Annotated in this window: 212 protein-coding genes, 1 tRNA gene, 2 pseudogenes and 1 riboswitch (1 of these 216 running past the window's edge); of the genes and pseudogenes, 110 read left to right on the top strand and 105 right to left on the bottom strand. The window is 66.1% G+C overall.

From position 1 onward, the window contains the following. On the bottom strand, positions 1–512 hold the 5' end (the start) of the coding sequence (locus DD559_RS19005; protein WP_240610412.1) for an AmpG family muropeptide MFS transporter. It extends 769 nt beyond the left edge of the window; only the first 512 of its 1,281 coding nucleotides appear in the window; its start codon is at positions 510–512; its stop codon lies off the left edge, out of view. A 517-nt stretch (positions 513–1,029) separates the two neighbouring features. Between DD559_RS19005 and DD559_RS19000 the strand changes: the two genes are divergently transcribed. After that, complete coding sequence (locus DD559_RS19000; RefSeq protein ID WP_116470559.1) at positions 1,030–2,223, top strand: aromatic ring-hydroxylating oxygenase subunit alpha; 1,194 nt, start codon at positions 1,030–1,032, stop codon at positions 2,221–2,223. 27 nt (positions 2,224–2,250) lie between these two features. Next, complete coding sequence (locus tag DD559_RS20325) at positions 2,251–2,382, top strand: hypothetical protein (protein ID WP_276308192.1); 132 nt, start codon at positions 2,251–2,253, stop codon at positions 2,380–2,382. Here the strand turns inward: DD559_RS20325 and DD559_RS18995 are convergent. Then, complete coding sequence (locus DD559_RS18995; protein WP_116470558.1) at positions 2,379–2,816, bottom strand: response regulator; 438 nt, start codon at positions 2,814–2,816, stop codon at positions 2,379–2,381. The genes DD559_RS20325 and DD559_RS18995 overlap by 4 nt on opposite strands. A 107-nt stretch (positions 2,817–2,923) precedes the next feature. On the opposite strand from DD559_RS18995, the gene DD559_RS18990 reads away from it, so the two are divergent. Then, positions 2,924–4,504, top strand: a complete 1,581-nt coding sequence (locus tag DD559_RS18990; RefSeq protein ID WP_116470557.1) for a pseudouridine synthase — start codon at positions 2,924–2,926, stop codon at positions 4,502–4,504. Next, positions 4,504–5,043: a 16S rRNA (guanine(966)-N(2))-methyltransferase RsmD gene (gene rsmD / locus DD559_RS18985; RefSeq protein WP_116470556.1), complete on the top strand. Its 540-nt coding sequence runs from the start codon at positions 4,504–4,506 to the stop codon at positions 5,041–5,043. Before DD559_RS18990 ends, rsmD begins: the two co-directional genes overlap by 1 nt. A 4-nt stretch (positions 5,044–5,047) precedes the next feature. Here rsmD and DD559_RS18980 read toward each other — a convergent pair whose 3' ends face one another. Then, positions 5,048–6,310: an MFS transporter gene (locus tag DD559_RS18980; protein ID WP_116470555.1), complete on the bottom strand. Its 1,263-nt coding sequence runs from the start codon at positions 6,308–6,310 to the stop codon at positions 5,048–5,050. 128 nt (positions 6,311–6,438) lie between these two features. On the opposite strand from DD559_RS18980, the gene DD559_RS19920 reads away from it, so the two are divergent. After that, positions 6,439–6,612: a hypothetical protein gene (locus DD559_RS19920; protein ID WP_165831150.1), complete on the top strand. Its 174-nt coding sequence runs from the start codon at positions 6,439–6,441 to the stop codon at positions 6,610–6,612. A gap of 35 nt (positions 6,613–6,647) precedes the next feature. Here the strand turns inward: DD559_RS19920 and DD559_RS18975 are convergent, their stop codons facing one another. Further along, complete coding sequence (locus DD559_RS18975) at positions 6,648–8,288, bottom strand: inorganic phosphate transporter (RefSeq protein WP_165831149.1); 1,641 nt, start codon at positions 8,286–8,288, stop codon at positions 6,648–6,650. A 62-nt stretch (positions 8,289–8,350) separates the two neighbouring features. Further along, positions 8,351–8,539: a hypothetical protein gene (locus DD559_RS19690; RefSeq protein WP_133243862.1), complete on the bottom strand. Its 189-nt coding sequence runs from the start codon at positions 8,537–8,539 to the stop codon at positions 8,351–8,353. Positions 8,540–8,671: 132 nt separating this feature from the next. Here DD559_RS19690 and DD559_RS18970 point away from each other — a divergent pair, with 132 nt between their 5' ends. Further along, entirely contained in the window at positions 8,672–10,981 is a 2,310-nt protein-coding gene (locus tag DD559_RS18970; RefSeq protein WP_116470553.1) for an ATP-dependent helicase, read from the top strand. Positions 10,982–11,030: 49 nt separating this feature from the next. Here the strand turns inward: DD559_RS18970 and DD559_RS18965 are convergent, their stop codons facing one another. Further along, positions 11,031–11,372 (bottom strand): WYL domain-containing protein, encoded by a 342-nt coding sequence (locus DD559_RS18965; protein ID WP_116470552.1) that lies wholly within the window; start codon positions 11,370–11,372, stop codon positions 11,031–11,033. A 174-nt stretch (positions 11,373–11,546) separates the two neighbouring features. Between DD559_RS18965 and DD559_RS18960 the strand changes: the two genes are divergently transcribed. The 5 genes from DD559_RS18960 to cysK all read left to right on the top strand — a co-directional run bounded on the left by DD559_RS18960 (position 11,547) and on the right by cysK (position 16,428). After that, complete coding sequence (locus DD559_RS18960) at positions 11,547–12,077, top strand: glycine zipper 2TM domain-containing protein (RefSeq protein ID WP_116470551.1); 531 nt, start codon at positions 11,547–11,549, stop codon at positions 12,075–12,077. Between the two features lie 237 nt (positions 12,078–12,314). Next, the gene (locus tag DD559_RS18955; RefSeq protein WP_116470550.1) at positions 12,315–12,509 is read left to right on the top strand and encodes an HP1242/YdcH family protein; all 195 of its coding nucleotides are present in this window, start codon (positions 12,315–12,317) and stop codon (positions 12,507–12,509) included. Positions 12,510–12,728: 219 nt separating this feature from the next. Further along, entirely contained in the window at positions 12,729–14,123 is a 1,395-nt protein-coding gene (locus DD559_RS18950; RefSeq protein ID WP_116470549.1) for an MFS transporter, read from the top strand. Positions 14,124–14,188: 65 nt separating this feature from the next. Beyond that, on the top strand, positions 14,189–15,511 hold the full coding sequence (locus DD559_RS18945; RefSeq protein WP_116470548.1) for an MFS transporter: 1,323 nt from the start codon (positions 14,189–14,191) through the stop codon (positions 15,509–15,511). After that, a complete protein-coding gene (gene cysK, locus DD559_RS18940; protein ID WP_116470547.1) occupies positions 15,508–16,428 on the top strand; it encodes a cysteine synthase A in 921 nt (306 codons plus the stop codon). Before DD559_RS18945 ends, cysK begins: the two co-directional genes overlap by 4 nt. Before the next feature lie 68 nt (positions 16,429–16,496). Here cysK and DD559_RS18935 read toward each other — a convergent pair whose 3' ends face one another. Next, positions 16,497–17,132 carry an OmpA family protein gene (locus tag DD559_RS18935; protein ID WP_116470546.1) on the bottom strand — a complete coding sequence of 212 codons (636 nt, stop codon included), beginning with the start codon at positions 17,130–17,132 and terminating at the stop codon, positions 16,497–16,499. Then, positions 17,129–18,946, bottom strand: coding sequence for a cation:proton antiporter (locus tag DD559_RS18930; protein ID WP_116470545.1), 1,818 nt, complete (start codon positions 18,944–18,946; stop codon positions 17,129–17,131). The genes DD559_RS18935 and DD559_RS18930 overlap by 4 nt, the downstream gene beginning before the upstream one ends. A gap of 238 nt (positions 18,947–19,184) precedes the next feature. Here DD559_RS18930 and DD559_RS18925 point away from each other — a divergent pair, with 238 nt between their 5' ends. Next, complete coding sequence (locus DD559_RS18925; protein WP_240610346.1) at positions 19,185–20,447, top strand: cell wall hydrolase; 1,263 nt, start codon at positions 19,185–19,187, stop codon at positions 20,445–20,447. On the opposite strand, the gene DD559_RS18920 is transcribed toward DD559_RS18925, so the two are convergent. The 5 genes from DD559_RS18920 to hisI form a co-directional block, all read right to left on the bottom strand. Further along, positions 20,444–22,246 carry an acyl-CoA dehydrogenase C-terminal domain-containing protein gene (locus DD559_RS18920; RefSeq protein WP_116470544.1) on the bottom strand — a complete coding sequence of 601 codons (1,803 nt, stop codon included), beginning with the start codon at positions 22,244–22,246 and terminating at the stop codon, positions 20,444–20,446. The genes DD559_RS18925 and DD559_RS18920 overlap by 4 nt on opposite strands. Before the next feature lie 26 nt (positions 22,247–22,272). Further along, positions 22,273–22,701 carry a MerR family transcriptional regulator gene (locus tag DD559_RS18915; RefSeq protein WP_116470543.1) on the bottom strand — a complete coding sequence of 143 codons (429 nt, stop codon included), beginning with the start codon at positions 22,699–22,701 and terminating at the stop codon, positions 22,273–22,275. 45 nt (positions 22,702–22,746) lie between these two features. Continuing rightward, the gene (locus DD559_RS18910; protein ID WP_116470542.1) at positions 22,747–23,112 is read right to left on the bottom strand and encodes a hypothetical protein; all 366 of its coding nucleotides are present in this window, start codon (positions 23,110–23,112) and stop codon (positions 22,747–22,749) included. A gap of 67 nt (positions 23,113–23,179) precedes the next feature. Continuing rightward, positions 23,180–23,677: a hypothetical protein gene (locus DD559_RS18905; RefSeq protein WP_116470541.1), complete on the bottom strand. Its 498-nt coding sequence runs from the start codon at positions 23,675–23,677 to the stop codon at positions 23,180–23,182. Beyond that, on the bottom strand, positions 23,674–24,036 hold the full coding sequence (gene hisI / locus DD559_RS18900; protein WP_116470540.1) for a phosphoribosyl-AMP cyclohydrolase: 363 nt from the start codon (positions 24,034–24,036) through the stop codon (positions 23,674–23,676). Before hisI ends, DD559_RS18905 begins: the two co-directional genes overlap by 4 nt. 100 nt (positions 24,037–24,136) lie before the next feature. Here hisI and DD559_RS18895 point away from each other — a divergent pair, with 100 nt between their 5' ends. Next, positions 24,137–25,255 (top strand): lysozyme inhibitor LprI family protein, encoded by a 1,119-nt coding sequence (locus DD559_RS18895; protein ID WP_133243861.1) that lies wholly within the window; start codon positions 24,137–24,139, stop codon positions 25,253–25,255. A gap of 5 nt (positions 25,256–25,260) precedes the next feature. On the opposite strand, the gene DD559_RS20425 is transcribed toward DD559_RS18895, so the two are convergent. The 6 genes from DD559_RS20425 to DD559_RS18865 all read right to left on the bottom strand — a co-directional run bounded on the left by DD559_RS20425 (position 25,261) and on the right by DD559_RS18865 (position 31,857). Further along, on the bottom strand, positions 25,261–25,644 hold the full coding sequence (locus DD559_RS20425; RefSeq protein ID WP_368389690.1) for a DUF7218 family protein: 384 nt from the start codon (positions 25,642–25,644) through the stop codon (positions 25,261–25,263). 37 nt (positions 25,645–25,681) lie between these two features. Beyond that, positions 25,682–26,890: a D-mannonate dehydratase ManD gene (gene manD / locus DD559_RS18885; protein ID WP_116470538.1), complete on the bottom strand. Its 1,209-nt coding sequence runs from the start codon at positions 26,888–26,890 to the stop codon at positions 25,682–25,684. A 124-nt stretch (positions 26,891–27,014) separates the two neighbouring features. Beyond that, on the bottom strand, positions 27,015–28,589 hold the full coding sequence (locus DD559_RS18880) for a GH39 family glycosyl hydrolase (RefSeq protein ID WP_116470537.1): 1,575 nt from the start codon (positions 28,587–28,589) through the stop codon (positions 27,015–27,017). A gap of 130 nt (positions 28,590–28,719) precedes the next feature. Then, the gene (locus DD559_RS18875) at positions 28,720–29,520 is read right to left on the bottom strand and encodes an SDR family NAD(P)-dependent oxidoreductase (protein WP_116470536.1); all 801 of its coding nucleotides are present in this window, start codon (positions 29,518–29,520) and stop codon (positions 28,720–28,722) included. Then, complete coding sequence (locus DD559_RS18870) at positions 29,517–30,533, bottom strand: phosphotransferase family protein (protein WP_240610344.1); 1,017 nt, start codon at positions 30,531–30,533, stop codon at positions 29,517–29,519. The genes DD559_RS18875 and DD559_RS18870 overlap by 4 nt, the downstream gene beginning before the upstream one ends. A gap of 40 nt (positions 30,534–30,573) precedes the next feature. Beyond that, a complete protein-coding gene (locus DD559_RS18865; protein WP_116470534.1) occupies positions 30,574–31,857 on the bottom strand; it encodes an acyl-CoA dehydrogenase family protein in 1,284 nt (427 codons plus the stop codon). Positions 31,858–31,998: 141 nt separating this feature from the next. Between DD559_RS18865 and DD559_RS18860 the strand changes: the two genes are divergently transcribed. Continuing rightward, complete coding sequence (locus DD559_RS18860) at positions 31,999–33,234, top strand: TetR/AcrR family transcriptional regulator (RefSeq protein ID WP_116470533.1); 1,236 nt, start codon at positions 31,999–32,001, stop codon at positions 33,232–33,234. 115 nt (positions 33,235–33,349) lie between these two features. Here the strand turns inward: DD559_RS18860 and DD559_RS18855 are convergent, their stop codons facing one another. Then, positions 33,350–36,064 carry a TonB-dependent receptor gene (locus DD559_RS18855; RefSeq protein ID WP_116470532.1) on the bottom strand — a complete coding sequence of 905 codons (2,715 nt, stop codon included), beginning with the start codon at positions 36,062–36,064 and terminating at the stop codon, positions 33,350–33,352. Positions 36,065–36,404: 340 nt separating this feature from the next. Here DD559_RS18855 and DD559_RS18850 point away from each other — a divergent pair, with 340 nt between their 5' ends. The 4 genes from DD559_RS18850 (at position 36,405) to DD559_RS18835 (ending at position 40,532) form a co-directional block, all read left to right on the top strand. Further along, the gene (locus tag DD559_RS18850; protein WP_116471029.1) at positions 36,405–37,616 is read left to right on the top strand and encodes an MFS transporter; all 1,212 of its coding nucleotides are present in this window, start codon (positions 36,405–36,407) and stop codon (positions 37,614–37,616) included. Positions 37,617–37,770: 154 nt separating this feature from the next. Then, a complete protein-coding gene (locus DD559_RS18845) occupies positions 37,771–38,217 on the top strand; it encodes an EF-hand domain-containing protein (protein ID WP_116470531.1) in 447 nt (148 codons plus the stop codon). A 216-nt stretch (positions 38,218–38,433) separates the two neighbouring features. Beyond that, positions 38,434–39,156 carry a response regulator gene (locus DD559_RS18840; RefSeq protein ID WP_116470530.1) on the top strand — a complete coding sequence of 241 codons (723 nt, stop codon included), beginning with the start codon at positions 38,434–38,436 and terminating at the stop codon, positions 39,154–39,156. Continuing rightward, entirely contained in the window at positions 39,153–40,532 is a 1,380-nt protein-coding gene (locus DD559_RS18835; RefSeq protein WP_116470529.1) for a sensor histidine kinase, read from the top strand. Before DD559_RS18840 ends, DD559_RS18835 begins: the two co-directional genes overlap by 4 nt. Before the next feature lie 101 nt (positions 40,533–40,633). On the opposite strand, the gene ndk is transcribed toward DD559_RS18835, so the two are convergent. Both ndk and DD559_RS18825 read right to left on the bottom strand, forming a co-directional pair. Then, positions 40,634–41,056, bottom strand: a complete 423-nt coding sequence (gene ndk / locus DD559_RS18830; protein ID WP_010544574.1) for a nucleoside-diphosphate kinase — start codon at positions 41,054–41,056, stop codon at positions 40,634–40,636. A 74-nt stretch (positions 41,057–41,130) separates the two neighbouring features. Further along, a complete protein-coding gene (locus DD559_RS18825; RefSeq protein ID WP_116470528.1) occupies positions 41,131–41,571 on the bottom strand; it encodes a DNA polymerase III subunit chi in 441 nt (146 codons plus the stop codon). A 119-nt stretch (positions 41,572–41,690) separates the two neighbouring features. On the opposite strand from DD559_RS18825, the gene DD559_RS18820 reads away from it, so the two are divergent. The 4 genes from DD559_RS18820 to rsmA all read left to right on the top strand — a co-directional run bounded on the left by DD559_RS18820 (position 41,691) and on the right by rsmA (position 47,253). Then, positions 41,691–43,961 carry an LPS-assembly protein LptD gene (locus DD559_RS18820; RefSeq protein ID WP_438270413.1) on the top strand — a complete coding sequence of 757 codons (2,271 nt, stop codon included), beginning with the start codon at positions 41,691–41,693 and terminating at the stop codon, positions 43,959–43,961. Positions 43,962–44,085: 124 nt separating this feature from the next. After that, complete coding sequence (locus DD559_RS18815) at positions 44,086–45,417, top strand: peptidylprolyl isomerase (RefSeq protein WP_116470527.1); 1,332 nt, start codon at positions 44,086–44,088, stop codon at positions 45,415–45,417. 1 nt (position 45,418) lies between these two features. Further along, positions 45,419–46,432, top strand: coding sequence for a 4-hydroxythreonine-4-phosphate dehydrogenase PdxA (gene pdxA, locus DD559_RS18810; protein ID WP_116470526.1), 1,014 nt, complete (start codon positions 45,419–45,421; stop codon positions 46,430–46,432). Then, on the top strand, positions 46,429–47,253 hold the full coding sequence (gene rsmA / locus DD559_RS18805) for a 16S rRNA (adenine(1518)-N(6)/adenine(1519)-N(6))-dimethyltransferase RsmA (RefSeq protein ID WP_116470525.1): 825 nt from the start codon (positions 46,429–46,431) through the stop codon (positions 47,251–47,253). The genes pdxA and rsmA overlap by 4 nt, the downstream gene beginning before the upstream one ends. Positions 47,254–47,259: 6 nt before the next feature. Here the strand turns inward: rsmA and DD559_RS18800 are convergent, their stop codons facing one another. Beyond that, on the bottom strand, positions 47,260–47,781 hold the full coding sequence (locus DD559_RS18800; protein WP_116470524.1) for a tetratricopeptide repeat protein: 522 nt from the start codon (positions 47,779–47,781) through the stop codon (positions 47,260–47,262). A gap of 29 nt (positions 47,782–47,810) precedes the next feature. Further along, positions 47,811–48,998 (bottom strand): RsmB/NOP family class I SAM-dependent RNA methyltransferase, encoded by a 1,188-nt coding sequence (locus DD559_RS18795; protein WP_116470523.1) that lies wholly within the window; start codon positions 48,996–48,998, stop codon positions 47,811–47,813. Positions 48,999–49,344: 346 nt separating this feature from the next. On the opposite strand from DD559_RS18795, the gene DD559_RS18790 reads away from it, so the two are divergent. Next, on the top strand, positions 49,345–50,877 hold the full coding sequence (locus DD559_RS18790; protein ID WP_240610341.1) for a GGDEF domain-containing protein: 1,533 nt from the start codon (positions 49,345–49,347) through the stop codon (positions 50,875–50,877). 21 nt (positions 50,878–50,898) lie between these two features. Here DD559_RS18790 and guaB read toward each other — a convergent pair whose 3' ends face one another. The 3 genes from guaB to DD559_RS18775 all read right to left on the bottom strand — a co-directional run bounded on the left by guaB (position 50,899) and on the right by DD559_RS18775 (position 53,700). Next, complete coding sequence (gene guaB, locus DD559_RS18785) at positions 50,899–52,356, bottom strand: IMP dehydrogenase (RefSeq protein WP_116470521.1); 1,458 nt, start codon at positions 52,354–52,356, stop codon at positions 50,899–50,901. A gap of 76 nt (positions 52,357–52,432) precedes the next feature. Further along, positions 52,433–52,822 (bottom strand): hypothetical protein, encoded by a 390-nt coding sequence (locus tag DD559_RS18780; RefSeq protein ID WP_240610340.1) that lies wholly within the window; start codon positions 52,820–52,822, stop codon positions 52,433–52,435. Positions 52,823–52,881: 59 nt separating this feature from the next. After that, positions 52,882–53,700, bottom strand: coding sequence for an HpcH/HpaI aldolase/citrate lyase family protein (locus DD559_RS18775; RefSeq protein ID WP_116470519.1), 819 nt, complete (start codon positions 53,698–53,700; stop codon positions 52,882–52,884). Positions 53,701–53,751: 51 nt separating this feature from the next. On the opposite strand from DD559_RS18775, the gene DD559_RS18770 reads away from it, so the two are divergent. From DD559_RS18770 to DD559_RS18760, 3 genes are read left to right on the top strand one after another with little or no spacing between them, the layout of a single operon-like run. Then, positions 53,752–54,735: an SPFH domain-containing protein gene (locus DD559_RS18770; protein ID WP_116470518.1), complete on the top strand. Its 984-nt coding sequence runs from the start codon at positions 53,752–53,754 to the stop codon at positions 54,733–54,735. A gap of 8 nt (positions 54,736–54,743) precedes the next feature. After that, positions 54,744–55,202, top strand: coding sequence for an NfeD family protein (locus tag DD559_RS18765; protein ID WP_116470517.1), 459 nt, complete (start codon positions 54,744–54,746; stop codon positions 55,200–55,202). Positions 55,203–55,224: 22 nt separating this feature from the next. Continuing rightward, positions 55,225–57,045, top strand: coding sequence for a DUF885 domain-containing protein (locus tag DD559_RS18760; protein ID WP_116470516.1), 1,821 nt, complete (start codon positions 55,225–55,227; stop codon positions 57,043–57,045). A gap of 9 nt (positions 57,046–57,054) precedes the next feature. Here the strand turns inward: DD559_RS18760 and DD559_RS18755 are convergent, their stop codons facing one another. Beyond that, positions 57,055–57,510: a hypothetical protein gene (locus DD559_RS18755; protein ID WP_240610339.1), complete on the bottom strand. Its 456-nt coding sequence runs from the start codon at positions 57,508–57,510 to the stop codon at positions 57,055–57,057. Then, positions 57,507–59,114, bottom strand: a complete 1,608-nt coding sequence (locus tag DD559_RS18750) for a phosphoenolpyruvate carboxykinase (RefSeq protein ID WP_116470514.1) — start codon at positions 59,112–59,114, stop codon at positions 57,507–57,509. Before DD559_RS18750 ends, DD559_RS18755 begins: the two co-directional genes overlap by 4 nt. A 199-nt stretch (positions 59,115–59,313) precedes the next feature. Between DD559_RS18750 and DD559_RS18745 the strand changes: the two genes are divergently transcribed. From DD559_RS18745 to DD559_RS18715, 7 genes are all read left to right on the top strand, one after another. Further along, on the top strand, positions 59,314–60,024 hold the full coding sequence (locus tag DD559_RS18745; protein ID WP_116470513.1) for a response regulator transcription factor: 711 nt from the start codon (positions 59,314–59,316) through the stop codon (positions 60,022–60,024). After that, positions 59,993–61,570, top strand: a complete 1,578-nt coding sequence (locus DD559_RS18740) for a sensor histidine kinase (protein WP_116470512.1) — start codon at positions 59,993–59,995, stop codon at positions 61,568–61,570. The genes DD559_RS18745 and DD559_RS18740 overlap by 32 nt, the downstream gene beginning before the upstream one ends. A 49-nt stretch (positions 61,571–61,619) precedes the next feature. Continuing rightward, positions 61,620–62,564: an RNase adapter RapZ gene (gene rapZ / locus DD559_RS18735; RefSeq protein WP_116470511.1), complete on the top strand. Its 945-nt coding sequence runs from the start codon at positions 61,620–61,622 to the stop codon at positions 62,562–62,564. Further along, positions 62,561–62,968, top strand: coding sequence for a PTS sugar transporter subunit IIA (locus DD559_RS18730; RefSeq protein WP_116470510.1), 408 nt, complete (start codon positions 62,561–62,563; stop codon positions 62,966–62,968). Before rapZ ends, DD559_RS18730 begins: the two co-directional genes overlap by 4 nt. After that, positions 62,965–63,237, top strand: a complete 273-nt coding sequence (locus DD559_RS18725; protein WP_116470509.1) for an HPr family phosphocarrier protein — start codon at positions 62,965–62,967, stop codon at positions 63,235–63,237. Before DD559_RS18730 ends, DD559_RS18725 begins: the two co-directional genes overlap by 4 nt. 158 nt (positions 63,238–63,395) lie before the next feature. Next, entirely contained in the window at positions 63,396–64,199 is an 804-nt protein-coding gene (locus tag DD559_RS18720; RefSeq protein ID WP_116470508.1) for a TrmH family RNA methyltransferase, read from the top strand. Further along, positions 64,192–64,626, top strand: coding sequence for an META domain-containing protein (locus DD559_RS18715; protein WP_240610337.1), 435 nt, complete (start codon positions 64,192–64,194; stop codon positions 64,624–64,626). The genes DD559_RS18720 and DD559_RS18715 overlap by 8 nt, the downstream gene beginning before the upstream one ends. 184 nt (positions 64,627–64,810) lie before the next feature. Here the strand turns inward: DD559_RS18715 and DD559_RS18710 are convergent, their stop codons facing one another. Beyond that, positions 64,811–65,698, bottom strand: coding sequence for a LysR family transcriptional regulator (locus DD559_RS18710; RefSeq protein WP_116470506.1), 888 nt, complete (start codon positions 65,696–65,698; stop codon positions 64,811–64,813). Positions 65,699–65,792: 94 nt separating this feature from the next. Here DD559_RS18710 and DD559_RS18705 point away from each other — a divergent pair, with 94 nt between their 5' ends. Then, positions 65,793–66,743, top strand: coding sequence for an NAD-dependent epimerase/dehydratase family protein (locus DD559_RS18705; RefSeq protein ID WP_116470505.1), 951 nt, complete (start codon positions 65,793–65,795; stop codon positions 66,741–66,743). A gap of 311 nt (positions 66,744–67,054) precedes the next feature. Here DD559_RS18705 and DD559_RS18700 read toward each other — a convergent pair whose 3' ends face one another. The 4 genes from DD559_RS18700 to recR all read right to left on the bottom strand — a co-directional run bounded on the left by DD559_RS18700 (position 67,055) and on the right by recR (position 70,773). Next, positions 67,055–67,804: an AAA family ATPase gene (locus tag DD559_RS18700; protein ID WP_116470504.1), complete on the bottom strand. Its 750-nt coding sequence runs from the start codon at positions 67,802–67,804 to the stop codon at positions 67,055–67,057. Between the two features lie 6 nt (positions 67,805–67,810). After that, positions 67,811–69,214 (bottom strand): DNA recombination protein RmuC, encoded by a 1,404-nt coding sequence (locus DD559_RS18695; protein ID WP_438270426.1) that lies wholly within the window; start codon positions 69,212–69,214, stop codon positions 67,811–67,813. Positions 69,215–69,620: 406 nt separating this feature from the next. Next, positions 69,621–70,145 (bottom strand): peptide deformylase, encoded by a 525-nt coding sequence (def, locus tag DD559_RS18690; RefSeq protein WP_116470502.1) that lies wholly within the window; start codon positions 70,143–70,145, stop codon positions 69,621–69,623. Positions 70,146–70,176: 31 nt separating this feature from the next. After that, positions 70,177–70,773, bottom strand: coding sequence for a recombination mediator RecR (gene recR / locus DD559_RS18685; protein WP_064312102.1), 597 nt, complete (start codon positions 70,771–70,773; stop codon positions 70,177–70,179). Between the two features lie 52 nt (positions 70,774–70,825). Between recR and fmt the strand changes: the two genes are divergently transcribed. Both fmt and truA read left to right on the top strand, forming a co-directional pair. After that, a complete protein-coding gene (gene fmt, locus DD559_RS18680) occupies positions 70,826–71,728 on the top strand; it encodes a methionyl-tRNA formyltransferase (RefSeq protein WP_116470501.1) in 903 nt (300 codons plus the stop codon). Continuing rightward, positions 71,725–72,468, top strand: a complete 744-nt coding sequence (gene truA / locus DD559_RS18675) for a tRNA pseudouridine(38-40) synthase TruA (RefSeq protein WP_116470500.1) — start codon at positions 71,725–71,727, stop codon at positions 72,466–72,468. Before fmt ends, truA begins: the two co-directional genes overlap by 4 nt. Positions 72,469–72,504: 36 nt before the next feature. Here the strand turns inward: truA and DD559_RS18670 are convergent, their stop codons facing one another. The 18 genes from DD559_RS18670 to DD559_RS18585 form a co-directional block, all read right to left on the bottom strand. After that, positions 72,505–72,876: a YdbL family probable chaperone protein gene (locus DD559_RS18670; protein ID WP_240610411.1), complete on the bottom strand. Its 372-nt coding sequence runs from the start codon at positions 72,874–72,876 to the stop codon at positions 72,505–72,507. A 5-nt stretch (positions 72,877–72,881) separates the two neighbouring features. Continuing rightward, positions 72,882–73,076: a YnbE family lipoprotein gene (locus tag DD559_RS18665; RefSeq protein WP_116470498.1), complete on the bottom strand. Its 195-nt coding sequence runs from the start codon at positions 73,074–73,076 to the stop codon at positions 72,882–72,884. Between the two features lie 25 nt (positions 73,077–73,101). Continuing rightward, a complete protein-coding gene (locus DD559_RS18660) occupies positions 73,102–76,254 on the bottom strand; it encodes an intermembrane phospholipid transport YdbH family protein (RefSeq protein WP_116470497.1) in 3,153 nt (1,050 codons plus the stop codon). A 100-nt stretch (positions 76,255–76,354) separates the two neighbouring features. Next, entirely contained in the window at positions 76,355–77,998 is a 1,644-nt protein-coding gene (locus tag DD559_RS18655; protein WP_116470496.1) for a cation:proton antiporter domain-containing protein, read from the bottom strand. Between the two features lie 299 nt (positions 77,999–78,297). Next, positions 78,298–78,717, bottom strand: coding sequence for a hypothetical protein (locus DD559_RS19685; protein WP_133243860.1), 420 nt, complete (start codon positions 78,715–78,717; stop codon positions 78,298–78,300). 104 nt (positions 78,718–78,821) lie between these two features. Then, entirely contained in the window at positions 78,822–79,412 is a 591-nt protein-coding gene (gene kdpC, locus DD559_RS18645) for a potassium-transporting ATPase subunit KdpC (protein ID WP_116470494.1), read from the bottom strand. A 10-nt stretch (positions 79,413–79,422) separates the two neighbouring features. Next, positions 79,423–81,450 carry a potassium-transporting ATPase subunit KdpB gene (gene kdpB, locus DD559_RS18640; RefSeq protein WP_240610335.1) on the bottom strand — a complete coding sequence of 676 codons (2,028 nt, stop codon included), beginning with the start codon at positions 81,448–81,450 and terminating at the stop codon, positions 79,423–79,425. An 11-nt stretch (positions 81,451–81,461) separates the two neighbouring features. Further along, positions 81,462–83,162, bottom strand: coding sequence for a potassium-transporting ATPase subunit KdpA (gene kdpA / locus DD559_RS18635; RefSeq protein WP_116470492.1), 1,701 nt, complete (start codon positions 83,160–83,162; stop codon positions 81,462–81,464). A gap of 13 nt (positions 83,163–83,175) precedes the next feature. Continuing rightward, positions 83,176–83,265 carry a potassium-transporting ATPase subunit F gene (locus tag DD559_RS18630; protein WP_116470491.1) on the bottom strand — a complete coding sequence of 30 codons (90 nt, stop codon included), beginning with the start codon at positions 83,263–83,265 and terminating at the stop codon, positions 83,176–83,178. A 92-nt stretch (positions 83,266–83,357) separates the two neighbouring features. Next, positions 83,358–83,630 (bottom strand): hypothetical protein, encoded by a 273-nt coding sequence (locus DD559_RS18625; protein ID WP_116470490.1) that lies wholly within the window; start codon positions 83,628–83,630, stop codon positions 83,358–83,360. 184 nt (positions 83,631–83,814) lie between these two features. Continuing rightward, complete coding sequence (locus DD559_RS18620; protein WP_240610334.1) at positions 83,815–86,247, bottom strand: TonB-dependent receptor; 2,433 nt, start codon at positions 86,245–86,247, stop codon at positions 83,815–83,817. A 196-nt stretch (positions 86,248–86,443) separates the two neighbouring features. Next, entirely contained in the window at positions 86,444–87,376 is a 933-nt protein-coding gene (locus tag DD559_RS18615) for a Vgb family protein (RefSeq protein ID WP_116470488.1), read from the bottom strand. Between the two features lie 4 nt (positions 87,377–87,380). Beyond that, positions 87,381–88,265: a sterol desaturase family protein gene (locus tag DD559_RS18610; protein ID WP_116470487.1), complete on the bottom strand. Its 885-nt coding sequence runs from the start codon at positions 88,263–88,265 to the stop codon at positions 87,381–87,383. Positions 88,266–88,439: 174 nt separating this feature from the next. Continuing rightward, the gene (locus tag DD559_RS18605; RefSeq protein WP_116470486.1) at positions 88,440–88,772 is read right to left on the bottom strand and encodes a UrcA family protein; all 333 of its coding nucleotides are present in this window, start codon (positions 88,770–88,772) and stop codon (positions 88,440–88,442) included. A gap of 207 nt (positions 88,773–88,979) precedes the next feature. Continuing rightward, entirely contained in the window at positions 88,980–89,354 is a 375-nt protein-coding gene (locus tag DD559_RS18600) for a hypothetical protein (protein ID WP_116470485.1), read from the bottom strand. 60 nt (positions 89,355–89,414) lie between these two features. Then, entirely contained in the window at positions 89,415–90,959 is a 1,545-nt protein-coding gene (locus DD559_RS18595; RefSeq protein WP_116470484.1) for a tetratricopeptide repeat-containing sulfotransferase family protein, read from the bottom strand. Beyond that, positions 90,956–91,873: a response regulator transcription factor gene (locus DD559_RS18590; RefSeq protein WP_116470483.1), complete on the bottom strand. Its 918-nt coding sequence runs from the start codon at positions 91,871–91,873 to the stop codon at positions 90,956–90,958. Before DD559_RS18590 ends, DD559_RS18595 begins: the two co-directional genes overlap by 4 nt. Next, on the bottom strand, positions 91,863–93,425 hold the full coding sequence (locus tag DD559_RS18585; RefSeq protein ID WP_116470482.1) for an ATP-binding response regulator: 1,563 nt from the start codon (positions 93,423–93,425) through the stop codon (positions 91,863–91,865). The genes DD559_RS18590 and DD559_RS18585 overlap by 11 nt, the downstream gene beginning before the upstream one ends. Before the next feature lie 223 nt (positions 93,426–93,648). Here DD559_RS18585 and DD559_RS18580 point away from each other — a divergent pair, with 223 nt between their 5' ends. From DD559_RS18580 to DD559_RS18525, 12 genes are all read left to right on the top strand, one after another. Beyond that, positions 93,649–94,728: a putative urea ABC transporter substrate-binding protein gene (locus DD559_RS18580; RefSeq protein ID WP_116470481.1), complete on the top strand. Its 1,080-nt coding sequence runs from the start codon at positions 93,649–93,651 to the stop codon at positions 94,726–94,728. A gap of 13 nt (positions 94,729–94,741) precedes the next feature. Continuing rightward, on the top strand, positions 94,742–95,557 hold the full coding sequence (locus DD559_RS18575; protein ID WP_116470480.1) for an ABC transporter permease: 816 nt from the start codon (positions 94,742–94,744) through the stop codon (positions 95,555–95,557). Continuing rightward, positions 95,554–96,360, top strand: coding sequence for an ATP-binding cassette domain-containing protein (locus tag DD559_RS18570; protein WP_116470479.1), 807 nt, complete (start codon positions 95,554–95,556; stop codon positions 96,358–96,360). Before DD559_RS18575 ends, DD559_RS18570 begins: the two co-directional genes overlap by 4 nt. Positions 96,361–96,392: 32 nt before the next feature. Continuing rightward, complete coding sequence (locus DD559_RS18565) at positions 96,393–96,836, top strand: CopG family ribbon-helix-helix protein (protein WP_206364592.1); 444 nt, start codon at positions 96,393–96,395, stop codon at positions 96,834–96,836. Beyond that, positions 96,833–97,651 (top strand): urea amidolyase associated protein UAAP1, encoded by an 819-nt coding sequence (locus tag DD559_RS18560; protein ID WP_116470478.1) that lies wholly within the window; start codon positions 96,833–96,835, stop codon positions 97,649–97,651. The genes DD559_RS18565 and DD559_RS18560 overlap by 4 nt, the downstream gene beginning before the upstream one ends. Further along, entirely contained in the window at positions 97,651–98,286 is a 636-nt protein-coding gene (locus DD559_RS18555; RefSeq protein WP_116470477.1) for an urea amidolyase associated protein UAAP2, read from the top strand. The genes DD559_RS18560 and DD559_RS18555 overlap by 1 nt, the downstream gene beginning before the upstream one ends. Next, positions 98,283–101,882: an urea carboxylase gene (uca, locus tag DD559_RS18550; protein ID WP_116470476.1), complete on the top strand. Its 3,600-nt coding sequence runs from the start codon at positions 98,283–98,285 to the stop codon at positions 101,880–101,882. The genes DD559_RS18555 and uca overlap by 4 nt, the downstream gene beginning before the upstream one ends. Next, complete coding sequence (atzF, locus tag DD559_RS18545; RefSeq protein ID WP_116470475.1) at positions 101,879–103,633, top strand: allophanate hydrolase; 1,755 nt, start codon at positions 101,879–101,881, stop codon at positions 103,631–103,633. The genes uca and atzF overlap by 4 nt, the downstream gene beginning before the upstream one ends. A gap of 184 nt (positions 103,634–103,817) precedes the next feature. After that, positions 103,818–104,783: a sterol desaturase family protein gene (locus tag DD559_RS18540; protein ID WP_116471027.1), complete on the top strand. Its 966-nt coding sequence runs from the start codon at positions 103,818–103,820 to the stop codon at positions 104,781–104,783. Between the two features lie 31 nt (positions 104,784–104,814). Continuing rightward, positions 104,815–105,300, top strand: coding sequence for a hypothetical protein (locus DD559_RS18535; protein ID WP_116470474.1), 486 nt, complete (start codon positions 104,815–104,817; stop codon positions 105,298–105,300). A 203-nt stretch (positions 105,301–105,503) separates the two neighbouring features. Continuing rightward, positions 105,504–106,967: an amidophosphoribosyltransferase gene (gene purF / locus DD559_RS18530; protein WP_116470473.1), complete on the top strand. Its 1,464-nt coding sequence runs from the start codon at positions 105,504–105,506 to the stop codon at positions 106,965–106,967. Between the two features lie 34 nt (positions 106,968–107,001). Beyond that, on the top strand, positions 107,002–107,712 hold the full coding sequence (locus tag DD559_RS18525) for an SDR family NAD(P)-dependent oxidoreductase (RefSeq protein ID WP_116470472.1): 711 nt from the start codon (positions 107,002–107,004) through the stop codon (positions 107,710–107,712). A 6-nt stretch (positions 107,713–107,718) separates the two neighbouring features. On the opposite strand, the gene DD559_RS18520 is transcribed toward DD559_RS18525, so the two are convergent. Genes DD559_RS18520 through DD559_RS18505 form a run of 4 tightly spaced genes read right to left on the bottom strand, consistent with a single transcriptional unit; the run spans position 107,719 to position 113,283 of the window. Beyond that, the gene (locus DD559_RS18520; RefSeq protein WP_116470471.1) at positions 107,719–109,170 is read right to left on the bottom strand and encodes a Ppx/GppA family phosphatase; all 1,452 of its coding nucleotides are present in this window, start codon (positions 109,168–109,170) and stop codon (positions 107,719–107,721) included. A 50-nt stretch (positions 109,171–109,220) separates the two neighbouring features. After that, positions 109,221–111,407 (bottom strand): RNA degradosome polyphosphate kinase, encoded by a 2,187-nt coding sequence (locus tag DD559_RS18515; RefSeq protein WP_240610333.1) that lies wholly within the window; start codon positions 111,405–111,407, stop codon positions 109,221–109,223. Then, positions 111,404–112,018: a P-loop NTPase family protein gene (locus DD559_RS18510; protein WP_116470470.1), complete on the bottom strand. Its 615-nt coding sequence runs from the start codon at positions 112,016–112,018 to the stop codon at positions 111,404–111,406. The genes DD559_RS18515 and DD559_RS18510 overlap by 4 nt, the downstream gene beginning before the upstream one ends. Next, positions 112,015–113,283 (bottom strand): heavy-metal-associated domain-containing protein, encoded by a 1,269-nt coding sequence (locus DD559_RS18505; protein WP_165831148.1) that lies wholly within the window; start codon positions 113,281–113,283, stop codon positions 112,015–112,017. The genes DD559_RS18510 and DD559_RS18505 overlap by 4 nt, the downstream gene beginning before the upstream one ends. 63 nt (positions 113,284–113,346) lie before the next feature. On the opposite strand from DD559_RS18505, the gene purM reads away from it, so the two are divergent. The 14 genes from purM (at position 113,347) to DD559_RS18435 (ending at position 125,495) form a co-directional block, all read left to right on the top strand. Then, positions 113,347–114,453: a phosphoribosylformylglycinamidine cyclo-ligase gene (purM, locus tag DD559_RS18500; protein ID WP_116470469.1), complete on the top strand. Its 1,107-nt coding sequence runs from the start codon at positions 113,347–113,349 to the stop codon at positions 114,451–114,453. After that, on the top strand, positions 114,446–115,042 hold the full coding sequence (gene purN / locus DD559_RS18495; protein WP_116470468.1) for a phosphoribosylglycinamide formyltransferase: 597 nt from the start codon (positions 114,446–114,448) through the stop codon (positions 115,040–115,042). The genes purM and purN overlap by 8 nt, the downstream gene beginning before the upstream one ends. 67 nt (positions 115,043–115,109) lie before the next feature. Further along, positions 115,110–115,307, top strand: a complete 198-nt coding sequence (locus DD559_RS18490) for a hypothetical protein (RefSeq protein WP_116470467.1) — start codon at positions 115,110–115,112, stop codon at positions 115,305–115,307. A gap of 40 nt (positions 115,308–115,347) precedes the next feature. Continuing rightward, positions 115,348–116,040 (top strand): endonuclease/exonuclease/phosphatase family protein, encoded by a 693-nt coding sequence (locus tag DD559_RS18485; RefSeq protein WP_116470466.1) that lies wholly within the window; start codon positions 115,348–115,350, stop codon positions 116,038–116,040. After that, on the top strand, positions 116,040–118,316 hold the full coding sequence (locus tag DD559_RS18480) for a patatin-like protein (RefSeq protein ID WP_116470465.1): 2,277 nt from the start codon (positions 116,040–116,042) through the stop codon (positions 118,314–118,316). The genes DD559_RS18485 and DD559_RS18480 overlap by 1 nt, the downstream gene beginning before the upstream one ends. Positions 118,317–118,379: 63 nt before the next feature. Beyond that, positions 118,380–118,700, top strand: coding sequence for a LapA family protein (locus DD559_RS18475; protein ID WP_116470464.1), 321 nt, complete (start codon positions 118,380–118,382; stop codon positions 118,698–118,700). Continuing rightward, entirely contained in the window at positions 118,697–119,371 is a 675-nt protein-coding gene (gene pyrF, locus DD559_RS18470) for an orotidine-5'-phosphate decarboxylase (protein WP_116470463.1), read from the top strand. Before DD559_RS18475 ends, pyrF begins: the two co-directional genes overlap by 4 nt. Positions 119,372–119,422: 51 nt before the next feature. Continuing rightward, positions 119,423–119,929, top strand: coding sequence for a GNAT family N-acetyltransferase (locus DD559_RS18465; RefSeq protein ID WP_116470462.1), 507 nt, complete (start codon positions 119,423–119,425; stop codon positions 119,927–119,929). 16 nt (positions 119,930–119,945) lie between these two features. Next, entirely contained in the window at positions 119,946–120,584 is a 639-nt protein-coding gene (locus tag DD559_RS18460) for a phosphoribosylanthranilate isomerase (protein WP_116470461.1), read from the top strand. Beyond that, the gene (trpB, locus tag DD559_RS18455; protein ID WP_116470460.1) at positions 120,581–121,810 is read left to right on the top strand and encodes a tryptophan synthase subunit beta; all 1,230 of its coding nucleotides are present in this window, start codon (positions 120,581–120,583) and stop codon (positions 121,808–121,810) included. The genes DD559_RS18460 and trpB overlap by 4 nt, the downstream gene beginning before the upstream one ends. After that, entirely contained in the window at positions 121,807–122,619 is an 813-nt protein-coding gene (gene trpA / locus DD559_RS18450; RefSeq protein WP_116470459.1) for a tryptophan synthase subunit alpha, read from the top strand. The genes trpB and trpA overlap by 4 nt, the downstream gene beginning before the upstream one ends. Further along, on the top strand, positions 122,616–123,476 hold the full coding sequence (gene accD / locus DD559_RS18445; protein ID WP_116470458.1) for an acetyl-CoA carboxylase, carboxyltransferase subunit beta: 861 nt from the start codon (positions 122,616–122,618) through the stop codon (positions 123,474–123,476). The genes trpA and accD overlap by 4 nt, the downstream gene beginning before the upstream one ends. A 193-nt stretch (positions 123,477–123,669) precedes the next feature. Then, positions 123,670–124,986: a bifunctional folylpolyglutamate synthase/dihydrofolate synthase gene (locus tag DD559_RS18440; RefSeq protein ID WP_116470457.1), complete on the top strand. Its 1,317-nt coding sequence runs from the start codon at positions 123,670–123,672 to the stop codon at positions 124,984–124,986. A gap of 77 nt (positions 124,987–125,063) precedes the next feature. Beyond that, positions 125,064–125,495, top strand: coding sequence for a DUF6628 family protein (locus DD559_RS18435; RefSeq protein WP_116470456.1), 432 nt, complete (start codon positions 125,064–125,066; stop codon positions 125,493–125,495). Here DD559_RS18435 and DD559_RS18430 read toward each other — a convergent pair. Genes DD559_RS18430 through DD559_RS18420 form a run of 3 tightly spaced genes read right to left on the bottom strand, consistent with a single transcriptional unit; the run spans position 125,492 to position 128,507 of the window. Next, complete coding sequence (locus tag DD559_RS18430) at positions 125,492–126,742, bottom strand: adenosylmethionine--8-amino-7-oxononanoate transaminase (RefSeq protein WP_116470455.1); 1,251 nt, start codon at positions 126,740–126,742, stop codon at positions 125,492–125,494. The two genes, DD559_RS18435 and DD559_RS18430, sit on opposite strands and share 4 nt — an antisense overlap. Then, a complete protein-coding gene (gene bioD, locus DD559_RS18425; RefSeq protein WP_116470454.1) occupies positions 126,742–127,368 on the bottom strand; it encodes a dethiobiotin synthase in 627 nt (208 codons plus the stop codon). Before bioD ends, DD559_RS18430 begins: the two co-directional genes overlap by 1 nt. After that, entirely contained in the window at positions 127,365–128,507 is a 1,143-nt protein-coding gene (locus DD559_RS18420) for an 8-amino-7-oxononanoate synthase (RefSeq protein WP_116470453.1), read from the bottom strand. The genes bioD and DD559_RS18420 overlap by 4 nt, the downstream gene beginning before the upstream one ends. 331 nt (positions 128,508–128,838) lie before the next feature. Between DD559_RS18420 and DD559_RS18415 the strand changes: the two genes are divergently transcribed. Further along, complete coding sequence (locus tag DD559_RS18415) at positions 128,839–130,209, top strand: class II 3-deoxy-7-phosphoheptulonate synthase (RefSeq protein ID WP_206364590.1); 1,371 nt, start codon at positions 128,839–128,841, stop codon at positions 130,207–130,209. 22 nt (positions 130,210–130,231) lie between these two features. Here DD559_RS18415 and DD559_RS18410 read toward each other — a convergent pair whose 3' ends face one another. Together DD559_RS18410 and DD559_RS18405 are read right to left on the bottom strand one after the other, a co-directional pair. Further along, a complete protein-coding gene (locus DD559_RS18410; RefSeq protein WP_240610332.1) occupies positions 130,232–130,879 on the bottom strand; it encodes a PilZ domain-containing protein in 648 nt (215 codons plus the stop codon). 96 nt (positions 130,880–130,975) lie between these two features. Beyond that, entirely contained in the window at positions 130,976–131,455 is a 480-nt protein-coding gene (locus DD559_RS18405; protein WP_116470450.1) for a DUF488 domain-containing protein, read from the bottom strand. Between the two features lie 179 nt (positions 131,456–131,634). Between DD559_RS18405 and DD559_RS18400 the strand changes: the two genes are divergently transcribed. Genes DD559_RS18400 through trmFO form a run of 3 tightly spaced genes read left to right on the top strand, consistent with a single transcriptional unit; the run spans position 131,635 to position 134,537 of the window. After that, complete coding sequence (locus tag DD559_RS18400) at positions 131,635–132,120, top strand: GbsR/MarR family transcriptional regulator (RefSeq protein ID WP_116471025.1); 486 nt, start codon at positions 131,635–131,637, stop codon at positions 132,118–132,120. Continuing rightward, the gene (locus DD559_RS18395; RefSeq protein ID WP_240610331.1) at positions 132,089–133,168 is read left to right on the top strand and encodes an SRPBCC family protein; all 1,080 of its coding nucleotides are present in this window, start codon (positions 132,089–132,091) and stop codon (positions 133,166–133,168) included. Before DD559_RS18400 ends, DD559_RS18395 begins: the two co-directional genes overlap by 32 nt. 52 nt (positions 133,169–133,220) lie before the next feature. Further along, the gene (gene trmFO, locus DD559_RS18390; RefSeq protein ID WP_116470448.1) at positions 133,221–134,537 is read left to right on the top strand and encodes a methylenetetrahydrofolate--tRNA-(uracil(54)-C(5))-methyltransferase (FADH(2)-oxidizing) TrmFO; all 1,317 of its coding nucleotides are present in this window, start codon (positions 133,221–133,223) and stop codon (positions 134,535–134,537) included. A 10-nt stretch (positions 134,538–134,547) separates the two neighbouring features. On the opposite strand, the gene DD559_RS18385 is transcribed toward trmFO, so the two are convergent. From DD559_RS18385 to eno, 6 genes are all read right to left on the bottom strand, one after another. After that, complete coding sequence (locus DD559_RS18385) at positions 134,548–135,045, bottom strand: EF-hand domain-containing protein (RefSeq protein ID WP_116470447.1); 498 nt, start codon at positions 135,043–135,045, stop codon at positions 134,548–134,550. Between the two features lie 57 nt (positions 135,046–135,102). Beyond that, positions 135,103–135,780 (bottom strand): squalene/phytoene synthase family protein, encoded by a 678-nt coding sequence (locus DD559_RS18380; RefSeq protein WP_116470446.1) that lies wholly within the window; start codon positions 135,778–135,780, stop codon positions 135,103–135,105. Between the two features lie 111 nt (positions 135,781–135,891). Next, on the bottom strand, positions 135,892–137,277 hold the full coding sequence (locus DD559_RS18375; protein WP_116470445.1) for a pyruvate dehydrogenase complex E1 component subunit beta: 1,386 nt from the start codon (positions 137,275–137,277) through the stop codon (positions 135,892–135,894). Between the two features lies 1 nt (position 137,278). Next, the gene (gene pdhA, locus DD559_RS18370) at positions 137,279–138,328 is read right to left on the bottom strand and encodes a pyruvate dehydrogenase (acetyl-transferring) E1 component subunit alpha (protein ID WP_019367919.1); all 1,050 of its coding nucleotides are present in this window, start codon (positions 138,326–138,328) and stop codon (positions 137,279–137,281) included. A 146-nt stretch (positions 138,329–138,474) separates the two neighbouring features. Then, entirely contained in the window at positions 138,475–138,795 is a 321-nt protein-coding gene (locus tag DD559_RS18365; RefSeq protein WP_116470444.1) for an FtsB family cell division protein, read from the bottom strand. A 57-nt stretch (positions 138,796–138,852) separates the two neighbouring features. Next, positions 138,853–140,133 (bottom strand): phosphopyruvate hydratase, encoded by a 1,281-nt coding sequence (eno, locus tag DD559_RS18360; RefSeq protein WP_116470443.1) that lies wholly within the window; start codon positions 140,131–140,133, stop codon positions 138,853–138,855. Between the two features lie 113 nt (positions 140,134–140,246). Between eno and DD559_RS18355 the strand changes: the two genes are divergently transcribed. The 6 genes from DD559_RS18355 to DD559_RS18330 all read left to right on the top strand — a co-directional run bounded on the left by DD559_RS18355 (position 140,247) and on the right by DD559_RS18330 (position 143,366). Next, complete coding sequence (locus DD559_RS18355) at positions 140,247–140,816, top strand: hypothetical protein (protein ID WP_116470442.1); 570 nt, start codon at positions 140,247–140,249, stop codon at positions 140,814–140,816. An 18-nt stretch (positions 140,817–140,834) separates the two neighbouring features. Further along, positions 140,835–141,176 carry a phage holin family protein gene (locus tag DD559_RS18350; protein ID WP_116470441.1) on the top strand — a complete coding sequence of 114 codons (342 nt, stop codon included), beginning with the start codon at positions 140,835–140,837 and terminating at the stop codon, positions 141,174–141,176. Beyond that, the gene (locus DD559_RS18345; protein WP_116470440.1) at positions 141,173–141,502 is read left to right on the top strand and encodes a DUF3618 domain-containing protein; all 330 of its coding nucleotides are present in this window, start codon (positions 141,173–141,175) and stop codon (positions 141,500–141,502) included. Before DD559_RS18350 ends, DD559_RS18345 begins: the two co-directional genes overlap by 4 nt. Before the next feature lie 4 nt (positions 141,503–141,506). Beyond that, on the top strand, positions 141,507–141,812 hold the full coding sequence (locus DD559_RS18340) for a hypothetical protein (protein WP_116470439.1): 306 nt from the start codon (positions 141,507–141,509) through the stop codon (positions 141,810–141,812). A 75-nt stretch (positions 141,813–141,887) separates the two neighbouring features. After that, positions 141,888–142,115 carry a DUF4170 domain-containing protein gene (locus DD559_RS18335; RefSeq protein ID WP_116470438.1) on the top strand — a complete coding sequence of 76 codons (228 nt, stop codon included), beginning with the start codon at positions 141,888–141,890 and terminating at the stop codon, positions 142,113–142,115. Between the two features lie 240 nt (positions 142,116–142,355). After that, positions 142,356–143,366: a glycoside hydrolase family 43 protein gene (locus DD559_RS18330; RefSeq protein WP_116470437.1), complete on the top strand. Its 1,011-nt coding sequence runs from the start codon at positions 142,356–142,358 to the stop codon at positions 143,364–143,366. Between the two features lie 612 nt (positions 143,367–143,978). Here the strand turns inward: DD559_RS18330 and DD559_RS18320 are convergent. The 8 genes from DD559_RS18320 to fabD form a co-directional block, all read right to left on the bottom strand. After that, positions 143,979–145,556 carry a S10 family peptidase gene (locus DD559_RS18320; RefSeq protein WP_116470436.1) on the bottom strand — a complete coding sequence of 526 codons (1,578 nt, stop codon included), beginning with the start codon at positions 145,554–145,556 and terminating at the stop codon, positions 143,979–143,981. Between the two features lie 78 nt (positions 145,557–145,634). Further along, complete coding sequence (gene mltG, locus DD559_RS18315; RefSeq protein ID WP_116470435.1) at positions 145,635–146,651, bottom strand: endolytic transglycosylase MltG; 1,017 nt, start codon at positions 146,649–146,651, stop codon at positions 145,635–145,637. Positions 146,652–146,655: 4 nt separating this feature from the next. Then, positions 146,656–147,915, bottom strand: coding sequence for a beta-ketoacyl-ACP synthase II (gene fabF, locus DD559_RS18310; RefSeq protein ID WP_116470434.1), 1,260 nt, complete (start codon positions 147,913–147,915; stop codon positions 146,656–146,658). Between the two features lie 136 nt (positions 147,916–148,051). After that, a complete protein-coding gene (locus DD559_RS18305; RefSeq protein ID WP_010543822.1) occupies positions 148,052–148,300 on the bottom strand; it encodes an acyl carrier protein in 249 nt (82 codons plus the stop codon). Positions 148,301–148,400: 100 nt separating this feature from the next. Further along, on the bottom strand, positions 148,401–148,829 hold the full coding sequence (locus DD559_RS18300; RefSeq protein ID WP_240610330.1) for a hypothetical protein: 429 nt from the start codon (positions 148,827–148,829) through the stop codon (positions 148,401–148,403). Between the two features lie 139 nt (positions 148,830–148,968). Next, positions 148,969–149,709 (bottom strand): 3-oxoacyl-[acyl-carrier-protein] reductase, encoded by a 741-nt coding sequence (gene fabG / locus DD559_RS18295; protein ID WP_116471024.1) that lies wholly within the window; start codon positions 149,707–149,709, stop codon positions 148,969–148,971. Between the two features lie 14 nt (positions 149,710–149,723). Beyond that, positions 149,724–150,152 carry a GxxExxY protein gene (locus DD559_RS18290; RefSeq protein ID WP_116470432.1) on the bottom strand — a complete coding sequence of 143 codons (429 nt, stop codon included), beginning with the start codon at positions 150,150–150,152 and terminating at the stop codon, positions 149,724–149,726. A 53-nt stretch (positions 150,153–150,205) separates the two neighbouring features. Then, on the bottom strand, positions 150,206–151,141 hold the full coding sequence (fabD, locus tag DD559_RS18285) for an ACP S-malonyltransferase (protein WP_116470431.1): 936 nt from the start codon (positions 151,139–151,141) through the stop codon (positions 150,206–150,208). A gap of 234 nt (positions 151,142–151,375) precedes the next feature. Between fabD and rpsF the strand changes: the two genes are divergently transcribed. The 4 genes from rpsF (at position 151,376) to DD559_RS18265 (ending at position 154,682) form a co-directional block, all read left to right on the top strand. Continuing rightward, a complete protein-coding gene (gene rpsF / locus DD559_RS18280; protein ID WP_010543817.1) occupies positions 151,376–151,750 on the top strand; it encodes a 30S ribosomal protein S6 in 375 nt (124 codons plus the stop codon). 13 nt (positions 151,751–151,763) lie between these two features. Further along, a complete protein-coding gene (gene rpsR / locus DD559_RS18275) occupies positions 151,764–151,988 on the top strand; it encodes a 30S ribosomal protein S18 (protein ID WP_010543816.1) in 225 nt (74 codons plus the stop codon). A gap of 11 nt (positions 151,989–151,999) precedes the next feature. Then, the gene (gene rplI / locus DD559_RS18270) at positions 152,000–152,590 is read left to right on the top strand and encodes a 50S ribosomal protein L9 (RefSeq protein ID WP_116470430.1); all 591 of its coding nucleotides are present in this window, start codon (positions 152,000–152,002) and stop codon (positions 152,588–152,590) included. A 193-nt stretch (positions 152,591–152,783) separates the two neighbouring features. Beyond that, the gene (locus DD559_RS18265; RefSeq protein ID WP_116470429.1) at positions 152,784–154,682 is read left to right on the top strand and encodes a potassium transporter Kup; all 1,899 of its coding nucleotides are present in this window, start codon (positions 152,784–152,786) and stop codon (positions 154,680–154,682) included. A 57-nt stretch (positions 154,683–154,739) separates the two neighbouring features. Here DD559_RS18265 and DD559_RS18260 read toward each other — a convergent pair whose 3' ends face one another. The 4 genes from DD559_RS18260 to DD559_RS18245 form a co-directional block, all read right to left on the bottom strand. Then, positions 154,740–156,251: a SulP family inorganic anion transporter gene (locus DD559_RS18260; RefSeq protein ID WP_116470428.1), complete on the bottom strand. Its 1,512-nt coding sequence runs from the start codon at positions 156,249–156,251 to the stop codon at positions 154,740–154,742. Then, positions 156,248–156,940, bottom strand: coding sequence for a carbonic anhydrase (locus DD559_RS18255; RefSeq protein ID WP_116471023.1), 693 nt, complete (start codon positions 156,938–156,940; stop codon positions 156,248–156,250). The genes DD559_RS18260 and DD559_RS18255 overlap by 4 nt, the downstream gene beginning before the upstream one ends. 102 nt (positions 156,941–157,042) lie before the next feature. Then, positions 157,043–158,368, bottom strand: coding sequence for an ATP-binding protein (locus DD559_RS18250; protein ID WP_165831147.1), 1,326 nt, complete (start codon positions 158,366–158,368; stop codon positions 157,043–157,045). Further along, positions 158,365–159,075 (bottom strand): response regulator, encoded by a 711-nt coding sequence (locus DD559_RS18245; protein ID WP_116471021.1) that lies wholly within the window; start codon positions 159,073–159,075, stop codon positions 158,365–158,367. The genes DD559_RS18250 and DD559_RS18245 overlap by 4 nt, the downstream gene beginning before the upstream one ends. Positions 159,076–159,259: 184 nt before the next feature. On the opposite strand from DD559_RS18245, the gene DD559_RS19680 reads away from it, so the two are divergent. The 9 genes from DD559_RS19680 (at position 159,260) to pncB (ending at position 167,644) form a co-directional block, all read left to right on the top strand. Beyond that, positions 159,260–159,730: a hypothetical protein gene (locus DD559_RS19680; RefSeq protein WP_133243859.1), complete on the top strand. Its 471-nt coding sequence runs from the start codon at positions 159,260–159,262 to the stop codon at positions 159,728–159,730. A 64-nt stretch (positions 159,731–159,794) separates the two neighbouring features. After that, positions 159,795–159,986, top strand: a riboswitch (cobalamin riboswitch). Between the two features lie 114 nt (positions 159,987–160,100). Then, complete coding sequence (gene cobT / locus DD559_RS18235) at positions 160,101–161,147, top strand: nicotinate-nucleotide--dimethylbenzimidazole phosphoribosyltransferase (protein ID WP_116470426.1); 1,047 nt, start codon at positions 160,101–160,103, stop codon at positions 161,145–161,147. Next, positions 161,144–161,710 carry a histidine phosphatase family protein gene (locus DD559_RS18230; RefSeq protein WP_116470425.1) on the top strand — a complete coding sequence of 189 codons (567 nt, stop codon included), beginning with the start codon at positions 161,144–161,146 and terminating at the stop codon, positions 161,708–161,710. The genes cobT and DD559_RS18230 overlap by 4 nt, the downstream gene beginning before the upstream one ends. Then, positions 161,707–162,429: an adenosylcobinamide-GDP ribazoletransferase gene (locus DD559_RS18225; RefSeq protein ID WP_116470424.1), complete on the top strand. Its 723-nt coding sequence runs from the start codon at positions 161,707–161,709 to the stop codon at positions 162,427–162,429. The genes DD559_RS18230 and DD559_RS18225 overlap by 4 nt, the downstream gene beginning before the upstream one ends. Continuing rightward, positions 162,426–163,406: an aminotransferase class I/II-fold pyridoxal phosphate-dependent enzyme gene (locus DD559_RS18220; protein ID WP_116470423.1), complete on the top strand. Its 981-nt coding sequence runs from the start codon at positions 162,426–162,428 to the stop codon at positions 163,404–163,406. Before DD559_RS18225 ends, DD559_RS18220 begins: the two co-directional genes overlap by 4 nt. Further along, positions 163,399–164,331 (top strand): adenosylcobinamide-phosphate synthase CbiB, encoded by a 933-nt coding sequence (cbiB, locus tag DD559_RS18215; RefSeq protein ID WP_116470422.1) that lies wholly within the window; start codon positions 163,399–163,401, stop codon positions 164,329–164,331. Before DD559_RS18220 ends, cbiB begins: the two co-directional genes overlap by 8 nt. Beyond that, positions 164,319–165,776, top strand: a complete 1,458-nt coding sequence (locus tag DD559_RS18210; protein WP_116470421.1) for a cobyric acid synthase — start codon at positions 164,319–164,321, stop codon at positions 165,774–165,776. Before cbiB ends, DD559_RS18210 begins: the two co-directional genes overlap by 13 nt. Further along, positions 165,773–166,279 carry a bifunctional adenosylcobinamide kinase/adenosylcobinamide-phosphate guanylyltransferase gene (gene cobU / locus DD559_RS18205; protein WP_116470420.1) on the top strand — a complete coding sequence of 169 codons (507 nt, stop codon included), beginning with the start codon at positions 165,773–165,775 and terminating at the stop codon, positions 166,277–166,279. Before DD559_RS18210 ends, cobU begins: the two co-directional genes overlap by 4 nt. Before the next feature lie 60 nt (positions 166,280–166,339). Further along, positions 166,340–167,644, top strand: coding sequence for a nicotinate phosphoribosyltransferase (gene pncB / locus DD559_RS18200; RefSeq protein WP_116470419.1), 1,305 nt, complete (start codon positions 166,340–166,342; stop codon positions 167,642–167,644). Between the two features lie 2 nt (positions 167,645–167,646). Here the strand turns inward: pncB and DD559_RS18195 are convergent, their stop codons facing one another. The 3 genes from DD559_RS18195 to DD559_RS18185 all read right to left on the bottom strand — a co-directional run bounded on the left by DD559_RS18195 (position 167,647) and on the right by DD559_RS18185 (position 171,206). Further along, positions 167,647–168,684, bottom strand: a complete 1,038-nt coding sequence (locus DD559_RS18195; RefSeq protein ID WP_240610329.1) for a DUF2332 domain-containing protein — start codon at positions 168,682–168,684, stop codon at positions 167,647–167,649. A gap of 104 nt (positions 168,685–168,788) precedes the next feature. Then, positions 168,789–170,639, bottom strand: coding sequence for a HAMP domain-containing methyl-accepting chemotaxis protein (locus tag DD559_RS18190; protein ID WP_116470417.1), 1,851 nt, complete (start codon positions 170,637–170,639; stop codon positions 168,789–168,791). Positions 170,640–170,978: 339 nt separating this feature from the next. After that, entirely contained in the window at positions 170,979–171,206 is a 228-nt protein-coding gene (locus tag DD559_RS18185) for a hypothetical protein (protein WP_116471020.1), read from the bottom strand. A gap of 100 nt (positions 171,207–171,306) precedes the next feature. Here DD559_RS18185 and DD559_RS18180 point away from each other — a divergent pair, with 100 nt between their 5' ends. Then, positions 171,307–172,461, top strand: coding sequence for an aminotransferase (locus DD559_RS18180; RefSeq protein WP_116470416.1), 1,155 nt, complete (start codon positions 171,307–171,309; stop codon positions 172,459–172,461). Between the two features lie 4 nt (positions 172,462–172,465). Here DD559_RS18180 and mtnA read toward each other — a convergent pair whose 3' ends face one another. Genes mtnA through DD559_RS18160 form a run of 4 tightly spaced genes read right to left on the bottom strand, consistent with a single transcriptional unit; the run spans position 172,466 to position 175,340 of the window. Then, positions 172,466–173,512: an S-methyl-5-thioribose-1-phosphate isomerase gene (mtnA, locus tag DD559_RS18175; protein ID WP_116470415.1), complete on the bottom strand. Its 1,047-nt coding sequence runs from the start codon at positions 173,510–173,512 to the stop codon at positions 172,466–172,468. Beyond that, positions 173,509–174,141: an acireductone synthase gene (mtnC, locus tag DD559_RS18170; RefSeq protein WP_116470414.1), complete on the bottom strand. Its 633-nt coding sequence runs from the start codon at positions 174,139–174,141 to the stop codon at positions 173,509–173,511. The genes mtnA and mtnC overlap by 4 nt, the downstream gene beginning before the upstream one ends. Before the next feature lie 24 nt (positions 174,142–174,165). Continuing rightward, the gene (locus tag DD559_RS18165) at positions 174,166–174,714 is read right to left on the bottom strand and encodes a 1,2-dihydroxy-3-keto-5-methylthiopentene dioxygenase (protein WP_116471019.1); all 549 of its coding nucleotides are present in this window, start codon (positions 174,712–174,714) and stop codon (positions 174,166–174,168) included. Then, a complete protein-coding gene (locus tag DD559_RS18160) occupies positions 174,711–175,340 on the bottom strand; it encodes a methylthioribulose 1-phosphate dehydratase (RefSeq protein ID WP_116470413.1) in 630 nt (209 codons plus the stop codon). The genes DD559_RS18165 and DD559_RS18160 overlap by 4 nt, the downstream gene beginning before the upstream one ends. Before the next feature lie 273 nt (positions 175,341–175,613). On the opposite strand from DD559_RS18160, the gene DD559_RS18155 reads away from it, so the two are divergent. Together DD559_RS18155 and DD559_RS18150 are read left to right on the top strand one after the other, a co-directional pair. Further along, positions 175,614–176,336 carry a murein L,D-transpeptidase catalytic domain family protein gene (locus tag DD559_RS18155; protein ID WP_206364539.1) on the top strand — a complete coding sequence of 241 codons (723 nt, stop codon included), beginning with the start codon at positions 175,614–175,616 and terminating at the stop codon, positions 176,334–176,336. A 56-nt stretch (positions 176,337–176,392) separates the two neighbouring features. Continuing rightward, the gene (locus DD559_RS18150; RefSeq protein WP_116470412.1) at positions 176,393–178,444 is read left to right on the top strand and encodes an NAD(+) synthase; all 2,052 of its coding nucleotides are present in this window, start codon (positions 176,393–176,395) and stop codon (positions 178,442–178,444) included. A gap of 6 nt (positions 178,445–178,450) precedes the next feature. Here the strand turns inward: DD559_RS18150 and DD559_RS18145 are convergent, their stop codons facing one another. The 3 genes from DD559_RS18145 to fdhD all read right to left on the bottom strand — a co-directional run bounded on the left by DD559_RS18145 (position 178,451) and on the right by fdhD (position 181,396). Further along, positions 178,451–180,049 (bottom strand): ATP-binding protein, encoded by a 1,599-nt coding sequence (locus DD559_RS18145; protein WP_116470411.1) that lies wholly within the window; start codon positions 180,047–180,049, stop codon positions 178,451–178,453. 70 nt (positions 180,050–180,119) lie between these two features. Beyond that, positions 180,120–180,650: a molybdenum cofactor guanylyltransferase gene (gene mobA / locus DD559_RS18140; RefSeq protein ID WP_116470410.1), complete on the bottom strand. Its 531-nt coding sequence runs from the start codon at positions 180,648–180,650 to the stop codon at positions 180,120–180,122. Next, a complete protein-coding gene (gene fdhD / locus DD559_RS18135; protein ID WP_116470409.1) occupies positions 180,647–181,396 on the bottom strand; it encodes a formate dehydrogenase accessory sulfurtransferase FdhD in 750 nt (249 codons plus the stop codon). Before fdhD ends, mobA begins: the two co-directional genes overlap by 4 nt. A gap of 64 nt (positions 181,397–181,460) precedes the next feature. Here fdhD and DD559_RS18130 point away from each other — a divergent pair, with 64 nt between their 5' ends. Together DD559_RS18130 and DD559_RS18125 are read left to right on the top strand one after the other, a co-directional pair. Beyond that, complete coding sequence (locus DD559_RS18130) at positions 181,461–183,722, top strand: FdhF/YdeP family oxidoreductase (RefSeq protein WP_116470408.1); 2,262 nt, start codon at positions 181,461–181,463, stop codon at positions 183,720–183,722. Positions 183,723–183,820: 98 nt separating this feature from the next. Then, on the top strand, positions 183,821–186,043 hold the full coding sequence (locus DD559_RS18125) for a beta-glucosidase family protein (RefSeq protein WP_116470407.1): 2,223 nt from the start codon (positions 183,821–183,823) through the stop codon (positions 186,041–186,043). Positions 186,044–186,119: 76 nt separating this feature from the next. On the opposite strand, the gene DD559_RS18120 is transcribed toward DD559_RS18125, so the two are convergent. The 3 genes from DD559_RS18120 to DD559_RS18110 form a co-directional block, all read right to left on the bottom strand. Continuing rightward, the gene (locus tag DD559_RS18120; RefSeq protein ID WP_116470406.1) at positions 186,120–187,145 is read right to left on the bottom strand and encodes an oxidoreductase; all 1,026 of its coding nucleotides are present in this window, start codon (positions 187,143–187,145) and stop codon (positions 186,120–186,122) included. A gap of 429 nt (positions 187,146–187,574) precedes the next feature. Continuing rightward, positions 187,575–188,306 carry a GDSL-type esterase/lipase family protein gene (locus DD559_RS18115; RefSeq protein ID WP_116470405.1) on the bottom strand — a complete coding sequence of 244 codons (732 nt, stop codon included), beginning with the start codon at positions 188,304–188,306 and terminating at the stop codon, positions 187,575–187,577. Between the two features lie 44 nt (positions 188,307–188,350). After that, positions 188,351–189,679 carry a sugar MFS transporter gene (locus DD559_RS18110; RefSeq protein WP_116470404.1) on the bottom strand — a complete coding sequence of 443 codons (1,329 nt, stop codon included), beginning with the start codon at positions 189,677–189,679 and terminating at the stop codon, positions 188,351–188,353. A 208-nt stretch (positions 189,680–189,887) separates the two neighbouring features. Between DD559_RS18110 and DD559_RS18105 the strand changes: the two genes are divergently transcribed. Continuing rightward, positions 189,888–191,420, top strand: a complete 1,533-nt coding sequence (locus tag DD559_RS18105) for a L,D-transpeptidase family protein (protein WP_240610328.1) — start codon at positions 189,888–189,890, stop codon at positions 191,418–191,420. A gap of 23 nt (positions 191,421–191,443) precedes the next feature. Continuing rightward, a complete protein-coding gene (locus tag DD559_RS18100) occupies positions 191,444–191,761 on the top strand; it encodes a hypothetical protein (protein WP_116470403.1) in 318 nt (105 codons plus the stop codon). 23 nt (positions 191,762–191,784) lie between these two features. Here the strand turns inward: DD559_RS18100 and DD559_RS18095 are convergent, their stop codons facing one another. Continuing rightward, on the bottom strand, positions 191,785–192,171 hold the full coding sequence (locus DD559_RS18095; protein ID WP_116470402.1) for a hypothetical protein: 387 nt from the start codon (positions 192,169–192,171) through the stop codon (positions 191,785–191,787). A 322-nt stretch (positions 192,172–192,493) separates the two neighbouring features. Here DD559_RS18095 and DD559_RS18090 point away from each other — a divergent pair, with 322 nt between their 5' ends. The 3 genes and pseudogenes from DD559_RS18090 (at position 192,494) to DD559_RS18080 (ending at position 195,677) form a co-directional block, all read left to right on the top strand. Then, entirely contained in the window at positions 192,494–193,987 is a 1,494-nt protein-coding gene (locus DD559_RS18090; RefSeq protein ID WP_165831146.1) for a DUF885 family protein, read from the top strand. Then, positions 193,870–195,309: pseudogene (locus tag DD559_RS18085) on the top strand (MFS transporter); the annotation flags it as partial. The gene DD559_RS18090 and the pseudogene DD559_RS18085, both read left to right, overlap by 118 nt. A gap of 80 nt (positions 195,310–195,389) precedes the next feature. Continuing rightward, positions 195,390–195,677 (top strand): hypothetical protein, encoded by a 288-nt coding sequence (locus DD559_RS18080; RefSeq protein ID WP_116470400.1) that lies wholly within the window; start codon positions 195,390–195,392, stop codon positions 195,675–195,677. Between the two features lie 37 nt (positions 195,678–195,714). On the opposite strand, the gene DD559_RS18075 is transcribed toward DD559_RS18080, so the two are convergent. Genes DD559_RS18075 through DD559_RS18055 form a run of 5 tightly spaced genes read right to left on the bottom strand, consistent with a single transcriptional unit; the run spans position 195,715 to position 201,122 of the window. Continuing rightward, positions 195,715–197,100, bottom strand: a complete 1,386-nt coding sequence (locus tag DD559_RS18075; protein WP_116470399.1) for a sensor histidine kinase — start codon at positions 197,098–197,100, stop codon at positions 195,715–195,717. Then, entirely contained in the window at positions 197,090–198,163 is a 1,074-nt protein-coding gene (locus DD559_RS18070) for a DUF2336 domain-containing protein (protein WP_116470398.1), read from the bottom strand. Before DD559_RS18070 ends, DD559_RS18075 begins: the two co-directional genes overlap by 11 nt. A 35-nt stretch (positions 198,164–198,198) precedes the next feature. Next, entirely contained in the window at positions 198,199–199,392 is a 1,194-nt protein-coding gene (locus DD559_RS18065; protein ID WP_116470397.1) for a hypothetical protein, read from the bottom strand. Positions 199,393–199,404: 12 nt separating this feature from the next. Continuing rightward, positions 199,405–200,601, bottom strand: coding sequence for an exo-beta-N-acetylmuramidase NamZ family protein (locus tag DD559_RS18060; RefSeq protein ID WP_116470396.1), 1,197 nt, complete (start codon positions 200,599–200,601; stop codon positions 199,405–199,407). A 5-nt stretch (positions 200,602–200,606) separates the two neighbouring features. Next, on the bottom strand, positions 200,607–201,122 hold the full coding sequence (locus tag DD559_RS18055; protein ID WP_133243858.1) for a DOMON-like domain-containing protein: 516 nt from the start codon (positions 201,120–201,122) through the stop codon (positions 200,607–200,609). A 130-nt stretch (positions 201,123–201,252) separates the two neighbouring features. Here DD559_RS18055 and DD559_RS18050 point away from each other — a divergent pair, with 130 nt between their 5' ends. From DD559_RS18050 to DD559_RS18040, 3 genes are all read left to right on the top strand, one after another. Then, positions 201,253–201,969 carry an MgtC/SapB family protein gene (locus DD559_RS18050; protein ID WP_116470394.1) on the top strand — a complete coding sequence of 239 codons (717 nt, stop codon included), beginning with the start codon at positions 201,253–201,255 and terminating at the stop codon, positions 201,967–201,969. 49 nt (positions 201,970–202,018) lie between these two features. After that, on the top strand, positions 202,019–203,245 hold the full coding sequence (gene tyrS, locus DD559_RS18045) for a tyrosine--tRNA ligase (protein WP_116470393.1): 1,227 nt from the start codon (positions 202,019–202,021) through the stop codon (positions 203,243–203,245). A gap of 104 nt (positions 203,246–203,349) precedes the next feature. Further along, complete coding sequence (locus DD559_RS18040) at positions 203,350–203,661, top strand: PilZ domain-containing protein (protein WP_240610327.1); 312 nt, start codon at positions 203,350–203,352, stop codon at positions 203,659–203,661. On the opposite strand, the gene recG is transcribed toward DD559_RS18040, so the two are convergent. After that, positions 203,658–205,721: an ATP-dependent DNA helicase RecG gene (recG, locus tag DD559_RS18035; protein ID WP_116470391.1), complete on the bottom strand. Its 2,064-nt coding sequence runs from the start codon at positions 205,719–205,721 to the stop codon at positions 203,658–203,660. The genes DD559_RS18040 and recG overlap by 4 nt on opposite strands. A 41-nt stretch (positions 205,722–205,762) precedes the next feature. Next, positions 205,763–206,005: a hypothetical protein gene (locus DD559_RS18030; RefSeq protein ID WP_116470390.1), complete on the bottom strand. Its 243-nt coding sequence runs from the start codon at positions 206,003–206,005 to the stop codon at positions 205,763–205,765. A 185-nt stretch (positions 206,006–206,190) separates the two neighbouring features. Here DD559_RS18030 and DD559_RS18025 point away from each other — a divergent pair, with 185 nt between their 5' ends. Next, entirely contained in the window at positions 206,191–206,457 is a 267-nt protein-coding gene (locus DD559_RS18025; RefSeq protein ID WP_116470389.1) for an FAD assembly factor SdhE, read from the top strand. Between the two features lie 84 nt (positions 206,458–206,541). Further along, entirely contained in the window at positions 206,542–210,015 is a 3,474-nt protein-coding gene (gene mfd / locus DD559_RS18020; RefSeq protein WP_116470388.1) for a transcription-repair coupling factor, read from the top strand. 7 nt (positions 210,016–210,022) lie between these two features. On the opposite strand, the gene DD559_RS18015 is transcribed toward mfd, so the two are convergent. After that, positions 210,023–210,433, bottom strand: a complete 411-nt coding sequence (locus DD559_RS18015; RefSeq protein WP_116470387.1) for a YybH family protein — start codon at positions 210,431–210,433, stop codon at positions 210,023–210,025. A gap of 192 nt (positions 210,434–210,625) precedes the next feature. Here DD559_RS18015 and DD559_RS18010 point away from each other — a divergent pair, with 192 nt between their 5' ends. Next, the gene (locus DD559_RS18010; protein ID WP_116470386.1) at positions 210,626–212,092 is read left to right on the top strand and encodes a globin-coupled sensor protein; all 1,467 of its coding nucleotides are present in this window, start codon (positions 210,626–210,628) and stop codon (positions 212,090–212,092) included. Positions 212,093–212,101: 9 nt separating this feature from the next. Here DD559_RS18010 and DD559_RS18005 read toward each other — a convergent pair whose 3' ends face one another. After that, the gene (locus DD559_RS18005) at positions 212,102–214,087 is read right to left on the bottom strand and encodes a putative bifunctional diguanylate cyclase/phosphodiesterase (RefSeq protein WP_116470385.1); all 1,986 of its coding nucleotides are present in this window, start codon (positions 214,085–214,087) and stop codon (positions 212,102–212,104) included. A gap of 78 nt (positions 214,088–214,165) precedes the next feature. Here DD559_RS18005 and moaA point away from each other — a divergent pair, with 78 nt between their 5' ends. The 9 genes from moaA to DD559_RS17960 all read left to right on the top strand — a co-directional run bounded on the left by moaA (position 214,166) and on the right by DD559_RS17960 (position 222,181). Continuing rightward, positions 214,166–215,182 (top strand): GTP 3',8-cyclase MoaA, encoded by a 1,017-nt coding sequence (gene moaA / locus DD559_RS18000; protein WP_116470384.1) that lies wholly within the window; start codon positions 214,166–214,168, stop codon positions 215,180–215,182. After that, complete coding sequence (locus tag DD559_RS17995; RefSeq protein WP_116470383.1) at positions 215,179–215,955, top strand: NAD kinase; 777 nt, start codon at positions 215,179–215,181, stop codon at positions 215,953–215,955. The genes moaA and DD559_RS17995 overlap by 4 nt, the downstream gene beginning before the upstream one ends. Positions 215,956–216,038: 83 nt before the next feature. Continuing rightward, positions 216,039–216,113: transfer RNA gene (locus tag DD559_RS17990), tRNA-Asn, on the top strand. Positions 216,114–216,262: 149 nt separating this feature from the next. Then, the gene (locus DD559_RS17985) at positions 216,263–217,552 is read left to right on the top strand and encodes a tyrosine-type recombinase/integrase (RefSeq protein WP_116470382.1); all 1,290 of its coding nucleotides are present in this window, start codon (positions 216,263–216,265) and stop codon (positions 217,550–217,552) included. Between the two features lie 16 nt (positions 217,553–217,568). Further along, positions 217,569–218,417, top strand: a complete 849-nt coding sequence (locus tag DD559_RS17980) for a helix-turn-helix domain-containing protein (protein WP_116470381.1) — start codon at positions 217,569–217,571, stop codon at positions 218,415–218,417. Positions 218,418–219,010: 593 nt separating this feature from the next. Next, positions 219,011–219,436 (top strand): SRPBCC domain-containing protein, encoded by a 426-nt coding sequence (locus DD559_RS17975; protein WP_116470380.1) that lies wholly within the window; start codon positions 219,011–219,013, stop codon positions 219,434–219,436. Positions 219,437–219,906: 470 nt separating this feature from the next. After that, positions 219,907–220,812 carry a ComEC/Rec2 family competence protein gene (locus tag DD559_RS17970; protein ID WP_116470379.1) on the top strand — a complete coding sequence of 302 codons (906 nt, stop codon included), beginning with the start codon at positions 219,907–219,909 and terminating at the stop codon, positions 220,810–220,812. Positions 220,813–220,816: 4 nt separating this feature from the next. Then, complete coding sequence (locus DD559_RS17965; protein ID WP_116470378.1) at positions 220,817–221,482, top strand: hypothetical protein; 666 nt, start codon at positions 220,817–220,819, stop codon at positions 221,480–221,482. Positions 221,483–221,521: 39 nt separating this feature from the next. Then, positions 221,522–222,181 (top strand): hypothetical protein, encoded by a 660-nt coding sequence (locus tag DD559_RS17960; protein WP_116470377.1) that lies wholly within the window; start codon positions 221,522–221,524, stop codon positions 222,179–222,181. An 857-nt stretch (positions 222,182–223,038) separates the two neighbouring features. Here DD559_RS17960 and DD559_RS17955 read toward each other — a convergent pair. The 3 genes and pseudogenes from DD559_RS17955 to DD559_RS17945 form a co-directional block, all read right to left on the bottom strand. Next, positions 223,039–223,884 carry a DNA adenine methylase gene (locus DD559_RS17955; protein ID WP_116470376.1) on the bottom strand — a complete coding sequence of 282 codons (846 nt, stop codon included), beginning with the start codon at positions 223,882–223,884 and terminating at the stop codon, positions 223,039–223,041. Positions 223,885–224,027: 143 nt separating this feature from the next. Next, on the bottom strand, positions 224,028–224,936 hold the full coding sequence (locus DD559_RS17950; RefSeq protein ID WP_116470375.1) for a phage portal protein: 909 nt from the start codon (positions 224,934–224,936) through the stop codon (positions 224,028–224,030). Between the two features lie 193 nt (positions 224,937–225,129). Then, a pseudogene (locus tag DD559_RS17945) lies at positions 225,130–226,878 on the bottom strand (terminase large subunit domain-containing protein); the annotation flags it as partial. Positions 226,879–227,071 lie beyond the last annotated feature (193 nt).

Below are 227,071 nucleotides of genomic sequence, written 5' to 3'. Positions count from 1 at the left end.
CCGGCCACCACCAGCGCGATCGCGCCCGCCGCGACCGATCCGATCCGCCAGCCATATTGCGACATGCCAGATCCATAGCCCAGCTCGTGCGGCTGCAGCACTTCGATGCGATAGCCGTCGATCACGATGTCGTAGGTGGCGCCCGCCGCGCCCATCAGCACCGCCGCCGTCACCGTCGGCCAGATATTGGCCGGATCGGGCACCACCAGCGCAAGGTTGAGCGTGGCCGCGATCACCAGGGCGCCCGCGACGATCAGCCAGGAAACGCGCTGGCCCAGCCGCCCGAGCAGCGGGATGGGCACACCGTCGACGATCCAGGCCCAGAGGAACTTGAAGTTATAGACCAGGATGGCGAGCGTGAACGCAGTGACCGTGGACTTGTCGATCCCGGTCTGCGCCAGCCGCGTCGTCAGCGTCGCGCCGATCATCGCGAAGGGGAAACCGGAAGAGATGCCGAGCGCGAAGGACGCGAGCGGCCCCTTGGCGAAATAGGGCCGCACCCCATCCGGCAACTCGCTGCGCCAGTCCGCCGGCGCGGCCTTCCGGGCGAGAAGGAACGCCGCGAGCAGTGCCGCCAGCGCCGCCACGCCTCCCCAGTCGAGCGCCAACCGGGCTCCCGCCAGGGTCTTGGGCGGCGAGAGCACGGGAAACAGGGCCGCCAGTATCAACACGGCCGCACCGACCGCACTGCCCGCCATCACCAGGCTGGCACCGGCCCGGCCGCGCCACGCCACGCTCAGCACCAGCGCCAGCGCCAGGGCGAGGAGGCCCAGGAGGAACGTCATCGACGGCGGCAGCAGTGCCGCGCCGTCGCTCCAGCCGATGGCGAATCCGTAGCCGGGCATCGGCAGCGCTTCGCCCGCCGCCGGCACGATCCGCGCCCATGGGGCCACCAGCAGCGCCAGCGCCGCGGCGAGCATCAGCTGGGCGAGAAGGATCAGCGGCGCGGTGGCGCCAGGGCGTGCTTTTGGTGCTTGTTCGTCGGTCATTCGGGGAGGAAACTAGCCGAAAATTCGGGAGAGGATAGCCATGAACGCACCAACCGAAGGGCAACGCGCGCTGGCCGCCACGCTTGCACGCGGCGGCGATGTCGGAACCGGGCCGATCAGCCATGTCCCGGCATCCCGCTATACCTGCCCGGAACGCTTCGCCGCCGAGCAAGCGGCGATCTTCCGCCGCGCCCCGCTGGTGCTCGCGCCCTCCGCACTGCTGCCGGATCCGGGATCGGCCGTCCCGCACGACGGCTTCGGCAAGCCCCTGCTGCTTACCCGCGACGCTCAGGGCACCGCCCGCGTCTTCCTGAACGTCTGCCGGCATCGCGGCACGCGGCTGGTCGAGGGGTGCGACGTCGTGAAGGCGCCGCGGCTCATCTGCCCGTATCACGCGTGGAGCTACCGGCTCGACGGGCGCCTCGCCGGCGTGCCCCGCCCGGAATCCTTTCCGGGACTCGACAAGGCCGACTACGCCCTGCGGCCGTTGCCGACGCACGAGGCCGGCGGCCTGATCTGGTTCGCCTTCGACCAATCGGCGGACTTCACCCATGCGGACGCGCTGGCGCAGGACTTCGCCGCGTTCGATCTTGCCGGCCAGCATTGCTTCCGCCGGCGCACGCACGACGTTCCGGCGAACTGGAAGCTGGTCATGGACGCGTTTCTGGAAAGCTACCACATCCAGCGCCTCCACGCCGGCACCATCGCCCCCTTCTTTCACGACGGCGTATCGGCGGCAGACCGGATCGGCCCGCACCAGCGCTCGGCCGTAGGCCGCGCTGCGAGCATCGCCGAGCTCGCCGCCGGCGACTGGCCGACATTGCGCGGGGCGATCACCTATACCTATCAGATGTTTCCCGGAGCGGTGCTGGCGGTGAGCCCGGATTACATCAACCTGATGATCTTGATGCCCCAGGCCGTCGATCGCGTACTGGTCGAGGATTTCATGCTGATCCCCGCGCCCCCCGCCACCGCGAAGGCGCGCGATCATTGGGAACGCAGCTGGCAGTTGCTCGACGGCGGCGTCTTCGCGTCAGAGGATTTCCGTGCCTGCGCACTGGGCCAGCAGGGCCTCGCCGCCGGCGCAATCGAGGAGATCACCCTGGGCGGGCTCGAACAGGGCGTACGCCAGTTCCATGATACGGTGGAAGCGTGGCTCGCCCGCGCCGACACGCCGGAAAAATCCGCCGCATTCCCGTTCCGGCAGGCTGCCGTTCAGAATTCGGCGCTATAGTCAGCGTATCCAGAAAAGGAGTTGCCCATGCCCCGTTCCACCACCCGCAGCATCGCCCGCCCCCAGCCGGCATCGCCTTCGGAAACGGTCGCACGGCTGGCGGTGCTCGCCTCGGTCTTCGCCTGGGCGGCCGTCGTGGTGGAACTCTTTCTCCACTAATCGCCGGGCGCCAGGAACAGGCTGAAGCTGTGCGGCAGCCGCTTCGGCGCCGCACGCCCGGCGAGCACCGCGTCGATCGCGTCGATCGCCACCAGCAGATCGCGCTGGGGATAGGGCTTCGCGAGGCAGCCGGCGGCAAGCGCCCGCGCCTCTGCCGGGCAATTGCCGGTAACGAACAGCACCGGCACACCGCGCGCCTGTGCCGCCTTTGCCACCTCAACCCCGCTGCCGTCGGAAAGGCGGATATCCGCAAGCACCAGATCGATCAACGACTCGTTCTCCACGATGCGACTCGCCTGCGCTACCGAATCCACCGTCGCCACGATGGTGAAGCCCGACTCGCGGAGGAAATGCTCGGTGTCAAAAGCCACCAACGGCTCGTCCTCGACGACCAGAAGGTGCTCGATCCGCCGTTTCTTTCTCCCGAACAACATTCGTTCCGGCCCCAAATCAAAGTCTTGCCCGATCGCCTAACGCGCAAGTTCCGATCGCGCACCGTATAAATTTTTGCTCGGCGAAGCATAATCGCTATATCGCCGCGGTGTCTGTATCCATTCCCCCGAAAACGGCGGGCGCTCCTCAGCGGATCGCCAAGCTCCTCGCCCGCGCCGGCATCGCCTCGCGCCGCGAAATCGAACGCATGATTGCCGAGGGCCGCGTCGCCCTGAACGGCACGGTTCTCGATACCCCTGCAACTCTGCTCGGCTCGCTGCACGGCGTAACCGTCGACGGCGAACCGGTGGCCGCAGCAACTCCGGCGCGGCTGTTTCGCTACCATAAGGCGGCCGGCCTGTTGACCGCCGAACGCGATTTCACCGGCCGCCCGACCATCTATGATCGGCTGCCCGAAGGCCTGCCGCGCGTGATCCCTGTCGGCCGACTCGACCTCAATACCGAAGGGCTGCTGCTGCTAACCACGGACGGCGAGCTGAAGCGCGAACTGGAACTGCCTTCCACCGGCGTGGAGCGCAGCTATCGCGCCCGTGCCTATGGCCAGGTGAGCCAGGAACAGCTTGAGGACCTGATGCTGGGCATCGAGATCGAAGGCGTCCGCTATGGCCCGATCAACGCCAATATCGAACGGCGGACCGGCGCGAACCTCTGGATCGAGATGACGCTGACGGAAGGCAAGAACCGCGAAGTCCGTCGCGTTCTCGAATATCTGGGGCTTCAGGTAAGCCGCCTGATCCGCACCCGTTACGGCCCCTTCTATCTCGGCGACCTGCCCAGCGGCGACGTCGATGAGATCCGCCATAACGATCTGGTGACGTTCCGCACCGTCTTGTCCAAGCCCGGCGGCGGCAAGGCCGCCTCCAACCTGCAATTCTCCGTCCGCCAGCGGGTGATCGAACCCGTCGAAAAGGCCAGCAAGGTGGAGCCCGAAGGCCGCCGCAGGATCGCGAAGCCCGCAGCCGCGCCGGCAGCCAAGGGGCCGGTGTTCACCGCACGCGCCACGCCGGAAGCCAAGCCGAAGCCGGGCACACGCACCACCGGCCAGCTTTCCGCGCGCGCGGGCGCCAGCGATCGTGTCGCCAATCCCGCACGCGCCGGGCGCGCCAAGGCGTTCCGCGAAACGCGCGCGCCGCGCGAAGCCGATCGCGCGGAACGCCCATGGGCGTCCCGTGCCGGCCGGGACACCGGCACCGCGGACGACCGTCCGCGCGGCGGTCGCTCGCAGCGCGATGGCGGAGGCGACTCGCCGCGCGGACGCCGGCCATACGAGGGTGAAGAGCGTCCCCGCAGCTTTCGTTCGCAGCGCGGCGGCGATGTCGATGGCCGGCGCGAAGGCGGATCGGGGCGGCCCGGCACGGATCGTGCCGAACGCCCCCGCGCCGCAGTATCGCAGCGCTATGGCGAGCGTGAGAGCCCGCGCGGTCCGCGCGCGGCGCGTCCAGGATTTGAAGGCACCGAACGCCCTCGCGGCGGCCCGCGTCCGCCACGCCCCGGCTTCGAGGGCGCCGAACGCCCCCGTGGCGGCCCCCGCCCTGCCCGGCCCGGATTTGAAGGTGGCGAAAGGCCCAGGGGCGGTCCGCGCCCGGCACGACCCGGTGGCAGCGATAACCCACGCGGGCCCCGGCCCGGCGGCGGCAAGCCTTCCCGTCCGCCACGGGGGCGCGGCTGATGCGGATCATTGCCGGGGAATGGCGCGGCCGCCCGCTGCTGGCGCCCAAGGGAGACACCACCCGACCCACCGCCGACCGCACCCGCGAGGCATTGTTCTCGATGCTTGCCTCGCGCCTGGGCAGTTTCGAGGCGCTGGCGGTGGGCGATTTCTTCGCCGGATCGGGTACGCTCGGGCTGGAGGCGCTGTCCCGGGGTGCCGCCAGCTGCGTCTTCGTCGAACAGGATCGCGCCGCATTGGCCGTGCTGAAGGCGAATATCGCGAAGCTGGGGGCAAAGGGGGCGGATGTGCGCCCGGGATCGGTGCTGGCGCTCGGGCCGGCGCGTGCGCCGCTGGACCTCATCATGATGGATCCGCCCTATGGCACCAGCGCAGGCGCGGTCGCGCTCGACAAGCTCTCCCGGCTCGGCTGGACCGGGCCGGGCAGCTGGGTGAGCATCGAAACCGCCTATAACGAGGACGTATCCGTTGCGGGTTTCGTCGTCGATGTCGAACGGGTGCATGGCAAGGCGAAGCTAACCCTGCTCCGCCCAGCCTGAACCGTCAGCGACGCCGCGTGAGCATCAGCCCGATCAGGCTGAGGCCCGCGGCGCCCGCGAGATACCAGCCGACCATGCCGATGCCGCCGCGCTGGACCAGCGTCTCCGCGATCAGCGGCGTCAATCCGCCGCCCAGGATGCCGCCCAGATTGAACGTCACCGATACGCCGGTATAGCGCACCTGTGCCGGGAACAGGCTCGGCAGCCAGCCGCCCAGCGGACCATAGACGAAACCCATCACGAACAGCCCCGCCGCCAGCCACGCGAACACCGCGCCAAGCGACCCCGGTACCAGCAGCACCGGCATCGCCAGCCCCAGCGGCACCATCGCCAAGCAGCCAAGCGCCAGCGCCAGGCCTGCGCCCCGCTTGTCTGCCAGCCAGCCCGCTGCACCGATGCCCAGGGCCATGAACAGGATGGCGCCGAGCTCCGCCCCCAGAAACGCTTCGCGAGCATAGCCGAGCGCCTTGGTGCCGAAGCCGATGGCGAACAGCGTGGCGACATAAAACAGCGCGAAGCAGGCGATGGTGCCCAGCGTGCCCGCCAGCGTCGGCGCCAGGTGCGAACGCACCAGCACGCCCAGCGGCACCTGCGGCGGCGGCGCGTGTTCCGTCGCTTCCACAAAGGCCGGGGTCTCGGCGATGCTCAGGCGCACCCACAGGCCGAGTGCGACCAGTCCCGCGCTGGCCAGGAATGGCAGGCGCCATCCCCAATCGCGAAAAGCCGCATCGTCCAGAAAGGCGCCGAGCAGCAGGAACAGGCCATTGGCGGCGATGAAGCCGACGGGCGCGCCCAGCGGCGGAAAGCTGCCATAGCGATAGGCCCAGCCCTTGGGCGCATATTCCACGGCCAGCAGGCTCGCCCCGCCCCATTCGCCGCCCAGGCCCAGCCCTTGGCCGAATCGCAACAGGCACAGCAGCAGCGGCGCCACCCAGCCGATCATCGCATGGCTGGGGAGACAACCGATCAGCACGGTCGAAATCCCCATCAGCATCAGCGATGCGACGAGCGTGGATTTGCGCCCCAGCCGATCGCCGTAATGCCCGAATACCAGCCCGCCCAGCGGCCGCGCGAAGAACGCCACGCTGAAGCTGGCATAAGCAGCCACCTGTTGCAGCCAGGGCTCCTGCGCCGGGAAGAATAATGGACCGAAAACCAGGGCCGTAGCCGTGGCGTAGATGTAGAAATCATAAAACTCGACCGACGTACCCACCAGGCTCGCAAACAGGATGCGGCGGTGGGACGCGGGCGCTGCGGCATGGGCCATCTGGCAATCCTCCCCGGCGCCTCCCTCGGGCCAGTCGGCGCGTCGGTCAAGCGTCGTTCAGCGGGCGGAAAGTTTCGGCACGATATCGATATGCCCGTACTCGCTGCACCGGATTTGGGAGACGGGATATGCGCGAATCGCCCTTGAAGCGTCTGTTCTACGCCACATTCTTCGCACTGCTCGCGGGCGGGCTCGTGGCCTGTTACAACCCTGTGGAGCATGTGAAGGCGGATCTGCGCGCCGATAGCAGCGGCGTCGAAAGCGGCCTGCACCTGGCCGTCCACGATCTGCTGCGCGGCTGAAGGCGGTGGGGCGGGGCAGCACCCCGCCCGCCCGATCACTGCAGGCCGAAGGTACGAACGGCCATCAGCATCAGCCAATACAGCCCGCCCGAAAGCACCATCGCGGCCGGCAGCGTCAGCAGCCAGGCCAGGGCAAGATTGCGGATCGTCCGCGCCTGAAGCCCGGAACCGCTCGCGACCGAAGCGCCGGCGACACCGGACGACAGGATATGGGTCGTGGAAACCGGAAGCCCGAAGCCATCGGCGGCCAGGATAGTCCCGGCGGCGACGAGTTCGGCCGACGCGCCCATGCCGTAGGTCATATGCTGCTTACCGATCTTTTCACCCACGGTGACGACGATCCGCTTCCAGCCGATCATGGTGCCCAGCCCCAATGCCAGCGCGACGACGATCTTCACCCATAGCGGGATGAAGCGCGTGCCGGCCTCCAGGCTCTTCTGATACGCCTTCAGGGCGGAGAGCTCGGCCGGCCGGAAGGCGGTTTCCTTCTTGATCGCCAGCTTCGTAGTATCCAGCACCAGATACATGTCGTTGCGCACGTTCGAGGTCGCTTCGGCGGGTACCGCCCGCAGCGAGCCATAGCTCGCGACGCGATTGGTGAGGTGCCGTGAGAGCGTTTCGAGCGCGGCATAGACACGGGGGCCCTCCGCGCTGCGTTGCTGCAGTGCCTGGGTCAGCGTCACGCGCGCCTCCGAAGGCGCCAGCTGGATGCCGCCGCTGCGTGTATCGAAGGCGGCGGTTGCGATGTTCGCGGTCTGCACGAACGCGGGAGTCGAGTTCGCCGGAAGCGTCCGGTTCAGCGCATAGGCAGTGGGCGCGCAGCCGATCAGGATCAGCATGATCAGCCCCATGCCCTTCTGCCCGTCGTTCGACCCGTGGCTGTAGGAAACGGCAGTACAGGTGAAGATCAGCAGCGCACGAATGCCCTTGGGCGGCGGCGTGCTGTCATCGGGAGCGCGATACAGCTTCGGGTTGCGTACCAGGATACGCAGGGCGATCAGCAGCAGCAGCGCGGCGGTGAAGCCGATCAGTGGCGCCATCCACAGGCCGGTCAGCACCTTCTGCGCCTGGCTCCAGTCGACGCCGGCAGTGCCGCCGCGCGATCCCGCGGAAATGATCTGGTTGGCCAGACCGACGCCAAGGACCGATCCGATCAGCGTATGGCTGGAGGAATTCGGCAGACCGACATACCAGGTGCCGAGGTTCCAGAGTACTGCGGCTAGGAGCAGCGCGAAGATCATCGCGAAGCCGGGCGCCGATCCCACGTTCAGAATCAGGTCCACCGGCAGCAGCGTGATGATCGAATAGGCCACCGCGCCGCTGGAAGCCATCACGCCCAGGAAATTGAAGAATCCCGACCAGACGACCGCAAGGTGCGCCGGCATCGAATTGGTATAGATCACCGTGGCGACGGCATTCGCCGTGTCGTGGAAGCCGTTCACGAACTCGAAGCCCAGCGCGATCACCAGCGCGAGCGCGAGGAACAGGAACGCGCCCAGGGCAAGTTCCTCGCCCACGCCGCGGGTGTCGGTCAGCACGCTCCAGCCGGCAAAGGCCAGGCCGCCGATCACGATCGCTGCGAAGAGCAGCTTGGCGAGCGGATGCGTCTGATAGTCGAATCGGGGACTTCGCGGCGTTTCGGCCTGCGGAGCCTGTTCCATTGCTAGCGTCGCCATGATGCGCGTGCCTTGAAGCTAGCGTATGACAGGATCATGACAGGCGCGGCGCCCCCGCGGGTTCAGCGCACGCATTCCGTCCGAACGATGCGCACCACCTTGCCGCTGGAATCGCGCTGCTCCTCGCGATTGTTCACGCACACGTCCTGCCCCCTCTCGCCCCACCAGCCGACCAGCCCCACGACGATTGCGATCACCAGCACGATCGCGAGCCGAATCTTCAGTCGTCGAGACAGATTTCGAACGTTCATAGATTACTCGCTGTTACCCCCAGCCCCACACGCCCGGACAGACCATGGCGGCGCCGCGCAAGCAACCCCTGGCCAGCCCGCCGGATCGGCAGGCGCTTGCCCCCGCGCCTTGCGTTCCCTAGTTGTTCACGAATGTCGCTTCCGATCGAAATGCAGGATGCGCCCTATCTTCAGGGCCTGAACGAACCGCAGCGCAAGGCCGTGCTGACTACGGAAGGGCCGGTGCTGGTGCTGGCCGGCGCCGGCACCGGCAAGACGGCAGCGCTGACGGCGCGGCTCGCGCATCTGCTTTGGACGCGCCGCGCCTATCCGTCCGAGATCCTGGCGGTCACCTTCACCAATCGCGCCGCGCGCGAGATGAAGGAGCGGGTCGGCCGGCTGGTAGGCGACGCGGTGGAGGGGATGCCCTGGCTGGGCACCTTCCACGCCATCGGCGCGAAGATGCTGCGGCGTCATGCCGAACTGGCGGGGCTGCAAAGCAACTTCACCATCCTCGATACCGACGATCAATTGCGCCTGTTGAAGCAGCTGATCGTCGCGAACGAACTGGACGAGAAGCGGTGGCCGGCACGGCAGTTGGCCGGGCTGATCGACGGCTGGAAGAATCGCGGCCTTGCCCCCGCTGATCTCGATGCGGGGGAATCGGAAACCTATGCCAATGGCCGCGGGCAATCGCTCTATGCCCAGTACCAGGAGCGGCTGCGGCTGCTGAACGCTTGCGATTTCGGCGATCTTCTCCTCCACATGCTCACCATTCTTAAGAGAAATCGTGAGGTTCTGGAGCAGTATCAGAAGCGCTTTCGCTACATCATGGTGGACGAGTATCAGGATACCAACGCCGTCCAGTATCTGTGGCTGCGCCTGCTCGCCCAGGAGCGCAAGAACATCTGCTGCGTCGGCGACGACGACCAGTCGATCTACAGCTGGCGCGGCGCGCAGGTTGAAAATATCCTTAAGTTCGAGAAGGACTTCCCCGGCGCTTCGGTCATCAAGCTGGAACAGAATTATCGTTCCACGCCGCATATCCTGGGCGCCGCATCCGGCGTGATCGCCAACAATGGCGGGCGGCTGGGCAAGACGCTGTGGACCGATATCGACGTCGGTGAGAAGGTGAAGGTCCTGGGCGTATGGGACGGGCCGGAAGAAGCCCGGCGCGTCGGCGAGGAGATCGAGGGACTGCAGCGCGGCGGCCTGAGCCTCGACGCCACCGCCATCCTGGTCCGCGCCCAGCACCAGACCCGCGAATTCGAAGACCGGTTCATCGCGATCGGCCTGCCATATCGCATCATCGGCGGCTTCCGCTTCTACGAGCGGCAGGAAATCCGCGACGCGCTCGCCTATCTCCGCGTCGTCGCACAGCCGGCGGACGATCTGGCGTTCGAACGGATCGTCAACGTGCCGAAACGCGGCCTGGGCGACAAGGCGCTGTCCAAGGTCCATCAGTTCGCCCGCGCGCAAGGACTGCCGCTTGCGGTTGCCGCCGCGCGCATCCTGGATACCGACGAACTCACACCGCAGGCCCGGCGCGCGCTCGGCAATCTGATCGGCGACATGGCGCGCTGGCGCAGCATGGGCAACGATCTGCAACACCCCGATCTCACCCGCATCATCCTGGACGAGAGCGGCTATACCGCGATGTGGCAGGCCGATCGCACCGCCGAGGCAGCCGGACGGCTGGAAAATCTGAACGAACTCGTCCGGGCGATGGAGGAGTATGAAAACCTCTCGGCCTTCCTGGAACATGTCAGCCTGGTGATGGACAACGAGGCGAGCGCCGAGGAGCCCAAGGTCACGATCATGACGATCCATGCCGCCAAGGGCCTGGAGTTCGACACGGTCTTCCTGGCCGGATGGGAGGAAGGCATCTTTCCGTCCCAGCGCGCGCTCGACGAAGGCGGCCTGGCCAGCCTGGAGGAAGAGCGCCGCCTCGCCTATGTCGCGATCACACGGGCGCGCCGCCGGGCGACCATCCTCCATGCGGCCAATCGCCGGATCTACGGGCAGTGGACGTCCAGCCTGCCCAGCCGCTTCGTCGCCGAACTCCCCCCCGAGCATGTCGATTCGGAAAACACGATGACCGGCGGGGAAAGCCTGTGGCGCGCGAATTGGAGCGAGCGCGCCGATCCTTTCGCAGATGCCTCGCGCGGGACCGGGCGCGGACCGGGGTGGCAACGCGCCGCCGGTGTCGACCTGAAGAATCCGGGCGGAACCTTCCCCTCCCGCGGGTTCACTCGAGAGCAGCCGCGCGTTCTGGAAAGCCGAGCATCTGCAGTTAGTTTTGCTGCAAAACCGAGAACCGACCTGAAGATCGGGATGCGTGTTTTCCACCAGAAATTCGGCTATGGGAGCATCGCCGAGATCGAAGGAAACAAGCTCGAGATCGATTTCGAACAGGCCGGCCGCAAGCGCGTGATGGACAGCTTCGTCAGCCCCGGCGACTAGCAGGGACTTAAGAGTGAACCATAAGAACGCACGATGACATATTGGTCGATCACGCTTGTGGCTCAACCATCATCAGGGTGACACCCGCGTATTTTTCCAGCTCCGCGTCAAACAGCGGGCTGATCTCGAACGCACGGTCCAGCACCGAGACTTCACGGAGTCCGTCAACCTTGAACGTCGCGATCTTCGGCTCGCGCGGCAGCATCCCTTCGCGCGAGACGATCAGCGCATCGGCGTACAGCGACTCGTTGCGGGTATAGAGGATGTGCGGGCCCACGATCATGCGCGTGCGATTATACGTCACCTGCAGACAGCGCAGGCGAACAATACCTTCCAGCACGAACGGGGTGTTGTTGACAGGGGCTTCAGACACGGTTTCAGGAACGCTCATGGTACAAATATGATACCAATGCTGCATAGCAGCAACAATAATCCGCATTCACCATGACAGCCCTCTCCCCCGTTCGTTTCGGTCCAGCTTCGTTCAGCCGCCCTTCACGCGCAAGCTTCGAAGAAGCAGCCCTACCCGGCTTAGCACCGGTATCGCTGATGAAGGAGATTTGAAATGAAGCATTTCGTGGCGCTTGCCGCTGTGATGGCTGCCGGGCTGTCGTTCGCGGCGCCGGCGTCGGCGCAAAGCGATCCCCGCTACTCCTCGCCCGATCAGGAGCGCGCCCGGTTCGAAGCCGCACGGGATCGTTTCGACCGCGAGTATCGTATCTTCCAGCAGGCCGCCGATCGCTATGCCCAGTATAGCGACTGGCTCGCCCATGCTCCGCCACCGCCGCGCATCGATATTCGCGACGAAGGCGACTACGAGCCCTCGCGTTATTATCGCCCCGGAAGCAGCGAGCGGGTGCTGAGCGCCGATGACCGCGTCTATCGCGGACAGGACGGCCGCTATTACTGCAAGCGGCCCGACGGCACGACCGGCCTGATCGTCGGCGCGGCTGCCGGCGGCCTGTTCGGCAACGTGATCTCCAGCCGCCATTCGGGTACGGTCGGCACGCTGCTGGGCGCGATCGCCGGCGGCGCGATCGGCAACTCGATCGATCGCAACAACCAAATGAACAATCAGGACGTGCGCTGCCGTTGAGCACGCCTTGTGGGGTCTCGTGCGATCTTTCACGAGGCCCCCTTGTCCTGGATCAAGGCATGCTTATGTTGAACTTGCGGGACCGGGCCCCTCTGGCGGCGGCTTCTCCAGAAGCCCCGTGATGTCGGACCGCATCGAGCGTGCTCGGTGCAGGATCGGCGGTGTCTTCCCCTCCCTCGCACCCCCCTCCCATCGGGCCGCTCGATCGATGCAGATCCATCGATTGGAGCCAAGAAGATGACGATTGTAGAACGCCTGATCGCCACCCACCGGATGCTCGAACGCGAGATCCGCCGCGAACTGCGAAGTGTCCTGCCGGACCGCTTCCGACTGGCGCAGCTGAAAAAGCACAAGCTCGCGGTGAAGGACCGCCTCCACCTCTACATGCCGGCGCCCGCCGCCCAGCTCGCCCTGGTGCCTGGCAGCCGCTGACGCCCATGGCCGGGTCCGGCCGCACGCCGGACCCGCTCCGCTCAATGCCAGAAGATCAACAGCAGGATGATGATCGGCAGCGGAATCCCCAATAGCCACAACAAGATGCCTTTACCCATTCCAACCTCCTGAACGTTTCCTTTCGGCTTCCCCTAACCCATGGGTTGCCGCCCGAGTTCCGGGCTGGGAACCGGGCGCGTGTTGGTGCACTAAGGCGCGATGCAAGCCGAAGGTCTTCCCATGCCGCGGCGCCTGACCGCCATCGCCGCAGTGTCTTTCGGCACCGCACTGGTGGTGATCGATGGCGCCATCGCCACTGTCGCCCTGCCCACGATCGCGCACGATCTGCACGTTGATTCCGCCGCCGCCGTCGCGGTGGTGACGGTGTATCAGCTGGTGCTGGTGATGCTGCTCCTGCCTTTTTCGGGGCTGGGCAACCGGATCGGCATGAAGCGCCTCTACCAATTGGGCCAGATCGTTTTCACCGTCGCCACGATCCTCTGCTTCTTTGCCAAAAGCCTGCCCTTCCTGCTGATCGTCCGCGCCGCGCAGGCGGCAGGCGCAGCGGCGGCGCTCAGCGTTTCCTCGGCGCTGGTGCGACAGATCTATCCCCCGAAGCAGCTGGGGCGCGGCCTCGGCGTCAACTCCGTGGTCGTTTCGGTATCGGCGGCGATCGCGCCGACGCTGGGCGGCCTTGTGCTCGCAGTCGGGCCTTGGCCCTGGGTATTCGCCTCTGCCGTGCCGTTCGCGATCGCGAGCCTTGTGCTCGGCCGCTCGCTGCCGGATGCGCCCCGCTCCAAGGCGCCGTTCGACGTGCTGGGCGCGGTGTTGTGCGCCGCGATGTTCGGCCTGGTGATCGGCGGGCTTGAAAGCGCGGTGCATGGCGATAGCCCGGAAGTGTCTGCTGCGGTGGTCATCGCGGGCATCGCGATCGGCGTGATCTTCGTGCGGCGCGAACAGGGCGAGGCCGAGCCGATCCTGCCGGTCGACCTGCTCGCGCGGCCGGTGCTCGCGCTGTCGACCATCGGCGCGTTCACCGCCTTCATCGCCACGATGACGCTGCTGCTCTCGCTGCCCTTCCGGCTCGAGCACGGCTATGGCTTCGCGCCGTCCGAAGTAGGCGCCGTGATCGCGCCCTGGCCGCTGACGACGATGTTCGTCGCCCCGCTCGCCGGCACCCTATCCGACAAATATCCGGCCGGTGCGCTGGGCGGGATCGGCATGGGCGTAGCGATTGCCGGCCTCGCCGCCCTCGCCTTCCTGCCACATGACCCGAGCTATTTCGATATCGCCTGGCGGATGTCGCTCACCGGCGCCGGGTTCGGCATGTTCCTGTCGCCCAATGCGCGGCTGATCATCGGCTCGGCGCCGGTCGAGCGCGCGGCGGCGGCGGGCGGCCTGATCTCGACGACGCGGATGGTGGGACAGACCACCGGCGCGACGCTGGTCGCGGCGCTGCTGGCGATGGGCGTCGGTGCCGGCATGGCCCCGGCCCTGGTCGCCGCCGGCCTTGCGCTCGTCGCCGGGCTATGCAGCCTTGCCCGGCTGCGCCCTTCGGTCCGCAATCCCGCGAAGACAGAGACGGATCAGGCCCAGCCGGCACAGTTAGGGTAAAGCTTTAGCGCCCACAAACCAAGCAAGCATTGCGCCGCAAGCGGCTGCGCGCCAAGAGCGGGCGCATGACTCCACATCCGTTCACCATCGGCAATTTCCGCGCTTACTTCATTGCGCGCCTCGCAGCCACGCTGGGGCAGATGGCGATGGTGATCGTGATCGGTTGGCAGGTCTATGACATTGCCCGCCGCACGATGAGCATCAAGGAAGCCGCCTTTCAGCTCGGCATGATCGGCGTCGCACAGTTCCTGCCGCTGCTGTTCCTGTCGCTGTTCGCCGGTTGGGTGGCAGACCGGATCGACCGGCGCTGGATCGCCCGTGCGGCAGTCGCGCTGGAGGCGTTCTGCGCCCTCGCCCTCGCCTGGCTGACCTGGCGGCACACCGTCACCCTGCCCGCGCTGTTCGGCATCGCCGCGCTGCTCGGCGTGGCGCGCGCGTTCGTGAGTCCGGCGTTGGGTGCGCTGGCGCCGAACCTCGTCCCCAAGGCGGTGCTGCCCACCGCGATCGCGCTCAGTTCGCTCGCCTGGCAGACCGGTACCGTGATCGGCCCGGCGATGGGCGGTTACCTCTACGCCGCCGCGTCCTGGCTGGCCTATGCCGTTTCGGGCGGGCTGTTCCTGGTGTCGCTGCTGATGCTGTTCCTGATCGGCCCGGTACCCACCGCCGCGCGCAAGTTCACCGGCAGCCCTTGGGCGCAGATGGTCGACGGCCTGCACTATGTCCGCCGCAACCGGCTGGTGCTCGGCGCGATCTCGCTCGACCTGTTCGCGGTGCTGCTCGGCGGCGCGACGGCGATGCTGCCGGTCTATGCGCGTGACATATTGCAGGTGGGATCGGAGGGGCTCGGGCACCTTCGTGCCGCCCCGGCGTTGGGTGCGGTGGTGACGGCTTTGTTCTTCTCGTGGCGTCCGCTCAGGACCAATGTGGGCGTGAAGATGCTGGTCGCGGTCGCGTTGTTCGGCCTGGCGACGGTGGTGTTCGGCGCGGCGGCCCCGCTGCTGGTACCGGTGCTCGGCCCCAAGGCGGTGGGGACCGACCTTTCCCCCGCGGTGCTGATCTCGCTTGCCGCCTTGTTCGTGCTGGGCGCGGCCGACATGGTGTCGGTCTATGTCCGCCAGTCGCTGATCCAGCTCTACACGCCGGACGAGATGCGCGGCCGGGTCGGTGCCGTCTCTACCCTGTTCATTTCCGGCTCCAACGAGCTGGGCGAGGCCGAAAGCGGCTTCCTCGCCGCGCTGATCGGACCCGTCGCCGCGGTGATCGGCGGCGGCATCGGCGCGATCCTTGTCACGGCCCTGTGGGCGAAGCTATTCCCTGAGCTCAAGCGGGCTCGAACCTTCGATCCCCCGGCCACCCTCGAAGTTCCTGCCAAGGAGATGACGACATGAAGGCCAACACGATCCTCGAGACGATCGGCAACACGCCGCACGTTCGTATCCAGAAGCTGTTCCCCGGCGCCGAGGTGTGGATCAAGTCCGAGCGCTCCAACCCCGGCGGCTCGATCAAGGACCGCATCGCGCTGGCGATGATCGAGGCCGCCGAAAAGGACGGCAGCCTCCAGCCCGGCGGCACGATCGTCGAGCCGACCAGCGGCAATACCGGCGTCGGCTTGGCGATGGTCGCGGCGGTGAAGGGCTATAAGCTGATCCTGGTGATGCCGGAGAGCATGTCGCTCGAACGCCGCCGACTGATGCTCGCCTATGGCGCCAGCTTCGACCTCACCCCGCGCGAAAAGGGCATGAAGGGCGCGATCGAACGCGCGATCGAAATCGTCGAGAACACGCCGGGCGCGTGGATGCCGCAGCAGTTCGAAAATGCTGCGAACGTTGACGTGCATGTGCGTACCACTGCGCAGGAAATCCTCAACGACTTCCGCGACACGCCGATCGACGTGATCATCACCGGCGTCGGCACCGGCGGGCACATCACCGGCGTCGCAGAAGCGCTGAAAAAGGAATGGCCGAACCTGAAGGTCTTCGCGGTCGAGCCGGAACTGTCGCCGGTCATCTCGGGCGGCCAGCCGGGCCCGCACCCGATCCAGGGCATCGGCGCGGGCTTCGTGCCGAAGAACCTGCACACCGAGGCAATTGACGGGGTTATCAAGGTCGACGCCGCCGTCGCCAAGGACATGGCGCGGCGATCGGCGCGCGAAGAGGGGATGCTGGTAGGCATCTCCTCGGGCGCGACGCTGGCGGGCATCCTCCAGAAGCTGCCCGACCTGCCCGAAGGCGTCCGTGTGCTCGGCTTCAACTACGACACCGGCGAGCGCTATCTGAGCGTGCCGGACTTCCTGCCGGAGAGCTGATCGGAGGTCGAGGGCGCTGCCCCTCCACCGTCATCCCGGCGAAAGCCGGGATGACAGCGTGTTACGACCTACTCCTGGGTCTTAGCATCAACGACGGAAGCCTTGGCGGTTCCATCGTCCGGCGCGACCGCCGGCGGTTGCGCGACTGCGGGAAGCGCCACCTGCACCTCGACGCGCCGGTTCTTTGCCCGCGCATCGGGGTCGTCGCTGCCGTCCGCTTTGGCGTTCGGCACCAGCGCGCGGGCTTCCCCGAACGCGATCACGGTCATCCGCTCGGCGGGCACGCCCTTCGACAACAGATACTCGCGCACCGCCTCCGCGCGCTTGCGCGACGCAACCAGGTTGTCGCGGTCGCTGCCGCGCGTGTCGCTATGCCCGCCGATCGTGATCGCACCGCCCGCGGCCGTCGTTGGATCGGCTAGCAGCGCATCGATCAGCTTGCGGCCGGCATCGTCCAGCTTCAGCCCGGACGTGCCGAAGGGCACCACGAGGTCCAGCGGCTTCAGCACGGGCTTTTCGGGCTCGTCGGACACCACTTCGGGCCGCAGGATCGACTTGGGTACTTCCGCCACACTGTCGTTCGCGGCCGCGTCTTCGGCAAGAACGCTCTTATTCTCTGCCGCCGCATTGTCACCCGCGGGCACGCGGGCATCGCATCCCGCCAGCGCAATCGCGGCGAGTGCCAGCATCGCCCATCTGCTCATGCAACCTCCTCCTGAAGCCGTCGCGCCGCCGGCATGGGGGGCACGTATGAGATGATCGTGTCGCCGGGTTGCGGCGTCGGCCGGCTGGCGTGCGAGAAGAAGCGGAGCAGCCCGCCCTTGCGCACCAGCAGCAGCATGTCCGCCGCATCCGGCAGATCGGCCTTGGCGGCGTCGAAATCGAACTGCTCGGTCAAGCGCGTCTTGCGAAAGCTCCAGCCTTCGCGCTCACGCTCGACGATCTCGTCGACGCCATGGCCATTGGTGAACAGCGCGCGGCCGCGCAGGGATTCGGGCAGCGCCCGCGCATCTTCGCCATGCCCGCCACTGCCGAGCTGATAGACATTGTCTCGCCCGATCTCGGGAGCGAATTCGTTGCAGACCAGCGCGTTATACGCCTCGTTGTCGCTGGTCGCGGCAAGCACCTGGAACTGCGAGAGATCGAGCCGATCCTCGGTCGCCTCCGCCAGGATTTCGCCATGATAGGTCGGAATGCCCGCCGAGCGGGCGGCACGCAGCCGTTGCCAGCTGGTGTCACAGATCGTCACCGGCACATCGAGCTGGCGCAGTTGATCGGCCAGGGCCAAACTCCATGGCGTGCCGCCGACGATCAACAGCCCGCGCTCGGTTGCACCCGTCACCTTCAGCAACTTGGCGACCGGGCCGATCGAGAAGCCGTGCGCGACGATCGTCGCAACCACGACGGCGAAGGAGAGCGTCACCAGGATCGCGCCGTCGCTGTAGCCGAGCTTGTCGAGCCGCAGCGCGAACAGCCCCGAAATCGCCACGGCGACGATACCGCGCGGCGCGATCCAGGCGACGAGCAACCGCTCGTTCCACGGTACCTTGGTGAAGGCGAGGCTCAGCAGCACCGTGATCGGCCGCACGAGGAACAGCAACGCGGCGAGGAAGGCGAGGAAGCGCCATTCGAAATGCCGCAACACCTCGAAATCGAGCGAGGCAGAGAGCAGCACGAACACGCCGGAGATGAGGAGGACGGTGACGTTCTCCTTGAACGGATGAATGTCCCGCAGCGAATCGAGGCGCATATTGGCCAGCGCCACGCCCATCACCGTCACGGTGATCAGCCCGGTTTCCTGCTGGATCAGGTTCGATCCCACGAACACGCCGATCACCGCGACGAGCAGCACCGGCGCCTTCAGATACTCGGGCACATGACCGCGCGGGAAGGCCCAGCCGATCGCCTTTGCCGCGCCCCAGCCGATCAGCCCGGCGACGACGCTGGCGGCAAGCAGCGAGCCCAGCACGCTGAGCAGCGTGCCGCCATCGCCCACCCGGCGGAGATATTCATAGGTGATCAGTCCGCACAATGCGCCGATCGGATCGTTGACGATCGCTTCCCATTTGAGGATCGCGCGTGGGCGCTGCGCGACATTGCTCTGGCGCAGCAGCGGCAGCACCACCGTAGGCCCGGTGACGACAAGGATGCCCGCGAACAGCGTGGCCACCGGCCATACCAGTCCGGCAGCGTAATAGAGCGCCAGCGTCCCCAGCCCCCAGCCGATCGGCACCCCCAGCAACACCAGCCGGGTGACGGCACCGTCCGTCCGCCGCAACTCGCGAAAATTGAGGCTGAGGCCGCCTTCGAACAGGATCAGCGCGACCGCGATCGAGACGATCGGCTCGAGCAGCTCGCCGAACACCGCGTGCGGCTCGATCAGACCTGCCACGGGCCCCGCCAGCACCCCGGCAACGAGCATCAGCGCGATGGCGGGCCAGCCGGTACGCCAGGCGATCCACTGCGCACCGATGCCGAGCGCACCGATCAACGCGATGACAAGCGCGGGTTGATGCATTCGGGGAAACTACCTCGTCGGTGCAGAGTTAAAAGGTGCGGCACTGCAATACGGTCACGGCACCGTATCGGTTCCGTTTCAACCGTGGTCCCGGCCGCTGTTTCCACGACGCATGCTTTCGGATACAGGCGGCCTCCCTCGATCGAGAACGCCACAACCGCCTGTGACGCCCAATATTTCCTCCCCATCCGTTCCCGCCTGGCTTCGCCTGCTTATCGGCATCATCGCGCTTGCTGCATTGGCGATACCGACCCTGCTGGTGATCAACGCGCCCAGGCAGCTGCCCCGACGGCCCCACCGCGTCCCGCCGGTTGCGCTTGCCAACCGCGTCGTCCCCAAGGAGGAGCTGCCGCCGGTCGAGCCCGTCGCGATCGCCGATCTGTCGCCCGAGGATGCGCGGGCATTCAACGCTTCTATCCCCTTCTCCACCGATCCGAACCCGGCGGCGCGGCCGTTCCACCTTTCAGGCAGCGTCGAAAGCCAGCAACGCGCGATCGATTGCCTCGCCGCGGCTGAAGTCTATGAGGCGGGTGACGATGCGGTGGGCGAACGGGCGGTGGCCCAGGTGGTACTGAACCGCATCCGCCATCCCGCCTTCCCAAAAACGGTGTGCGGGGTTGTGTTTCAGGGATCGGAGCGCAGCACGGGCTGCCAGTTCACCTTCAGCTGCGACGGCGCGCTGCAGCGCTGGTCGCCGACGCCCGCCGCCTGGGCCCGCGCCCGCGCGATCGCGACGATGGCGCTGCACGGCGCGGTGTTCCGCCCCGTCGGCCACGCGACCCATTACCATACCGATTGGGTGGTGCCCTATTGGAGCGCGAGCCTCGACAAGATCGTCGCGCTGCATAGCCATTTGTTCTTCCGCTGGGCCGGATGGTGGGGCACCCCGCCCGCTTTCAACCGCAGCTACATCGCCGAAGAGCCGCAGATCGCCCTGCTCGGCAAACTCTCCCCCACCCATCAGGGCGCGACGGCCGCGGAAACCGCCCCGTTGGGCGATCCGGGCGCGACCGGGCTCTTGTTCGACGTGCAGAAGGTGGCCGCATCGCTTCCGGAAAGCGCGCTGCCGGCGTCCGTCGCCGGCGACCAGAACGTCTTCCTGGTGACGCTGCCGGACGACATGCTGCCCGATCTCTACCCGGCCATCGCGCTGCGGACCTGTGGGGACCGGCCCTATTGCAAGTTCATGGCGTGGAGCGATCCCGCGCGAAAACCTGCCCGCCTGCCCCCCACCGGCGAGCAGGCGGCGGCGATGTCGTTCAGCTATCTCCGCGACGAGCGGGTGCAATATGTGAAGGCGCTGTGGAACTGCGAACAGTTCCGTCGGCCCAACCCTGCCCAATGCATGCGCCGCCAGGCTGCGCCGGCGCCGCCTCCCGCGCTGCCGCCCAGCCCGGACGTGTCGCCGCTCGACGGCGTCCGCCGCAAGCCAGCCGCACAGAACAAGGCCGGCGCCGCGGCTCCCGCGACGCCGGCCCCTTCAACCGCAAGCAGCGATTAGGCCGCCCGGAACATCTCCGGGTCGAGCGCCATCACGCTCTCGCTGCCCGCCTCGATCTTGCGGCGCAGGCCGCTGGCATCGGGAAGGAACCGCTCGGCATAGAAGCGCGCGGTGACCAGCTTGGCCTCGAGGAACGCGACATCCTCGGCGCCCTGCGCCAGCGCCTCGCTCGCCGCCTTGACCATGCGCAGCCACATCAGGCCGAGCGCGACCAGCCCGGTCAGCTGCATATAGGGATAGGCGCCCGCGCCGACCTCGTTCGGGTTCTTGAACCCGTTCTGCGCGAGCCACATGGTGGCGCCCTGCAGATGGCCCAGCGCCTTTTCGAGGGCTTCCGCGAAGCCTGCGAGCTTTTCATTGCCCTTGGCCGCCGCGATTTCCTCGCCGACGACGCGGAAGAAGGCCTGCACGGCACGACCGCCGTTCAGCGCCAGCTTGCGGCCGACCAGATCCATCGCCTGTACGCCGTTGGTGCCTTCGTAGATCATCGCGATGCGGGCATCGCGGACATACTGTTCCATGCCCCATTCGGCGATATAGCCATGGCCGCCATAGACCTGCTGGCAATCGGTCGCGACCTTGTAGCCGATATCGGTGCCGACGCCCTTGATCACCGGGGTCAGCAGCCCGATCAGGTCGCCGGCGAGCTGGCGCTCCTCCTCGGTCGGCGCGGCATGTTCCATGTCGACCTGGAGCGCGCCCCACAGGCACAGCGCGCGCAGACCCTCGATCTGGGCCTTGGCCTCCATCAGCATGCGGCGGACATCCGGGTGGACGAACAGCGTGTCGGCCTTTTCATTGGGCTCCTGCGGCCCGGTCAGCGCGCGGCCCTGGCGGCGGTCGCCGGCGTACTGGACCGCGTTCTGCATCGCGACTTCGGCGATGCCGAGGCCCTGCAGGCCGACACCCAGCCGCGCGGCGTTCATCATGATGAACATCGCGGCCAGGCCCTTCATCTCCTCGCCGACCAGCCAGCCCTTCGCGCCGTCATAGTTCATCACGCAGGTCGAGTTGCCGTGGATGCCCATCTTGTGCTCGATCGAGCCGCAGGTCACGGCGTTGCGTTCGCCCAGCGAGCCGTCGTCGTTCACCAGGAACTTGGGCACCACGAACAGCGAGATGCCCTTGGTGCTGTCCGGCGCGCCCGGCGTCTTGGCCAGCACCAGATGGATGATGTTGCTGGTCAGGTCGTGCTCGCCCGACGAAATGAAGATCTTGGTGCCGGTGATGCTGTAGGATCCGTCGGCATTCGGCTCGGCCTTGGTCTTGATCAGGCCCAGATCGGTGCCGCACTGTGGCTCCGTCAGGTTCATCGTGCCGCCCCATTCGCCCGAGACCATCTTCGGCACATACTTGGCCTTCTGCGCCTCCGAGCCCTTGACCAGCAGTGCCGAGATCGCACCATGCGCCAGCCCCGAATACATCGCGAAGGCCATGTTGGCGGAGATCATATATTCCTGGAACGCCGTCGCCACGATGTGCGGCATGCCCTGGCCGCCGAATTCGGGCGGCGCGCTCAGCGTGCACCAGCCGCTCTCGACGAACTGGGCATAGGCTTCCTTGAAGCCGTCGGGCGTGGTCACGCTGCCATCGGGGTGGCGGGTGCAGCCCTGCTGGTCGCCGCTATGGTTGATCGGGAAGAGGACCTCGGCGACGAACTTGCCGCCTTCCTCCAGCACCGCATCGACCACGTCGGGGGTCGCCGCCTGGAAGTGCGGCAGGTTGGTGTAGCGATCGAGCCCGATGACCCGATCGAGAACGAAGCGCGTGTCGCGCACGGGGGGCGTAAACTGCGGCATTTCAGGTTCCTCGGTGCTCGTTGTTCTTAGTGCTCGTTGTCTTTGCTTTTGATCAGGTCGACGAACTGGGCGAGTTCGGCGATGTGCGCATCGATATCGCGCTTCTGCGCTTCCAGATGGGCGATGCGGTCCATGCAGCGCTCCAGCGTCACCTGGCGCTGCACGCGCCGGCCGTCGCCCAGATCGTAGAGATCGATCATCTCCTTGATCTCGCCCAGGCTGAAGCCGACGCGCTTGCCGCGCAGGATCCAGGCGAGCCGGGCGCGATCGCGGTGCGTGTAGATGCGCTGGGTGCCCCGCCGCTCCGGCGAAATCAGCCCTTCATCCTCATAGAAACGCAGCGCGCGCGGCGTGACGCCGAACTCGGCGCACAGGTCCGAAATGGAAAAGGCGTCGCGGTCCGGACGCGGTTCGATCGGCGCCAAGGCCTCGATCGGAAAGGCAGCAGCGGTCATGCCTCCTTTCTAGTTTACCTTTACGTGAACGTCAAGCACGCAGCGCTATTTCTTCGGGCGCGAAACACCGTTCGAGCGGGCACGGACAATGTCCTCGTGCAGCAGGAGCGCGCGGGTATCGAGCTCGGCGGCTTCCGACTCGCTGAGGCCATCCCGCCCGATCCGATCGGCAAGCGCGGTGTTGCCTCCGCCCGCACGCCGAAGCTGCCTGGCCTCGCCCCGGGTCAGCTGGCCGCTGCGCTCGCCGGCGCGGATCTCGCTACGCGCGCTCCGCGGCTGCGGGGCGATCTGGATACCGCGCGCAGCGGCGCTGCCACCGGCACTGGCGGGCACGGGGCCACCCCAGATCTGGGCGGATGCTGGCGCGAGTGGAAGCAGGCAAAGGGTGCTGGCAAGGAGCAGAATACGCATCGGCACTCTCCAAAAGGGCAGACTCTAGCTGCCGCCATCGGGAGGATATCACATGCAGGCGGCCGGTCTACTCGCCGCAGAGGGGGCGGCCGTCGGCGTCGCGCATCGCCTGTGCCTCGGCCACCGACTCGCCCAGCCGCACGAACTGCGCCCCCGCAAGCGCGGCCCGGCCGGTGCATAGCAGCGCACATGCCTTGGGCAACGCACCCGGGAGGGCGAGATGATCGCCGTCATAGCGCGCGGTGAAACGGCAGGCGCCATCTCCGCCGAGCACCAGGTCAAGCCCGTCGCCGGTGCGCCGCGCAGCGCCGATCGCGCGGCAGCCATTGCCCGCGCCATACTCGATGACGATGCCGATCCGGCGCCCCGCGCCGTCCGGCACGATGCACAGTCGATCGGGCCCTCGCGCATAACTGCCGACGATGCTCATGTCCTTGGGATCGCGCACCAGCCCGCGCTGGATTGCCGCCGTTTCGAGATCCAGGGACGCGTTCGACGGCGGCGCACTGGCGGGCCCGCCACAGGCCGCAAGCCCCAGCAGCAGCGCCAGCCCTCCCAGCCTCATGCGTCGCGCACCAGCGCTCCGTTCTCGATGCGACGATAGAAGCAGCTCGGCGCGCCGGTGTGGCAGGCGGGGCCATGCGGCTCGACGCGCAGCCAGAGCGCATCCTGGTCGCAATCGATCCGCGCTTCGACGACTTGGAGGAAATGGCACGAGGTCTCGCCCTTGGTCCACAACCGACCGCGACTGCGCGACCAGAAGGTCGCCTTGCCGGTCTCCAGCGTCACCGCCAGCGCCTCGGCATTCATATGGGCGAGCATCAGCACCTCGCCGGTGGTGGCGTGGGTGGCGACGGCGGTGATCAGGCCGTTGGCATCGTATTTCGGGTCGAGCGCGGCGCCCGTTTCGCGAATGTCGGTCACGGCGGTTGCTCTAGCGGGGTTCGACGGGATCGTCATCCCTCGCATCCCGATACGGAGCGTAATAAGGGTTCGTGCATCCTGCGCACGAAGGGAAACCACCTTGATCCTATCTGTCCTGGCCCCGCTTGCACTGATGGCAGCCCCGACGCAGGCGGAAAGCGGCCCCAGCTTCGCCTGCTCGACCGCGAACACGCCGATCGAGAAAACGATCTGCGCCGATCCGAACCTTAGCGCGCTCGATCGCGAAATGGCGCAGCTGTTCGGGATTGCGAAGCAAAGCGCGTTCGGGGCCGGCCCCTCCAACCAGCTCGCGGTCCAGCGCACCGCGCTACAGGGAATGCGGGATTGTGCGGCGGCCCCCCGCCCGTCCCTGCCAGCCGCGGCCTGCCTTGCCCAGCGCTATGCGGTTCGCAACCAGGAACTGGCAATCGCTGCCTTGATCAGCGCCCCGAACACCGCGCTTCCGATCCTGCGCCGCGGGGACCCCGCCTTCGCTCCCATTCTCGAGGCCGTCCAGCTCTGGTCCGAGGCGCCGTTGCATGCGAACTGGGCCGCACCGGAACGAGCGCGCAGCCGGAACCGCATCGCAACGCTGCTGCAACCGTATTTGACCGCGCTTCAGACGGAGGAACACCAATCGTTCGGCAATGCCATTCTGCAAACCACCGGGCAAGACGGGATCACGATCCGGGCGATCGGCGACGTGTTCCGATCCGACCAGCATTTCGCCGCCTTCCTCAATGTCCTCGGCCCCTATCTCGACGAGCCCAAGCTTGCCGATATGCCGCGGATGCTTCCCTGCGCGGCGATCGTCCGCCATCCGAAGCTGCTGAATGCCACCGGCCCGGTATTCGGTTCGACGATGGACAATTTCGTTATCGGAAATGATTGCGGCGACAGCCTGCCGCCGCTGCCCGCCCTGGAGGCGCTCAGGACGAAGCTGTTTCGCAGCTGGCCCGAATGCGACGGCACGATCCGCTACGCCATCTATCGCGGGTTCAACCGCGACATCGACCAGGCAAGGCTGGGGTTCGCACCCCACGTAACATCGAAGACGCTTCCCACACGAAAAGGCGTCAGCCGGGCCGAGACCAGCGCCGTGGCGCGCGACCTTGCCACCTATTACGTCACCCATCTGCACCGCGCGCCGGCTGCGGCCACCGCCATGGCGCACGACGCGCTAACGCAGATTTTGGAGGACGCCCATAGCTGCAACTGAAGGGATCAATGCGCGCGAATGGCCTTCACCAGCGCGGCCTTGTCCATCTGCGAACGCCCTTCGATGCCGATTTTCCTGGCCGTATCGTATAATTCGGCCTTGGTACGATCTTCCAGCCTTCCACCCGCGGGATCCAGGCGCCCGTTCGCCTGGGCATTGGCGATACGCGCCGCCTTCTGTTTGGAGGCCCCTTCGCCACGCAGCGTCTCGTACAGGGCATCGTTCTTGATGTGCGAACCGTGATCCTTCGCCACACGCATTCTCCCAAGGCCAGCAAGGAAAACCGGCGAGGCCCGGAAACGCTCCCTGCCTCCGGGAGACAGGGTGGTGGCGGCAAACGGAAAAGGGCCGGCGAAACCGCCGACCCCAACCCTTCCGCCGCGAAGCATGTGCGCTCCGGAGCCGATGCCCGGAGCGAACCATGCATCACCAGTTCCACATCGTCCCGTCTTCGAGGCGGGCAACCGGCAGATAGGCCGGCTTGTACGGATATTTCGCCGCCAGTTCCTCGTCGATGTCGACGCCGTGGCCCGGCGCCTCGCCGCAGAACAGATAGCCCTTGTCGAAGTGGTAATCGTGCGGGAACACTTCGTCGGTCGCCTCGGAATGGCGCATATACTCCTGAATGCCGAAATTGGGCACCCAGGTATCGAAATGCAGTGCGCATCCCATCGTGACCGGCGACAGATCGGTCGCGCCGTGGCAGCCGGTGCGGACCTGATACAGGCTGGCGAGATCGGCAAGACGACGCAGATGCGTCAGGCCGCCGGCACCGACCACGGTCGCGCGGATATAGTCGATCAGCTGGTTCTGGATCAGATCCTTGGCGTCCCAGATCGTGTTGAAGATCTCACCGACGGCGAGCGGCGTAACGGTGTGCTGACGGATCAGCTTGAACGCTTCCTGGTTCTCCGCCGGCGTCACATCTTCCAGCCAGAACAGCTGGTACGGCTCCAGCATCTTGCCGAGGTTCGCGGCTTCCTGCGGCGTATAGCGATGGTGGCCGTCGTGCAGCAGATGGTGATCGAAGCCATAGGTTTCCCGCAGCTTCTCGAACAGCTTGGGCACATAGTTCAGCGCCTTGCGCGTGTCCCAGCCAGTGACCGAGGGCAAAGCCGCATCGGCGGGCTCGTAATAGAGCTTGCCGCGGCCGACGCCATAGGCGTCCTTGATGCCGGGCACGCCGGTCTGCGCGCGGATCGCCTTGTAGCCCATGTCGATATACTGGCCGACGGCGTCGACGGTTTCGGCAATGTCGCTGCCATTGGCATGACCATAGACCATGACGCCGTCGCGGCTGCGGCCACCAAGCAGCTGATAGACCGGCATCCCGGCCATCTTGCCCTTGATATCCCACAGCGCCATGTCGACTGCCGCGATCGCGCGCATCGTCACCGGGCCGCGCCGCCAATAGGCGCCGCGATACAGATACTGCCAGATATCCTCGATCCGGCGCGGGTCCATGCCGATCAGGCACGGGATGACATGGTCTTCGAGGTAGGAGACCACCGCCAGTTCGCGGCCGTTCAGCGTCCCGTCGCCGATGCCATAGACACCCTGATCCGTCTGAATCTTGAGCGTGACGAAATTACGGCCCGGGCAGGTCACGATGACCTTAGCCGAAACGATCTTCATGGAATAACCCCTGCTAAGCGCAAACCGACAAAAGGCCTGACCAATTTAGCCCATAATGTCAATACCACCGACATTGGCCAGACCCGAGCCGCGATCAAATTATCCGACGGCCCCTAATCATTCCTCAACGCGCGGGCTCAAGCGTTACGAGCGCCAGGTCGTTGGTCGCAAGCGGCAGGCGATAGGCGAAGCTGCCCCGCGTGCCCACACGCACGACCTTGTCGATTTCGGGCAGGTCGCGCGTCAGCCCCTGCAACTGGCGCAGTTGCGCCGCGGTCAACGTCTTCGGCATCCCAAGGTCGATATAGGCGGAATAGGCGTCGTTGTTTCGATAGCCGGTGCGATGTACCCGCAGGCGATAGCGCCCCGGCTTCAGGCCCGAGACGGTGAGCGCGGCTGGCGCCTCCGGCTTGGACGGCAGGATACGCGTATAGAAGGGCCGGTTGCTAACCGCCTGCGCGGGCTGATGCCAATCCCAGACCAGCGCCACCACGCGCGCACCGTCCCGCGCCGCCATGCTGTGCGAGTCGCCCGTTGCGAGCGTCTCGCCCCGCAGCGCGTTGAGATATTTGTAGGCGAACCAGGCCGGCTTCCGGATGCCTTCGCGGTTCATCAACCCGAAGCCACCATGGAAAGGCGCGGGCGGCGGCCCCGATTCCTCGAACAGATCGCTGTACGTCCAGTAGCTCATCGCCTGAACGGCACCCTGCACGGCCTTCAGTTTGGTGAGGATGTAGGCCGCGCTGACATAGCTGTCGTGCACGGCGTCGCGCGGCGTATAGCTCGTACTCCATTCGGTGAAGTAGAGCGGCAGCCTGGGAAAGGGCGAGGCAGCGATTTCGCGGCGCACCTTCAGCACATCGCCGATGATCGCGTCCTGGCTCGGGGAAAGCTTGGTGTCCTTCTCGCCCTTCTCATCGAGGAAGCCGCCATCGACACCGTAGGTATGCGTCGTCACGAAATCGATCGGCACCTGGGCCCCCGCCACATGGGCGAGGAACGCCGGAACCCAGGCCGCGCCGGCAGTGGACGGACCGCCGACCCGCAGCGCCGGATCAACGGCCTTCAGCGTCCGCGCCGTGACATCGTAGAGTTCGAAATAGGCCTTCTGGTCCGCCCCTTCCCAGAAGCCCTCCAGATTCGGCTCGTTCCAAACCTCGAACGGCCAGGTTCGGACCTCCGCCACGCCATAGCGCTGGATCAGGTGGCGCGCGAAGGCATCGACCAGATCGCGCCACGGCCCCAGCTTCGGGTGCGACGTGTTGCCCTTCCAGTAAAAGATGCTGTTATCGGAGGTCTTGAGCGCTTCGGGCGTGAAGCCAAGTTCGACGAACGGCTTGATCTTCTTCGCCAGCAGATCGTCATACAGCCGGTCGATGCCGGTCCAGTCATAGGCGATCGTGCCATCCGGCTGCTGCCGCACCGTCTTCAGCACATCGTGAAAGATCCCGTGGAAACGGATCATCCGAAAGCCGAGTTCGGGAACCGCCGTGGCGAGTTGCCCCTGACTGTCCGCGCGAGCCAGTGTGCCGGGAAAGTCCGAGCCGACCGACAAATCGAAGAAGCGGTCCACCGGGCCCTGCGGCTTGGCCACGTCCAGCCGGAGGATCCGTGCCGGGGCCGCGGGCTGCGCGATTGCCGGCATCGCCGCGCCCGCCGCTGCCAAGGCGAGTGCGATCCCCGCATATCCGTTGCGCATTCCAATCCCCTCCGTGCTTCCGCCTCGCGACGGCGTTGTTCGTTAGCGCTACCATGGTAGCGCCGTTCGCACGGCCAAAACAAGCCTGCAGCGATCCGGTCGCGTTCGCGACGAGGCCGGGGCTTTGCCCTCAGAATGCCGCTCTGCCGAACGCCTGCCGCGTCACCGGGTGGCTGGAAGAGAGGCCACCATCCACAGCGATGGCCTGACCGTTGATATAGGATGCCGCGTCCGACGCCAGGAACAGGGCGACCGACGCAATCTCCTCGGGTGCGCCGGCACGCCGCAGCGGGTTGAGCCGGCCAAGCTGGTCTTCCTTGCCACGCTCCCGGGCATAATCGAACGCGCGCTCGGTCATGCCGGTCTCGATCAGGCCGGGACAGATCGCATTGACGCGTACGCCGGAGCCGGAAAGCTGCTGCGCCGCCGTCTGCACCAGGCTGATGACGCCCGCCTTGGACGACGAATATGGCGTTCCCCCCGCCCCGGAACGTATCCCGGCCACACTTGCGGTACACAAGATCGCCCCGGCGCCCCGCTCTACGATGCGCGGTGCCGCATGCTTGATCGCCAACGCCGGACCGATGAGATTCACCCGCAGCACCTCCGCCCAAAGCGCTGCGCTTGCGTCCAGAACGCCGGCCGTACCGCCCGCAATCCCGGCATTGGCATAAAAGATGTCGAGACCGCCAAAGCGATGGCAGGCCGCCGCGACGAGATGCTCCACGTCCGCTTCATCGCCAGCATCCATTTCGATCGCGAGCGCCTGTCCCAGGCCGGATACCGCATCGTGCACCCGCGCGGACCGATCCGCGGCGACGACCATCGCCCCTGCCGCAGCAAACGCCCGGACCGTCGCCCGGCCGATGCCCGACGCAGCACCCGTCACCACGGCTACCTTGCCGGAGAAATCGAAGGATTGGCGCGTCATGCCCCCGCCCTTTGCGCAAAATTCCAGGCGGCCGCGGCCAGGCCCGGCAGCCGTTCCACCGTGGCTGCGGCCTGCGCGCTGGAGGCATTGCCATCCCGCATCCGCTTCTTGATGCCCTGGACGATGCCCGCCAACCGGAAGAAGTTATAGGCAAAGTACCAATCAAGATCGGGCACGCCGGCGCGGCCGGTAGCCGCGCAATATCGCGCCACCATCGCCTCCATGGTCGGGATGCCAGTTTCGACCCCCGCCAGCCCCTGCACGCCCGATCGCGCATCCGGTGGCGTTACCCAGTTCATCAGGAAGTAGGAGAAATCGGCCAGCGGATCGCCCAGTGTCGAAAGCTCCCAATCCAGCACCGCCAATATCTCCGGACGATCGGGTGCGAAGAGAACATTGTCGATGCGATAGTCGCCATGGACGATGCTGATTCCGGTCTGCTCCGGCACGGTGCGCGGTAGAAAGGCGATCAGCGCCTCGATCTCCGGCAGATCGTCGGTCTGGCTTGCCCGGTATTGCCGCGTCCAGCGTTCGACCTGCCGCGCGAAATAATTGCCGGTCTTGCCATAGTCCCCCAGCCCCACGGCTGCAGGATCGATGCGATGGAGTCGCGCCAATGTGTCCACCAGCGCTTCGTACAAAGCCGTCCGCTCGCCCGCGGCCATGCCGGGCAGCGCGCCATCCCACAGGGTCCGCCCCTCCACCATTTCCATCAGGTAGAAGGGAGCGCCGATCACCTGGACGTCCTCGCACAGCGCATAGGGCCGCGCGACGGGGAAGCCGGATGGATACAAGGCGGAGAGCAGTCGATATTCGCGGTCGACCGCGTGCGCCGAGGCCAGGATCGGCCCGAAAGGCTTGCGCCGAAGCACATAGGCGCCCGTTGCCGCATCGACGCGGTAGGTGGGATTGCTCTGCCCGCCGGGAAATTTGACGACGTGGATCGGCCCGGCAAAGCCCGGCACATGGCCCACGCACCAGGCCAGCAGGCGGGTTTCGTCGAGATCGCTCACCGCGCGCCTGCCGCCTGGACAAAGCCCCTGCCCGCCCCGTTCACCGGCTGACCCCGAGGTCACCCGATGACGGGCTTTCCGCCCGCAGCGCGGCATATCTGCCGAATTCCGCCCGAGCGATCGCACGGGCATGGACCTCATCCGGCCCGTCTGCCAGCCGAAGCGTGCGGATGCTGCCCCAATGATGGGCCAGGTCGAAATCGTCGCTCACCCCGGCGCCGCCATGCGCCTGGATCGCATCGTCCAGAATCTGCAGGGCCATGGCCGGCGCCTGCACCTTGATCATCGCGATTTCCTGCTGTGCAGCCTTGTTGCCGGCCCGGTCCATCATGTCGGCGGCCTTCAGGCACAGCAGCCGGGTCATTTCGATATCGATCCGCGCGCGGGCGACTCGCTGCTCCCAAATCGAGTGATCGGCGATGCGCTTGCCGAACGCCACACGCCCCACAAGCCGCTTCGCCATCGCCGCAATCGCCGCCTCGGCAACGCCGATCGTACGCATGCAATGATGGATGCGCCCGGGGCCAAGACGCCCCTGCGCGATCTCGAATCCCCGGCCTTCGCCGAGCAGGAGATTCTCCACCGGCACCCGCACATCGCGGAGCGAGACTTCGCCATGGCCATGCGGTGCATGATCATACCCGAACACCGAAAGCATCCGCTCGATCGTGACGCCCGGCGTATCGAGCGGCACCAGGATCATGCTCTGCTGGGCATGTTTCGCAGCCCCGAAATCGGTCTTGCCCATGACGATCGCGATCTTGCACCGCGGATCACCCGTGCCCGACGACCACCATTTCCGTCCGTTGATGACGTAATGGTCGCCATCCCGTTCGATCCGCGTTTCGATATTGGTCGCATCGGAGGATGCGACCGCCGGCTCCGTCATCAGGAACGCCGAGCGGATCTCGCCGCGCATCAGCGGCGCCAGCCAGGCATCTTTCTGCGCGCGCGTACCATAACGGTGCAGCACTTCCATGTTGCCGGTATCCGGCGCCGAACAGTTGAACACCTCCGATGCCCAGTCCATTCGGCCCATCTCTTCCGCGCACAGGGCATATTCGAGGTTGGTCAGCTGCTCCCCTTCGAAGCGGAAACTTTCGTCGACATGCGACTGCCCCGAATGCGGCGGCATGAACAGGTTCCACAGTCCCTGCGCCTTGGCGGCAGCCTTCACCTCCTCCAGTACGGGATTGACCGCCCAGCGATCTCCGGCCGCAGCCGCCGCCCGATAGGCCGGGTCGCGCGGCCGGATCTCCGCATCTACAAAGGCCCGCACCCGATCGCGGTATTCGGCCTGCCGCGCGCTCAGCGTGAAGTCCATCGCATCGCTCTCCCGTGGTTCTTTGCCCCAGGCTTATAGCGTACCGGATATTCGGTAAAGGGCTGGCCAGCGGCAAAATTGCCCTACGCAACCTTCAAAAAACCATTTTAGCGGCGGACGGAAACAGCTAAGCTAACCACCATGGACTCCCCCACCAAGATCGAACCCGGCAGCACCAAGCGTTTCCAGGCCAAGCGCGACGCCATCCTGGCCGCAGCCGCAGCCGCGATCAACGAACAAAGCGCGAAAGGGATGACCTTCGCCGATGTCGCCCGCCGGGTGGGGCTCAACACCACGTCGGTCACCTATTATTTCAAGCGCAAGGAAGACCTGGCCGCCGCCGCCTTCGAGCAGACACTCGCCTGGCTGGACGAAATCCTCGATCGGGCCCTGGCGGAGTCCACGCCGGAAGCGCGCGTCGCCAGGTTTCTCGCGATCAACATGGAGCGGCTGGAGAAAATCAGCCGCGGCGAGGAGCAGGCCGTCGCCATCCTCTCCGACCTGCGGGCAATGGAAGAGCCGATCAAGGGCAAGCTACTTACCGGATGGCGCAACGTTTTCCGCAAGACCCGCAGCCTGTGGGGCAATGACGGCAACCGCGCGCAGACGGACCTGCGCGGCGCCCGCGCGCATGTCCTGCTCGAAAACAGCTTCTGGCTGAACGCGTGGATGTCCCGCTACGAGCTCGACGAATATCCCCGTGTCGAGGCGCGACTGATGGACGTGTTTCGCCATGGCATTGCTGCCCCCGGCCAGCGCTGGCAACCGCGCCTGTTCGAGCTGGTCCATGAAGAACCCGAGCCCGGCCGCGAAGCGTTTCTGCTCGCGGCCACACGACTGATCAACGAACTGGGCTATCGCGGGGCGTCGGTGCAGCGGATCGCCTCCGAACTCAACGTGACAAAAGGCAGCTTCTACCACCATCTTGATGCGAAAGACGATCTCGTCACCGCATGCTACAAACGCAGCTTCGATATCCTCGTCGAAGCCCAGCGGCTCGCAGAGCGCGCCCAGGGCAGCTATTGGGACCGACTGGAGAGCACGATCGCCACCTTGCTCGATTACCAGTTCTCCGAACGCGGCCCGTTGCTGCGCACGACGGCACTCTCCGGTCTTCCGGTCAATGTACGCGCGATCATGCTCGATCGATCGAACCGCATCGCACGACGTTTTGCCGGCATGTTGTCCGATGGCATTGCCGAAGGATCGATCCGTCCGATCGACCCGCTGGTCGCAAGTCAGGCATTGATGGCGCTGCAAAACGCTGCCTTCGACATGCGGAAATGGGCAGGAACGATGCCGCGCGAACGCGCCGTCGCCTATTATGCCTCCACCCTCGCCTTCGGCCTGTTCGACGATCGGGTGCTGCACCGCTGAGATTGCTTCCGGACATCGACGTTCCAGGCGCTCACGCGCACCGGCGCTCGCGCCCCGAAAAAAAGGGACCGGCGCATATCGCGCCGGCCCCATGCTTTCCTCCCCAGGAAAGGCTTCAGAAACGGGTTCGAACTGTCAGGCCATAGGTGCGCGGCTCGGCGAGATAGGCCGAGAAGAGCTGTCGCCCGCCCGGATATTGCGGATCGACAAAGGGAGCGCCGGTCGCGCCTTCCTGGAAGGGCGAGTTGAACACCACCTGCGCGAAGTTCTGGTTGAACAGGTTCTGCGCCCAAAGCTCGATCGCCCAGCGCTCCTCCTTGCCCCGAATGCCGATACGGCCGTTCACGACATTGAAGCCGTCCTGGATCTTCTGCGGGAACAGGTCCGATCCGGTGTTGAAGTCCCCGGTCAGGCGCGTGTCGAAATAGACAAGCCCGCTCAGGCCCGAACTGCCCAGTGGCGGCGTCCAGGCGACCGACGCGGTGGCAACCACTTCGGGCGCGTTGGAGAGATTGCGTCCCGGCAACAAGCGCAACGCCTGGTCCAGCGGCGCCCCCTTGTCCGTGCCGACCAGCTGGTCGCGATAATGGGTATCGGCATAGGTGAGCCCCATGCCGATATGCACGTCGCGCACCGGCACCAGCGTCGCTTCCAGTTCGACACCCTGCGAAACCACGCCATAGCTGACATTGCTGGCCGCGCAGCTGCCGGTCGTTCCGGCTGCAGCGTTGAAATTGGGCGCCGTGTTGAATTTGTTCTGGTCACGATCGCCACCCCCCAGGCCGGTGGTACAACCGTTGATGTTCTGCACGAGGAATACCGTGCCGTTGAAGGTATTGAGCTGGAAATTCTTGAACTGCTGGCGGAACAGCGATGCATTCAGGCTGAACTTCCGCGTCGAGTATTTCAGGCCGATTTCGAAGGCGTCGTTCGTCTCCGGCGCGAACTGCAGGTTGCCGACCACCGCCTGCGCCCCACCGAGCGACGCGAAGGTTGCGATCGGCAGCTTCAAGGCCGAGCGATCAAGGTTGAAGCCACCCGCCTTATAGCCCCGCGAATAGCTGCCATAGACCAGCAGATCATCGGTGGGCTTGTAGGAAAGGATCGCGGTGCCGGTGAACTGATCCTCCTTTCGGGTATCGCGGATCGACACGCCGTTGATCTCTGAAGTGGAATTGCCCTGGCAGGAGAGACCGACGATCGCGTCGACAACGCCGGTCAGCGACGCGATCGAGCGCAGGGGCAGCAGCGACGCCTGGTTGGCAACGCACGCCGTGTTGTCGTTCCCGAAACTCGCATTGAAGCGCTTGCGTTCATTGGTGTAGCGCAGACCCACGGTGAGATCCAACGCCTTGGCGACATGGATGATATTGTGGGTGAACAGCGCCCAATTGCGGCTGTTCTGCTTGTAGAAGTCGCGTGTAGTGCCGCGATCGTTGATCCCGTCCAGCCGGTCGAACGCCGCATAGATCAGCGGCGAGGCAGCCCCGAAGGCCGCTGGACGCGCGGCAAGGCAACCGGCGGAGCCTGGGGAATAGAGCGCCGCCAAGGCGCTGCCGGACACGATCCGGCACGTTGCGAAGCGGCCATATTGCGTCCCGAACCGCAGATTATCGACGACCGTGAGGTCCTCATCGGCGAAATAGCCGCCGATCAGCCAGTCCAGCTTGTTGTCGAACGCATTGCCGTTCAGCCGCAGTTCCTGGCTCCAGGTTTCGAACGCGCGTGAGGAATCCGCGTTGGGCGAGCGATACAGGATGTCGATCGCGCTGTAATCGGTGTCCGCACCCTGGCTGGCGAAATAGTTACGATAGCCGGTGATCGACGTGAGCGTCGCGCCGCCCAGCGTCCAATCCACCTGCACCGAGCCACCCCAATCCTCGGTAATGCCGCCATAGCTCCGCCCCTTGGAGATATAGACGTTGCGGCTATAGGGATTGCTGAACGCAGCCATCGGCTGGCCGAGATCGCGCAGCACCCGGACGATGTTGTTTGCCGTGGGGCTGTTCAGATCACCGATAAACGGATTGTTCGAATAATCCATATAGGCGGCGGCGCAGCATTGTTCGTTGCGCCGTGTATAGTCTCCGATCACCCGGACGCGCAGATCGCTCGACGGTTCGAACAATAGCTGGCCGCGCAGGAAATAGCGATCGCGGTTGTTGATATCGCGGTTGTTGGTGACATCGCGATAAAAGCCGTCGCGCTTCATATAGACGCCGTCGAGCCGCCCGGACACGACGGTGCTGAGCGGCACGTTGACGAAGCCTTGGGCACGAACGGTCTCGTAATTGCCGTAGGTCACCTCCCCACCCGCGGAGAAGGTCGGCTCCGGCATCTTGGAGACGATGTTGATCAAGCCCGCCGAGGCATTGCGGCCGAACAGCGTACCCTGCGGCCCGCGCAGCACTTCGATCCGCTCGATCTCGCCAAGTTCGTTGAGGCCGATCCCCGAACGCGAGCGATAGACCCCGTCGATGAAGACCGCGACCGAGCTTTCGAGACCGGGATTGTCGCCGACCGTACCAATACCGCGGATACGGGCCGAACCGTTCGCCTCGCTGCCCGTGGACGAAACGAGCAACGACGGTGCGACCTGGTTCAGTGCCCGGATATCGTTGGCGCCCGTTCGTTGCAGCACTTCGGAACTGACCGCGGAAACCGCGATCGGCACATCGGCGAGCGCCTGCGCGCGCCCCTGCGCCGTCACGATGATTTCGTTGGATTCATTCTGGGAAGGTTGATCCGTTGTGTCCTGGGCCTGGGCCGGAACTGCAAGCGCGATCACAAGCGCCGGCACCGCACAGGCCGACATGAGGCGTAGCCGCATAGACATCTCTCCACCTTGGCTGGAGCCTCTGTCGCGCTCCATACCGTACCTTCGAATACACGCCCTCGCTCTATCTGCGTCAAGAAAAACTAAAGTTTCAAATTGCTACTGGAATAGGTATGTGACATCCAAAGCACACCCGAATCGAACCAAATTGGCAAGTAGCGGCAAGAAGCGGGCCGATAGCGGCTGAGGAATTGCCGGTGCCGTAGCGTCAATCGCGTTCGAAGACGGCGTTCCCCACGCCGCGTTTCACTGCCCCGTTTCTATGGCAATCGGCGCGCTGGCGCTTCTCCGCGCGCACCGCTACGATGCATGGCAACTATGCCGGGGGGCCTGCATGTCATTCCACCATCGCGCCGTTCCGATTGTTCTGGCGGCCGTACTGATCGATTCGATCGGCTTCGGGATTATCCTGCCGGTACTGCCCCGGCTGATCGTCACCCTGTCGCATGTCGGACTGGAGGAAGCGGCGCGGATCGGCGGCTGGATGCTGTTCGCCTTCGCGGTGGCGCAGTTCTTCGCCGGCCCCGTCCTCGGCACGCTGGGGGATGCGATCGGGCGGCGGCCGGTGCTGCTGTGTTCGATGGCCGCGTTCGCGGTCGACTATCTGCTGATGGCCGCGGCGCCGACGATCGTATGGCTGTTTCTCGGGCGCCTGATCGCGGGAGCTGCCGGCGCCGTCTATGGACCGGCGAATGCGGTGTTGGCGGATGTGACCCCGCCGGACAAACGCGGCGCCACGTTCGGCATGATGGGCGCGGCGTTCGGAATTGGCTTCATCGTCGGGCCCGCACTTGGCGGCCTGCTCGCCACCTTCGGTCCCCGCGCGCCGTTCATCGCCGCCGCGGCATTGGCCGGGATCAACGCGATCTGGATCCTGGCACTGCTGCCGGAGACGATGCGATCGGAGCAACGACGCCCCTTTCGCCTGCGCGACGCGCACATATTCGCCGCGTTCCGGCCACTGTTCGCAGCCGGCAACGCCAAGCCGCTGCTGCTGGCAGCCTTTCTGTGGCAGCTCGCGCACATGGTCTATCCAGCGACCTGGGCATTTTTCGGCGAGATCGCGCTTGGCTGGAACGAACAGACGATCGGCTGGTCGCTTGCCATATCCGGCCTGTGCATGGCGCTGGTGCAAACCTTCGTAACCGGCCGGGTGATCGCCGCCTGGGGGGAAGAACGCGCCGTGATGGTGGGAATGCTGGCGGGCGGACTGACCTTCCTGGGCTATATTTTCGCGCGCGAGACCTGGATGGTGTTCCTGCTCATCCCGCTCGGCGCCTTCCAGGCCCTCGCCTTCCCCAGCATGAATGCGCTGCTCTCGCGGATGACGGACCCGTCGCGCCAGGGCGCATTGCAGGGCGGCGTGGCTGCACTGAACAGCGTCGCGCTGATCATGGGGCCGCTGATCCTGACCCAGGCGCTGGCCTTTGGCGCGCAGCACGGGTTCCGCGCAGGCAATTTCGTGATCGCCTGGGCGCTTGCCTTCGCGGCGCTCTCCCTGATCGAGTGGCGGGTGATTCCGCGGATCGCCAAGGCGGCAGCCTGATCGGGCAGCGACACGCTCCTCGCGGAGCGGCGACAAATTGCGACATTTTCGGGCGCACATGACAAACCTGCGCGACATGCCGGCGGCAGAAGGTGGGGCGTGCCGGGGGGATGCCCCCGCTCCCGGCACGCCCCACTCGTGGAGGATTTTCCCCATGTTGAAACATCTCGCCATCGCCGCGCTCGGGGCATCGCTCCTGACCGGCCCCGCGCAGGCCCGCCAGAGCGAACCGCAGGAAGGTCCGCCCCGCGGCCCTCGCCCCGACCTGCTGGGCATGGCCGACACGAACAAGGACGGCATCGTAACCCGCGACGAAGTGCTCGCCAACGCCGCCGCCCGGTTCAAGGCCATGGATACCAACCAGGACGGCAAGGTGACGCCGGAGGAACGCGCCGCCTTCCAATCCACGATGGGCATCCGGATGGGCGGCCGGATGCCGCGAGCCCGCAACGACCTGACTCTCGCCGAAGAGCAGGCGCGCGCCGGCCGCATGTTCGATCGGATCGACACCAATCACGACGGCAGGATCGATGCTGCCGAACGCGATGCCGCCGCCGATCGAATGCGATCGATGCGCCGCTTCGGCGGTCGACGGGGCTAACTGCCCCCAGCCAACGGCGCCGACGCGCCGACACCCCCTCCAGCCAGCGGCAACTGACGCCGGCCGGGCAAGCCGGGCGGGAGCGCCAAGGGTTTCGTCCTCCTGTCCCCGTCAGGAGGGAAGCGCGCTCCCCCTGTCGCTTCACTGCGATGCCTGCGGATCTCCTCCCTCCCGCCCGGCTCTTTTCCCCGCCACCGAAAGCGTTAGTCTGCTGCCATGTCCGAGGTTCCCCACCTGCTGCTCGTCGACGACGAACGCTCGATCCGCGAACCGCTGGCGCAATATCTGACGCGCCAGGGATTTCGCGTCACGCAGGCCGGCGATGCCGAAAGCGCGCGCGCGCGCCTGAACGCCTATGCGATCGACCTTGTCGTGCTGGATATCATGATGCCGGGCGAGGACGGGCTGAGCCTGTGCCGCCACATTCGCGAGACCAGCGAGACGCCGGTGATCCTGCTCACCGCGCGCAGCGAGGAGACCGATCGGATCGTCGGCCTCGAAATGGGCGCCGACGATTATGTGGTGAAGCCGTTCAGCCCGCGCGAGCTCTCCGCACGCATCAAGGTGGTGCTGCGGCGCTGGTCGGCAGCCGGCGGCGCCCGGCAACACGCCCCGGAAAGCGGCTCCTTCGCCTTTGCCGGCTGGGTACTCCGTACCGGCGAACGGACGCTGGTGGACCGCGAAGGGGTATCCGTGCCGCTTTCAACCGGTGAATACAACCTGCTGCTGGCATTGGTGACGCGGCCGCGCCAGGTGCTGACCCGCGACCAGCTGCTCGACCTGACCCAGGGACGCGAGGCGGCGGCGTTCGATCGCGCGATCGACAATCAGGTCAGCCGACTGCGCAAGAAGATCGAACCCGATCCGAAGAATCCATCGATCATCAAGACCGTCTGGGGCGGCGGCTATACGCTGGCCGCCGAGGTGACCCGGCTTTGAGGCGTTTCCTGCCCACCAGCCTCATCGCCCGCATCGCCCTGTTGGTCGCAGCCGCGCTGTTCGCGGCACAGGCGATCAACTTCGGCCTGCTGCTGCACGAACGGCAAAAGGCGCGCTTCGCGCTGGTGATCGCGCCCGCGACGACGCGACTGGCGGATGCGGCCGAACGGCTGCTCGCGCTGCAACGCGAAGCGCCGGCGCAACCGGGCACGGCGAAGCGGCGGTTCCTTTCGGACCCCCGCACCCATGTTCGCCTGCACCGCGAAAATCCCTTTGCCGCCCAGCCCAATCGCCGCTCGGACGTGGAGCGCGACCTGCGACGCGGCCTGGAGGAGGCCGGGCTGCGCGCCGGCACGATCGTCGCGGCGCTCCGGCCGGTCGATCCGCAACGCCTGCTGAATCCCAAGCTCGATCCGTTGCGCGCCGATCGGCTGCGGCGGATGGGCGCGGAAATGCTCGTCGCGGTCGAACTGCCGGGCAAGGGCTGGTTGACGCTGGCCACTCCCTGGCCCCGCAGCGATTTCGGCCTGATCTGGCAACTCGCCGCGCAGACGCTGATCCTGTATGTGGTCGTGCTCGTCCCCGTGCTGCTGGTCGGCGGGCGGATCGCGCGGCCGCTGCGGACGCTCACCGACGCGGCGCGGACCTTCCGCCCCGGTGACGACACCGCGCCGCTGCGGGAGCGGGGCCCGAGCGACGTGCGGGCGCTGATCGCCGCCTATAACGCGCTCGGACGGCGGGTAACGTCGATGCTCGACGAAAAAGACCGGATGCTGGGTGCGATCGGACACGACCTGCGGACCCCGCTCCAGGCGCTGCGCGTCCGCATCGAATCGGTGGAAGATGACGACGATCGCGCCCGGATGGTCGACACGATCGACGAGATGAGCCGAACGCTGGACGACATCCTGTCGCTCGCGCGGCTGGGGCGACCGAGCGAACCGAGCACCGATGTCGACCTGGGCGCGCTGGTGGACGCGGTTGTGGAGGATTTCCGCGACCTCGACCATGACGTGACGTTCGAGGAACCTGCGCGGCTGAAGATGCGGCTGCGACCGACGCTGATGCGGCGCGCGGTGCGCAACCTGATCGAGAATGCCGTGAAATATGGCGACGGTGCGGAGGTACGGCTGATCGCCGAGACCGAACGCGTCACCATAGAAGTATGTGATCGCGGCCCCGGCATTCCGGCAGAGATGCTGAAGGCGGTGTTCAACCCCTTCACGAGGCTGGAGCAATCGCGCAATCGTGGCACCGGCGGGATCGGTCTGGGCCTGGCGCTGGCCCGTGCGATCGTCAACGATGCCGGCGGTGCAATCGCGCTCGCCAATCGGGAGGGCGGCGGCCTTGTGGCAACGATCACGCTGCCGCGGTGAGTTGGATCCCAAGCCTCTCCGCTGAAGAGGAAAGCTGGATACGAAAAGGGCCGCGCTCCCTGGGAAGCGCGGCTCTTTTCCTTACCGAAGATCTCAGCCGATCAGCCGACGATTTCTTCCGGCTTGAAGAAGAAGGCGATCTCGATCGCGGCATTCTCTTCCGAGTCCGAACCGTGGACCGAATTGGCTTCGATCGATTCGGCCAGTTCCTTGCGGATCGTGCCAGGCTCGGCGTTTGCCGGATTGGTCGCGCCCATGATGTCGCGGTTGCGCTGCACGGCGTTCTCGCCCTCGAGCACCTGCACCACGACCGGGCCCGAAATCATGAACTCGACGAGGTCGTTGAAGAAGGGGCGCTCCTTGTGGACGCCGTAGAAGCCTTCTGCCTGCTCGCGGCTCATCTGGATGCGCTTCGAGGCGACGACGCGCAGGCCCGCCTCTTCCAGCATCTTGGTGACGGCGCCGGTCAGGTTGCGGCGGGTGGCATCGGGCTTGATGATCGAAAAGGTCCGGGTCGCGGCCATGGCCGTGCGGCTCCTGTAATTGGTGATGAAAGGAAGTCGCGGCTCCCTAGTCCCGCCGCGTCTTCATTGCAAGCTCAGGCGACCTGCGCCCAGCGGCCGTTTTCATCCTGCCGCCAATAGCGGCGATCGATCCCGTCGCGCTCACCCAGCGTACGCCAGGCGACTCGCGCGGCGCCGATACTGTCTTCGTCGAAGAAGTGGAACGCGCGATCGAAGGTGAGCGCCTCGTCGCGCCACAGTCCGTCGATCAGCGCGATATGGCGCGCGGCGTTGGCGCCCTGGACATCGGCGGCGATCAGGATCGGCTGGTCGGCATCCCATGCCTCCCCTGCCATGCCGTGCGGAAGGAAGCTCGCCGGCGCATAGGTCCACAGCAACTGATCGACCCGCTTGCGCAGCGCGGCATCGTCCGCCACGATCAGCAGGCGTGCGCCGCCCGCCAGCACCTTTTCGGCGATCTGCGGCAGCACGCGGTCCAGCGGCGCCTGGGTAAGATGATAGAAATCGACCTGCATTGGCTCCCGATAGCCGCGATAGGCGTTCGGGCCAACGCATGCCGCCGTTGCGATGGCACAAACGCTGCGATAGGGCGGCCTTTGGCGTGCGGGGAGTTGACGCAAAGGTGGGAAGTATCGTGACGCGCAAGGCCCTGTTCGTTTCGGCCGCTATCGGCCTGTGCCTCTCGGACCAGGTACAAGCGCAGCAGACACCCGCGCCCGAGGCGCCTGCCGCGAATCTGCAGGATCGCCCGGTCGAGCCGCCCCCGCCTTCGCCTACCGCACTGCCCGACGATCCCGAACAGGTGCAGTTCACCGCGGACACGCTCGACTATGACATGAACAACGACGTCGTCAGCGCCAGCGGCGACGTCCGGCTCTATCGCGAGAGCAACCGGCTGCGCGCCGACAAGGTGACGTGGGACCGCCGCACCGGCAAGGTGACGGCGGAAGGCAATATCGCGGTCGTCAATCCGCAGGGAGACGCGGCCTATGGCGACCGGATCGAGCTGACCGACACGCTGAAGGACGGCGTGGTCGACAACATGCTCGTCGTGCTGGAAGCCGGGGGGCGGATCGCGGCGGAACATGGCCAACGCAACGACGGCGGCATCATCACCGTCGAAAAGGCGGCCTACACGCCCTGCGCCGTCACCAGCACCGCCGGCTGCCCCAAGGAGCCGTCGTGGAAGATCACCGCGGACCAGGTCGTCTATGATCCCAACCGGCGCCGCCTGCGCTATCGCGGCGCGCGGATCGGGGTATTCGGCTTCCTTACCGTGCCTCTGCCCGCCTTCTCGCATCCGGCCGGCGGCCAGAGCGATTCCGGCATCCTGACGCCCGACGTGCGCTACAGCCGCGTGAACGGCTTCCAGCTGGCCGTTCCCTATTTCCTGAGCCTGGCACCCAATCGCGACCTCACCGTCACGCCGCGCGTGTTTTCCGACACGCTGCCGATGCTCCAGGTCGATTATCGCGAGTTGAACAGCCTGGGCTCGTTCCGCGTCTCCGCCTATGGCACGTACAGCCGGCGCGCGGACGACCTTACCGTGTCGCAGACGCCCTCGTCGCTGCGGAACGACGTGCGCGGCTATTTCGATCTGCTCGGCCGCTACCAGCTCGATACCAACTGGTCGGTTTCGGCGTCCCTACGGATGGCCAGCGACCGCACCTTCCTGCGCCGCTACGATATTTCGCGCGACGACCGGCTGCGGAACAACATCTCGGTCGAGCGGATCGACGCCAACAGCTATTTCGCCATCAACGCATGGGCCGCGCAGACCCTGCGGATCTCCGGCCCGCAAGGTCTGCAGCCGATCGCGCTGCCCGAGATTGATTACCGGCGCCGGATCGACGAAAGCCTGACAGGCGGACATTTCGACTTCCAGTTGAACACGCTGGCGCTCACGCGCACCGCCGGCCAGGATACCCAGCGCGCCTTCGCCAGCGCCCAGTGGAGCCTGCGCCGCCTGACCAATTGGGGGCAGGAGGTGACGTTCACCGGCTATGCCCGCGGCGATATCTACAACACCAGCAACACGCTGGCGACCAGCGTGGTCGGCTATCGCGGCGAGAACGGCTTCCACACCCGCGGCATCGCCGCGGCGGCGATGGACATCAAATGGCCGTTCGTCGGGGCATTTCTGAGCGGCTCGCAACGGATCACGCCGCGCGTCCAGATGGTGGCCTCGCCGCACCTCGCCAATATGTCGATACCGAACGAAGATGCGCGCGCGGTGGACCTCGAGGATTCCAACCTGTTCGCGCTGAACCGCTTCCCCGGCTATGACCGTTTCGAGGACTCGACGCGCTTCACCTATGGCCTGGACTATGCGCTCAACCTTCCGGGCTTCAGCATCGATGCCAATATCGGCCAAAGCTATCGCCTGACGGCCCGCCCCACCCTGCTGCCGGACGGCACCGGGTTGACGGACCGCATGTCCGACATCGTCGGCCGCACCGTGATCCGCTTCCACGATTTCATCAGCTTCACCCACCGCTACCGGCTCGACAAGGACGGGCTGGCGGTGCGGCGAAACGAACTGGACATGGCGCTCGGCTCGCGCGCGACCTATGTCCAGATCGGTTATCTCCGGCTCAACCGGAACATCAGCGCGAAGCTGGAGGATCTGCAGGACCGCGAAGAACTCCGGCTGGGCGCGCGCGTGCAGCTCGCACGCTTCTGGTCGGTATCGGGTTCGACGCTGATCGATCTGACCGACAAGAACGAGGACCCGCTATCGTCGGCCGACGGCTATCAGCCGATCCGGCACAGGATCGGCTTCACCTATGAAGACGACTGCCTGCGCGTCGGCGCGACGTGGCGCCGCGACTATGCCACCACCGGCGACGCCCGCGCCGGCAATTCGTATCTTCTCACCCTCGCCTTCAAGAATCTGGGGCGCTAATAGGGTGTACACCGGAGACGGGCGCTAAGCCTTGGTTCAGGCACAATTGCCGACTAAGCGCAGCGTTTCCGAAAAGGATGAGGGCCGTTCTGAAGTGACTATCGGTGTGGGCAGAATTGCGGGCATGAGTGCCAAATGGCTGGCGGGCGCAGGAATCGCCGCGCTGGCGACGATGGCGATCGCCCAGACGGCGCCCGGACAGGATGGCGCCAAAAGCGCCAATGCCGGGCTCGATTTCCCCGCTGATGTGGAAATCTTCGGCAAGGTCGATCCCAACGTTCGCAAGCCGACCGCGATCGTCAACGACTATGTCCTGACCGGGACCGAAGTGGACCATCGCGTCGCGCTCGTCACCGGGATGCAGAAGCTCACGCTGAAGCCGGAGGAGCGCGAGCAGCTGAAACTCGCCATGCTGCGCCAGCTGATCGACGAGACGCTGGAAATCCAGGAAGCCAAGGCCAAGGACATCAAGGTCGATCCCCGCGAGATCGAATCCAGCTTCAGCCGCGTCTCCGCCCGCTTCCAGCGGACGCCGGACCAGATGCGCGCCTGGCTGCGCGAGATCGGATCGTCGGAACGCTCGATCAAGCGGCAGATCGAAGCCGAGCTGGCCTGGAGCCGGCTGCTGCGTAGGCAGGTCAACGTGAATGTCGGTGAAGCGGAAGTGAAGGCGATGATCGATCGCCTTACCGCCCAGAAGGGCACCGAGGAATATCACGTGTACGAGATCTACCAGAACGCGACCCCCGATCGCGCGCAGGAAGTCTCCGCCGGAATGCAGAAGATGATCGAACAGATGCGGCAGGGCACGCCGTTCGATTATCTGGCACGCACCTATTCGCAGAGCTCCACGCGCGCGCGCGGGGGCGATCTCGGCTGGATCCAGCCGGCGATGCTGCCCGACGGGCTGGCGCAGGCGGTACAGGGCATGGAGCCCGGCCAGGTCGCCGGCCCGATCCCGCTTTCTGCCGGTTTCTCGATCGTGTATCTGGCGGACAAGCACAAGGTGGGCGTTTCCGATCCGCGCGACGCCAAGCTGAGCATCCGCCAGCTTTCGATCGCATTTTCGAAGGACATGACGACGCCGCAGCGCAACGCCCGTGCGGAAGCGTTCGGCAAGGCCGTCCAGGCCATTCGCGGGTGCGGCGACGTGACCAAGACTGCCGCCGGCATCAACGCCGAAGTGGTGGATCGCGACGGCATCGCCATCAAGGATCTGCCGCCGGCGCTGCAGAATTTGGTGCTGCCGATGCAGGTCGGTCAGGCGACCCAGCCCTTCGGTTCGCTGGAGGACGGCGTGCGCGCCTTCGTGATCTGCGGACGCGACGATCCGCCCCCGGCCTACACCCCGTCGGTGGAACAGGTTCAGGAACAGCTGGAAGATCAGCGGGTGAACCTGCGGGCGGAACGGCTGTTGCGCGATCTGCGACGCGACGCCCTGATCGAATATCGCTGACATGGCGCTCGGCGGGCCCCGTCTGGCACCGCTCGCCGTCGCCCTGGGTGATCCGGCGGGAATCGGACCGGAGATCGTCGCCAAGGCCTGGAACGCACGCGTGCTGCATTCGCTGCCGCCGTTCTTCGCCGTGGGCGATCCCGGATCGATCCAGTCGGTGTGGGATGGCCCGATCGCGACGATCGATTCGCCCCATCATGCGTTCGACCGTTTCGACGAAGCGCTGCCGGTGCTGCAGGTACGCGATTCCGGCGCCATCACGCCGGGCCAGCCGAACATGGCCTCGGCCCATGTCGCACTACAATCGCTGGAAGTCGCGGTGGGCCTGGCCAGCGCCGGCGCCGCGGGCGCGCTGGTGACCGGGCCGGTCTCCAAATCCCAGCTCTATGCGATTGGCTTCAACCATCCGGGGCAGACCGAATTCGTGGCCGAGCGCTGCGGCGTCACCGCCGAAAATGCGGTGATGATGTTGGCCGGTCCCAGTCTGCGGGTGGTGCCGATCACCGTTCATATCCCGCTGGCGGAAGTGTCGGAGCGGCTGAGCACCGATCTGATCGTTGCCAAGGCACGCGTCACGGCTCGCGGCCTGCAACGCAATTTCGGCATTGAGCGCCCGCGGCTGGCCTTTGCCGGCCTGAACCCCCATGCCGGCGAGCAGGGCGCGCTGGGACGCGAGGAAATAGACATCATCGCGCCGGCCATCGAAAGGCTGCGCACCGAAGGCATCGATGCCACGGGCCCGTTCGCCGGCGACACCATGTTCCATGCGCGCGCCCGCGCCACTTATGATGCCGCGCTCTGCCCTTTTCACGATCAGGCGCTGATCCCGATCAAGACCCTGCATTTCGACGACGGCGTGAACATCACGCTCGGCCTGCCGATCGTCCGCACCTCCCCCGATCACGGCACCGCCTTTACGCTGGCCGGGCGGAACGAAGCCAATCCCGGTGCCATGATCGCCGCCATCCGCATGGCGGCCAGCGCGGCGCAACGCCGGAGCGATGCTGCGGCGTGACTCCTCTTCCCCCGCTCCGAGACGTCATTGCGAGATATGGACTCAGCGCGAGCAAGGCGCTGGGCCAGAATTTCCTGTTCGACGGTCAGTTGCTCGGCCGCATCGCCAAGGTGCCCGGCGCGTTGCAGGATGCCGAGGTGTTCGAAGTAGGCCCCGGCCCGGGCGGCCTGACCCGCGCGCTGCTGCAGGCCGGCGCGCGCGTCACTGCCGTGGAACGCGATCGCCGCTGCATCCCCGCGCTGGAGGAACTGGGCGGCGCATTTCCCGATCGCCTGCGCGTGATCGAGGGAGACGCGCTGCAGGTGGATGCGCCGAGCTTGTTCGCTGGCAAGCCGCATGTCGTCGCCAACCTGCCCTATAATGTCGGCACCGCACTATTGATCGGCTGGCTTTCGGCCGAATGGCAACCCTGGTGGGCAAGCCTGACGCTGATGTTCCAGAAGGAGGTCGCGGAGCGGATCGTCGCCCCCGCCGCCAGCGAGCATTATGGCCGGCTGGCGGTGCTGGCGCAGTGGCGCTCGACCCCGCGGATCGCGATGCACGTCCATCGATCGGCCTTCACGCCACCGCCCAAGGTGATGTCCGCCGTGGTGCATATCGTGCCCGCCGAACCACCGGAAGGGGTACGCCTCGCCACCCTCGAAGCCGTTACCGCCGCCGCGTTCGGCCAACGCCGCAAGATGCTCCGGCAAAGCCTGAAGCCCGTGGCCGGCGCACTTGCCGCGCTGGAAGCGCTGGGCATTGACGCCAGCCGTCGGGCGGAGACCGTTACCGTCGCCGAATATGTCGCGATCGCCCGCGAACTCGGCCGCGCGCTCTGAACCGGATCAGGGCTTGGCGTCTTCCTTCTTCGCCTCTCCCTTCGTCGCGGCCTCGTTCGCCGCCACCGGCGTGGGCGGCGGCCCCTTGGCGATGCTGGCAGCGAGCGTCGCCGCATCGGCACAGGCGGTCTTGCAGATCGTATTGATCTTGGTGAGGTTTTCCTTGGCGCGCTCGATCGCGCCCTTCGAAACCATCGCCTCGCCCTGCCCGCGCAGCGCAACCAGATCGTTCGGATCGAGCTTCAGCGCCTCACCATAGAATCGGATCGCCTTGCCCGGCAGGCTTTGCGCGCGGGCGATATCGGCGAGCAGCACAAAGGCCTCGCGGTTACGCGGATCGACGGCTAGCGCGGTTTCGAGCAGGTCGTTCGCGCCCCCGAGATTCCCGGCACCCTGCGCGGCGCGCGCCTGACGGACGAGTTCCACCGAACGCGGATCGATCTGGCTATCCGGGCGCTGCGCGCTGAGGCTGGTGGAAACGCTTAGAACGAGCAGCGCTGCCGCCGCCGAGAGTGCGGTGATCCGCATCGAAATCTCCGATAGACTGGAAATCGTGGCTAGCATTGCCGCACCATCTTCGCGACAAAAAAGCCATCGGTCGAGTCCCGGTGCGGGGTGAGCCGGAGGCCCTTGCCGCGCGGTGTGCCGATCGCGGCTGCAACGGGAAGCGCGTTCCATTCGCCATGCGCGGCGAGGAAGCGATCGACCTGCCCGGCACCCTCCGCATCGAGCAGCGAACAGGTGATGTAGACGAGCGCCCCGCCCGGCCGCACCAGCCCCGCCCCGACCTCCATCAGGCGCGCCTGGGTCGCCACATAGTGATCGAGCAACTGCGGGGTGAGCCGCCAGCGTGCCTCGGGGTTGCGCCGCCAGGTGCCGGTGCCCGAACAGGGCGCATCGATCACGACGAGATCGGCACGCGCCCGCCAATCCTCGAGCATTGCCTGCTCCTGTCCCGGATTGAGCAGCTTGGTGGTGGCGATGGTTACGCCGGCCCGGGCGGCTCTCGGCGCCAGGCGCGACAGCCTTGGTCGATCGATGTCGCACGCGAGGACACTGCCCTGTCCATGCATCGATGCGGCCAGCGCAAGAGTCTTGCCGCCCCCGCCGGCACACAGATCGATCACGGCCATCCCCCGCTTCGCGCCGGCGAGATGGCTGACGAGCTGGCTGCCGCCATCCTGCACCTCGAAGCGCCCATCGGCATAGGCGGGAGTACCCTCTACCGGTGCATCGGTATCGAGCCTAAGGCCGGCGGGCACGAATGCGAGCGGCGTCGCACCCTGAATTTCCGCGGCGACCGCTTCCACCGTCGTCTTGAGCAGGTTGACGCGGATATCGAGCGGCGCGCGATCCAGCAGCGCCTTGCATTCGGTGCTGTCCAGCCCCGATGCTTCAAGCGCCTGCACCAGCCAGGCGGGCGCTACGCCGATGGGTGCCGGACGCTCCGCCTCGCCGATCGGCGGCGGGCCATATTGCGAACCGTCGAACAGCGCCGCAAGGTCGGGCCTTGCGGCTGCCAGCGCGATCATCGCCGCCCGGCCCGACTCCGGCAATTCGCCGCACAGCCGGATCGCGTCATAGACGAGCCCGCGGATCGCCCGGCGGTCCTTCGATCCGGCGAAACGGCGCGCGGCGAAGGCCCGCGCCAGCAACACATCGGCGGCCGGCCCGCGCGTGCGAGCGGCCGTCAACACCTCGTCCAGGAGTTCGATCGCCAACTGAAGGCGTGCGGCAGGGGTCATGGGCCGGGGCTAGGCGATTGGCGGCGGCATGGGAAGCGGCTCGCACGCATAATGATGAATGGATGGATGGCCTCAACTAACAATCTCTTGTAAACCCTTAGTATAAGCCATGCCTTGCGCGTGAGGGGTCGACGAGGAAGCGTTGGTGCACCGATGGGGGGCGGTCCTCGCCCTGTTCATAACGATTGTCGGATGGATGCCGAAACCCGCGCACGCCGTTGGTGTGCCGGTAGAAAGAGGCCTGTGCCATGCGGTTACGCCTCTCGCCACCACGGACGCACAGGGTCCGGGGCTGCGTTTTGCATGCGACAGCGCGCCCCGGCAGTACCAGCAGGGCAGCCTCTGGTTGCGGATCGAACCCGATCGATACCTGCATTCGCGCGGTACGCCGACGCTGCTCGTCCATTACAGCCGCTTCGACAGACTCGCCGTGGGGATGCGCTATGCCGACGGGCGTACCGAATGGCAGCAGGTCCGCAACGGCAATTACGGGGACTATTGGCGGCCGGGCGCGCAGGTCGCCTTTGCGCCACGCAATCGCGATGCGGTTGTGACGGCGATCTTCGTCCGCTTCGATCGGTTGGCCAGCCACAACCTCCTTCGCTTGCGCCTGCTCCCTGCGGGAACGGCAGAATTACAATCGGGATTGCTCGCCGCGCTGATCGGCGCGGCCCTTACCCTCCTGGCGATCGGCGCCCTGTATAACCTGTCGCTGGCGATCGCCGTCAGGCGGCAATATCTCGCCTGGCAGGGGGCCTGGGCGGCCATCGTCTTCCTGTGGGGAACATTGTGGTCCCAATTCGTGCTGATGGTGGTGCCGGGACTGGCCGGAAGCTTCTCCGCCCAGGCGTCCACGCTGCTTTCCACCACCGCGATAATGCTCGCAACCTTCAGCGCCGCCACCTCCGTCGAGCGCGTGCTGCTGCCCAGATGGCTTCGCGGAGCCACGCTTGCGCTGGGCCTGTCGGTGGGGATCCTGGGCATCCCCGCCAGCATCGTTCGCACCGCATCGATCGAGACGCTGGGCGCCGTGCTGGGCGTGCTGGTGCTGGCGGACCTGCTGGCAGTTGCGATCTGCCTTGCCTGGGCGGTGAAACGCGGCAGCCGGGAGGCCCGCGACCTGGTCGCCGCATGGTCGGTGCCGATGGCGGCGTTGGCGCTGACCGAACTCGTCGACATCGGCAGCGGGCTTTGGGGCGGCGGCGCCCAGATCCTGGTGCTGTTCGCCGCCGCCTGGCAGACGATCTGGCTATCGATCGCGGCGAGCCGCCGGCTCGCGCGTTTCCGCGCCGAGCGCGATCTGGCACGTGCGGCGGAAGCGCGGGCGAGCGAGCTTGCCGTCCGCGATCCATTGACCGGAATCCACAACCGCCGCGGCTTCGTCACCACCGTGACCCCGATGATGCTGGCGGCGCATCGCAGCCATACCCCGATGGCGCTGCTGCTGATCGATATCGATCGGTTCAAGGCGATCAACGATGTTCACGGCCATGAAGCCGGCGATACGGTATTGTGCACGCTGGCCGATCGCCTGGCCCGTTGGCAGGGCCCGATGTGCGCCACCGCGCGACTGGGCGGCGAAGAATTCGCGATGATGATCGGCCAGTTCGAAGGCCCGTCGCTGCTGCAGTTCGCAGACCATGTCCGCCAGGAGCTCGGCGCCTGCGATCACCGATCGACCATCGGCGATCGCCCCGTCACGGTCAGCATCGGCGTGGCGGAGCTGCGCGAAACTGCCGATTACCAGCAGCTATATCGGGCAGCCGACCGTGCGCTGTATGTCGCGAAGGATAGCGGGCGCAATCGGGTGATCCATGCCGATCACGCCGCCTCGCAGGTTGCACCAGGCAAGGAGATCGAGGAGGCTGAGGCCCGCTGAGGCGGGCCCGCCCCATGCCGATCAGCGCGTAGGATAGTTGGGGGCCTCGCGCGTGATCGTCACGTCGTGGACATGGCTTTCCTTCAGGCCCGCATTGGTGATGCGCACGAAGCGCGCCTTCTTCTGGAATTCCGGAATGGTGCCGGCACCGACATAGCCCATCGACGCCTTCACGCCGCCCACCAGCTGATGGATCACATCGCGCGCCGGGCCCTTATAGGGAACCTGGCCCTCGATGCCTTCGGGCACCAGCTTCAACTGATCCTTGATATCCTGCTGGAAGTACCGATCGGCCGATCCCTTGGCCATCGCGCCGACCGAGCCCATGCCGCGATACGCCTTGTAGGCACGGCCCTGATACAGGAAGGTTTCCCCCGGTGCCTCTTCGGTACCCGCCAGCAGCGAACCGATCATCGCCGCGCCGGCGCCCGCCGCCAGCGCCTTGGCGATATCGCCCGAGGTGCGGATGCCGCCATCGGCGATCACCGGGATGCCGGACTTGGCCGCTTCGTTCGCCGCCTCCATCACCGCTGTCAGCTGCGGCACGCCGACGCCGGCAACGACGCGCGTGGTGCAGATGGAACCGGGGCCGATACCCACCTTCAGCCCGTCGGCACCTGCATCGATCAGCGCGCGCGCGGCTTCCGCGGTCGCAATATTGCCGGCGATCACCTGGACGCGGTTGGAAAGCTTCTTCACGCGCTCAACCGCGCGGCTCACGTCACGGTTGTGGCCGTGCGCGGTATCGATCACCACCAGGTCGACCTCCGCATCGACCAGCGCCTCGGTGCGGGCGAAGCCCTTGTCCCCCACCGTCGTGGCGGCGGCGACGCACAAACGCCCGCTCGCGTCCTTGGTCGCGTGCGGATAGGTGACGGCCTTCTCGATATCCTTCACGGTGATCAGACCAACGCAGCGATAGGCATCGTCCACCACCAACAGCTTCTCGATCCGGCGCTGGTGCAACAGGCGGCGGGCTTCTTCCTGGCTCACGCCAAGCTTCACGGTGGCGAGATTCTGATGCGTCATCAGTTCGGACACGCGCTGATTGGGATTTTCCGCGAACCGCACGTCGCGATTGGTGAGAATCCCGGCGAGCTTGCCATCCGCCTCGACGATCGGAATGCCACTGATGCGGTGCCGCGCCATCAGCGCCTGCGCCTCCGCCAGCGTGCCACCCGGCGCCATGGTGATCGGGTTCACCACCATGCCGCTTTCAAAGCGCTTCACCGCGCGCACCGCTTCCACCTGCTCGTCGATTTCCAGGTTGCGATGCAGCACGCCGATGCCGCCCAGCTGGGCCATCACGATCGCCATGTCCGCTTCGGTAACGGTGTCCATCGCCGAGGAAAGGATCGGGATGTTGAGCGCCAGCCCCTTGGTCACGTGCGTCCGGGTATCCGCCATGCTCGGCACGATCTCGGATTCGCCCGGGTAGAGCAGGACGTCGTCGAAAGTCAGGCCGAGAGGGATTTCCATGGGGAGCGCCAAATCCTTGAGTCGAGAGTTGGCGGCCCATGTAACCGCAAGGGGCAAGACGCGCTAGTGGGCAGGTTCAGGCATAGAGCGGCGGCAGGCCGGGATACAGCATTTCCCGCTCTCGCTGCACCTGGTTGCGGATCATCTCTGCCAGCCGCTTCGATGCCGCCACATAATCGGGCCAGTTTGCGATCGCCCGCGCCGTCGGCCAAGCGGTGACGTGATCGGTATAGACCATCCGCATGTCGAGATTGCCGCTTCGCAGCGCACGGGCCGCTTCCGCCTGATCGCCGCCGTCGCGCATCGCCGCGTTGACCATATGGTCGATCGCCCGCCGACGCGCCGCCACGGCCTTTGCGGTTTGGTACCGGGCCCACGACAGCGCCGCCAATTCGCAGGACGGAAGCGCCAGAAGGTTCTCGATCGCGCCGATTGCCTGCAGCAACGCCATGTCAAGCTGGTGCATGCTCTCCATAGCTTTACCATAGAGGAGGGATGCAGGCGCGAAGCGGAAATCGCGACGAATTATTCCTGCGCGCCCGCCCGTGCCAGGATCTGCTGCGCCTGCACCACGTGCATCGCCTCGATCATCCGATCCCGGAATCGTTCCGCGCCCCCCTGCGCGGCGGCGATCAACGCTTTCGCATCGGCGATCTCTTCCGCTCCCGGTGCGAAAGCGCTGGCGGCGATCGCCAGTTGGCCGGGATGGATCAGGGTCTTGCCGTCATACCCGAGCGCGCGCCCCTCCCGGCATTCGGCCGCAAGCCCTTCGGCATCGTCCAGCGCGTTGAAAACCCCGTCCAGCGCCCAGGCACCCCCAGCCCGGGCCGCCAGCACAATGCTTTGCAGGGCCAGGGACAGTCCTCCGCGCCCGGCCGCAGCGGGGATGCCAAGGCTCGCCTTGAGATCGTTGGTACCCGCAATCAGCCCGCAAACCCCCGGCAATGCCGCGATCGGCGCAGCGGCCAATACGCCGGCCGGCGTTTCGATCATCGCCAGCAACGGCTTGCCGACGGCCTCCGCAATTCGCCTTGCGGCATCGACGGACTCCACCTTCGGCACCACGATCACGGCCGCCGTCGACCCTGCCGCCGCGGCCAGATCGGCCTCATGCTCCGCGGCATCGATGCCGTTGATCCGTATCGCGACGATCCGCTCGCCAAAACCCGCCGCCACCGCCTCCACGGCGGCAGCCCGCGCGGCATTCTTGTCCTCCGGCTTCACGGCATCCTCCAGGTCGAGGATGATCATATCGGCGGCAAGGGTTCGCGCCTTGGCGATGGCCCGCGGGTTCGATGCCGGGAGAAACAGCGCGGTGCGCGGCGCGAGAGGGATGCTGGTCATGCGCCTTCTCTATGCTAGCACTAGGCCCGATTGCGAGGGGAGTCGGGACGCATGGAAGTCATTTCCGTCTTTGTGGTGGCGCTGGCCCTGCTGGTACTGCTCTACCTGATCGCCAGCGTGAAGATCGTAACCCAGGGCTATCAGTACACGATCGAGCATTTCGGCCGCTTCACCACCGTCGCCGCGCCGGGGTTCAACTTCTATCCCGCCTTTCTCTACCGTGTCGGCCGCAAGGTGAACATGATGGAGCAGGTGATCGATATTCCGGGCCAGGAGATCATCACCAAGGACAATGCGATGATCTCCACCGACGGGGTGGTGTTCTTCCAGGTGCTCGATGCCGCCAAGGCCGCCTATGAAGTATCCGACCTGTATGTCGCGCTGCTCCAGTTGACGACGACGAACCTGCGCACCGTGATGGGATCGATGGATCTGGACGAGACGCTGTCGAAGCGCGACGAGATCAACGCCCGGCTGCTCTCGGTGGTGGATCACGCCACGACGCCCTGGGGCGTGAAGATCACTCGCGTCGAGATCAAGGATATCCGTCCGCCGGCCGACATCGTCAACGCAATGGGCCGGCAGATGAAGGCCGAACGCGAGAAGCGCGCCAACATCCTCGAGGCCGAGGGCACGCGCCAGTCCGAGATCCTGCGCGCCGAGGGGCAGAAGCAGGCCCGGATCCTGGAAGCCGAAGGTCGCCGCGAATCGGCGTTCCGCGACGCGGAAGCGCGCGAGCGGGCGGCGGAAGCCGAAGCGAAGGCGACCCGGCTCGTCTCCGACGCGATCGAATCCGGCAGCGCGCAATCGCTCAACTACTTCATCGCGCAGAAATATGTCGAAGCAGTCGGCAAGTTCGCCACCTCGCCCAATGCGAAGACGATCCTGTTCCCGGTCGAGGCGACGCAACTGATCGGCACGCTGGGCGGTATCGGCGAACTCGCGAAGGAGGCCTTGTCCGGCGGCGCGCCCAAGCCCCCCGCTCCGCCCACGCCGCCGGCCCGCCGGCCCACGCCATTCGAGCAGCAGGACTGATCGGCCCGGTGGAATGGCTGCAGCACCCCGCCCTGCTATGGCTGATCGGTGCCGTCGTGCTCGCGATCGTCGAGCTGGCCTTGCCGGGCGTGTACATGGTGTTCTTCGCCGTCGCCGCCGCGCTGACCGGGCTGGTGGGCCTCCTCTTTCCCGAGCTGGGGTTTGCCGGCCAATGCGTCGGCTTTGCCGCGTGGTCCGCCGTCGCGGTGCTGATCGGCAAGCGCTGGTATCATGATTTTCCGGTTGCGAGCACCGATCCGCTGCTCAACGACCGCCTCGCGCGGATGATCGGCCAGGTTGTCACCGTCGTCGAACCGATCGACGAGGATGCCGGCCGCGTGCGCGTGGGCGACGGCGAATGGCCTGCCCGCGGGCCGGGCGCACCCGCCGGCGCACGCGTTCGGATCACCGGCGCCGATGGCACGACGCTCCGCGTCGAGCCCCTTTCGGCCCTCTCCCATCACTGAAGAAAAGTCCGAGGTCGATTTGATGCGTAATTCCCGTCGAGACGTGCTGCTTGGTTCGAGCGCGATGCTGGCCACCGGCGCCCTGCCCTTCCCCGTCCAGGCAGCGCCAGGCGCCGCCGAAACACAGGCCAAGGCGCTGATCGATCGCACCGCCGAAGCGCTGCTCGCGCTCAACCCGGAAGGGGCCACCGGCCTTGGCATCGACAAGGATGGGCGGGCCGCGCTCAAGCACCGGCTCGGCGATCGTTCGCCGGCCGGGGTGGCGAAAATGGCGGCCCATCTGAAGGCGACTCTGGCCGAGATCGACCGGATCGACGTGAACGCCGTCAGCCCGGAAATGCGTGTCCATCTCGACGTGATCCAGACGGCGTACGCCAATGGGCTGAAGGGCATGTCGTTCGGCTATGGCGATGTGGCGGTCGGCAGTTGGCGCAATGCGCCCTATGTCGTGATCCAGAATGTCGGTGCCTATATCGACGTGCCGCGGATGCTCGACAGCGATCACCAGATCGCCACAACCGACGATGCCGATGCCTATTGCGATCGGCTCCAGGCCTATGCCGGCGCGCTGGACGGGGAGACGGTGCGGCTGAAGCAGGCCGGCGCGATGGGCGTGATCGCACCCGACTTCCTGCTCGACAAATGCCTGAAGCAGATCCGCCTGGCACGCAGCGGCGATCCGGCCAGCTGGGACGTGGTGACCTCGCTCGCCAAGCGCGCCGCGTCGATGTCCGGCGACTATGCGGCGCGGGCGGCGAAGATCGCGGCCGGCCAGGTTGCACCGGCGCTCGACCGCCAGATCGCCGAGCTGGAACGCCACCGCGCCCGCGCCACATCGGACGCCGGCGTCTGGAAGTTCAAGGACGGCGACGCCTATTATGCCTGGGCGCTGAGCGCCGGCACCACCACGACGATGTCCCCGGACGAGGTCCATGCCATGGGCAAGGAGCAGCTTGCCGCGCTCCAGGCCGAGATGGACACGATCCTGAAGACGCTCGGCTATACGCAAGGCTCGGTCGGCGCGCGGATGCGCGGCCTGGCCACGGACCCGCGCTTCGCCTTCCCCGAAACCGATGCCGGCCGCGCCGAGATCATCAAGATCCTGCAGGACAGCATCGACGACATGCGCGGCCGGATGCCGCAGGCGTTCCACACGCTGGTGCCGGGCAATGTCGAGGTGAAGCGCATCCCGCCGGTGGAGGAAGAAGGCGCGGCGGGCGCCTATGGCGGCCCCGGCACGATCGACGGCAAGGTACCGGGCCGCTTGTGGATCAACCTGCGGTCGACCGGCATCTGGACGCGGTTCAGCCTGCCCGACCTTGCCTATCACGAAGCGATCCCCGGCCATGCCTGGCAGGGGGAATATACCTTCAGGATGCCGCTGATCCGCTCGCTCCTGCAGTTCAACGCCTATTCCGAAGGCTGGGCGCTTTATGCCGAGCAGCTGGCGGACGAACTGGGCGTGTATCAGGCGAACCCGGCGGCGAAGCTGGGCTATCTCCAGTCGCTCGGCTTCCGCGCCTGCCGGCTGGTGGTGGACAGCGGGCTGCACGCCAAGCGCTGGACCCGCGAGCAGGCGATCCGCTGGTTCGTCGAGGCGAACGGCTCGTCCGAGGACGAGGTGCAGGGCGAAGTCGACCGCTATTGCTCGTGGCCGGGCCAGGCCTGCGGCTACAAGGTGGGCCACACCGCGATCAACCGCCTGCGCACCCAGGCCAAGACCGCGCTGGGCGACCGGTTCGATTTCCGCGCCTTCAACGATGCGCTGCTGCTGGGCGGCAATGTGCCGATGACGGTGCTGGGGCATGTCATCGATCGCCACATCGCCGCGCGGAAGGGATAGCGCACGCCGCTACGGCAGCGGCGCGAGGTCCGGTGCAAGGAATTCGCGCCGCGCCGCCACGCAGAACAGCCGATCGCGGCTGTAGAAGCGGAGCGGCCAGTCGCGCTGCCCCATCGGGGTAGCGAGCAGGCCGTTCACCCGCGCCAGCAGGTCGGCCTCCGCCGCCTGCGCCAGATACTCGCGCACGCCGGCGACAAACACCCGCGTGATCGTATCGTGATAGCCTTGGTGATCGTCGTTGATGCCGCCCAGGCTTTCGTTGTAGCGGCGGATCAGCCCGCCTATCTCCGTATCGATGGCGATATCCGGCCGCTCCGTCAGCAGGTACAGGCACGCGGCGAGATGGGCCTCATGCGTCCATTCCGCACGAGGAAGGTCGCAGGCAAGCAGCCCTTCCCCGACACGGACGATCGCCGCGGCACTCGCAAATCGCCGCGGCGGCAATGTTTCCGGCGCTCCGCTCAAACAAGGGCCCTTGCCGCCGGCGCGGCGGCGCGGACGCCTTCTTCGACATGGTCTTCGAACTGGGCGAAGTTCTCAACGAACTGGTCAACCAGCTTCTCCGCCACCGCATCATAATCCCCCTTGTCCGGCCAGGTCTCGCGCGGATCGAGGATCTTCGAGTCCACGCCCGGCACCGCCACCGGCACTTCGAAGCCGAAATAGGGGTCGACGCGGAATTCGGCCTGGTTCAGGCTGCCATCGAGCGCGGCGTTGAGCAGCGCGCGGGTCGCCTTGATCGGCATCCGGTGGCCGATGCCATACTTGCCGCCGGTCCAACCGGTGTTGACCAGCCAGCAGGCGACATTGCCCTCCGCGATCCGCCTTTTGAGCAGGTTGCCATAGACCGAGGGGTGGCGCGGCATGAACGGGGCGCCAAAGCAGGTGGAGAAGGTCGCCTCTGGCTCGGTCACGCCGATCTCCGTCCCCGCCACCCGCGCGGTGTAGCCCGACAGGAAGTGGTACATCGCCTGTTCCGGCGTCAGCCGCGCGATCGGCGGCAGCACGCCATAGGCGTCCGCCGTCAGGAAGATCATGTTCTTCGGCACCGGGCCGAGATTGTCGGCGGAGGCGTTGGGGATGAAATCGATCGGATAGGAGCCGCGGCTGTTCTCCGCGAGGCTGGCGTCGTCGAGATCGAGCCTGCGCGTAACCGGGTCCATCACGACATTTTCCAGCACCGTGCCGAAGCGCTTGGTGGTCGCGAAAATCTCCGGCTCGGCTTCGGCCGACAGGCGGATCATCTTGGCGTAGCACCCGCCTTCGAAGTTGAAGACCGCCGTATCCGACCAGCCATGTTCGTCGTCGCCAATCAGGGTGCGGCTGGCATCGGCCGACAGCGTCGTCTTGCCGGTGCCGGACAGGCCGAAGAAGATCGCCGTATCACCCTCGGGGCCGATATTGGCCGAGCAGTGCATCGGCATGATGCCGTCCTGCGGCAGCAGATAGTTGAGCAGGCCGAACACGCTCTTCTTCATCTCGCCGGCATAGGCGGTGCCGCCGATCAGGATCAGCTTGTCGGTGAAATTCACCGCGATCACCGTTTCGCCGCGCGTGCCGTGGCGGGCGGGATCGGCGCGGAAGCTGGGCAGATCGATGATCGTGTATTCTGGCACGAAGTCCGCCAGCGCCTCGGTCTCCGGCCGCACCAGCAGCGTGCGGATGAACAGATTATGCCAGGCGAGTTCATTGATCACGCGCACCTGCACGCGGTGCTCAGGCTGCGAGCCACCATAGAGATCGGCCACGAACAATTCGTCGCGCTTGCCCAGTTCGGCGAAGAAATCGGCCTTCAGCGCGGCGAAATGCTGCGGCGTCATCGCCTGGTTGGTCTTGCTCCACCATACGCTGGTCTCCGTCTCAGCATCGCGGACGATGAACTTGTCCTTAGCCGACCGACCGGTATGCTTGCCGGTAGCAACGACCAGCGGCCCGTCGGCAGCCAAGCACCCCTCCCCGCGACGGATCGCATGTTCGACCAAAGGGGCGGTAATCAGGTTCCAATGCAACGCTGCCGACGTAACAATGCCTTGCTCGCCAAGACCATAGCGCGATTGACAGTTCTTCACCCAAGCCTCCGTTATTATTATGTCACGATTTATATGACAAACCGGATGATTTGCCCGAAGCGTAACTTTATTGCCAATCGCTCGTGGCATGGCGACAGAAGGACGGTCAATCCTGGTTAACGTTGTCAGCTTGTTGAGGCGGGCGGAACTTTGGTCTAACGGGTGGTATGATGATTTTGCGTCACCCCAAGGCCGCCGGATGACTGCCACGATCGCGCTGGTCGACGACGACCGTAACATCCTCACCTCGGTTTCGATCGCGCTCCAGACCGAGGGCTTTCTCACTCGTGTCTATTCGGACGGCGAAAGCGCGCTGAAGGCGTTGATCGAGAACCCGCCCGAGCTGGCGGTACTCGATATTAAAATGCCGAAGATGGACGGGCTGGAACTGCTCCGCCGCCTGCGCGAGAAGAGCCAGATCCCGGTGATCTTCCTTACCAGCAAGGATGACGAGCTGGACGAAGCGCTCGGCCTCGCGATGGGGGCCGACGATTACATCGCCAAACCCTTTTCGCAGCGCCTGCTGATCGCCCGAATCCGCGCGATCCTGCGCCGCACCGAGCCCGCCCAGCCGGTGGCGGAAGGCGCGGCCCCGGCCGAACCCGCCGAAGTGCTCGAGCGTGGTCGCCTCAACATGGACCCGGCCCGCCACAAGGTGACCTGGGGCGGTGTCAACGTCACACTCACCGTCACCGAATTCCTGATCCTGGAAACGCTCGCCCAGCGCCCGGGCATCGTCAAGACGCGCAACCAGCTGATGGATGCCGCGTATCAGGACGACATCTATGTCGACGACCGCACGATCGACAGCCACATCAAACGCGTCCGCCGCAAGTTCCGGCAGGTAGACCCGGAGTTCGACGCGATCGAGACGCTCTATGGCGCCGGATACCGCTTCTCGGATGAATGACGAGCGCGACCTGGCGCTGCGATGGTCGGGCCGGGTCAGCCTCACGCCGCGGATCCTGGCGGTCAACATCTTCGCGCTGGCGCTGCTGTGCGGCGGCTTCTTCTATCTCGACAGCTATCGCAGCCGGATCGTCGACAGCCGGGTCGAGCAGACCAGCCGCGAGGTGCGGCTGATCGCCCAGGCGCTCGCTTCGGCGACAGACAAGCGGCGCGACCTGCTGGTGCTGAGCCTCGCCCGCGACATGGGCACGCGCATCCGTCTCTATGATCCGCACGGCAAGCTGCTGAGCGACAGCCGCGAACTGGGCCTGCGCAACCTCGTGCTACGCGATCCGGACAAGGATCCCGTCGGCCAGACGATCGCGCGCTTCCTGGACGCGGTGATCGATCGCGTCGCCGGTGCCGATCGCACGCCGCTATACCGGGAACGTGTGCGCGATCGCGGATTGGACTGGCCCGATGTCCGCACGGCGCTCGAAAGCCACAGCGCGGCAGCATCGGTCTGGCGCGCACCCGATCGAACACCCGTGATCACCGCCGCTGCCCCGATTACCGGCCTGGGCGTGGTGATGACCACGTTCAACGCGCGCGACATCACCCAGACGGTGCGACTGGAACGCTATCGGCTGGGGGTCGTGCTTGCCATCGTCTCGCTGGTTTCGGTGCTGCTGTCGCTGTTTCTGGCGCGGACGATCGTGCGGCCGCTTCGCCGCTTGGCGCTCGCCGCGATCCGGGTCCGGCTGGGGCGTGCACGCGAAGTGGTGGTCCCGCGCCTGCCCGATCGCCGCGACGAGATCGGGATGCTGGCGCGCGCCCTTTCGGACATGAGCCAGGCCCTGCGGGCGCGAATCGATGCCACCGAAACCTTCGCCGCCGATGTTACGCACGAGTTGAAGAACCCACTGGCGTCGCTGCGATCCGCCGTGGAAGGTCTTTCCACCGTCAAGGATCCCGCCTTCCAGGCCCGGCTGCTGGATATCGTGCGCGACGATATCCACCGACTGGATCGCCTGATTACCGATATTTCGGAGGCCTCACGCCTCGATGCGCAGCTCAGCCGCGCCACGTTCGAGCCGTTCGATCTGGGGAGCCTGATCGCCGCGCTGGTGGTGCAACGCGAGGAGCGCGGCGTTCTCGAAGCGGTGCGGCTCCGCTTCGATCGTCCGGCCGGGCAATCGATGCTGGTGATGGGCGAACCCACCCGGCTCGAACGCGTCTTCGAGAATCTGATCGAGAACGCCCTGTCCTTCTCCCCGCCCGGTGGTCTGGTCGCGATCGCCGCCGAAGAAGAGGAAGAAGGAATATTGGCAATCCGCATCGAGGATGAGGGCCCCGGCGTGCCCGAAGAAGCGCGCGAAGCGATCTTCCGGCGCTTCCACTCGGTTCGGCCGTCCAGCGAAGCGTTCGGGCAGCATTCCGGCCTGGGCCTTGCCATTGCACGCACCATCGTCGAAGGCCATCAGGGCAGCATCGTGGTGGAATCGCGGGAGGACAGGTTGAGCGGCGCGCGTTTCGTGGTCCGCCTGCCACTGGCGGAGCAACCATGAACCGCCCGGCCCGTTCCCTCCGGCCCGCCATCCTGTGGAATCCAATGGCATGAACCCGCGTCGTCCGAAGCATATCCTTCTCGTCACCGGCATGTCCGGCGCGGGGAAATCGACGGTGCTGCGCACGCTGGAGGATCTCGGCTGGGAAGTGGTGGACAATCTGCCGCTGCTGCTGCTGAACCGCCTGCTCGATACGGCACCCGCCGAGAGCGCGGACGGCGACGATCAGCGACCGCTGGCGTTGGGCATCGGCACCCAGACCCGCGGCTTCGATCCCGAAAGCATCGTCCAGCGTATCAAGAAGCTGCGCGAGGAACAGGGGCACGACGTCGGCACGCTGTTTCTCGAATGCTCGGGTGCCGAACTGGTCCGCCGCTTTTCGGAAACCCGGCGCCGCCACCCGCTGGCACAGGATCGCCCCGCCGTGGACGGCATTGCCCGCGAACGCGAGCTTTTGGGGCCGCTGCGGCGCTGGTCGAACCGGCTGATCGATACGACGGACATGACCGCCAATGCGCTGGCCCAGGCGATCCGGGCGATCTTTTCCACCGACGGCACCGGCAAGACGACCTTCAGCATCACGTCTTTCGGCTTTTCCCGCGGACTGCCGCGCGACGCCGACCTGGTGCTCGACATGCGCTTCCTGCGCAATCCGCACTGGGATCCGGAATTGCGCCCCGGCACGGGACGGGACGCGGATGTTTCCGCCTATATCGCCGCCGATCCAGCCTATGATGCAGCCATGGAGCAGATCGAATCGCTGCTGTTGCTGCTGCTGCCGCGCTATCAGGCGGAAGGAAAATCCTATGTCACTATCGCTTTCGGCTGTACGGGCGGGCGGCATCGTTCGGTCCATGTCGCGGAGCGCGTGGCGCGCCGGTTGCGTGCAGCGGGATTTTCCCCCACGGTGACCCATCGCGACTTGCAAACCGCGCCGCAGGACTCGCTGGAGGGAGCGCCGGTGACGACACAAGGGGGCGGAGAGAAAAGATGATCGGGTTGGTACTCGTGACACACGGACGGCTCGCAGAAGAGTTCGTCGTCGCGATGGAGCATGTGGTGGGAAGCCAGAAGCAGGTCGCCGCGATCTGCATCGGCCCCGAGGACGATATGGAGACACGGCGCGCCGATATTAAGGCCGCCATCGCCGCCGTCGATTCGGGCAAGGGCGTGATCGTGCTCAGCGATCTGTTCGGCGGCACCCCATCGAACCTCGCCATTTCGCTGATGGAAGCGGGCAAGATCGAAGTGATCGCCGGCATCAACCTGCCGATGCTGATCCGGCTCGGCAGCGCCCGCACGACGATGAAGGTAACCGAGGCTGTGGCCGCCGCCCGGGACGCGGGCCGCAAATATATCACCATCGCCTCGGAGGTTCTGGGAGAAGCCGCCGCGTGAGCCGTACCAGCCGCACCGTAACCATCGAGAACCGCCGTGGGCTCCATGCCCGCGCCAGCATGGCCTTTGTCACGCTGGCCAGCACCCAGCCTTGCGAACTTACCGTGGAGAAGGACGGCAACAGCGCTGCCGGTACTTCGATCCTCGATCTGATGATGCTGGGCGCCGCCAAGGGCGACACGATCACGATTTCCGCCGAAGGCGAAGGCGCGGAAGGCGCGGTCCAGGCGCTGGTCGAGCTGGTGGAAGCGCGGTTCAACGAGGAGTGATCCTTCCTCAACCCCCTCCTTCTTGCAGGAGGGTTGAGGGTGGTGGGGTACCAGAACGCCTGTTGGTCCCTGTGAGACATTGCCTCACCCCAAACCCCTTCCCTGGAGTGGGGGGCTAGGCAGTAGCCCCCGCTCCCATCCCATCCTATAGCGTCGCAATGCCACGCGAAATCACTGCCTATTCCAACCCGCTGATCAAGCGGATGCGCAACCTGCGCGACAAGCGCCATCGCCGCGAAGAGGGATTGTTCCTGGCCGAGGGGCTGCGCATCCTCACCGAAGCGCGCGAGGCCGGCCGGATTCCCGACTATCTCTTCTATACCGCCGAAAGCGCCCGCCACCCGCTTGTCGCGCCGCTGGTCGCCGCCACCGAGGCCCAAGGCGGCGAGGCGATCGAGACCAATGCCGACATCCTTTCCAAGCTCTCCGGCAAGGACAATCCCGGTTCGGTCGTCGGCGTCTATCCCGAATTCGCGCTGGAGCTTTCCGCGATCGATCGCAGCACCGCGCCGATCTGGCTGGTCGCCGAGCGCTTGCGCGATCCCGGCAATCTCGGCACCATCCTGCGCACCGGCGACGCGGTGGGCGCAGGCGGGCTGATCCTGCTCGACGATTGCGTTGATCCCTTCTCGGTCGAAGCGGTACGCGCAAGCATGGGCGCCTTGTTCACCGTGCCGGTCGCCCGCGCCCGCTGGGAGGAGTTCGAGCCTTGGCTGCGCGCCGGCCCCGGCCAGCTTGTCGGCCTCAGCCTCGATACCAGCCACGACTATCAGGCGCCGCGCTATGCCGCCCCCACCTTCCTGCTCACCGGCAACGAGGCGCAGGGGATGCCGCCGCATATGGAACAGGCCTGCGATCTTCTGGTAAAGATCCCCATGCTCGGCAAGGCGGACAGCCTCAATGCGGCTGTGGCAACGGCGGTGATGGCCTATGAAGTACGCAACCAGTTCCGGCATGGCTGAACGCGCCCGCGTTGCGCTGGCCGTCGCGTTGACGCTGGTCGCCGCGGTGCCGGCGGGAGCGCAGTCCACGGCGCCCTTGCCCATCGATGCGGCGGCGCAGCCGCTGCTCGGCCAGTGGCGCATCACCGGTATTGCCGGCCGCCCCGTGGTGCGCGGCAGCGGCGCGCGGCTGGCGCTGGCAGACGTTCGGATCAGCGGCAACACCGGCTGCAACACCCTCGGCGGCAATTTTCGGGTGGAGCGCGGGCATCTCACCACCGGCGGGCTGATCACCTCCCGCCGCGGCTGTTCGCCGCAATTGATGCGGCAGGAAAAGGTGCTGCTCGACCTGCTCGACCAGCGACTGGCGGTGCGCCAGAGCCATCGTGGGCGGCTGATCCTCACCGCGCGCGACGGCAGGACCCTGGTGCTGGTCCGCGCCACCTAGAGAGCGAGATGACATGATGTTGCCCCACGGGGCAACATCGGCCCACTGCCGCGCGGTTACCCCGAGGCCATCCGCCGGACGTCGTCGCACCGCTTGCACGGGCCACCAGCCCGCGCTGCGCAATGTTCCTAGCAGACGAACGGCGCAGGCCAATCACGGCGATGCAACATCATGCCATCTCGCTTTAGCGCCCGATCCGCGCCAGGCCGTCGGCCAGCGCATCGAATACCACGCGGTAGCGCGCACCGCGCCGCAGGTCCTGGTGCATCACGATCCACATTGGCAGCGGCAGATCGAGCGCGTCTTCCAGCACCCGCACCAGCGACGGCTCGCGCTGCGCCACCTGGATCTGGCAGATGCCGATCCCGAACCCGGCGCAGATCGCCGCGAACTGCGCGGCATCCTGATCCACCCGCAGCGCGAACATCGATCGATCGATCCCCGGCAGATGCCGCATCGCCGCACGGATGAAGACGGTTTCCGTATCGAAGCCGATCAGGTCGTGCCGGGCCAGATCCTCCAGGGCCCGCGGCTCCCCCCGCCGCGCCAGATAGTCGCGATGCGCATGGAAACCGAGCCGCACCGCCCCCACCCGCTTCGCCACCAGCGCCTGCTGTGCCGGCGCCGTCATCCGCACCGCGATATCCGCCCGGCGCTGCAACAGATCGTCGACCTGATCGGAGAGCGACAGCTCGATCGTGATCGCGGGATTTGCCCGGCGCAGCGCCGTGAGGATCGGCGGCAGGTGCCGCACCCCCACCGCCTCGCTGGCGCTGATCCGTACCACGCCCTCCGCCGCATCGGGCCTTCCGCTGCCGCCGCGCCGCAAGGCCGATGCCGCTGCCGCCAGCGCCTCGGCATGGGGTTGCAGCGCCAGCGCCCGATCGGTCGGCGAAAGCCCGCGCTGCGAGCGTATGAACAGCGCCCCCCCGATCGTCGCCTCCAACGCATCGATATGCCGGGCGATGCTCGGCTGCGTCATCCCCAGCACGCGCGCGGCGGCCGAAAGCGACCCCTCCCGCAGGACCGCGGCAAAGCTTCGATAGACGTCCCAGCTCGGCTCACTATTCATCGATTTCCGTATAGCATACCCACACCATTCGGCAATTTCCGTATGTCTGGTCACCTGCCATCTTCGCTGCACTTCCTCAGCAAGGCGACGCGACATGACGACACGAACGGCACTGATCCTGGGCGCGACTGGCGGCATCGGCGGCGCGATGCTGCAACGACTGACGGCGGGGGGCTGGCGGGTGCGTGCGCTCACCCGCACGGCGACCGCGCCGCTGCCCGCTGCCTGCGAACGAATGATCGGCGACGCGATGGATGCCGGGGCGGTTTCCGCCGCCGCCCATGGTGCGGCGGTGATCGTCCATGCCGTGAACCCGCCCGGCTATCGCGATTGGGACAAGCTGGTGCTGCCGATGCTGGAAAACAGCATCGCCGCCGCGCGCGGCGCGGGAGCGCGGATCTTGCTGCCGGGCACGGTCTATAATTTCGGGCCGGACGTCTTCCCCACGATCGGCGAGGAAGCCCCGCAACGACCGAGCACGCGCAAGGGGGCCATCCGCGTCGCGATGGAGATGCGGCTGCGCGACGCCGCCGATGCCGGCGAGGTGCGGGCGCTGATCGTCCGCGCCGGCGATTATTTCGGGCCCGGCGCGGCGAACAACTGGTTCTCGCAAGGGCTGATCGGCGCGGCCGGCAAGCGCCCCCGCGTCGTCCGGCAGCCGGGCGCGAATGGAGTGGGGCATCAATGGGCCTATCTGCCCGATGTCGCCGAGACGATGGCGCGCCTGCTCGACCGCCCCGGCCTCGCCGATTTCGCGCGCTTCCACATGGGCGGCCATTGGGATGCGGACGGGCGGGAGATGCCAAACGCGATCGTCCGTGCACTGGGTGACCCCGCCATACCGATCCGCCCCCTGGCCTGGTGGCAACTCCGCCTCGCCGCGCCCTTCCTGGTCACCGCCCGCGAGCTGATGGAGATGCGCTATCTGTGGGAACAGCCGGTACGCCTGACCAACAACCGCCTGCTCGCCGAACTGGGCAGCGAACCGCATACCCCGCTGGCCGAGGCGGTGCGGGCGACGCTGGCAGGGTTGGGATGTCTTTGAGCGAGGCAGCCCGCCGATCAGCGGCTAAACACGCTCCACCGCGCAGGGCGGCAACTACGGGGCAGCGCGTGGCAACTCTTACCACCGACGGCGGGATCACCACCTGCCGGGCTTGCTCGGCGTCGCTGAACGCCCAACAAAAGCCCCTGCTCGCGCTGCCCCACCGCCGCCTGGCGGTCCGCCAGAGCTATCGCGGCCGGCTGCTGCTGGCCGGGCGCGACGGGAAGTCGCTGGTGCCGGTGCTCGTGCTCGTGGCGCGGCACGCATCTTCCTTACTGGATGAAGGTCGTCATTGTGGAATGATCGACACGTTACTCCTCCAGCATATCGCGCACCATGCCATGCGGATCGAAAGCAAACTGGCGCTGGATACGGAAGTGCGGTGTGTCCTCCAATTCGACCGGGTCGATGCCGTATTTGCCCATACCCAAGAGCCGCGCCTGGGGCAGCGCCATCAGGATCGGCGAGTGCGTCGCCATGATGACCTGCGCCTGCCCGACCGACTGGATACGCCTAAGCAGCTTGAGGAAATCGAACTGCCGCAACGGCGACAGTGCGGACTCGGGTTCGTCGAACAGAAAAAGCCCCGGCCGGGCGCAACGCTCCTCAAACAGGCGAAGAAACCCTTCCCCATGCGAATGCGAGAGAAAGTCGGCCGAGCGGCTGCCCGCGTCATCGAGATACCGGGCAACGGAAAAGAGGCTTTCTGCGCGAAAGAACCAGCCCTGACCGATCTTGGGCAACCAGCTCGCCTTCAGCGCCGAGACAAGCGCGCCGCCGCTGCTCTCCAGCGCACGACTATGATCGACCGCACGATGGCCGGGGCCGCCGCCGGCCTCATCGAAGCCAGCGAGCACGGCGATGGCCTCTAACAGCGTCGACTTCCCGACGCCGTTCTCGCCCGCAATGATGGTGACGGGCACGTCAAATTCGAGCGAGAAGTCGCCCCGGAACAGCGGCAGGCACCAGGGATAGACTCTACGATCGATCTCGGCTTCGCCGTCTAGCCAGACGCGCTTGAGATAGGGCGGCGGCAACGTCGTGTGTCGATACCGCACCATGCCTCCTCACTCCGCCGCAGCCGCTTCCTCCACCTCGCCCCCCTCGGGCGCCGGCAGTTCCGCCGTCGGTGCCCGCGCGATCACGTCGACCGTGTCGATCGCGTCCAGCGCGCTGTTGCCGGTATCCACGTTGAGCGCCTGGAAGCGCCGCGCGGAGACCATCACCCGGCCTTCGAAGCTCGCGACGAACTTGTTGTAATTCTCCACCGCACTGTTCAGCCCGCCGCCGACGCGCTTGAGGTGGCCCGCCGCCGTCGCCAGCCGCTCGTAGAGTTCCTTGCCCAGCTTGCCGACTTCGCGGGCATCCTCGGTCAGCTTCTGCTGGCGCCACATCGCCGCCACGGTGCGGGCAAGCGGCAGGAAGGCCGAGGGGCCGGCGATGATCACCCGGTTGCGCGCGGCGCGCTCCCACAGCTCCATGTCCACTTCCAGCGCGCTCGACAGGAAATTGTCGCCGGGGATATACATGATCACGAAGTCCGGCGCCTTTTCGAACTGCGCCCAATAGGCCTTGCGCGACAGCGCGTCGGCATGGGTGCTCATCGCTTTCGCATGGGCCTTCAGCGCCGCGGTGCGCTCCTCGGCGCTGGTCGCCTCCGCCGCCTGGAGATAGCCGTCGAGCACGCACTTCACGTCGACGATCAGCTGCTGGTCGCCCGGCAGGCGGATGATGAAGTCCGGCCGCAGCATGCCGTCCTCGGTGGTGACCGAAACCTCCGCCGCGAAATCGACATGGCCGGAAAGCCCGGCAATCTCGATCAGGTTGCGGAACTGCTGCTCGCCCCAGCGGCCGCGGGTCTTGGGTGCGGCGCGCAGGGCATTGACCAGCTTGGAGGTTTCCGCGCGCGTTTCGCCCAGCCCGGCCTGCACGGCGCTGATCGCCTCGCGCAGCTGGCCATAGCTGTCGCTGCGGTCCTTCTCGACGCGCTGCAGCCCTTCCTCATAGCGCTTGAGCGTGGTGTCGATCGGCTGGAGCAAGGTGCGCAGCCGCTCCTCGCTCTTCTCGCCCGCCTGATGGAAGCGCGCCTCGGCGCGTTCGAGAAAGGCGCGCTGCGTCTCACCGAGCATGGTCGAGGCGAGTTCGCGGAACTGGCCGGCCATCACCTCGCGGGCATTGACGAATTCGGCGAGCCGCTCCTCGAACGAGCCCGCCTTGGCCTTGAGCTCGGCCAGCTCGATGCGGGCGGCATCGCGCTCGTTGCGAAACATCGCGGCTTCCTCGCGCAGGCGGGGGAGCTGCGCCACGCGCTCCTCGGCCATGGCGAGATCGGTGATCGCGGCCTTGAAATCAGCCTCGCGCCGAGCGCTTTCGGCCCGCGCCTCGCTCGTGCCGCGCGCGCCGATCAGCCAACCGACCACCACGCCCGCCACCAGGGCAACCATCACGAAAGCAACGACGAACGGATCCAACACCATATCTCCCGGGAACAGGACGCGAACTTACTCCCGAGGGGGCAGGGCCGCAAGGGCGGGTGCGGTCGGTTCGGCGCGGGTTGGCGCGGGGTTGGTGGATAAGTGGCGGAAGCCCGTCCCCCACCCATCGTCATTCCGGCGAAAGCCGGAATCCATGGGGGGCACCGTCGCGGCGCCAGCCCCAGCGTAGTGGCGAATGGATCCCGGCTTTCGCCGGGATGACGGGTGAATCTAGGATCCGGGAATATCCTCCCCCGCCAGGGGGAGGTGGCGCCGAAGGCGACGGAGGGGGAGGTCAGCGACCAATGAACGGCAGGGGTTCCTCCCCCTCCGTCAGGCTGCGCCTGCCACCTCCCCCTGGCGGGGGAGGATATACTTCAGGCTCAACCCCTACGGGACAAAATCAGGCCGCCTTGCGCGCCTTGTTGAGCTTTTTCAGCAGCATGTCGCGCTTGAGCCGCGAGAGGTGGTCGAGGAAGACGATGCCCTCCAGATGGTCCATCTCGTGCTGGATGCAGGTGGCGAGCAGGCCCTCGAACAGCTCGTCATGCTGTTCGCCCTTCTCGTCGAGCCAGGTCACCCGGCAGCGCGCGGGGCGTTCGACATCGGCGAACTGGTCGGGGACCGACAGGCAGCCTTCGGTATAGACCGAAACTTCCTCGGCCGGCTCATGGATCTCGGGGTTGATGAAGACGCGCGGGTGCCGGATCGGCTTGCCCTCCTCGTCCTCTTCCTCCTGCAGGTCCATCACGATCAGGCGCTTGGGCACGCCGACCTGGATGGCGGCGAGGCCGATGCCCGGCGCATCATACATCGTGTCGAACATGTCGCCGATCAGCGCGCGGATGTCGTCATCGACCGCCTCGACAGGGGTGGAGACGAGACGCAGACGCGGATCGGGTACTTCGACGATGGGGAGGATGGCCATCGCCCAAATTTAGGAGAGCCGCCCTCCAGCGTCAAGCAACCGGGCGGCGCGCGCGGAGCGCCTGGGCCAGTGTGCCCTCGTCGAGATAGTCCAGTTCGCCCCCTACCGGCAGGCCGTGGGCAAGCTGGGTGACGCGGATCGGGAATGCCTCCAGCCTTTCGGAGACGTAATGTGCGGTGGTCTGGCCCTCAAGCGTGGCGTTCATTGCCAGGACCACCTCATCGATGCCGCCTGCCCCTACCCGGCGGACCAGCGCGTCGATGCGCAGGTCCTCGGGGCGCACCCCGTCGAGTGCGGAGAGCTTGCCGCCCAGCACATGGAAGCGCCCGGGGAACAGCCGCGCCCGGTCGAGTGCCCAGAGGTCGGCGACTTCCTCGACCACACAGAGCGAACGGTCGTCGCGGCGCGGGTCGGCGCAGATCGCGCAAGGGTCGTGCGTGTCGACATTGCCGCAGATATGACAGGTGGTGAGTTTCTGGCTGACCGCGCTCAGCGCCGCGAGCAGCGGATCAAGCGTCGTCTCGCGCTTCTTGAGCAGGTGGAGCACCGCCCGCCGCGCCGATCGCGGCCCGAAACCGGGCAGCCGCGACAGGGCCTGGGTCAGCGCTTCGATTTCGGGAGAGGCCATATGCGTCACATAGGGGCTTGCACACGCGCCTGCCAAGCGGTTGAGGAGGAACATGCGCATCCTCTTCATGGGAACCCCCGATTTCGCGGTGCCGGTGCTCGACGCTTTGGTCGAGGCCGGGCACGACATCGCCGCTGCCTATAGCCAGCCGCCCCGCCCCGGCGGCCGGCGCGGCAAGGCGCTGACCCCCTCGCCGGTCCATGCCCGCGCCGATGCGCTTGGAATCGAAGTGCGGACGCCGCTGAGCCTGAAGGGCGCGGAGGAGCAGGCGGCGCTGGCGACGCTGGGTGTCGATGTCGCAGTGGTGGCCGCCTATGGCCTGATCCTGCCAAGGGCGGTATTGGCGGCGCCGCGGCTGGGCTGCCTCAACGTCCATGGCTCGCTGCTGCCCCGCTGGCGCGGCGCGGCGCCGATCGAGCGGGCGATCCTCGCCGGGGATGCGGAGACTGGCGTCGGGATCATGCAGATGGAAGCCGGGCTCGATACCGGCCCGGTACGGCTGGAGGGCCGCACGCCGATCGACCGCAAGACCGCCGGCGAGCTGCGCGCCGAGCTGAGCGCAATGGGTGCACGGCTGATGGTGCAGGTGCTCGCGGACTTCGACGCCTATCCGCCGATCGTCCAGCCCGAGGACGGCATCACCTATGCCTCCAAGATCGACAAGGCCGAGGCCCGGCTTGATTTCACCCGCAGCGCCGTCGAGGTCGAGCGGGCGGTGCGCGCGTTCAATCCGGCGCCGGGCGCCTTCTTTGAGCTGAACGGCGAGCGCTTCCGCATCCACGCCGCCGATCTGGTCGAGGCGAGCGGACCGGCCGGCATGGTAGGCGAGGACCTGCTGATCCATTGCGGCGAGGGCGCGATCCGCCCGACCTCGATCCAGCGCGCCGGACGCGGCGTGATGACGGTGGCCGATCTGCTGCGCGGTTTCCCGATCCCGGCGGGGACGCAGCTTTGACACGCTTCGCCCTGACGGTGGAATTCGACGGCCGCCCCTTCATGGGCTGGCAGCGGCAGGATCATGGCCCCAGCGTGCAACAAGCGATCGAGGATGCCGCCTATGCAGTGACCGGCGAGGACGTGGTCGTCCATGCCGCAGGCCGCACCGATGCGGGCGTGCACGGGCTGGGCATGCGTGCGCATCTCGACATCGCCAAACCGATCGCACCGTTCCGGCTGATGGAAGCGCTCAACGCCCGCATCCGACCCAACCCGGTCGCGATCCTGGCGTGCGAGGAGGTTTCGGAGGATTGGCATGCCCGATTCTCATGCCTTAGCCGCCATTATGAATATCGGATCGTAACCCGCCGTGCCCCCCTGACCTGGGAGAAAGGGCTCGCCTGGCGGCTTTCAGGCCCGCTGGATGTGCCGGCAATGCAGGCGGCTTCCGCCCATCTGGTCGGCCGTCACGACTTCACCACCTTCCGCTCCGCCCATTGCCAGGCCGAAAGCCCGGTGCGGACGCTCGATCTGCTCGAGGTGGTGCAGCATCGCGAGCGGATCAGCGTGTTCGCCTCGGCGCGGTCGTTCCTGCACCATCAGGTACGCTCGATGGTCGGCTGCCTGTCGCTGGTCGGCCAGGGCAAATGGGCGCCGGAGGATGTGCGCGACGCACTGGCAGCGCGGGATCGCGCCGCGCTGGGCCTCAACGCCCCACCGGATGGGCTGTTCTTCCTCCGCGCCGACTATCCACAATAGCGTCGCCGTGCGGTGCTGTTCGGCGAAGAATGGCGCTTAGAGGCAGCGGGGATCGCGCACCGGCGCATCGCCGCCGCGGGTCAACCAACGGCCGTCGGGCGTGCGGTATTTCTCGCCCGGCGCCGTGCGCAAAATCAAGTTGCAGCCGGTGACGAACGCCATCTGCTCGACCGTGGAGCCAGACGCTGCCTGCTGGGTGTATTGGCGCTTCCGCTGGATGTTGATGTTGTTCACCATCGCCTGCAGTTCCGGCGTAGCGTTGGCGACAATGCCCAGATAGCCATCGGGCTGTTCACCCACGAGCCCGTTCTGACGCGCCGCCTGATAGGCCGGATCGCGCTGGGCAAAGGCAGGAACGATCAAGCCTGTTGCCAGCGCGGCGGCAAGCCCGAAGGTGGAAAGCAGCATACGCATCAGAATATCCCCGGATTGTCCTGGATGATGGCCTTCGCCTTGTTGTCGAGACGATAGACCACTTCCTGTGTGATCGAAATATTGAGGTTGATGACGATCGGCTTGTCGGGCGCGGTCACGTTCACGCATCCGCCCGCCAGCACCAGAGGCGCCAGGCCCAGATAGCGGAACCGGTACGACAAAACCTCTTTCATGCTTCCAATCTCATTTCGATGCCTTTCATGGAACCGGGGCGCTTTCGCGAGGCTGAATGGCCGGCTTCGCCGCTTCCTGCGCACGTTTCTGCTCCTCGATCAACGCCGGCAGATTGCGTTCGATCAGCCGGCGCGGATCATACCAGGATTGCACCGAGTCGAGCAGCTGGCGGAAAGGTGCGTTGATCCGCACGTTGAACACGAACGGCAGCCGCGCCAGACGGCGGATCAGGAAGTTGGATTTCGTCCCCTTCCCCTGGCTCAAACCGGAAAAGCGGATATCGGTAATCATCTCGCCGGCGAGCGGCCCGTTCATGCGCAGGGTCAAGCTCTTGTAATCGAGCGACTTCAGCGCCTGGAAAGCCATATTGCCCCAGAGGCCCAGGTTCCGTTGCGATACCTCGCCGACATAGGCGATGTGCCCACCCGCCCGCGCGTGCAGTTCACCGCCTTCGATCCGCCCGCCATTAGCATCGAAGATCATCGGCAGCGTCCCATCGAAAACGCCCGTCGCGTCGAGATTGTCGAAGGCCATTTCCTTGAGGAACAGCGCTGCATCGACGCCTTTCACATGAAAGGTCATCCGCCGTTCGCCGGCATCGTTGAAATCAAGGATCGTCGGATCGAGGATCAGTTCGCCCCCCGCGAAGGGCCAGCGCGCGCCTTCCACCGCCACGCGGCGGCTATCCAGCAACTGATAGCGGAACACGCCATCGCGCACCGACACGCCGGGATTGATCTCGGCGACTCGCGCCACCTGGGCGGTGCCGGTACGAACATTGAGCAGATCGGTGAAATCGACCTGCGTCGTCAGCCCCTGCACCGGCCCAAAGGCGGCTGCCAGCGCCATATCCGTGGCGGTGAAGCTGCCGCTGCTGGTCACGGCGTCCCCCGACCAGGCAAAACGGCCGTGCCCCGATACCAGCCCATCGACATCCGCGATCACGCCATAGGTGAGCGGCGTCAGGTCGTTCGGTTGCAGGCCTTCGGTATGGAAGCGGATGCCCGGAACGTCGAGCACCGCCCATCCGGTCCCGTTCGCAAGATCATGGCCTATCGTAACCTTCCCTATCGAAACCTGCCGCTTGGTAGCTGCCAGATCGGCTTGGGCATCGATCACGCCGCCATGCACGCGCAATCGACCATTTGGGGCAGCAACGGGAACGAAGCGCGGGGAAGGCGCCGCATCGGAAAGCAGAAAACCGCCCAGCAGCGATAGATCGCCCTGCGCCACCTGCCATTTGCCCTTGCCCCGGGAAAGGACTAGCGGCACCGCGCCGATCTGCCCGCCCAAGCCTTCGAAGGTGCCGCCCGGCCCGGCTTCGATGCTCCCGCGAAGCAGGCCGATATCGAGGCGCGTCGCCGCGCCCTTCCCCGCTCGAACCGCGGCGGTGCGAATGCCGAAGCGGCCGGTACCCAGGTCGATCTCGGCGCCCCCGGAGGAAAGGCGCAGCGGACTGCCACCCATGGTGCCGGCAAGATCGATGCGGGTGGCCCGGAACCCGCCGGCCATCCGCTTGCCGCGCCACTGCACCATCGCCGGGCCGAGTGGACACAAGGGAATTCGGCCCGCGTTCAGTACCATACCGGCAGCGATGATGCGGGAAAAGGCGAGCCGAGCGCACCCGGGGTTGACGGTGAGCGTCCCCGCGTCCCAGCGCGCCAGAAGCGGCATCGAAAGCCCTTCGACACGCCCGCCGGGCAGCGGCCCGGACAGGGTCGCCGTCGTGCGAACCTCGCCCGCACCGCCGCGCTGGGCGAACGCGATCGCCGAAAGTGCGATGCGCGCGTCGCCCGCGGCATAGGGCAAGACACGGCCCGACCCGAGGAGCGCCCCGGTTTCGGGCGAGCGTGCGAGCTGAAATGCCATATCGGGCAGCCCACCGCCGCCCAGCACCAGCTTCCCGGCAAGATCGATGGCGCCGTCGGCCAGCGCGTATCCAAGGCCCGTTCCCTGCCCGAACCGCATATATGCGCCGGAAGGCGCCGCGAGATCGAGCTGCCTTAAACGCAACGCCGCCTCCCGGCCGCCCAGGCGAAAATCGATGGTCGCCTTCCCGTCGAAACGCCGCGCAGCAGCACGCAGCGCCTGCGCCAGTTGTCGAGCAAGCGGCTCGGCCGGCGTTCCCTGTCCGGCGGCTTCATAGGCAGCGATGGCGGCGAGTTGCGCCGGTGCTGCGGCGGCCCCCTTTACTGCGGCATCGCCGTGGAACTCCACCAGCCCGCTGCCGATCGAATAGCGCCCGGAAACGGCAGCTGAGGCCGCCCTGCCCTGCGGCAGGTTCAGCCGTTCCGAGCGGAGCGCGACGCTCCCCTCGGTTCGCATATGGTCGCCCGTGAAATCGATGCCTCCACCCAGGCTCGCCACCCGTCCGAACGGCGCCGCCAGCGCCAACGCTCCAAGGCTTGCGTTTCCCTGCCAGCGCTTGAAACCAGGGTCGAGCGCGACGCGCACATCGATATGCGGCTGCGACACGCGTACGTCCCGGCACGCGACCTGCGCGGCAGCGGCCGGCCCCGTCAGCCTGGGCGCCCCGCGCTGGATGCGCAACTGCATCTGGGCAGCCAGCCCTTCCAGCGTGCAATCGGCGACCCGCAAGCGCTGGCCTTGAACGCGCAGCGCCCCCACGAAGCCGTCCGTCAGCAAGCCATGGCCGCGAAGGCCGAAATCGACCACCCCGGCGCTACTTTCAAGACGTAACCTGGCATCGGCGATGTCGACGTGCAGCCGAGGCAGCGTGAAGGGCTTGCCCGACGGCGGCGGCATCAGCCGATCGAGACTGCCGAGCGACAGCGTGCCGTTGACGATTCGCCCCCGGACCCGGAGCGTGCCCACCCTGGCGAGCAGCAGGTCCGCGCGCCATGGGTACAGCGCCGTGCGCAGTTCGATCCAGTCGGCCACCAGATCCGGTTTGCGCGGATCGCCGATCACCACATGGGTCAGCCGCTGCCTCCAGGGCGAGAGCTGTTCGATCTCATAGCGCGCCGGGACGCCGCGCCTGGCCAGTTCACGGTCGACAAAGCCCCGCCCGATGGTGCGCCGCTGGAACCAGGCCGCTACCAGCAACGCAAGCAGCAGCATGAACAGCAGCGCGAGCCGACGGCGCCAACGCGCACGGGCGGGGCGGACCTTCACCCGCACCTCGCCAGCCCTTGCCTCTTCTTCGCTACGGTCCACGCCCGCTCCAGCTACCCGCCCATCTTGTTGCAACGGAGCAAGTAGCTAGAGCTGTCTTACCCTGCAAAAGGTTCCATGGCGTAGCATCGAGCGGATGCCGTTACCCGGCGTTGCCAGCCGGCGCCAGCGTTGCCGAGAGTTGCAGCATCCGGTTGGCGGTTTCGCGTTCGCCCATCACGACATGGTCGACCCCGAGATGTTCGAGATGTTCGACTTCGCCGGCCGAATGCGCGCGCGCGATCACCGGCAGGTCCGGCCGCAGGATCCGCGCGTGCTGCAGGATCGCACCGCCCTCCAGCCCGGCCGGGATGGCGATCAGCAGCTTGCTGGCGGTGGCGATCCGGGCCGCCACCAATGTCCGCGCCTCCAGCGCATTGCCTTTGACCACAAGCATCCCGTCGTCTTCGGCCTTTTGCGCCATGTCGTCCTGGTCCTCGATGATGGCGAAGGCCTTGCCCTTCCGCTGCAGATCGGCGGCGACCATGCTGCCGACGCGGCCATATCCGACGAGGATGATATGGTCCTTTGCGACGTCGACAGGGAGGATCGGACCGCGCTCGGGATCATGTTCCTTCTGTCGTCCCGCCACCCAGGCGAAGAGGAAGGGATTGGCCAGGATCGACAGCATCGCGCTCGCCAGAACAACGTCGCGCGCCTCGGTCGGGAGCACCTGCAGCGATGCGCCCAGCCCGGCCAGGATGAAGGAGAATTCGCCGATCTGCGCGAGGCTGGCCGCAACGGTGAGGCCGGTCTCTCGCGTATAGCCAAAAACCCGCACGATCGCATAAGCCGCAAGCGATTTGCCGAGGATGATGATGGCCACGGCCGCAAGCAGCGCGAGCGGCTGGGTGACGATGATCGCGGGGTTGAACAACATCCCCACGGATACGAAGAACAAGACGGCGAACGCATCGCGCAGCGGCAGCGTCTCCTCGGCCGCACGCCGGCTGAGCGAAGTCTCGCCCAGGATCATGCCGGCGAAGAACGCGCCCAGCGCGAAGGAAACGTCGAACGCCAGCGCCGCGCCGAACGCCACGCCGAGCGCGATCGCCAATACCGCCAACCGGAAGAGTTCGCGCGATCCGGTACCGACCACCCATTGCAGCACCCAGGGGATGACCCTTCGGCCCACCACCAGCATCAGCGCGAGGAAACCGATCACCTTCGCGAACGTCATCAGCAGCGGCTTCAGGATCGATCCGCCCTGCCCTGCACCACTTACCATCTCCGCAAAGACGGGCAGCAGCACCAGCGCCAGCACCATCGCCAGATCCTCGACGATCAGCCAGCCGACCGCGATGCGGCCGCGGTGCGTCTGCACGATATCATGGCCCTGCAGCGCCCGCAGCAGCACGACCGTGCTCGCAACCGAAAGCGACAGGCCGAACACCACGCCGGCGAACAATCCCCACCCCATCAGCCATGAAAGGCCCATGCCCATCAGCGTAGCCGCCGCGATCTGCACGACCGCACCCGGAACCGCTATGGTACGCACGGACAGCAGATCCCGTAGAGAGAAGTGCAGCCCGACGCCGAACATCAGGAGGATCACGCCGATCTCCGCCAGTTCATTGGCAATGCCGGCATGGGCGACGAAGCCGGGCGTGAACGGGCCGACCAGGATGCCTGCGAGCAGATAGCCCGCAATCGGCGAAATCTTCAGGCGCTGTGCGAGCGCGCCGAGCACGAATGCGACGGATAGGCCGGCGACGATGGTGGCAATTAACGGCGTGTGATGGGGCATCGATCCTCCTGTAGTGTACATGACGGTCGCGCCGGCCACCCGAGTGGGGGGGCCGGCGTTCTTCAGTTCAGGATGCGGCAGATCCCACGACAGCCGCCAGCACGCCGGCCGCACCGGCCACGCCCGCCCAGATCGCCAGCACGAACCACCAGGGTGGCCGCTTGTTCTTCTTCTTTCGCATCGAACCTCCTCGCGAGGCGCACGATCGCGGCCCCGCTTCCATGGTTTCCAGACAACGAAAGAGATCGGATCGATCTCCCTCGCCGCGTCACGCGCGCGCGGACCGCGCGCCGAAACCGTCAGGCAGCAGGAGGTTCGCGAGCGCCACGCAGGCCCGATAGTGCCAGGTGGTGGAGGATCGCAGGCGCGATGGTGCCGCGCACAAGCGGCGCGTGGGGAGCATTTGAAGTAAGCGCGCAAGCGCCGGGGCTACAGGCGGGCACGAACGCCACCTGCCGATCGGGAAGCGGATCCTTCGCCTTGCGTGCGAGGCTCTGTTTGGCGAGGAACCGCTTCGGTCCGCTGGACCTCAGCGCCACGCTCGTGGTCGCCGGGTTGAACGCGGAACCATCCGCAACGCTCTGCGGTAGCCCGGCCGGCAGCAGCGCGCAAAAGAGAATGGCGCAAACCATGCTCCACGCCGCGACGACCGCGCCAAGCGATCGCCGGAGCGTCGGCAAGGGGGCGCTGCCGCGCATGGTGGAGAAGGAACGCGCCATGCAGGCTGGATCCTAACAGGCAGGCCCCGCCCGGTAAACCATTACCGGGCGGGGCCATTCCGATCAGGTGGGGCGGCCATATGCCGCCGCGCCGGATTCCACAATCAGTCGCGCCGCGGCGCCGTACCCTTGGGCAGATCGTCCAGTGCCCGGTTCAGCGCCAGCACATTGACCCGCGCCTCACCCAGGAAGCCCAGCAACGGCCGCTCGACCTGCGCCGCCACAAGCCCGCGGACCTGCGCGACGGGCATTCCCCGCGCCGCGGCAACACGATCTACCTGGAAAAAAGCCGCCTCGGGGCTGATATCGGGATCGAGCCCCGAGGCGGAGGTAGTCACCAGATCGGCGGGAACCGATTTTCCTGGTGTGTGCGCGAGATCTGTCTTGATGCGATCCGCCAGCGCCTGGCTGGTCGGGCCGAGGTTCGAGCCGCTGGACGCGGTCGGATCATAGCCATCCTTGCCGGCAGCCGAGGGGCGGCCGTGGAAATAGCCGGCACCGGCAAAGCCCTGGCCGAGCAGTTCCGAGCCGATGACCCGTCCGTCGTCGCGGATCAGGCTGCCATTGGCCTGGGCGGGGAATATGGCCTGACCGATGCCGGTCATCGCGGCCGGGTAGCCGAGGCCCAGCAGCACCGCGAACAGCAGCGTCAGGACGAGCGCGGGGCGGAAGGCAGAGGTGAATTCCTTGAGCATGTTCCTGTCCTCAGGCGAGCTGGAGGCCGGCGACGACCAGGTCGACCAGCTTGATCCCGACGAACGGCGCGATCAGCCCGCCGACCCCGTAGATCGCGATATTGCGGGCGAGCAGCGGACCGGCACCGATCGGGCGATAGCGCACGCCCTTCAGCGCCAGCGGCACCAGCAGCGGGATGATCAGCGCGTTGAAGATGATCGCCGACAGGATCGCGCTGTTCGGGCTGGCCAGCCCCATGATGTTGAGCGCGCCCAACCCCGGATAGAAGGCCACGAAGATCGCCGGGATGATCGCGAAATACTTCGCCACGTCATTGGCGACCGAGAAGGTCGTCAGTGCACCGCGCGTCATCAGCAGCTGCTTGCCGAGGCCAACGATCTCGATCAGCTTGGTCGGATCGCTGTCGAGATCGACCATGTTGCCGGCTTCGCGCGCCGCCTGGGTACCGGTGTTCATCGCCACGCCGACATCGGCCTGGGCCAGCGCGGGAGCGTCGTTGGTGCCGTCTCCGCACATCGCCACCAGCTTGCCGCCCTGCTGTTCCTTGCGGATCAGCGCCAGCTTGTCCTCCGGCGTCGCCTCGGCGAGGAAATCGTCCACCCCCGCCTCGGCCGCGATCGAAGCGGCAGTAAGCGGATTGTCGCCCGTGATCATCACCGTGCGGATGCCCATCCGCCGCAGCTCGGCGAAGCGCTCGCGGATGCCCGCCTTGATCACGTCTTTCAGCGCGATCACGCCGAGCAGACGGCCGTCCTGCGCCACGGCAAGCGGCGTCATCCCGGCGCGGGCGATCTCGTCGGTCATGCGGCGGAGCTCGGTCGCCTGCGCGGTCGTGCCGGTCCCCGGATTGGCGCGCAGGATCGAATCCACCGCCCCTTTCTGGATCAGCGTACCGCCGAGCTTGACGCCCGAAAGGCGGGTCTGGGCGGTGAACGGGATCACTTCGGCATCGGCAGGCAGCGCCGTCTGCACCACCGCGAACTTCTCGCGCGCCAAGGTGACGACGGAGCGGCCCTCGGGCGTCTCATCGGCCAGGCTGGCGAGCAGCGCGGCTTCGGCCAGTTCGCCCTGCGACACGCCGCTGACGGCGCGGAACTCGCTCGCCTGGCGATCGCCGACCGTGATCGTACCGGTCTTGTCCAGCAGCAGCACGTCGATATCGCCCGCTGCTTCCACCGCACGCCCGGATTTGGCGAGCACGTTGAAGCGGACCAGCCGGTCCATGCCCGCGATGCCGATCGCGGACAGCAGCGCTGCGATCGTCGTCGGGATCAGCGTGATCAACAGCGCAGCAAGCACCGCCACCGGCACCGAGCCGCCGGCATAGGCGCTGAACGCCGGCACCGTCGCCACAGCGATCAGAAAGATGATGGTCAGGCCGACGAGCAGGATCGTCAGCGCGATCTCGTTCGGGGTCTTCTGGCGCTCGGCGCCTTCGACCAGCGCGATCATGCGATCGAGAAAGCCCTGCCCCGGCTCCTGCGTCACCCGTACCTTGATCTGGTCGGAAATCACGCGGGTACCGGCGGTGACGGCCGAGCGATCGCCACCGGCCTCGCGGATCACCGGCGCACTCTCGCCGGTGATCGCGGATTCGTTCACCGACGCCACCCCCTCGGCGACTTCGCCATCGGCCGGGATCAAGTCGTTGGTCTCGACCAGCACGATGTCGCCGCGCTTCAGCGCGCTGGCGGGCACCAACTCATAACCGCCGCTCACCTGCTTCTTCGCAGTGAGTTCGGCCTTGGTGGCGCGCAGCGAGGCGGCCTGCGCCCGGCCCCGCCCTTCGGCCAGCGCCTCGGCGAAAGTGCCGAACAGCACGGTGAGCCAGAGCCAGACGATCAGTTGCGCCTGGAAGGCGAAGGAAAGCTTCTCGCCGCCGAGCCCCAGCAGCACGGTGAGCAGCAATGCCACCACGGCGGTGGTGAAGAGCACGGGGTTCTTCACCAGTTCGGCCGGGTTGAGCTTTCGGAAGGCATCGCCAACGGCCGGGCCGATCAGCTTCGCCGAAAACATGGTTGCGGGTGTCGTGGTCATTGTAGTCGACCTCAGAAGAGCTGGCCGTGGAGCATCGCGACGTGATCGGCGATCGGGCCGAGCGCGAGCGCCGGAAGGAAGGTCAGGCCGCCGACAATCAGGATGATGCCGACCAGCAGACCGATCCAAAGCGGGCCGGTGGTGGGGAAAGAGCCGGCGGATTCGGGATGGTGCTGTTTCGCCGCCAGGCTGCCGGCAATCGCCAGCGCAGGGACGATCATGAAGAAGCGGCCGATCCACATGCCCACGCCCAGCAGCCCGTCATAAAAGGGCGTGGCGGCGGTGAGCCCAGCAAAGGCGGAACCGTTATTCCCCACGGCCGACGTGAAGGCATAGAGAATTTCGGAAAAGCCGTGCGGCCCCTTGTTCAGCGGTCCGGCCAGTCCCTGCGGCAGCACGGCGGCGAGCGCGGTCAGACCCAGGATCATCAGCGGCAGGACCGCGATCGCCAGCACCGCCAGCTTCACTTCGCGCCCTTCGATCTTCTTGCCGACATATTCGGGGGTGCGGCCCACCATCAGCCCTGCGACGAACACCGCCAGCAGCGCGAACAGCAGGAAGCCGTAGATGCCCGCGCCGACGCCGCCCACCACCACTTCGCCGAGCTGGATGTTGAACATCGGGATCAGCCCGCCCAGCGCCGTGAAGCTGTCATGCATCGCATTGACCGCCCCGCACGAGGCATCGGTGGTGACGACTGCGAACAGCGACGAGGCGGCGATCCCGAAGCGAACCTCCTTGCCTTCCATATTGCCGCCAGCCAGGCCGATGGCGTGGTGGATCGGGTTGCCGGCAGCTTCCTGCCAGTAGGTAATCGCGGTGCCGCCCAGGAACAGCAGCAGCATCGCGGCGAGGATCGCCCAGCCCTGGCGGGTGTTGCCCACCGCCTTGCCGAACGTCCAGGTCAACCCCACGCCGATCGCGAAGATCGAAAGCATCTGGACAAGATTGGTCAACGCGTTCGGATTTTCGAACGGATGTGCCGAGTTGGCGTTGAAGAAGCCACCGCCATTGGTGCCGAGCATCTTGATCGCTTCCTGGCTGGCGATCGGGCCAAGCAGGATCGTCTGGCGAGCGCCCTCCAGCGTCGTCGCATCGACCGAGCTGGCGAAGGTCTGCGGCACGCCGTTCGCGATCAGGAACAGCGTATAGACGATGCAGAGCGGTACCAGCAGATACAGGGTGATCCGGGTCAGGTCTGCCCAGAAGTTGCCCAGCCCGCTGGTCTGGCGCCGCGCAAAGCCGCGGAACAGCGCGAAGGCGATGGCGATGCCGGTCGCGGCCGAAAGGAAGTTGTGGATCGTGAGCCCCAGCATCTGGCTGAGGTTCGAGAGCGTCTCGCCCGAATAGCTCTGCCAGTTGGTGTTGGTGGTGAAGCTGACGGCGGTGTTGAACGCCAGGTCCGGGCTCATGCCCGGCAGTGCCCGCGGATTGAGCGGCAGCACATCCTGGAAGCGCAGCACGAGATAGGTGAAGAGCAGCGTCGCCAGTTGGAACACCAGCATGTGCAGCGCGTATCGGCGCCAGCCCATTTCGGCGTTCGGATCGATGCCGGCGAGCTTGTAAAAGCCGCGCTCGACGGGGCCGAGCACGAAATGGAAAGGCGTGCGCCGCCCTTCATAGAGAGCGAACAGCCACGCGCCCATCGGCTTGACGAGCGCGACGACGATGGCGGTGAAGACGAGGATGAGCAGCCAGCCCTGCACGGTCATGGCGTCGTTCCGATCAGAATTTTTCGGGCCGCACGAGCACGGCCGCGAGGTAGAGGAGAAGGGCGAAAGCGGTCAGCCCGGCGAGCATGAGGGACAGCGACATCGGCAGCCCTCCTCACGCTTCGTCGCACAGGCGCACATAGGCGAGCGTCAGCAGGAACAATCCCGCCAGCACCGCCAGCCAGAGCAGATCTGTCATGGTGTTTTCCTTGTCCTGCGGGACGCATGGCGGCCCGGAATAGGGAGAAGCCGGAACAGGCCGGCGCCTTCGGCAGCGAGCGCGCTGCCCGAACATCCGCACAGCACGGCCAGCGCGGCGAGGCGGTAGTCGGCGGCGCGGGGAATATGGGGGACGAGGACCATCCCGTGATGCAGGCGTGACAGAACGAAGCCGCACAGGCCAAGCAGCATCGCCCCCGCCCCGCGCAGCATGATCTCCGCCGTCCACAGCCGTTCGCCGCGCGCCATGCGGCGAAGCGCCGCACGAAATCGTGAGTTTGGACGCATTGTCATGCGCCCCTGTCCGCCGAAGGCCCGTTAAGCTTCTACGGGGATGTTGGCGGAACGCGTAAAGTTCGCATAAAATTTGCCGGCGGCGAAGCGGTGCCTCGCCGCCGGCTGGCGACTTTCGGAAAAGAGTATCGCGCGATCGTCAGTAGCGTATGCGGAAATCCAGCCCCACCCGACGCGGGGTAAGCACCGAGCGGGCATAATAGCGCTCCACCACGCCGGTTCGCGTCTGGTTGTACGAGCTCACATCGTTGCTGATGCCGGTATAGGCATATTTGTCGAAGATGTTGTCGGCGAAGATGCCGACGTCGAACGTGCGCGCCCGATAGGTGAGCGATGCGCGGTGCGTCATGTAATCCGGGATCTTCTCGCCATTGCCACGCAGGCCGACGCGGGAATAGATGTCGCCGGTATAGGTCGCCGTCCAATTGGCTTCGATCTTCGCTTCGTCGGACACCGGGTAGGTGTACGTCAACTGGGCGCTGCCCGAATGCCGCGTGGAGCCGGGCAGGCGATCGCCGGAAAGCGCGTCATAGCGCACGCCCTGGCTCACCACCAATTGCGGGAAATCCTCCGTCAGATGGGCGTCTGTGTAGGAATAGGTGCCCTGCAGCACCAGTTCCGGCAGGATCTTCAGGGACCCGGAGAACTCGATGCCCTCGGAAACCGCGGCGCCGGCATTGGTTGTGATCCCGACGGCACCGTTCACCGTCTGGCTCGGCACCTGCACCTGGCTCCACTTTACGCGAAACGCGTCGACCGTGAATTGCAGCCGCTTTTCGAACAGCGATGCGCGGATGCCGATTTCCATGTTGCGTGTCTTGTCCGGGCCATAGATCAGTTCGTTGGGCAGCGCGCAGACATTCTGACCTGGCGGCAGCGGCACCACGCATGGCGCCACCCGGTTCACCCCGCCGAGACGATAGCCGGTGCTGTAGGTCGCATAGGCCAGCAGATCGGGGCTGAACCGATACGAGGTATTGGCCTTCCAGACGAAGCCATCATCGCCGGTGTTGCCCGAACGAACACGGCTGGGGGCGAACTGGATCAGCGGATAGGGCGTGCGCGTGAGCCCGCCGCCGAACAGCGGCGTGTCGGTACCGCCGGTGGCGAAGGCGTCATATTTGAAATAGCGCAGTCCGCCGGTGACCTGCCACGCCGACGTCGCGTGCAGCGTCGCTTCGCCATAGACGGCCTTTTCCACCGTCCGCGTGTTGACGAACGAGATATATTCCAGATCGTCGGGCCGATTCACCCCTGCAAACGCCGCGAAGCCGGGGGTATATTCCTGCCGATCGCTGGCGAACTTCAGGCGATTGTAGAATCCCCCGATTACCCAGTTGACCGGCCCGCCATGGGACGAAACCAGTCGCACCTCCTGGTTGAACTGCTTGTACTTGCGATGGTTGTTGGCGAACGACGAAAAGGTCGGGAAGGCTTCGTAGCCATAATTCAGATCGAGCAGAAGATCGGTATTGTCATCGGTGTTGTTGATCTTCTGTTCGGTATAAGCCGTGGTGCTGACGAGTTGAACAACGTTGAACAGGTTGATGTTGAACTCTACGGAAAAGAGATCCGCGTTGCGGTGGAACGGCTCCAGATACCGCCAGGGGCCTTCATAGTTGCCGGTGCCGAGCACCCCCGCCCCGTTCGCCTGGCGGCCATTGGTCTTGGTGTCCTGGTGCGCATAGGTCAGAAAGGCTTTGACGTTGGGGTTGTATTCGAGAAGCAGCGTATTCCGCGTCGTGAACGTATGCTCGAAATTGACGTCGGCCTGCCGCTTGAAGTTGTTCGCATAATCCTGCTTCGAACCGAGCGACGCATCCGCCGCTGTCGCGCCCCGCACCGGCTGCGGATTGGAGATGCCGGGACGTTGCAGAACATAGTTGTAGTCGATGAAGCCGGGGTTGTCGTAATAGCCGACGACCGATCGCAACGCGACGTGATCGGTGACGAGCGGGATGTTGACGGTGACATCGCCCACCCGGCCGAAATCGCTGCTATGCGACTGCGCATAACCGCGACCATGCACGTCCGCCGAGAAGCGGCTGGTATTGGGGCGGTTGGGGATATAGCGCACCGCGCCGGCAAGCGTGCCGAGCCCATACAATGTGCCCTGTGGGCCGAGCAGGAATTCGACCCGTTCGATATCGATAAGCTTGAAATCGAGATAGAGCGGCACTTCGCCCAGATATACGCCCACCGCATCATTGCCGTTCGCGCCCGACGCGCTGGTGTCGCCCGATTCGATGCCGCGCAGAACAATGTTGCCGGTGCTGGCCGGGCCGGTATCGACCACCGTCACGCCCGGCGTGAAAGCAGCGATGCCACGCACATCATCGATACGCAGCCGCTGGATGTTCTCCTGGGACACCGCGCTGATGTTGATCGGCGCATCCTGCAGCGTGACGCTGCGGCGGCTGCCGGTGACGATGATCTCGTTGCCGCCGGCCTGGTCCTCGGCCTGGATCGACGCGGTCGCCGGCGCTGCGGTCTGCGCGGTCGCCTTGCTCGCGCCGAAGCTTGCGAGAACCGTCGCACCAAGCAATGCCGCGCGTGAAATGGATCGTGCCACCCTAGCCCCCTTTTTCGTTTTCAGATCCCTGGCCGCCCTTTGAACAGGGTGGCGATGGCGGGCAGAGTTTGGGGAAATCGGGCCGTCCGCCATGGGGCGTTTGACGTACCGCAGCGCAGCATTCCCGAACGGGGACGAACGCGAAACGCCACGCACTCGCCGGAGTACGTGGCGTCGCTTGCGCCGAAACCGCGCGCTATTGCGCTGCGCCGGCCACCGTTGGTGCAAGGCTCCACCAGGACAGCGTGTGGACATCATGGGCGCTGGTCCACAATCCGGTGCCGGCATAGCGCAACGCACCGCTGCCGCTTGCCTTGCCCAGCCGCCCCAGCACCGTCAGCGATGCCGGATCGATCTTCACAAAGGTCTGGTCGGCGGTGGTGCGCAGCCACACGGCACCGCCGCCGATATCGATATCGCCATAGAGCAGATCGGCTCCGACCTTCACCCGCCCCGTGACCTGCATCGCCGCCGGATCGATGCGGGCGAGCGTCCCGTCGCCTTGCTCCTGCACCCATACCGCGCCTTCACCGGCGGCGAGAAACCCCGGCTGCTTGCCGAGCTTGGCTCGCCCCGTCACCTGATTGGTGGCCGGATCGATCCGCTGGAGCGATTGCTCGCCGCTGCTCACTGCCCAAAGCGCGCCGAGCCCGAAAGCCAGATAGTGCGTCCCCGGATCCACCGCGATGGAAGCGACCACCCGGTCGTCGGCGGGATCGATACGGGCAATCTTGCCGGCATTGTCGCTCGCCACCCAGACAGAGCCGGCCCCTGCGACAACGTTCAATTCACCCTGCGGGTTGGCGATGCCGGTGGGGATCGCCGCCAGCAATTTCGCGGTCTTGAGATCGATGCGGTTGAGCGTTCCTTCCTTGCAGTCGGCAACCCAAAGTGCCCCCTCGGCGATTGCCATCGCGCCGCACGGGTGCGCCATCGCCACCTCGGCGAGTTTGCCGGCGCGGGACCAGCGTTCGACGCGGCCCTTGTTGGTTGCCCAGACGCTGTCGCCGTCAACGGCCAGGAAGTCGGCGAAACCGGGCACGGAGAGCACCTGTTCCTCGCGCGGCTGCGGATCGGCGGGCGGCGGCGCGGCGGCGAGCAGCGCGGCGAGCATCGGTATCCAGACCATCGGCTCAGCCTGCGACAGCGTCGGTGGTGGCTGCCGGCCGCTGCTTCAGTCGGGCAAGCAGCGGCTGGAACGGAAACAGCCATTGCTCGCGGATCGACAGCCGCCGCCGCTCGTCCTGTCCCACGATCGAAGCCTCGCCTTCCTTGAAAGTGCCGAAGATACGGTCGAGCAGGATCAGCGAGTTGGCATAGTTGCAGCGGGTGTCCTCATAGGGAACCGAATGGTGCAGACTGTGGTGCCGGATCGTCGTGAACACGAAGCCGTACCAGATCGGCGGATTGGCCCGGACATTGGCATGCGCGAAACCAGAGACCACGCCCAACACGGTGACCGCGCAGAAGATCGCGGTCAATTGCACGTCGAACAGGGTTACGACGCTAAGGCTGATCAGGAAAAGTTCGATCGGATTGCCGACATAGCCCTTGGCGGCGTTGAGCTGGGTGATGTGATGGTGCGGCGCATGGGTCATCCAGAAGGGCGCCGAATTGTGCATCAGGCGGTGCATCCAATATTGGCCGAACTCGATCAGGAAGATCACCAGCGCCACCTGCACCAGGAACGGCCAGTGCATCAGCCAGGGGGTCGCGATTCCCAGAGACTGCTTGAGCGCGAGCAGCGGCGCATCGGCCAGCGTGCGCGACACCCAGGAAATCGCCGTCGACCCGAGCACGACGTAGAACAGGTCGGTCCCGAACTCCCGCCAGTTCATCCGCCAGCCCGCATGCCGCTCAAATACGAATTCGAGGCCCTGGATATACAAGGTGATCAGCGACGACACGATCACGATCGTCCACGGATTGGCAAGCATGGTGGCGGGCGCGAAGGCCCAGAAGCAGACGACCGCTACCACGGTCACCGGGGGAATGAGGTTCACGAGCCCTTTTGTCATGCGCTTTCGTCCCGATCGCAGGCGAGGCCATGCCGCCCCGTTTCGACCCGGAGCCTAGCCATGCAAACGATGCGCGCGCAGGTGTCCGAATGACGTAGCGGCCCCAAAAGCGCACGGCCGCACGCATCCGTTCAGGAAACGCACGGCCGCCAAACGCCGTCCAGGGGCAGACAATCAGCGCAGCGACGCCACCTGCACGCCGCGGGCCTTGCCAGCCTGCGCGACACGCGCTTCGATCTGGCTGCGGACCTGCTCGGCAACATCGGCGCGGCACAGGCGGGCGCGGGCTTCAAGCTCGGGGTGGATGGTGGCGAGGTTCTCGCCGCACACCGCACGGGCCGCCTGGTCAACGCGGGTGGCGAGGCGCTGCTGGCCGTCGGCGGTCGCGAGATCGAGTCCTGCGAGCGTCAGCGTTGCCGAGGGCTTGCCGAAGCTGGTGTCGGTCGGGCCGGCAAAGGCAGCGCTACTGATCGAAAGGGCGGCGACAACCGCGACGAGCATCTTCATGGCAATCTCCTGCAACCAAGACCGCCTCACCCGGGCGGGTGCAGCGCATCTAGTCGCAGGAAGGATGAACGACAAGTCCAAAAAACTATAGACATGCTACGTAACTTCCGCATGGCGAGATACGGCAAGTTTTGCAACGCAGCAATCTATTATTACAGCCTCATTCGATCTTCATACTGCCAACATCGATTCCATCATTATTACAGATCATCGCGCACGTACTACCAGCGATGCGAGTTCGGTCGTGTGGCCCATCAGACCCACCGGCAGGCGCACGGTTTCCAGCCGCTCGACATGCCCGGTCGCATCCACCACCGCGACGTCGAGCGTACGGGCGAAAGGCGAGGCGAAACCACGCATTGCCGCCACCGGCACCCGAACTTTCCAGCCACGTCCGCCGCTGGCTGCGACGGCACGGTCGTTGATCGTGATGGTCGTGTCGGCGGAACGCCGCTCGCCCCGGATCAGCAGGCAATCGCCACCGGCGCAACGAACCAGCTTGGCGGTGGGGCGTTCGTCCGCATGCGCCATCGGCGCGATCAGCAGCGCGGCGGCCGGGACGAGACAGGAGAACTTTGCCATGCACGCGATGCTGGCGGAGCGCGCCGCGGCGCACCATGCGCCGTTTGACGTACGCGGCGATCATTCGATGGCGATGCCCCGCTCGGCGAAATAGGCGGCAACCGGTGCCAGCACCGCTTCGTGCCGGCGCCAGCGAGCGACGGAGTCGCGGTAGATCGGGCGGCGGACCTGCGCCGCGCTGGGGGTGGAAACCGCCCCGCCCTGCGCGTGGAAATCGAGGCAGCGATCGGACCAGTCCAGCCCGCAATGGGCCAGCAGTCGCCGCGTCGCGCCCTCCTGATCGGCCACGATGTCCTCGTAGCGGAGTTCCAGGATGCGGCCGGGCAGCACGGTGCGCCAGAGCGCCATCAGCCGCTCAAAACCGGCAACATAGGCGGCGATGTCCAGCAGGTCGTAGCTATAGTCGTAATAGCGCGAGTTGATCGCGAACAGGTTGCGGAAGTTCGCCAGCACCGTGTCCATCGGGTTGCGCCGCAGGCAGACGATGGCAGCGTTCGGCAACGCGCGCGCGGCGATGCCGGCATAGTGGAAATTGCCGGGAAACTTGTCGACGAAGCGCCGATCGGGCATCCGCCGGTGGTGTGCGGCGCGCGCGCAATAGTCGCGGCCGATCGCGCCAAGATCCGCACTGGCGGCGGCGTGCAGCGTCTGCGGATCGAGCACGGTGCGGCTGCGGGTGCCCGATGCCGCCTTCACCGCCAGCGGCAGCACCTGGAGCTCGCCGACGCTCTCCACCGCCGGATGCGCGGCGAGGATGCGATCGACCAGCGTCGTGCCGGTACGCGGCATGCCGATGATCAGTATCGGTGCGTCGCTCGGTGCGTCCGTCACCGGCGCGGCGGCGAAGGCGGGCCAGCTGCCCGAAACCGCGTCGACAATCGCGGCGTCGCCCGCCGGATCATAGCCTAGCGCCGCGCGATGTTCGGCGTTCACTTCCAGCAGGCAGGCGAGCGCCTCCTCGCCACGGCCGATATCCTCCAGTTCCTTGGCAAGCGCATAGCCGGTGAGCAGCCGGTTCGGCCCCCGAGCCCGCCGCGTGGCCGCCTCCAGCCGCGCGATATGGTTGCGGTCCTCGCCCTGCTTGCGCAACCCGGCGAGCAGATGGTGCGCGCGGGCATCGTCCGGGCTGCGCGCCAGCAGCGTTTCCAATGCCGCCTCAGCCGCCTCGACCTGGCCGAGAAAGCTCAGCGTCGCCGCCTGGTTATAGACGAACTGGTCGTTCTCCGGCGCCAGCCTCACCGCCACCTCAAAGTGGGGCAGTGCTGCCTCATGATCGCCGAGCCGCGCATAGACGCAGCCGATCGTATCGCGCGACAGCGCGTCGATGGGCGGGTCCATGACCGCCGCCGCGAGTTGCGCCGCCGCATCGCCGTCGCGTCGCACCAGGGTGTAGAGCCGGGCGAGCTGCGCGCGATATTCGCCGCGCGGATTCTGCGCCACCGCTGCCTCGATCTGCCGGATCGCCTCGCCGATCCGCCCCTGCTCCGCCGCGATGACCCCCAACAGGAATGCGCCTTCCGCAGAGGGCAGGCATCCCGCGGCAAGCCGGGCCGCACCCTCGAAATCGCCCTGTTCCAGCGCCGCCCGCGCCGCCGCAGCGCTCATCCCGCGAGCGTCGCAACTGCGATGGCGGTCGCCGACGCGCGGTTCTCGACGCCCATCTTCTGGAAAATCTGTTCGAGATGCTTGTTCACGGTGCGCGGGCTGATCTCCAGGATTTCGCTGATCTCACGGTTCTGCTTGCCGCGGCTGAGCCACACCAGCACCTCCGCCTCCCGCGAGGTAAGGCCGTGGCGTTCGGCAAGGACGCGTTCGGCGTCGCCCTCCCGCTTCTCGGTGAGGCGGAACAGCCATTCGCGCGCGCTGGTCTGGCGCAGGAAACTGCACTGGAGCGTGCTGTCGCCCATCTGCACCGTCACCTGCGCGCCCACCGGGACGGCCGGATCCTGCAGTCGGCGCACGATCGCGGCGAGTTCGTCCGGCAGGTGCAAGGCGCGCGGCGACCAGGCAGGAAACAGCCGTTCGATGGTCTCGGCGACCAGCGGGGTGAGCCAGACGGTCTGCCCTTCACCATCCACCGCGAACGACGGACGTCCAGCGGTATCCAGCGCCAATTGGCTGCTCTGGGTGATGCGGGCATTGGCGAGATGCACCGAAACGCGCGCCAGCAGCTCGTCGACCACGATCGGCTTGTGGACATAATCGACCGCCCCGGCATCGAGCCCGCGCACGACATGCTCGCTCTCGGTCAGCCCGGTCATGAAGATCACCGGCACGTGGCGGAAACGGCCGTCGCTCTTGATCCGCCGCGTGGTGCTGAAGCCGTCGAGCCCCGGCATTACCGCGTCCATCAGGATCAGGTCGGGGGTGCCGTGTTCCAGCAGCTCCAGCGCGGCGAGACCATCCACCGCGATCAGCACCGTCATTCCCGCCTGCTCCAGCGTCGCGGTGAGGAAGCGGAGCGATTCGGGAGTGTCGTCGACCACCAGGATCGTGGCGCCGGGATCCTTATCCGACATCGTCGAGCGTCCTTGCCAGCCCGCGCAGATCGAACGCCTCCAGCTGCGGCCGCAGCCGCGCGACGAGGTCGGCGCTTTCGGGGACGTCCCGCTCCAGAGTCACAAGTGTCGTTTCGATTCCACGGACATGCCCGAGCTTCATAAAGCGGCGCAGCGCATCGAGATAGGGTGCCGCCGTCTCCGGCAGTGCCAGCGGTGGCGGCGGCGGCGCGGCTACGAGCTCGGCATCCTCGACGATCCAGTCGAGCCCGAGCTGGCGCGCGATCATGTCGAGCAGCGCATCGAGATCGACCGGCTTTGTCAGGAAGGCATCATGTGCGCGACGGCCATCGCGGCCGGCATGGAATTCATGCGCATTGGCCGAGACCATCACGATGCGCAGTCCCGCGCCGAAGCGCGCGCGCAACTGGTCGGCGACGTCCCACCCGCTGGTGCCCGGCATCTGGATGTCGAGCAGCACGAGGTCAGGCGAACAATGTTCGGCGAGCGCGAGGCCCGCCGTGCCCCCGCTCGCCTCGAACACCGAGAAGCCGAGCGGGCGCAGCAAGTGGTTGACCACTGTGGTCTGTGCGGGGCTGTCGTCGATCACCAGGATCGTCTTCTGCGGTCCCTGATAGCCGGTGACGCGGCGATAGGCGGCCGTACCCGCGGGCGCCTCGATCGGCTCAGGCAGGAGCAGGCGGAGCAGGAAGCTGCTGCCCTTCCCCACGTCGCTCGTCACCGTCACCTCGCCGCCCAGGATGCGCGCCAGCACGCGGGTGATGGCGAGCCCGAGCCCGATGCCCGGCTGCATCATGGCATCGGGTTCGCGGCCACGCTCGAAAGGCTCGAAGATGCGCTCCAGATCCTCGGCCGGGATACCCGGGCCGGTATCGCGGACTTCGATCGCGGCACTCTGGCTGCGATAGCGCACCGTCAGGGTCGCGCCGCCGGTCTCGGTGTATTTGATCGCGTTGGACAGCAGGTTGATCAGGATCTGGCGCAGCCGTTTCTCGTCGGTGCGGACATAGGCGGGCAGTCGGCCGTCGACGACATAGTCGAGCGACAGCCCCTTGGCCGAGGCCTGGACGCGGAACATCTCCACCACCTGGTCGAGCAACGCAGGCAACCGCACCAGTTCCTGCCGCACCTGCAGCACGCCGCTTTCGACGCGCGAGATGTCGAGCAGGCCCTCGACCAGGTTGGTCAGATGCTCGGCCGAGCGGCGGATCACCCCGCCCGCCTCGCGCGGCGGGATCGAGTCGCCGCGTTCGAGCAATTGGGCATAGCCATAGATGGCGTTGAGCGGCGAGCGGATCTCGTGGCTGACCGCGACGAGGTAACGCGTCTTGGCCGCATTGGCGGCTTCCGCCGCGTCCTTGGCCTTGGCCAGCGCCGCTTCGGTTTCCCGGTGTGCTGCGATCTCGGCGCAGAGCCGCTCGGTCTGCGCCCGACTCGCCTCCTCCGCGGCGCGGTGGCCCGCGCGCGCCTTCAGGAACAGCCGGGCAAAGGTTGCGGCAATAGCGAGCGCGAGCCCCAGGCAGATCGTCCCAAGAATGCGCGCCATCGCCATGCTGGATCAGCCCCTTCGCCTGCAAGGACGCGCGGCGGCATCGCCCCGAAACCGGGGTTCGCCAGTGCCTGAATGACGCATTGCAGCATCACGATTTGGGGTGACACATGCCATACGACATGCCTATAAGTCGTATTACTGGATTGAGCAAACGTAATATCGGGCGCGACCATCCGGCGGCTGAAATTCGCGCTTTCTCGCGCTGCGAAGATGGGGGTCGATCATGACAAAATGGGGTTCCAAGGCGCGGATCGCGATCGCGGCGGTAGCGATGCTGGCGACGGCGTCCTGCGGCGGTAGCGGCAGCGCACCAAAGGCGCGGACCGAGTTCAACATCGGCTGGTCGATCTATGCGGGCTGGATGCCCTGGCCCTATGCCGAACAGGCTGGCATCGTGAAGAAATGGGCCGACAAATACGGCGTGAAGATCCACTTCACCCAGGTCAACGATTACGTCGAATCGGTGAACCAGTTCAACGCCGGCAAGCTCGACGGCGTCACCGTCACCAACATGGACGCGCTCACCATCCCCGCCGCGGGCGGCAAGGATACCAGCGCGATCATCCTGGGCGATTATTCGAACGGCAATGACGGCATCGTGCTCAAGAACGCCAAGAGCCTGGCGGACATCAAGGGCCGCACCGTCTATCTCGTCGAGCTGTCGGTCTCGCACTACCTCCTCGCGCGCGGGCTCTCCACGGTGGGCCTGCAGCTTTCCGACGTGAAGACGGTCAACACCTCGGACGCGGATATCGTCGGCGCCTTCGCCAACCCCGCCGCCACTGCCGTCGTCACCTGGAACCCGCAGCTGACCGAAGTCGCCAAGCTGCCGGGCGCCACCAAGGTGTTCGATTCGAGCCAGGTGCCCGCCGAGATCCTCGACTTGCTCGCCATCGACACCGCGACGCTCAAGGCCAATCCGAACCTCGGCAAGGCGCTGGCGGGCATCTGGTACGAGACGATCCAGCTGATGCAGAAGAAGGACGCCGCCGGCGCAGCTGCCCGCGCGGCGATGGCCAAGCTCGCCGGCGCGACTCCGCAGGCGTTCGACGCGCAGCTCACTACCACCCATCTCTACGGCACGCCGCAGGATGCGGTAGCAGCGGTCAAGTCGCCGGCGATCGGCGCCACCATGGTGAAGGTGCGCGACTTCAGCTTCTCCAAGGGGCTGTTCGGCCAGGGCGCCAAGTCGGCGGATGCGATCGGCATTTCGGTGCCGGGCAAGACGATCGGCGACGCCAACAACGTCAAGCTACGCTTCGACCCGACCTATATGGAGCTGGCCGCGGCCGGCAAGCTCTGAGGCCGGACCCTCTATGCGCTGGGTGAACATCCGACCCCGCCGCCGCACCGGCTGGCTGCTGGGAAGCCTGCCGCTGCTCCTGGTGGCGATCGTCTACCTCTTCGCCTCGGCAGCGCGGCACGCCGAGAATCCCTCGGACAAGCTGCTACCGACGCCGGGTGCCATGGTCGAGGCGATGCACGGCCTGCTCGCCCAGGCCGATCCCTTGAGCGGCCGGCTGATCTTCTGGGCGGACACGGTGGCGAGCCTCGAGCGGCTGGGCCTCGCGCTCGGCATCTGCGCGCTCTCCGCGCTGCTCGTCGGCATGGTGCTCGGCGTGCTCCCCGCCGCCCGCGCCACCTTCGGCGCCTTCGTGACCACCATCGCGGTGATCCCGCCGATCGCGCTGCTGCCGGTGCTGTTCATCGTGTTCGGGCTGGGCGACACCGCCAAGGTCGCGCTGATCGTCATCGGCGTCACCCCCTTCCTGATCCGCGACCTCGCCGACCACATCACCGCCATCCCCCAGGAACAGCTGATCAAGGCCCAGACGCTCGGCGCCAGCAGCTGGCAGCTCGCGCTCCGCGTGGCCCTGCCCCAGGCCCTGCCCCGGCTGATCGCCGGTATCCGCCTCTCGCTCGGCCCGGCCTGGGTGTACCTGATCTCGGCCGAGGCGATCGCGTCGGACGTGGGGCTGGGCTACCGGATCTTCCTCGTGCGGCGCTATCTGTCGATGGACATCATCATCCCATACGTTGCCTGGATCTCGATCCTCGCCATTCTGATGGACGTGGCGCTGGCCCAGCTCAGTAAGCGCGCTTTCGCCTGGGCGCACGGAGCCGGCCGATGAGCGCGCTCCTCTCCTTCCAGAATGTCTGGCTCGAATATGGAGACAAGGTCGTGCTCGAACGCGTCGAGCTCGCCATTGCCGAGCGCAGCTTCGTCTCGATCGTCGGCCCTTCGGGGGCGGGCAAGAGCAGCTTCCTGCGGCTCGCGCTCGGCCAGGAACGGCCGACGCGCGGCAAGATCCTGCTCGACGGCACGCCGCTGCCCGGCGAATGCGGCCCCGATCGCGGGGTGGTGTTCCAGCGCTATTCGGTGTTCCCGCACCTGACCGCGCTGCGGAACGTGATGTTCGAGCGCGAATGCGTCGGCGCGCCGCTGACTGCCCGGCTGTTCGGCGCCGACCGCCGCCGCGCCCGCGACGAAGCCGCCGCAATGCTCGCCGAAGTGGGGCTGGGCGACGCGCTGGACCTGTATCCCGCCCAGCTTTCCGGCGGCATGCAGCAGCGCCTGGCCATTGCCCAGGCGCTGATAGCACGCCCCCGCGTGCTGCTGCTCGACGAGCCGTTCGGCGCGCTCGATCCGGGCATCCGCCAGGACATGCACCGGCTGATCCTCAAGCTGTGGGAAGAGCATGCGCTCACCGTGCTGATGGTCACCCACGACATTTCCGAGGCGTTCAACCTCGGCACCCGCGTGCTCACCTTCGACAAGCGCCGCGTCGATCCGCACGCCCCCCACCGCTTCGGCGCGACCGCCGTCTACGACCTCCACCTAACCCGCAAGCGGCGCGAGGCGATCGTCGAGGCGCAGCAGGAAGTATTACGATTGACAGAATCAGTAATAACAGGGAAAGAGGAATCACTGTGAAGGAACCCTCCTCCTCCCTCGCCCGGCTCAGCATGAGCCTGCCCGCCGAACTCTTCCGCCAGCTCGATGAAATGGTGGAAGACCGGGGGCTCCCCTCGCGCTCGCAGCTGATCGCCGAGCTGATCCGCGACGAACTCGCCGAGCAGAGCGCCGCCTCGCGCCCCGAGGAGATGCTCGCGGGTACCATCACCCTGGTCTACCGCGCCGATCTCGGCCGGGTGCGCCACCAGCTGGCGCAGACCCAGGCGGAGTATCTGAAGGAGGTCATCTCCTCGCAGCACGTGTTTCTGGAGGACGACCAGTCGCTCGAGGTGCTGCTGGTACAGGGGCCCGCGCGGCGCCTGCGCGACCTGTGCGACGCGCTGCGCAAGGTGCGCGGCGTGCAGCAACTGCGCCTCTTCACCACCACCGCGCTGCTGCCCCCGCTCCACGAGCAGGACGAGGCGGCAGCCCCAACCGGGAGCAAGGCGGCATGAGCATTCTCGCCGACCCCAATGCCGCGCGCGACCATGCGCGGGCGATGGCCGGCACCGTCGTCGAGGCGATGCCGATCCTGCCGCCACGCGCGGACGATCTGCCTGCGGATGTGCGCCCTGACGACCTCGTCTGGGAAGAGACGATCACCGCCGGCGGCTATGCCAGCCGCGTACTGTCGCGCGGCACCCGGCTACGGCTGATCGACTTGCACGGCGATGCGTGTGTCTCGCTCCAGCTGTTCAACGCCGCGATGCCGACCGAGCGCTTGAACGTCGCCGATACGGTGAAGGTGCAGTGGAACGCCTATCTGGGCGAAGGCAGCCTGTTCCTCTCCGACATGGGCCGGGTGCTCGCCAGCATCGAGGCGGACGACGCCGGCACCCACGATGCGTTCTGCGGCGCGTCCAACGCCGCGTCGAACGAACGCCGCTATGGCGACGGCAGCAATTCGGGGCCGTATCCCAATGCCCGGGACCGGCTGCTGCTCGGCGCCGCCAAGCATGGCCTGACGCGCCGCGACGTGCATCCGTGCGTGAACCTGTTCAAGGGCGTCCGCATCGCCGCCGACGGCACCACCGAACCGCAGCTCGGGCCGTTCGCGCCCGGCCGCACGCTGGTGCTGCGCGCCGAGATGGACCTGATCGTGGTGCTGGCCAACTGCCCGCACGTGCTCGATCCGCGTCCCTGGACCGTCACCCCCTTGCGCGCCTCCGCCTGGCGCGGGCCGGTAACGGCGGAGGACGATCCGATCCGCAACGCGACGCCCGAGCGGCAGCGCGCCTTCCTCAACACCGAAGACTGGGTTCGCCGCTGATGGAACAGGATATGGCACTTGCCGGCCTCACCGGCCGGGTGATCCATGACGAGATCGTCCCCGCCCGCGCCCCCTGGCTGCACCGGGTCAAGGCGGGCGAGACGCTCCGTGTTGTCGACCTCGAGGGCAACCAAGCGGTCGATTTCCTTCTCTACGCCACCCACGACGATGCCGAGCGCTACAGCGCGCAGGACACGATCGCGGCGCAGGCCAACATCTTCCTGCGCACCGGCAGCGTGCTGCGCTCGAACGAGGGCCGGCCGATGATGACGATTGTCGACACGGCGGTCGAGTATCACGACACGATCGGCGGCGCCTGTTCGTGCGAGTCCAACACGCTGCGCTACGGCCACCACACCAAGGCGCAGCACGCCTGTGTCGACAATTTCCTCGAAGCCAATCTGCGCGACGGCCGGGGCAAGCGCGACATCGTGTCGAACGTCAATTTCTTCATGAACGTGCCGGTCGAGGCCGATGGTGCGCTGGGCATCGTCGACGGCATCTCGGCGCCCGGCCTGACCGTGGACCTTCGCGCAGAAATGGATGTGACCGTGGTCGTTTCGAATTGCCCGCAGATCAACAATCCCTGCAACGGCTTCAACCCCACCCCCGTCCGCATGATCGTCACCGCATGAGCGTGCGCACCGTCCTGATCGCCAATCGCGGGGCGATCGCCTGCCGGATCATCCGCACGCTCAAGAAGATGGGCATCCGCTCGGTCGCTGTCTTCTCCGATGCCGACGAGGCCTCGCGCCATGTCGCGCTCGCCGACATCGCGGTGCGCATCGGGCCGGGACCAGCAGCGGAAAGCTATCTCGACGTCGCCCGCATCCTCGCCGCCGCCAAGGAAACCGGCGCGGACGCGATCCATCCCGGCTATGGCTTCCTCTCCGAGAACGCCGCCTTCGCCGAGGCGTGCGAAGCCGCCGGCATCGCCTTCATCGGCCCGACCCCCGACAGCATCCGCGCCTTCGGCCTCAAGCACAGCGCCCGCGCACTGGCCGAGGCGGAGAACGTCCCCCTCGCCCCGGGCACCGGCCTGCTCGACAGCGTCGAGGCCGCGCTCGAAGCGGCAGAGCGCATCGGCTATCCGGTGATGCTCAAGGCGACCGCCGGCGGTGGCGGCATCGGCATGCGCGTCTGCGCCGATGCGCAGGCGGTGCGCGACGGCTATGCCGCGGTGGCGCGGCTGGGTGCGGGCAATTTCGGCGATGCCGGGCTGTTCCTCGAACGCTTCGTGCCGCGTGCGCGCCATGTCGAGGTGCAGATCTTCGGCGACGGCCAGGGCCGCGTCGTGGCTCTCGGCGAGCGCGACTGCTCGCTACAGCGCCGCAACCAGAAGGTGGTGGAAGAAGCCCCCGCCCCGCACCTGCCCGAGCGCGTCCGCGCGGCGCTGATCGAGGCCGCGGTGCGGCTTGGCCGGGCGGCGAACTATCGCTCCGCCGGCACGGTCGAGTTCCTCTACGATCCGGCCCGCGAGGACTGGTTCTTCCTCGAAGTGAATACGCGCCTCCAGGTCGAGCACGGCGTCACCGAGGAAGTGACCGGCGTCGACCTGGTCGAATGGATGGTCCGCGGCGCAGGCGGCGACTACAGCTTCCTCAACACCCCCGTCCCTGCCCCCAGAGGCTGGTCGATCCAGGCGCGGCTCTATGCCGAGGACCCGGCGGTGGACTTCCGCCCCGCCTCGGGCACGCTCACCGACGTCGCCTTTCCCGAAGGCGTCCGCGTCGAGAGCTGGGTGGAATCGGGGAGCGCCGTCTCCTCTTTCTACGATCCGATGCTCGCCAAGCTCATCGTGCATGGCGAGGACCGCGAATCCGCCGTAGCCGCGATGCAGGCAGCGCTCGACCGCACCCGCTTCGCCGGGATCGAGACCAATGTCCGCTGGCTGCGCGACGTGGCCCGCAGCGAGGAGTTCGTTACCGGCGACGTTTCTACCCGTTCGCTGGAGACGGTGGTCCACCGTCCGCAGAGCATCGTCGTCCGTTCGGCCGGCACCGCGACCAGCGTGCAGGATTATCCCGGCCGCGTCGGGCTGTGGGACATCGGCGTGCCGCCCTCGGGCCCGATGGACGCGCGTGCCTTCCGCCTCGGCAACATGCTGCTCGGCAATGACAGCACCGCGCCCGGGCTGGAGATGACCGCGACGGGCCCGACGCTCCAGTTCAACACCGCGACCCGCATCGTCCTCACCGGCGCCGACTTCGCCGCGACGCTCGACGGCAAGCCGGTCGAGCGCAACAAGCCGATCGCCATCGCCGAAGACCAGATTCTGGCGCTGGGCCGCGTCACCGGCGGCGGCATGCGCGGCTATATCCTGTTTGCCGGCGGGCTCGACGTGCCGAGCTATCTCGGCAGCGCCAGCACCTTCGATCTCGGCGAGTTCGGCGGCCATGGCGGGCGCGTGCTCCGCGTCGGCGACACGCTGCACCTCACCGATCATGCACCGGCGGTGATCCCTGGGCCGCGCGCGATCGAGCAGCAGCAGCTCGGCCCCGACTGGACGATCCGCGTCCTCTACGGCCCCCACGGCGCCCCCGATTTCTTCGCGCCCGAGGATGTCGACACGATCCTCTCCGCCGAGTGGAAGGTCCATTACAACAGCAACCGCACCGGCGTGCGGCTGGTCGGCCCCAAGCCGCACTGGGCGCGCAAGGATGGCGGCGAGGCGGGGCTCCACCCGTCCAACATCCACGACAATCCCTATGCGATCGGCGCGCTGGATTTCACCGGCGACATGCCGATCATCCTCGGCCCCGACGGCCCCTCGCTCGGCGGCTTCGTCTGCCCGTTCGTGGTGATCGCGGCGGACCTGTGGAAGGTCGGTCAGCTCGCGCCCGGCGACCGAATCCAGTTCGAGCAGGTCAGCCTCGACGAGGCCGACACCGCCGCGCAGGAAGAGGAGGCCTGGATCGAGGGCCGCGCCGCCACCGCGACCAGTCCGGCCAAGGGCGGCGGGCGCGACGCGATCCTGGTCGATCTGCCCGCCAAGGGCCGTCGCCCGCGCGTGCTCTTTCGCCGCCAGGGCGATCGCAACCTGCTGGTCGAATATGGCCCGATCACGCTCGACCTCGAGCTGCGCCTGCGCGTCCATGCCGCGACCACCGCGCTCGCCGAACTCGCGCTGCCGGGGATCCTCGACATCGTGCCGGGCATCCGCTCCTTCCAGGTGCATATCGACGGCATCCGCCTCAAGGAGGCGGCGCTGATCGAGCGACTGACCGCGATCGAGGACGACCTCGGCGATCTTGAGGATTTCGTGATCCCGTCGCGCATCGTCCATCTGCCGCTCAGCTGGAACGATCCCGCGATCCACGAGACGATCCAGCGCTACATGCGCGTGGTCCGCGACGACGCGCCCTGGTGCCCCGACAATATCGAGTTCATCCGCCGCGCCAATGGCCTCGCCAGCGCCGAGGAAGTCCACCGGATCATCTTCGACGCCAGCTACCTCGTCTATGGCCTCGGCGACGTGTATCTCGGCGCGCCGGTCGCCACCCCGATCGATCCGCGCCACCGGCTGGTCACCACCAAGTACAATCCGGCCCGCACCTGGACGCCGCCCAACGTGGTCGGCATCGGCGGGGCGTATATGTGCATCTACGGCATGGAAGGTCCGGGCGGCTACCAGCTGTTCGGCCGCACCATCCAGGTGTGGAACACCTATCGCCAGACCGGCGCCTTTGCCGAGGGCAAGCCCTGGCTGCTCCGCTTCTTCGACCAGATCCGCTTCTTCCCGGTCAGCCATGAAGAACTCACCGAATGGCGGCGCGACTTTCCGCTCGGGCGCCGCGAGATCAGGATCGAGGAAACCGAGTTCCGCCTCGCCGACTATCGCGAGTTCCTCGCCGACAATGCGCGCTCGATCGCCGCGTTCGAGAAGCAGCGCAACGCCGCCTTCGCGGCCGAGCGCGCGGAGTGGGAATTGAAGGGCGAGTTCGATCGCGTCGCCAGCCTCACCGAAAGCGCCGACGACAGCGCCGACGAAGCAGTAACGGTGCCCGACGGCGCCGAACTGGTCGAAGCGCCGTTCGGCGGCAGCGTGTGGAAGCTGCTCAAGGAGGTCGGCGACTCGATCGACGCGGGCGAGACCATCGCCGTGCTGGAGGCGATGAAGATGGAGTTTCCGGTGACCAGCCCGGCCGCGGGTACGGTGGCGGCGCTCTATGTCGCCGAGCGGCAGACGGTCACGCCGGGCTCGCCGGTGCTGGCGCTGGTGCGGGCATGACGGCGCTCGACCGGCTTTCGGTCACCGCCATCGCCGCCGAGGTGCGGGCGGGCCGGCGCAGCGCGGTCGCGGTGATCGAGGACGTGCTGGCACGGCTCGACGCGTACGACGCGATCCAGCCCGCGGTGTGGATCTCGCGCTTCGAGCCCGATGCGCTTCTTGCCGCTGCCGCCACGGTGGATGCCCGGGTCGCTGCCGGCGAGACGCTGCCGCTGGCCGGCGTTCCGTTTGCGGTGAAGGACAATATCGACCTTGCGGGCCTCGCCACCACCGCCGCTTGCCCGGCCTTCGCCTACCAGCCCGAACAGTCGGCCACCGTGGTTGCGAAGCTGGTAGCTGCCGGGGCCATCCCGATCGGCAAGGCCAATCTCGACCAGTTCGCCACCGGCCTCAATGGCACCCGCAGCCCCTATGGTATCCCGCGCAACGCCTATAACCGCGCCTGGGTGAGCGGTGGCTCCAGTTCGGGCTCGGCGGTGGCGGTCGCCGCCGGACTGGTCGCCTTCGCGCTCGGCACCGATACCGCGGGTTCGGGCCGCGTGCCGGCGGCGTTCAACCATCTCGTCGGCCTCAAGCCGAGCAAGGGCCGCTGGAGCAGCACCGGCCTCGTCCCCGCCTGCCGCACGCTCGACTGCATCACCGTGTTCGCCGGCACCACCGAGGACGCCGCGCTGGTGGACGGCATCGCCGCCGGCTTCGATGCAGCGGACTCGCTCTCGCGCGACTTGCCGGACGTGCCCCGTGCCCACCGCCGCATCGGCGTGCCGCGCGCCGAGCAATGCCGCTGGTTCGGCGATATCGAGTCCGAGTTTCTCTACCGCCAGGCGCTGGACGGGCTCGATGCCGAACTGGTCGAGATCGACCTCGCCCCGCTCGATGAAGCCGCCCGCCTGCTCTATGACGGCCCTTGGGTCGCCGAGCGCACGGCAGCGCTGCAAGGCCTATTGCGGGACGATCCGGACGCCATTCACCCGGTGGTGCGCGAAATCGTCGAAGGCGGCTTCGGCTACAGCGCGATCGACGCCTTCAACGGCGCCTATCGCCTCGCCGAACTTGCCCGCGTGGCGGAAGCGATGTGGCAGCAGGTCGACCTGCTCGCCCTCCCCACCGCGCCGACCAGCTACCGCGTCGCGGAGATGCTCGCCGAGCCGATCAGGCTGAATGCAAGTCTCGGCGCCTACACCAATTTCGTGAACCTGCTCGACATGGCGGCGATCGCGGTCCCCACCGGCAGCTACGCCAGCGGCGTCGGCTTCGGCGTGACGCTGATGGGCCCGGCGGGCACCGACCGCGCGCTGCTCGACGCGGCGAACGCATTTTTCCCCGCGCCGGCATCCCCGCCGCCGCTGGACCTGGAGGGACGGATGGAAACGGTGAAGCTCGCGGTCGTAGGCGCCCATCTCGAAGGCATGCCGCTCCACTGGCAGCTGACCTCGCGCGCGGCGAACTTCGTCGAGGCGACCACCACCGCGCCGACCTACAAGCTCTACGCCATGGCGGAGAGCGTGCCGCCCAAGCCCGCGCTGGTTCATAGCGAGGACGGCGCCGCGATCGCGCTGGAAGTGTACGAGCTCGACATGGCCGCATTCGGCAGCTTCGTTGCCGAAGTGCCCCCGCCGCTCGCGATCGGCACGGTGACGCTGGCCGATGGCAGCATGGTCAAGGGCTTCGTCGCCGAACCGCGCGCGATGACGGGCGCCGAGGACATCACCGCGCTCGGCGGCTGGCGGGCGTATATCGCACGGGGCTGAGCGTTTCCGAGCAAATACCGAAGGGGCAGTGCGGGTTCGGCAGGACGCGCACTTCTCTGCCGAACGCCCCTTCTCCCAAACGACTGAAAAGCCGGAATATTAGCGGCTACGTCATATGACTTACGGCACATTTCCCGGCATTCCGCCATCCTGATTTCCATCGAAAGCAGATGGGGCCGTGATGATGGATGCAGTAACGCTACGCATCGCCGACATGCAGCAACCGGGGCACGCGGAAACCGGGGTACAGGGCGGCCCGGTCAAGCGCTTCGTCTTCACGCATTTCCAACCGGCGGTACTGGTGGCGATGATTCTCTTCTGGACCTTCGCGCCAGATTCGATCGCCAAACCCGCCGTCGCAGTGGGCATCGGCATCGTCTTCAAGCTGACGCTGCTGGGCATGGAACGGATCAGCGAACGACATGCGCATTGGCGGCTGACCTGGAAGGAACTCGCCAGCGACCTTTTCTACGTCGCCCTCAGCTACACGTTGGTGAAATATGTCGGCAAGCATTTCGGCGACGACGCGATCATCGATGGGATCAAGCACGCCTTCCACATCAAGACCGCCTGGGCCGGGCAATTGCCGATCCTGGTGCAGGCGATCGCTATCCTGCTGATCTTCGATTTCGGTCAGTATTGGATGCACCGGGGGATGCATAACTGGACGCCGCTGTGGCTGACCCATGCGCCGCACCACCATATCACCCAGCTCAATGCACTGAAGGGTTCGGTGGGAAACCCGATCGAGCTTTTCCTAATCGGCCTCAGCCTGGGTGGGTTCTTCGATTTCCTGCCGCGCGCAGCCCTGCTCGCCAGCGGCATCGGCATGGCGATCGGCGCCTATACCCACGCAAACATCCGCTTCAACACGCCGCGCTGGTGGTCGTTCCTGTTCAACACCGTCGAGCATCACAGCCTGCACCATTCACCGGACTACGACAGCAGCCGCACAAACTACGCCAACACCTTCATCTTCATCGACCGCATCTTCGGCACTTGTGTGGACTCCCAATCATCGAAAGTGGGCCTGGATGATTGCCGCCGCCTGCCGATCAAGGACCAGATGCTCTACCCCTTCCGCCCGCTGGCGGATCTGGTGAAGAAATGGCGGATTTCCCGCACGGCGGAGGCGCTCCCGGCGGAGTAAGCACCCCGTTTCCCATACGAAAGGCCGCTCCATGCGCATTATCGATTGGATCTGGCGCGTCCGAGGAAGCATCCCGCTCGCCACACCCCGGTCCGCCAGCGAGATATTCGCCCGGCTCGAGCCTATATTCCGCGAACGCGGCACCACCATCGAATATGGCCCGGATACGCTCAGCTTCCGCAAGGACAACCCCGACTCGCAGGACAAGCTGGCCTCGTTCGAAGTCGGCCGACTCCTTGTGTCCGGCGGAACCGCCCCTATCCTGCATTTTGATATGAGCAGCAGGCCGCTTTTTTGGTGTTTTGTTGCGCCTCTGCCGTTTCTGGCAGTCGCCCTGGGTGTCCCCAGCCTCAAGATTTCAGGCTACAGCTTCGCCGGCATCTTCCTGGCACTGTATGTTGCGGGGCGCTGGATCGAGCAACGGCAGGCACACAAGCTTTTCCTGGCGGCGCTCGGCACTGTTGCTGCGTGCCCTGTGGAAGCGCCGCCAGTACCCGACGCAAGCAGGATCGCCTAGCGTCGACAGTATCGACAATAGCTTTTATTATCAGCATTTTAATGCCATTTGCGCGCCATCGGCACGTTGCGCCGAACGCCGCGCTTTCGGGGCCGTTAACCGCCGAAATGCGGAAACGATCCTTTTCCCTGTTACAGACCGGAGACAAACCGGGAGGAAGGCCCTATATGGCCGGCAACCGTTGCCTTTCCCCCTGAGGGCCAATGCTTACCACACACCCATTTGATGACGACAAGCTGCGCGAAGAGTGCGGCATCTTCGGCGTTTCCAACGGCGAGGGCGCAGCCGCGCTCGTCGCCCTTGGATTGCACGCGCTCCAGCATCGCGGACAGGAGGCCGCCGGCATCACCAGCTGGGACGGGCACCAGTTCCACACCCACCGCGCGATGGGCCATGTCGCCGGCAATTTCGATCGCGACGATGTGATCCGATCGCTCTCGGGCACTACCGCCTGCGGCCATGTCCGCTATTCGACTACCGGCGAAACGGCGATCCGCAACGTCCAGCCGCTTTATGCCGAACTGGCCAGCGGCGGTTTCGCAGTCGCGCATAACGGCAATATTTCCAACGCGATGCGGCTTCGGCGTGATCTCGTCCGCCGCGGCGCGATTTTCCAGTCGACTTCAGATACCGAGGTGATCCTCCACCTCGTCGCCACCTCGCAATATCGTACGCTGATCGATCGCTTCATCGATGCGCTGAAGCAGGTCGAGGGCGCCTATTCGCTGATCGTGATGACGCCAGAGGGTATGATCGCCTGCCGCGATCCACTGGGCATCCGCCCGCTGGTAATGGGCAAACTGGGCGACGCGGTGATCTTCGCCTCGGAAACCGTGGCGCTCGACGTGGTCGGTGCCGACTATGTCCGTGACGTGGAGCCGGGCGAACTGGTGATCGTGAAGGGCAATGGCGAGCTTTCCAGCCACAAGCCGTTCGCGCCCCAGGCCGCCCGCCCCTGCATCTTCGAATATGTCTATTTCTCGCGGCCCGATTCGATCAGCGACAACCGCTCGGTCTATTCGGTGCGCAAGGCAATCGGCGCGCAGTTGGCGATCGAATCGCCGGTCGAAGCCGATCTGGTCGTGCCGGTACCCGATTCCGGCGTGCCCGCCGCGATCGGCTATGCCCAGCAATCGGGCATCCCGTTCGAGCTCGGCATCATCCGCTCGCACTATGTCGGCCGCACCTTCATCCAGCCGGGCGACAAGGTCCGCCACCTTGGCGTGAAGCTCAAGCACAATGCCAATCGCGATCTTATCGCCGGCAAGCGCATCGTGCTGATCGACGATTCGATCGTGCGCGGCACCACCAGCCTGAAGATCGTGCAGATGATGCACGAAGCGGGCGCGAAGGAAGTGCATATGCGCATCGCCTCTCCGCCGACGCGGCACAGCTGCTTTTATGGCGTCGACACGCCGGAACGCGCCAAGCTGCTGGCGGCGAAGATGGATGTCGGCGGCATGACCGATTTCATCCATGCCGACAGCCTGGCCTTCGTTTCGATCGATGGCCTCTACAAGGCGCTGGGCGAAGCGAAGCGGGCGGATATACACCCCAAATATTGCGACGCCTGCTTTACGGGCGACTATCCGACCATGCTGACCGATCAGGACGAGCTCGCGCCGCCGCCCGATCAGCTGGCGCTGCTCGCCGAAAAGGTCGGTTGAACCCGCCCTGCCTTTCGCATTCCAGGGAGACAGCATGAGCGATCGTCCGCTTTCGGGTAAGACCGCGCTCGTCACCGGCGCCAGCCGAGGCATCGGCGCTGCGACGGCAATGGCATTGGCGGCAGCGGGCGCACATGTTGTGCTCACTGCGCGCACGGCCGGCGGCCTGGAGGAGGTGGAAGATGCCATCTTCACCGCCGGCGGCAACGCCACCATCGCGCCGCTGGACCTTACCGAGCATCAGGCGATCGCCCGGCTGGCCGAAGCGGTGGCAGAGCGCTGGTCGGCGCTCGACATGCTGGTGCTGAATGCCGGGATGCTGGGCACGCTGGGGGCGATCAACGCGATCGATTTCCCGGAGTTCGCGAAGGTGCTGACGCTCAACGTCACCGCGCAAGCTGCCCTGCTCGCTGCCTTCGATCCGCTGCTCCGCCGTTCCACCGCGGGGCGGGTGATCGGCATCACCTCAAGCGTGGCGCGGACGCCGCGCGCCTATTGGGGCGTCTATGGCGCGTCAAAGGCGGCGTTTGAGAACCTGCTGCTCAGCTATGGCGAGGAAGTCGGGCCGATCAGCGCGATCCGCACGGCGATCGTCGATCCCGGCGCGACCCGCACCAAGATGCGCGCGCGTGCGTTTCCCGGCGAGGATCCGGCCGGCGTGAAGCCACCGGAAACCGTGGCGGCTCGTATAGCCGAACTGATCCAGACGGATTTCGAAAACGGCCATCACGAACGGGTAAGCTGATTCCAATCAGGTCTCCAGCACCGGCTGGAGCCCCAGCGCACCGGCCAGGGCGCGGTGGCGTTTCTCCACCGCCTCTCCCCAAAGCGACTCGTCGCCATCGGCAAGGCTGAGGATTACGTTGCCGCCTTCGATCCGCAGCCGTGAGCGCTTGAGCGGCGCCGCGACGCCGCCGCTCAGCCGCTGCCCCAGGCGCATCGCCAGCCCCCATTTCTTCGCTTCCAGCAATGCCTCGGGCGTCGCAATGCGTTCGAGCGGCACCGGGCTATCGGTTGCCCCACCCAGCGACGTGTAAAGCGCCTGCGCCACCATCGCGCGCCCAGCGGCATCGATGCCAACCCAATTGCCGTGCAGTGCGATCTCCATGCCCCGCTCGGCGCGAAACTCCGGATTGGCGCGCCAGCCCACGTCCGCGAGCAGACAGGCGGCATGGCGAAGCCGTGACCATTCCCGTCCATCACTGAACAGCGGCGCGATCCAGGCATCGAGCAGATCGCCATGCTCAGGAAAGCGGCCCAGCCGCTCGCCTTCCTCCCGCGCCGCGACGATCAGCGGATCCATCCGCCGTTCCGCCGCCGAGAGGCGCTGAAAGAGCAGGCCCTCGCGCAAGCCGTAGGCCGATACGATCGTGCCAGAACTGCCCAACTGCTTCACCATCGCCACCAGCACCGCGGCGGCATCGGTAAGCGTCGGGATGCGAGCGCTGGAGAGATCGGGCACCGTCTTCAGATCAGCCTTGGTCGCCCCTTCCACCCGGCGGCCCAGTTCCGCAATGCGATCGATCGCCAGCGTGTAATTATGCACGATCGGCAATGGATATTGCGTCAGGTGCATATCGAGCTTTGCCAGCGAACGCCACGATCCGCCGACCAGATAAAAGGGCAGTCCCCTTCCTCGGCCTCTCCATCCCGCCGACTCGACCATCCGCGCCACTTCGCGGTCCAGCGCGGTGCGACCGCGCGCGCGGATCGCACCCAGCCGGAGCACGCCGAGCGGAAAGGAAACACGATCGGTGACGGTGCCGGCAACCACGCGCACCAGTTCCAGGCTGCCGCCGCCGAGATCGCCGACGATGCCGTCCGCATCGGGAATGGCCGAAAGAACGCCGAGGCCCGACGCAGTCGCCTCCTCTTCGCCAGAGAGCAGTTCGACCGCGAGGCCCAGGGCTTCCGCCGCACGAAGCAATGCACCGCCGTTGCGGGCATCGCGCACCGCTGCCGTGGCGACCGTGCGCAGATCACGAACCTGCATTTCGCGGGCAAGCAAGGCAAAGCGACCGAGCGCCGCACTGGCTGTGGCGAGTGCATTGGAATCGATCGCGCCCGTTTCGGCCAGCCCACGGCCAAGGCCTGCCATCACCTTCTCGTTGAAGAGGATTGCGGGCAGCCGCGCCGGCCCCTCATAGACGACCAGACGCACCGAGTTGGAACCGATATCGATGATCGCGGTACGGGGCCGCATGCTACCCGCCGCTGCTTGCGGCTTACCGAACAATAGAGTTGTCACCCGGTTCAAGCGCCCTTCGCAGCCAGTCGGCGCTTTCGCGGCGAAAGTTTCGGAACCGGCTTGCGCGCCTCCAGCGCAGCGCCGCGGCCGGAAAGCGACGGGTTGGTCATGAAATAACGATGTAAGTTGAATTCGCCATCTTCGCCGGATGCCACCCGCTCATAATGGCCATCGGGCGAGAGCAGCCAGCTTTGCTCGGTATCGAGCAGGTTGGCGACCATCACCTGATCCAGCACCTGATCATGGACCGTGCGGTTGAGGATCGGCAACATGAATTCCACCCGCCGATCGAAATTGCGCTGCATCCAGTCCGCCGAGGAGATGAACACCTTCGCACCATCGTTGGGCAGCGCCTTGCCGTTCCCGAATACCCAGATACGGCTATGTTCGAGGAACCGGCCGACGATCGATTTCACCCGGATATGCTCGCTCATCCCCACCACGCCTGGACGCAGGCAACAGATGCCGCGTACCACGAGTTCGATCTGAACACCGGCATTGCTCGCCTGGTACAGCTTCTCGATGATCGCAGGATCGACGAGCGAGTTCATCTTCGCCCAGATCGTTCCCGGCCGTCCCGCACGGACATGCGCGATTTCTTCCTCGATCAGCGCTTCCAGCCGGTTTCGCAGATCACGCGGAGAAATACCGAGCAGCTCGAGATGCTGCGGTTCCACATAGCCCGTGACGTAGTTGAAGATCTGGGCCGCATCGCGCCCCATCCGCGGGTCGGCTGTAAAGAAGCTGAGATCGGTATAAATACGCGCAGTGATCGGGTGATAGTTGCCCGTTCCGAAATGGCAGTAGGTGCGATAGGCATTGCCCTCGCGCCGCACGACCATCGACACCTTCGCATGGGTCTTCCAGTCGATGAAGCCATAGACAACCTGCACGCCAGCGCGTTCCAGGGCCGTTGCCCAATAGAGATTCTGTTCCTCGTCGAACCGCGCCTTGAGCTCGACGACCGCGGTTACCGATTTGCCGGCCTCGGCCGCGGCGATCAGCGCATTGATGACCGCGGGCTGCTTGCCAGCGCGGTAAAGCGTCTGCTTGATCGCCACCACGTCAGGGTCCGCCGCCGCCTGCTGGAGGAAGCTGAGCACGACGTCGAACGTCTCGTACGGGTGATGGACGATGATGTCCTTGGCGCGGATCGCCGCGAAGCAATCGCCGCCATATTCTCGGATCCGCTCGGGGAAGCGCGCCGAAAAGGGCGTGAACTTCAGGTCCGGGCGGTCCTCGTCGACCAGCAGCGAAAGATCGCCGACGCCCAGGAAGCCGCCCGTTTCGGTGAGCAGCGCATCGCTGCCGCCGAGTTCCTCCTTCAGCACTGCCTCGAGATCCGGAGCGATGCCCTCTTCCATTTCAAGCCGGATCACGCGGCCACGACGGCGACGCTTGATCGCGGAGCGGAAAGTGAGCACCAGATCCTCGGCCTCTTCCTCGATCTCGATATCGCTGTCGCGCAGCACGCGGAACGCTGCGGCGCCACGCGCTTCATATCCGGGAAAGAGCAGCCATGAGAAATGCTTGATGAGCGTTTCAATCGCGACATACCGCGCGGGGCTGCCCGGCAGGCGCACGAATCGGCGGATCGCAGCAGGAAGAAGCACCAATTCCTGAATGGTTTGGTGATCGCTCTTGCGAATCAAATTGAAGATTACACTCGATCCCTGGTTCGGGATGAACGGAAATGGATGCGCCGGATCGAGCGCCTGGGGCGTCAGGATCGGGAAGATCTGCTCGCGGAAATGCGCTTCGAGCCATTCCTCGACCTCGCCTTCGATCGCGTCTGCTTCCAGCACGAAGATATTGGCAAGGGCGAGTTCGGCACGGATATCCACCCACACGGCCTGCTGTTCGTCGGCCAGCGTTGCCGCCTCAGCCGAAATCGCCTCCAGCTGCTGCGCCGGGGTGAGGCCATCGACCGAGCGCGTGTCGATCGACTGGATTTGCTGTCCCATCAGCCCGGCGACGCGGACCATGAAGAACTCGTCGAAGTTATTGCCCGAGATAGAGAGGAAGCGCAGCCGTTCGAGCAACGGATGGGCGGGATTGCACGCCTCTTCCATCACCCGGCGATTGAAGGCGAGCCAGGAAAGCTCTCGGTTGAAATAGCGTGCGGCCGGCACGGCCGGACTGGGCGGCGCTGCCTCCGGGGCGGCGATCGAAGCGGTTGCTGGGCTGGTCATTCGCTCTCGCTATCGTCGGAATGCGTCAAAAGGCTTGCAGTCGCCAATGTAGCCTTCACCACCGGGATCGACAAACGACCGTCGGTTTCGGTCTCCAGAACATCGGCAACGCGCAGGATGGCGACATGGCTGCGTTCTATCCGCTTTGCGATCCATGCGATCACCGCCGGCGGCGCGTGGAGCAGGTGGCGAGTGAAGGCGCGCTCCAACAGCTGCGGCATCAGCGGATCGTCGGGCGGGCCAATCTCCAGCAGCGGCGACGCGGCCAGGCGCGATCGAAGATCGGGTAACGCAACCTCCCATCGCGGCGGCGCCGCGTCCGCCACGATCAGCAGCGGGCGATGCTCACCCTGCGCCTGGTTCCAGGCGTGGAAGATATCCTCTTCGACCGCGCGTTCGGCATCGTCGATGATCGTGGCGCCGGTCTTCGCGGCGAAGATACGGGCAAGCAGGCTGCGTCCTGACTTGCGGGGGCCGATCAGCAGCGCCGCCATCACTGGCCAGGTGCCCCAATGTTCAAGCTGGTGCACCGCCCGCGCATTCGATTCGCTCACCAGGAAATCGGTCTCGCTCGCTTCGGGCAGGCCCAGTGGCAGGCGAAGCTGGCTCATGGCTCTCGCGGCGTTGCCGAAGCCCGCGGCGACGGTGTAGCCGCGGGGGCCGCGCTGGCGCCGCCACGGCGGATCCGGATCACGCCGGGCCCTTCTTGAACGCTCCAGCCCCGTGCCTCCAGCGCCGAGCGCAGGCCCGCCTGGGACCCGTCATAGGCGACGCGCATCACCGAGATACCGCCCAGCGCCAGGCTGGTGGTATTGGCACTGCGGACACCCGGCACCCCGCGCACCGCGGCCTCGGAAGCCGTTACAGCTGCGGCGTTCGGCGTATCCACCTGCACCGAAATCGCCGTCTGCGCGGCCGGATCGGTGCCCGGAGTCGGCGCCGGGGTTGCTACGGCGGCTTCGGGATCAAGGGCGTCCGGCACCGTCTGCGCAACCGGCGGTCGCGCGGCGAGGACCGTGTCGGTTCGCAATTCCCCGTTCGCCAGCGCGGCCTGATATGCTTTGTCGATCCGCCCCACCGCCGTGTCGAACAGCGCATCGATCGCATCGCCATTGTCGATGCGCAGTGCGAAGCTCGTCACGGGCTGGCGATCGGGACCATGGCTTGCCGCAAACACGCCGACGATCGGGCCGCCGGGATATTCGCGCCGCAACTGCACTTCCGCCATTAGTATGTCGGTGGCACCATATTGATCGAGAATCGTCCGCCACCAGTTGCGCCCCCGGCGCAGCGTTTGCCCGCTGTTGACGAGCAGCCGGTCCGCCCCGGTGCCGCGTAGGCGGACATAGTCGATCGTGCTGCCGGCGGCACGCAGCCGGTTCCACGCGCGCGCCCAGGCAGTATCCCGTTCGAATACCTGGCCAGACCCACCGGAGAATTGCAGCGGCACCAGCAGCATCGGCGCCGAATGCGTAACCGCGATCGAAACGCCGAGGATCGATCCGGCCTTGGCGCGGTCGAACAGGATACCCAGACTCGCGATATAGCGATTGGGGCCAACCTGTTCGCGTTCGACGACAATGCCTGTCACGATCGAATCCAGTGCCGAATCGGGGAGCGCGCTGGCTTTGCCAGTCAGTTGCAGTGCCAGCTTCTCCCAGCCCTTGCGCTGGGCGATCCGCCACCCACCCTGCCGCGCCGCATCAGCGGTCTTGCCGGAAACATCGACGGTAACGCCGTTGACTTCGAAACTGCCGGAAAGGTTGACCGGCGCGGCCGGCACACCTCCCTGCCCCCGCGCGACCATGGCGCCGGTGCCCGCCAGGCCAAGCGCGGCAAGGGCAACGAAAACTGTTTTTGGGCGACGGAACTGCATTGTGCGCTCTTTTGGCGAAGCGGGCGTGGAAATCCAAGCGCGTTGTGGCTAGGGCGCTCTGCCATGAGCGAGACCAAGGCGGGCGACGGCCCTTACACCTATGCCCAGGCGGGCGTTTCGATTGCGGCAGGCAATGCGCTGGTGCGCGCGATCGGCCCGCTTGCCCGTTCCACCCGGCGCGCGGGCGCAGACGCCGATCTGGGTGGCTTCGGCGGCATCTTCGACCTGAAGGCGGCGGGCTTCACCGATCCGCTGCTGGTCGCGGCGAACGACGGCGTTGGCACCAAATTGAAGCTGGCGATCGAACATAACTATCATGACGGCGTCGGCATCGACCTCGTCGCGATGTGCGCCAACGATCTTGTAGTCCAGGGCGCCGAGCCACTGTTTTTCCTCGATTATTATGCCAGCGGCAAGCTCGACAACGCGGTTGCCGAGCGGGTGATCGCCTCCATCGCCGAGGGCTGCCGCCAGGCCGGCTGCGCGCTGATCGGGGGCGAAACCGCGGAGATGCCGGGCATGTACGCCGACGGCGACTACGACCTCGCCGGCTTCTGCGTCGGGGCGGTCGAGCGCGACCGGCTGCTCGACGGCAAGAAGATCGCCCCCGGCGACGTGCTGCTCGGCCTCGCCTCGAACGGTGTGCACTCGAACGGCTTCTCGCTGGTGCGGCGACTCGCGGCGGACAAGGGCTGGAAGCTCGATCGCCCGGCGCTGTTCGACCAGGAGCGGCTGCTGATCGACGCACTGATGGCGCCGACTCGGATCTACGTCGCCAGCCTGCTGCCCGAATTGCGCAAGGGCAGCATCCACGGCCTAGCCCACATCACCGGCGGCGGCCTGCTCGAGAACGTGCCGCGCGTGCTGCCCGAAGGTTGCCATGCCCGCATCGACGCCGACGCATGGCCGCTGCCCCGGCTGATGGCGTTCCTGCAGGCACAGGGCAATATCGAGCCCGAAGAGATGGCGCGCACCTTCAACTGCGGCATCGGCATGGTCGCGGTGGTTGCCGCCGACCAAGCCGAAACGGTTGCTTCGACGCTGACCGAAGCTGGCGAGACGGTGTTCGCCATCGGCGCTATCGAAGCGGGCGATCGCGGCTGCACCGTGATCGGCAGCGACGAGACCTGGAGCGCCCGGGCCCCCTGGAGCGCGACGCATCATGGCTGAGGCAGCCACCGGCGCCTCAAGCCCCCGCAAGCGACTCGGCATCCTGATCTCGGGCCGAGGATCGAACATGGCCTCGCTGGTCGAGGCCGCCGCGGCGCCGGACTGTCCCTACACCGTCGTGCTCGTCGCCAGCGACAAGCCCGAAGCGGCCGGCCTTGCCTGGGCAGCGGAACATGGGGTGCCAACCTTCGCCCAGTCGCCCAAGGGAATGCCCAAAGCCGAATATGAGGCGAAGATCGACGCAGCGTTGCGCGCAGCCGGTGTCGAGGCGATCGCGCTGGCCGGCTATATGCGGCTGCTGTCGGACGATTTCGTAGCGCGGTGGCGCGGCCGGATCGTCAACATCCACCCCTCGCTGCTGCCCAAGTACAAGGGCCTGGATACCCACGCCCGCGCGATCGAAGCCGGCGATGCGGAGGCAGGCGCCTCGGTGCATCTGGTAACCGAAGAACTGGATGGCGGCCACGTTCTGGGCCAAGCCCGCGTGCCCATCCTTGCAGGAGATACCGCCGACTCGCTCGCCGCACGCGTTTTGGCGGAGGAGCACAAGCTCTACCCAAAAACACTGGCCGCCTGGCTTCGCAGTTGAACTCCGGGGATATTTGCCACCTCAACCGCGTTGATATCCGTGAAGGAAACAGGGGAAAGCGGCGGACATGTCCAAGGATTCGGCGCTAACGCCGGAAGTAGACGGCGGGATTGCGACAGCGGAACAGGGCCTCGTGCTGCTCGATGGCCCCAACGGCGTCGCCGTTGCGATGACGCCGGAGGCTGCCGAAGCCACCGGCCACAGCCTGCTTGCGGCAGCGGTCGCGGCGGCAGATCAGCGCAAGCGGGGTGAAACGAGTTATTAGACTTGTGCAACTATAGTCCGGACGCCGATAAGAGGCGCGGATGATCAAGGTCGCCAGCTACAATATGCGGAAGTCGATCGGCACCGACCGGCGACGCCGACCGGAGAGGACACTCGAGGTACTGCTCGAGGTGGATGCCGATGTGATCGCGCTGCAGGAAGCCGATCGCCGTTTCGGTTCGCGCGAAGCCGTTTTAACCCAAAGCCTACTCGCCGAGCATAGCCCGTGGAAGCCGGTGCATTTCGGGATGCGTGCGCGATCGATGGGCTGGCACGGCAATGCGCTGCTGGTGCGCAAGGATGTCGAGATCCTCGACTGCGCAGCTCTGCACCTTCCCACCTTGGAACCGCGTGGGGCAGTGATAGCCGATCTGCAGGTAAACGGTCTGCAGCTTCGGGTGGTCGGGATGCATTTGGATCTTTCCGGCCTATGGCGCCGTCGCCAGGCACACGCCATCCTTGCCCATCTTGCCGCACTCCCCCGAATGCCGACGGTGATGATGGGCGACCTCAACGAATGGAGCGCGGAACGCGGCTGCCTTCGCGATTTCGCCCAGCATTTCGCCTTCGCACCCACCGGCAAGAGCTTCCACGCGCGCAGGCCGATGGCACGACTCGATCGGATCATGGCATCCCCCGAGTTGGCGATCGGCGAAGCGGGGGTGCACCACAGTCTCGCCGCCCGCACCGCCTCCGATCATTTGCCGGTCTGGGCAGAGGTGCGACACCGCTGATGCACGAGAGCCACGAAAAGGAACTGCGGCTTGCGCTGGTCTGCTATGGCGGGATCAGCCTCGCGGTGTACATGCACGGCATCACCAAGGAGGTATGGCACCTTGCCCGCGCAAGCTGTGCCGAGCGTGAGGGCACGCCGCTCACCAGCGTCTATCGCGAGGTGATCGAGGAAATCCGCGATCGCAGCGGACTGAACCTTCGCGTGCTGGTGGATATCCTATCGGGGGCCAGCGCCGGAGGCATTAACGCGGTATTCCTCGCGCAGGCCATCGCGACCGGCCAGTCGCTCGATCCGCTGACGGCGATGTGGCTGGACCATGCCGATGTCGAAGCCCTGCTCGCCCCGACCCAGGCGCCATCGCATCGCTTCGCCAAAATCTGGGCGACCCCCCTTGCCTGGATGATGGCCAACCGCTCCCATACAATCGACGAGACGGTTGAGGTCGGTGCGCGCACCGAGGTGCGCGAGAAACTGGAGCGCTTCGTCCGTTCGCGCTGGTTCGAACCACCCTTTGGCGGCGAACAGTTGCTCAACACGCTGCTCGATGCGTTCGATGCCATGGCGAAGGGCCCCGCCGAGCGCCGGCTGCTGCCCGACGGGCAGCCGCTAGACCTGTTCGTCACCGCCACCGATTTCCGCGGCCATCACGAAACGCTACGACTGAACTCGCCGCCCGAAGTAACCGAAACCGAGCATCGGCTGGTGTTCGGCTTCAGCGACCACGGGCGTGGTACGGGCTTTGCCGATGCCGCCGCGCTCGCCTTCGCAGCACGGGCGACTTCCAGCTTTCCCGGGGCCTTTCCGCCACTGATGATCGAGGAACTGGACAAGGTTCTGGCGGATCGCGGCGAACATTGGCCCGGCCGGGACGCATTTCTCCAGCGTGCGCTGCCCGAACAATGGGCAGAGAGCCGCGCGGAGAAGGCCGTGCTGATCGATGGTTCCGTGCTTGCCAACGCACCATTCGCACCTGCCATGGCCGCGCTGCGGGAGCGCCCGGCCCGCCGACAGGTCGACCGTCGCTTCGTCTTTCTCGATCCCACGCCGGACATGCGGTTCGACTTTTACGGCCCGCGCCAGGAGCGGCCCGGTTTCTTCTCCACCATCATCGGCGCGCTCTCGGAACTGCCGCGCAAGCAGCCAATCCGCGACAATCTGGAAGCGATCGCCGCCCGCTCGGACCGAATCGAGCGGATGCTGGCCATCGTCGCAGAGATTCGGGCGGAAGTAGAGGCGCAGGTCGAATCGTTGTTCGGCTATACGCTGTGGCTCGACTATCCGACACCCAAGCGGCTCGCCGCCTGGCGCAAGCGCGCGCAGGTCGCCGCCGCAGGCAAGGCCGGCTATGGTCACACGGCCTATGCGCTGCTCAAGGTGGACGGTGCGATCGATCGCACCGCCCGAACGCTGCAGGCGTTGGGGGGACAGCAGGATGGGCAGCGCCTACGCACCCTTGGTGGCCAGTTGCGCGAAACGGTGCGGATGCGCGGTGCCGATCGGTTCGGCGCATCCCTGCCCGGGGGCGCCTCGCCGGAAGCGCTCGATTTCCTGCGTGGTCACGATCTCGGCTTCCGCATCCGCCGCTTGCGCCTGCTCGCGCGGCGGCTGGCCGAACTGGAGCAGTCGGCCCCGCGTGGCGTGATGCGGCCGATGCGGGACGCCATCTACGGTGCACTCGCCGCCTATCTGGAACTCAAACGCTCCGACACCTTTGCCGATCTGCAGGACAAGGCGGATGGTGACACGGGCGCCTTGCTCGATATGCTTGCGGAGCGGATGCAGCTCCGCACACTCGACCGCCAGACCGACGAGGCACTCTCCGCCGGGTTCAGTGCGTTATCGAAAGAGCTGCGGCGGCCGATGCTGCTCGCCTATCTTGGCTTCCCCTTTTTCGACATCGCGACATTGCCGCTGCTCCAGGGCGAAGGCATGGACGAGTTCGATCCGATCCGAGTGGATCGTATTTCACCGGAGGACGCCCGCGCGATCCGCACGGGCGGAGTTGCGTCGATGCTGAAGGGCAACCAGTTCAACAATTTCGGCGCCTTCTTCAGCCGAGCCTATCGCGAGAACGACTACCTCTGGGGTCGCCTGAACGGCGCCGACCGGCTGATCGACATCGTCCTCTCGACGCTCGATGCCGGTGCGCGACCGGACGAATCTCGCATCGCGGCACTCAAGCGCCGGGCCTTCCACGCGATCCTCGACGAGGAGGCTCCCCGCCTTGCCGCCATCCCCGGCCTGATCGCCGAGTTGCGGAGCGAAATCGGCTGAGCCTTGGCAAGCGCCCCCCCTCGCGCCTAGAAGGCTGGACGGGTTTGCCAGGAAGGGAGCGGAATGCGGTTTCTGAAGGTGCTGTTGTGGCTCCTGCTCGGCGGCGTGATCGCCGGGTTCGTGATCTATAACGGCGAACAGCGCGTCAGTATCCAGCTTTGGGGCGGCCTGGTCGCCGATATCAGCCTGCCACTACTGCTGATCGTGGTGTTCCTTGCCGGGTTCCTGCCCATGCTGGTCGCCTATCAGGCGCTGCGCTGGCGGATGCGGCAGCGTTTCGCAGGCTTGGAGCGCGCGATTGCCGATCTCCGCGCGATCCCCGCGCCGCCCGTGCCACGCTTCGAGCCGATCGCGCAAACCGCCCGCGAGGAGCCACGCGCATGAGCAGCCGCATCTATGTCGCGCTCGACACGCCCGAATTGGAAAAGGCCAAGGCGCTTGCCCAGAAGGTCCGCCATCATGTCGGCGGGATCAAGCTTGGCCTCGAATTCTTCATGGCGAACGGCCGCCACGGTGTGCACGAGATGGCAGAAATCGGCCTGCCGATCTTCCTCGACCTAAAGTTTCACGACATTCCGAACACGGTTGCCAAGGCGATCCAGGCGCTGCGCCCGCTCAATCCCGCGATCCTGACGGTCCATGCCGCCGGCGGCCGGGCGATGCTGGAAGACGCAAAGGCCGCCGCGCCCGAGGGCACCAAGGTCGTCGCGGTGACGATGCTGACCAGCCTCGACGGCAGCGACATGACCTCGATCGGTCTCAAGCCCGATCCGCATGCGCAGGTGATGCGGCTGGCCGAACTGGCGCGTTCCGCCGGGGTCGACGGCATCGTCTGCTCGGGCGAAGAAGTGAAGGCGGCCCATGCGGCCTGGAAGGACGGCTTCTTCGTCGTCCCCGGCGTACGCCCGGCGGACGCGCATGTCGGCGACCAGAAGCGCGTGGTAACGCCGCGGGGTGCCGTCGATGCCGGCGCGTCGATCCTGGTGATCGGTCGCCCGATCACCCAGGCCGAAGACCCAGACGCCGCCGCCCGCGCCATCGCAGCGACGCTTTAACAGGTTACGGGGTTCCCTTTCTACAACGAAAGGGAAACTTCCGGAACGTCGATGCCCGTCACCATCCGCCCCGCCACGCTCGCGGACCTGCCCGGGCTCCATGCGGTGATCGAACGCGCCTATCGCGGCGAAACCGCGCGCCGAGGCTGGACGCATGAGGCGGACCTGATTGAAACGCCGCGCACCAATCTGCAAACCCTGTCCGCAATCGTGGAGGATAGCGCACAGGTGCTGCTCAGCGCATGGGACGGCAGCACCGCGATCGGCTGTGTCAACGTCGCGAACCTGGGGGGCGGCACGGCCTATCTGGGCTTACTGTGCATCGATCCGCTCCGCCAAGCGCGCGGCCTTGGCCGCCAGTTGATCGCCGCGGCCGAAGCACATGCCGGCAACGTCTTCGGCTGCACGCACATTGAGATGAAGGTGATAGAGGAACGCCGCAGGCTGATCGATTATTATGTACGCCGCGGCTACGCTGAAACCGGCGAGCGCCGCGACTTCCCGATCCCGCTCGATCCCCCATTGTTCATGACAGTGCTGGCCAAGCCGCTGGTATAGGGCCTACAGGGCGACCATGCCCGCAACCGCGAAAATCTGTGGCCTGTCCACCCCCGAGACGCTCGACGCCGCCGTGGCTGGCGGGGCGAGCCATATCGGTTTCGTCTTCTTCCCGCCTAGCCCGCGGCACCTCTCGTTCGAAAAGGCACAGGGGCTTGCCGCACGGGTGCCGGGGCGGGTCGCGCGCGTCGGTGTGTTCGTCGATCCCGACGACGGCTTCCTCGATGCCGCCCTTGCCGCCGGACGTCTCGACGTGCTCCAGCTCCACAAGGTGACGCCCGAGCGTGCCGCCGCGGTGAAGGCCCGCACCGGTCGCGAGACCTGGGCGGCACTGGCGGTAAAGACTCGTGCCGATCTCGTCCCCGCCGCCGGTTTCCGCGGTGCGGCCGATCGGCTGCTCTACGACGCCAAGGCCCCCGAGGGCGCCAAGGTGCCCGGCGGCACCGGGCTGCGCTTCGACTGGACCCTGCTCGACGGCTTTGCCCACCCCCTGCCCTGGATCCTCTCCGGCGGGCTCGACGCGGGCAATGTCGGCGAGGCGATCCGCGTCACCGGTGCCCGGCTGGTGGATGTCTCTTCGGGCATAGAAAGCGCCCCGGGCATCAAGGATGTGGACAAGATCGCCGCTTTCCTTAAAGCCGTGGCCCGATCATGAACGCACCAAACTCCTTCCGCGCCCAGCCTGACGACCGCGGGCATTTCGGCCAGTTCGGCGGACGCTTCGTCGCCGAGACGCTGATGCCGCTGATCCTAGACCTGGAGCGCGAATACATCGCCGCCAAGGCCGATCCCGCCTTCCAGGCCGAGTTCGACGACCTGCTCGAACATTATGTCGGCCGCCCCAGCCCGCTCTATTATGCCGAGCGGCTGACCGAGGCGCTGCGCGAAGGCGCGCCCGAGGGCATGGGCGCCGAGATCTGGTTCAAGCGCGACGAACTCAACCACACCGGCGCACACAAGATTAACAATTGCATCGGCCAGATCCTGCTCGCCCGCCGCATGGGCAAGACGCGGATCATCGCCGAGACCGGCGCGGGCCAGCACGGCGTGGCGACCGCCACCGTCTGCGCGCGCTTCGGCCTGCCCTGCGTTATCTATATGGGCGCGACCGACGTGGCGCGGCAGCAGCCCAACGTGTTCCGCATGAAGCTTCTCGGCGCCGAGGTGGTGCCGGTCACGAGCGGCGCGGCGACGCTCAAGGATGCGATGAACGAGGGCCTGCGCGACTGGGTCGCCAACGTCCACGACACCTTCTACATCATCGGCACCGCCGCCGGCCCGCACCCCTATCCCGAGCTGGTCCGCGACTTCCAGTCGGTGATCGGCCGCGAGGCGCGCGAGCAGATGCTCAAGCGCACCGGCAAACTGCCCGACATGCTGGTCGCCGCGATCGGCGGTGGCTCCAACGCGATCGGGCTGTTCCACCCGTTCCTCGACGATGCCAGTGTGCAGATGCTCGGCGTCGAGGCCGCGGGCGAAGGGCTCGACAAGCGCCACGCCGCCAGCCTCGCCGGCGGCGCGCCGGGCATTCTCCACGGCAACCGCACCTATCTGCTGCAGGACGAGGACGGCCAGATCACCGAGGCGCACTCGATCTCGGCGGGGCTCGACTATCCGGGCATCGGGCCGGAACACGCCTGGCTGCGCGACATCGGCCGCGTGGAATATACCGCGGTGACCGACACCGAGGCGCTCGACGCCTTCCAGCTGCTCTGCCGCACCGAGGGTATCATCCCGGCGCTGGAGCCTAGCCACGCCATCGCCGCGGTGGCCAAGGTCGCCCGCACCATGCCGCGCGACAAGGTGATCCTCGCCAATCTCTGCGGTCGCGGCGACAAGGACATCTTCACCGTCGCAGAAGCGCTGGGAGTGCAGATGTGACCCGGCTCGCCAGCGCCTTTACCCGCGCCGCCGATCAGGGCCACGCCGCGCTGGTGACCTTCGTCACCGCCGGCGATCCCGCGCCGAACGCCACAGCCGCGATCCTCGACGCGCTGGTCGCGGGTGGGGCCGACGTGATCGAGCTGGGCATGCCGTTCACCGATCCGATGGCAGACGGCCCGGCGATCCAGGCCGCGAACCTGCGCAGCCTCGCCGCCGGCACCACCACGGCGGACGTGCTCGCCATCGCCACCGCGTTCCGCGCACGCCACCCGGAGGTGCCGATGGTGCTGATGGGCTATGCCAATCCGATGACCCGCCGTGGCCCCGAATGGTTTGCGAGCGCCGCGCGCGATGCCGGTGCCGACGGCGTGATCTGCGTCGACATCCCCGCCGAGGAAGACGACAGCCTGGGCGAAGCGCTCCGCGCCGCCGGGATCGGCAATGTCCGCCTCGCCACGCCGACCACCGACGCCGCCCGCCTGCCGGCGGTGCTGGAGGGCGCTTCGGGGTTCCTCTATTATGTCTCGGTCGCCGGGATCACCGGGCTGCAACAGGCCGCCACCGCCTCGATCGAGGCGGCGGTTGCTCGCCTCAAGGCGGCGACCGACCTGCCGATCGCGGTGGGCTTCGGCGTCCGCACCCCCGAACAGGCTGCCGCCATCGGCCGCGTTGCCGATGGTGTGGTCGTCGGCAGCGCGATCGTCGAACTGGTCGGCCGCCACGGCGCGGATGCGGCCGAGCCGGTTCGCACCTATATCGAGTCGCTGAAGACGGCGCTGGTCGCCGCACGCAAGGAAGTCGCATGAGCTGGATTTCGCGCGTCCGTAACGCGCTCGCCTATGTCACCACCCGTGGCGAGGAGAGCCCCGACAATCTCTGGCACAAGTGCAAGGGATGCGGACAGATGGTCTTCATGAAGGAGTTCGAGGAGAACCAGAACGTTTGCCCGCATTGCGACTTCCATGACCGCATCGGCGCCGCCAAGCGCTTTGAGCAGCTGTTCGATAACGGCAGCTTCAATCTGCTGCCGAGCCCGAAGGTAGCCGAAGACCCGCTGAAGTTCCGCGACTCCAAGCCCTACACCGCACGCATCAAGGCGGCGCGGGCGAGCACCGGCGAGCAGGACGCGTTCCAGAATGCCAGCGGCACGATCCATAGCCACAAGGCAGTGATCGGCGTGCAGGACTTCGCCTTCATGGGCGGATCGATGGGCCAGGCGGTGGGCGAGGCGTTCATCGCCGGCGTCGAGACCGCGATCGCCGCACGGGCGCCGTACATCGTGTTCACCGCCTCGGGCGGCGCGCGGATGCAGGAGGGCATTCTCAGCCTCATGCAGATGCCGCGCACCACCGTGGCGATCGAGATGCTCCACGATGCGGGCCTGCCGTACATCGTCGTGCTGACCGATCCGACCTCGGGCGGGGTGATGGCGGCCTATGCGATGCTGGGCGACGTCCAGATCGCCGAGCCGGGCGCGACGCTCGCCTTCACCGGGCGGCGCGTGATCGAGAACACGATCCGCGAAAAGCTGCCCGACGATTTCCAGACCAGCGAATATTATCGCGATCACGGCCTGGTCGACATGGTGACGCACCGCCGCGACCTGCGTGACACGCTGGGCCAGCTGATCGGCCTGCTCTGCGAGGCCCACGCGGCCGCTTGAACCTGCCTAAGCCCCTCCCCTTCAGGCGCATCAGGTCGGCCATGCCCCCGGCATGGCCTGAACAGCGCGGGGCGCTGTTCACCTGATGCGGGGTTGGGGTGGGGCCGTGTCTCACCGAGACCAACAAACGTTCTGGAATCCCTCCACCCCCAAACCCCTCCTCCAAGGAGAAGGGGCTTAATTTAAAAGCGACATGCCCGACTTCGCGCGCTCCACCGATCCCGCCGTGCAGGCCCAGCTCGACCGGCTGACCCTGCTCTCCCCCGGCGCCGACATCCTCGGCCTCGACCGCATCACCCGGCTGCTGGAGCGCGTCGGCAACCCGCATCTCCGCTTGCCGCCGGTGCTCCACGTCGCCGGCACCAACGGCAAGGGCTCGACTTGCGCCTTCCTCCGCGCCGCCCTCGAAGCCGCAGGCCTGCGCGTCCATGTCTATTCCAGCCCGCACCTCGTCCGCTTCAACGAGCGGATCCGCCTTGCCGGCACGCTGATCGACGATGCGACCCTCGCCCCGCTGCTCGCCGAGGTGCTGGACGCCGGCGGCGATATCGGCGCGAGCTTCTTCGAGGTGACCACCGCCGCCGCCTTCCTCGCGTTCTCGCGCACGCCTGCCGATGCCTGCGTGATCGAGGTCGGCCTCGGCGGGCGACTGGATGCCACCAATGTCGTGCCGGCGCCGATCGCGACCGCCATCGCCCAGCTCGGCATCGACCATCAGGCATTTCTCGGCGACACGCTGCCGCAGATCGCCCGGGAAAAGGCGGGCATCGCCAAGCCCGGCGTGCCGATGGTGACGATGCGCTACGATGCCGAGATCGCCGCCGTGGTCGCTGCCGCGGGCGCGCCGGTTTACGCCCAGGGCACCGCCTGGAACTATGCTGTGGAGGACGATCGTCTCACCTATCGCGACGCCGAGGGAACGATCGAGACGCCGCTCCCTGCTCTGTCGGGTCAACACCAGCCGGGCAATCTCGCACTCGCCCTCGCCATGCTCCGGCACCAGACCACGCTCGCCATTCCAGACTCGGCCCTTGCCGCCGCTGCAACCCGCGCGCGCTGGCCGGCGCGGATGCAGCGGCTGGCTGCCGGCCCGCTTACCGCATTGCTCCCGGAGGGCACCGCCGTCTGGCTCGACGGCGGGCACAATGCCGCCGCCGGTGCAGCGATCGCCGAAACGGTAGCGAGCGTGGCCGGGGATCGGCCGTGTCACCTCATCCTCGGCATGCTCGCCAACAAGGATCCGGAAGGCCTGCTGGCGGGCCTCGCACCGAGGCTTGCCAGCGCCGTGACGGTGCCCATTCCCGGTCACGCGCACCATGCGCCCGAGGATCTCGCCGCACGTGTCCGCGGGCTCGGCGTCGCGGAGGTGACGACGGCTGCGGAGGTACCGGCCGCCCTTGAGGTGCTGTGCGGAAAGATCGGGGCGGGGCCCCCCGCCGCCGTGCTCATCCTCGGCTCGCTCTATCTCGCCGGCGTCGTGCTGGAGGCGAACGACGAATTGCCCGACTGATCGCACATTGCGGCTTATTGCGATTGACTATTAATAACAGAACGGCATGATCCTCCCGACGCCCATCGGAGAATCACATGCAGCCGTCCGTCCAGACCCTCGTCACCGCCCTGCCCCAGCTCCAGCCCGAGGATCCGGGCGTGCGGCTGCTGCTGTTCGGCGTCCGCCAGACCGGCGCAAACGGGCTCCACGATGCGAGCACCGCGCACGCCTTCCTCGTCGCGTTCGGCAAGGCGTTCCGCCGGCCGCTGATGCTGCTGCGCGCGCTGATGCACGAAATGTCGGGCATGGCGACCGGCCCGGTGCAGATCGCCCCGTGGTGCTGCCCGCGGATGACCGCCTCCGAAGCAGCCCTGATCGGCGCGCTCGGCAAGGTCCGCACCAACCCGCAGGGCGCGGCATTGTTGCTCGCCGACCTGATCGGCGTGCGGGACGCGACCGGCCTGCTGCCGACCGCCCACGCGCTCGCCCAGAGCTTCGCCGACCTCGCGCTACCGCTGGAAGGTTAGCCGGGCGCATCAAGAAAGGCGGGTATCAGCTTCCAGATCTGGTCCAGTTGCTCGCAGGTAATGCTATAGGGCGGCATCACATAGACTGTGTTACCCAGCGGACGCAGCAACACGCCGTGTGCGCGTGCGAATGCCATCAGCCGCGGAGCGATCGCGGAGAGGTAGCCGCTCTCCGGTTGCTCTATTTCCAGTGCCGCGATGGTGCCGAGCCGGCGATGGTTCACCAACCCCGGCACACCGGCCAGTCGATCGAGCGCCGCCTGCTGCCACTGGCCCAGCCGCGCGATGCGATCGAGCACCGGCTCTTCCCGCCAGATGGCGAGATTGGCGACCGCAGCCGCGCAGGCGATCGGATTAGCCGTATAACTCGAAGAGTGGAAGAACATCCGCGCCCGATCCTCGGACCAGTGCGCCTCGAAGATCGGCGCGGACGCCAGCGTCACCGCCAGCGGGATCGCGCCGCCGGTAATGCCCTTAGACAGGCACAGGATATCCGGCACCACGCCCGCCTGTTCGCAGGCGGTGAGCGTGCCGGTGCGGCCCCAGCCGGTCATCACTTCGTCGGCGATGAACAGCACCCCGTGCCGCGCGCAGACCGCCGCCATCTCGGCGAGCAGCGCGGGCGTGTAGAACAACATGCCCCCCGCCCCCAGCACCAGCGGCTCGACGATGAACGCGGCCGCACCGGCGCGGCATTCCGCCTCCAGCGCGTCGAGTGTTGCCTGCTCGGCGCCCGCGCCGGGAAAGGGAATGGTGCCGACATCGAACAGCAGCGGCTGGTAGGGCCGGTTGAACACCCCGCGCGCGCCGACCGACATGCCGCCGATCGTGTCGCCATGATAGCTGTGCTCCAGGACGAGGATCCGGCTCCGGTCCGCCTGCCCGCGATGGTGCCAATAGCCGAGCGCCATCTTGAGCGCGACTTCCACCGCGGTGGAGCCGCTATCGCTGAAGAAGACATGTTCGAGCGCTTCCGGCAGGATTTCCCGCAGCCCGGCAGCGAGCGTTTCGGCGGGCGCGTGCGTCCAGCCGGCGAAGATGATCTGGTCCAGCTTGCCCGCCTGCTCGGCGATCGCGGCCATGATGCGCGGGTTGCAATGGCCGTGCGTCGTCACCCACCAGGACGAGATCGCGTCGATGAAGCTGCGACCATCGGCGGTGTGGATCAGCGCGTCTTTCGCGTGGTCCACCATCGGGATCGGCTCGCCCAGACCGTGCTGGGTGAAGGGATGCCAGACCGAGGACATCAGGCGAAGTCCGCGCGATCGAAGGCGTCGGCAAAGGCGCCGGCCAGTGCAGCCGGCGTCAGATCGGGCAGCATCGGCAGCCGGCCGAGTCGCTTGACCTTGCCGATCGCGGCGATGGTCGCCTCGCTGTCCTCCACCGCGTCGCCGACAAAGGCGATGCCGTGGATCGGCACGCCGCGCGCGCGCAGCGCCTCGATCGAGAGCAGGCTGTGGTTGATCGTGCCGAGCGCGGTGCGCGCCACCAGGATCACCGGCTTGCCCCAGCGCGCGAACATGTCGGCATAGAGGATCTCGCGGGTCACCGGCACCAGCGCGCCGCCGGCGCCTTCCACCACCAGCGGGCCGTCCACCTGCGGCAGAGCAAGCCGCGCGGGATCGATCGTCACGCCGTCGATCTCGGCCGCGCGGTGCGGCGAGCAGGGGGTGACGAGGCGATACGCCTCGGGAAGGATATTTGCGCCCGGCAGGCCGGATAGCGCCGCGATCGACTCGCTGTCGCTGCCGTCGTCCAGGCCGCTCTGGATCGGCTTCCAATAATGCGCGCCGAGTGCGCCGGCGAGGGCCGCGGCGAACACGGTCTTGCCGATGCCGGTGTCGGTACCGGTGACGATCGAGGTCTGGGTCATGCTGCGGCCGTTTCGGTTGCGGAAATCAGGGTGGCGAGCCGATCCGCCAGGGCGGCGATATCGGCCAGCGTGACATTGTTGGTGATCGAGATGCGCAGGCGCGAGGTGCCCGCAGGGACCGTCGGCGGGCGGATGCCGCGCACGTCGAAGCCGCTTTCCTGCAGCAGGCCGGCCACGGTCATGGTGCGGACGTCGTCGCCCAGGATCAGCGGCAGCACCTGGCTGGGGCCGTCAAGAACGCCGAGTGGCCCCAGCGCCGCGCGTGCTGTACGAACGCGATCGAACAGGGCCCTACGCAATGCATCGCCCTCTCCCACGATCCGCAGCGCGGCGCGCACGGCCGCCGCCATCAGCGGCGACGGCGCGGTCGAGAAGATGAACGCCCGGCCGCGATTGACGAGGAAGTCGCGCACCACTGCTGGGCCGGTCACCAGCGCACCCTCGCAGCCCAGTGCCTTGCCGCAGGTGTGGAGCGTGATGAGGTTCCCCGTCGGCAAGCCATATGCCAGCCCCTGCCCCTGCGGCCCGTAGACGCCGGTGGCGTGCGCTTCGTCGACCAGCAGGATCGCGTCCTCGGCCGCTGCCAGCGCCGAGAGCTCGGCGAGCGGCGCGAGATCGCCGTCCATGCTGTACAGGCTCTCGACCGCGATCCACACGCGCCCCGCCCCGCCCGCCCGGCGCCAGTCGGCAATGGCGGCGGCGAAGGCGGCGACATCGTTATGCGCCGCCTGCCGCGTTTCCGCCCGACCGAGCCGCATCCCCTCATGGGCACTGGCGTGGACGAGTTCGTCGAACAGCACCAGGTCGCCCCGCTGCGGCAGGGTACCGAGCAGCGCGGCATTGGCTGCATAGCCGCTGGAGAAATAGAGCGCCGACTCGCGTCCGAAGAACGCGGCGGCGTCGGCCTCCAGCGCCTCGTGCTCGGTTTGATTGCCGCGCAGCAGCCGCGATCCACCCGAGCCGATCGGCACGCCCCGCGCCAGCGCCGCCACCACGGCCTCGCGCAACGCCGGCGAGTCGGCGAGGCCGAGATAGTCGTTCGAGGCGAAATCGGCGCCTTCGCGCCCGATCAATCGCCGTCCCCTCCCACGCGCCGCCAACTCGGCCAGATCGCGCGCCTGTGCGTCGAAATAGTGCATCGCCAGCGCCCGCTACACCTGCCGCCCGCCGCAGGCAATCGAGCCGACGCGTTACCCCGACAGGGTAAGAAAACGCTTGCATCCATTTACCCCAGCCGGGTAAGGGGCCGGCATGACGACGTTAGCCGGTTCCAAAATCCGCCACTATCGCGAGGAGCGCACGCTCACCCGCGCCGCCTTCGGTGCCTGGTTCGATACGCCGGGCTCCACCGTGCAGGGCTGGGAGACGGACGGCAAACGCGCCAATACCAAGGTGATGAACCAGATTGCGGCGATGGGAATCGCCGATCATGCGGACTGGCACGTCGCCGTCCGCAACGTGGAGAGTGCAATGGCAAGCTGGACCCCCGATAGCTGGACGCGCGCCGAAGCGCGCCAGATGCCGCAATATCCGGACAAGGGCGCGCTCGACGCGGCCACCCGGCAGCTGAGCAGCTATCCGCCGCTGGTCTTTGCCGGCGAGGCGCGCGAGCTGACCGGTTCGCTCGCCAAGGTGGCGCGCGGCGAGGCCTTCCTGCTCCAGGGCGGCGACTGCGCCGAGAGCTTCGCCGAGTTCCACCCGAACAACATCCGCGACACCTTCCGCGTCATCCTGCAGATGGCGGTCGTCCTCACCTTCGCCTCGAAGCTGCCGACGGTGAAGCTCGGCCGCATGGCCGGCCAGTTCGCCAAGCCGCGTTCGGCCGATACCGAGGTGATCGACGGTGTCGAGCTGCCCAGCTATCGCGGCGACAATGTCAACGACATCGCCTTCACGCCCGAAGCGCGGATCCCCGATCCCGCGCGGATGGTGCAGGGCTACAGCCAGTCGGCGGCGACGCTCAACCTGCTGCGCGCCTTTGCCGGCGGCGGCTATGCGAACCTGCACCAGGTCCATAAATGGACGCTCGACTTCATGGGCAAGAGCCCCTGGTCGGCCAAGTTCGCCGATGTCGCGGACCGGATCGGCGAGGCGCTCGACTTCATGGAGGCGTGCGGGATCAACCCCGATACCGTGCCGCAGCTCAAGGGCACCGATTTCTACACCAGCCACGAGGCGCTGCTGCTCCCCTATGAGCAGGCGCTCACCCGGCAGGACAGCCTGACCGGCGACTGGTACGACACCTCGGCGCACTTCCTGTGGATCGGCGACCGCACCCGCTTCGAAGGCTCGGCACATGTCGAGTTCCTGCGCGGCATCGGCAACCCGATCGGCATGAAGTGCGGGCCCAGCCTGGAGCCCGATGCGCTGCTGCGGCTGCTCGACACGCTCAACCCGGGCCGAGTGGCCGGGCGAATGACGCTGATCACCCGCTACGGCCATGACAAGATCGAGGCGGGCCTGCCCAAGCTGGTCCGCGCGGTGAAGCGCGAGGGCCATCCGGTGGTGTGGAGCTGCGACCCGATGCACGGCAATGTCGTCAAGGCGGCGAACGGCTACAAGACGCGGCCGTTCGACCGGATCCTCGCCGAGGTGCGCGGCTTCTTCGCCGTCCACCGCGCCGAGGGCACCTTCGCCGGCGGCATCCATGCCGAGATGACCGGGCAGAATGTGACCGAATGCACCGGCGGCGCGATCGCGATCACCGAACAGGGCCTCGCCGATCGCTATCACACGCATTGCGACCCGCGCCTCAACGCGGGGCAGAGCCTGGAGCTGGCGTTCCTGCTGGCGGAAATGCTGAACGAAGAAATGGCCGAACGCCGCAAGGCTGCGGCCTGAAGGTTGCTCCCGCGGGCGCTGTTCAGCCGAGCAGCGCCCGCACCAAGGCAAGTACGCCCCAGCCGATCGCGAAGACGAATACCCAGGCCAGGAAGGCACTCACCACGATTGCCGCAACGCGGGCTCGGATGGGCAGACGATCCTCGTCCATCGCCCGATTGGTGCCCGCATCGACTCCCGTCGCCTGGGGAGTCGGCAGCGGCGTTTTCGGGAACGCAATCGGGCTGGCAGCAGGTGCGGAAACGGCGGTGTGGAGATCTTCCTTGCTCAGCGGGACGATGAACTCGCAGCCGTAAATGCCCTCGTCACCCCAAACCACGCGCGCTTCGCGCGTGCCGAGGCCGGCAACGCCAAGGGCAATCTTGTCCCCCACCGCCATCTGGGCGCCAGCGACAACACGAAACCCGCCCGGCGATACATCCTCGATAACGACGTCCAGCGGCGCCCATGCCGAGTCGCGCAAAGTCGCTTCGAGTTCCACCTGGTGGCGTTCGGTCCAACGACCGTCCTGATAGAGTCGCGCTGCAATGCCCATCTTGCGCTCCAATGAAGTGCGTGATGCGATGCTCTGCGCCCGAGGGGGTTTCGGTTGCGTAAACGCCCGCCCTTCAAACCACCAATTTACGACGATAACCCGTTTAAATCCAACATAGGCCGGTCCGATCTGCATCAGATCGCAAGAAACAGACACGCGCCTGCAACATCCACCGCGCAAGGCCAGTGCGTCGACGCGGCCCATTCCCCCTTCGCGTCGACTCTCCCCGAACTACGGGGCAGTGGATTCGTCTGCTGCCCCGGCCTTTTTCGGCGGCATGCCGGCGATCAGATCCTCCACCGCCGCGCCCTGGCTTTCGGCAGCAAGCAGCAGTGTCCGGTGGCAATGACACGGATCGCGTTCGTAGCAGAGAAGGGCACTTGGCCTTTCGGCTGCCAGCGCCCGCATCCGCCCCGCCGCGGCCTGCGCTTCGGGAAGCCCAAGCTGGAGATCATACACCGCCCGCAACGTCGCGACGTCACCCCGTTTTGCGGCATCCCTGCCCCGCTTGGGTGTGCCCAACGCCTTCAGATGCACATAGTCTATCCCGGCTTCGGCAAGACTGGCAGCCAGTGTCGACTTCGAGAAGCCAGGGCGACGCGACAACGGCAACGCCCGCACATCGATGATCCGTGTCACGCCAGCACCCTGCAGCGTCGCTAGAAACTCCGCCATCGTGGTGCCCTCATAGCCGATCGTGAAAATCTTCATCGCAAATGCTCCTAGCCGACAATGCAGGAACGATCCTTCGTCGCAACGGCAACGCCCTGGATTGGAAACTCCTTGACGACAGCGCCAATTCCGGTAATTTCTGAACTTACAGAAATTAAGGAAGCGCCGTGATCAGCGACCAACCCGATGCCAAGGCGTTCATCCTCCATTGGGGGGAGATGGGCACCCATTGGGGCGTCAACCGATCGGTCGCGCAGATCCATGCACTGCTCTACTTGTCGGCCACGCCATTGCCGGCGGAAGACATTGCCGAAGCGCTGGGGCTGGCGCGCTCTAACATCTCGACCGCGCTTAAGGAACTGCTGGCCTATGCCATCATCCGGCGTGTCCACATCGAAGGCGATCGGCGCGATCACTTCGTCGCGGAAACCGATCTGTGGGAACTGCTGCTGCGCATCGCAGCCGAGCGGAAGCGCCGCGAGATCGATCCGACGCTTGCGTTGCTTGCCGAACTGTCCGGCCGGCTTGCGAAAGACGAGAAGGCGCCGGAGCATTTGCGGGAACGCATCACAAGGATGCACGAATTCATCCACACGCTCACCAACTGGTACGATCAGATGCGCCAGTTGCCCAAGCCGACACTGGTTACACTGATGAAGCTGGGCGGCAAGATTGCCTGCTTCTTGCCCGCCAAGCGGGCCTGAGTGCCCCATAGACGTACCGAAAGGAATAACCAAGATGACGGATGTCGTATCACGTCGCCGGGCGGCGGCGATACGGATCGTGTGCGCACTTGCCGCAGGGCTCGCCTTCTGTCTTGCGGTGTACCTGGTGCTGTCGGCAGCCAATCCAAACGGATTGATCAGCTTTTCGTTTCTGGTGATCCTGCCCGCGGCATCGACCGCGTTCATCTTAGGTCTTGCCGATCCGTTCCGCGAACGCTCCCGGGGTTTCTACGTGTGGACGGTCCCCCTCACGCTGCTGGCGGCGATAGTCTCGGTGTCGATGCTGTTTCTGTACGAGGGGCTGTTGTGCATCATCATGCTGGCGCCGATCTGGCTGGCACTCAGTTTGGCCGGCGGTTTACTCGCATGGCGGTGTTTCGGCCGGCGCGACGATCCGGCGGGCCAGGCGCTGCGATCCAGTGTTCTGCTGCTTGTGCCGCTATTGACGATGCAGGCAGAGCCCTTTGTGCCCCTGCCGGTGGAGGAAGCGTCGGTTAGCCGTTCTATCGTTATCGCCGCCGATCCTTCGGCAATCTGGCCGCTGGCAAAGGGTGTCGGCTCGATCCTGCCAACAGAAGGCCGCTGGAATCTCTCGCAGGACATCATCCGCCTTCCCCGCCCCGTCAGCGCGCACCTAGTGGGCAACGGCCTGGGCGCGATCCGCTATGTCCGCTGGCAGCAAGGTCTGTCTTTCAAGGAAGTCGTGACCGACTGGCAGCCCGCTCGGCGCCTTTGGTGGCGATTCCGCTTCGACAAAAGCGAAATGGATGGTTGGAAGCTACAGGATCGGCACTTGATGCCCGACAGCACCTATTATCGGATCACCGATGGCGGCTATACGATGGAACGGCTTGGGCCAGGCCGAACGCGGCTGACTCTTACCACTCGCTATCGGGTCCGCACCCCGGTGAACGAATATGCCCGGATTTGGGGGGAGTTGTTCCTGGGCGACGTTTCCAGCAACGTCCTGGCCGTGATCGCCGAACGTGCGGAAGCGCCCGGCTTGGTCGCAGGGGTTGCACGATAAGCCATGGCGACTATGTCCCCCGCTTCCCCTATCGAAGAGTAGAAGCACGCCCATGCCCGGCCACGACATCCATATCATCGGCGGCGGCCTCGCCGGATCGGAAGCCGCCTGGCAGCTGGCACAGGCCGGATACAAGGTGCGCCTGTCCGAGATGCGCGGGTCGGGCGAGATGACGCCGGCACACCAGAGCGACCGGCTCGCCGAGCTGGTCTGCTCGAACAGCTTCCGCTCCGACGATGCCGACAGCAACGCGGTGGGCCTGCTGCATCAGGAGATGCGGACACTCGGCTCGCTGATCCTGGCGCAGGGCGACATCCACAAGGTACCCGCCGGCTCGGCGCTCGCGGTCGACCGCGACGGGTTCGCAGACGGCGTCACTGCTGCGCTTTCGGCACATCCCAACATCACCATCGTCCGAGAGCGCGTCGACCAGCTACCAACGGAGGGCCGCACGATCGTGGCGACGGGTCCGCTCACCGCGCCGGGCCTGGCCGACAGCATCGGCCAGGCGACGGGCAAGGACAGCCTCGCCTTTTTCGACGCGATCGCACCGATCGTCCATCGCGACTCGATCGACATGGAAACCGCCTGGTTCCAGAGCCGGTGGAACAAGGGTTCGGGCAAGGATTACATCAACTGCCCCATGTCCAAGGAACAGTATCTGGCGTTCCATGCCGCGCTGATGGCCGGCGAGAAGACCGAGTTCCGCGAGTGGGAGAATGTTCCCTATTTCGAAGGGTGCATGCCGATCGAGGTGATGGCGGAACGCGGGGTGGATACGCTCCGCTACGGCCCGATGAAGGGCGTCGGGCTCGATGATCCGCGCACCGGGCGCTGGCCCTATGCCGTGGTGCAGCTGCGGCAGGACAATGCCAGCGGCACCTTGTGGAACATGGTCGGCTTCCAGACCAAGCTCAAATATGCCGAGCAGGTCCGCCTGTTCCGCACCATTCCCGGCCTGGAAAATGCCGAGTTCGCGCGGCTGGGCGGGCTGCACCGCAACACCTTCCTCAAATCACCCGAACTGCTTGATGGGACGCTGCGCCTGAAAAGCGCGCCGCATGTCCGCTTCGCCGGCCAGATCACCGGATGCGAGGGCTATGTCGAAAGCGCGGCGATCGGGATGCTGGCCGGGCGGTTCGCCGCCGCCGAAATTGCGGGTCAGACGCTGGCGCCGCCGCCCCGTGAGACGGCGCTGGGCGCCTTGCTCGCGCACATTACCGGCGAGGCGGAGGCAGAGACCTATCAGCCAATGAACGTCAATTTCGGCCTGTTCCCGCCGATAGAAGGCCGCACCAAGAAGGCGGATCGCAAGCGGATGTACACCGATCGTGCCCGCGCCGCGATGCAGGACTGGCTGGCCGCCTGAGGCTGCCGGCCTATTTGTCTTCGTCGTCGCCGGCCTTGGCGGCAGACTCCGCCGGTGGAGCGGCCTTGCCACAAGCGCATCGGGGGGTTGCTGGGCGACGTTTCGGCGCGGTCGTGGCAAATTCGGCCCGGGTAAGGGTACCGGATTTGTCGGCATCCGCGCCGCCGAACCGATCGAACGCCTTCACCGCCCATTCCTCGAAGCTCAACCGCCCGTCGCCATTGGTATCCAGCCTGGCAAAGGCCTTGCGGCGCGCGGCAAAATATTCGTCGCGGCTGATCGCGTCGTTACGATCCTTGTCGTAGCGATCGAAGCGCTTCTGCTCGCGGGTCTTCGCATCGGCTTCCGGCACCACCTCCGGCAGCGGCGATGCGGCTGCGCTCGCATTGCCCAGCGGAAAGGCCGTGGCGGTTAGCTTCGGGCCAACCGCGGCTCCTCCGCGCAGGAGGAGAAATCCCCCAAGCCCCAGCAACAGCGCCGCGAGGGCGCCCACCCCATATCGCCACATTTCCAGCCTCCCCCGAGACGGGCGAAGATTATGTCGTCGTCGGCGCTTCGCCAAGCGTTATCGTCCGCTCAACCGATGCCAGAGCAGCCGTGCCACCCGGCCCGGCGCGCCGACCGGAACCGGCGCAGTCAGCGGCACCGCAAGATCCAGCCTCGCCCGGTGGACCAGCGCCCCCAGCGCCCGCCCATTGCGGCTCCACCGCACGCCGCTCGCCGCCGCCAACAGCGGCCGTGCCATCGCTCGCGCGGCTTCGGCCTCCGTGCCGTCGCCAAGGTGCCGGGCAAGATCGGCCAGCGCCCATCCTTGCCCCCCCTGCTCCAGCGGATCGCCCTCCCCCGCCGCCAGCGCGATCCCGGCTGCCCGGAACAGGCTGCCCCGCCCGGTTGCGAAGCGCGTCAGCGCGAGCGTATCCAGCGCCTCCTCCACCTCGACCAGGACTTCCCAGCCATGCACGATGGGGACCAGCGACTCGCCGCGCACCCCCAGCGGCAACAGCGCGGTCGCCAGCCCCTGCAACACCGGTTCCGCCGGCGGCGGCGCACTATCCAGCTTAGCCAGCGACTCGCGCCACCAGGCGAGGCGAAGCTGCCCCACCGCCGGCTGCGAGGTTGTCCGCAGCAGCTGCGCCAGCGCATCGTCCAGTGCCAGCAGTGCCGCCAGCGCCGCACGCCCGGCGGCAGGCGCATAGGTGAGGATCAGGGGTCGTTCGGGATCTTGGGTCGAGGGCTCGGTCACCCCGCCCCTCTATGACCTGCGGGCGACCGACGAAAGAGCGCGTTCAAAAAGAGAAAGCCCGCCCGACACGGGGTCGGGCGGGCCATCTCGGTTTCGCTTGGGAAGCGAAGATCAGCGATAGGTGACCTTCTTGACGACCGCGACCGCCTTGTCGGCAGTCACCATCGCGAGCTTTTCGAGGTTCGCGGCATAGGGCAGCGGCACGTCTTCGTTGGTAACGCGCAGCACCGGCGCGTCGAGGTCGTCGAAGCCCTCTTCCATCACGAACGCGGCGACTTCCGACGCGATCGAGCAGACCGGCCAGCCTTCCTCGACCACCACAATGCGGTTGGTCTTCTTCAGGCTCTCCAGCACCGTCTGCTTGTCGAGCGGACGCAGCGTGCGCAGATCGATCACCTCGGCATCGATGCCCTCGCCCGCCAGCTTCTCGGCGGCTTCCAGCGCCACGCCCACGCCGATCGAATAGCTGACCAGGGTCACGTCCTTGCCTTCGCGCACGATCCGGGCCTTGCCGATCGGCAGGACGTAATCGTCGAGCTTGGGCACCTCGAAGCTGCGGCCGTACATCAGCTCGTTCTCGAGGAACACGACCGGATCCTGACTGCGGATCGCCGCCTTGAGCAGGCCCTTGGCATCGGCCGAGTCATAGGGCGCGATCACGATCAGGCCGGGGACGCTGGCATACCAGGGCGCATAGTTCTGGCTGTGCTGCGCGCCGACGCGGCTCGCCGAGCCGTTGGGGCCACGGAACACGATCGGGCAGCGCATCTGGCCGCCGGACATATAGTTGGTCTTGGCCGCCGAGTTGATGATGTGGTCGATCGCCTGCATGGCGAAGTTGAACGTCATGAACTCGATGATCGGCTTCAGGCCGCCCATCGCCGCGCCGGTGCCGACGCCGGCAAAGCCGTATTCGGTGATCGGCGTGTCGATGACGCGCTTGGGGCCGAATTCGTCGAGCAGGCCCTGGGTCACCTTATAGGCGCCCTGATATTCGGCGACTTCCTCGCCCATCACGAAGATGCGCGGATCGGCGCGCATTTCCTCGGCCATCGCGTCGCGCAGCGCTTCGCGGACCGTGGTCTTCACCATCTCGGTGCCGGCGGGCACCTGCGGATCGGCAGGACGGGTCTTCTCGACTGCGGCGGTCAGCTGGGCGGTGCCGGTTTCGGGGGCCTTTTCGGGCGCCGGCGGGGTCGGCTCGGCCTGCTGGCTGGCGGGGGCCGGTGCGGCGGCGGCCGAGGACGCATCCTCGCCCTCGCCCGCGATCATCGCGATCACGGTGCCGACCTTCACGTTATCCGTGCCTTCGGCGACCAGGATCTTGGCGATCGTGCCTTCGTCGACGGCTTCGAATTCCATCGTCGCCTTGTCGGTCTCGATCTCGGCGAGGATGTCGCCGGACTTCACGACATCGCCTTCCTTGACGAGCCACTTGGCGAGCGTGCCCTCTTCCATGGTCGGCGAGAGCGCCGGCATCTTGAGTTCGATCGCCATCTCAGTAGGTCTCCACCAGTACGTCGGTATAGAGTTCGGCCGGATCGGGCTCCGGCGTCTGTTCGGCGAAGTCCGCCGATTCATTCACGATCTTGCGGATCTCGGCCTCGAGCGGCTTGAGCTGCTCTTCGGTGACGCCCATCGTCTCGAGCTCGCGCTTGACCGCCTCGATCGGGTCCGACTTGTCGCGGACCGACTGGACTTCCTCGCGGCTGCGATACTTGGCCGGATCGGACATCGAGTGGCCGCGATAGCGATAGGTCTTCATCTCGAGGATGATCGGGCCCTTGCCGGCGCGCACCCAGGCGAGCGCCTCTTCGGCGGCACCGCGGCAGGCGAGCACGTCCATGCCGTCCACCTGGATGCCCGGGATGCGGAAGCTCTCGCCGCGCTTGTACAGCTGGTCTTCGGCCGAGGAGCGGTTGACGCTGGTGCCCATGGCGTACTGGTTGTTCTCGATCACGTAGATGATCGGGAGCTTCCACAGCTCGGCCATGTTGAACGATTCGTACACCTGGCCCTGGTTCGCGGCGCCGTCGCCGAAATAGGCCATGGCGACGCCGCCATCCTCGTTATACTTGTGCGCGAAGGCGAGGCCGGTGCCGAGCGAGACCTGCGCGCCGACGATGCCGTGGCCGCCGTAGAACTTCTTCTCGGTCGAGAACATGTGCATCGAGCCGCCCTTGCCGCGCGAGATACCCGCGCCGCGGCCGGTCAGCTCGGCCATGATCACCTTGGGGTCGATACCGTAGGCGAGCATGTGGCCATGGTCGCGATAGCCGGTGATCACCGAGTCCTTCTCGCCGTCCAGCGCCGACTGCAGGCCGACTGCCACGGCTTCCTGGCCGATATACAGGTGGCAGAAGCCGCCGATGAAGCCGAGGCCATAGAGCTGGCCCGCCTTCTCTTCGAAGCGGCGGATCAGCAGCATCTGGCGGTAGAATTCGAGCAGCTGCTCCTTCGAGGCCTTGAACCGTTCCGGTTCGCTGGGCCGCTCGCGATTCGGTACGGCGGGTGGGGTCGGTGCGTTGCGTGCCGGTGCTTTGGCCACGATCAGATATTCCTCATCCGGGGAGGGGAAAGGCGGGTGCCTATACGCGCGTTCTTGCAAGGCTTGCAACCAACGCGCGGGTTCGGCCCACGTTCATCCGCACTAAGACGCTCCGCCGTGGCTGGCAACAGGTGCCGCTACGGCCGTCACTTCTTGTCGAGCGGGATGATCACTTCGTCGGGGCGGACGACGTTGAGCTGCTTGCGCGCCAGTTCGTCGACCATGTCGGGATCAGCGCCGTGCTTCGGATCGAGCAGATCGACTCGATTCTTCAGTTCGGCGCGCTTCTTCTCCAGCACCGCATATTCGCGCTGCTTGGTGGCAAGTTCCTGCCGAACCTGCTTGGCGGCGACGATCCCGTTGGGCCCCAGAACCGCGTTATAGGCGAAGAAGCCGATGGCGATCAGCGCCGCGGCGGGAAGCCCCGCGCGGCGCAGCAGCGTGGACATGGGCGAAGCGCGCTTCATGCCCGTGTTTTTCGCTGATCGATCGGCTCTTAGCAAGATTGCGGTTCCTACTGAGGGTCAGGCGCGGCGCAGCACCGAACGGCCGGCATAGACCGCCGCGTCGCCCAGCTCTTCCTCGATGCGGATCAGCTGGTTGTACTTGGCGAGCCGGTCCGAGCGCGCGAGGCTGCCGGTCTTGATCTGGCCGCAGTTGGTGGCGACCGCGAGATCGGCGATCGTCGCGTCCTCGGTCTCGCCCGAACGGTGCGACATCACCGCGGTGTAGGACGAACGCTGGGCGAGGCTGACCGCCTCCAGCGTCTCGGTCAGCGTGCCGATCTGGTTGACCTTGACGAGCAGCGAGTTGGCGAGGCCCTTCTCGATGCCCATGGCGAGACGCTCGGGGTTGGTCACGAACAGATCGTCGCCCACCAGTTGCACCTTGCCGCCGATCAGGTCGGTCAGTGCCTTCCAGCCCTCGAAATCGTCCTCGGCCATGCCGTCCTCGATCGAGAAGATCGGATAGTCGGCGGCGAGCTTGGCCAGGAACTCGGCGTTCTGGATCGAGGAGAGCGTCTTGCCCTCGCCCACCATCTTGTAGGCGCCGTCCCTGAAATACTCGGTGGCGGCGCAGTCGAGCGCGAGCATCACGTCGTCACCGGGCTTGTACCCGGCGGCTTCGATGCTGGTCATGATGAAGTCGAGCGCTTCGGTGGTCGACGCGATGTTCGGCGCGAAGCCGCCCTCGTCGCCCACGCCGGTCGCCAGGCCCTTCTCGCGCAGCTTCTTCTTCAGCGTGTGGAAGATTTCCGAACCGCAGCGCACCGCCTCGACGATGTTCTCGGCGCCGACCGGCACGATCATGAATTCCTGGAAGTCGATCGGGTTGTCGGCATGCTCGCCGCCGTTGATGATGTTCATCATCGGCACCGGCAGGACGTGCGCGTTGACGCCGCCGACATAGCGATAGAGCGGCAGCCCGCGCGCGTCGGCAGCGGCCTTGGCGGCGGCGAGGCTCACGCCCAGGATCGCGTTGGCGCCCAGGCGCCCCTTGTTGGCGGTGCCGTCCAGCTCGATCATGGTGCGGTCGAGATCGGCCTGGTCTTCGGCGTCGAGGCCGAGAACCGCCTCGGCAATCTCACCGTTCACCGCATCTACGGCGCCTTCGACGCCCTTGCCGAGCCAGCGGGACTTGTCGCCGTCGCGCTTTTCCACCGCCTCATGGGCACCGGTGGAGGCACCCGAGGGCACGGCGGCGCGGCCGAAGCTGCCATCGTCCAGCAGGACATCCACTTCCACCGTGGGGTTGCCACGGCTGTCGAGAATCTGGCGGGCGTGGACGTCGATGATTGCGGTCACGTCATGGTCTCCGTAACATGTCAGGAATGAGGCGCGCGGTGCCTCTAGCGGTTCGCAAGGGAACTCGCAAACGGGGCCGTTGTTGTTTCGACGAGCATGGAGGGTTTTTGATCATGGTAGACGAAACGACCAGCATCGCGGGCGATCCGCTCGCAGGCAACATGGGTGCCACCGGCGCAACCGGCAACGGCACCGAGGATTCGGGCGCCAAGCGCAGCGCGTCGGACACGATTCGCGAAGAAGCCGCGAAATATGCGGATCAGGCCAAGGAGCACATCCTCGGTTTTGCCGGAACCGGCAAGGAGCGCGCCACCACCGCGCTCGACGAAGTCGCGGAGATGATGCGCACGGCTGCCGGCGACGTAGATGCCAAGCTCGGCGAGCAATATGGCCAGTATGCGCGCACCGCCGCGGACGGGATCGCTGGCTTCGCCGAATCGCTGCGCAGCAAGGACGTGAACGAACTGCTCGAGGAAGCGACCGAGTTCGTGAAGAAGAGCCCGGCGATTGCCGTGGGTACGGCAGCCGCACTCGGCTTCGTGCTGGCCCGCGTGCTCAAGTCAGGCATCGAAGCAGCCGGCAACGAGGCGAAGCCCAGCGGCGACACACCGCCAGCCGAAGATCTCAAGGCCGAGCCCGCGGGCGTCGGCACGCCGGCGTCGCCCGGCACAACCCGGAACTAAGGACGGGCAGCACAGGGCATGGACGCCCCCCAGACGGAAGACGCCGGCATCGGTGCGCTGATCGGCCAGCTCACCGAGGACGCCAAGGACTATGCCCGTGCCGAGCTCGAATACTACAAGGCGCTGGCACGGGTTAAGGTCGCCGAATTGAAAGGCGCGGCGATTGCCGCCATGCTTGCGCTCGCGCTGGCGCTGGCGGCGGCGATCGGGTTGATCGTCGGCGCGATCCTTACGCTGGCAACACTGATCGGTCCCGGCTGGGCGACGCTAATCGTCGTGGGTATCAGCCTGGTCTTTGCGGCGCTGCTCGGCTGGGCGGCCGCGCGGGGCGTCCAGCGCGTGATGGGAGCGACGAAATGACGGTGCCGCGCGACCCGGATGCCGCCCGTGCCCGCGCTCGTACGGCACGCGACAAGCTGATGGCGACGGTCGGCACGCTGCAGGAGCGGCTGAAACCCGCCAATCTCGCCCAGGAAGCGGTGGAAAATGCCAAGCAGAGCGTGACCAGCATTGCTCGCGAAGGCACCCAGGCCGTGCGCCAGCGCCCCTGGCTCGCCGCCGCCGTGACGAGTGGCATCGGCTTGGTCCTTGCCCGTGGCTGGATCGTCGACATTTTCCGGAAGAACAAGCACGAAACCGCCGACCCGGCCAAGGGTTCGGCCTCCCAAGACCGCATAGAAGGATGATGCCATGAGCACCGAAACCGAAACCGGATCGCGCCTCGCCGAAAACCCCGCGCTGCTGCTCGCCGGCGGCGTTGCGGTGGGCGTGCTGATCGGCATGTTGCTGCCCCGCTTCGATCGTGAAAAGGCGGCGTTGGAGCCGATCGGCCGCAAGCTGGCCGATGGTGCCGCTGCCGCGGTGCAGGCGGCCAAGGAAAGCGGCCGCACACAAATCGAATCGCTGATCCCGAATAGCGACGCGACCAAGGAACGCGTCTCCGCGCTATTCGGCACGGTGATCGACGCCGCCAAGGACGCAACCGCAAAGCGGTGAGGCGCCTATAAGGGGTTGAGCGAGGTGCCGCAGTCCCGGTAAGGGCTGCGGCATCCCCCACCCCCAGGAGGCGCAATGAGCAAACTTCACCTGGTCTTCGGCGGCCGCGTTGCCGATCCGACGACCCTCGATTTCGTCGACCCGTCCAAGCTCGACGTGGTCGGCATCTTCCCCGATTATGCCAGCGCCGAAAAGGCATGGCGCGCCGCTGCCCAGCGCACAGTCGACGACGCCGAGATGCGCTATGTCGTCGTGCACCTGCACCGGATGCTCGATCCCGACTTGGAAGCCACCAAGAGCTGATCGGCCGAACGCCTCCCTGCCGCCCGGCACATTTTCTGAGACAAGGACGGCAGCGGAGCAGCGGCCACAAGGCGCAAGCGCGCTTTCCTACCGCCGCCGCCATGGGCGGCGCAATCGCGCGATGGTCGTAGTTGCCGGCACCGCTCCGCCCACGCCATAGTCCGCCGCTGGCGGCATGGCAGGCGCCCCTCGCGCGCAGGCGCGGGGACGCCTGCCGCCGAACGAAGAGGATGGCCTGGCATGATACGATCGATCCCCGCGTTGCTAGCCTTGGCAGCGGCTGGCTGGGTTGCTCCGGCCCACGCGCAGGCGCCGCGCGCCGCCGGATCGAATCCCATTGTGCGAGACAAGTTCACCGCCGATCCGGCGCCGCTGGTCGTGGGCGATCGCCTCTACCTCTATGTCGGCCATGACGAAGCGCAGCGGGACGAAATGTTCAACATGCGCGAATGGCTCGTCTATTCCACGACGGACATGCAGCACTGGACTGATCACGGCCCGATCATGAACGTCGCGGATTTCACATGGGCCAAGAAGGATGCCTGGGCGTCGCAGGCGATCGAGAAGAACGGCAAGTTCTATTTCTACGCCGCCGTCGAACATGACGGCAGCCACCCCGGAAAGGCGATCGGGGTTGCCGTTTCCGATACACCCACCGGCCCCTTCGTTGACGCGCGCGGATCGGCGCTGATCACCAACCAGATGACGCCGAAAGGAACCCATAGCTGGGAAGATATCGATCCCACGGTTCTTACCGATGACGACGGCACCACCTGGATCGCATGGGGCAACCGGCAGTGCTACATTGCCAAGCTCAAGCCCAACATGATCGAAATTGACGGGCCCATCCAGGAAATCACCCCGCCGAACTTCGAAGAGGGCCCGTGGCTGCACAAGCGTGGCGGGCTCTATTACCTCACCTATGCCTCGCTCGATCGCTCCCGCCACCGCGACGAGCGCGTTTCCTATGCGACTGCGCCGGCGATCACCGGACCATGGACCTATCGCGGAGAACTGACGGGATCGGGCAAATACAGCTTCACGATCCATCCCGGCATCGTGGCATTCAAGGGGAGCTGGTATGTGTTCCTGCACAATGCGGCGCTGGCGATCGGCGATCTCAACGGCGCCATTGGCCGCCGTGCGGTAACCGTGGAGTATCTCGAGTACAATGCCGACGGGACGATGAAGCCGGTGACGCAGACCGAAGCGGGTGTCTCCGCACCGCCGCCGCGGCAGCCCGGCCGCTGAGGGCCGCTGACTCTTCACTCCGCCGCGCTCCGGCGATTGGGCGCAGCCGCATTGCGGCGGATCCGGCGGCGACCTGCTCGCGCGAAACGATTTGGGTACGCTTCGTCCTGTATATCGGCAGATTGCGTGCCATCGGTAGCGGTATGGCGCGCCGACGCCCCACGCCAAGGCGACAATAGCGCAGTCCTGGCAGAGCGGATGCAGTTGCTGCAGGCGGTGCCTGCTCGACCTGCTGATGGTCCGTACCGGAACCAAGCTTCCGGCCAACGCTGCCCTGCCGTTCGAACGGCAGCTGGCAAACTAACTGTCGACGAGCGCATCCGCTATGCCGGGCTGATCGGCGAAGCTGTCGATGCCGGCACTGCCAGCTGGATGCTCGGCGCCCGCGTCTATCTATTCCCCGGGAGGCGACCATGCGGTGTTTCTATGCCGACGATCCCGATTGGGCGAAATCAGCATCGCCTGGACCGGAATTCCATTACAAATGGTACTTCGTCTTCCACCAGAATGGCGATGCGAGTGAAGCGGAGCGCGTGCGCTGCGATTAGGGCCCCATAGCCCATTCGCCGGCCCTTGGCGTAAACCCGCCGGGCCCAGGGCCGGCGCACGCGATCAGTTCTGCACCGCCTTGGCCGAGGGGGACCGGAGCGCCTCATCATACCAGGCGGCAAGATCCCGATGCATCTGGGGCATCGTCAAGGGGTTCAGATACACCATGTGGCCCGCGTCGTAATAAGTGAAGCGGATGTTCTTCTGAAGCTGCGGGTCGAGCAGCATATGGCTGACATCGAACTCGGCGCCGTAGAAAGGCGTGGCGAAGTCGTAATAGCCGTTCATGAACAGCACCTTCAGATACGGATTGGTCCGCATCGTATAGGCCAGGTCGACGGCGCTGTTCGGCGCGAGCTGCGTACCGCTGCCATCGGGCGTGCGGTGCTTCCAGTCCCAGTCGAAGCCGGGGCCTCGCGCGGTCATACGATAAGGCATGTCAGTCTTGTAGCCGAGCACGCGCGTCGCATAGTCTTGGAACGTCGCCACGAAGGCGCCGGTGACGGCGGTCGAAGCCGGATCGTCGGACGGGCTGTCGGCATTGGCGTCGGTGACGTTGAGCAGATAGCGCGAATCAAGCCGGCCCACCGCCTGGCGGCGATCGCGCAGCAGCTCGGTCTGGAAGCGCGGCAGGGTCAGGCGCAGGTCCGCGCGGAGGATATAGGCCTCGCTGATCCCGGTATATTCCGCCATCTTCTTGGCGATCGCGGCCTTCTCCTCGGCCGAGATGGTCGATCCCTTGGCCAGCGCCGCCGCATAGGGCCCGCTGGTGAAGGCACGCACCTCGCCCATGAAGGTCGGCAGATCGGCCGGGCGGTTCTGCAACCGGTTATGGTACCAAGCCGTCGCCGCCATGGTCGGGAACAGCGTGAGGAAATTCTGGTCGTAGCCCGGCTGGCGCACGCCATAGTTCATGATGGTGGAGAATTGGACCATGCCGTTGAGGCTCAGCCCCGCATCCTCCAGCTTGGCGGCGACGACCGGATTGCGCAGCGTCCCATAGCTCTCGCCGAACAGGAACTTCGGGCTCGGCCAGCGATCGAACTTGCTGGTGTAGCGCAGGATGGCGCGGGCGAATCCGTCCGCATCCTGGTCGACGCCCCAGAAGTCCTTGCCGGTTTTTTCGCCCAGCGGTCGCGACCAGCCGGCGCCGAGCGCGTCGATGAAGACGAGGTCGCTCTTGTCGATCAGCGAGTCCGGATTGGGTCCGAAGCCATAGGGTGCCGGGCGGATATATTCCGGGTTACCGGTAGTGACGCGTACCGGCGCGAAGCTGCCCATGTGCAGCCAGATCGTCGGCGAACCGGGTCCGCCATTGTAGAAGAAGGTAACCGGACGCGTGTCGCGTGCCGCGCCATCGCGGGTATAGGCGGTGTAGAAATAAGAGGCGGTCGGCTTGCCGTCATCGTCGCGGATGGTGAGCGTGCCGGCGGTAGCGGTATAGGCGATGCGCTGGCCGCCGACAGTGACCGCGGCGTGGCTGACCGCGCTGGCCTCTTCGACCGAAGGCTTGGACCAGGCCGCTTCGGCCTCCGCCTTCATCTGCTCGCGATGATCCGGACCCTTGGCCGCCGGCTTCTCCTGCGCCCAGACCGGGCTGGTGGTGGCGAGCAACAACGACAGCAAGGCAGCACGACGCATTCAAATCCCCCTATGTTCTTGGATCAGGGAGACTTTGTTACATGCCCGCGCGATCGAGACAAGCGGGCGAAGATGACGTTACATTTCGCCGCGCGCGCGACGGATGGCGTACCACTTCGCCACATTCGCCTGGTGCTGTTCATAGGTCTCGGCGAAGACATGCCCACCCGTGCCGTCGGCGACGAAATACAGCGCCCTGGACCGGGCCGGGTGCAGCACCGCGTCGATCGACGCGCGCCCCGGATTGGCGATCGGTCCCTCGGGCAGACCGCGCATCGCATAGGTGTTGTAGCCATTCTTGGCGCGCAGTTCCGATTGCAAGATGCGGCGGCCGAGCGGCTTGCCCTTGGTCACCGGATAGATGATCGTCGGATCGGCTTGGAGCGGCATCCCCGCCCTCAACCGGTTGGCATAAACGGCGGCGACCGTCGTCCGCTCGGCCTGTTTGCCGGTTTCCTTCTCAACGATCGAGGCGAGAATAACGGCTTCCCTCGGCGTGGTAACTGCCAGCCACTTGTCGCGTCCGGCCCAGGCCTTGGCGAGATAGGCAGTCATTGCCTCCTGCATCCGCGCAAGCACGGCAGCGCGCGGTTCATCGCGCACATAGGCATAGCTGTCAGGCAGCACCGAGCCTTCTTCAGGCGTCTTGACGGTGCCGGTAAGCGCTGGCGCCTTGGCAAGCGCCTCAGCAACGAGGATCGACGGCATACCCTCGGGCACCGTCACCAGCCGCTGCAGCGTCTTGCCGTTCTGCAGCATCTCCAGGATTCGCTGTGCGCTCGTCCGCGGTTCGATGCGATATTCACCGGCGCGGATCGTGCCGCTGCCGCCGAGCACCTTCGCAAAGGCGAGGAAGAGCGAGCGCGAATGAATCGCCCCCGCCTTCTCCAACTCGTGCGCTGCGCGGGAGAGCGTCGCACCCTCGGGCACGACAACACTCAGTTCCCGCGTCGCAGGGCCGGGGCCCGCCCAGAGGAACCAGCCGCCCGCGAAGGCCGCGACCAGCAGCAGCGCGGCGACGAGGAGGACGCGCGGCCCACGACTTCGACGTGCGGGCGCACGCTTGGCCGAACGGGGTCGCGCGTCCTTCGCCATCGGCTCAGAGCGCCTTCATCACCAGGCTGGCATTGGTGCCGCCGAAGCCGAACGAGTTGTTCAGCACGGCCTTCACCTTCCGCTCCTTGGCGACATGCGGCACCAGGTCGACGCCCGCGCAATTCTCGCTCGGGTTGTCGAGGTTGAGCGTCGGCGGCACGATCTGGTCGCGCAGCGCCAGGATGCAGAAGATGCTCTCCACCGCGCCGGCGCCGCCCAGCAGGTGGCCGATCGCCGACTTGGTCGAGCTCATCGACAGGCTGCCGAGCGCATCGCCGAACAGGCGCCGCACCGCGCCGAGCTCCAGCTCGTCGCCCATCGGGGTCGAGGTGCCGTGCGCGTTGATATAGTCGATGTCGCCCAGCGCGAGGCCGGACTTGCGCACCGCCATCTGCATCGAACGGAACGCGCCCGAGCCTTCGGGGTGCGGCGCGGTGACGTGATAGGCGTCGCCCGACAGGCCATAGCCGACCACTTCGGCATAGATCTTGGCGCCGCGGCGCTTGGCGTGCTCATATTCCTCGAGCACCACCACGCCCGCGCCCTCGCCCATCACGAAGCCGTCACGGCCCTGGTCCCAGGGGCGGCTCGCCTTGGTCGGATCGTCGCGGAAGCCGGTGGAAAGCGCGCGCGCCTGGCCGAAGCCCGCGATGCCGATCGGGCAGACGGTGCTTTCTGCGCCGCCGGCGAGCATGATGTCGGCGTCGTCCATCGCGATCATCCGCGCGGCGTCGCCGATCGAGTGCGCGCCGGTCGAGCAGGCGGTGACCACCGCATGGTTCGGACCCATCAGCCCGTACTTGATCGAGACCTGGCCCGAAATGAGGTTGATCAGGCGGCCATGGACGAAGTGCGGCGAAACGCGCTTCGGGCCCTTTTCATGGAGCACGAGCGATTCGCTCTCGATACCCGGCAGGCCGCCAATGCCCGAACCGATCGAGCAGCCGGCGCGGAAACGCATTTCCTCGGGCATGTCGGTCAAGCCGGCATCTTCGATCGCCTGGCCAGCCGCATCGATGCCGAAGACGATGAAGGGATCGACCTGGCGCTGGATCTTGTGGTCGACGCGCTTGCCCGCATCGAAACCATATTCATGATCGGCTGGCTTCACTTCGCAGGCATAGTTGCTCTGGAAATCCGTCGCGTCGAACTTGGTGATCGTGCCCGCGCCGGACTTGCTGGCGAGGATGTTTTTCCAGGCGGTTTCGACATCGGCCCCCAGCGGGGTAACGAGGCCCAGGCCGGTCACGACTACGCGGCGCATGGCAGTTCTCCAGTCAATTTCAGTTCGGTTCGTTCGTAATACAAAACGGCTCCCCGTCCGCATCGCCAGAGGCACGGGACGGGAAGCCGCCTAGTCGCAATTCCGGCCCATCCGGGCTGGTATCGCCGTTCGAGCGTCAGCCCTGCTGATGCTCGGAAATGTAGGCAACGGCGTCGCCGACGGTGCTGATCTTCTCCGCGGCGTCGTCCGGGATCTCGACCCCGAATTCTTCCTCGAAGGCCATCACCAGCTCGACGATGTCAAGGCTGTCCGCGCCGAGGTCGTCGGTGAAGCTCGCGGTCGGCACCACGTCCTTGGCGTCGACGCCCAGATGGTCGACAACGAGCGCCTGCACGCGGGTGGTGATCTCTTCCTGGTTGGCCATGGTCCCTGTTTTCCTTTGTGATGGGGCTCTGAATGCGTTTTCCCGCACCTAGAATGCCGCCGTGGCGGTTGCAAGAGGAAGCCGCAAGGCCCCCGCCCCGCTATCGGGAAAAGTCCGCGACAGCATATTCCAGCGTGTTGAGAAACGCAAAATATTGCGCAAGCAGTTCCGCATTGGCGCGGGTCTGTTGTGCTTCATCGGTAACGGCGGCGCGGATCAGGTCCTGCGTTGCCTTTGGCATCAATGGTTTGCGGCGCACCTCGTCGGGCAATGCGGCGAACTGCCGGTCGAGCGCGGCCGGATCGAATCCCTTCGCCTGCACCACGCGCCTGGCTACTGGCAGCCCGACTTCAGCGAGCGCATAGACACCCGACGCCGTCGCCGCCGCACCGCTCCAGCCGCGCTCGTTGGCGCAGGCCGTCGTCGCATCGTTCAGCCCGCGCGTGACCGCCGGAGAGTATTTCGGCCGCTGGCCGGGCATGGCAAGATTGCGCTCAACATCGGCGCCGAGTTGCGCCTTCACCGCCACATCGAGCTTCTGCCCGACACAGCCGATCGACGCAGGGTCCGCCGGAGCCGCAAGGGCCGGGGTGGCGAACGCAAGTACAAATGCAGTGGCAAGCACCAGACGCATATTCTTCCTACTCCATGCCCCCCGGCCTCTCGGCTCAGAGCATCGCCATCCCGCCGTTCACATGCAAGGTCTGCCCCGTCACATAGGACGCTTCCTTGCTGGCGAGATAGACGACCGCCGCGCCGATATCCTCGCCCTCGCCCAGCTTTCCGGCAGGAATGCGGCCAAGCAGCGCCTCTTTCTGCGCATCCGGCAGAACGTCCGTCATCGCCGACCGGATGAAGCCCGGCGCCACGCAGTTGACGGTGATGTTGCGGCTGGCGAGTTCCTGCGCCAGCGCCTTGGACATGCCGACCAGGCCGGCCTTGGACGCGGCATAGTTGGCCTGGCCCGGATTGCCGGTGGCACCGACGACCGAGGTGATCGAGATCATGCGGCCGAAGCGCGCCTTCATCATCGGCTTGGCCGCCGCGCGCATCAGGCGGAACGCGGCTTCCAGATTGACCTGGATCACCTGCTCCCACTCCTCGTCCTTCATCCGCATCGCCAGGTTGTCGCGGGTGACGCCGGCATTGTTGACGAGAATGTCGAGCTTGCCGCCCAGCGCTTCCACCGCCTGCGGCACCAGCGCGTCGACCGCGGCGCGATCGGAGAGGTTGCAGGCGAGCGCGACATGCTCGCCGCCCAGGCCGGTACGGAACGCCTCCAGCTTCTCGGCATTCGAGCCGGACACCGCCAGCTTGGCGCCCTGTTCCGCCAGTGCCTTGGCGATGGCCGAACCGATACCGCCGGAAGCGCCGGTGACGAGCGCGGTCATGCCTGTGAGATCGAACATGTTCATCCTATCAATCAAGAAGAAGAAAGTGATTGGTTCACGCGGAGGCGCGAAGTCGCGGAGGGATGATGGTCATTCACCACACGTTTCAGCCCCTCTTTCAGGGTCTCGCCTCCAAAATTCAACAGCAGCCCTACGGGCTGCCTCATCAAGCGGAGATAGGTCAGAAGCTGCTTGCTGTGGACGGGAATCAAACGCTCGACCGATTTGATCTCGACGATCAATCGGCCTTCCACGAGCAGATCGATGCGAAAGGCGCTTTCGAACAATATGTCCTCGAACTCGATGTCCACGGAGCGCTGACGGTCGACCACATATCCCATCCTTGCCAGCTTGCTGGCAAGAATCGCCTCATACACACTCTCCAGAAGACCGGGGCCCAACTCCCGATGCACGCGGATTGCCACGTCGATCACATCGCCACTGATCTGGTCGATATCCATCAAGAACCAACCCTCCGCGTCTCCGCGCCTCCGCGTGAACCGCCCTTGTCTTCTTAAAGCACCTTAATCAGCGCCTCGATATCGTCCATGCTCACCACGCTGGTCACGGTCGCGTCGGGGCTGATACGCTTGACCATGCCGCCGAGCACCTTGCCGCCCAGCTCGACAAATTCGTGCACGCCGCCCTCGAACATGGCCGACACCGATTCGCGCCAGCGCACCATGCCCGTCACCTGCTCGACGAGCAGGGTGCGGATGGTCGCGGGATCGGAAACGGGCGCTGCCGTCACATTGGCATAGACCGGCACCAGCGGCGCCTGGATCGCCACCTCGGCCAGCGCCTTCTCCATCGCGTCCGCCGCCGGCTGCATCAGCGGGCAATGGAACGGCGCCGAAACCGGCAGCAGCAACGCGCGCTTGGCGCCATGGTCCTTGGCGATCGCCACCGCGCGCTCGATCGCGGCGCGGGCGCCGGAGATCACCACCTGGGTCGGATCATTGTCGTTGGCGACGGTGCACACCTCGCCCTCGGCAGCCGCATCGGCGATCGCCTGCGCCTTGACCAGATCGGCGCCGAGCAGCGCGGCCATCGCGCCCTCGCCCACCGGCACCGCCGACTGCATCGCATCGCCGCGCTTGCGCAGCAGCTTCGCCGTGGTGGGAAGGTCCAGCGCACCCGCGGCGCACAGCGCGGTATATTCGCCGAGCGAGTGGCCCGCGACGAAATCGGCCTTGTCGGCCAGACGGATGCCGCCTTCCTTTTCCAGCACGCGCAGCACCGCGATGGCGTTGGCCATGATCGCCGGCTGGGCGTTGGCGGTCAGCGTCAGATCGCTCTCCGGCCCCTCGCTCATCAGCTTGAACAGATGCTGGCCCAGGGCCTCGTCGACTTCCTGGAACACTTCGCGCGCGGCGGGGCTCGCCTCGGCCAGCGCCTTGCCCATGCCGACCGCCTGGCTGCCCTGGCCCGGAAAAATGAATGCGCGCATGATGGCTCCCTTTCGCGAACGCTTCTATAATGGCGCCGCGCGTTAGTGCCGAACGCGTTATGGATGCAAGCCCGACGCGCCGAACGGGCTTGCCTTTACCCCTGACCTGCGTGTAAGGGCACCCGATCGGAGCGGAGCAGCGATGCGGCCGCTCCGTTTGCTTTATCGAGACGACAGCCGGAGGGGCGACCGCATGGGGCGGCGTCAGCGATCGGCCAACATGGAAGAGAACGAATGGCTCTGTACGAGCATGTGTTCCTTGCGCGCCAGGATCTGGCACAGGCGCAAGTGGACGCGCTGGCGGAAACCGCCACCAAGATCGTCGAAGACAATAACGGCAAGGTCGTGAAGACCGAGACCTGGGGTCTTCGCAGCCTGGCCTATCGCATCGCGAAGAACCGCAAGGCGCATTATGTGATGCTCGAAATCGACGCGCCGGCAGGCGTGGTCGCCGAGCTGGAGCGCCAGACGCAGATCAACGAAGACGTGATCCGCTACATGACCGTCAAGGTTGACGGCCACGAGCAGGGCCCGTCGGTGATGATGCGCAAGGGTGACCGCGAGCGTCGTGGTCGTCGCGAGCGCGACGGCGGTTTCGACGGCGAATAAGGAGCGATAGACCATGGCACGACCGTTTTTCCGCCGCCGCAAGAGCTGCCCCTTCTCCGCGAAGGATGCGCCCCGGATCGATTACAAGGACGTCCGCCTGCTGCAGGGCTTCGTCTCCGAACGCGGCAAGATCGTCCCCTCGCGCATCACCTCGGTGAGCGCGAAGAAGCAGCGCGAGCTGGCCCAGGCCATCAAGCGCGCCCGTCACCTGGGCCTGCTGCCCTACATCGTTAAGTAAGGAGCGGATCCATGGAAGTCATTCTGCTGGAGCGCGTTGAGAAGCTCGGCCACATCGGCGACGTGGTGAAGGTGAAGGATGGGTTCGCCCGTAACTTCCTGCTGCCGCGCAAGAAGGCGCTCCGCGCCAACGAAGCCAACCGCAAGGTCTTCGAAGCCAATCGCGAGCGCATCGAAGCCGAGAACGCAGCCCGTCGCGTCGACGCCGAGAAGGAAGCCAAGACGCTCGAGGGCGTTTCGGTCACCCTGATCCGCCAGGCATCGAACACCGGCCAGCTGTACGGCTCGGTCGCAGTGCGCGATCTTGTCGACGTGCTGGTCGCCGATGGCCACAAGGTCAACAAGTCGCAGGTCGTTCTCGACCGCCCGATCAAGGCGATCGGCCTCTATGAGGTCAAGGTTGCCCTTCACCCGGAAGTTCCGGTGACGATCAAGGTCAACGTCGCCCGTTCGCCGGAAGAAGCCGAAATGCAGGCGCAGGGCGTCGACGTGATGGCGGCGATGTTCGAGCGCGAAGAAGCCGGCTTCACCGAGGAATATGATCCCAACGCCGAGCCGGGCGAAATCGCGACCGATGCCCCCGCGGAAGACGCGCAGGGCTGAGTCGAGCGACTCCGATCAAGGCAAGGGCCGTACCAAGCAATTGGTGCGGCCCTTTCCTTTTGGGGCGCCACGCCCTGAACCGACCCGGAACACCGTCTGCACCGCTCGTAAAGATTCCATAAAATTCGTGGAAGCGCCCGTGCACCATGCATAAAGCGCCGCACCCGAATCGATCGGGTCACGGAGACCTGCAGTGGAGCAGCAAAGCAGCGCCGGCGAATCGCCCGCGCATGCGCACCAGGAAACGCCGAGCGCACTTGCGGTCGGCGCCATTGGCGTCGTTTTCGGCGATATCGGTACCTCGCCGCTATATTCGCTTAAAGAGAGTTTCATCGGCCACCATCCGCTGACGGTGGATTCGGCGCATATCTACGGCGTCCTTTCGTTGATCTTCTGGACGATGACGATGATCGTCACCGTCAAATATGTCGCGTTGATCCTGCGGGCCGACAACAAGGGCGAAGGCGGCAGCCTCGCATTGCTCGCCCTGATCACCCGCAAGATGGGCCAGACGCGCTGGGGCATCGCCATCACGATGATCGGCGTGATCGCCACTGCGCTTTTCTACGGCGACGCGATCATCACCCCCGCCATCTCCGTGCTCTCTGCGGTGGAAGGCATCACGACGGTGCAGCAGGGCCTTACGCCGCTGGTGCTGCCGATAACCATCGCCATCCTGGTTGGGTTGTTCGCCATCCAGGCACGCGGCACCGCGAGCGTAGGCAAACTGTTTGGTCCCGTCATGCTCGTCTATTTCCTGGTGCTTGCCATTCTCGGCATCCGCGGAATCGCCGCAGCGCCGGAAATCCTTTGGGCGCTCAACCCCTGGTACGCGGTGCAATTCTTCACGCTCGATCCGGCGCTGGCGTTCCTCGCGCTCGGATCGGTCGTACTAGCCGTGACCGGCGCTGAAGCGCTTTACGCCGATATGGGCCATTTTGGGCGGCGGGCGATCATGGTGTCGTGGCTGTACGTCGCCTTCCCGTGCCTGTTGCTCAACTATCTGGGCCAGTCGGCGCTGATCCTGCGCAACCCGGCGATGATCGAGAACCCCTTCTTCCTGATGGCACCGGATTGGGCACGCCTGCCCCTTGTCATCCTCGCCACCATGGCGACGGTGATCGCCAGCCAGGCCGTGATCTCGGGTGCCTTCTCCGTGTCGCAGCAAGCTGTGCAACTTGGCTTCCTGCCGCGGCTCCGCATCCTCCACACGAGCGCCAAGGCCGCGGGCCAGGTCTATGTGCCCCTGGTCAACTGGGGACTGCTGGTACTTGTCGTGCTGCTCGCGCTCGGCTTCCGCAGTTCGAGCAACCTTGCGTCTGCCTATGGCATCGCCGTCACCGGCACCATGTTCATCACCGCCTGTATGCTCGGCGTTCTCACCTTCGCGGTGTGGAAATGGCATCCGCTGCTGGCCGGCCTCGTCACCGGCACGTTCCTGCTGATCGACGGCGCCTATTTCGCCTCGAACATCACCAAGATCCCCGATGGCGGCTGGTTCCCGCTGCTCGTCGCGGCGGTCGCCTTCGTGCTGCTGACCACCTGGTCGCGCGGCCGGCGCCTGGTACTGGCGCGGCTGCAGGAAGGTGCGATGCCGATCGCGTTGTTCATCCGCTCCGCTGCCCAGAGCGCGACGCGGGTGAAAGGAACCGCCGTGTTCCTTACGTCCACGCCAGACAGCATTCCCCCGGCGCTGCTCCACAATCTGAAGCACAACAAGGTGCTGCACGAACGCATCGTGCTGCTGACCGTGGCGATCGAACAAGTGCCCCATGTGCGTGGCCCCGAATGCACCAGCATGGAAGCGCTCGGCGACGGCTTCTTCCGCGTGATGCTGCACTATGGCTTCATGGACGAGGTCGATGTGCCGGCGGCGCTTGCCGCGATCGAGGCGTGCGGCGCGCCGTTCAAGCCGATGGAGACGAGCTACTTCCTCGCAAGGCAGACGCTGCTGCCCTCCTCGCGCCCCGGCATGGCGATCTGGCGCGAGAAGCTGTTCGCCTGGATGGTGCGCAACGCAGAAAGTGCGATGGAATTCTTCAAGCTGCCCACCAACCGGGTGGTCGAGCTGGGGAGCCAACTGGAGATTTGACAAAAAGAGGGCGGCTCCCGCAGGGAACCGCCCTCAGTTCTTCGGGGTGTGCTTCGTTCAGCGCGCCAACGCAGCCATCTTGCCGGTGGCGCCTTCCAGCTCCACCGAAGAACCGCCGGCGCGGCGACGCTGGAGCCAATCCTTGAGAAGTTCCGCGCAGCTGTGATCGACCGCCTGCAGCTGGCTCACATCCAGCCGCACTGGCGCACCACCCGGAACCGCTTCGAGCCGATCGGAAAGCTTCGGAAGCGTCACGAAGGTCGCCGATCCATGCAGCGCGATCGTGTGTGCACCCGCCAATTCGCTTTGATCCACCTTCAGCCCCAGGCGGCGAAGGTTCGGAATCAATTCGAGCAGCGAAAGTGCGATACCGACCAGCACGCCCGTCAGCAGGTCCTCGGTCACCACCAGCAGGCAGGTCACCGCCCAGATCGCCGCCGGCAGCAGGCCATAATGCGAGAACAGGTGGCGGACATGCTTGAGGTTCACGAGCTTGGCACCGGTAACGACCAGCACCGCGCCCAGCGACGCCATCGGAATTTCCCGCAGCAGCCACGGCAGCAGCGCCACAAAACCGAGGATCCAAGCACCGTGCAGCACCGCCGACCAGCGGGTCTGCGCGCCGGCCTGGACGTTGGCCGAGCTACGGACGATCACGCCCGTCATCGGCAGCGCCCCGGCAAAGCCGCACAGCAGGTTGCCGATGCCCTGCGCGCGCAGTTCCTTGTTGTAATTGGTACGAACGCCGTCGTGCATCCGGTCCACCGCGGCGGCGGAAAGCAGCGTTTCCGCACTGGCGATGAAGGCCAGCGCGACGGCAGCAGTGATAACCGTCGGATCCAGCCAGCGGGCGAAGAAGCCGCCTTCGGGCAGCGCGATCGCGGAAACGATATTGGAGGGCACGCTGACGCGGGTCACATCCAGGCCGAGGCTGAACGCCACAAGAGTCGCCGCAACGACCCCCACCAGCGCGCCAGGGATCAGCTTCACGGCGGCCGGCTTGAACTTGTCCCAGCCGATCATCGACGCGATCGTAAGAAGGCCCAGCGCCAACGCCAATTCCGCAGAGGCGAGGTTCGACGAAAGACCGAGCAGACGGCCCGGCATCGCCGCAAGATTCGCGAGCCCGCTAGACAGCGGCTTGGCATCGAACAGCACATGATACTGTCCGACGACGATTAGCACGCCGATACCAGCGAGCATCCCGTGCACCACGGCGGGGGAAATGGCACGGAACCATCCACCGACCCGGAGAACGCCCGCCACTACCTGGATCAGCCCGGCGAGGATCAGGATCGGGCCGAGCGCGGATAGCCCCTGCTCGCGCACCAGCTCGAAGACGATGACGGCAAGGCCCGCCGCCGGGCCGCTGACCTGCAGCGGCGAACCAGCAAGAAGGCCGACGACCAGGCCGCCGATGATGCCGGTGACCAGGCCCTTTTCCGGCGGCACACCGGAGGCGATAGCGATGCCCATGCAGAGCGGCATCGCCACCAGGAAGACGACAATCGATGCCGTGAAATCTCGGATGAAGCCTTTGGGCTTCTCCGCAGCGGGAACGGACGTCATTCCGCAGCCTCCGCAAGCGCGACATCGCTCGCAAGCCGCTGGAAGGCAGGCAGCGCCACCGGCATGCGATCGTCGCGGATCGGCACGAAGCGGCCCGTCTCGCCATCGAGTCCAAGCACCATGCCGGCCGCGATGTCGACGAACCAGCCGTGCAGCGCGATCTCACCGCGGGCGATGCCCGCAGCAACCGAGGGGTGCGTGCGCAGATGCGCAAGCTGCACGACGACATTTTCCATCGCCGCGGTGCGGACGGCATCGGCGTTGCCGAGATTGCTGTAGCCGCCGTCCACCACGCACTTGGCGGCATGGCTATGGCGCAGCCAGGCGGCAACATTCGGCATGCCTTCCAGCATCTCCGGCTTCATCAGCGCCTTCATCGCGCCGCAGTCGGAATGACCACAGACGATGATGTCGCGAACGCCCAGCGCCGCAACGGCATATTCCACCGTCGAGGATACGCCGCCATTCTGGGTGGCGAAGGGCGGTACGATGTTGCCCGCATTGCGGCAAACGAACAGGTCTCCCGGCTGTGCCTGGATGATATGTTCGGGCACCACCCGCGAGTCGGCGCATGAGATCATCAGCGCCTTGGGGCTCTGCCCGTTGGCTGCAAGGTTCGAATAGAGTGCGCTCTGGTTCGGGAAGACCTGCTTCTCGAAATCGACGACGCGTCCGATCACTTCGTTCACGGCTAGCTCCTGCGGCCCGGCCCGCGGCGCGGGCACTTGTTCAGGATGCCAAGATAAGCACGCGCAGTTGCTGCACTGCGGCGCTTTCGTAAGGAAAGATTGCTAACCGCGGCGCTCGTCGTGGGGCAGGAATATCTCGGCGCAAAGGCCGCCGCCGTCCCGGTTGACCAAGCGGAATCGGCCCCCTTCGGCCTCGGTGGCCCGCGCGACGATGGAAAGGCCCAGGCCGAATCCAACGGTATCCCGCGAACGCGCCGTATCCAGTCGCACGAACGGTTGCGTCACCCGCTCCAGATCCTCGACCGGAATACCGGGCCCTTTGTCCTCGACCCGCAGCGCGACCCCATCCCGGCCTGGCACCAGCCGGATGCAGGCCTGCCCCGCATAATGGACCGCATTATCCACCAGGTTGTTTAGAGCTCGCTTCATCATCAGCGGGCGGATGACATATTCGAAATGGCTCGGGCCGTCATACTCGACGGTGCGGCCGCGATCGTCATTGTCGTCGGCGATCGTAGCGCACAGCACAGCGAGGTCGACCCGCGCCGGCTTCTCCTCATCGCCCTCGCCTCCCAAAAAGGCCAGCAGCGAGGCGATCATCGCCTCCATCTCGCCGATATCGGCGTCGATCGCGGCATGCACGTCCGGATCCGCCACCCCGTCGACCCGGAGGCGCAACCGTGCAAGCGGCGTACGCATGTCGTGACCGACTGCAGCGAGGGCCTGAGTTCGATCGGCAATCAGGCGCTGGATTCGCGCCTGCATCCGGTTGAAGGCATTAATCACGCGACGCAGCTCGCGCGGGCCCTCTTCGGGCACTTCATGGATTCCGGTCGTGCCCACCTTGTCAGCGGCTTCCGCAAGCCGCCGCATCGGCTGCAGCATCCGCCGGACCAGCACGCCGCTAATCAGGATCAGCGCCAGCGCGGGCGCGAGCGCCAGCAGGATACGTGCCGATCCCAGATCGGCCTGATGCACCTGCTCGCGCGTTCGGAAATACAGCCAACTGCCATCGGGCAACATGAGCGCACCGACGATCAACGCGTGACGCCCTTGGGACGTCAGCCGTAGCCGCAGGTCCGCCGCCGCAAGACTGGGCTCCCACAGCAGGACCTGTTCATAGATCCGATCGAGCTCGGGCTGCGTCCGGAGCGCCGGCGGCAGGCTGGGCATCCACTGGATCTCGTACCGCGACGTCGTCAATTCCGCCGCAAGTTGCTGCCTGCGATCCGTGGGCTGTTCAACGAGCAGCTTGCGGGCGATAACCAGATGCTCGGCCAACCGCCGCGCCTCGTCGTCCCGCACCGAAAACTGACTCGCGCGTTCGTACAGCAGCGTCGAAACGCCGAATTCGACCAGGATTGTGAGCAGAAGGACCGCGAAGATGCGGCCGACAATGCCCGAAGGCCGCCTGAGCGACACTCTCAAGCGCGGGTAACGGGCACGTTGAGGGTATAGCCCACACCGCGCACCGTGGCGATCGGTGCGGCATGACCGGCATCGGAAAGCTTGCGGCGCAATCGGCTAACCAGCACATCGATGCTACGATCCGAGCTGTCGCCCAGCCGCGTTCGAGAAAGCTCGATCAGACGTTCGCGCGAAATGACGCGACCGGCATGATCGCACAGCGTGACGAGCAAATCGAACTCGGCGCCGGTGAGATCGACAACCGCGCCGGTGGGCGACATCAGCTCCCGCCGCGGCAGGTTCACGGTCCAGCCCTCGAACTGGATCAGCCCCGCGGGGCGTTCGCTGGGGTCACGCTCGCTGCCGCCCCGGCGAAGGACTGCGCGTACGCGCGCGACCAGCTCGCGCGTCCCGAACGGCTTGGGCAAATAATCGTCGGCGCCCAGCTCAAGACCGACAACGCGATCGGTTTCGCTGCCCTTCGCGGAAATGAAGATAATCGGTACCGAACTCTTCTGTCGGATTGCCCGGCACAGATCGATCCCACTCGTACCCGGCAGCATCACGTCGAGCAGCACCAGATCGATCGGACCGTTCTCCAACGCGAGCCACATCTCCGGGGCGGAGGATGCGGGGCGAACCGTATATCCATGTTCCTGCAGCGCGCGCGCGGTCAGCGTCCGCAACTGGGGATCATCCTCGACCAACACGATGGTCGGCAGCGTCAGCGGGGGTTCACTGGCAAACATCGCCGCGAAACTAGGTAGCCGATCCGCGCGGGTCAACGCGCGCGCAAGATTTTGCACGCTGCCGGCAGACGCCCGATCCGACATGCAGTGGAAACCAAGTCGATAGGTCCATTTTGACAACAAACATAGTTGTAATTGACAACCTATCGTACAAAGTACGAATATGAAAGAACAACCTCCGCCCGACGTAGCGTTACGCAATAGCCCTGTCGCGTCAGGTTTGGACGAAAAGAGACCATTTGAATACCAGAACTTTATTCGAGACGCGGATAAAGTATCCGATACGGACGATATTCCTCACACGGATGCACACGGGCTGGCAGAAGCGATCGCGACGCTTTCCGCAGCGGTGCTGCAATCGACCGGAAATACCGCTTTCCTGGCGGCTGAACGCATCCACCTGATCGACGCCGCACACAAGCTCGCCTGGCTGCTCGTACGGGTACGGCGGGTGGAATCGAAGATGGATTGGGACCCCGATCTGGCGAGCGTCATCCGCGCGACCCACGCCGCCGCGGAGAAGCTGCGGTCCGTTTATCTTCTCGGCGAGGGCGAGGACGCCGTGGAAACGCTGCTCGCGCTCGCGCTACGCTTGTATCGGCTCCTGCCCGAGACAGGGAATAGAAATCAGTAATCGGGGGCAGCGACCACCTCTGGCGCCGCGATGATCCGCTCGCTAGAGCGCAGACGGGGGTTTCACCTCCACCAACCGTATCGGTGCCCACGGGCTTGATAGGGAATGCGGTTCGGGCATGCCCAAAGCCGCAGCTGCCCCAGCAACTGTACGCGGCGAGCGATCGGCCACAATGCCATTGGATGCGATTCCGAGAAGGCCGGCCGATCCGCGGCGACCCGCAAGCCAGGAGGCCTGCCGATACGGGTCGCTCTTCTCCGGTCCAAGTCGTGGCCAGAGTGCGGTTCGCATGGCCGTCCGAGCGACAAACACAATGGTCGTCGGGTGCCGCGCATCCGGCGCGGATATGATCGATCGAAGGGTGTAGACGTTGAAGCAGGTAGCGCCGGCACAATCCAGATATCAACGCTTCGACAGCATTGATGCCTTTCATCTGGCCCTGACGGACCTGCCAGGATCCGATCACGCGGCAGTCGACGCGGCAGCCCGCCGCCAGATGCAGTTGACGAAGCCACCGGGATCGCTCGGCCGGCTGGAGGAGATCGCGTTGTTCCTTGCTGGGTGGCAAGCGCGAGAACGTCCCGGGATCGACGGTGCGCAGGCAGTGATCTTCGCCGGCAATCACGGCGTCGCGACGCAGGGAGTGAGCGCCTTCCCGCCGGCAGTCACCGCACAGATGGTCGCGAATTTCGCCGCGGGCGGCGCCGCAATCAACGCGCTGACCGGCGCGATCGGAATCCCGCTGCGCGTGGTTCCCCTGCACCTCGATCGCCCGACCGCCGATTTCACCGCCGCGCCGGCGATGGAGGAAGAGGAATGCCTTGCGGCGCTGAACGCAGGCGCCGCAGCCGTGGAGCCGGGCAGCGACCTGCTGCTGCTCGGCGAAATGGGTATTGCCAACTCCACCGCTGCGGCGGCGCTCTGCCTGCGCAGCTTCGGCGGGGCCGCCACCGATTGGGTCGGCCCCGGCACGGGGCTGAGCGCATCGGGCGTGTCGCTGAAGGGCGCGGTGATCGAGCGCGCGATGGCCCGCCACGCCGAAGCGTCCGCCACCCCGTTCGAAACGCTGCGCCGCGTGGGGGGGCGCGAACTGGCGGCGATCGCGGGCGCCACCGTCGCCGCGCGCCATGCCCGGGTGCCGGTGCTGCTGGACGGCTATATCTGCTGCGCCGCCATCGCCCCACTTGCGGTCGCCGCACCGGCGATCGTCGACCATTGTATCGCGGCCCATTGCTCGGCGGAGCCCGGCCATCGCCTGCTGCTCGATCGGCTCGGGCTGCGGCCGTTGCTGGAACTGGACATGCGGCTTGGGGAAGGAAGCGGTGCGGCAGTAGCCGCCGCGGTGATCCGATCGGCGCTGGCCGCGCATAACGGCATGGCGACCTTCGCCGAAGCCGGTGTCACCAGCGGCGCATGAACGCTGTCACCGTCCACCTGCTGCGCCACGGCATCACCGACGCCGAAGGGCGACTGATCGGCCGCACCGATGCCGTGCCGCTGACGGAAGGGATCGATGCCTGTGCCGAGCGCGTAGGCGCGCTCCAAGGGCTCCGCATCGTGACATCCGACCTCTGGCGCGCCCGCGCGGCGGCCGAGCGGATCGCCGCGTCCTGGGAACTACCCGTACAGATCGACATGCGATGGCGCGAACTGGATTTCGGCGCATGGGATGGGCTGCCCTTCGATGCGATCGATCGCGACGCGCTGGCGGCGTTCCAGACCGACCCAGCGGATCGGTCCCCGCCCGGCGGGGAGGCCTGGCCGGCGCTGGTGGCGCGAGTCACGGCAGCGCTGGCGACGATCGACAGGCCCACCTTGGTCGTCACCCATGGCGGCGCGATGCGCGCGGCGTTGGCGTCGACCTGCACGATCAACTTCCCACAACTCTGGAATATCGCCCTCCCCCATGCTGCCCTGCTGAGCCTGCGCCTCTGGCCCGGCACGCCACGCATCGGCCAAATCGTCGGATTGATTACGTGAAAGAACTCCTGCTCGCCCTGCAATTCCTTACGCGCCTTCCGCTCCCCGCGGTACAGGCCGATGCGGGCGCGTTCGGCCGGTCGATCCGCTGGTTTCCGGCGGCAGGACTGGTGATCGGTATCCTGGTCGCCGTAACCGGCTGGATCGGCGCGCAGCTGGATCCATGGGTCGGCGCGCTGGCCGCGCTGGTGACGTGGGTGGCGATCACCGGTGCACTGCATCTCGATGGGCTGGGCGATCTGGCGGATTCCGGCGGCGCGATCCACAAGGGCCCCGAGCGGCTACGCGAGGTACTCGCCGATCCGCATGTCGGCAGCTTCGGCGTGACCGCCATCGGCGTGCAGCTGATCGCCAAGCTGGTGCTGCTCCATGTGCTGATCGCCAGCCCGATTGCCTGGACGCTGGTATTCGTTCCCGCCGCAGCCCGCCTCGGCCCGCTAGTATGGAGTTGGTGGTTGCCCCCGCTCTATGAGGGGCTGGCAAGCCGCTTCCGCAACGTCATTCGCCCGGGGGACCTGATTGCCTGGCTTATCCTGCTCGGCTTTGCCGGCGCTTTGGCCACGCCCGCGCTGTTCGCCGCACCGGTGCTGATCGCCGGTTGGGGGTGGCGGCTGCGGACGATGCTGGGCGGCATTTCGGGAGACGGCCACGGCGCCGGGATCGAACTGGTCGAAACCGGGCTGCTCGTCTTCCTCCTGATCGCGCTGCGGATCGGATGAGCGCCGCGCTGCGCCACCATGGCGGCAACCTCGCCGCCGCCCGCGCTGTCTATGGCGACGGTGCCTGGATCGACCTTTCCACCGGGATCACCCCCTTGCCCTGGCCGGTGCCGCCCGATCTGGATTGGGATTGGCATGGCCTGCCCCAACCCGCGGCCCTTGCGGCGCTCGAAGCAGCGGCGGCCGGCCATTTCGGCGTCAACCCGGCGTTCGTCTGCGCGCTTCCGGGCAGCGAAATCGGCTTGCGGCTGCTGGGGATGCTGCTCGGCGGCCGCGCCTTGCATCGCGTGCCCGGTTACCGCACCCATGGAGCGATGTTCGCCACCAGCACCCCGCTCGCGTCGGAAACACCGCCGCCGCCGGTAGACGCAGCCCTAATCCTCGCCAATCCGAACAATCCGTGCGGCACGCTGCAGCCACGCCCCGCGCTGGACGCGCAATTGCGCGAACGCGAGGTGGCGGGTGGCTGGCTGATCGTCGACGAAGCCTTTGTCGATGCGCACCCGGATGCCAGCATCGCGGGCCAGGTCACACCGGAGAATCGCCTGATCGTCTTCCGGTCCTTCGGCAAATTCTTCGGGCTCGCGGGGCTGCGACTAGGCTTCGTAATCGCCCCCCCACCGATCATCGCCGCCTATCGCCGCGCGTTGGGCGATTGGCCGATCGGCGCCGCTACGCTGGAGATCGCCACCCGCGCCTATCGGGACCGTCGCTGGATCGCCGCCAGCCGCATCGCTCTGGCCGACCATGCCGCACGGCTTGATGCCCTGTTACGCCGCCACGACCTTGCTCCGATGGGGGCCTGCCCGCTGTTCCGTCTGGTCGAAGTGGAAGATGCCGCCCCGTGCTTCGACCGGCTTGCGCGGGCGCATATCCTGACCCGGCCGTTCGACTATACGCCCCATTGGCTCCGTTTTGGCCTGCCCGCCGACGAGGCAGCCTTCGATCGGCTCGACCGGGCCCTGGCCCATGGCTGATCCCATTGCCCTCCTCGCCCTTGGCTTGGACGCGGCGATTGGATGGCCGGACGCATTGTATCGCCGGATCGGGCATCCGGTGGGCGGCTTCGCACGTATCATCGGCGCCTGCGAACGCCGCTGGAATCGCGAAACCGCAGCGGAACCCGCGCGCCGGCTGCTGGGACTCGCCACCGTCATTCTGTTGCTGCTCATCACGATCGGCATCGGCATCGGCATCGAAACTGCCGCCGCACGGATAACGGGCGGCTGGGTGATCATTGCCATCGCCGCCTTTCCTGGACTCGCGCAGCACAGTCTCTACGTCCATGTCCGGCCTGTCGCCATCGCGCTGGCCGCAGGCGACCTGCCAGCGGCGCGTACCGCGCTCGGTCGCATCGTCGGGCGCGACACCGAAACACTCGGCGCAGCCGGGGTCGCCCGGGCCGCCATCGAAAGCTTGGCCGAAAGCTTCTGCGACGGCGTCGTTGCGCCGCTCTTCTGGTTGCTCATCGGGGGACTGCCGGGTCTTTGGGCCTACAAGGCCATCAATACCGCCGACAGCCTGATCGGCCATCGCGAGCCGCGCTGGCGGGCCTTTGGCTGGGCGGCGGCCCGTGCCGACGATCTGCTCAACCTGGCCCCTGCCCGGCTTTCGGCGCTGCTGCTGTGCTGCGCAGGCCCAGGCGGCTGGCAAACCGTTCGCCGGGACGCACGCAAACATGCATCCCCCAATGCAGGGTGGCCGGAAGCCGCCATGGCGGGGGTGCTTCGCCTCCGCCTGGCGGGGCCGATCGCATATGACGGCGTCACCCATATGAAGCCGTGGATCGGCAGCGGCAAAACTCAGGCGAGTGCCGGTGACATCGTTCGCGGGCTGCAGCTCTATGCGCGCGCCTGCGCGCTGCTCTGGATCGTCGCGGGAGGAATTGCATGGCTGCGCTGATGCTACAGGGTACCGGATCGGATGTCGGCAAATCGGTGCTGGTTGCCGGTCTGTGCCGTGCACTTGCCAATCGGGGGCTGCGCGTTCGCCCATTCAAACCGCAGAACATGTCGAACAATGCGGCGGTAACGGAGGATGGCGGCGAAATCGGTCGCGCCCAGGCATTGCAGGCGCTCGCCTGCCGCGTGCAGCCCCATACCGACATGAACCCGGTGCTGCTGAAGCCGCAGGCGGATCGCACCTCGCAACTGATCGTCGGCGGCAAGGTCCGCGGCACGCTCCACGCAGGCAATTTCCGGGCAGCGCGCAAGCCGTTGCTGGGCGATGTGCTGGCCGGGTTCGCCCGGCTGCGCGCGCAATGCGATCTGGTATTGGTAGAGGGTGCGGGTTCGCTGGCGGAGATCAATCTGCGCGCGGGCGACATCGCCAATATGGGGTTCGCTCGCGCGGCCAATGTGCCGGTGTTGCTAGTGGGTGACATTGATCGCGGCGGCGTGATCGCGGCGATCGTCGGCACGCGCGCCGTGCTGGACCCCGAGGATGCCGCGATGATCCGCGGGTTCCTGATCAACAAGTTCCGCGGCGATCCGGCATTGTTCGCCGATGGTTATGCGGCAATCGAAGTACGCTCGGGCTGGCGCGGCTATGGCCTGATTCCGTGGCTCTCCGCCGCCAGCCGACTGCCCAGCGAGGACGCGGTCGTGCTCGAACGCAGCAGCCGCGCGACGGGCGGACGCACGCGGATCGCCTGCCCGATGCTGCCGCGCATCGCGAATTTCGACGATCTCGATCCGCTGAAGCTGGAGCCGGATGTAACCCTTGCAATGATCCCGCCGGGGCAGCCGCTGCCGGCAGACGCCGCGCTGGTGATCCTGCCCGGCTCGAAGGCAACGATCGCCGATCTCGCCGCGCTTCGCGAACAGGGCTGGGACATCGATCTGCGCGCACATCATCGTCGGGGCGGCGCGGTGCTGGGCATTTGCGGCGGCTACCAGATGCTGGGGCGGACGATCGCAGATCCGCACGGAATCGAAGGGCCGCCGGGCACTGCCGAGGGATTGGGGCTGCTGGACGTCACCACCGAACTCACGCGCGAAAAGGCGCTGCACCCCGCGCGGGGCATTGCTCTGGAAGCCGCGGTGGAAGGCTATGAGATGCACATGGGCGTCACCACCGGGCCGGATACCACGCGCGCCTTCGCGCAACTGGCCTCCGGCCCTGATGGCGCGATTTCCGCCGATGGCCGGGTGATGGGCACCTATCTCCATGGCCTGCTCGCAGGCACCGATCTGCGCCGCGCGCTGCTCGGCCGCATTGGCGTGCAATCGTCCGGGGAGGCATATGGCGCCTCGGTCGATGCTGCGCTTGACGCCATCGCCGCCGACCTGGAGGCCCATGTCGACATTCCCGCGCTGATCGCGCTCGCCCAGGAAGCCCGGTCATGACCAAACTGCTCGTCCTCGGTGGCGCCCGATCGGGCAAGAGCCGCTATGCCCAGGCACGGGCGGAGTTCCTGCCGGGGACGCTGCTCTATGTCGCAACAGCCCAGGCGCTCGATGGTGAAATGGCGGATCGTATCGCCCGGCACCGCGACGATCGCGGCCCGCGCTGGTCCACGCTGGAGGTGCCGATCGATCTGTCCGCCGCCATCGCCGCCAACGCCGCACCGGATCGGGTGCTGCTGATCGACTGCCTCACGCTATGGACTTCGAACCTGCTGTTCGCGAAACGGGATCTCGATGCGGAGACCGAGGCGCTGGCGGTCGCGCTGGCGCAGGCGACCGGACCGGTGGTCCTGGTGGCGAACGAAGTCGGGCTCGGCATCGTGCCGGACAACGCCCTCGCCCGCCGGTTTCGCGATGCCGCCGGCCGGCTGAACCAGGCCGTGGCAGCGGTGGCGCAGGAAGTTCAGTTCGTTGCCGCAGGCCTGCCGCTACGCTTGAAGTAGCGCAAGCGGGGGGAGATCCTCCTCGCGCCGGACCGCGGCCGATCCTAAAAGAGCATTGCCATGACCTTCACCGATATCGCCACGCGGACCTACAACCATAACTTCCGGCTCGACCCGATCGTCCGCAGCTTGCTCGATACCGATTTCTACAAGCTGCTGATGCTGCAGATGATTCGGCGTCTGCACCCGGAAACCCAGGTAACCTTCTCCCTCATCAATCGCACGAAGACAGTACGCCTCGCGGAGGTGATCGACGAAGCCGAACTGCGCGCCCAGCTCGATCACGCGCGCGGCCTCCGCTTCACCAAGAAGGAGCTGATCTGGCTGGCCGGCAACAGTTTCTACGGCAAGACGCAGATGTTCGCGCCCGATTTCATTGCGTGGCTCGCCGACTTCCAGCTGCCACCCTATGAACTGGAACGACGCGATGGGCAGTTCGCGCTGCACTTCCATGGCCCCTGGAGCCATACCAGCATGTGGGAGATCCCGGCGCTGGCGATCGTCAACGAGCTTCGCTCGCGGGTCGCGATGCGCAACAAGGATCGATTCGCGCTCGATGTCCTCTACGCCCGTGCCAAGGCGAAGCTGTGGGAGAAGGTGGAGCGGCTGCGCACCTTGCCGGATCTTGTGCTCACCGATTTCGGCACGCGCCGCCGGCACGGCTTCCTGTGGCAGCGCTGGTGTGTCGAGGCACTGAAGGAAGGTCTTGGCGATCGCTTCCTCGGCACATCGAATGTGCTGCTGGCCATGGATGCGGATCTGGAGGCGATCGGCACCAACGCGCACGAGCTGCCGATGGTGGAAGCCGCCCTGTCGCCCGACGACGCCAGCCTCGCGGATGCGCCGTACCGGGTGCTGGAACAGTGGCGCGCGCATTATGGCGGCAACCTGCTGATCGCCCTGCCCGATGCATTCGGCACCAGTGCCTTCCTCGCCCGCGCACCGGACTGGGTGGCGGATTGGACCGGCTTCCGTCCAGACAGCGCGCCACCGATCGCCGGAGGCGAACAGATCCTGCGCTGGTGGCTCGATCGTGGCCGCGATCCGCGCGAGAAGCTGCTGATCTTCTCCGACGGCATGGATGTCGATTCAATCGAGGCGACCTATCGCCACTTCAACGGCCGGGTGCGTATGAGCTTTGGCTGGGGGACCAACCTGACCAATGATTTCCGCGGCTGCGATCCCGATGGGGAGGCTGGGCTGGAGCCGATCTCGCTGGTCTGCAAGGTAGTGGCGGCAAACGGCCGTCCAGCGGTCAAGCTTTCCGACAACCCCGCCAAGGCCACCGGCGAACCGGGCGAAATCGATCGCTATCTGCGCGTGTTCGGCTCAACCGGTCGCGCAGAGCAGTCAGTCGAGGTATAAGGTCAGCCCCGCCAGTCGACCGAATTTCCATAGGGATGGCACACCGCCAGAATGCGCCGCTCCGATTGGCCGGGAAACCAGCTTACTGCCAGTTGCACTTCGCTGCGTGTCTCAGTCCATTCGAACCCGACCCAGGCAAGCGGCCGATCCGGCGTCGCCGATCGCCCGGCATCCTGAATCATCGCGATCACCTGGGCCCGATCCTGCGACGGCAAGTATTGCAGCACCATCGAATGCATCACCACGCGGCACACTCCCGCTGGCTGTGGCGCTGCCAGCGCCTGCGCCAGCCAGACCGATGCATCGCCCCGTTCCAGAGTCGGCGGGTGCCGACGAGCCATGCCGATCGCCTGTTCCAAGCGATGCAGCCGCTGCGGCTGATCGGCGAAGATATAGGCCATCAGGCGTTCGCATGTCGCGGGATCGTTCGCATCGAGCGGGTTGAGGTCCACGCCGCGTGCGCCGACAACTTCCAACGGGGCCGGAAGCGGCGCGAGGCCTTGCCAGTCCGGCACCACCTGTACCGGCGAATGGCGATCGCCGGCGAGCACGCCGCCCAAATCAAAACCATAGCGACCTAGATTGAGGTTGAGCCCGCAGCTCGATCCGATCTCGAGCAGTTCGAACGGCAGTCCAAACTGACGACGGACCTGCATCAGCGCTGCGACGATCGCCCCGGAGCGCCCGACTTCGTTGGTCTGCGGCGTGCGGCGCAGGAAGTCGGCGATCAGCGTATCCTCGGTCTCCAGCGCTTCGCCTACCGCGCCGTCGAAATCGCCATTGCCGGCGCGATACAGAGCCGCGAGGGAAACGGGAGCACCCCGCCGCGCGAGAAAGTGCAACGCTGCGTTGAAGCGCATCGCCAAGGCCGCAGCAGCGGCATCACCCCGCCAGCCGAGGATCGCCGCTTCGCTTTCCGGGCCCCGCCACAACTGGCGCTGCCCCGCCTCCAGTACCTGCGCCACGAACGGAGACCCCAGCCCACGAACCACCCGCGCCATGCGGGAAAGTTCGTTCAGACCGGTCCGAGGCATTACCATGTTCATCTACGCTCCCCCGGCGCGGACGCACCGCGCCCGCCCCCGCCAGCTTATGGCGTTCTTATTGTTCGTATCGCCAGCGGCGGGAACCGATGCCTCGCAAATCAGAACGTCTGCCAATCGTCATCGGCGGCGCTGCTACGGACCAGCGCCGGAACAGCGGCCGCCGGCAACGGCTTGGCGGCGCCGCTGAAGCGAGCCGGCGACATGCGCGACATGCGCGCGCCACCGCCATCGCCGACCTGGAAATGACTCGCCTGCTCGGCCAGCGTGCTGACTTCACTGGCAAGGTTGCGGGCCGCAGCGGAGGTTTGCTCCACCATGGCCGCATTCTGCTGCGTCGACTGATCCATTGCGCCCAAGGCCGCACTGATTTCGGTTACCGCGCTCGACTGCGCCTGATTGTCCGCCGCCATATTGCCCAGCAGCGTATGCACTTCGCCGACTCCGCTCGAAATGTCGGCAAGGGCACCGTCGACACGCTGCACCGCCTGCACCGCCGTTACGATATCGGTCTGCGTCGCGGTCAGCTGATCGCGGGCACGGCCGGCTTCCTCTTCGGCGCGCATCGCCAGCGCGGAAACGAGATCGGCGACAACCGCGAAACCGCGACCCGCCTCCCCCGCGCGACCGGCTTCGACGGCAGCGTTCATTGCAAGAACCCGCGTCTGGAAGGCGATCTTGTCCAAGCCCTCGATCACGCTGTCGATGCCCTTGGCGCTATCCGAAACGCGGGTCATCGCCTGCACCGCCTCGTCGGCAGTCGAACGACCGTTGTTGACTGTCGCCATGGTACCGTCGGCGCTTTCGACCGTACGGCCCGCGGCGGCGGCGGTTGCCTTCAGTCGCTGATCCATCTGGGTAACCGCAGCGGCGGTCTGCTCCAGGCTGGCCGCATTGGCTTCCGTCCGGCGGGCAAGATCCTCGCTCGCCTGGGCGATCTCGTTCGAACCCGTGCGGATCGACGTGGTTGCTTCCATCAGCGACGCGATCAGATCACGCAGGCTGCCGATGGCCTCGTTGAAGTTGCTCTTGACCACCGCATATTGCGACGGGAAATCGGCAGTAATTGTCGCGGTCAGGTTGCCCCGCGCCAGTTCACCGAGATGGGCGGAAACGGTATCCACCACCATCTTCTGTTCGGCTTCGCCCTTGGCGCTGGCGGCATCTGATGCTTCCTTGGCGATGGCAGCGTCACGGAACACCAGCACTGCACGCGCCATGTCACCCAGTTCGTCTCCGCGCGCAGTGGCGGGGACCTCGACATGGTTCCGGCCCGCGGCGAGATCCGCCATCGTTCGGGTCAGTTGGCTGATCGGGCGGGCAATAATCCGACTCAACGTAACGGCGAGACCGATCGCGATACCGATCAGCGCAACAGCGCCGAGAATCAGCACCGTCGTTGCGGTGGCGATCGCAGTTTCCTGCCGCTTGGAGTTCTTCTCGATCAGTTCTGCCTGGGCATCCTTGATCGCGCGCAGCGGCAGCACCGCGGCGGAAACCAACACAGCCTTGCCGGCAGTACGAACCTCGGTCTGCGCCTCCTCGCGGCGCCCCGCCTTAACGTCGGCGATCAGTCGATCACCCCATTTTTCTCGCCACGCCAGCGTTTCGGCGCGCGACTTGCGCAACGCATCGAGCAAGGCCGGATCCGTCAGCAGTTTCTCCAGTTCGACCGAGGTCTCGTCATACTCACTACGACCTTCGTCGTAAGACTTCAGATAGGTCTTGTCTCCGGTCACGAGAAAACCACGCAGCTGGCTGTTCTGGCGTAGCAACGCCGTCTCCAGCGTCAGGGTCTTTGAATGAACTTGCTGGCTGAGATTATTTTGGTCAGTAACCGATCGGATCATCGAAATGTTCATGAAGAACACGATCATAACGATCGCCGCTGATGCACATATCAGAAGGAACGAAAGTGCAAGCTTCCTCGGAATTTTCATCGATGCCATCATTTCTGGTCTTTCCGATACGGTCTGGCGCTACTGCATTGATCCGGACCGATCGCGATGGACAAGCCACCGCGATCGGATGGGGAAGCGAGCTACACGTATCTGGCGAAAGCCGGAGACACGCACTACTCCCAACCCGTTTCCGGTCTGGTCTAGCGCATTATAGTAACGATACCTTACCGATCGGTCACCGACACCCGAAACAATCTCCCGGACATATACCTAAAGGTTGATGGTAGATTCACCGTCCAGCGCAGCCAAGCGGCGCCGTGCGGGGGGAGGAAAGCGCTTGGGGCGAGGCCATCCGCGACACGACCGCGTCCCAGGAAACGGATATTGGGATTACTTCCGGTCTTTGCGGCCGCCGCGCCAATAGAGCAGCCCGGCGACGATCGCGGCAGACCCGACGCCGATCGCCGCACCCATGCCGATCTGGCGGTTGCTGGGCAGCCGTCGCCGCTTGGCCTCGGCAAGTTCCTTGGCGACCGCGATCGCCTCGCCTTCATGCGGCGGCTCTGCCCCGGTTGCGGGAGGTTGGGATTGTTCGGACACGGGCGGCTTGCTGCTCATCATCTTCCTTTGACTACGCGGCTACGATCCAGCCCTATTCATGCGACCGATCCGGCCCGGGTTGCAACCCGGAACCGCAACCCGCAATAGCGACATTGCGATGAACCCGATCTATTCCCGGATGGGCACCACCATCTTCGAAGCCATGTCCGCGCGCGCACGCGCGACCGGCGCCATCAACCTGGGCCAAGGCTTTGCCGACGGCCGCGGCCCGGAGGCGGTATTGGCGGCTGGCGCCCGCGCATTGCTGGAGCGATCGAACCAATATCCGCCGATGGCAGGCCTGCCGGAACTCCGTCAGGCGGTTGCTGATCACTATGCGCGACATCAGGGCCTGAACCTGACCGTCGAAGAGGTCATCGTCACCTCAGGCGCTACCGAAGCGCTCGCGGCTGCGCTCCTCGCGCTGATCGAACCCGGTGACGAAGTGGTCTGCTTCCAGCCCCTGTACGACGCATATGTGCCGTTGATCCGCCGCGCGGGCGGCGTGCCGCGCTTCGTGCGGCTCCGCCCGCCCGAATGGCGGATCGAGCGCGCTGCACTGGAAGCGGCGGTAACGCCCAGGACCCGGTTGATCCTGCTCAACAACCCACTGAACCCGGCCGCGACGATGACCGGCGCCGAGGATCTGGCGATGCTCGCCGATTTCTGCGTCGCGCACGACCTCACTGCGATCTGCGACGAGGTGTGGGAGCAGGTGACCTTCGACGGCGCCCGCCATTTGCCGCTGATCGACTTTCCGGGCATGCGCGAACGCACCGTGAAGATCGGCAGCGCGGGCAAGGTGTTCGCGCTCACCGGCTTCAAGGTGGGCTGGATGTGCGCCGCCCCACCGCTTGCCCGCGTGCTGGCCAAGGCGCACCAGTTCCTCACCTTCACCACGCCGCCTAACCTGCAATGGGCCGTGGCCGAGGGGCTGACGACCCAGGACGACTGGATTCGCGACGCCCGCTTGCGCTTTCAGGCAGGACGCGACCGGCTGGCGTCGGGTCTACGGGCGGCAGGCTTTGCGGTGCTGCCGAGCGCCGCAACCTATTTTCTTTCGGTGGACCTCACCGCCTCGAGCATCGCGCTCGACGATGTGACCTTCAGCGAGAGGCTGGTCGACGAGGCACGGGTCGCGACCATCCCCGTCTCGGCCTTCTATAGCGAGGCCCCGGTGACCAATGTCGTCCGTTTCTGCTTCGTCAAGGAAGACGCGGTGCTGGACGAGGCGATCGCGCGGGTACAGGCATGGCGCAAGGCGCTCGCCTGACCATTCAGATGCGCTCCAGCACCCCGCGCTCTGTGATGTAGCCGGTCACCAGCCGCGCCGGCGTCACGTCGAAGGCTGGATTGAGGGCGAAAGAATCGGTGACGCGGATCGTCGCGATCCGGCCATTCTCGTCCGGTCCGGTAAGTCGCGTCACTTCCTCGGCCGATCGCGCCTCGATCGGGATATCCGCACCGCGCGCGGTGGCCGGATCGAAGGTCGTATACGGCAGCGCGACGTAGAAGGGCACGCCATTGTCGCGTGCGGCCAGCGCCTTCAGATAGGTGCCGATCTTGTTGCAGACATCGCCATTCGCCGTCACCCGGTCGGTGCCGACGATCACTGCGTCGACCTGCCCCTGCATCATCAGCAGCCCACCGGCATTGTCGGCAATCACCGTGTGCGGCACACCGTGATTGCGCAACTCGAAGGCTGTGAGGAGCGCGCCCTGGTTGCGCGGGCGGGTCTCATCGACCCAGACATGCACCGGAATTCCGGCGTCGTGCGCAAGATAGATTGGCGCGGTTGCAGTGCCATAATCCACCGTCGCCAGCCAACCCGCATTGCAATGGGTGAGGATGTTGAGCGGCCGACCAGGGTTCTTCGCGTGGAGGCTGCGCAGCAACGCCAGGCCATGCTCGCCAATGGAACGACACAGCCCGGCATCCTCGTCGCAGATAGCATCGGCGCGCGCGAAGGCGGCGGCGGCGCGCTCGGCCGGGGGCAACCCCGCCACCGCTGCACGCACCTGATCGAGCGCCCAGCGCAGATTGATCGCGGTGGGCCGCGTCTCGACGAGGGTATCGTACGCCACATCCATACCAGCATCGCCGGCATCGACCGCGAGCGCCATGGCAAGGCCATAGGCGGCGGTGGCCCCGATCATCGGCGCACCGCGCGTCCACATCTCGCGGATCGCGACAGCAGCGGCATCGACGTCGCGCAACTCGGCCCAGCGGATTTCCCAGGGGAGCTGGCGCTGGTCGAGGATGCGGATCCCCTTCCCGTCCGTCGTGCGCGCGATCGAACGGGTGTGCCGGCCTTCCAGGATCACAGGCGAATCTCCGCGAGGGAATGAATGTCGGCGGGACCGCCGTTGCGATCGATCAGCAGTGCGCCCATCCCCGCCGCACGTGCCGCATCGATCTCGGCCTGCATGTCAGAAACGAAAAGCAATTTCTCAGGATCGCAACCTGTTGCGGCGGCAATCCTCGTATAGCTCTCCGCTTCGCGCTTGGACCCTGTCGTGGTATCGAAATAGCCCGAGAGCATGGGCGTCAAGTCACCCGCGATCGAATGTCCGAAGATCAGCTTCTGCGCCGCGATCGACCCGGACGAATAGATGTAGACCGCCACACCGGCGGTGTACCAGCGACGGAGCGCCTCTGGCGTATCGGGATAGACATGGCCCTTGAGCGTGCCCTCCGCGTAGCCCTGCGCCCAGATCAGCCCCTGCAGGGTCTTGAGCGGCGTGGCCTTGCGATCCTCGGCGATCCATTCGAGCAACGTGGCGACCTTGTCGTCGCCCGGCACCTCGGCCAGGATCGGCACCACCACTTCGGAATGATCTGCAATATATTCCGCCAAATGCTTGACAGCATAAGGAAATAGTACCTCCGTCACAAAGGCGATGCTGCTTGTGGTCCCCTCGATATCGAGCAGGACGGCCTTGGGCTGGGTCATGGCAAAGATTCCAGTTGGCCGCGCTCAGGCGGTGACGGGCGCGTGACGCGGGAAACGATCGGCGATCGGATCGCCGGTGAACTGGGCGATCCAGCCATCGGGATTGGTGAACAGTCGGATCGCCGTAAAACGCGGATGCGGCCCCATGTCGAACCAGTGTGGCGTTCCCGCCGGCACGGAGATCAGGTCGCCCTCGGTGCACAGCACGGCGTATACGCGATCCTCGACATGCAGCGTGAACAGCCCCTCGCCCTCAACGAAGAAGCGTACCTCATCCTCGGTATGACGGTGTTCAGACAGGAACTTGGCGCGCAGCGCCTCCCGGTCCGGGTGATCGGGCGCCATGCGGATCACGTCGACCGATCGATAGCCCTGCTCAGCCTTCAACCGGGCCACTTCCGGTGCGAAGGCGGCCAGCACCGCTTCCTGGTCGGCATCTGGCGGAATAGGCCGAGAGGTCCATTGCTCGAACCGCACGTCAATCGCCGCCAGCGCATCCGCGATCGCGCCGGCGTCGGCGGTATCCAGGATCGCAGCGCCACCGGATTCGGGATAAAGTCGCAGATGGCTCATCGTGTCCATGCCTGTCTGAAGCCGCGTTCGGCGCGCTCGGCAGCGATCATCCATTCGGTCGCTTCCAGCACCCGCTCGGCCTCGTCCACATCCTTGCCCCAGGCGTAAAGCCCGTGGCTGCGGATCAGATACGCGGGAATAGCGCCCGGCGCCAGCAGCGCGGGCCGCACCGCCGCTTCGATCACGGCCATGTCCTGGCTGTTCTCGACGATCGGCAGCCGAACCTCGACCGCGTGGGTGGTGTGGCCCGGATAGGCCTTCAGCATCTCGTGCCCCCGCAAGATCCAGGCATCGGCTTCCGCCGCCGCGCGGCTGAGGCCAACCGCCTCCGGCGAGTGGCCGTGCAGCACCGCGCCAACTTCGGGGAACAGGCGGTAGATCGCCAGGTGCAGATCGGTTTCGGCGGAAGGCTTGCCGGCAGTAAGCGGCTGGCCTTCCAGATCCACGCGCATGATGCCGTCGCGCGTCAGCCGTCCTTTATGTCGCCCAGATACAGTGAGCGCGATGCTGCCATCGTCTAGCCGCGCCGAATAATTGCCGGAGGTCGCCGGCGCCCAGCCACGGTTATCCAGCCGCCGTCCGGTCTCGATCAGCGCCGCGATAGCCTGTTCGTAGGTCATGGTCATGCGCCGCCCCCTAGCGAACCCGGCGGCAGGAACCAGTCAAATTTCGCGCGAACGGCACCGGATCGGGTGATGCCGGAATGACGCAAAACGATTCGCCGGACCGCTTCGAAACCAAGCACGCTGTATCGGCACGGCACGTCGCTTCGGCGAACCGGGCCGGAGTCGCGGCGAACTGCGGCGATCACGTCAATTGGCAATCCCCTTGTTAACGCTGATTTTGTTATACGGTTGCGAGGGCATCAGGTAAAAATTTGCGGGCGCAGAACAAATATCATGGATTCCAACGCTACGATTACATCGCGCCGGGCGCTGCTGAAGTCCGCGCTGGTCATGGCAGGCGGAGCGGCGGTTTCGGCCTGCGCATCCCGCACGATCGGAACGACGATGGCTTCGGTCGCACCGGCACCGGCTCGTCCCCCGGTGCCGCCGGCGGCACCACTGAATCAGGCACCCAGGGTAGCCGCCGCCGCACGGGTGACGCCGCAGGGGATCCGCCCCGAATTGTTCAAGCGCGCCACCGCTGCGCTTGATCGTCACTCGCTGCGCGTCGACACACATGATCGGATCGCGATCGCAGATTTCTCGCTGCCTTCGTCCGAAGCACGTTTCTTCCTCGTCAACATGGGCACGGGCGAAGTCGAAACCCTGCTGGTATCGCATGGCATCGGGTCTGATCCCGGACACACCGGCGTGCTGCAGCGCTTCTCCAACCAGATCAATTCGGAAGCGACCTGCGAAGGAGCCTTCCTCACCGCCGACTATTATGTCGGCAAGCACGGCGACTCGCAGCGGCTGATCGGGTTGGACCCGACCAACAACAATGCCCTCGCCCGCGCCATCGTGATCCATTCCGCTTGGTATGCGAATTCGGACATGATCGCGAAGCACGGAAAACTCGGCCGCAGCCAGGGCTGTTTCGCGGTAGGCCAGCGCCAACTGGCCAAGGTGTTCGAACGCCTCGGCCCCGGCCGCATGATCTACGCTGCAAAGGCCTGATCGCGGATCGCGCGCACGGGGTTGGCAGGCCATGGTCTCCGGCATAGGAGACAGGCATGGCCGATCCCCATCCGTTTTTCGCGCTGCATCGTCACGGATTGATCCGGGCGGGCGTTTGCACCCCGGTGGGCACGGTAGCCGATCCTGCCACCAATGCCCGCGCGACGATCGCGCTCGCCCAACAGGGCGATGCGGCCGGCGCAGACCTGCTCATATTCCCCGAACTCAACGTTACCAGCTACGCAATCGACGACCTGCATTTGCAGGATGCGATCCTCACCGCCACCCAGGCCGGAATCGCTGCGATTGCCGAGGCGAGCCGGACGCTGAAGCCGGTGCTGCTGGTCGGTGCAGCACTGGCGCGGAACGGCCGTCTCTATAATTGCGCGGTCGCCATCGCCCGCGGCCGCATCCTTGGCGTCGTGCCGAAGACCTATCTGCCGAACTACCGAGAATATTATGAGAAGCGCTGGTTCGCTTCTGGCTTTGGCCTGCGCGAGCTGGAGATCACTGTCGCCGGGCAAACCGTACCCTTCGGCCCAGACCTGCTGTTCGCGGCCGAAGACCTGCCCGACTTCACCTTCCATATCGAGATCTGCGAAGACTATTGGGCGCCCCAGCCCCCCTCCACCGAAGGGGCGATGGCGGGAGCACTGGTGCTGTGCAACCTGTCCGCTTCGAACATCGTGATCGGCAAGGGGCGCGAGCGAGAATTGCTTTGCGCGGCCCAAAGCGCACGAACCATCTCCGCCTATCTCTATTCCGCTTCCGGACCGGGCGAAAGCACCACCGATCTCGCCTGGGACGGCCAGGGATTGATCTACGAATTCGGCGAGAAGCTCGCCGCCTCGCAGCGTTTTGAGCGGAGCGACGCGATCGCCTATGCCGATCTCGACCTTGAACGGCTGCGGCTGGAGCGGATGCGTGACGGCACCTTCAACGATAATGCCCGCAACGCCGGCCATCCGGAGACCCGCTTCCGCCACATTGCCTTCGCGCATCAGCCCGATTTCGCCGATCGCGGCCTGCTGCGCCCGATCCGCCGCTTCCCCTTCGTTCCCAACACGCCCGCGGCACTGGAAGAGGATTGCTACGAGGCGTTCAACATCCAGGTGGAGGGCCTGCGCCAACGCATCGCCTCTACCGGCAGCAAGACGCTGGTGATCGGCATCTCGGGCGGGCTGGATTCCACCCATGCGCTGATCGTCGCCGCCAAGGCGATGGACCGGCTCGGCCGGCCCCGCACCGACATATTGGGCTATACCCTGCCCGGCTTCGCGACGAGCGAGGGCACCCGAACCAACGCCTGGGCGCTGATGCGCGCGATCGGGATTACCGGCGCGGAAATCGACATTCGCCCCGCCGCCCGGCAGATGCTGACCGATCTGGGCCATCCATTTGCGGACGGTGCGCCCGTATACGACGTGACGTTCGAGAACGTTCAGGCCGGACTGCGCACAGACTATCTGTTCCGCCTCGCCAACCACCATCACGGGTTCGTACTCGGCACGGGTGACCTTTCCGAACTGGCGCTGGGCTGGTCCACCTATGGCGTGGGCGACCAGATGAGCCATTACGGCGTCAATGCCGGGGTGCCGAAGACGCTGATTCAGTATCTGATCCGCTGGAGCGTCGAAAGCGGTCAGTTTGGCGGCGAGGCGGCGGCGGTGTTGCTCTCGATCCTCGATACCGAGATTTCGCCGGAGCTGGTGCCCGCTGATGCCAATGGCAGGATGCAGAGCACGCAAGACCGGATCGGTCCCTATGAACTGCACGATTTCTTCCTGCACCATATCGCCCGGTTCGGATTAAAACCGTCCAAGGTCGCGTTCCTAGCCTGGCACGCCTGGAAGGATGCGACGGCGGGCCTGTGGCCGCTCGGCTTTCCGACCGAGGGCCGCAACCAGTACGATCTGGCGACGATCGCCAAATGGCTGGAGAGCTTCCTGTTCCGATTCTTTCAGACCAGCCAATTCAAGCGCTCGGCGCTGCCCAACGGACCGAAGGTTTCCGGTGCCGCCGCACTCAGCCCGCGCGGCGATTGGCGCGCGCCATCGGACAGCGTGGCGACCGCCTGGATCGAGGAACTACGCGCCGCCCTGCCCTGATCGGACTCAGCGGCGAAGCACCTTCTGGATTTGCCGCAGCAATTCGTTCGATTCGAAGGGCTTTCGCAATATGGTGACGTTGGGAGCGACGGCATCCAGCTTGCTTGAATCGGCATATCCCGTGATGAGGATCACCGGCAACGTCGGATCGATTGCCGCCACGCGCAGCGCCACCTCGCTCCCGCTCAGGCCCGGCATGGCGAAATCCACCACAAGCGCGCCATAGCGCTTGCCCTGCACCAGGGCAACACCGCTTTCGCCGTCCACCGCCTCGGCCACGATTGCCCCGGCAGCGCGAAGGATGTCGACAAGAGAACTGCGAACATGCGCGTCATCGTCGACCAGCGCGATCTCCGCACCGGAAATCTCGATTCGCGAATCGCGCGCGGCATCGTCCTGCACGTCGCGGCGGGGTTCCACCGTCGCGAGCGGCAGCCACAGGGTAATGGCGGTTCCACGGCCGACACCGCTGTCGATCGTGAGGGTGCCCCCCGATTGGCGCATGACTCCAAACGCCATCGATAGCCCCATGCCGGTGCCCTTCCCCACCCCCTTGGTCGAAAAGAACGGCTCAACGGCACGCGCAAGAACCTCTGGCGGCATTCCGGTTCCCGTGTCGGTGACCGTAAGCGCCACATAATCGCCGCCTGGCAGGTCCGCGACCACCTTGCCGCTGCGGAGTTCGGCCGAAATCGTCAGCAGTCCGCCCCCCGGCATCGCGTCGCGGGCATTGAACGCAAGGTTGAGGATCGCCAGTTCGAGTTGCAGCGCATCGGTCTGGACGTTCCACACCGGATCGATGCGCGCGATCCGAACGCGGCTTAGCGGCGCCACCGCCCGCTCCACCAACCCCGCCATGCCACCCACCAGATCGGCCAGCCGCACCGATCGCACGTCCAGCCGCTGCTTGCTCGAAAAGGCGAGCAACTGCCCGGTCAGCTGCCGGCCGCGTTCCACCGCATCGAGCGCACTCGACGTCCAGCGGATCACGCGATCGGAATCCTCCGGCTTGCGGGCGATCAGTTCCAGATTACCGGCGATAGCTTGCAGCAAATTATTGAAATCGTGTGCGATTCCACCAGTAAGCTGCCCCACTGCCTCCAGCTTCTGTGCCTGCAACAGCGCGGCTTCCACCGTTTCGCGCTGCGCGACTTCAGCCTTCAGATCACCCAGGGCCGCATCGCGCTGATCGACCATCGCCGCCAATTGCGCGTTCGCTTCCTTGAGCTTCTCGGAAGAAGGGAGGCGCACCAGCCGTGGCAGCAAAGGCCAGAGCAGAACGGCCGTCGCCACCCATGCGGCCGCAGTGACCAGCTTGACGAGCGCTTCGATGCCGTAGAGCGGGTAGAACAGCGTGACGATGCCCATCAAATGGGTGAAGCCGCACGCCAGGATGAAGATCCCGAAGCACCAGAAAACCCAGCCGAAAACAAGGTCCTTTCGGCGGCGCACCAAGACGATCAACGCGATCGGAATGGAAAAATAGGCGATCGCGATCAGCGTATCGGCAATGATGTGGGACCAGAGCAGCGCAGGTTGCCAGAAGAGGCAATAGCCATGGGGAGCATAGTTTCCTCCCCAAAAGGCAGCAAATACGCTTTCCATCCGACCCCCTACGGCCGGACCGGCCGACTAAAACGCGCTTCGATCTACTGCATGTCAAGCAGGAGGGAAACTAAGGAAAAAACCCGGACACGTCCGCAAGATCGTCGGGAGAGTTGATGTTCGGAATCGGGACTGGCCAATCGATGGCGCGGGCACCGATTCGATCTCCCCAGCCGCGCATCGATGCCGTCTCATCCTCGGCCAGATGCTGGTCGCAAAGCGGCGCCCAACGGGTGGGCCAGATCCCCAGAACCGGCAATTGCGCGACATAGGCAGCCTCTGGAAGCCCGGCCAGCAGGGCCAGCAGGGCGTCGGGCAGAAGCGGCGTGTCGCAGGGTGCGATCAACACGGTCGCCGCGCCGCGCCGGCGGCCCTCATGGAGGGCAGCGTTCAGACCGGCCAGCGGCCCTCGTCCCCCATCGGGACGATCGGGCACCCAGTCCCCCTCTGCTCGGCCGCACAGGATCACGCTCGAGCAATACCGCGCCAGTTGCATCGCGACATGATCGATCAGCGCGTGGCCGGCCAGTTGCGCCCGCGCCTTGTCTGATCCGAAGCGCCGCGCGCGGCCGCCCGCCAGAATTGCACCGACCGGCTTCATGGAACGACCCTCAGCAGGGAATCGGGCCGCACCAGCGCAGCCAGCCGCAAGCCAGCTGACCGCGCGCGCTCCGCCGCCAGCGCCGTCGGCGCCGAGATTGCTGCGAGCAGTGGACATCCGGCCAGCACCGCTTTTTCCACCAGTTCGAACGAGCAGCGCGCACTGATCAACGCGAAGCCACCGTCCCAGCCCAGGCCGCCCCGCGCCATCGCGCCAACCAGCTTGTCGAACGCGTTGTGCCGCCCGACATCCTCGCGCACCAGCCGGATGCGGCCTTCCGACGTGCAAAGCGCCGCGGCATGGGCAGCGCCGGTCGCGCGGTTGAGCGGCTGATGATCGCGCAGCGCCGCAGCCGCACGGAAGATCGCGGTTGCGGGTGCTGCGCTTGTCGACGCGATCGGCGGCAACGGCCGCAACGCCGATTCCAGATTCTCGATACCGCATAGCCCGCAACTCGAATCGGTCGTGCGATGCCGGACGCGTTCGACCACGGCCCCGGCATCGGCAAGCGTCACGCGCAGGATCACTCCCTGTCCGACGACATGGGTTTCGAGGTCGATCGGTGCTCCCAGCCGCTCGGCGGCGATAAAACCATAGGCGAAGTCTTCCAAATCGGTGGGCGTCGCCATCATCACCGCATAGCCGATCCCGTTGATCTCGATCGCAATCGGCACTTCAGGCACCAACGGGCGTTGAACGCGCGACTCTTCACCCACCGGCGTAACGCAGTCGAACCAGGTATCCATGTGGTCAGGATAGGCGCGAACGCGATTATGGGTATAGGAGAAAGACAGCAAGAGGAGCTGCGCGATGGCCCGGGCGAAAGACGGAACGATCTATTATTCGGGAGCGGAAGGCGGTTGGGGATCGTTGCGCGGCATGGCGCTGGTCGCCGGCGCGGAGCGCCCCGGCCCCGACGCACTCTCGGCCCTGGCGCGGCTGAACAAGCCGGGTGGGATGATGTGTACCTCGTGCGCGTGGACGAAACCGGCAAAGCCGCACATGTTCGAATTCTGCGAGAACGGCGCGAAGGCGACGATGTGGGATCTGACCACCCGCCGCGCGACGCCGGCATTCTTCGCCCAACATAGCCTTACGGAACTTCGTGGCTGGAGCGATTACGATCTGGAGCAGGCCGGTCGCCTGACGAACCCGATGCGCTACGATCGCGCGACGGACAAATATGTGCCCTGCACCTGGGAAGAAGCGTATCGCGCCATCGGCAGCAAATTGCGCGATATCCCTGCCAAGGAGGCGATTTTCTATGCTTCCGGCAAGGCAAGTCTGGAAACGAGCTATGCCTGGGCGCTGTTCGCCCGGTTATATGGCCACAACAACCTGCCGGACAGTTCGAACATGTGCCACGAGACCACTTCAGTGGCACTGAAATCGACGATCGGCGCGCCGGTCGGCACCTGCCTGCTCGAAGATTTCGAGCATTGCGACGCGATCTTCTTCTTCGGGCAGAATACGGGCACGAACAGTCCGCGTTTCATCCACACCCTGGCGGCGGCGCGAAAGCGCGGTGCCAAGATCGTCACGTTCAACCCGATCTATGAAAAGGGCCTGATCGAGTTCCGCAACCCGCAGAGCGCGCAAATGATCACGGGAGGAAAGACGAAAATTTCTTCCCATTATTATCAGCTCAAGGCCGGAAGCGACATCGCGGCGATGCTCGGCATGGCCAAGCACATCCTGGCCGAGGAGGATCGCATTGGCGGCGTGTTGGATCATGCCTTCCTCGCCCAGCATAGCCACGGCTTCGAGGCCTATGCGGAAACGGTGCGCGCCACCAGCTGGGAAACGATCGAACACGAAACCGGCCTCGATCGCGCCGATCTTATCGAAGCGGCGAATGTCTACATCCAGGCCGAACGGGCGATCGGAATCTGGGGCATGGGCCTTACCCAGCACCATGGCGGCTATGACAATGTCGCGAGCGTCGTCAACCTGATGCTGTTGCGTGGGAATATCGGACGCCTTGGAGCGGGCGTATCGCCGGTGCGCGGCCATTCGAACGTGCAGGGGCAGCGCACCGTTGGCATTTCCGAGAAGCCGGAACTGGTTCCGCTAGACCGACTGGCGGAACAATATGGCTTCGAGCCGCCGACGGAGGAAGGCTATACGACCGTAACCGGTTGCCAGGCGATCGTCGCCGGCAAGGTACGCGCGTTTCTGGGGCTTGGCGGCAATTTCCTGCGCGCTGCGCCGGACCATCGGGTGATGGAAAAGGCCTGGACGGGCATGGACCTCACCGTCCAGATCGCGACCAAGCTCAACCGCGGCCAGTTGTTCTGCGGGGAAACCGCCTATCTCCTTCCATGCCTCGTCCGCGCGGAGGAGGATATTCAGAACGGTACGCCGCAGGTGGTTACGATGGAGGACAGCCTCAGCTGCATCCATGGCTCGATTGGCAAGGCGAAGCCGGCAAGCCCCCATCTGCAGTCGGAAATGGCGATCGTCGCGGCGCTGGCGCAGGCGACGTTGGAGCCGAATCCGCGCGTGCCTTGGGCCGAATGGTCGACCGATTACGCCGCCGTGCGCGATGCGATCGAGGCAACCTATCCCGACAAGTTCCGCGACTTCAACCAGCGCCTTTTCACGCCCGGCGGCTTCTTCAAGGGAAACACTGCCCGCGAGCGCGATTGGCAGACGAAGAGCGGAAAGGCGGAATTCACCGTACCCGGGGCGCTCAACGCCACGGGCTTCGCGGCCGAGGAAGGGCTGTACCGACTGATCACCCTTCGTTCCAATGATCAGTTCAACACCACTGTATATGGCTATTCCGACCGCCTACGCGGCATCGAGGGCAAGCGTGACGTGCTGCTGATCAACCCGACCGAAATGGCGCGCGCCGGACTGCGGGAAGGCCAGCGCGTCGCGTTGGTCGGCGACGCATCGGACGGCGTCGACCGTGTCGTGGAAGGATTGGAGGTGCTGCCATTCAACCTGCCGGAAGGCTGCCTGGCGGGCTATTATCCCGAGCTCAATCCGTTGATCGCGCTCCGTCACCACGACCAGGCATCGCATACGCCCGCGGCAAAATCGGTACCGGTCCGTATCCGCGCGTAGCCTGCGCGACCGGGCTGCGCCCGAGCGTGCGATTTTTCCGTCTTGCACAAGGCGCGCGGTTGAGACAACGCTGACATACAAACGCAGGAGAGGAAGACATGCTTCGCAACGCCGCGCTCAGCGCTCCCTTGTTCACCATCGCCATCTGCCTTGCCGCAGTGCCTGCGCCCGCAATGGCCCAGCACGCGCCCAGTGCACACGCGTGGAGCAACGCGAAACTCGCGCCCGATGCGCGTGCCAAGCTGGTGCTTGCGCAGATGACCGAGGATGAGAAGCTGACCCTCGTCTTCGGCTATTTCGCTACCGATTTCCCGCCGAAGAATTTCAAGGCGGATCCGCAGGCGCGCCCAGGCTCCGCCGGGTACATTCCCGGTATTCCGCGCCTCGGCATTCCGGCCCAGTGGCAGAGCGATGCTGGTGTCGGCGTCGCCACCCAGGGGGGAGCGGAACGCAAGCGTGGCCGCACCTCGCTTCCTTCCGGCATCGCGACGGCAGCGACCTGGGACCCCGCCCTCGCCTATAAAGGTGGGGCGATGATCGGTGCGGAGGCGCGCGCATCCGGGTTCAATGTGTTGTTGGCGGGTGGTGTCAATCTGATGCGCGAACCGCGCAACGGCCGGAACTTCGAATATGGCGGCGAAGATCCGCTACTTGCCGGCACGATGGTGGGCGCGCAGATCGCCGGTATCCAATCGAACAACATCATTTCCACCGTGAAGCACTATGCGATCAACGACCAGGAAACCGATCGCTTCAAGATGAACGCGGTGATCGACCGCGCTGCCGCGCAGATGAGCGACCTGCTCGCCTTCAAATTCGCGATCGAGCGTTCGAACCCGGGTTCGGTGATGTGCGCCTATAACAAGATCAACGGCATCTATGCCTGCGAACAGCCCTGGCTGCTGACCGATGTCCTGCGCCGCGACTGGGGCTGGAAGGGCTTCGTGATGTCCGACTGGGGCGCCACCCATTCCACCGTCGCCGCCGCCAATGCCGGTCTGGAGCAGGAATCCGGCTGGCCGTTCGACGAGCAGCCCTATTTCCGCGAACCGCTTAAGGCAGCCGTGGCGAAGGGGCAGGTAAGCAAGGCTCGGCTCGACGAGATGGCGCACCGCATCCTGCGTTCGATGTTCGCACATGGCCTGTTCGACCATCCGATCACCAGCGCGCCGATGGACCTGCCGCCGGCGATGCTCACCAGCCATGCCGCGATCACCCGCGCCGACGCAGAGGCGGGCATCGTGCTGCTGAAGAATGCCGGCGATGCACTGCCCCTGGCAGCCACCGCGCGCCGCATCGTCGTGATCGGCGGCCATGCCGACAAGGGCGTCCTGGCAGGCGGCGGATCGTCGCTGGTCTATCCGGTGGGCGGCAATGCCGTGCCGGGCCTCGACCCCAAATTCTGGCCCGGCCCGGTGATGTACCACCCGTCCTCGCCGGTAGACGCGCTGCGCCGCCAGTTGCCCGGCGCGACGATCACCTATCTCGACGGCCGCGATGCCGGCGCGGCGGCCGCCGCCGCGCGCCAGGCGGATATCGCCATCGTCTTCGCGACGCAGTGGGCGGGCGAAGCCTTCGATCCCTCGCTGACGCTGACCGACAATCAGGATGGCCTGATCGACGCGGTAACCGGCGCGAACGCCAAGACGATCGTGGTCCTGGAAACCGGCGGCCCGGTGCTGATGCCTTGGGCAGACAAGACCGCCGCGATCCTGGAAGCCTGGTATCCCGGCACCGCGGGCGGCGAAGCGATCGCCAATGTGCTGACCGGCAAGGTCAATCCGTCCGGCCACCTGCCCGTCAGCTTCCCGCGCAGCCTTTCCCAGCTGGCCAAGCCGAGCGCGCCGAACGAGGGAGAAACCCGCTACGCCGAAGGCGCGGCGATCGGCTACAAATGGTATGATGCGAAGGGCGACAAGCCGCATTTCGCGTTCGGCCACGGCCTTTCCTACACCAGCTTCGCCTATGCCGGGCTGAAGGCGGCGGCGCCGAAGGGCAAGGTGACCGTAAGCTTCACCGTTCGCAACACCGGCAAACGCTCTGGCGCGGACGTGGCGCAGGTCTATCTGTCCGGCAGCGGCTGGGAGGCGCCCAAGCGCCTCGGCGGATTCCAGAAGGTGGTGCTGGCCCCCGGCGCCGCCAAGCCGGTGTCGCTGACGGTCGATCCGCGCCTGTTCGCGACGTTCGACGAAGCATCGAACAGCTGGAAGATCGCAGGCGGCACCTACAAGATCCTGCTCGGCCATTCGGCCGACGAGATCACCGCCACCGCCACCGTGCAGCTTCCCGCCCGTACGCTGCCGGCCGGCTGGCGCCCCTGAACGACGCGCCCGCCGGTGCCTTCGGCAGCCCCCCACGCGGCGGGTCCTGCCGAAGGTGCCGGCGGAAGCTGGCGCCCTAGCACAAGCGGATGCGTCGGCCGTCTTCGGCGCTCTGCCGCGCCGCATCCATCAGCCGCAACCCGGCAAGCGCATCCGATGCGAGGACCGGCGGGCCGGCGCCGTCGCGAATGGCCGCGACCACGCCCGCATAGAATTGCCGATAGTCGCCGCGCGCGGAGGCCAAGGTTTCCACCGTCCCGTCGGGCAAGGTCAGCCGGCCATGGAGCGCCGGATCTTCCAGCCCATGCGCCGGATCGTGCACCGATCCGCCCCCGCGCAGCGCCGCTTCCTGTGGATCGAGACCATATTTGACGAAACTGCCGCCATGGCCATGGAGCCCGAAGCGCGGACGCGGCGCGGCGATCAACCGTGAGCTGGCAAGCACCGCGCGGCGATCGCCATAATGGAAGGTGAGCGCGAAATAATCGTCGACCTGGCTGCCGCTGCGCTGGCGCGCCAGATCGGCATCGACCGCGTCCGGCATCCCGAACAGCACCAGCATCTGATCGATCATATGGGAACCGAGATCGAGCAATTGCCCCGCTCCCGCATCCGGCGCTTCCTTCCAGGCCTGGGCGAGATCGGGACGGAAACGATCCCAATGCGCTTCGAACAGCGCGATTTCACCCAGCCGACCGCTTTCGACCAGCGCCCGCACCGCCAGGAAATCGCTGTCCCACCGACGATTGTGGAAGGGCACCAACAGCCGCTCGCCGGCCTCTGCCAGTGCGATCAGCGCCTCTGCCTGCGAGGCAGAAGGCGTCAGCGGCTTATCGACGACGACATGCTTGCCCGCCCTTAGCGCGGCCTGGGCCAGTTCGAAATGCGTCGCGTTGGGCGTGGAGATCACCACCAGGTCGATCGCGGGATCGGCGATCAGCGCCGCGGGCGATATCGCCGGCACGCCCGGATAGGCCGCGGCCACCGCTTCGCCGCGCGACGTGCCCACCGCGGCAAGCACCAGCCCCTCCACCGCAGCGATCAACGGCGCGTGAAAGGCGGTGCCGCCCAGGCCGAAGCCGATCAGGCCCGTTCGGATCATGCGAACTCCTCCATCCATTGGCCACCGCCCCTACCGGGGGAGATCGCAGTTTCCAAGCTGCGGCACGCTCCCCGATAGAGGGCCGAGCCCAACCCAACATCGCGGACGAGAGACCCACAAGGCATTCCCCAGACCATCATGCCAACCGGCGCCCGACGCGGCCTTTTCCAACACAATCAAGCCGGACCGGCCGCGCGCACCCATCAACGGACATGCGCGCGGATACCGCTTGCGCTACGCTGCCCTTCCCGGTTCCAACATGGGCCAACTATCAGAAACGCGCAAAGTCGGTCGCCGCGCGGTAACCTCCTCGCTCGACGTTCGCGGATCGTTGCGCACAGTAACGATCCACCGAACAAATGGGCTGTTCGCTTCCCGCCAATGCCAGCCGCCCCCCCCTGCGCCGGGCGCAGTAGGTGGGGTTCGCGCCTAGATCTTGCGGGACCGCAGCAGCGGCTCGATCACGGCGGCCATCGCATCATAGCCGGCTTCGGTGGGATGCACGCCGTCATAGGCCATACCCGGTTTCATCGCGCCGGCCGCGTCACCCAGCACGGGGGTATAGTCGATCCAGGCGTGGCGCTCGGCCTTGGCATAGTCGCGCAGCCAGGCATTGATCGTGCGGATCGGCTGGATCACCTCCAGGCCAGGCCGCCAGGGGAAATGATCCGCCGGCGGCACCGATGCCAGGATCACGTCGATCCCATTGGCCTTGGCGATCTGCGTCATCATCCTGAAATTGTCGAAGGTCTGCGCGTGGGTCATCTTGCCGGTATTGCCGGCGATATCGTTCGTGCCTGCCATCAAATGCAGGAAGCGCGGCTTGAGCTGTACGACATCGGACATCATCCGCAGCACCATCTGCGGCGTGGTCTGCCCGCCAATGCCGCGGCCGACGCGGCCGGGGGTGAAGAAACCCGGACGCTTCGACTTCCACCCCTCGGTGATCGAATCGCCGAGGAAGACGATATTCACCTTCGCGCCGGACGCGAGAATGCGGCGATTGTCCTCCGCATAGCGGCTGAGTTCCGGCCAGTCCTCGTGCAACAGACGCTCCTTGCGCTGCTCCCAGCTTTCCGGGGCCTGCGCCTGGGCCTGGGCGCGGGCGACCATGGGCAGCGCAAGCGCGCCGACGAGCAGCGAACGACGACGAAGGGGCATGTTTTCTCTCCTCGGCGGAATGCTTGCAGGACGTACCACCGCCGTCAATGGATCGATGCACCACCCCCGATGCGCACAGGGCGCGTACGCCCCGCCGCCACCGCGAAACCGCACAGGACGAGGTAGCACAGCGCCGGCACGATCAACGCGAAGGCATAGCCGTGCAGATCGGCGACCTTGCCGACCAGCAGCGGCAGCACCGCGCCGCCGACGATCGCGGTACACAACAGGCCCGAGGTCGCCTCCTCGCTCGCCGCCGAACGCTCGAGCGTCAGCGTGAAGATGACCGGGAACATGATCGAGTTGAACAGCCCGATCGCCAGGGCGACAAAGCCCGCGGTGACGCCGCCGACCAGCACGACATAGAGGCACATCGCCGCCGCGATCACGGTGAACAGCGCCAGCAGCCTGTCCGCCCGGACGCGGGTGAGCAGCAACGAGCCGAGCGCGCGGCCGACCATCGCGCCGCCCCAATAGAATGCGACGGCCTTGCCGGCTTCCTGCAGCGAGACGCCGGGGACACCGTCGCTGCCCATCAGCGTACCGAGCAGCGGGACGCCGAACGGCGCGTTCGACTGGCCCCACACGCTGTTGTCGTTCAGGAACAGCGCCATCTGCGTCCCGATCGAGACTTCGGCACCGACATAGAGGAAGATGCCCAGCGCGCCGAACAATGCCCAGGGCGAGGAAAAGGCGCTCAAGAGCCCGGTTGCCGCGGCCGGCTTCGGCGCGGCCTGGGTCACGACGCGGCGGCTGAGGAAGAAGAACACGGCCAGCGCGGCGATCAGGCCGCAGATCCACAGATAAGCGGTGTCGATGCCGGCCAATGCCTGCGCCCGCACCGACTCCGTTACCGCGGTGCCGTCCTTCACCTCCACACCCTGGAGGAAGAGATGCGCACCGAGCAGCGGGCCGAGGAAGGTGCCGAAGGAGTTGAAGGTCTGGCTCAGCACCAGGCGAAAATGGCTGCCCTTGGGATCGCCCAGCGCCGCCGCCAGCGGGTTCGCCGCCACCTGGAGCACGGTGATGCCGCTTGCGAGCACAAACAGGCCCAGCAGCACGACCCAGTAATTGGCGAGGTTCGCCGCCAGCAGCATCAACAGGCAGCCGGCGATCATCGTGCAGAGCGCCAGCAGGATCGCGGGCACCGCCTTGAGGCGCGACACCAGCGCAGCGGCCGGCAGCGACACGACGAAATAGGCGAGGAAGAACGCCGTTGCGCTCGCCTGCGCCTGGAAATTGGTGAGGGTGAAGACACCCTTCACGGCCGCCACCAGTGGATCGACGAGCGAGGTGATGAACCCCCAGGCGAAGAACAGCGTTGTTACCGCGGCGAATGCCAGCGTGGTCTGCGTGGAACGTGCGGAAGCCAAAGCGATCCCCTCCTGCCCTTGATGCTTCTGTTGCCGCAACGCATCCCGACAACGTTGCCAAAAGTCAAGCAGCGGGCGGGTTTTCGCGCTCGCATCCGCGCCCCTGCCTCGCCTATAGGGGCTATTGTTGGTAAACGACGCGACGAGTGGAGTATTGTGCGTGGACGAAACGAAAAAGCGGTTCGGTGAAGGTAGCTTGGCGCGGAACATGGCAACGGCGATCGTGCTGGCCAGCATGGCCGCTTCTCCGGCTGCCGCGCAGTTTCGATTGATCCCCGCAGCCAAGCCGCAACAGGCCAAGCCGCAGGCACAGCCCCCCGCCGCCACGCCGACGCCCACGCCCCCCCCCGCCGCCCCGGCCGCGCAGCCGCCGCAGGCGGTACCGACGCCGCCGATCCAACCCCGGCAGGTCATTCCGCTGCCCGTGCTGAGCAGCCGGCAGATGGCCGAATTACGCCAGCTGCTCCCGGAAGCCGGGCTGGCACAGGGCCTGCGCCGGATGACGAGCACCGTATCGCTGCCGAACGATAGCGACGGGCTGGTGCGTGCGGCACTCGATTATGCCCGCGCCGTCCATTCCGGACGGCTCGACAGCAGCGACTTCATCAACGATTGGGGCCTTCGCCCCGCCGCGTTCGATCCGCTGCCGGGCTTTGCCGATGCGGTTAAGCGCGATCGGATCGCCGCCTGGGTGCGTTCGCTGCCGCCGCCCTATGCGGGCTATGACGGGCTGGAAAAAGGGCTGGTGGCCTATCGCGCCATCCTCACCGCAGGCGGCTGGCCGAAGCTGACGCCGGGGCCCGATCTTGGCAAGGGCGCCAGCGGCGCGCGCGTTCGGGCGCTGCGCAAGCGGCTCGCGGTCGAGGACAAACAGGTTGCGACGAGCGGCGACACGTTCGACCAGGACCTGCAGGATGCGGTTCTGCGCGCGCAACGCCGATATGGCCTGCGCCCCACCGGCGTCGTATCCACCGGTACACTCGCCGCGCTGAACGTGCCGGTAGAGGCGCGCGTCCGCCAGATCATGGCCAATATGGAGCGCTGGCGCTGGCTGCCGCAGGAGTTGCCCGCCAAGCGCATCCAGGTGAACATCGCAGCGGCGGTGATGACCGTGTTCGAAGGTGACAGCCCGATCGCCTCGATGAAAGCGGTCACCGGTCGGCCGGGCAACGAGACGCCGATGCTGCAATCGCGCATCCATTCGATCGTGCTCAATCCGCCGTGGAACGTGCCGAGCGGGATCGCCGCCAAGGAACTCTGGCCCAAGGGCGAAGGCTATCTGAAGGCGCACGGCTATCGCATCATCGGCACGGGTCCGGACCGCCGCCTGCAGCAGGAATCCGGGCCGAGAAGCGCGCTGGGCCGCTTCAAGTTCGACTTCGACAATCCCTATGCCGTCTATCTGCACGACACGCCGGTGCAGTCCGGCTTCAACAGCTATAGCCGGCTGGACAGCCATGGCTGCGTCCGACTGGAAAAGCCGGGGCCGCTGGCGGAGTTGCTGCTCAAGAACGATCCCAACTGGCAGCCCGATGCGATCGCAGCCCAGTTGGAAGGCACCAAGACGGTTCGCGTGCGCCTGGCCGACGCCGACCAGGTTGCGGTCTATCTGCTATACTGGACAGCGTTCGCGAGTTCCGACGGCACGATGAACTTCCGCGATGATCCCTATGGCTGGGACAAGCTGCTCGCCGACAAGATCGAAGCACGCGCGGCCGTCAGCGCCGCGACCGCTTCGTAACGCCTCAACGAAAGGACGATCCCATGAAGCTGCGCACTATCGCGATTCTGGCCGGTGCAGGGCTCACGCTCGCCGCGTGCGGCGGGGGCAACGATGCCCCCACGCCTCCCGACGCCAATGTTACCGAGATCACGGTGCCGGAAACCCCGGCCGACGTGAATGTGTCGACCGAAGAGCCGGCGGCGATGCCTACCGCCAACGTGGCGCCCGAGCCCGTGCCCACGGCGACGCCGACGCCGTTCAGCGATCGCGATCAGACGGAAGCGGATGCCGCCGCGACCGGGATGACGTCCCGGATCAATCGCGATGCGGATCGCGAGAGCGAAGAAAAGAACCAGTAAGGCGAAGCGGTGCCGGGCCGGCGTTACTGCGCGGGCCCGGCCTTGCTTGCCGTACCGCCGACATGATCGAGCACCAGCCCGAGCTGCTCGGCTGAATAGCCCGCTGCGTGAAAGGCGGCGATTTCGTGCTCGGGCAGGCTATCGCCCTTGTGCCAGGCGAGCACCGCGATGCGTCGCAGCGCTTCCAGCCGGGGATCGGCCAGCCGCGGGTTTGCACGCTCACGGCCGAAGATCCTGGCGATCAGGACGGACCAGCGGCCCGGCAGCTCCAGCGACGACAACCCATCGCGACGGGCAAGGGCAAGCACCTGCCATTCCAGGTTGGACAGCGTGGCGACCGCCTGCTGGATCAGATCGCGCGGCGCAGCGACCGACCGGCCGCGAAGATGGGAAAGATCCAGATACGCCATGGCCAGCACTTTCTCTACACGACGGATGCCAGCCCCCTTTTGGTGCACCCGGTTGCGGGCACCACCCTGCCGTTCCGTCCGAAAACTCCACCGTGATCCGCCGCCCGGGAGCGGCTTCGTTGCGCACGCCCGTAACGGCACGTGACACTTCGTTTCGGTGGCGCGTATCTATACCCGCCTTCCGCAGCGTCAAGCGAAAATCGTACCAGCCAGTATCCTTTCAACCCGCGGCGCCCCCGCACTGGCGCAGGACCTGACCGTTCTGACCGTTGCGACATCGCCAAGCACCGTGCAAAAGCCCTTGGTTTCAAAGAGGATTCAAGTGGATAGCCTTTCCCGACGATCGCTGCTGGCCGGCGCCGCCGCACTGCTGGCTCCACCGCTGATACCCGAAGCCGCCAGCGAAACCGCCGCCGCGCATCTGCGGACTTTGCTCGACTCGGCCGCCCACGACCGGACGGCGGCATTGGCGGCGCTGCGAAAAATCGACGCCGCATCCCTCCCCCCATCGCCACGCTTGGACCTGCTCACAGCACGGGCGGGCCTGGCGATCGATATCGAACTCGCGCGACGTTTCCCTTTTGGCCGGCTGGGCAAAAGCCGCTATCTCGTTACCACTGGCAACGGTGCCTGGCTGCGCACGGACGCAACGGCGGAGACGATCCGGCGTGAAACCGCCGCGTTGCGGTCTGACGCCGCACACGGCGTGCGCCTGCCTCGGGGCCTGATCGAACCGACCATCGCGGCGATGGAATCCGCCCGCAATTCGGCGGCCGGCCCGCGCGCCGAGGCCCTGGCCGAACAGGAAGCGCTGCTGCGGACACTCGCAGCGGATGCGCCGCCGCCGGGCATGGCCGCGCTACCGGACGGTGACGACTATTACCGCCTGTTGCTGCGCCGCTTCGCCGGCGACGATGCCGATCCCGGCGCGCTGCGCCAGAGGCTCGAACGGGAATTGGCGCGGACGCTGGCCCGCGCCGACGCGCTTTTCCAGCAGATCGGACGGCACAGCGGCAGCGTCGGCGCCCGCTTCACCGCGCTGTGGCACGATCCCGACGGCCTCTACCCAGACGATGATGCCGGGCGGGACCGCGCCGTCGCCGACATGAACCTGCTGCTCGAAGCGGCGCGGGCGCGACTGCCCGGGGCGTTCGGCCCGCTGCCGCCCTCGGTGTCGTCCGTCCACGTCCAGCGAATGTCACGGACGGAGGAAGCAGCAGGCCGCCAGGGATATCGCCAGTTGCCGGAAGGATCGCGGCCCGGCAGCTATGTCGTCGACCTGAACGACATCCGTCGGCGGCCGCGCTGGACCTTGCCCGCGGTCGTCCATCACGAGTTGCTGCCCGGCCATATGGTGCAGTTGCCGATCGAAGCCGCAGCCTCGCCGCATCCGCTGCGCATCGAATATGCCGCCGCGTTCGCGGAGGGCTGGGCAATCTATGCCGAACACTTGGCCGCGGCGGAGGGCGCCTATCGCGGCGACGCGCTGGGCGAGCTTGGGCTGTGCCATTGGCGACTGTTCCGCATCACCCGCGCGCTGGCGGATCTGGGCATCCATCTGGATGGCTGGTCCCACGCGCAAGCGCTGGGCAAGCTGCAGGCCTGGATGGGCGAGCCCGCCTATTTCGCCCCCTTCGCCGCAGACCTGAACCGGATCGTGCTGGAACCGGCCCTGCGCGCCGCCGAGGCGATGGCATGGCTGGCGATCGAGGATCTGTCGCGGGGACGCCCCGCTATCCCCTTCCACCACCGGCTGCTGGCGCATGGGCGAATGCGCACCGATCAGTTCCGCGCGACGGTGGAATCGGCGAGATGATCCGGCGCCCGCGACTGCTGCTGTTCGCCTTCGGCGACTTCGCCTTCAATCTCTACTGGCAGGGGCTGATGCTGTTCCTGCTGTTCTACTACACCGATGCGCTGGGCCTGCCGGTGGCAACGGCGGCGGCGATCTATACCATCGCCACCATCTGGGACGGCGGGGTGAACTTCGCGGCCGGCACGCTGGCCGATAGATGGCGGCCGCTCGGCGGCCATGGCCGGGTGCTGATGCTGGGCGCGATACCGCTGGGTCTGACGTTCGTGCTGACCTATCTTCCGCCAGCGCTGGACGGTGCGGGCGGCATCGCGCTGGTGCTGGGCGGCCACCTGCTGTTCCGAACCGCCTATGCCGCGGTCAACATCCCCTATCTCGCGATGTCCGCCCGGATCAGCAGCGACAGCCGCGATCGCGCCTTCATCGCCGGCGCGCGCATGGTGTTCGGGACCCTTGCCTGGGTGGCGGTAGCCCGCGGCACCATCCCGATCGGCGGCTGGATCGCCGGCACCGCAGTGCCCGCCCGCGCCTATCTGGGGGCGGCAGCGCTGTCCGCAGCGATCGGCACCGCTATTCTGCTGATCGTCGGCGCCAGCTACCGGGTAGCCGCGGAGCCCGAGGCCGCCGCCAAGCAGCGCCCCTCGATCAGGGCGGCGCTCCGCAGCATGGCGGCCAACCGTGCCTTCGTGTCGCTCAACCTGGCGATGATGGCAATGATCGTCGCGACGTCGATCCTAGGCAAATCGGTGCTCTATTATTTCAAGTATTTCCTCCACGATGCGGCGGCCGGCCAGGCGGCGCTCGGCTGGATGGGGGTGATGAGCGGGTTGGCGGTACCGGCATGGATGCTGCTGCAACGATCGATCGGGGGACGATCGTCATGGTTCGTCGCGGCAGGCTTGTGCATCCTTGGGCTGGTGCTGTTCGGTGGGCTTCGGATCGGCAGCGCCACCGGGATGCAGCTCTATCTCGTCGCGATGCAGGCCGCGATCGTCGGCCTGCATTTCGTCTTCTGGGCGATGCTGCCCAATACCATCGAATATGGCGAGCGCACCACCGGCCTTCGCGTGGAGGGCGCGGTGTTCGGCATGGCCGCCCTGCTCCAGCGCGTCGCAATCGGAGCCGCTACGCTGATCCTGGGGTTTGGTTTCGGATCGGCCGGCTATGTCGCCAATGCCGAACAACAGACCGCAACGCTTGCCACCATGCGCTGGACGATCGTGGTAGCGCCGCTGGGATTCTTTCTGCTTTCCTGCCTGGCGATGGCGTTCAATCCCCTCGGCCGGGGAGCCCATGCCCGCATCCTGCAAATGATGCGCAGATGAACCAAAGCCTACAATCCGGTTCAGCGTCGTGCAGCAAAGCAATGCGTAAAACTTGCTTCATCGAAGAAGAGGTGGAGCCAATGAAACTGATCAGGATCATCGCCGTCGCCGGGCTTGCCATTACCGGCATTACCGGAGCAACCGCCGCCAACGCCCAGGGCTGGGGCCATCCGCGCGACCGTTACGAGCATCGCTACGATCGCCACGATCGCTGGGAAGGCCGCCACCATTGGGATCGCGGACGGCACCGCGGTTGGGATCGGGGCCGTCCCTATGGCTGGAACCGGGACTATCGCTATCACGGCCGCCGGGTTTGCTGGACGGAATGGCGTTATGGCCGCCCGGTGGAGATATGCCGCCGCCGCTAACGCAAGGCCCGGCGCGCAGATACCGGATGCGCCCGGCCTAGTCCCGCAGGGGCAAGGAAAGCAGGAAGCGCGCCCCCATCGCGGGCGCGCTTTCGACCGTCAGATCGCCGCCCATCGCCCGCGCAAGGCGCCGCGCGATATATAGTCCAAGGCCGCTTCCGCCTGGTTCGGCCGGATCGAGCCGCGCGAACTTCTCGAAGATCCGTTCGTGATCCCGCGCAGGAATGCCCTTGCCCTGATCGGCAATGACGACGCGGCCGATGCCGTCCTCTTGCTCCAGCGTGATGCGCACGGTGCCCCCGCTGGGCGAATAGCGCACGGCATTGCCGATCAGGTTGACCAACACCTGAAGCACGCGGCGAAAGTCCCCGGTCACACGCAACATGGCCTGTGCCGGAGGCGGCGCGATGGCGATTCCCGCATCGCTTGCACGGATCGCAAGCAGCGCGGCCGCCCGTCGGGCGACATCCGCCAGATCGACCGCCTCGGACGCGGTGGCCAGGGCGGCTTGTTCCGCCGATTGCAGGTCGGCGAGATCCTCCACCAGCGCGAGAAGGTGGCGCCCCGCACCGGCGATGTCGGCGGCATAGCCGACATAGTCCGCGTGCACCGGCGCGTCGCTTTCCGCGTCCGCGATCGCCTCCGCCGCCGCTATGATCCTTGCCAGCGGCCCTTGCAGCGCCCGCTCCAGCCGCCGCGCGAAGCCGGGCGGAAAGGCAAGTTGCGGGATCGATGCGGGCGCGGCAGTGCCACGCGCGACGGCCGGCGCCCCACCCGCCGCACCATGGGCCGCGCCGACAAAGCCGGCAAACCGGCCCGCCGGATCGCTCCGGGGCCGCGCTTCCAGCTGTACCCATTGGCCGGTGCCGCGCACTTCTGCCCGCTGACCGTCAAAGCGCGCCCTTGCCGACACCGCGGAGAGGATGGGCAATTGCCCCTCCATATCCTGGGCCAGTGCGAAAAGGCGGGTCAATGGCTGGCCCAGCATCGTCCGCGGATCGAACCCGTAGTGGGCGCCTGCATCCGGGGAGACGAAGGTCAGCCGAAGCGACGCATCCGTTTCCCAGCGCAGTTCCGCATAGGTGCGGAAGAAGTCCCGCTCGCGATCGGGATCGGTGGCGGGGCGCCAGGCCGCACGGGGCCGCCACCCGCTGACCTCCAAGCGCACGCCGCCGCGATCTGGTCCGGCGCGCACCCAGAGATCGAGTTCCGTCTCGCCGTCTGCCGCCACCACCGCGCGGGAGATATGGATGCCCAGACGATGCGACAGGCTGGCCAGCGCCGCGATTCCCGGCACGGCAAGGGGGGCGCCGATGCGCCCGCCGGCACGGCTGTTCAGGGCGCTGAGCAGCGGTTCCGCATCGATCAGCCGCCCGGCAGCATCGAGGCGCGCGATCGCCAGGGGGCTCGCTTCATCGGGCACCCTCAACCCACCCTGTCATCGCCCCCCGTCGAATGGCCGCCCGCGCCGCATGATAGGCGGGGTCCAGCCGAAGGGCTGCCAGCACCGTCGCGGCGTCGGCTCGATCCAGCGCGACCACCGCATCCAGGCGATCGGCCAGTACCGCGACATCGCGGTGGCGATCGGCATCGCAAAGAAGGAAGCCGATCTGCGCCATGCCATCGCGTTCCACGCCGACAGCATGGAGGGCCAGCAACAGCCGGTCAGGTTCCCGATCAAGCGCCAGAGCCCGCGCATCGGCATAGTCGATCCGCGCGGCATGGGCGAGAATCGCGAGAAACAGCACGAGGCGGCGATCCCGCAGCGCTTCGAGCAGCAGGTACGGCACGGGGTGGAGCGACGCTCCGACCGCAGCGGCGAACCGCATCGCAACCGGCTCCACCGCGCCCCGCGACGACGCATCCAGCACCACCAGCGCGGCGCGCACCGCCGTGCACAGCGCTTCGTCGAACGCGATGTCGGCCCGGGATCCGGCCTGTTCCCGCATCGCGGCCGCTACCCACCAGAGCAATCGTGCCTGCAGGTGCCGCGGCGCGCGCCGCCCGCCCGCTTCGGGATCTTCGCTGCACGATGCGGCATAGAGAAGATCGCGCGCGGCCTCGGCGATCGTGGCTGCCGGATGATCGACGAAGCGGCTGAGCAGGCTGGGCTGGGCGGGATCGCGCGGTGCCTGATGCGGCAACGCCTTGGCCAGTTGATCTTGCCGCACCTGCCCGATCAGAGCCTCGGTCAACGCCCAATCGTTGAGCAGGCCGGCAGCGCACAGCAGCGGAAAGGTGCCGCCCGCACCCGGCGTGGCGAAATCGGCGAGCTGGCGCTCCGCCGCGCCGATCCACTGCGCGAGCAGCGCCGTCATGCCATTGCGAGTGGCTTCCTCCAGGCGGAGCGAATCCGGCACCGAGAAATCCTGGGCGGCGGCGGCAATCGCCGTCCGCGCGCGCCGTTCGGCCGCTGCGGCACGCCTCAGCAGATCCTCGGCGCCCATGAGGAAATCCCGGCGCGTATCGGCAAAGTCGCCCGACATCGCGGCATCTTTACGCGACGGGGATTAAGCCCAGCCTAAGATCGATCGCGAATCGCCTCGATGGCGGCCGCCAGCGTGGCAGCGGCATAAAGCTGTGCAGCGACTAGCCCGACTAGCGGAACGCCCGCTATCGCGAAGGGAGCGAAGAGCAGCAATTGCGCAGAGGCATTGCCCCACCATCGCCGCCGCGGCGCCGGCACCCGTTCCGCCAGCAGCTGCGCGACCAGGGCGCCCGATGCCAGTAGCAACGGCGCCGCCGTTCCCAGCGCAAGATGCACCCGCCAGCCATTGGCGACGATCAGCAGCCCGAACAGGACGAACACCGCCGCTTCGATACGGCGGGCACGCGGCTCTTCGCCGCGCAGCGCCGCATGGGCCGCGCCGGTGGCGAGCCCCAGCGCGGACAGCAGGGCGACGCACGCCCCGACGCCCTGCCAGCCGGCAAGCGTCGCCGCGATCGCGCCCAGCCCGCACACCCCACCCGCCACCAGCGGCGCCCAGTCGGGAATTTCGCGCGCGACCAGCTGCGGAAGGACGTAGCGTGCCGCGCGCGCGAACACCCAGCGATCCGCCCAGAGGGTACGGCGATCGCTCAGCGCGGCCAGCACCGAGTCGTTCCGCGCGGCCAGCCCCTCGGCGCTATGTTCGACGGCGTGGCCGGCACGCGCCCAGACCGGCGCCAGCGGCACCTGCAGCGCGCCCGACTGCGCCGCGACCCGCAGCAGTGCCGACTGGAAGTCGTAATCCTCCGGCATGGTGGCGATCTGGGCGAGGTGCGCCGCCTGGATCCGGGCGATTCCGGCCCAGCAGTTGCGCATGTCCAACCGTTCGATCGCCGCCGGCGATTCGGCATCGTCGGTAACGAGCAGGGCGTTATGAGGCTCGGCGGCCATGCGCTCCATTACCGGATCGATGGTGACGAGGCCGTCCGCCAGCACCAGCACGTCGGCATCGCGCAGCACCTTCTCTGCGGCTTCCTCGGCCGAGCGGACGATCTCGATGTCAAGCTGCCCCCGCCCCGCCCGCTCGATCGCGGAAAGGAAGGCCGGGGTGACGCGCCCGACCGCGACCAGCACCTGTTCGGCACCAACACCGGCGAGCAATCGCACCTGATATTCCAGCAGGGTCATGCCGCCGAATGGCAGGCTGCCGACGAGCGCGCCGGGTCGATCGGCCGCCTCCTCCACCGCGAAGACGAGACCGGCGAGCGGGCGTGCCTGGGTAACCATGTCGCTCCCCCCTCAATAGATCAGATACGGGCGCCGCAATTCGGCCCACGCGGCTTCATCCGGCCCGGCAAGCGCGTCCAGATCGGCGGGCGTCGCCCCCGCATCGTCGACCCATTGCCGCAGGCCCGGACCGCCATTGATCACGTCGATCGCCAGCTTGTCGAACACATATTCATACGGGAAATCGCGCCACAAGGCATAGTCCGGCATAAGCGCACGGATTGCCTTGAACCCCAGCGCCTGTACGCGCCACGGGCGGAACGCGGCATGATCATAGCCCGGCCCCTCGGCATGGACGAACACGCCGGCACAAAGCTGGCCGACATGCTTGTGGAAGGTCGGCTGGAACCACATCGGCCGCAGCGTACAGCCGGCCAGCCAAGCGGGCGCAAGTCGTTCCATCTCCGCAATAACCGCCTGCGCATCGATGTCCGGCGCGCCGAACAGCTCGAGCGGCCGCGTCGTGCCCCGACCTTCGGACAGCGTCGTGCCTTCCAGCATCACCGTGCCGGCATAAGCGCGGGCCATGTTGACGTTGGCGGCATTGGGGCTCGGGTTGATCCAGGGCCGTTCGGGCGGCCAGCCATGGCCCGGCGCCGCCTCCGGCTGCCAGTCCTGCATCGGAATGACGCGATAGGCCAGGTCCAGCGCATAATGCGCGATGAACCAGTGTCCGAGCTCCCCAAGGGTCATGCCGTGCCGCATCGGCATCGGCCCCGCCCCGACGAAACTTTCCCAGCCGGGCAGCAGCGTAAGTCCCTCCACCGGGCGACCGGCCGGATTGGGCCGATCCAGCACCCACACGGCCTTGCCGTGCTTCGCCGCCGCTTCGAGGACGTAGAGCAACGTGGTCACGAAGGTGTAGATGCGGCAGCCCACATCCTGGAGGTCGACGAGCATCACGTCGAAGCTGTCCATCGAGGCGTCGGTCGGTCGGCGGACCTCGCCGTAGAGGCTGAACACCGGGACCCGATAGACAGGATCGATGAAGTCCGGGGACTCCATCATGTTATCCTGCAGATCGCCCCGGACACCGTGCTGCGGGCCGAACACCGCGCTGATGTTAACCCCCGCAGCGACCAACGCATCGAGCGAATGGGTAAGATTGCTGGTAAGCGACGCAGGATGGGCGAGCAGCGCCACCCGTTTTCCTTCAAGCGGCTGGCGCAGGCTGGCGTCGGCGAGGAGGCGATCGATTCCGAAAAGCATAGGGTTCAGTCTGCTGGCGGCACTTCGAGCACAAAGCAATGCGGATCGTGGAAATCAGGCTGGTTGCCGCCATGCCGCAGCGCCCAGTAGGAGACCGTGCCGCCCTTTTCCTGGAGGACCGCGGTAACGCCGCACCACAGGGGGCCCGGCGCGATCCCGTGCAACCGGGCCGAAAGGCCCGGATTCTCATCGTCCCAGACGATCGATGGCACGACCGGCATTTCCAGAGGCGCCATGCCTTCCCGCCGCCCCGTGAAGCGATAGGCCGCCCATTGGGAGGAAGGCGCGAAGTTGAACTCGCTATAGCCCTGCCCCCCGCCCTTCGCGAAAAGTTCGAAACAGGTCGACCGCCATAAGCCATCGGTGCGCCGCGGTTCCGCTGGCGGCGGCAGCAATAATGCTCCGGGCGATGCCTCCACCCGATAGCGGATGTCGAGCAGGTCCCCGTGGCGCAGGAGCGTGCAGGTAAGGCCGGCTACGGCACGGGGCGGCATGGCAGGATGCGGAACCAATCGGATCATCCTGCCCAACCTAGAAAAGCGATCGCGCGTTTGAAAGCCGCCGCGTCGATGCCGCCGCCGCTTGCCTGCGCGTTAGTGCAAGCGCAAGCGCAGCCCCGATACCCGTACCGATTCGCCAGGGCTGGCCGCCATGCACTTTCTTCAGACGTTCCACTCCGCCGCCTATCTCGATACCCTGGTGAGCTACACGCTGGCGCTGCTGCTCGGCGCGGCCATCGGCGCCGAACGGCAATTCCGCCAGCGAACCGCAGGCCTGCGGACCAATGCGCTGGTCGCGCTCGGTGCTGCGGCATTCGTCGATCTCGCGCAGCGCCTTGCCGGCGATATCGAGGCAGTGCGCGTGATATCCTATGTGGTTTCGGGCATCGGCTTTCTTGGCGCCGGCGTGATCATGAAAGAAGGCATGAACGTCCGCGGCCTCAATACCGCGGCGACGCTGTGGTGCTCGGCGGCGGTCGGCGCCTGTGCGGGCACCGACATGGCCGCCGAGGCGGCAACGCTGGCCATCTTCGTGGTTGCGGGCAACACGCTGCTGCGACCGGTGGTCAACGCGATCAACCGGGTGCCGCTGGCCGGCGGGCAGGTGGAGGCGACCTATTTCGTGACGCTTACCACGGTGCCCGCCGAAGTCGATCGCCTCCGCGACCTGCTGACAGACCATCTGGAACTGATGCGCTATCCGGTCGCCGAAATCGAAACGATCGAACGGCCTGACGATCGTATCGAAATGCGCGCCCGGCTGGTCTCCACCGCCGCGCTCGATGCCGAACTCGACAGCATCATCGCCCATCTTGCAAGGCGCCATGACGTGCAGCACGCCAGCTGGGAGTTGCAGACCCAGGACTGAACCGCCGGGGATGACGCGGGCGCGCGCTTTGGCTATGCGCGCTCGCACCATGACCGAATACAGCTCCGATCTGCTCCGCCTGCTCGCCTCGCGCGGGTACATCCACCAGGTGACCGACGCCGAGGGCCTCGACGCGCTCGCCGCCAAGCAGATCGTGCCTGGCTATATCGGCTTCGATCCCACCGCGCCGTCGCTGCATGTCGGCAGCCTGGTGCAGATCATGCTGCTGCGCCGCCTCCAGCAGGCGGGCCACAAGCCGATCGTGCTGATGGGCGGCGGCACCGGCAAGATCGGCGATCCGAGCTTCAAGGACGAAGCCCGCAAGATGCTGACGCTCGACACGATCGGCAGCAACATCGCCTCGATCAAGACGGTGTTCGAGAACTTCCTCACCTTCGGTGATGGCCCCACCGATGCGGTGATGCTCGACAATGCCGAATGGCTCGACAAGCTCGAATACATCCCCTTCCTGCGCGACATTGGCCGGCATTTCTCGATCAACCGGATGCTGAGCTTCGATTCAGTCAAGCTGCGGCTCGATCGCGAACAGTCGCTGAGCTTCCTCGAATTCAACTACATGATTCTCCAGGGCTATGACTTCCTGGAGCTGTCGCGCCGCGCCGGCTGCCGCCTGCAGATGGGCGGATCGGACCAGTGGGGCAACATCGTCAACGGCATCGAGCTGTCGCGCCGTGCCGACGGGACCGAAGTCTACGGCGTCACCACGCCGCTGATCACGACGGCGGACGGCGGCAAGATGGGCAAGACCATGTCCGGCGCGGTGTGGCTCAACCCGGACCAGCTGTCGCACTATGATTACTGGCAGTTCTGGCGGAACACCGACGATCGCGACGTCGGCCGCTTCCTGCGGCTGTTCACCGATCTGCCGCTCGACGAGATCGCCCGGCTCGAAGCGCTGGACGGCGCCGAGATCAACGAGGCCAAGAAGATACTCGCCAACGAGGCGACGGCCATGTGCCGCGGCCGCGCGGCAGCCGAGGAAGCTGCCGAGACCGCGCGCAAGACCTTCGAGGAAGGTGCCGCCGGCGGCGCATTGCCGACGCTGGCGGTCAGCGGCAGCATCAGCGTGGTCGATGCGCTGGTTGGCCTCGGCTTCTGCGCCTCCAAGGCCGAGGCACGGCGGCTGATCAAGGGCGGCGGCGCGCGCGTCGAAGGCGAGAAGATCGACGACGAGACAATGACGATCGATGTTGCCGGCGAGGTCCGTCTTTCCGCCGGGAAGAAGCATCACGGCCTGTTGAAGCCGGGGGCCTGACGGGCCGTTAACCACCTCTCTTGTCCGGCAATTTACGCGCGCACCGTAAATCCGAACGGTACCTCCAGTATTTGACGAGGGACAAAGTGCGTTCAACCGGGGCAATGCCGGCCGCGATCGATGGCCGGTTGATCAGTCGTGACGAAGTGCAGCATCGCGCCCGTGCCATCGGGCCGGGCGCGGCGTCGCTCGCCCTGCTGGTCGTCAACATATCGGAAGACGGACTGATGGCACGGTGCGAAGCCGTGCTGCACCCCGGCGACGTGATCAGCATCGACCTGCCCGATATCGGTCGAATCGATGCGCAGATCCGCTGGGCGCTGGGCGGACGCATCGGCTGCCAGTTCGAGCAGCGCATCGCGCCCGACGCCTATAACACGATGCTGACTGCGATGCGCGCGATAGCCCGGAATTAGCCTGCGCGGAGCAGCCCAACCGCCGCGTCGCGCTCGAAGAGATACAGGGCGACCCTAGCCGCCTGCCCGCGCTCGCCGCTCAGGCCGCCATCGCGATCAACGAGCAGACGCGCGTCGCCATTCGCAGCGGGCAGCAACCCCGGCAGCATGTCCGGCGCGGCCAGCCGGAACTGCATATCGCCGGACTGGCGCGTGCCGAGCAGTTCACCCGCGCCGCGCAGTCGCAGATCTTCCTCGGCAATGCGGAAACCGTCGTTGCTTTCGCGCATCAGCGCGAGCCGCGCACGAGACGTTTCGCTGAGCGCATTGCCGCGCAGCAGAATACACACCGAGCGCCCGCCGCCTCGCCCCACCCGTCCACGCAGCTGATGCAGCTGGGCCAAGCCGAATCGATCCGCATGTTCGATCACGATCAGGGTGGCGTTCGGCACATCGACACCGACTTCGATGACCGTTGTGGCGACGAGCACGCCGATCTCGCCAGCCGCGAAGCGCGCCATCACCGCATCCTTTTCCGGCCCTTTCATCCGGCCATGAACCAGGCCGACCTTGGACCCGAAATGGGCCTGTAGTTCGGCGGCGCGCGCCTCGGCGGCGGCGAGATCGCTTTTCTCGCTTTCCTCCACCAGCGGGCACACCCAATATGCCTGCCCGCCCTTCGCGAGATGGCGGCCCAGGCCGCCCACCACCTCGCCAAGCCGCTCCTCGGAAATCACGCTGGTCTCGATCGGCTGACGGCCGGGCGGCATCTCGTCGAGCCGACTGACGTCCATTTCGCCATATTGGGCGAGCGTAAGCGTACGCGGGATCGGGGTGGCCGTCATCACCAGCAGGTGCGGCGGCCGTTCTGCCTTGGCCTGGAGCATCATCCGCTGGGCGACGCCGAAGCGATGCTGCTCGTCGACCACCACCAACCCGAGATCGCGATAGGTGACGCCTTCCTGGAAGATCGCATGGGTGCCGATCAGGATATCGATCTCGCCAGCGGCGAGGCCCATCAACGTCGCTTCGCGGGCACGGCCCTTATCCCGGCCGGTCAGGATCGCGACGTTGATGCCCAGCCCGCCCAGCGTGCGGCCGAGCGTTTCATAATGCTGGCGCGCAAGGATTTCGGTGGGCGCAAGCAGCGCGCCCTGCGCCCCCGCCTCCGCCGCGATCAGCAGCGCCATCGTTGCCACCAGCGTCTTGCCCGATCCGACATCGCCCTGGAGCAACCGCAGCATCGGCTGGGACTGCGCCATATCGCCTTCGATCTCCCGGATCGTCCGGGCCTGGGCACCGGTGGGAGCGTATGGGAGCTTCAGGGCATCGCGCAGCCGACCGTCGCCGAGCAGCGCCCGCCCCCGCTTCGCCCGAGCCTCGCCACGCACCAGCAGCAGCGCCAACTGGTTGGCGAACACTTCGTCATAGGCAAGGCGTTCGCGGGCCTTGGCGTCGGCCGGGTCGGCGTGGATGCGCGCCAGGGCATCGCGCCAATCCGGCCAGCCCTTCTGCGCCTTGAGGCTCGGTTCGATCCATTCGGGGAGTTCGGGCGCGCGCTCGATCGCCTGCGCGGCCAGTGCGGCGATGCGCTTCGAGGTGATGCCTTCGGAACACGGATAGATCGCCTCGCGGCCGCCGACGCTTTCGACCTGGTCGAGCGGCAGCACATGGTCCGGGTGGACCATCTGCAGTTCCTGACCATAATGTTCCAGCTTGCCGGAAACCCAGCGCGGCTCGTTCAGCGGCAGCAGCTTCTTGGCCCAGCCGGAACTGCCGCCGAAATAGACGAGGCTGACGTGATTGCCGCGCGCGTCCACTGCCTGCACCCGCGCCGGCGAGCGCGCCCCACCGCCGAATCGATACTGGACGGGCGTGAGCGTGATCGCGATGACCTTGCCCGAATCCGCCATATCGAGTTCGTCGCGCGGTAGCCGATCGACAAAGCCGGTCGGCAGATGGAAAGCGACATCCACCACGCGCGCGAGGCCAAGCCGCTCCATCGGCCGCGCCAGCGCCGGGCCGATGCCCTTCAGCGCGGTAACCTCGGCGAAAAGCGGGTTGAGAAGCTCGGGTCGCATCGCCCCGCCCTATCGCGCGGCGATGCGGCTGACAAACCCGCTCAGGCGGCGGTGAAGATCGAGCTGTTGGTCGCCAGTGCCGCTTCGATCGCCTGCACCACTTCCGGCACCGACGAACCGATGACGACTTCATGCTCCTTGCCGAAGGAGATGACACCGAAGTCCGCACCCGCCATGTTGATCGTCGAGACCGTACGCACAGACGAGACGTTGACGAGCATCGGCTCGCCATTGATCGACTTCAACATCACGAAGCGCGGGCGGTTGTTCAGGAATTCACTCATGGTTCGACTCGTCCCAATTCAGGCGTGACGAGCGCAGTTAGAGCATATCAACGTTAACAACCTGCCCCATAGGGCGACAATATCCACACTGGCCATTCGGAGCCGCCGCACCTATCTGATGCGCGGATTGAACCCAGCCGAGCGCGTAATGCAGCGCAGTCGGCCTCTTGCCGTCGGAGCGTCCCATGGATCGTGAAACCCGCCTCAAGCGTCTGCGCTTTCGCAGCTGGCATCGCGGCACCAAGGAAGCCGACCTGTTGATCGGCGGGTTTTTCGACCAGCATGGCGAAGGCTGGACAGAGGCGGAAATCGCGCTGTTCGAAGCGCTGCTGGAAGAACAGGATGTCGACATCATGGCTTGGGCGATGGGAACCGCCGAGGCCCCAGAGCGCTTCCGGGGCACGATTCTGGATGCGCTCAAGACGCTGAATTACGTGCCGATTTCCGAATGACCGCGATCCTTTGATATCGGCGCCGCGCCGCTCCCGCGCTTCTTTCGGCGGGAGGGTGGAAGCAATTCCGTTACACGAGACCTCATGCCAGAGCTGAAGAAGATCCTTTCCGCCCAGCAACCGCTCACGCTCGCCGGTGTGCCGGGCGGCTTCCTGCCCTGGATGCTTGCCGATCTCGCCCGTGCAGGCCGCATCGCCGTGTTCATCGCCGCCGACGAAGCGGGAATGCGGGCGGTGGCGGGCACTGCGGGATTCTTCGCGCCGGAGCTGGAAATCCTGTCTTTCCCGGCATGGGACTGCCTGCCCTATGATCGCGCCAGCCCGACGCTGCGGGTGATGGCGGAACGGCTGGCGACGCTCCACGCGCTTCAGGCGAAGAGCGAGGCGCCGCGCCTGATCGTTACCACGGTCAACGCCGCAACGCAGCGGACGCTGACGCCCTTCCGCATCCGGCAGTTGGTCGCGCGGCTCGCGCCGGGCGAGCGCATCGGGCTCGACAAGCTGGCGTCGCTGCTCCAGGCGAACGGTTATGTCCGGGTAGAGACGGTCAACGATCATGGCGAGTTCGCCGTGCGCGGCGGCCTGGTCGACCTGTTCCCGAGCGGCGCCGAACAGGCGCTGCGGCTCGACTTCTTCGGCGACGAGATCGAAAGCGTCCGCACCTTCGACCCGCAGGACCAGCGCACCACCGGCCGCGTCGATGGCTTCACCCTGCTCCCCGCCAGCGAGGCCTTGCTCGACGAGGAGAGCATCAAGCGCTTCCGCTCGGGCTATCGCGACCGCTTCGGCGCCACCGCCACGGGCGACCCGCTCTACCAGGCGATCAGTGAAGGCCGCCGCCTTGCCGGCATGGAGCATTGGCTGCCGCTATTCGAAGAGCGGCTGGAAACGCTCTTCGACCATCTGCCCGACCATGCCGTGATCGTCCGCGACAGCGGCGCGCCGGCCGCCGCCGAGCAGCGCTTTGAGGCGATCAAGGACTATCAGGACAACCGCATCCGGGCGCAGTCGGCGGATCCGGGCAGCTATCGCCCGCTCAAGGCCGGCGACCTCTATCTGCTCGCCAAGGAATGGCAGGCCAAGGTCGAGGCGCTGCCGATGCACCTCGCCACCTCGTTCCACGAGCCCGAATCGGATCGGGTGGTGGAGTTCGGCGTCGACGGCCCCCGCGATTTCGCGCCCGAGCGCGCCGCCGGCAGCAACGTCTATGAGGCGGTGGTCGCCCACCTCAAGGCGCTGCGCAAGGAAGGCAAGAAGCCGGTGCTCGCCAGCTATTCCAACGGCGCGCGCGAGCGGCTGAAGGGGCTGCTGGAGGATCACGGCCTCACCGGCGCGGTGCCGGTCGATGGCTGGCAACCGGCGCTCGGCGTCGCCAATCCGAACGGCAGCGGGCTGCAGGTCGCGCTGGTGGTGCTGCCGCTGGACCATGGCTTCACCGCGCCGGACGTGGCGGTGCTCACCGAACAGGACATGCTCGGCGACCGCCTCGTCCGCCGTTCGAAGCGCCGCAAGAATACCGATGCCTTCCTCCAGGAGCTGGCGACGCTGTCGCCCGGCGACCTGGTCGTCCATATCGACCATGGCATCGGCCGCTACGAAGGCCTGACCCAGATCCCGGTGCAGAAGGCGCCGCACGACTGTGTCGCGCTCGAATATGCCGGCGGCGACAAGCTCTACGTGCCGGTCGAGAATCTCGAAGTGCTGAGCCGCTACGGCTCGGGCGAGGAAGGTGCGACACTCGACCGGTTGGGCGGCGAGGCCTGGCAGCGTCGCAAGGCGCGAATGAAGGAGCGGATCCGCGAGATCGCCGGTGAGTTGATCGCCACCGCCGCGCTGCGCGCCACCCGCGGCGCCGAGATCGCCGAGCCGGATCATGGCGGCTACCCGGCGTTCGTCGATCGCTTCCCTTATGAGGAAACCGACGATCAGGACCGCGCGATCGGCGACGTGCTGTCGGATCTTGCTGCCGGCCGCCCGATGGACCGGCTCGTCGTCGGCGATGTCGGCTTCGGCAAGACCGAGGTCGCGCTGCGCGCCGCCTTCGTTGCGGCGATGGCCGGGTTGCAAGTGGCGGTGGTGTGCCCCACGACGCTGCTCGCCCGCCAGCACTACAACAACTTCAAGACGCGGTTCGAAGGCTTCCCGCTGGAGATCGGCCGCCTCTCGCGCCTGGTCACCGCCGGCGAGACCAAGAAGGTCAAGGACGGGCTCGCCGCGGGCACGATCGACATCGTCGTCGGCACCCATGCGGTGCTCGCCAAGAACATCGACTTCAAGCGCCTCGGCCTGGTGATCGTCGACGAGGAACAGCGCTTCGGCGTCACCCACAAGGAACGGCTGAAGGCGCTGAAGACCGACGTCCACGTCCTCACCCTCACCGCAACGCCGATCCCGCGCACGCTGCAGATGGCGATGAGCGGCTTGCGCGAACTATCGGTGATCCAGACGCCGCCGGTCGATCGCCTCGCGGTGCGCACCTATGTGATGCCCTGGGACCCCGTCGTGTTGCGCGAGGCGCTCCTTCGCGAACATTATCGCGGCGGCCAGAGCTATTTCGTCACGCCCCGTATCGCCGACCTGCCGGAGATCGAGGAATTCCTGCGAAACGAAGTGCCCGAGGTGCGCTACGTCGTCGCCCACGGCCAGATGTCGCCCACCGAAGTCGAGGAGCGTATCTCTGCCTTCTACGACAAGAAATTCGAGGTGCTGGTGTCAACCACCATCGTCGAGAGCGGGCTCGACATTCCGAGCGCCAACACGCTGGTGATCAACCGTGCGGACAAGTTCGGCCTCGCCCAGCTTTACCAGCTGCGCGGCCGCGTCGGGCGCGCCAAGACCCGCGCCTATGCCTATATGACCACCCCGCCCGAACGGCAGATGACCGAAACGGCGGAAAAGCGACTAAAGGTGCTGTCCGACCTGGAGAGCCTGGGCGCGGGCTTCCAGCTCGCCAGCCACGATCTCGACATTCGCGGCGCGGGCAACCTGCTCGGCGACGAGCAGTCGGGCCACATCAAGGAAGTGGGCTACGAACTCTACCAGTCGATGCTGGAAGAGGCGATCCTGGAAGCCAAGGCCGGCGGCCTGCGCGACGACGCACGGCCCAAGGACCTGTCGCCGCAGATCACCGTCGACGCGCCGATCATGATCCCTGAGGACTATGTGCCGGACCTCGACCTGCGCATGGGCCTGTATCGCCGCCTGAACGAGGTGGAGGAGACGGACGGCATCGAGAGCTTCGCCGCCGAGCTGATCGACCGTTTCGGCAAGCTGCCCGAGCCCACCGAGAACCTGCTGCGCCTGATCGAGACCAAGCTCAACGCCAAGCGCGCGTGCATCGCCAAGCTGGACCTGGGCCCGAAGGGCGCGCTGGTGTCGTTCCACAACGACCATTTCCCCAACCCGGCCGGACTGATCGCCTATGTCGAGAAGCTGGGGGAGACCGCCCGACTGCGGCCGGACATGAAGCTGGTGATCAATCGCGCCTGGGCGAACCCCGCGGCGCGGCTGCACGGCGCGCTCCAGCTGTCGCGGGGGCTTGCCAAGGCGGCGGGCTGACCCGCCCTCAACTGCTGTGATCGGCGATGATCTTCCACCCACCAGCCTCGCGGTGCAGCACGAGGCTGGTGGGCCCGGACGCGCTGCGCCCATCCGGGTAACGTAGCGTGTAGCGCCCGATATACAGCGCATAGCCAGGCCCAAGCGGGCGATAGTCGATCCGCTCAATCGTCAGTTTCCCGCGCTTGGCCGTATCGGCGAAATCATATTTCGCGCGATAGCGTGCCGTCATCGCCACCTTGCCGCGCACCAGTCCGCTTTCGGCCACGAAGCTAGTTTCCGGTGCTTCCGAATAGACAGCCATGAAGCGTTCCACGTCCCCGGCATTCCAGCCTGCAACGCTATCCGCCATCGCCACATCGATCGCCGCCCGAGCATCATCCGAAGCGGCGAAGAAAAGCGCCATCGCGATCAACATGGTTCGGCTCCTTTTGCACAATAGTGCAGGGACCATTTGGAAACATTCAGATACATATCGGCAATGTTTCCGGTAAAATACCTAAAACCCCACCCTGTCCTTTGGTGCATTCTATGATGCAGTAAATGTGTGCCCCCGGCGAGGCGACACACCCCTATCCGGAACCGAAAGGACTGCCCCTTGCCTGAACAGATGAAATCGCGGCTCAGCTTCATGGAGCTGGATGAGAGCCAGCGCCAGGTACTGCGAAGCACCCAGCCATTTGTTGAGGCTACACTAAGCGACGCGCTGGACAAATTCTATGCTCGCGCGGCGATGACGCCAGAAACATCGCGTTTCTTCCGCGATCAGGCCCATATGAACCGCGCCAAGGCAGCCCAGGAAAAGCACTGGGCGCGCATTTCGGCGGCAGATTTCAATCACGATTACTATGCCAGCGCCCGCCGCATCGGCGCGACCCACGCGCATATCGGCCTGGAGCCGCGCTGGTATGTCGGCAGCTATGCGATCCTGCTGCACCATCTGATCGCTGGCGTGCACCGGCTGAACAGCCCGTTCCGGCGCCCGATGCGGCTATTCCGCGGCCCCAGCACCGAACAGGCGACGATCGCGCTGGTGAAGGCGGCGCTGTTGGATATGGAAGTCTCGCTGTCGATCTATTTCGAGGAAGCCCAGGCCGAACGGGACGCGGCGATCACCTCGTTCGAAAACGCCTTGAACGCGCTCGCGGAAGGTGATCTGACCAACGAGCTGAGCGGCCTGCCCAAGACCTTCGCGGCGCTCGAAAGCAGCTATAACCGCACGCTGACGCGCATCCGCGAGATCATCGGATCGGTCGGCGAAGGCACCCAGCGCATCCGTTCGGGAATCAACGAAATCTCGCAGGCGGCCGAGGATCTCTCGCGCCGTACCCAAGGCAACGCCGCCTCGCTGGAAGAAACCACCGCGGCGGTGACGCAGATGGAAACGCGTTTCCGCTCCACCGCTGATGCCGCCAACCACACCGTGGGGCGGGCCGATCAGGCGATTGCCACCGTCAGCCAGGGCCGCGGGATCGTCGACGAGGCGGTGCAGGCGATGGGCAGGGTATCCGAAGCCGCAAAGGGCACGGACAGCGTGATCGAGGGCCTGGACAAGATCGCGTTCCAGACACGCGTCCTGGCGATGAACGCGGCCGTTGAAGCCGGCCGTGCCGGGGAAGCGGGCCGCGGCTTCGCGGTGGTCGCCGATCTGGTTTCCGCGCTGGCGATGCGCGCCGAGGAAGAAGCTGGCCGTGCCCGCGAGCAGTTGACCATGACGCAGGCGGAAATCGTTACGGCCGTCGATGCCGTTCAGAAGGTGGATGGCGCGCTCGCCAATATTTCGGGCGATGTCAGCCAGGTGCATGATCTGCTGGGCAGCATGGCGGCGGACAACGCCGCGCAGTCCACCGCGATCAGCGAAATCTCCAACGCGGTGGGCGCGATGGATCGTGCGACCCAGCAAAATGCCGCAATGGTGGAGCAGACCTCGGCCGCCGCGCAGAATCTGAGCAGCGAAGTTGGCGAGCTCGCCACGCTTGCCGCACAGTTCCGCACCACCGGCGGCGGCGCCCGCAGCGGCAGCTTCCGCCAGTTGCCTTCCGCCGCCGTAGCCGCGCTGACCCGCCCGGACCTGTAAGCCGAGCGCCTACCAGTCGCGTACCAGCGCCGCGAGCGCCGGTACGTCGATCGGGCCGGAGCAGAGGAAGCCCTGGAAATACTGGCATCCCTCCTTGGCCAGCATATCCAGCTGCTGCTCCGTCTCCACCCCTTCGGCAACGACCGAAAGGCCAAGCGATCGCGCCATATCGATCACGCCGCGCACCACGATCCGATCCCGCGCCGAACCGGTGATCTCGCTCGACAGCCTCTTGTCGATCTTGAGATAGTCGAGCGGCAGCGCCTTCAAATAGGCGAGGCTGGAATAGCCGGTACCGAAATCGTCGATCGCCACCCGGCACCCTGCCGTCCGCAGATTGGACAACAGGCGCGCGGCATCGCTGAGATCGGCCATGATCCCGCTTTCGGTGATCTCGATCGTCAGCCGCCCGCGCGGGAACCCCGCTGAATCGATCCAGCCGAGCAGGCTTTCCCCGAAACCGGCACGGCCGACATCCCCGGCGGTGACGTTGATCGAAAGTCGGATATGCTCCAGCGACCGCGGCCATTTCGCCGCGATGCTCAGGGCGCGCCGCTGGACATGTTCGCTAAGCACGGCGGAAAGCCCCGCACGATCGGCCGCAGCGAACAGCAGCTCGGCGCCGATTTCGCCATGTTGCGGATGCTGCCACCGCGCCAGCGCCTCGACACCAACGATCTGCCCCCTCGCCACTTCAAGTTGCGGCTGGAACAATACGCCGATCTCGCCCCGGTCCATCGCGCGCCGGAGATCGCCGATCAGCGATTCGACCGACGGGCCGTTGCCCGGCCGCACTGCTCCCTCGCCCAACAGCGTTTCGCTCGCCCGCCGCAGCAGACCCGCAGCGCCGTCGCCGGCCACGCTTTCGGTAATCACCACGCGGGCGCCGAGATGCACCAGTTCCCCGGCCGCGACGAACGGCCGGGCCAGCGTCTCCTCGACGCGCCGTGCGGCGATGCGCAGCGCCGGCGTGCCCGGATCGATCGCCGCAGCGAGGAAATCCGATCCGCCGATGCGCGATACCACGGCCTGCGTTCCCAGCGTCTCCCGCGCCGCCTCTGCCACCCGGCGTGAAACGCCACGCAGCAAGTCGTCGCCGGCGGCGCGGCCATAGGCAGTATTGATCGTGTCGAAGCGGGCCAGGCCGATCAGTACCATGCCGACCCGCTCGCCTTTGCCGAGCGCCCGATCGATCCAGCGCCGCGCGCTCGGCGCATCGCGCGCACCGGTCAGCACATCGCGCACCACCGCCCCGGCATCCGGCGCCATGCCCAGCGGCTCGACCAAGGCATCGACGCGGCCGCTTTCCGGATCATATTGCAAATGCTGCACGACACGGCCCTTGCCCGGCAGATCGTGGGCGAACGCCGTCGAGCCAGCATCGCGCAGCCGCCGCAGCGCCGCCCGCGCCAGCCGGCGATCGGATGCGTCCAGGCGCTTCAGCAGCGCGCGCATCCCCGGCGCCTCGGGCAGATCGAGCAGCTGCGCCAGCGCCGGAGTGAGTTCCACCGATCCCAGCTCCCGATCGAAATGCCAGCCGAGCGGATCCGCGACAATCGCCCCCTGCCCCGCCCAGCCCGACAGCCGCTCGACATAGCGTTCGGCGAAGCGGATGGCATGGGCGATCGCGGCAGACGACATCGGGCTGCCCAGAAAATGGGTGGCGCCCGCCTCGAAGAAGCGGCCCATGTGCACCGTGTCGCTCTGCGAAACGAGGATCAGCATCGCGGCGCCATAGGCCTTCACCGTAACGCCGAGCAGGCGTGCCGCCTCCAGCCCCTCGCTCATCGCACCGCGGGCATCGATTACCACCACGGACGCCCCGCTGGCGAGGAATCGCGTTTCCAGCCCTTCGCTTCGTCTCGCGGCGACCACCCGCCAGCCACCGCCGGCCGCGGCCGCCGCCACTTCATCCCGCTGGCGGAAGGAGAGAACGAAAACGGGGGTTTCCGCCGCGGATGCCGGGGTCTGGACGATCGTGAAGCCTTCTTCCATGCAGGTTCGATAGCGGCTCGCGGCGCACTCCGCCATCCAAGCCTTGTGCGCGGCGGCACAAGGCCTTACCTCCGCGGGATGGCCAGCGCCCCCGCCCTCGCGACGCCGCCTTCGCTGGTCGATCGCCATGGACGCGCGATTCGGTATCTGCGCATCTCGGTAACCGATCGCTGCGACTTGCGCTGCCGCTACTGCATGGCCGAGCATATGCAGTTCCTGCCGCGCGATGCCGTGCTCCGCCTGGAGGAGCTGGCGCAAATCGCGGAGCGATTCGTGGCGCGCGGCGTGACCAAGATTCGCCTGACCGGCGGCGAACCGCTCGTCCGCCGGAACATGATGACGCTGGTCGAGCAGCTCGGCCGCCAGATCGGCCAGGGCCTCGCCGAACTGACCCTGACCACCAACGCGACGCGACTGGCCGATCATGCCGAAGGGCTGTTCGCGGCAGGGGTGCGCCGGGTGAATGTGAGCCTCGACAGCCGCGATCCGGCGATGTTTCGCCATATCACCCGCCACGGTGACGTCGCGCAGGTGCTGGCGGGGATCGAGGCTGCCCGAATCGCCGGACTTCGCGTGAAGATCAACATGGTCGCGCTACGCGGGCTGAACGAGGACGAGATCCCGTCGATGCTAGCCTGGGTCGTGGCGAACGGCATGGACCTTTCGCTGATCGAGACCATGCCGATGGGCAGGATCGATGAGGATCGCGCCGATCGCTTCCTGCCGCTGACCGAGGTGATGGCGCGGCTCAAGCCGCGATTCGCGCTGGCCCCCGACAGCCATGACAGCGGCGGCCCCGCCCGCTATTGGCGAATCGACGAAAGCGGCAGCCGGCTCGGGCTGATCTCGCCGCTCACCAACAATTTCTGTGCAACCTGCAACCGCGTTCGGCTTTCCACCGATGGCAGACTGCATATGTGCCTGGGCCACGAGGATTCGGTGGACCTGAAAAAAGCGATCCGGGAGGGGGGAATACACGCCGTGGACGAAGCGATCGATCGAGCCCTTGCCGCCAAGCCGGAGCGCCATGATTTCCGCATCGAGGCTGGCGCCGCACCGGCCGTTGCCCGCCATATGAGCGTGACCGGCGGATGAGCGGGCCCAAGCCGCGTGCATTGCTGGCATCCCCGACGCCGCCCGCACAGACGGCCGCAGAGGAACTGCGCCAGACCTATGACTGGGTGCCGGTCGATGCCGCCGAGGAGGTCGTGGCGCTGGGTGGCGACGGCTTTATGCTGCAGACGCTGCACGCGATGCTGGAACGCCGCCGGCTACTGCCCGTGTTCGGCATGAATCTGGGGACCGTCGGCTTCCTGATGAACGATTGGCGGCTCGACGGGCTGATCCAGCGGCTGGAACGCGCTCGGCCCTTCCGAGTCGCCCCGCTGGCGATGACGGCGACGACGGTCGAGGGCGAGACGTGCGTTCTGCCTGCGATCAACGAAGCATCTTTGCTGCGCGAAACCCGCCAGACGGCGAAGCTGGAAGTCACCATCAACGGCCGGATCGTGATCCCGGAACTGGTATGCGACGGCATTCTCGTCGCCACGCCCGCGGGCTCCACCGCCTATAATTTTTCGGCGCAGGGACCGATTCTTCCGCTGGGATCGGCGCTGGTGGCCCTCACGCCGATCAGCCCGTTCCGCCCCCGGCGCTGGCGAGGCGCGATCCTGCCCGAGAAAAGCCGCATCGATATCCGCGTACTGGAGGCGGAAAAACGCCCGGTAAGCGCCGTCGCGGATCAGCGCGAGATTCGCGAAGTGGCGCATGTTCACGTCGAAATCGATCGGATGCGGGACCTGACCTTGCTGTTCGATCCCGAGCACGCGCTGGACGATCGGATAACGATGGAACAATTCATTGCATAAGGCCCTTGCAATGTCCGAAAATCCACTGCTATAGGCGCGCCTCCCGACGCGGTGACCCACCGCCGAGGGGTTGACCAGAGTGGTCCCCGATAGCTCAGCGGTAGAGCATTCGACTGTTAATCGAATGGTCGTAGGTTCGAATCCTACTCGGGGAGCCATCTGCTGTTGTCAGGGCCGGTTACGACCGGTCCTCACCCCTTGAAATACTCACATTTTCGCGACATTGCGCGGTCAGCGACGGTCACGGCTATTCATGCTAGGGCCACCAATCTGGGGGCCTCGCTGGGGGCTGCAGCTGGGGGGAATTGTGCTTACCGACTTGCAGTGCCGGAAAGCGGCGGCGCGCGAGAAACCCTACAAGCTTACGGACGCCAACGGGCTCTATCTTTACGTGACACCGGCGGGTGCGAAGTCCTGGCGGTTCAAGTACCGATTCGGGGCCCGGCCGGACAGCAAGCCCGGGCAGGTCGAACGGAAGCTGGTGCTGGGCACCTACCCCGAGGTTACGCTGCTGGAGGCGCGCGAAGCGCGAGATGCAGCGAGAAAGCTGCTTCGCGAGGGAATCGATCCGGGTGTTCGTCGCCGTCAGCAGCGCGCGGCCGCGTCGGTCACCGCGCAAGTGACCTTCGAATCGATAGCACGGGAGCTTCACCAGATTCGCGCGCGATCGCTGGACGCCAGATACAGCCAGCAGATCATGGAGCGCCTCGAGCGACACGTGTTCCCGGATCTAGGCACGCTGCCGATTACGGAAATCACCGCGCCCTTGGTGCTGGAGGTAGTTCGCGCGGTAGAGGAGACCGGGGCGATCGAAATGGCGCACCGCGTGCGCTCGCACATTTCGGATGTCTTCGTGCATGCGATCGCGACTGGTCGCGGCATGATGGATCCGGCTGCGATCATCAGCAAAGCCCTCGTCGCTCGTTCGCCCAAGCTCCGTCCCGCGCAGACGAAGATCGAGGCGGCACGTTCCGCGCTCGTCGCCGTCGAGTCTGCGCCGGTCTATTGGGGAACACTTCTCGCCTCTCGGCTGCTGGCACTGACGGCAGCGCGCCCTGGCGTGGTGCAGCTGGCGGAGCGGGGCGAGTTCGAGCAGCTGGACACGTCCAATCCGATCTGGCGCATTCCGGCCGCGAAGATGAAGCTGACGCGCAAGCAGAAGCGCGACTTGGCCTACGAGTTTGTAATCCCGCTTTCCACGCATGCAGCGGCGGTCGTGAAGCTGGCGCTGGAGCTATCCGGCAGCACCTATCTGTTCCCCGGGTATTCCGATCCGCGCAAGCCGATCTCGAACAGCACGATCAGCCGGCGATATCGCGACGCGGGGCTTACCGGCCGCCATGTTCCGCATGGCTGGCGTGCGAGCTTCTCGACCATCATGAACGAACAGGCGGCGCTCGACGATCGCCTCACGGATCGCGAGATTATCGACATGATGCTCGCGCATATCCCTGGTGGCGTGGAGGTGGTCTACAACCGCTCGCTCTATATGGGGCGACGCCGGGATATCGGGCAGAGCTGGGGGGACATGCTCATGAAGGGCATGCCGGCACCGGCCGACCTCGTCATGCGGGGCGCGCGTATACGGAAACGCTGACGTCGGGGGGCCGCGCATGACGGTCCGCTCCGTACGCCAGATCCTCAAGGGCGTGAGCGCCAGTCTGCAGGGCAAGACGCGGGGCCCGGATCACGATCCCGAGGGCAAGCGCCGCACGCCGCACCGCGACAGCTATGACGTGGACGACGCGCGGGCCAAGCCCTGGCGGCCGATCGGCGACGGCAGCGTCGGCCAAGGCATCGCGCACCGCGAGGCGCTGATCCAGACTGCGAAGGAACTGTTCCAGCTTCTCTGGCGGGAATACCCCCTCGCTGAGGTTCGCGAAGCGCGCCAACGGCACGCCGCACTTTCGGCCGAGCTCGACCAATACGTCGCCGGCGGCGAGGCCGCGCCGGGGCGCCCTGCCCTTCTCCGCCAAGAGCTAGGGAAGGTCAGCGGCTACCTGCGGGCGGCGGACGGGCGGTTGCGGCGCATCGACATCACCGTGCTCGAGGCACTTCTTCAGACGATCGACTTCGCCACTGGTCGACTGTTCCCCGCGATCGAGACGATCGCCGATCGTGCCGGCTGCCACCGCAACAGCGTGATCGCCGCGCTTCAGCGCCTCCGCGACCACGGCTTCATCGCTTGGGTGCGCCGCACGGTCAAAACCGCCAACGAAGGCGAGTTTGCCCCACAGCGCGAGCAGACCAGCAACGCCTATTATTTCGAGCATCGGGCCAAGATGGCCGGGCGGGTTTTCCAGCGCTACTGTCAGCTCCTGGTGATGAAGCTCCGCCGCTTGGGTAGCGTCCCCAAGGCGATCGCCGGCCGCGCCACCCGCGAGCCGCAAGACCCCGCTTTGCGCCAGGCGCTCGCTGCCCTCGGCGCCGGTGTCGCCCTTCGCGAAAGCGCGAGTACATAGAATGTGCTCTGTCCACCCTGAGAAATTAAGATGAGGAGGAATGGGCTCGCTTGAGCGAGCCCATGCGCAGTTTGATTGTCCCCCAAGCCCCAGCGTGCCCACGCTTCACCACCCTGATCGCCCAGTGCGGCGTTCAGGACCGGGCGGCTTGCGCCGCCCGATGGCTATCGTGGGGGACGAGCACAAAGCGTGCCATGCCAGCTTCTGCGGATCTGCCCGCGGTTAGGTGGTAGGCCCCGGCAAACTAGGCCGGACTGCATCAAATCGCATCACGGGTGTCTGCGTGCCCCTCTGCGCTGGCCTCACCGAGATCTCGCCGCATCAAAAGCGACACGAAAAGCGGGCGGGCGAGGCGGGGGGAAAAGCGCGCGTTCGGGGTCGCGGAGGCTTGCGACCAACTCAGGCCGTTCCCATCAGCGGCCTGGAACGACCGCTCGGGCCGAAAGCGGCCATTGGCGGCTCCAATCCCTTGATCGGCGGCATTGCCCGGGAATCGATTTTCCACACTGGCGGCTCCCGCCCCAATAGCGGACATGCGCCCGCCTGCGGCTTGCGTTATGCTGTGATTTCCGACCCCAACATGGGAGTGAGACATGCCTACGCAGAAGATCACCGTGACGACCGAGGTGCCTCTTTCTCCCGAGGAGGCATGGCGCGTCTACACAGATCCCAGTGAGATCACCCGGTGGAACTTCGCCAATGATGACTGGCACTGCCCGACGGCAACAACGAATCTCCAGGTCGGCGGAGTCCACAAGGCGCGAATGGAAGCGAAAGACGGAAGCTTTGGGTTCGACTTCGAAGGTACCTACGCTGAAGTCGACGCCCCACGCGCCCTGACGATCTTACTTGGCGATGGGCGACAGAGCCGCACGACCTTTCAGCCGTCTGCAGCCGGAACTGTCGTGACGACCACGTTTGACGCTGAGTCCGAGAACGCGGCCGAGATGCAGCAGCAGGGGTGGCAAGCCATCCTGTCCAACTATCAAAAGCGCGCAGAGGCGGTATCCGCGCGTTAAGGTCTTCGCTCGACGTTGACCATCAGCGGATCGTTGCAGACGATGGCAACCCGCCGAACAACGGGCGGTCCGCTTTCCACCAGAATGCGAAATTCGGCACCGACGGCTGCCGACCAGAGTACGCCGTTCCCATGAGCGGGTGGGAACGACCGCTCAGGCCGAAAGCGGTCATTGGCTGCCCTGCTCGCTTCATCTGCGGTAGTGGCTGGCAATTGTTATTCCGCACTCGCGGCTCCCGCTCGATCTAAGGCAGGGCGCGTCAGTAATCGGGGTGAGATCAAGTCGACTTGGAAAATTCGGGCGATAGCCAATGCGGGGCGATAGCCGAATTTCCATCGCCGCGCCATGCGGCCCTTCCACGATGGTTGAACAAGTCGGGAACACGCCTTATTGTTACGGGGCTGGATTAGGTGTCATGACGGCACCGCCACAGGTTACGTTGATGCACAGCGCTAGATGCGGGGCGGCACATGCGGATTCAGATTCACGATGTCGATCATGGCGGCTGCGCTGTCGTCACCGGGCCGGCCGGCCACCGGATAATGCTCGATTGCGGCCTCAGCCTCAACCGCTCCTGGTTCCCGTCTATCGCCTACCACAGCGAGCGCATTGATACGTTGATGCTGCTGAACCTCGACGAGGATCATTGCGAGGATCTTTCCTCGCTTTGGAACAACTGCCCGCTCGGCGCCATCGTTAGCAATCCAACGGTCGATGCACAGGCGCTTCGGACGATGAAGGTATTCGGCGGGATGAGGGGCGGAGTCACCAAGGCGACTGAGATTTTTCAGCAGCACGGTGCAGGTTTTCTCGGCGATTGGTCGAACGATCTAGGCGGTGTGAGGTGGCAGGCCTATTGGAACCGCTACGGTGTCGACTTTCGAGACACCAACAATTTAAGCCTCGCGGTGTTTGTGTCCTTCGGCGGCTTCACCATCTTGTTCGGCGGCGACCTTGAGCGACCCGGCTGGCGCAAACTGCTACGCATGCCGGGCTTTGCTGCGAAACTGGCAACCACGCAGGTCTATGTCGCATCGCATCACGGCCGCGAGAATGGATGCTGCGAAGAAGTCTTCAACTTCTGCAAGCCGGAGTTGGTGATCTTCTCCGACGGGCCCAAGAAGCACGGTACGCAGGAAACTCGCGATTGGTACGCGAATCGAACGATAGGCATCCCCGATCTGTCGAAGCCGGTAGGTCTCTTCGGCCAGCCGCGCCGCAAGGTGATGACCACGCGGTGCGACGGGTCAATTACGATCGATGTCGCCGCCGACAGCAGCTATCTCGTAACTCCATCCAGGCAATCGGCACTCGCTGCACTGGCGGCGCCCAAACCCGGTATCCGGCGCAACATCTTCGCGCCGCTCGGTCAGTGACAAGATGGAAACCAGCAAGAGTTTCGACCCCTACGAGGTCATTGGCATCATAACACCCGGTACGCTGGTGGCGCTGCTGCTCGCCTCGGAGGTTCCGCTGTTCAAGAGATTCGTGAATGGCGACGGACTAACCGTCGGCGATTTGGGGCTTTTCGTGATGGTCGCTTTTGTACTTGGACATCTGATCCAGGCTTTTGGTAATCTAGTCGAGGCTCCAGTTTGGTTGTTTCGGGGCCTGCCGAGCAGCTATGTCCGCAATGCCGAGCAGCGGCTGATCTCGCCGGCGCAACGGAAGATTCTAGACGCCAGGCTGGTCGCCATGGAAGGCGAGAGCGCCAAACTGGATAGCGTTCCATATCCGGTTTTCCGCGCCATCACGGCACGCGCCTATACGCGCGTGCAGGCTGCCGGGAGATCTGCCCGCATCGATACGTTTAGCCGTACGTACGGGCTTTTTCGAGGCTTGGTGGCTGCGTCGACACTCGCGCTCGGCTGGTCAATCTTTGCCCATCGCGGACAGACCACGCTTTTGATCGTACTCGGGGTGATGCTCTGCGCGGCGGTCTGGCGGATGCGCCGTTTCGGCGAACATTATGCTCGCACACTCTGGCTGGAATTTATCGACCTCCCCGCCGCAACGACCGGCCCAGCGCAGGCTGCCCCGCTATGAACTCGGACAACAGCAGGAATAGCGCGACATGACTGAAACATGGCGACGCTTCTGGAGCCTTGGCTGGTGAAACATCCGCCCGAATGGCTCCGCCCGATCTGGTCGTTCCTCTCCGATATGACGAGCTGGTTCAACTGGGACGCACTTGCGGCGATCGGTACCGTCGGCGCGCTCTGGTTCGTTATCATCCAGTCCACCCGCGCTGGTCGGGCCGGACGCGCAAAGGCCATCGGCATATTGACCTTCCTCATCGGGCTAGTTGAGGCAATCGAGGCCGTGCCGATCTATGATGACAGCACGGATGACGACTTCCGCGAAACATCGGGCGGCCAGATCGAGATTGGGCTGTCGATAGTGCGTAGAGCGATAGCAGGGATCCAAACCCTGTCGCTCAATGATGCCGCTGCGGTCGGCGTCGTCGAATGGATTATGGCTCTGCCGTTGGCGTTGGGAGACATCGAGACCACGCTACGCAACCGGCGGATCGAGCCTGCCTCAAACGTGCATTCATCAATCCGGTATGTCTGGGAAGCTACACTGCATTTTCGGTACGAACGCGACAAGCTTCTGCACGGTCCTCTTGTCCGTTGGACGCGAACGGGAGCTCGCGCGGTCGCAAGGCTGTTTCGTCGCCGCAGCGCAGTGAAGATCATCGCATTCGAGCATGACGCTGCCACACGTCCATCTACCGAAGTCTAGCGCACCCACCCGACTTCAGACCTAAACGCACGATCCGGGGATAAGCGCTCCACGTCGGCTCTTGGCGAAAGGTGACGCTTAACCGGAAGCATGGGAACGGCGGCTTCGTCCCAGTTTTAGCCTTTCCCGGTCGCGCGGGAGAACTGCGGGTTTGGGAGAGTCGCGGATCGTGCAGGTTGTAGACTCGGGCGCGCATCGCCCAATAATGTTCTTGTTATGTTTCATTCGCAACCCGACTTCGGTGATGCTCACCCATGAGCGCGAATCATCGCTATGACACGCTCGGCGATATCACCCGCCGGGGCTTCAACGTGTTGGTCCAATGTGGGTGCGGGCACAGCGCTGTGATCGACGCGCGGCGCCTGGAGCGGTGGTATCGGTGCCACCGCTGGCCGACAGCGCTGCACCTGCTCCGCGACCATCTCTACTGCTTGCAGTGCGGCGGCCGCCCCGCCAGCGCCAGAGCGCGGCCATGTGCCCAAGAGCCGACCGCGCCTAATCGATTTCCCAACAACGAAGAACAGTGGGAGAGATTAATCCGCGGCCTTCGCAGATAAGAGTTGCTGCCTGATACTATATCGAGCATCCCGGCTCCAACAAATGGAGTCGTAACTGTGGAATTTTGGATTTATGAACAGAAGGGTTGCTTCAACGTATTCGACGGGAACGAAGTTCATTGTGGTTTTTTCAGCGAAGCCAACGCAGCAAAGATTGCATGTATCCGCGCTTTCGATGCAGGCACGCCCTACACCATCTATTACGCACGCCCTACGGAACTTATCTGAACAGGGCGCTCAAAAGCCGAGAGATGGCCATCCCTCCCGCGATAAGGGAAAGGATGGCCAGCACCACAAACTCTATTTCGATAAGCCTTGGCCGGCGCGGACGCATGAAGCTGTGTTACTCCCGATCGCGAAGTTCGCAATCAGCAGCTCGCCCGCTTTTGAGGCATTTCCCCTGCTCACCGTATAGGTCGTTTCGACCGGCATGATGCCGAATGCACCGAACACTTCCCGCACGCCGGGCGTATCGTTCAGCGACAGCAAGAACTTGCCCTTCATGGTGCCGAGTTGGGCGGCGAGCCGTTCGAAGTCCTCGCGCCCGAACACGTCCTGGCCATAGTCGGTCTCGCATCCCCAATAGGGCGGATCGAGGTAGAAAAGCGCGCGAGGGCGATCATAGCGGGTGATGAAGGTGGAATAGTGCAGCTGCTCGATCACCACCCCGGCCAGGCGATCGTGAATATCGGCCAGCAGCGGCTCCAGCTTCGTGACATTGAATCGCGCGCCCTGGCTGGCATCGACACCGAAGGTCCGGCCATGCACGCGCCCGCCAAATCCAAGCCGCTGCAGATACAAGAACCGCGCCGCCCGCTGCAGATCGGTCAGCCGATCCGCGGGCATCGCGCGCAGGCGCTCGAACTCACCCCGGCTCGCCACCCGGAATTTCAGCATATCGACGAAGTACGGATAATGCTCCTGCAGCACACGGAAGAATGTCACGACGTCGCCGCTCACGTCGTTGATCACTTCCGCCTTGGGGCGCTGGCGGCGGCGGAGAAAGATCCCACCCATGCCGACAAAGGGCTCCGCATAGAGCTGATGGTCGACCTGTTCGATAATCCGGGTGATGCGGCCCGCGAGATTGCGCTTGCCGCCGATATAGCCGGCGGCGGGGGAAACGGGGGTTACGGCACTCAACATGGTGGAAGCTTTGCCTCTTCTGGGGGTGGGCGTCGCTGATCAGCGACGCGATTGCACCCGCTGGCGCACTGCGACCGGCGGATACTCCCAGGGCTGGCACACCCGACAGGCTGTAGGAAAGCGGCGATTCGCCTTCGGCAAAATCAGGCAACGGCGGCCATCGGCTTGCGCTCGCGGAACCGGATCACCTCGCGCCCGATCAGCTCGTTAAGCTGCAGTAGCCGCACCTGCAGCGGCACGATTTCCAGATCGAAGAACATGTCGACAGCCTGGAGCGGATTGCCGAACCCGCTCGACCCTTGGGCCGGCACGATGCCCAGCACCTGCGGCGGTGTGCGGTGCGCGGCCAGCACATCGTCGCGCGTCGCGTTCTTGATGCCGAGGAATTCGTCCTTCGCGCCCACCTCCGCGATCGGCAGGATCTTGAGCGATCCTTCCTTGCCGTTCGGCGCATGGACGAACAGGTTCCGGAAATTGCCCGGCCCGCGCGAAGCTTTCAACGCCGCCTTGAGCGCGTCGGTATCCTTCTGGTCGATCTCACCGGTGGCGTAGAGGATGTAGCCGGCATGGCTGCCGTTCAGATAATAGCGGCGCCGGAACAGCGTCGCGGCTTCGTTCAGCAGCGCGGACTGCAGCGCGCTCAGATATTCCGGCACGCCATAAATCTCCTGGTTCACATCGGGCTGGCGCACCTGAAACACGCTACCCGGCGCGAACTCCATCTCGTCGCGACCGCCGGGCACGTAGAAGAAGCGCCCCTCCTCCACCCCGCGCCGGGTATATTTGGCGATGGCGTGCTTATAGCGCAGCACGCCGCCCAGCACGTTGCGCTGCTCCTCCAGATAGCCGTTGCCGAACACCAGAAAGTCCTGGGCGAGCGCTTCGAAGGCAGCGGTGCCGAGCAACGCCGACGGCGCGAACGACGCGACCAGCAGGTTGCGCTTGAGCATGATCGCGCTGCTGTGGTGCGGCGAAACCCGGAAGGCGCGCGCCAGGCCGTCGAGTGGCACCGGCGGTTCGTACCACCGGCCATTGTGCCAGCATTCGGCCATGTCGAGCAGTTCGCGCCGGCTCAGCACCGGCTCCGGATCGCCGAAGCTGAATGACATGCCCGCCGAGCGGCCCTCCGCCTCGGCCATATCGTTCGCCGGCACCAACGCCCCAGACAAGGCCGCTCCCGCTTCCTGCCGAGACATCGCCCTCGCCCGGTTCCGCTTCGCCATCGACTATCTCCATGCGCGTCTTCGGCCGCGCGCTGCCGTCCAGAGGTTCGTTGATCAGGATGTGCATCACCGCCCAGGCCAGATCGGCATGGCCGGTATCTTCGCCGCCACGGCTCGCCTTGAAGGTGATCGCCTTGCCCGAGCTGGTGAGCGCCTTCTTGATCGACAGGAAGCTCGACTGCAGGTCGATCCAGCCCGCGTCGAACTCGATCCGGCCGCGCGAAAAGCTGTGCTGCGCCTTCATCACCATCTGGGTCTTGGATTCGAGCGAATATTCGATCTTGGTGCAGCCGCGCACCTTGTCCTGCAGCAGCTGATAGACGGCCGATCCGATGCCGGTCGCGTCGATGCCCAGATAGGTGCAGTTGTAGCGCGCCAGCCGCTGGCGGATGAATTCCGCCTGCGCCTGGTAATCCAGCCCGCGCAACTGGTGCTTCTCCAGCAGCCGGAACTTGCCCCCCGGCCCTTCCGGCGGCAGCGCAATCACCAGCGCGGCATTGTCGCCGTCCTCGCTCTCCTGCGGATCATAGCCCGCCCACGCCGCGCGATTGCCGACCGGACGCGGCGCCAGCAGGTTGACGTCCGTCCAATCGACCATGGCGTCGACCGTCGCCTTTTGCAGCTCGTTGAACTTGAAGGCCGACAGGCTGTCGTCGACGAACTGGCAGAGCAGCAGATTGGCGAATTCGTCGGGCGCATATTCGATGCGCAGCTCATCCAGATCGAACAGGTCGCAACCGCGCGCCTCCGCGTCCTCGATCGTCACGATCTGGCGCCACACATTGTCTTCGCACCGCGTGCCCGTGCGCAGCCGGGCATGGCCCACGTCGATCGTGATGCGCTGCTCTTTCTTCACCCGCCGGTTGCGGCGCTCGCCGGTCCAATAGGCGTGCGCCTGATGGGCCACGGTCGACGGCGTCGAGAAGTAGGTTTTCCGCCACTTCTTGTGCATCGCCATGCCGCTGGCGACCTTGTTCAGCTCCTCGAAGCCATAGGTCCAGAAGAACTCGTCGAAGTAGAAATTGCCGTGATAGCCCTGGGCGGTGCGGGCATTGGTGCCCAGGAAGATCAGCTGCGGCAGATCCTCGCCCTCGGGCAGCGTTTCCGCATCGATCACGATCGGATCGCCCTGCAGCTTCACGCCCACCCGCGCCGCGAACTGGATGATGTAGTTGCGGAAGATATGCGCCTGGCTCTTCGAGGCGGACAGGAAGATCATGTTGCCGCGCCCGCGCAGCGCGTCGAGCAGCGCTTCCCGCGCGAAATACCACGTCGCGCCGATCTGGCGCGATTTCAGGATCATGCGGGTGCGCTCGTCGCGCGCCTCCCACCAATCGCGCTGATAATCGAACAGCTCGTCGTGGAAGATGCGCTCCAGCTCCTCCACCTGTTCGCGGGTGAAATAGTTGGTTCTCGGCTTCTTCTTCTCGCCCGCGTTCCGGTTGGCGACTCTTTCGTTCAGGTCGCCTTCGTGCCCACCCGGCGCTTCATAGCGGCGTACCCGCGCGGCACTGGTCACGGCGCGCATCAACAGGTCGATTTCCTTGAAATCGCCGGGGGTCTTCTTGTCCTTGTCGATCAGCCCGACGATGCGGGCCTCGATCGCGTCCTCGATCTTTGTGAGCGCTGGCGCGTCGTCCCACCGATCGCGCACGCGCCACGCTTCCACGGTGGCCCGCTTTAGCCCCAGCTCCTCGGCAATCTGGGTGATCGTCCAATAGCGCCAATAAAGGCTGCGCGCCTGGCGACGCGCATCCACGGGTATGGGCATCGTCGAAGCTGGCAGGGGTTCGTCGGCGGGATGCATGGCGCCGCGAACCTAGCCACGCCTGCCCCCGGCCATTGAGCGTCCAGCCTTGTGAAACCGGCATTTCACAAGGCAGCTCGCTTGAGAAGACGCCCCGATCCGGTCCCTTTTCGCGGCACGCAAAAACGCACCGCCGCGATCATCTCAAGGGACCAGC

Origin of the sequence: Sphingomonas pokkalii (assembly GCF_003096275.1) — a bacterium.
Lineage (GTDB): Bacteria > Pseudomonadota > Alphaproteobacteria > Sphingomonadales > Sphingomonadaceae > Sphingomonas > Sphingomonas pokkalii.
This window is presented reverse-complemented; position numbering and strand designations above follow the sequence as displayed.

Excerpts from the sequence above, each read along its gene's own strand:
- DD559_RS19000 (WP_116470559.1), top strand. The coding sequence starts at position 1,030 with ATGAACGCACCAACCGAAGGGCAACGCGCGCTGGCCGCCACGCTTGCA.
- DD559_RS20325 (WP_276308192.1), top strand. The coding sequence starts at position 2,251 with ATGCCCCGTTCCACCACCCGCAGCATCGCCCGCCCCCAGCCGGCATCG.
- DD559_RS18995 (WP_116470558.1), bottom strand. The coding sequence starts at position 2,816 with ATGTTGTTCGGGAGAAAGAAACGGCGGATCGAGCACCTTCTGGTCGTC.
- rsmD (WP_116470556.1), top strand. The coding sequence starts at position 4,504 with ATGCGGATCATTGCCGGGGAATGGCGCGGCCGCCCGCTGCTGGCGCCC.
- DD559_RS18980 (WP_116470555.1), bottom strand. The coding sequence starts at position 6,310 with ATGGCCCATGCCGCAGCGCCCGCGTCCCACCGCCGCATCCTGTTTGCG.
- DD559_RS19920 (WP_165831150.1), top strand. The coding sequence starts at position 6,439 with ATGCGCGAATCGCCCTTGAAGCGTCTGTTCTACGCCACATTCTTCGCA.
- DD559_RS18975 (WP_165831149.1), bottom strand. The coding sequence starts at position 8,288 with ATGGCGACGCTAGCAATGGAACAGGCTCCGCAGGCCGAAACGCCGCGA.
- DD559_RS19690 (WP_133243862.1), bottom strand. The coding sequence starts at position 8,539 with ATGAACGTTCGAAATCTGTCTCGACGACTGAAGATTCGGCTCGCGATC.
- DD559_RS18970 (WP_116470553.1), top strand. The coding sequence starts at position 8,672 with ATGTCGCTTCCGATCGAAATGCAGGATGCGCCCTATCTTCAGGGCCTG.
- DD559_RS18965 (WP_116470552.1), bottom strand. The coding sequence starts at position 11,372 with ATGAGCGTTCCTGAAACCGTGTCTGAAGCCCCTGTCAACAACACCCCG.
- DD559_RS18960 (WP_116470551.1), top strand. The coding sequence starts at position 11,547 with ATGAAGCATTTCGTGGCGCTTGCCGCTGTGATGGCTGCCGGGCTGTCG.
- DD559_RS18955 (WP_116470550.1), top strand. The coding sequence starts at position 12,315 with ATGACGATTGTAGAACGCCTGATCGCCACCCACCGGATGCTCGAACGC.
- DD559_RS18950 (WP_116470549.1), top strand. The coding sequence starts at position 12,729 with ATGCAAGCCGAAGGTCTTCCCATGCCGCGGCGCCTGACCGCCATCGCC.
- DD559_RS18945 (WP_116470548.1), top strand. The coding sequence starts at position 14,189 with ATGACTCCACATCCGTTCACCATCGGCAATTTCCGCGCTTACTTCATT.
- cysK (WP_116470547.1), top strand. The coding sequence starts at position 15,508 with ATGAAGGCCAACACGATCCTCGAGACGATCGGCAACACGCCGCACGTT.
- DD559_RS18935 (WP_116470546.1), bottom strand. The coding sequence starts at position 17,132 with ATGAGCAGATGGGCGATGCTGGCACTCGCCGCGATTGCGCTGGCGGGA.
- DD559_RS18930 (WP_116470545.1), bottom strand. The coding sequence starts at position 18,946 with ATGCATCAACCCGCGCTTGTCATCGCGTTGATCGGTGCGCTCGGCATC.
- DD559_RS18920 (WP_116470544.1), bottom strand. The coding sequence starts at position 22,246 with ATGCCGCAGTTTACGCCCCCCGTGCGCGACACGCGCTTCGTTCTCGAT.
- DD559_RS18915 (WP_116470543.1), bottom strand. The coding sequence starts at position 22,701 with ATGACCGCTGCTGCCTTTCCGATCGAGGCCTTGGCGCCGATCGAACCG.
- DD559_RS18910 (WP_116470542.1), bottom strand. The coding sequence starts at position 23,112 with ATGCGTATTCTGCTCCTTGCCAGCACCCTTTGCCTGCTTCCACTCGCG.
- DD559_RS18905 (WP_116470541.1), bottom strand. The coding sequence starts at position 23,677 with ATGAGGCTGGGAGGGCTGGCGCTGCTGCTGGGGCTTGCGGCCTGTGGC.
- DD559_RS20425 (WP_368389690.1), bottom strand. The coding sequence starts at position 25,644 with ATGCTTCGCGGCGGAAGGGTTGGGGTCGGCGGTTTCGCCGGCCCTTTT.
- manD (WP_116470538.1), bottom strand. The coding sequence starts at position 26,890 with ATGAAGATCGTTTCGGCTAAGGTCATCGTGACCTGCCCGGGCCGTAAT.
- DD559_RS18880 (WP_116470537.1), bottom strand. The coding sequence starts at position 28,589 with ATGCGCAACGGATATGCGGGGATCGCACTCGCCTTGGCAGCGGCGGGC.
- DD559_RS18875 (WP_116470536.1), bottom strand. The coding sequence starts at position 29,520 with ATGACGCGCCAATCCTTCGATTTCTCCGGCAAGGTAGCCGTGGTGACG.
- DD559_RS18865 (WP_116470534.1), bottom strand. The coding sequence starts at position 31,857 with ATGGACTTCACGCTGAGCGCGCGGCAGGCCGAATACCGCGATCGGGTG.
- DD559_RS18860 (WP_116470533.1), top strand. The coding sequence starts at position 31,999 with ATGGACTCCCCCACCAAGATCGAACCCGGCAGCACCAAGCGTTTCCAG.
- DD559_RS18855 (WP_116470532.1), bottom strand. The coding sequence starts at position 36,064 with ATGCGGCTACGCCTCATGTCGGCCTGTGCGGTGCCGGCGCTTGTGATC.
- DD559_RS18850 (WP_116471029.1), top strand. The coding sequence starts at position 36,405 with ATGTCATTCCACCATCGCGCCGTTCCGATTGTTCTGGCGGCCGTACTG.
- DD559_RS18845 (WP_116470531.1), top strand. The coding sequence starts at position 37,771 with ATGTTGAAACATCTCGCCATCGCCGCGCTCGGGGCATCGCTCCTGACC.
- DD559_RS18840 (WP_116470530.1), top strand. The coding sequence starts at position 38,434 with ATGTCCGAGGTTCCCCACCTGCTGCTCGTCGACGACGAACGCTCGATC.
- ndk (WP_010544574.1), bottom strand. The coding sequence starts at position 41,056 with ATGGCCGCGACCCGGACCTTTTCGATCATCAAGCCCGATGCCACCCGC.
- DD559_RS18825 (WP_116470528.1), bottom strand. The coding sequence starts at position 41,571 with ATGCAGGTCGATTTCTATCATCTTACCCAGGCGCCGCTGGACCGCGTG.
- DD559_RS18815 (WP_116470527.1), top strand. The coding sequence starts at position 44,086 with ATGAGTGCCAAATGGCTGGCGGGCGCAGGAATCGCCGCGCTGGCGACG.
- pdxA (WP_116470526.1), top strand. The coding sequence starts at position 45,419 with ATGGCGCTCGGCGGGCCCCGTCTGGCACCGCTCGCCGTCGCCCTGGGT.
- DD559_RS18800 (WP_116470524.1), bottom strand. The coding sequence starts at position 47,781 with ATGCGGATCACCGCACTCTCGGCGGCGGCAGCGCTGCTCGTTCTAAGC.
- DD559_RS18795 (WP_116470523.1), bottom strand. The coding sequence starts at position 48,998 with ATGACCCCTGCCGCACGCCTTCAGTTGGCGATCGAACTCCTGGACGAG.
- guaB (WP_116470521.1), bottom strand. The coding sequence starts at position 52,356 with ATGGAAATCCCTCTCGGCCTGACTTTCGACGACGTCCTGCTCTACCCG.
- DD559_RS18780 (WP_240610340.1), bottom strand. The coding sequence starts at position 52,822 with ATGCACCAGCTTGACATGGCGTTGCTGCAGGCAATCGGCGCGATCGAG.
- DD559_RS18775 (WP_116470519.1), bottom strand. The coding sequence starts at position 53,700 with ATGACCAGCATCCCTCTCGCGCCGCGCACCGCGCTGTTTCTCCCGGCA.
- DD559_RS18770 (WP_116470518.1), top strand. The coding sequence starts at position 53,752 with ATGGAAGTCATTTCCGTCTTTGTGGTGGCGCTGGCCCTGCTGGTACTG.
- DD559_RS18760 (WP_116470516.1), top strand. The coding sequence starts at position 55,225 with ATGCGTAATTCCCGTCGAGACGTGCTGCTTGGTTCGAGCGCGATGCTG.
- DD559_RS18745 (WP_116470513.1), top strand. The coding sequence starts at position 59,314 with ATGACTGCCACGATCGCGCTGGTCGACGACGACCGTAACATCCTCACC.
- DD559_RS18740 (WP_116470512.1), top strand. The coding sequence starts at position 59,993 with ATGGCGCCGGATACCGCTTCTCGGATGAATGACGAGCGCGACCTGGCG.
- rapZ (WP_116470511.1), top strand. The coding sequence starts at position 61,620 with ATGAACCCGCGTCGTCCGAAGCATATCCTTCTCGTCACCGGCATGTCC.
- DD559_RS18730 (WP_116470510.1), top strand. The coding sequence starts at position 62,561 with ATGATCGGGTTGGTACTCGTGACACACGGACGGCTCGCAGAAGAGTTC.
- DD559_RS18720 (WP_116470508.1), top strand. The coding sequence starts at position 63,396 with ATGCCACGCGAAATCACTGCCTATTCCAACCCGCTGATCAAGCGGATG.
- DD559_RS18715 (WP_240610337.1), top strand. The coding sequence starts at position 64,192 with ATGGCTGAACGCGCCCGCGTTGCGCTGGCCGTCGCGTTGACGCTGGTC.
- DD559_RS18710 (WP_116470506.1), bottom strand. The coding sequence starts at position 65,698 with ATGAATAGTGAGCCGAGCTGGGACGTCTATCGAAGCTTTGCCGCGGTC.
- DD559_RS18705 (WP_116470505.1), top strand. The coding sequence starts at position 65,793 with ATGACGACACGAACGGCACTGATCCTGGGCGCGACTGGCGGCATCGGC.
- DD559_RS18700 (WP_116470504.1), bottom strand. The coding sequence starts at position 67,804 with ATGGTGCGGTATCGACACACGACGTTGCCGCCGCCCTATCTCAAGCGC.
- def (WP_116470502.1), bottom strand. The coding sequence starts at position 70,145 with ATGGCCATCCTCCCCATCGTCGAAGTACCCGATCCGCGTCTGCGTCTC.
- recR (WP_064312102.1), bottom strand. The coding sequence starts at position 70,773 with ATGGCCTCTCCCGAAATCGAAGCGCTGACCCAGGCCCTGTCGCGGCTG.
- fmt (WP_116470501.1), top strand. The coding sequence starts at position 70,826 with ATGCGCATCCTCTTCATGGGAACCCCCGATTTCGCGGTGCCGGTGCTC.
- DD559_RS18670 (WP_240610411.1), bottom strand. The coding sequence starts at position 72,876 with ATGCTGCTTTCCACCTTCGGGCTTGCCGCCGCGCTGGCAACAGGCTTG.
- DD559_RS18665 (WP_116470498.1), bottom strand. The coding sequence starts at position 73,076 with ATGAAAGAGGTTTTGTCGTACCGGTTCCGCTATCTGGGCCTGGCGCCT.
- DD559_RS18655 (WP_116470496.1), bottom strand. The coding sequence starts at position 77,998 with ATGCCCCATCACACGCCGTTAATTGCCACCATCGTCGCCGGCCTATCC.
- DD559_RS19685 (WP_133243860.1), bottom strand. The coding sequence starts at position 78,717 with ATGGCGCGTTCCTTCTCCACCATGCGCGGCAGCGCCCCCTTGCCGACG.
- kdpC (WP_116470494.1), bottom strand. The coding sequence starts at position 79,412 with ATGCTCAAGGAATTCACCTCTGCCTTCCGCCCCGCGCTCGTCCTGACG.
- kdpB (WP_240610335.1), bottom strand. The coding sequence starts at position 81,450 with ATGACCACGACACCCGCAACCATGTTTTCGGCGAAGCTGATCGGCCCG.
- kdpA (WP_116470492.1), bottom strand. The coding sequence starts at position 83,162 with ATGACCGTGCAGGGCTGGCTGCTCATCCTCGTCTTCACCGCCATCGTC.
- DD559_RS18630 (WP_116470491.1), bottom strand. The coding sequence starts at position 83,265 with ATGTCGCTGTCCCTCATGCTCGCCGGGCTGACCGCTTTCGCCCTTCTC.
- DD559_RS18625 (WP_116470490.1), bottom strand. The coding sequence starts at position 83,630 with ATGGCGCGCGGCGAACGGCTGTGGACGGCGGAGATCATGCTGCGCGGG.
- DD559_RS18615 (WP_116470488.1), bottom strand. The coding sequence starts at position 87,376 with ATGGTCTGGATACCGATGCTCGCCGCGCTGCTCGCCGCCGCGCCGCCG.
- DD559_RS18610 (WP_116470487.1), bottom strand. The coding sequence starts at position 88,265 with ATGACAAAAGGGCTCGTGAACCTCATTCCCCCGGTGACCGTGGTAGCG.
- DD559_RS18605 (WP_116470486.1), bottom strand. The coding sequence starts at position 88,772 with ATGAAGATGCTCGTCGCGGTTGTCGCCGCCCTTTCGATCAGTAGCGCT.
- DD559_RS18600 (WP_116470485.1), bottom strand. The coding sequence starts at position 89,354 with ATGGCAAAGTTCTCCTGTCTCGTCCCGGCCGCCGCGCTGCTGATCGCG.
- DD559_RS18595 (WP_116470484.1), bottom strand. The coding sequence starts at position 90,959 with ATGAGCGCTGCGGCGGCGCGGGCGGCGCTGGAACAGGGCGATTTCGAG.
- DD559_RS18590 (WP_116470483.1), bottom strand. The coding sequence starts at position 91,873 with ATGTCGGATAAGGATCCCGGCGCCACGATCCTGGTGGTCGACGACACT.
- DD559_RS18585 (WP_116470482.1), bottom strand. The coding sequence starts at position 93,425 with ATGGCGATGGCGCGCATTCTTGGGACGATCTGCCTGGGGCTCGCGCTC.
- DD559_RS18580 (WP_116470481.1), top strand. The coding sequence starts at position 93,649 with ATGACAAAATGGGGTTCCAAGGCGCGGATCGCGATCGCGGCGGTAGCG.
- DD559_RS18575 (WP_116470480.1), top strand. The coding sequence starts at position 94,742 with ATGCGCTGGGTGAACATCCGACCCCGCCGCCGCACCGGCTGGCTGCTG.
- DD559_RS18570 (WP_116470479.1), top strand. The coding sequence starts at position 95,554 with ATGAGCGCGCTCCTCTCCTTCCAGAATGTCTGGCTCGAATATGGAGAC.
- DD559_RS18565 (WP_206364592.1), top strand. The coding sequence starts at position 96,393 with ATGAGCCTGCCCGCCGAACTCTTCCGCCAGCTCGATGAAATGGTGGAA.
- DD559_RS18560 (WP_116470478.1), top strand. The coding sequence starts at position 96,833 with ATGAGCATTCTCGCCGACCCCAATGCCGCGCGCGACCATGCGCGGGCG.
- DD559_RS18555 (WP_116470477.1), top strand. The coding sequence starts at position 97,651 with ATGGAACAGGATATGGCACTTGCCGGCCTCACCGGCCGGGTGATCCAT.
- uca (WP_116470476.1), top strand. The coding sequence starts at position 98,283 with ATGAGCGTGCGCACCGTCCTGATCGCCAATCGCGGGGCGATCGCCTGC.
- atzF (WP_116470475.1), top strand. The coding sequence starts at position 101,879 with ATGACGGCGCTCGACCGGCTTTCGGTCACCGCCATCGCCGCCGAGGTG.
- DD559_RS18540 (WP_116471027.1), top strand. The coding sequence starts at position 103,818 with ATGGATGCAGTAACGCTACGCATCGCCGACATGCAGCAACCGGGGCAC.
- DD559_RS18535 (WP_116470474.1), top strand. The coding sequence starts at position 104,815 with ATGCGCATTATCGATTGGATCTGGCGCGTCCGAGGAAGCATCCCGCTC.
- purF (WP_116470473.1), top strand. The coding sequence starts at position 105,504 with ATGCTTACCACACACCCATTTGATGACGACAAGCTGCGCGAAGAGTGC.
- DD559_RS18525 (WP_116470472.1), top strand. The coding sequence starts at position 107,002 with ATGAGCGATCGTCCGCTTTCGGGTAAGACCGCGCTCGTCACCGGCGCC.
- DD559_RS18520 (WP_116470471.1), bottom strand. The coding sequence starts at position 109,170 with ATGCGGCCCCGTACCGCGATCATCGATATCGGTTCCAACTCGGTGCGT.
- DD559_RS18515 (WP_240610333.1), bottom strand. The coding sequence starts at position 111,407 with ATGACCAGCCCAGCAACCGCTTCGATCGCCGCCCCGGAGGCAGCGCCG.
- DD559_RS18510 (WP_116470470.1), bottom strand. The coding sequence starts at position 112,018 with ATGAGCCAGCTTCGCCTGCCACTGGGCCTGCCCGAAGCGAGCGAGACC.
- DD559_RS18505 (WP_165831148.1), bottom strand. The coding sequence starts at position 113,283 with ATGCAGTTCCGTCGCCCAAAAACAGTTTTCGTTGCCCTTGCCGCGCTT.
- purM (WP_116470469.1), top strand. The coding sequence starts at position 113,347 with ATGAGCGAGACCAAGGCGGGCGACGGCCCTTACACCTATGCCCAGGCG.
- purN (WP_116470468.1), top strand. The coding sequence starts at position 114,446 with ATGGCTGAGGCAGCCACCGGCGCCTCAAGCCCCCGCAAGCGACTCGGC.
- DD559_RS18490 (WP_116470467.1), top strand. The coding sequence starts at position 115,110 with ATGTCCAAGGATTCGGCGCTAACGCCGGAAGTAGACGGCGGGATTGCG.
- DD559_RS18485 (WP_116470466.1), top strand. The coding sequence starts at position 115,348 with ATGATCAAGGTCGCCAGCTACAATATGCGGAAGTCGATCGGCACCGAC.
- DD559_RS18480 (WP_116470465.1), top strand. The coding sequence starts at position 116,040 with ATGCACGAGAGCCACGAAAAGGAACTGCGGCTTGCGCTGGTCTGCTAT.
- DD559_RS18475 (WP_116470464.1), top strand. The coding sequence starts at position 118,380 with ATGCGGTTTCTGAAGGTGCTGTTGTGGCTCCTGCTCGGCGGCGTGATC.
- pyrF (WP_116470463.1), top strand. The coding sequence starts at position 118,697 with ATGAGCAGCCGCATCTATGTCGCGCTCGACACGCCCGAATTGGAAAAG.
- DD559_RS18465 (WP_116470462.1), top strand. The coding sequence starts at position 119,423 with ATGCCCGTCACCATCCGCCCCGCCACGCTCGCGGACCTGCCCGGGCTC.
- DD559_RS18460 (WP_116470461.1), top strand. The coding sequence starts at position 119,946 with ATGCCCGCAACCGCGAAAATCTGTGGCCTGTCCACCCCCGAGACGCTC.
- trpB (WP_116470460.1), top strand. The coding sequence starts at position 120,581 with ATGAACGCACCAAACTCCTTCCGCGCCCAGCCTGACGACCGCGGGCAT.
- accD (WP_116470458.1), top strand. The coding sequence starts at position 122,616 with ATGAGCTGGATTTCGCGCGTCCGTAACGCGCTCGCCTATGTCACCACC.
- DD559_RS18440 (WP_116470457.1), top strand. The coding sequence starts at position 123,670 with ATGCCCGACTTCGCGCGCTCCACCGATCCCGCCGTGCAGGCCCAGCTC.
- DD559_RS18435 (WP_116470456.1), top strand. The coding sequence starts at position 125,064 with ATGCAGCCGTCCGTCCAGACCCTCGTCACCGCCCTGCCCCAGCTCCAG.
- DD559_RS18430 (WP_116470455.1), bottom strand. The coding sequence starts at position 126,742 with ATGTCCTCGGTCTGGCATCCCTTCACCCAGCACGGTCTGGGCGAGCCG.
- bioD (WP_116470454.1), bottom strand. The coding sequence starts at position 127,368 with ATGACCCAGACCTCGATCGTCACCGGTACCGACACCGGCATCGGCAAG.
- DD559_RS18420 (WP_116470453.1), bottom strand. The coding sequence starts at position 128,507 with ATGCACTATTTCGACGCACAGGCGCGCGATCTGGCCGAGTTGGCGGCG.
- DD559_RS18415 (WP_206364590.1), top strand. The coding sequence starts at position 128,839 with ATGGCAAGCTGGACCCCCGATAGCTGGACGCGCGCCGAAGCGCGCCAG.
- DD559_RS18410 (WP_240610332.1), bottom strand. The coding sequence starts at position 130,879 with ATGCAGATCGGACCGGCCTATGTTGGATTTAAACGGGTTATCGTCGTA.
- DD559_RS18405 (WP_116470450.1), bottom strand. The coding sequence starts at position 131,455 with ATGAAGATTTTCACGATCGGCTATGAGGGCACCACGATGGCGGAGTTT.
- DD559_RS18400 (WP_116471025.1), top strand. The coding sequence starts at position 131,635 with ATGGGCACCCATTGGGGCGTCAACCGATCGGTCGCGCAGATCCATGCA.
- trmFO (WP_116470448.1), top strand. The coding sequence starts at position 133,221 with ATGCCCGGCCACGACATCCATATCATCGGCGGCGGCCTCGCCGGATCG.
- DD559_RS18385 (WP_116470447.1), bottom strand. The coding sequence starts at position 135,045 with ATGTGGCGATATGGGGTGGGCGCCCTCGCGGCGCTGTTGCTGGGGCTT.
- DD559_RS18375 (WP_116470445.1), bottom strand. The coding sequence starts at position 137,277 with ATGGCGATCGAACTCAAGATGCCGGCGCTCTCGCCGACCATGGAAGAG.
- DD559_RS18365 (WP_116470444.1), bottom strand. The coding sequence starts at position 138,795 with ATGAAGCGCGCTTCGCCCATGTCCACGCTGCTGCGCCGCGCGGGGCTT.
- DD559_RS18355 (WP_116470442.1), top strand. The coding sequence starts at position 140,247 with ATGGTAGACGAAACGACCAGCATCGCGGGCGATCCGCTCGCAGGCAAC.
- DD559_RS18350 (WP_116470441.1), top strand. The coding sequence starts at position 140,835 with ATGGACGCCCCCCAGACGGAAGACGCCGGCATCGGTGCGCTGATCGGC.
- DD559_RS18345 (WP_116470440.1), top strand. The coding sequence starts at position 141,173 with ATGACGGTGCCGCGCGACCCGGATGCCGCCCGTGCCCGCGCTCGTACG.
- DD559_RS18340 (WP_116470439.1), top strand. The coding sequence starts at position 141,507 with ATGAGCACCGAAACCGAAACCGGATCGCGCCTCGCCGAAAACCCCGCG.
- DD559_RS18335 (WP_116470438.1), top strand. The coding sequence starts at position 141,888 with ATGAGCAAACTTCACCTGGTCTTCGGCGGCCGCGTTGCCGATCCGACG.
- DD559_RS18330 (WP_116470437.1), top strand. The coding sequence starts at position 142,356 with ATGATACGATCGATCCCCGCGTTGCTAGCCTTGGCAGCGGCTGGCTGG.
- DD559_RS18320 (WP_116470436.1), bottom strand. The coding sequence starts at position 145,556 with ATGCGTCGTGCTGCCTTGCTGTCGTTGTTGCTCGCCACCACCAGCCCG.
- mltG (WP_116470435.1), bottom strand. The coding sequence starts at position 146,651 with ATGGCGAAGGACGCGCGACCCCGTTCGGCCAAGCGTGCGCCCGCACGT.
- fabF (WP_116470434.1), bottom strand. The coding sequence starts at position 147,915 with ATGCGCCGCGTAGTCGTGACCGGCCTGGGCCTCGTTACCCCGCTGGGG.
- DD559_RS18305 (WP_010543822.1), bottom strand. The coding sequence starts at position 148,300 with ATGGCCAACCAGGAAGAGATCACCACCCGCGTGCAGGCGCTCGTTGTC.
- fabG (WP_116471024.1), bottom strand. The coding sequence starts at position 149,709 with ATGTTCGATCTCACAGGCATGACCGCGCTCGTCACCGGCGCTTCCGGC.
- DD559_RS18290 (WP_116470432.1), bottom strand. The coding sequence starts at position 150,152 with ATGGATATCGACCAGATCAGTGGCGATGTGATCGACGTGGCAATCCGC.
- fabD (WP_116470431.1), bottom strand. The coding sequence starts at position 151,141 with ATGCGCGCATTCATTTTTCCGGGCCAGGGCAGCCAGGCGGTCGGCATG.
- rpsF (WP_010543817.1), top strand. The coding sequence starts at position 151,376 with ATGGCTCTGTACGAGCATGTGTTCCTTGCGCGCCAGGATCTGGCACAG.
- rpsR (WP_010543816.1), top strand. The coding sequence starts at position 151,764 with ATGGCACGACCGTTTTTCCGCCGCCGCAAGAGCTGCCCCTTCTCCGCG.
- rplI (WP_116470430.1), top strand. The coding sequence starts at position 152,000 with ATGGAAGTCATTCTGCTGGAGCGCGTTGAGAAGCTCGGCCACATCGGC.
- DD559_RS18260 (WP_116470428.1), bottom strand. The coding sequence starts at position 156,251 with ATGACGTCCGTTCCCGCTGCGGAGAAGCCCAAAGGCTTCATCCGAGAT.
- DD559_RS19680 (WP_133243859.1), top strand. The coding sequence starts at position 159,260 with ATGAAAGAACAACCTCCGCCCGACGTAGCGTTACGCAATAGCCCTGTC.
- DD559_RS18230 (WP_116470425.1), top strand. The coding sequence starts at position 161,144 with ATGAACGCTGTCACCGTCCACCTGCTGCGCCACGGCATCACCGACGCC.
- DD559_RS18220 (WP_116470423.1), top strand. The coding sequence starts at position 162,426 with ATGAGCGCCGCGCTGCGCCACCATGGCGGCAACCTCGCCGCCGCCCGC.
- cbiB (WP_116470422.1), top strand. The coding sequence starts at position 163,399 with ATGGCTGATCCCATTGCCCTCCTCGCCCTTGGCTTGGACGCGGCGATT.
- DD559_RS18210 (WP_116470421.1), top strand. The coding sequence starts at position 164,319 with ATGGCTGCGCTGATGCTACAGGGTACCGGATCGGATGTCGGCAAATCG.
- cobU (WP_116470420.1), top strand. The coding sequence starts at position 165,773 with ATGACCAAACTGCTCGTCCTCGGTGGCGCCCGATCGGGCAAGAGCCGC.
- pncB (WP_116470419.1), top strand. The coding sequence starts at position 166,340 with ATGACCTTCACCGATATCGCCACGCGGACCTACAACCATAACTTCCGG.
- DD559_RS18195 (WP_240610329.1), bottom strand. The coding sequence starts at position 168,684 with ATGGTAATGCCTCGGACCGGTCTGAACGAACTTTCCCGCATGGCGCGG.
- DD559_RS18190 (WP_116470417.1), bottom strand. The coding sequence starts at position 170,639 with ATGATGGCATCGATGAAAATTCCGAGGAAGCTTGCACTTTCGTTCCTT.
- DD559_RS18185 (WP_116471020.1), bottom strand. The coding sequence starts at position 171,206 with ATGAGCAGCAAGCCGCCCGTGTCCGAACAATCCCAACCTCCCGCAACC.
- DD559_RS18180 (WP_116470416.1), top strand. The coding sequence starts at position 171,307 with ATGAACCCGATCTATTCCCGGATGGGCACCACCATCTTCGAAGCCATG.
- mtnC (WP_116470414.1), bottom strand. The coding sequence starts at position 174,141 with ATGACCCAGCCCAAGGCCGTCCTGCTCGATATCGAGGGGACCACAAGC.
- DD559_RS18165 (WP_116471019.1), bottom strand. The coding sequence starts at position 174,714 with ATGAGCCATCTGCGACTTTATCCCGAATCCGGTGGCGCTGCGATCCTG.
- DD559_RS18160 (WP_116470413.1), bottom strand. The coding sequence starts at position 175,340 with ATGACCATGACCTACGAACAGGCTATCGCGGCGCTGATCGAGACCGGA.
- DD559_RS18155 (WP_206364539.1), top strand. The coding sequence starts at position 175,614 with ATGGATTCCAACGCTACGATTACATCGCGCCGGGCGCTGCTGAAGTCC.
- DD559_RS18150 (WP_116470412.1), top strand. The coding sequence starts at position 176,393 with ATGGCCGATCCCCATCCGTTTTTCGCGCTGCATCGTCACGGATTGATC.
- DD559_RS18145 (WP_116470411.1), bottom strand. The coding sequence starts at position 180,049 with ATGGAAAGCGTATTTGCTGCCTTTTGGGGAGGAAACTATGCTCCCCAT.
- mobA (WP_116470410.1), bottom strand. The coding sequence starts at position 180,650 with ATGAAGCCGGTCGGTGCAATTCTGGCGGGCGGCCGCGCGCGGCGCTTC.
- fdhD (WP_116470409.1), bottom strand. The coding sequence starts at position 181,396 with ATGGATACCTGGTTCGACTGCGTTACGCCGGTGGGTGAAGAGTCGCGC.
- DD559_RS18130 (WP_116470408.1), top strand. The coding sequence starts at position 181,461 with ATGGCCCGGGCGAAAGACGGAACGATCTATTATTCGGGAGCGGAAGGC.
- DD559_RS18125 (WP_116470407.1), top strand. The coding sequence starts at position 183,821 with ATGCTTCGCAACGCCGCGCTCAGCGCTCCCTTGTTCACCATCGCCATC.
- DD559_RS18120 (WP_116470406.1), bottom strand. The coding sequence starts at position 187,145 with ATGATCCGAACGGGCCTGATCGGCTTCGGCCTGGGCGGCACCGCCTTT.
- DD559_RS18115 (WP_116470405.1), bottom strand. The coding sequence starts at position 188,306 with ATGCCCCTTCGTCGTCGTTCGCTGCTCGTCGGCGCGCTTGCGCTGCCC.
- DD559_RS18105 (WP_240610328.1), top strand. The coding sequence starts at position 189,888 with ATGGCAACGGCGATCGTGCTGGCCAGCATGGCCGCTTCTCCGGCTGCC.
- DD559_RS18100 (WP_116470403.1), top strand. The coding sequence starts at position 191,444 with ATGAAGCTGCGCACTATCGCGATTCTGGCCGGTGCAGGGCTCACGCTC.
- DD559_RS18095 (WP_116470402.1), bottom strand. The coding sequence starts at position 192,171 with ATGGCGTATCTGGATCTTTCCCATCTTCGCGGCCGGTCGGTCGCTGCG.
- DD559_RS18080 (WP_116470400.1), top strand. The coding sequence starts at position 195,390 with ATGAAACTGATCAGGATCATCGCCGTCGCCGGGCTTGCCATTACCGGC.
- DD559_RS18070 (WP_116470398.1), bottom strand. The coding sequence starts at position 198,163 with ATGTCGGGCGACTTTGCCGATACGCGCCGGGATTTCCTCATGGGCGCC.
- DD559_RS18065 (WP_116470397.1), bottom strand. The coding sequence starts at position 199,392 with ATGGTTACCCAGGCACGCCCGCTCGCCGGTCTCGTCTTCGCGGTGGAG.
- DD559_RS18060 (WP_116470396.1), bottom strand. The coding sequence starts at position 200,601 with ATGCTTTTCGGAATCGATCGCCTCCTCGCCGACGCCAGCCTGCGCCAG.
- DD559_RS18055 (WP_133243858.1), bottom strand. The coding sequence starts at position 201,122 with ATGATCCGATTGGTTCCGCATCCTGCCATGCCGCCCCGTGCCGTAGCC.
- DD559_RS18050 (WP_116470394.1), top strand. The coding sequence starts at position 201,253 with ATGCACTTTCTTCAGACGTTCCACTCCGCCGCCTATCTCGATACCCTG.
- tyrS (WP_116470393.1), top strand. The coding sequence starts at position 202,019 with ATGACCGAATACAGCTCCGATCTGCTCCGCCTGCTCGCCTCGCGCGGG.
- DD559_RS18040 (WP_240610327.1), top strand. The coding sequence starts at position 203,350 with ATGCCGGCCGCGATCGATGGCCGGTTGATCAGTCGTGACGAAGTGCAG.
- recG (WP_116470391.1), bottom strand. The coding sequence starts at position 205,721 with ATGCGACCCGAGCTTCTCAACCCGCTTTTCGCCGAGGTTACCGCGCTG.
- DD559_RS18030 (WP_116470390.1), bottom strand. The coding sequence starts at position 206,005 with ATGAGTGAATTCCTGAACAACCGCCCGCGCTTCGTGATGTTGAAGTCG.
- DD559_RS18025 (WP_116470389.1), top strand. The coding sequence starts at position 206,191 with ATGGATCGTGAAACCCGCCTCAAGCGTCTGCGCTTTCGCAGCTGGCAT.
- mfd (WP_116470388.1), top strand. The coding sequence starts at position 206,542 with ATGCCAGAGCTGAAGAAGATCCTTTCCGCCCAGCAACCGCTCACGCTC.
- DD559_RS18015 (WP_116470387.1), bottom strand. The coding sequence starts at position 210,433 with ATGTTGATCGCGATGGCGCTTTTCTTCGCCGCTTCGGATGATGCTCGG.
- DD559_RS18010 (WP_116470386.1), top strand. The coding sequence starts at position 210,626 with ATGAAATCGCGGCTCAGCTTCATGGAGCTGGATGAGAGCCAGCGCCAG.
- DD559_RS18005 (WP_116470385.1), bottom strand. The coding sequence starts at position 214,087 with ATGGAAGAAGGCTTCACGATCGTCCAGACCCCGGCATCCGCGGCGGAA.
- moaA (WP_116470384.1), top strand. The coding sequence starts at position 214,166 with ATGGCCAGCGCCCCCGCCCTCGCGACGCCGCCTTCGCTGGTCGATCGC.
- DD559_RS17995 (WP_116470383.1), top strand. The coding sequence starts at position 215,179 with ATGAGCGGGCCCAAGCCGCGTGCATTGCTGGCATCCCCGACGCCGCCC.
- DD559_RS17980 (WP_116470381.1), top strand. The coding sequence starts at position 217,569 with ATGACGGTCCGCTCCGTACGCCAGATCCTCAAGGGCGTGAGCGCCAGT.
- DD559_RS17975 (WP_116470380.1), top strand. The coding sequence starts at position 219,011 with ATGCCTACGCAGAAGATCACCGTGACGACCGAGGTGCCTCTTTCTCCC.
- DD559_RS17970 (WP_116470379.1), top strand. The coding sequence starts at position 219,907 with ATGCGGATTCAGATTCACGATGTCGATCATGGCGGCTGCGCTGTCGTC.
- DD559_RS17965 (WP_116470378.1), top strand. The coding sequence starts at position 220,817 with ATGGAAACCAGCAAGAGTTTCGACCCCTACGAGGTCATTGGCATCATA.
- DD559_RS17960 (WP_116470377.1), top strand. The coding sequence starts at position 221,522 with ATGGCGACGCTTCTGGAGCCTTGGCTGGTGAAACATCCGCCCGAATGG.
- DD559_RS17955 (WP_116470376.1), bottom strand. The coding sequence starts at position 223,884 with ATGTTGAGTGCCGTAACCCCCGTTTCCCCCGCCGCCGGCTATATCGGC.
- DD559_RS17950 (WP_116470375.1), bottom strand. The coding sequence starts at position 224,936 with ATGGCCGAATGCTGGCACAATGGCCGGTGGTACGAACCGCCGGTGCCA.